The organism is Paraburkholderia sp. BL23I1N1, from assembly GCF_003610295.1.
In the GTDB taxonomy this organism is placed as follows: domain Bacteria; phylum Pseudomonadota; class Gammaproteobacteria; order Burkholderiales; family Burkholderiaceae; genus Paraburkholderia.
In genome coordinates this window covers 634,388-863,487 of the sequence record NZ_RAPV01000002.1, presented here as the reverse complement: position 1 = coordinate 863,487, position 229,100 = coordinate 634,388, and the positions used below count along the sequence as shown (strand labels likewise).

Sequence of the window (229,100 nt, the reverse complement as noted above, 5' to 3'; positions counted from 1 at the left end):
ACTAACATTTTGGTCCTTTGAGATGACAGGATTGCTGAGCGATCCAAATTGCGTGGATTGGCAACGATCGAATCTTCATGGGCGAAGTCGTTTTTGGCTGCCGAGGTACCCTTGACGCAGGATATCTGCCCTTGTACGAAACTGGTTTAGACAGCCACGGCAATTACCGGCGCTGAACTCGGCGGTCGGAGATGCGCTTGGTCGATTCGTCAAATTCACGCAGAGGCATCTTGCCGACGGAAAAAGAAAAGTCGAGATCTAGGAGGCCGCCGTCCGGGTCTCGACGCCTCTAGAAACCCCATCCGTAGCCAAGTTACTGTTGTGGAATCGCGCTCGTTCTGGTGGCGACAAAGGGCGATTACCGTCCGTAACCATCGCCGACGAACGACCGCTTCACTTCGCGAAGAGTTACTGCCACTTCGACATGCCGGACGTCCGTTCAGCGTCGTACGAGGCTTATTGGACGCCTGCCCACACGCGCCGCAGCACACTCACAGCCAGGTGAATGAGGGCAGGCGTCCAATAGCCCTTAACGAGAGTGTGCGTTCCCTGATGCAGAATGCTACCGTCCCGCTCGACATAAATTAAAAAACATAGTACGAAACGAGAAAGAAATCGACATGTCGTCGTACGATGCACACCGGCCACGAGACCAAGACGTAAGAAAAGATGCGACTGGCCGAGTCGCTCATCTCTGCGGGCGGACACTTCCATATCGCGTGCCTCTAGCGGCATGATGTCTCCGACCATGCGGAGTGCGATGCGCCGCGCGAAGCCTTCGCCGCTCCACTCTGAGTGGGTCGTACGCCTCTCTTTCATTTGCGCTTCGAGCAAGTTTTGCAAGTCTTCCAGCAACCCGCCGAGGGGCGTTTTAACTTCGGGCCGATCTGGATCAGCAACGGTCGCGTGCATTTCCGGACTTCTTTCCGCCACGTGTCCGCTAATTACACGCCACGTGGCGGTTTCCTCAACGTCACCGCCTCGGGTCGCATCGGATGATGTGCCCCAAAAGCGCAACAGTTGCGATCTTTTCTCCCGGGGCCGTGCGCGGGACTTTCAATCCCGGTGAACTGCTTGAAATGTGCGTTTCACCACGCTCACGGGTGCCGGGCCGTTCCCCCCCTTTCCCCGCTGCGCTACGCTCCCGGATTGGGGCGGGCGCGCCCACCATACGCCTGCGGTGCCCAGGAGACAACCATGTTTGCAACAAAACGTGCACTCGCCATCCTTTCCGCCATCTCCCTCGCCGGCTGCTTCGGCAATCCGCCCTTCCACGCGGCATCGGAGTCGCCTCCAAGCCAAGATGTTTGCGCTGGCATCTACAAAGCTTTCGACGACGCGGTGGGCCCAGCACCGCACCAATGCGGCACGTTGGATGCCGTCACCGCTGACGCGAAGGGGATGTCGGATTGCCTGGCAGGCGTGGTGGACTCCCCCAAGACTGGCGGCAGCAATAATGCGTGCTGGCACACTCCGTCTGAAGCTCACACACAAGCTCATATACCATACGACCTCTACTTCACCGAGTTCGACGATCAGGGTTGGGAGGCCGACCTACGCCAAAAGCCGGACACACGGAAGACCGAGATTGACAACGTTTTTGAGAATCTGGGAAAGGGTCTCGACGAGAACCACCCAATCGACATTGTGGTCTTCACGCACGGCTGGCATGGCTCCTCCGAGCCGGACAACTACTACGCGGTCCTCTTTCGCGCGTTTCTCGGGCAACTTGCGCAGATCGACCAACAGGAGATCCCCCCCAGGCGCGTGGTCGGGATTTTCGTCGGGTGGCGCGGCGATTCGGGGCTGGGTTTCCCCGCAAAATATCTCTCCGTTTGGGATCGAAAACTGGCGGCGGAGACCGTATCGACCGGTGCCGTGCAGGGGCTATTCGAGCGTCTTCACCGCTTCTATCTGAACCACTCTTGCCACCCGAGCGGCACTCAGTCTGTCTCCGGTACTGAGGCGAATTGCGGCCAGGTCCACATGCTCACTATCGGGCACAGCTTTGGCGCGATCATCAACTTTCGATCGCTGCTCGGTAACATGGAGACAGGGCTCACGACGCCTGAAGGCGAGCGTGTCTACTCCTTCGGCGACCTGGTCGTCTTACTCAATCCGGCGTTCGAGGGCACTCGGTACGCCCCCCTCTACTATTCCGCCCTCCGCCGCTTGGGAGGATACGTTGGCCCGGGGGAAAAGTACGGGGGCGCACAACTGCCCGTGGTCGTAACACTTCAGAGCAAAGGTGACGACGCAACGCGCTACGCCTTTCCGTTTTTCCGAGAAGTTACTACGAGTGCCGACAACGCCATTGACGGTGAGAAATCGCAAAACGTTCACGCCATGGGTTGGGTGTCGGAGTTCGCCACGCATCGTCTCTGCTTGTCGCCGTCCGATCCTTCGCCTAATTTTCCGAATGGTGCGAAGCGCCCAACGCCGAGCTGCAAGACACTGGCGCGTTCTGATGGCTGCGACGATCCGGCTGCGAGTGGCGATCCCAACGACTCGCCCTACTCATGCCGAATCAACAAGAAATGGGCGCCTAACGGGCCTGATGAAAACGCTTTTAAGATCTTCGGGGCGAAGGAGCCTCCCGTCTATGTGGGCGACGGTATGACCCTCGCCACAATCCCGCCCGAGCCGGGGAAGCAGCGTCCCGACTATTTCCCTTACTGGGTGGTCCAAGTCGACAAGGCGGTCATGCTCGACCATGACGACGTCTGGAATCCGCTGACGACGAGCCTCATCCTCGAGCTCTACCGCGCGGCCGTTACCCAGGGGGAAGCACAGGCCAAGGTAATCAAGGGCGAAGCGGTCCAGCAGAGTGCCCCGACCAAGGAGTAGCCCTCGCCGAGGGGCCGTGTTTCCATCCCTCAACATTCGTCCGGCTGCGTCGGAGCAGCGCACCGCAACTGCTGCGACTATCCAGTGCCACGCAAGGAGACGCTGAAATGCCACGTAAAAAAGTTAGCCCGAGCAACGTCATATCCGATGTCACGCAAACGCTGCAGACGTTCGATCTGCTAGACCTACAGCAGTACACGCGCGAGAAAGCTTACTCAACCACCGCCAGTAAGGACTTTCACCTGTTTTACGTCGGACGCGACGATGTTCACGACATCTTGAAGTACGTCCTTTCACGTGCGAGTGTGTCCCTGTACATGAATATGTTTGGTTTCGACGACCCGGAACTCAACGATATTCTCATGCAGCAAGCCCGTGACCCAAGCATCACCATGATGATCACACTCGACAAGAGCCAAGCAGCGGGCGTTCATGAAAAGAAGTTGCTCGACTCCGATATCGCACGGGACCCGGTTAAATACAACACGTACTTTGTGATCGGGCAATCGGCTAGCCATCAAATCAGTCACACCAAGGGATTCGTGGCCGATGGCAAGGTCGGCGGCGAGGGCTCAACGAATTGGTCGGCGTCCGGCGAGGGGACGTTTGTTGGCGGGAGGAACGCGCTAGGTGGCCTAGGGTATAAGGCGCAAAACAATACCCAGACGATATTCACGGACCCCGACACCATCAATCGATTCCAGACCGAACTGATCGCGGAGCATATGATAGCGAAGGCGCAAGGAGCCGCGGCGACCACTGGTACCCCCACCGCCAGAGCGAGACCCATGGGCGCGACAAATCGCGCCGCAAGCTCCAAGCGCACGTAGTCTGGAAATTGCTCGCTCTAGCGCACTGCGGTCATGGAATCCGACCAGCAGGCAGACCCGATGCGTGGGCAATCGCTCAAGCAGAGAAGTACGCACGGAAACGACCCACTCTGCAGCTCGAACGGGCGTCGCGGGCAGGCCCGGCGGTGGGGCACGGCACGCCCTCACCCCACAATTGGTCGCGAGAGCATTCGCCTACCATTGGGCGACCAAAAACCACCCCATAAGCCATTGTCTTATACACAAGTCAGCCGTCCGCAACCGTAAACCGGAACAAACGTTCTTCGGGCAATGAGATAGGTCGGGGCTTGTAAACTTTCGGCGCGTCGCGATTTACTCTCGCTTTTTGCGTGAACGCCTTGGCCCTGGAAGCACCGTACTGGACGGAAACCGAATTTGCTGACCTCGACCTTGGCGACGCGCGCCTGAACAAGCGAGCGAGGACATTGATGGAACGATTGGCGGCCAAGCCGACGGCTGGCGTGCCGCAGGCGTGCCGCAGGCGTGTCGGGGCTGGGGCGAGACGATGGCGGCGTACCGCTTCTTCGACAACGACGAGGTTGAGTGCGCTGCTTTGGAGGCGAAGCCGCCGCTTGAGTGGCTGCGCGACAGCATGGCCGAACGACAGAAACTGGCCGACTACTGCCTGATGCGTTTTGGCTCAGTTCGACCCGAAGCCAACTCCGAAACAGCCAATAACTGCGTTCCAGCAACCAGTCGTCGCAAAAAAAGTTCGCCATTCTTCACCGCTTCTTCGACGGGTGCGACAATCACGAGTACTCGAATTTTCTTGGCCCCATCGGAAGGAATCCATATGCAGAACTTCTCTTTCAATATTTCCACGCAGTTCGACGTCGTGTTGTCACCGGATTTTGATGAGGTCATCGACCGCATCAAGAGCGGCTTCGATGCCGCCGAGGATGAAGCGGAGGACGGCATCATTCCTCGTCGTCGCAGAGGTCAATCGATCGACAAGCGCATGATGATTATCAGCGATGTCGCGGAGGCGGAAATGTATGTGTTCGATGCGCTGAAGGCAAAACTATCTAGCCTGATTTCCGATGCGATCGAACGACAATGCGAGGCTCATATTGTGTTCGTCAACGGAGGAGAACGGCAGACTAGTGATGGTCGACATACTGCGGAATTCGACCTCACTTTCGTAACCTTGCTCGACAAGGCTGACGCTGGAGAGTTACCGTCCTGAATTCCCTTGCCGGACAACCAACCCGCTATTCATGTCAGGAGCGGGCTTTAGTGCGGGAGCGCGGCCGCGAAGTCGCCTCTTGGCCGACTACTGCCTCATGCGTTCTGCAAGGAGCGTGAGTCGAGGCGTGGGGAGTGGCAGAGCGCGACCCTCAGCGCCATTCGCGATACTCCAAAGCAGACGTCCGCACATGAACGGTTTCCATTTGGTGCGCCGATTCTTGACGGGCTCACTATCGCCTCTTGGCGCCGCGACAGTCACTCATCGCCGCTGTCGCTCAGTTTCGAGCCACCCGAAAGCGGAAAATTAAAAAGCCGCAAATATGCCTTGCGTTCGTCGTCGGGCATTTCGTACACGGTCACTGGCGGCTCCCCCCGGCGCCGGAATTTGCGGACCAGCGGTAAAGGCTGCTGTTGGTTCTCATCCTTGACAACTTCAATGGGTGAATCGTCGCGCACGACATTCCGGCATCTGTTGCCTGCAGTGTCGAGCGTAAGATGCAAAGTTCATCGAACTCGCGACCGATCATTCGCAGAATCTCGATGTCGCGTTCAGTGGGGAGCGTCTCGAAAGTCTCGCGGTCATGGGTTCGTTGTGTCTCTTCACGGTAACGTTCGTGCGCTACGCGCTCGGCTTCGCGCACACGTTCGTCCGGAACCGTCACCCGCGTTACATGTACGAGATCGTTAGCACCGTGAAGATAGTAATTCCGCGCGCGTGACAGGATGCTGCGAGACATGCCTACCTGCCGCGGACCCGTGAGCTCGCGGACAGCGGCTTCCGACGCGCGCGAAAGGTCTACCTGGGCCTACCCTAAAGCTCTACTTTCCAGCGCTGCACGATTTAATGGTCGCCGCGATCGCTGAAAAGTTTGGATCGGGAATATCATCAAGCGCAGTTTTTGTTAGCGCGTTGACGCGGGCGATGTCGCCAATCTGGGTCGAGTCAAGGACCGATTTCAAGGTTGCAGTTTTCGATGAAGAGTTCGTCGCGGGCTTGCCAGCAACCGCAGCAACAGCACCAGGTTGCGGGGGCAAGACGTTGGCTGCGACTACCTTTTGAATTTCCGCATCCGCGTTCGTAAGGGTTGTTGCAGGCGCGCTCTGCTTGCCGGCGGTTACAGCAACCGCCGCTCCCTTTGCATTTGTGTTGGCGGCCGCGGAAGTTGTAGCCTTTTGCAACTGGGTTTTCGCGTCATCCGTTGCAGATTGATTTTTTGCAGAAGTCTGTAGACTGCTCAACACAGACCCATAATCGAGGGATCGCGCGCCACCGGCTCTTGCCGTCGAGTCTATGGCATCGGCCGCCGCGTAAATATTCCCAGGCAAAGCCACATAGGCTGAAATCGCCGCATTGACAGCTTTAATCGCACTTTCCGCCGCTGAATCCGCATCTGCAAACGCTTTCTGAGCCTGCTGATCGGTCGATTTAGTGCTGACCATTAATGCGCCAGCATCCGTGCGCATTTTGTCCAATGCATCCTGTAATGCGGCCACGTCTAAAACAAGCGGGATTGCGGAGATATTATTGAGATCCTTGGATTGATCTACAACGCAAAGCAGTGCTGCATCGGCAGCCTGATCTGTGGCGACATCTTTATCAGGACGAAGATATGCTACTCCAGCGCCAAGCGCTGCACCGCCGAGCGCCGTGCCAGCAACGGCAGCGGTGCCGACATGCGCCAACCCCACCGCTACCGTTGCAACTGCCAGCCCGAATACGGGGACAGCTAGCACGTCTTCAACATCCTGCGCCTTAAAGGATGCTGCCTTGTACTGCAGATGGAAATTGTATGCGTATCCGCGAGCCTTCCATATGTCAATGGGCGTTTTGGCAACTCTATATACAGGAGTTGCAGTCTCAGCGGCGCTGGCGGCAGCGTCCTGGGATTTTTGAATGGTAGTGTCCCATTTCTGTTTTTCGTCGTAATACTTATTGTAGCTCTCCGGATGGCCGGGTCGAGTCTCGAGGTACGAGCATCCAGTGCAGAGTGGCACCAACGAGAGTAGAGCGCAAATAGTGGTTGACAGGTTATTTTCCATGTCGCCCTCACGTGCAGTAAGTATGGAGTTTTTGATACGTTAATTACCACCTTTCCGGCAATGCGAGAAAACGATCTGCGAACTGAAAAAGAAGTCCCGCGTTTCGCCGCTTCCGCATTGCATATACTATGCACACGCCAATAAGAACATTTATTGTCTCGGATCAGTTATCACTTTTAATAATCATCCGAAAACACACAAATCTTTCGAGAATTAAGTCTGAAGACAGCGACGACCAGCCACGTTTGATACTAGGTAAATTCCAGAAGATATGACATATGGAAAACCCGCAGACAGACAAAAGTTCCATTTTTGCGAAGCGGTGGATCGTGGATTTGCGGATTTCCAGTGACCAATCCGATCGCGCTAGTTACCCTTGTACGTAAGCGAATATTTGCCATTGTCCATGGATTGAATATCTTGTATGGCGGCCCGGGCACGATCGGCTCTTCCAAGCACCTCGCCAACCGGTTGCCGGCATCGATCGAATGTCGAGCGGGAAGCGACTCCTGACCCCAGAGAGGTTGCCTCCCGACCCTCGCCCCTAGCGTAGCCGAATTCTCCGGATGCGCATTCCCGCCCAACGCGGCCGCCGTGCGCCGGCAGGCGAGCAACCAGCGCCTGCGCAAGCGCCAGATTGTCGCACTCGCCGAACTCGAACGGCTGCTCATCAAGGATCCGAAGCCGGAGCGCCACGTAACATGGCGGTTCGACACCTCGGTCGCAGTCCGGCTCGCTGACGTGGGACTGCACACCCTCGGGCAACTCTGGTCGCAACGATTAATGCGATCGGATATCGAAGGTACCGCAGCGTGTTGAAACTGGGCGAACAGGGCGCAGCTTTCCGTGTCGAGCGCGAACACCTGCTGGATCTGCCGGACTATCGCACGACTGACTTCGTCGAGGAGCAGGCGTTCGTCACCCGCTGCAGTACCTCTACCGTACAGGGTGTGCTGTACAGCGCGCCGTCGCGCTTGGTCGGGCATCATCTGAAGATCAGGCTGTATGGCGACAGGCTCGACTGCTATCTGTCCAGCGCGCTCGTGCACACCATGCCGCGTGGCACCCGGTCTCCCAACGGGCGCGGCCGCGAAATCGATTACCGGCACTTCATCGACGCCCTTAAGCGAAAGCCCCAAGCCTTCGCGGGGCTGGTCTTCCGGGATGCACTGTTTCCGCGCGATGCCTACCGCCGGGCATGGGAGCGGCTGGACTCACAACTGATGCAGCGTCAGGCCTGCAGAACCATGGTTGGTCTGCTCGAACTGGCCGCGCACCACGGAGTCGAGGCGTTGCTTGCCGAGCGGCTCGATGCATTACTTGACGCTGACCGGTTGCCTGATCTGACCCAGTTGCGCGATGAATTTGCTCCCTGGCAAGCCGAGTGCCCCACTGTAGTGGTCAATATGCCACCCACTCCAGCCATTTGCATTTAGTCTGTGAGCGTCCGCTTGTGCCGCCGCAGATGACACGGTCGACGCCGACGCCCGCACTGGCTGTCATTCGATGCGGGCATCAGGCGCGCAACGGAACTCGAAATTACGAGAATTGATCGACGTTGACACCGTGTTGCGGTGCCACTGTCCCTGTTATAGTGGTTGTATCGCGCAAGGCTGCTTTGGCCGTTACACCTATTTAACGCTTCCCGAATACACAAACTGCGATTTAAGTATGAAACCGACCCTGAGCTATCCTGCCATTCTGGATATTATTGCCCCATACAAGAGTGAAAAGCGGACGGAAAGCGCTGCATTCTTGGCGTGGTACCTCGCTAACTACTATCGACTTGACGACCTCGAGGCCATCGACTGCATTTGCGATCAGCCTGGTGACAAAGGGGTGGATGGAATTTATGTTAACGAGGGCGCCGGTACAATTGATATATTCCAAAGCAAAATTAGTCAAAAAGAAAACTCTAGTATTGGCGACACTCAGCTAAAGGAATTCCATGGAACTCTGGCTCAATTCCAGTCGGTTGAGTCTCTTCAAAACCTCGTGAGCAGCGCTGGCGATGTACAGGTTGCATCGCTAATCAAGCGACTTGATCTCCTCAAGAAAATCGAGGACTACGACGTGCGTGGCGTCTTTGTTGCAAATCTGGACATTGATCATAATGGTTTGGCTTATCTGAAAACGGTACCAATAAAATTCGTCGGACGCGGTGAAATGGAGGGGACTTACATTTCCGACCAGAAGGAGCAGATGCACACCGGTGTGGCCGAGTTTGATATATTCGGCATTACTATCAGTGATTATGCTGTAGATGGGGAGACAAAGGCTGCAATCGGACCCGTCCTTGCATCCGATCTAGTTAAATTGGGCGGTATTGCGGATCAATCGTTGTTCTCTGCGAATGTAAGAGCATCGCTGGGAAACACGAAGGTAAATAAAGATATCGCCAAAAGCATTCGAAATCCTGCTCTTCATAAAGCATTTCCTTTGTTTCACAACGGCATTACGGTGCTTGCAAGATCCGTATCCCACGACGACAAGAGATTGAGTATTAAGGATTATTATGTCGTCAACGGCTGCCAAAGCCTAAATGCGCTCTACCTCAATCGCAATTATGTTTCTGGCGATCTGCGCGTCCTTACCAAATTTATTCAAGTAAGAGTTGATTCGGATCTCTCTGAGTTGATCACAACTTATTCAAATAATCAAAATGGAGTAAAAGCCAGGGATTTTAAATCAAATCATCCAATTCAAACTAGATTGCAGAAGGAATTTGAAAAATTTTACGCCGGCGAATACGTTTTTGAGGTAAAGCGGGGCGAGCCCCAAGCGGAAAATACCGTTTCTATTTCGAATGAAGACGCTGGATTGTTGCTGATTGCGTTTGATTTGGAGGAGCCATGGACCACCCATCGGAAATATCAAATTTTCGAGGACCGCTATACAGAAATATTCGGCAGGCCGGATGTGACGGCCGATAAAATTGTGCAACTTCATGAGATAGCAGAAGTGCTGCGCGAAAAACTCCCCGAGTTAAAAAATCAACTTGTTGGGAAATACGTTTTGACGATGTTTGTCATGCTCCTCGCTGTTCGCCGGATATTCGAGCAGGATGCTGTCGGCAAAGACATTATTTCAGCCCCGAGCAAATACGTGCGAAAACCGGAGATGCGACAGCGGTTCCAAAAGATGATGATGTCGATCATTTCGGGGCTGATTATAGATCTGGATGTAGAGACACAGGATCTCCCTGATGATTTCGACTATCGCGGGAAATTACGCGATCGTGAGTACGTGCTTATTCTCGCGAACGCGCTTGTAGCGTCGCATCGGAAAGATGTAATGCGAAAGAAGACGCCCAGCATCGGAGAGGCGTGGGAAGAGGCCGCGAACGAATAGCAGAGCGTGGGGGACTCGGCACATCTTGATCGGCGGTCGCTCGTCGCGCAACTCGGCGTTGTTGCGTTAATCAGGCGTAGAGACAACATGACCCCTGTGCTTTCGATCTCAGGCGATACGGACGGACTGCGGGCGAGCGAGTGCCGTCATGCGGTTAAGCACGCCCGCACGAATCGATACTTCGGTCGCCTGCGATCCAGTTTCACGAGCCCACAGGCACGGGCCCGTGAGTACCTTGAGCCGGTACATCAAGGTCTCGGCAAGCGAGCGCCGGTGGTAGCCAGTCGCCAGTTTCCATTCGCGCCTGCTGCTTCTCCCGATAGCGTCGATAGCTGCATTGCGCCAGGCGGCACCGGGCGTGCTATCTGGCCAGGGCTTCGCTCCCTCGCGCGGCGGAATCGATCACCACATCAGCCGGAATCTGGTCGAGCAGATCGGGCAACACTTCGCCATCACCTTCGTCCTGATGGCTCATCAGTGCAGCGCAGATCTGACCGGTGTTCGCGTCCATCGCAAGATGTACCTTTCGCCATGTCCGGCGTTTCGAATAGCCGTGCTTGCGCACTTTCCACTCGCCCTCGCCGTACACCTTCAGTCCAGTACTATCGATCACCAGGTGCAAGGGTGCATCGGGACGCTGCGTTGGCAGTACGACTTTCAGGGTCTGTGCGCGACGGCTCAAGGTCGAGTAGTTCGGCGCCCGGGTAGGCGAGTTTGTGCAGACTGAGCGCGAAGCCTTGCAGAGCGCGCAGCGGCAGATGAAAGACCTGCTTGAGCCCGAGCAACATCTGAATCACCGCATCGCTGTAGACACGCGGCCGACCGCGCCTGGCCGGGCCAGCCTCAGATACCGGCACCAGTACGCTTTCGTCAATCCACATGGTCACGTCACCTCTCGAGATCAGACCGGTGTTGTATTCCCGCCAGTTTCTGACGCGGTACACCCCTTTGGGCCCGCTTGCCTTGCGTTCGTCCTTGCGCATCTTCTCGGGGAAAAAATCGAGAATCTACGCAGTTCGATGCGAAGTTAACATCCTGGACAACCCGAGCGTTGCGCGTAAACGTCAAGCCCTCGCGAAGCGCCCTGATTTTTGCAACAACGCCGCCCTACGAGGAAAGGCTGCCACGCACGAGCCACGCGATCAGAGTATCTACGCAAAGATTTTTATGTATGTTGAATTTTCTTATACAGAATCTCTACGTGATTCAATGCCGATTGAAATGGATTCCGCATTGCTAGAGCAGCGCTGGAGTGAATTCGGCCTTTGACGTTAGGTTTGAATATAGCCCCTCATTTAGAGGTGATTTGTCGCGCTTCATCGCTGACATAAAGTCGGAATCTCGCGTCCCCAAGATTATTTCTTAGGCACGCGCGACCCGGCTCGGAGAGTTTACTGCACGGCTACCAAGTGTCGCGTGGCCCCGGGGAGCACCGGGCGACCCGCCAGATGGCATCGATACTATGCCGCGAGCATGAGCGCATCCGTTCGCTGGCGACAACTGATGCGCGGCGCCTTCAGGACGCTTACTGCATCTGCCAGATGCTCCGGCGCAAGATGCGCATAGCGCAGCGTCATATTCAGGTCGGCGTGGCCGAGCAGATCGCGAACTCGGTCGAGATCGACGCCCGCCATCACCAGCCGGCTCGCGAAGTCGTGGCGCAGGTCATGCCAGCGAAACGACTCGATACCGGCGCATGCCAGCACCTTTCTCCCACGGCTTCTTGATATCGCCGATGGGGAGATCTGTATCCGGATTGCCGAACACGTACATTGCATGGGCCGACGGTTTCCACGTCCTGAGCGTGTCGAGCGCGTCTCGGTTCAGCGGAATTCGCCGCGCCTTGTCACCCTTGGCGTTGCCGAGCTACACGGTGATCATCGGCACAACACCGTCGAGATTCGCGTCTGTCCACTGGAGCGCCAGCAGTTCGCCGCGGCGCATCCCGGTGTTGAGCGAAAGGATTACGGCCTGCCTCAGATAGTCAGTGAACGCCACACTACGCAGCGACGGATACGGCTTGTACTTGCGCACGCGGCGATGCGCGTTGAAGCGGTCGGCATGTCGCGCTGCTCCTCCTCCCGTGCGAGCAGGGCCGCATAGAGGCGCTCGCGCGCGTCGGCGTCGAGATAGCGGACGACTGCCTAGGCACCCGCGTGGCGCCTAGTTAACAGCAATGCAGCAGAAAATCCAGTGGCCGGCGCAATTCGAGATCACCGAGCCCGCGCACGGCGAAGCACCCAATCTGACGGAAGGTGCGTGCACCCAAGGGAAGACCATTTGCACCCCTCCATGTCGCGGTCGGCCTGCCGAAAGTGAAAGCGCGTCACTGATTTACAACAAAACGTTCTCTGATTTATTTATCGCCTCCAGCTTCCGACTCGGGCAGATCCCACAACATCAACTATATTCGTAAGCCGCATGAGGTTTTACGTCAATACCAGAAGGCTCATCTCCGTACTCGCTCACGGTCTGGACGCCTCCGGGGCCCATCGAGTGCTTGAGCATGCCGAAGACATGCTCAACAGCGTCAAGGTGGACAGTTGCTGCACCGGAGCTGAAAACATGCCGAGCGAACGGCTGGCCAAATTCGCTCGGATTTGTTGCGACAATGTGCGGTCGGCCACACAGACGCGCTTCTAGCGCGGTATCGTACTTACGGCTATTGACAGATCAAAACGTTGCCGACAGGGTTGTGCGTATCGGTCAAAATGACATTTTTCTTATTGTCGGTAAATCTTTCGCGCAATGTTTACTGCGTCCCAGATGGGCCCAAAGACTTTTGCTCCCATCTAGCGGGTCAATAGAATGGCAACGACGATACACTCGAACATCGATGCGCTCCGAGTATTCGCAAAATCCGGTTTCGGGTATCAATGGCAAGTATCAAGCCTTGAGACGCAGCTAGATCAGTTCGGTTAGCGAAACGCGCCGCACCATGCGCGTCTTTGCCCGGTTACTCTCGAGGCGTAGATGACGTGGCGGGGAAAAAAGGGAGGTGAACGCTTTGAGTCCTGCAACGGAAAGAGAGAAGGTTCGCAGAGACATGTTGATATGGGGCCTATTACTGGCTGTATCGGCTGTACTTTCTTTAATACTGATTCTGCTTTCCTTCGAAGAGTTGTCCAGCGCGGTCCCGCAGCATTCCCTCTGGCAAGAGCTCTCGCATCCCGTTGCCTGCATGGTGCATCGGCTCGCTCCAGCCTACGGCAGTGCAGGGGGATGCGACGTCAAGGAGAAGGTTGATCTTGGGACTATCAACAGGAAAATTCATGCCCTCCCTGACTTTCAGAAGGGCGTATTTCAGATCCTGGCTGTCGTCGCCGTCTCTTGGCTGTGGTTCTCTACTTTCAAGCTCAAAAGTTTCAAAGACAGAACCTTAAGATATAAAGCGTCGGCGTTCATCGTCACGGTCATGTTCATATTCGGTATGTTTCCGTCCTATCAACCGGCCGTGTTCGTTGCCGCTCTCGTCGCGATCTTTGTTGCAGCCGAGCACTATCATTCGCTATCCACGCAGACAGAGCAGCTAAATGCTATGCTGGACAAAGTGGTTCACATTGCTAATAGCACGCAGTTGAGCCTGAATACCGCTGGACTCGCAATCTTCATGGAAAAAGTGTACGGAGCCTACAGCCGGGCGGACACGGTGCACGCGATCGTGCGTGACCACAGCATTGAAGTCGAGTGGTGGGCGATGGCGAACGCCGAGTACAAAAGTGCCTCAACGACCACCGATAAGTCAGTTTCCGGAGTCGCTCCGACGAGGTCCCCGGCGATAGATAACGATTGGCTGAAGAGCGTCTGGGATCAATATAAAACCGATCGTGAAGCGACCAAGCCAAAGCGGAAGCTCACCGTTTTTCATGCCCTAACCGAAGCCCGCGACATAAAGGTTGTCGATGTAGACAGCGGGCAGTGCCATTACAAGAAGCAGCGGGGAGTGAGCGCGGCTTTTTTTGTTTCGTCGATGCCTCTCCCGGGCTCGTCAGAGTGGCTTGATTATGTGAAGGAAGATCGGCAGGCCAAACTGTTTGAAGATCTGCTCGGTCTCGCATGGGAATGCATCAACCTTGATGAAGTGCGAGAGTTTCTAGGGCTTGACGACTCCATCGGCGAATGGATTTCGCGCCCGCTTAGCTGGATGCACGCGACCGATCGTGAAGTCTGGCAAGTCATTAAGCGAGAGGAATTATCGGATTCGAACGTGCTCGCCGTCGCTGATCTGTCGGAGGACCGATCTAACATGATGGACCGCGTCATGAGCAGGAAAACGATCGAGCTGTCGCAGTCGGAGATCCGGCTTTACGTGCAACGGGGTGTCCCTGCGCAGGAATATCTCTGTTCCGTTTTGTGTTTTGCGATGACCGAAAGCTCGGGGACGAATGTTGATGGCCAACCGAGCCAGATCGCATTTGCACTGGAAAAGCTTGGCTTATCGCAGTGGCTGGATCTTCCCGAAAACATGCCCGACCGTGAGGCGTGCAAAGCGGTCTGCGTTGGCATATTCGTGGATTTCATCCGCCGCTTTGCTCAGAAGCAGGTTTCAAGGATAGAGGAAAGGCCTCCAGGGCCGAAGTCATCGCTTATCCTGGCACGAGGAATTCTCTAATGTCGACCCAAGTAAATCTCACCGGTGAGCCTCCAACAATCCAAGATCCGTACCTTACGGATATGCTGCTGCTTGCGGACAACGTCTGGAAGCTGCTGGAAAGCCCCGGCGAACCGTTCAATCTCTTCAACTTCCATGATCAATTTTGTCGCAAGGGCGCAATCGAACAGAATCGAGCGGACCTTATAGGTCGCATTCTGAAACATGCAGATGACGCTCTTGTAATCGCAAACACAAAGCGCACCCCCTCGCCTCAAGAGTCAATCCACGCGAGCCCGGAACTGTCGGACGACGAATTTGATCTGCTCGCGGGCGACTGGCTTGGGCTTTATTTTCTGGGCATGGGCTTTCCGAATATCTGGGAACCAATCGCTTTTTTCGCCGAAGGAAGCGGGTTTCCGCGAGGCGCAAGCCTGTGCAAGGCCGTAGGAGACGTATATCGGGAAGCCAGACTGTCCTGCGTAAGACGCCCTCTTGCGTCGCACCGCGTACTGGTGCTCGATCATAATCCACTGGCCATTTTTGCAATGGAGGCGACATTCCGAGAGAAACGAGATCTCAAAACGGCGGTTGCACTGCTCGGGATGCTCTTTGAGCTTTTACAACTGAGGCTGTACCTGTTGGCAGGTGGATCGTTATCGCTCTGCGTGCCCGAGGCAAGCCTTAAGAGCGCCCTTAAAATAGAAATAGCACGCGCCGAAAATTTACACGCCAATGGAATCCGACCACGGGGCGGCGGCGTCTTTAATCCGACGGTCGTCGTCGATGACATGGCGTCGTTCATGTGGCGGCAGTTGCAGACAGGGTTTTTAACGAGCAGACGGAATGATCAGGTTGTCTACATTGGCGCTCCGGACGATGAAGAGTTGAGCTTCATGCCCGGATGCGTGATAAGTAATACACAAGGAATTTTTCGGACACGCGTCAACAATATATCGTCAATCAAACGGCAACCTGGCACTTTCGACCAGTCACGCGTTGCCACTAACGCACGCGAAACCGAGAGGGGGGTTGGTTCCAATCCAGGGCGGGCGGGGAACTATTTGCCGAGCAGAATGCTGAATAGCTTCCGGGACAAACTCGAACGCGTGACAAAGCAACAGCTCGACCTCTCAGGCGACGCTTCGTTTCTCGAGGAGCGTTGCCAAGCACTCGTCAGATAACGTTGCGGGGGAGAGCAGCGCGCTCGCCTGTCTTTGTTAGAACGAGCTGTCAGGTGCGTACCGCGTCCGGCTTGTCATGTCCGAAGCCGTCGCCAAGCAGGTATGAATTAGTATGTGGCTTATAACATGAGTTTGACGGTCGATACCGCTGTCGGGGTCAAGCGGTCAAGTGAAGATCGGTTTAACGCAAGAACGTCTGGCGCACGGTGCTTCCTGTCGTTACCGGCGCCGGTCATCCTTCGTGTAACCTAGTCTCGATGCACTTCAAGCGCAAGCGCGCAATCTAGTCCGGCCTCGTTGATCGTGCGGCGGACTTTCCGAGGGAAGTCGGTTAGTTGGAGCTGGGAATGGAGCGGAAATGGGCCGTGAAGGATGATCCATTGCGGATACCAGGGGGAGCCCGCACGGAATAGGCTGCAACCAATGTGGCCCCCCTCGCGTCGCGCAGATCCCCTTCAGCACCACGACGCGCCCAGCGGCAAGGCCACCGGTCTAGGTCCGCTGTTTGATGCGGAGCGGCCACTCAAATGACTTTGTCGCGGTGACAGTGACCGACTGCTCATGGCCGAGGGCGTGTGGAGACTCGATTTCTGCCGATGAGGGCGACGTTGCCGGTCGGATCGATCAAGTTAGATGCGTCGAGCTTGCGCTAATCGAACATCGCGGTCGCAAGAAGCCCCTCAGGGCCTCAGCTTGTAGCCATTGTCATCGCCTTCATCATTCCGGCAACCCCCAGTATATTCAGGACGCGCTTGAGGTTGTAGGCCAGCACCTGAAGGCTCATTTCGGTGCTCCCCCGTCCCAGCGTCCGGGTCAGGAAGTGGGTGGCCCCCATCCAATGCTTCAGCGTGCCGAAGACGTGCTCGACCGTGCTTCTTCTGATGGTCATTGCATCAGGCTTCCGGTCGAGTCGACGCTGCATAACTTCCAGTACATGTTCGTGCTCCCATCGTCGGATGCGGCGATAGTCGCTGGGCGAACATCGCTCCTTGAGATTGCAATGCGGGCATGCGCTGGGCCAGTACACGCGCAGATTCATGTCTTTCTCGACGGTCTTGAATCGAAGAATTGCGCGCTCACCGGCAGGGCATCGATACTCATCACTTCTTGCAACGTAGATGAAGTCGCGTTTGGTGAAGAGCCCTTTCTTCCTTGACGCCGAGGTGAGCGGTTTCGGGACATACGCCGTGATCCCTGCCAGTTCGCACGCGCGGATGTCCGGACCGCTGAAGTAGCCCCGGTCAGCCAGCACCTTCAGCTTTGGCTTGCCCATCGCGTTCTTTGCCAACAGAGCCATCTTGCTGAGTTGTCCGTGATCGCCTCCGATATTCGTCACCTCGTGTTCGACAATAAGGTGATGCTTCGTATCCACTGCTGTCTGGACGTTGTAGCCGACCGTCCCGATTCTCTTGCCACCGCTGGTCATAGAGCGGGAATCCGGGTCAGTGAGCGACAACTGTCCGTCCGGTTCATTCTTCAACTGATGTTTGATCTGCTCGAGCTCACGCATCCGCTGGCGCAGGAGCGCGATCTTCTCGTACAGGCGCACGGTCTTCACATCGAAACCAGTCGGACTGGTCCGGTCTGCAGTTTCAATCATGTCGAGGTATCGCTGGACGCTTTCCTCGATCTGCTGCTGGCGTTTGTCGATTTTGCCCGCAGTGAAGTTTCTGTCGCGGCTGTTCACAGCCTTGAACTTGCTGCCGTCGATGGCGACCGTGTCGCTGGATAGCAGCTTCAGTCCTCGACACAGTTCGACGAAGCGACGGCATACGTTGCGAATGGCCGGCCCATTGTCGCGGCGAAAGTCGGCGATCGTCTTGAAGTCTGGTGCCAGACGTCCTGTCAGCCACATCAGCTCGACATTGCGCTGGCATTCGCGCTCAAGACGCCGGCTCGAGGGTACCCGGTTCAGATACCCGTAGATATAGATCTTGAGCATCACGCCAGGGTGGTAGGACGGGCGGCCCGTGATTGCGGGCGTGGTGCCGTTGAAGCCGAGCGTCGTGAGGTCCAGTTCGTCCACGAACACGTCGACGATCTGACCAGGTTGTCCTGGCCGATGTAGTCATCGACGCATTCGGGAAGTAGTGCGACCTGCTTGCGGTCATCGCCTTCAACAAATCGCTTCATGAGTCACCCGGTCTCAGTGAGTTGATTCGGTTTAGGCGATGAGTGCGTTTTCACACAGTCTTATATGGACACCACTCATCGCCGGCAGGTCTCGTCGGCTTCACATCATGCCTTAGACCCCGCAGGGAAGGCTGCCTCAGCTTACGACCACATGTCGGGGTTGGTAAAGGCGCTTAGCCTGTCGCTTTCCGATGATACGGGCCATCTGTATAAGGTACGAAAAGCGATCAATTTGGCTTGGTTTGAGCCATGGCAAACTGACAGCAACGCAAACCAGCGCGAAACGGCGGCGGGATGGTGCCACTTAGCTGCTGTCCGAAAGGTAATACTTGAACGTGAGCAAGGCCGACGGAGGAGCGTTCGGTTTGGCAACTGGATGACCGATTACGGAGCGAAGCCGATGCCTGAACCTTCAGCCGACGATCGCCAACTGTCATTTCGGTTGTCGACGTGTCAGCGACTCGCTCCCCAATCGAGAGGTCTATGTGAAACCGTGCTCTAAAACGGGCAATGAAGCCGGCCTTCGAGCCAAGCAGCCCAGTCCCACTCGTACAAGCAGTCGCCCTGACCGTCCGCATTGAAGACAGGAATCGATTCAAGCCGAATATGCTCGCGCAACTGATCCTGCCACGGTTGCGGGATTGTAGCGATGCGCACGCAGTACGCCTTCCCGCCGTCTTTTATCACCGGCACGATGTGCCTCAAGAGCAGTCGTTCTTCGTCTGGGCGGGTCGAGTGGCCCGAGGGACCTGCCCCCTCAGGCTCTCACAGATCCGTACGTGAATCTCTCGATTCATACGGCTCCTCTTGTCCGCCGTTCTTCGAAACAGAAATCCCAGTGCGCGAACAGCTGGGGAAGACTTTCCCGACATCGTTTGAGCCACGCCCAAGATCGTCGTTTGTGTCCTCTCAGTCGCTTGTACTTATTTCGCGCCCACCCGCCAAGCCGCAAGTCTATTCTGACCAAGAACCGTTTCAACGGCTCCGGATAGAAGGCACCGTAGTAATTCACCCATCCCCTGACCATCGGGTTTATGCGCCGCGCCAGTTCGGACAGCGTCAATGAGGTACTTCGATTGAGACTCAGGCTTCGAATGGCCAGAGACATTCGCGTTAGCGCCTTTTGACTTACCGCAGGTCCGAATCCGGTGAACAGGTTTCCCGCTCGGTCTTGGACTGTCCGAGCATGAAAGCTGAAACCAAGGAAATCGAACTTGGTGTGGGTATGTTCCCCTCGACGCCGGCCATCTTTGCAGTAAACTAGGCGCGTCTTTTCCGGATGTAGCAAAAGCCCACATGCGGTAAGCCGCTCCCGCAAGGCAGACAAAAACTTTTCCGCCTGCTGCTTCGTCCTGCAATGACAGACAACATCGTCGGCATACCGTTCAAACGGCACATCCGGATGCTCAGTCTGAACCCATCGATCAAACGCGTAGTGAAGAAAGAGGTTAGCCAATAGCGGACTGATCACTCCACCTTGCGGAGTGCCTCGATCCCGAGCAACCAGCTCCCCGGTTTGCTTCTGTACCGGACTCTCTAGCCAGCGTCTGATGTAGAGTCGTGCCCATGGCTCCGAAACGTGCTTTTCGACCGCACGTCTGAGAAGCCCGTGGTCGATGGTGTCAAAGAAGGATTTCAAGTCAATATCGACTACCCAGTCGTAGCGCCAACAGTTCCTTCTCGCTTGCGCCACAGCTTGCTTCGCCGATTTGTTAGGACGATAGCCGAACGATGATGAATGAAATATCGCATCGATTCCCGGCTCAACCAGTAACTTGACTGCCATCTGAGCCACTCGGTCAGTGATGGTCGGTACCCCGAGAGGACGAAACCCGTCCCCCTTCGGAATCAGCACCTCCTTGACCGGTTGAGGAAAGTAACTCCCCGAACTCATTCGATTCCACAGAGCGTACAAATTTCTCGCCAAACGATTGCGGAAGGTTTCAATACTCTCCCGGTCCACGCCCGGACCGCCTTGATTGGCAGCCACGCGTTTCCAGGCTTCCCAGATCAATCGCTTGGGTATCTCGAACGACTTGGCGTCAACCCCGGAATCATCCCGCGTCGCAGTTGTTCCATGATCTCCACCAGACAAGGTCATGCCTTCGCTCCGGAAGTCATTACAACCCCTTCAACGCTACTACGCATGACTCCGCCCCTGTGCCTCGCATCGGTACTCTCACTCTCACGGGTTCTCCGCTTGAGTTTCTCCCTTGACATCGAGACGACAGGTTCCCAAGTTCCATATCCACGCCTGCAGAAAGGTCGCGCCACCTCTATGCCGGATGCCGTCAAACCCACCTTCAGGTTGCCGTTTGACTGATCCCGAGGCGTTGTCGAGTCCTCGGTTTTGACATCATTGCAATTATCGACACTTCTTCGATGGTTCACTTTCGTTCGCCTCCTTACTGCACACCTGACGGGATTCATCCCGCCTTTTCCACAGACGCTCACCACACCCGCTCTTAACGAGTGCAGCTCTGGGTGGTTTGGTATCACCGCCTGATCGGCGACACCGAGGGGCCGGCCCTCATCACGGATACAGCATGTACAGCGACGTACTGTCGCTTTCCTTCTTGGCACACCGACAATTATCTTGGCCGGTCGTTGACGATTGTTTTGGCCGGTGGTGAGGAGTCGGAGGCGGCGTAGCCGCCGGAGACGACGAACCACCGGCGGCGCCGCGTCGGCGGGGCTTTAGGATGGGCTGATCGAAGCTTTAAGAAGAAGCCGTCAGCTCATGTCTGGAACCCGCATTACCGACCAACAGGTTCGTCTTTACATGACCAAGCGCAAACACCATCCGCAGGAAGTCGCGGCCGCCAAGGCCGGAATAAGCGTGCGTTCCGCACGCCGCATCGAGCGTGACGCGACTCTGCCATCCCAGAAGCCTCGGCGCTCCTGGCGCACCCGTCCCGATCAGTTCGCCGATGTCTGGGATAGCGAAGTTTTACCGCTACTGCGTAACGCTCCCCATCTGATGGGCATTACGATCCTGCGCAAGCTGCAGGAGGATCACCCGGAGCGCTATCCCGACAGCATGCGCCGCACGCTGGAGCGACGCATTCATCAATGGCGGGCGCTTGAGGGCCCCAGTCAGGAGATCTTCTTCCCCCAGGAGCATCAGCCCGGCGTGCGTGGGCTGTCGGACTTCACCGATATGAGCAAGCTGTGCGTGACGATTGGCGGCGCACCGTTCGCGCACCGGCTGTACCACTTCGTGCTGGCGTTCTCACGCTGGGAGTATGCCTACGTAGTCGAGGGCGGCGAGAGCTTCGAGGCCCTCGCAACCGGATTGCAGAACGCCCTGTGGCAGGCGGGAGGTTGCCCTCGCGAGCATCGCACCGACAGCCTGTCGGCCGCCTTCAAGAACCTGAGCGAGAAGGAGGACTTCACGATCCGTTACAAGGCGCTGCTCGATCATTACGACATGCAGGGCACGCGCAACAATCGCGGTCTGGGTCACGAGTATGGTGTGGTAAAAAATATGTGCTGCTCGATAACGAACCAGGCCAAGGCAGCGCCTTTGTGGCAAGCGAACAGCACATATTATTCGGTTACAAGGTGCGGAGGAAAGCTATCAGGTCGGGCTGATCCCGCCATTGCTTTTGTCCTTCGGCACCGCCTTCGACTTCGCATGTCGCCAGCGCCCGCGCCTTTGTTTGCAGATTGATCTCGGCGTAGATATTGGTCGTCTCCAACGAAACGTGCCCAAGCCAGCCGCGTATCGTATTGATGTCGACACCGGCCTGGAGTAGTAGCGAGGCGGTTGTATGCCGGATCACATGTGGGTGCACATTCTTGCCAGCAAGTGACGGCGCGTTGGCTGCAGCGCGGATAGCGCAGCGCTTGACCAAGGCATGAATGCCGGAGCGCGTCATCGTCTGGTGGAACCGGTTGAGGAACACCGGTGCGGCGGCGCCCCTTCCCCCGGACTGTGAGCGCAACGCATCGAGCGTGGATTTCCAGAGTGGGCAGCGGCGATGTTTGTTTCCCTTGCCGACGATGCTGACCGAACGCGTGTGCCAGTCGATGTCGCCAATCTTGAGCTGTGCAGCTTCGCTTGCACGCGCTCCTGAGTTAAACATGAACAGCAGTAACGCGTGTTCGCGCTGCCCCTGCGCCGTATTCACGTCGGTGGCGGCCAGCAGGGCGTCCATTTCCTGCTTGCCAAGATAGTTGATCTCCGGATGACTGGTTCTCTTGACGGGAATCAGGTGAATCTGCGCCCACCAGTCGACGTATTCCGGTGCATGTTCGCCGATGAAACGGGCCAGCGCATGAATGCCGCCGAGTCGCTGATTTCGTGTGCTGACCGTACAGTGACGCTGTTCTTCCATGTGTGTCAGGAACAGGCGAACCATTTGCGGAGAAAGATCATCAACGGTCAGGCGGTCAATCCGCTTGTCGACCTTGGCAGCCAGATAAGGAAGCAACAGGATGAGCATGTCGCGGTAACTTTTTTGGGTATTGACGGCAAGGTTGCGCTCGCCCACCAGATGTTCGATCAGGAAACGCCGAATCCACGGACCCAGCAAGGATGAGTTATTCATGGTGCACCTCCAGAACGTAAGCTTCGAAGCGCGTGCTCGCTTCATTCAACAACTCGGGCGTCAGGGTAAGGTAGCGTTGGGTGCCCGCGAGATCAATGTGGCCGAGATAGGTGGCCAGTGCCGGCAACAACAGTTGCAGATCAGCGCCGCAGCGATACCAGGAAATTAGCCGGTGCACTGCGCCTGAGTGCCGCAAGTCATGCAACCTTGGCTGGCAGAACGCACCACCTTGGCGGTGGATATTTGCCAGGATGCGCTGTCGCTGAAAGACCCTACACACAGCTTTTTGGTTCAGGGGGCGACCATCGCGTAAGCAGAAGAACGGCGCAGCCGTTGCCTGCCCAAATCTCTGGTTGCGTTGCCGGGCATAAGCTTGCATTGCACTATTCAGATCTGCGCCTAGCGGAACCAGCCTCGATCTGTAGAATTTGCTCTCGCGCACGTGCAGGACGGCTTCGTCGAGATTGACGTCCTGCATGGTTAGCCGCAAGGCTTCGCCATGACGGAGGCAACCGCCGTACAGAATCAGAATGAGCGCACGCAAAACGTATGCATCCAGCAGACCGTATGGACTGCATGCCGTCGACGCCACTTCGAGCAGGCGCTTTAATTCCTGCTGCGAATAAATATAGGGTGTCAGCGGTGGCGGCAATTTCGGACTGTAGCGAGGAAGCGGAGAAGCCGTGACATATCCACGCGAGAGGGCGAAACGAAACAGGCAGTCAAGTACTGATCTTCTCTTGCCCCAATGGTTAGTCAGAGGCCTATTGCCAGTCAGGAAGTCGTGTACCTGTTCGACTGTGACCGACTCCACATCAATGTTGCTATCAACCCGGCGGCAGAATGAGGCAAGCGTGGCCGCCTCGGAATCGAAGCGCATGCCCAACGCCCGTTTATGGCTCACGTATTGGGCGACAAGTTCGGAGAGCTTCATAGCAGACTCCCCAGATCGATTTCGGCCACACACCTCAGTCCGGTTAGGTCAACCTTCGCATAGGTTCTCGTCGACGAAGCGCTGCGATGGCCGAGATGGTCCCCGATCTCCTTCAGGGCAAAGCCCGCGTCGAGTAAATGCCGGGCGTTGGCGTGCCTCAGGCAATGTGCGCCACGTCGTGGGATATCGATACCAAGCGTCGCGAGACGCGAGCGGACAATGCTACTTACGCGTCCGGGTGATAGCGGTCGGATCGGTGCCTCGACAGACAAGAACAGCTCGCGATGGGCGCTTCGTGGACGCCCTTCCTTCAGGTAGCGCAGAATCGCGTTTCCAACTGTCGGCACCAGCGGGTATTGCTGTGTGCAACGCTGTTTGGGACGATGGACATGAAGGATCTCGCTGCACCAGTCTATATCCTCCAGACGGAGCCGTACCACCTCGCCGCGCCTCAGTCCGTAGACAACAAGCAGCAGGATCATCGCACGGTTGCGTAGATCGATAGTGCTCTCGCCGACAAAGCTGGCGACGAATCTTTGCACATCCTCCCAATTCGGCCCGAGCGGCAACCCCTCCTCTCTATACACCACTGGTGCTTCAATGCCCGATGCAACGTTGGTAGCCCACCCTTGTCCTTCTGCATACCGGAAGAAGTTGCGCAGCGTGCTCGCAAGCGCGTGCAATGAAGCTCTGCTCCAGCCGCGGTTACCTTGATACGCGAGGTAGGTGTCGAGATCGTGGATAGTGAGAGCATCAAGTGCCCTGTCAGGGCGACAGACCATTGCCAGAAAATGACCGATCTGATCGCGACAGTTTGAAATCGTAGCAGGGGAAAGTCCTCGCTGGTCGCGCATGAAATCGACGTAGTGCTCGACATAGCGAACAAAAGGTTCTTCCGTGGGATGCCGTTCGTCCAGACACCCCAGAAAGCGCAGCCAGGCCGTTGCGGTATGGATGAACAGAAGCCGCGAGCTGCGGGACTCGTTCGTGCGCTTACTTCGGAGAAGTCGAATCCGATGGTCAACCGCAAACGCGATTTCCTCGTGCGTTATTAACCGCGGGCCGGACAGATCCATGCTCTGTGAAAAAACCAGCAGGATCCACGCGATCTTGCGGATCGACTTAGGCGGATAACCCAGTTCCTGACAATTTACGAGGAAGCGCTTCCTGGATTCCACGCAGGGCGCGAGAGTGTGGGCAGCAAGAGCATGCGGACGCGTAAAGAGAGTCTCAAACATGATATTCCCCCAATGTTGATCAGTGGAATATCAGTATCAGCCTGAAATTATGTCGTCATGGACGCGTCAACCTGGTAGGCAATACAGGGGCATTGAGAGGCACCGCGACATATTTTTTACCACACCATACTCGTGACTGTACTAAACCGCTGACGCGGTAGTGGGAGGGAAGCGGAGGTCAGTGCCTGGCGTTCGGTCAGGACGGTTATCGGATGCCGGGCCACGAGGAAGGGACGAGCAGGCGGCCAGGAGCAGCATGGAGGTGCCCGACCGGGCATGCCATCCCCTGTCTCCTGGAGGTTCGCCATGACACTGCTCCGCCAACGCATGCTGCACGACATGCAGATCCGCAACCTTGCTGTCAACACGCAGAAGACCTATCTCCTGCAGGTTTCCAGTTTCGCCCGACACTTTCGGCGCTCACCCGAGGTGCTCGGTCCCGAAGAGATCCGCGCCTGGATTATCCACCTGACCAACGAACGCAAGCTCGCGCCAGCCAGTGTCCAGCTGGCCGTAGGCTCGCTGCGCTTCCTGTACCGCATCACGCTCAGGCGGGACTGGAGTGACGAGGATTTCCCGTTGCCCAAACGGCCCGTGAAGTTGCCCGTCATCCTGAGCTTTGAGGAAGTCACGCGTTTCTTCGAGTCGATTCCCAGCCTGAAGCAGCGCGCCATCCTGATGACGGCCTATGCGGCCGGCCTGCGTGTCTCCGAAGTCGTGCATCTGAAGGTCACCGATATCGACAGCCAGCGGATGATGATCCGTGTCTGTCAGGGTAAAGGCCGTAAGGATCGCTACGTAATGCTCTCGCCGCGTCTGCTCGAGGTGCTGCGACTGTACTGGCACGACGCCCATCCGAGGGAATGGCTCTTTCCAGGCAGCATTCCGGGGCGGCCCATCAGCCGCCATGCCGTGGGCGACGCATGCCAGCTTGCACGTGAGCGCAGCGGCATCACGAAACCCGTTACGCCACATTCTTTGAGGCACGCGTTCGCCACGCATCTGCTGGAAACCGGTGCCGATGTACGCCGGATCCAGCTGCTCATGGGGCATCGCAGCATGGCGACCACGGCGCGCTATCTCAAACTGGCCACGAGCACCGTGTGCGCCACCACCAGTCCCTTCGACCTGCTGCCGCATCCCGCACCCGTTCCCTCCCAGCCGAGCGCGCCCGAGTACTTCTGAGGCCGGCGATGCGACCGGCGCTCGAGGTGGCGGACATCTTCCGCCGCTGCGGCCCAAAGTACCGGCAGACCCATGCCGGCGCCCTCAGTCGTGCCCAGCGCCGCGCGATGAGCGCCATCGAGCTGTGCCGCACCGCCGCGCTGGGCGGTCATGTCGAGCAGTGCGATACCTGCGGCCATCAGCGCATTGCCTACGACTCGTGCCGCCATCGCTGCTGTCCGAAGTGCCAGTCGCTTGCCCGCGCGCAATGGCTCGAACGCCGGCGCGCCGAGTTGCTTCCCGCGCTCGAGTACTTCCACGTCGTCTTCACACTCCCCGAGGCCGTCGCCGCGCTCGCGTACCAGAACAACAAGGTGCTCTATGACATCCTGTTTCGCACCAGCGCCGAAACGCTGCGCACGATCGCCGCCGACCCGAAGCACCTGGGCGCGGAAATCGGCTTCCTCTCGGTCCTGCACACGTGGGGGCAGAACCTGCTGCACCATCCGCACGTGCACTGCGTGATACCCGGCGGCGGCATTGCCCCGGACGGTGACCGCTGGATCGCCTGCCGGCCAGGCTTCTTCCTGCCCGTGCGGGTGCTCTCGCGGCTCTTCCGGCGGCTCTTTCTCGACCAGCTGCGTCGCGCGTTCGACGCCGGCGCGCTGCGCTTGCATGGCCAGCTCGAGCCGTTGCGTGAACCGCGAGCGTTTGCCGCCTGGCTCGCGCCCGCTGTCCACGCGGAGTGGGTCGTCTACGCGAAACCACCGTTTGGCGGCGCCGCCCAGGTACTCGACTACCTGGGCCGCTACACGCATCGCGTCGCCATCTCGAATAACCGGTTGCTGCGCCTTGATGGCGATTCGGTCCTGTTCCAGTGGAAGGACTACCGTCATGAAGCCCGCCACAGGACCATGACGCTCACCGCCGACGAGTTCATCCGCCGCTTCCTGCTGCACGTGCTGCCCACCGGCTTCAAGCGCATCCGCAGCTACGGGTGGCTCGCCAACTGCCACCGGGCGGCGCGCCTCGCCACCTGCCGGCGGCTGCTCGGCGTCGAGCCGCCCGCCGCTGCGTCACCCGTCCTCGCAGAAGACTACCGTGACCATTACCAGCGGCTCACCGGCAGGTCACTGCGCGATTGCCCCGTGTGTGGCAAGGGCCACATGGTCCGCATCGAAGGCGCGCTGCCTGGCGACACGCCTGGCATCATGCCGCGGGCGCCACCCGATCCCAGCCATGGACACTGACCGGCATCAGCATCAGCCCCCAGCACGTTGGTCTTCCTCCTGCGGCCAACGCGAACCGGCTCGCGCGTTGGCGTCATCGCCCCATCACAATGCCGCGAAACTGCGCACTGTCTGCCCGCTGACCCGCGCATTCCCGCTGTCTTCGCGCAACCGGCTCTCTCAGACCGCCCACTTCCGGCGTGCGATGGCCACGCGCCGGCTATCGCGAATCACCGCGCCGTTCATTCAATGCCCATAGAAGCGAACGCATGCGGAGCGGTTTAGCACAAACATTTTTTTGATTACCGATCGCGGACTGGCCCCGACCGGCCAGTTCACGCCTCAGTAGCCGCGATCGCCAACCAAAAAAATCTCTGCTTTATGGGCTCGAGCCCATAATCACGAGAACGGGAGTATCGAATCCTCGCACCGGTATCTGAAGGACGCGGTCGATCAGGCCTTGATGCTTCGTGGCCATCGCGACTTCGCTGATCGTGCTGCCTACGATGAATTCATCCGCGAGCAGGTGATGCGTCGAAACCGGCGCAACGCCGCCGCGTTCCGTATCGAGCGCCAGCAGCTTCAGGATCTGCCGGAGTACCGTTCCACCGACTTCGTCGAGGAGGAGGCTCCTGTGACCCGCTGCAGTACGTTCACGGTGCGCGGCATCCTCTACAGTGCGCCGTCGCGCCTGATTGGTCACCGGCTGAAGGTGCGCGTCTACGGCGACCGGCTCGACTGTTACCTGTCCGGCGTGCTGGTGCACAGCACCGCACGGGGTTCCCGTGCGCACGACAACCGCCACGCGCTAGATTACCGCCACTTCATTGGCTCCCTGAAACGCAAACCGCAGGCATTCAAGGGGCTCGCGTTTCGTGACGCACTGTTCCCGCGCGAGGCCTACCGCCGGACCTGGGAACAACTCGATTCCCGCCTGTCGCAACGCGAAGCATGCAAGACGATGGTTGGCCTGCTTGAACTCGCCGGCCTGCACGGCGTGGAGGCCGTACTGGCCGGACAGCTTGAGGTGTTGCTGGAAGCCGGCGAGCTGCCCGATCTCAAAGCGCTGCGTGAGCAGTACGCACCCCGTGAGGCCTCGTGTCCTGAAGTGGAGGTTCAGATGCCGCCCGTTGCCGTCTATGACGAACTGCTCGAGGAGATGGCAGCATGAACGCGCCCGCACATGATGGTGGCCGCCTGGCCCTGATGCTCAACGAGCTGCGCTTGCCAACGATCGGCAGGTTGTGGCCCGAGTTCGCGGAGCGCTCGGACAAGGAAGGCTGGCAGGCCACGCGACTGCTTGGCGCACTGCTTGAGCACGAGCTGGCTGAGCGCGCCAAACGACGCATCGAGCGGCACCGCACCGAGTCGCAGATGGACCCGACCAAGACGCTCGCCACCTTCGACTTCAGCGCCGTGCCAATGGTCTCGAAGGCCCATGTCACGGCGCTGGCCACCGGCGAGTCATGGCTGGAGAAAGGCGCCACGGTCCTTCTGTTCGGGCCACCTGGACACGAGACATAATGCTCACCTCCCTATGTTATTGAAGATCAATGGATAGTTGATTCGGGTCAGCTGATTGCGGACCCTCGATGGCACTTCTTGCTGTGATAAACGTTTCGACATCGACGCGCCGTAAAATCCACGGTGCGCCAAGACACGCCTGCGTGGCAGGCAATCGCTTGATGCGGATCAGCCGGAAGACGGTCGGTGTACTGATGCCTAATAGCGCCGCGACTTCCGTCACATTCAGTTCATTGCGCTCTTGCCGCTCTCCCTCGCGATAAGCGGCTATCGCATGGTCTTTGCGCAAGATACAAATTCGCGCCGCTGTCCATGAAAGTCCTTTCGCCGTGCGTTTGCCTAAACGATTAACGACAGCAGCGATGCCTTGGTCTGCAAGCGTTCTCGCCAAGGCTCGAACGATGTCGATCGTTTCGACGTCAGTGGCCCAGCGATGTTGACCGGTCCGATTCGTTTCGAATTCGAGCTCGGTGTGATCGCCCCCTTGCCAGTGTAGGAGCGCCCGGATGGTGTGGTCCTGCTTGGTGACGACAATCTCTTTGAGCACGGTGCGCAAGATACGTTTCTTGATTTCGATGGCACTGGCAGGGTGATTCCACAACCTGGGCAGGTCAGTTCCCAATCTCATGAGCTCGTCGCGCGCGGCGGCGCTGAGTGAGTCTGCAGGCTGCTCGCGCAGCGCATCCAGTTCGCACTGCCGCTGCGCTTGTGTTGCCAACGCGTCGTTCCACCGACGCTCAAGCTCGGAGGCTACCAGCCGGTTATCGGGATCGATCGCATCGTACTGCCGACGCGCCCGAGCAGCTTCATAACGTGCCTGTTCGAGCGCCAGTTCCTTGTGCCGGACTCGCTCATCCTCACTCAGGCGCTTGCGCTCAATGGCGTCCAGCGATGCGCGAATGCCCAATGGTTCAAGTCGGTGTAGAACTTCCTCAGCGACGCGTTGGTCTACGCGCAACGCACCGAACGAGATGCAGCGTGGGCCGCCATGATTGATCATGCTGCCCTGACAGCTATAGCGGCCGATGTCGCCCTTGGTGCCTGAATACGCGACGTGCAGTTTGCGACCGCAATGGCCGCAGCGGATGAGACCGGCCAACAGCGAACCGCCGCGTTTGACCGCACCCCGGACCATATTGCCCTTCATGTTGGCGTTGTCGGTGATCAATTTGCGATTGCTATCGTACTCGTCCCAGCTAATGTATCCCGCGTGGTGTTCGACGATCAAGACCTGCCATTCTTCGCGATTGACGTGCGTGCCGCTGTACAGCCGCTTGCGACCGCTCTCAATGCGCACAATCGTCTTGGTCTTGCCGAACGCGTATGCCCCGCCGTAGGTGGGATTCGTCAGGACATGCCACAGGGTGTTATAGACCGGTAGTTTCCAGACAATATAACGGCCCTCCGGACCATAGCTTGCCGCCGGTAGCTCAATGCGCTCCTGTCGAAACCAGATTAAAACCTGCCTCACACTACCAAACTCGCGAAACTTCCGAAACACCAGATCGAGCGCTTCACGAATACGTAGATCCGGATCCTTCTCGATGCGGTTGTTCGGAACACGCATGTACCCAATCGGTGCGGTCATGAACAACTCCCCGCGCTTGGCCTTCTGATCCAGCGCGGCTTGGGAGCGTTGACGAAACGTCGAGAGTTCCATCTCGGATAACGTGCCCTTCATGCCCAGCAGCAGGCGGTCGTTAGGCTCGCGCGGATCATATACACCATCTTCATCCACCAGGATCGTTCCGACGAGCCGACAGAATTCGAGCAACGTGTGCCAGTCACGCCCGTTGCGCGCGAGCCGGGACGCTTCGATACAGAATACTGCGCCCACCGCGCCGCTACAAAGGGCGGCCAGCAAGCGCTCGAAGCCGGGCCGATGGATACCCGAGCCTGAGCGGCCCAGGTCGTCATCGATGACCGTCACCTCAGGCCAGCCGAGCACGCGGGCACGATCGGCAAGTCCATACTGACGTAACTGGCTCTCACGATTGTGCTGCACCTGGTCCAGCGTCGACTGACGAACGTAGACATAGGCGAGGCGCGAGAGATGCTCAGCGCGGATCTTGTTCATCGCGCACCTCCATCTCGATTGCATCGATCACCGACTGCATCAACAGTGTCAACTGCGCCACTACGTCCGCTAACACCTCTGCGGGCAGAGGTCCTTCCTCGCTGCTCCCCTCGAACAGATCGTGCTGCCTCATCACCTGTTTGCGCATCACCGTATCCCCTGTGCGTTGACAACACTGAAGAAGATAAAGCGGCGCTGACCAGGCGTTGAAGTTCGATCAACGCCCCGTGCGGTAATTCCGGCTGCACAACGATAGACATGCGAGCTGCTGCTTCGCCGGTCATCCACGGCGGAAGATGAGCGCGAGTGCCATCGGGTTGCATGATGATCAGGTAGGACTCGCCTCGATAGCGATTCATTCCAATGACATTAACGCGCTCGCCGAAGCGAGGGTGAAACGGATAGCGGACAACGACATCGTCGCAATGATGATGGGCAGTGTGTTGCAGGTTCGCCTGGTGTCGGCAAGAGCCATCTCGGATCGGCCATCGGGCACGCCCTGATCGATGCCGGATACCGGGTGCTGTTCACGCGCACCAGCGAACTCGTCCAGAAGCTGCAGGCGGCACGCCAGAGCCTGCAGTTGCCTTCCGCACTGGCCAAGCTCGACCGCTTCGACCTCATCGTCCTCGATGACCTGTCGTATGCCCGCAAGGACCAGGCCGAGACCAGCGTGCTGTTCGAACTGATTGCCGAGAGGTACGAGCGTAAAAGTCTTCTGATAACGGCCAATCAACCGTTCTCGGGCTGGAATGACGTGTTCCCTGACCCCGGCATGACGGTCGCCGCCATCGACCGGCTTGTACATCATTCGACGATCTTCGAGCTCAACGTCGAAAGCTACCGCCGCCGCAAGGCCGGCGACAAACAGAACGCGCGGCGGCGTCAATTACACGACGACAACCCTGCCATCCCGTTCAGTGGCCCGCCACCTGAGGACGGCAACGTTACGCAGTAACGCATGCGTGACCCGGTAACGGGTCACGAAATCGACCGGATCTGGACAAGAAAATGGCAAAAACAGCAGCACAACGGCAAGCCGAATATCGGGCCCGGCGCCCTCATTCGGGCTCGGACGATAACGGTCAGCGTCGCCTGAACGCCTGGATTGACACCCGCGCCTTCCTCGCGCTTGCCCGGGTGGCGCGCCGTTACGCAGTAACGAAACAGGAATTGATCGAGAAACTGATCATCGCGGAAGAGGAGCGTGTTCTCGCGGCGATCGATTGCGATTCAGCGCAGTGGCAGGAGTACTTCGACAGCCCATTGTTACGCAGTAACGATGAGCGTCAACTACGCGATTACCCACCGACAACTACGAAGGAGCAACGTCAAATATGACCTTATAACCAGCGACAATTACCCCGTTGACCGGCCAAGATAGTTGTCGCTGACCGGCCATGCTGCTTGACGCTGTCTAGACCATACACCAAGCAGGATTCTCTCGGCACGCGCATGCGCCAGATACTGCTGCGATTCCGTTACGTGCGGAATCCCCATAAGATCGAGGACACCACGATCATCCGGCCACCGCTTTCGGAGCAACTCATCGCGAAAATTAACCGCTGTTTGGTGCGGCTCGTTGGGACAAGTCGTGGATGTCGTCGGTCCGAGGTGCCCACTGTGCGATTTGAGTCCGGCCTCACCGGTCTACGTGTGTTGTTCCGGAAACCCGGCGACGGCCTTTCATTTGCACCCATCGAAGCAAACGTGGGGATTGGTATTACTGGTCTAGCACCGCGGCAGCCCTGTCATTATTTAGCCTGCCACTCGATCGTCAATTCGCTCTCGTCGTCGGGCGAAGGCTGCCAAGGCAGGCAAGGCATAACAGATCCCTCACAATTCGCATATGCAAACCACTTCATCTTTCCGGTCCGATAGCTACTTAGAGCGCTGACCGGGACAAGTGGACGTGTGTCCGCAGCATCAACCTGCGCCCGAATTTTATAAATGCGGGTGTGTTCAACGTCCATGTTAGCAACGACGTCGAGTAGATCTTCCGGCGTCGCAACGAGATATGCATGGACTTCAAGTCTATCGTCGTTTCTTCCTTCTATGCGAGGTTGAACGAGAAAGCAAGGCGATTCACTTGACACGGCGACGCAGCGAACGGGAAGGAACGGGCTAACTAGCAATCGCCGTGCGGGTTCCCGATCTTCCCAACTTGGTTGAATTAAAAGCATCGAATATTGCAGTGCCTATGGCTAGTCATCATCGGGATGGCGCGCATCACCACTTTAGATCCGTGGATGATGTCGCCGCCGAGTATTTCTTGTGGTCGGGAAAAAATGCTAATCTTAGTATGTAGAATCGCAGTATGCAACGACGGACATTTATGGCATGTCCGTCGACCCCAAAAATTGCCGTCTCGTCTCCGTCTTCGCCGAAAATGTTAGGCGAAAGCGTGTTGCACTCGGCCTCTCTCAAGAGGCACTTGCAGAAAGAGCTGGCGTGCACCGCACTTATGTTGGAATGTTGGAGCGAGGTGAGAAGAACGTGACGATTTACAACATCGAGCGGATCGCTGAGGCCCTATCGGTTGAAGCTGCATCCCTGTTGAAAAGGCGCAGGTAATTGGGACCCTTGGATGGTCGATGCACAGGTGGTGCGTTCCAGCTAGGGTAACATCCGTGCGGTTCCAGCCTCGACGAACAGGCTGTCGTCGAGGCAAAGGTGCAGGGTGTCGCCGATGCCAATGCAGCCGGGCCTTCGCTCAAAGCCGGCCGCCCCGAGCGGTGACTGTGTTTTTGTTCAGGCCATCGGCATGGGATACTCATCGCGCGAATCCGACAGAATGAAGCTGTTCGAGACCCGTCGCCAGCGGTCCGACGTACAGTAGCGCGGCCTGCTCGGTCGTCCAAAGAGCGATCGGCAACGTTGTGCGTCATGTCGACGATTTGGCGGCCTTGATTCCTAGCTCTGTGTGCAAAATACGCGGTATTGATCTCTGGACTCGCCTGCAACGCCTGGCGGGTCGAACGATATAACCCTTCCTGGCACGGTTACAAAAACTGGACAGTGCCCGCTGCAATTGAATACACTCGCCATCGCTTCCCACGGATGCAGCAGATCAGCGAGCGGAACGTGGAGTCGATGAACCTGCATCAATCTTTCACCGTCTGGCTTTTTTATCGTTCTCGCCAGTTGATTTCGATTCAGAACCGAGCGGCAGGATTGGAGCATCCAACTCCTTCTCGGTGACACCGTGTGCGATCGCATTTAAAACGTACCTCATCAACCTCCTGTCGTACTCTTCTAGGCGCCTGCGAAGCTTCTCGTTCTCGTCCTTGAGGTTCAGGATGCGTCGCTCGGCCTCTTCGCCGGCACGGCCACTCCGGCGTGGCCCTTTCTCGTCGATACCGCGGCGCTGCGCAAACCTCCGTAGATACGCGTCCTTGATCTGCTTTCGCTTTTCAAGCGTCTGTCGACTCCATTTCACTCGCAACTGCTTTGAAGCCAGAGCGACGACATCACTCCACGTGATGACCGCTTTTTGAGGCAAGTCATCAATCATTCGTGCAATCAACGCAGCATTGGCGTCGGAGAGACGAGGGTGCTTACGTAACCGACGCATCGGTGTCACTCTGCCGATATCAGCGCTCAATCCGTTTGGTCTCCTTCATCCAATGCGACTTGCACCAACGTCCCATCTTGGATGCTATCGTCATCATGTACGGCAAGGATGGCTTCTGCCTTCTTTAGGGTGAGCTTTTGATGCTCACGCCAATTATCTGCGCCGTAGCTATCTTCAGCGCATTCATTGTCGGCGAGTTTCAGGAGCAATTCCGCCTCGTTCCGCAACTCGCTTGCGAGCGACCGTTGCGCTTCATTGCCCTTCTCAACGAGATGCTTGTTGCACGTCACGCAGTCCCGATGACGCTCACACGGAATCGCAGAAAGATCCTGTATGCACATCCCCAAATCCGTTATGTGTGCGGATGCGACTGCTGATCGCGCGAATTCGCTACGACGCACAGGATCCTTGATGCCCTGCAATGTCGTCCCGATGCTTCCAATGACCTCGTTCCCCTCCAGACGAGTGCGCACGCGGCGAGCCAACTCAAATCCCGTCTGGTGATCATAGGCGGCATTGTCCCGGACAGACTTTCTACCCATCCAGCGACTGATCTCCATCTGGGACAACCCGCCCTCCTGCGCGAGAGTATTGAGCCAGTGCCGGAACTGGTGGGTAGTACCGGTGACGGGTGAGCCGTCGGCGCGATGGTAACCCAGCCGGCTGAATATCGACTGCGTTCCCTTCGCGGAGCGGGCCCCTACTTCGCGATCGGTCAGGTAGTCATCGATCTGTCCCTGCGTAACCAGCGTCGCGGTGCCGTTAAGAGTGGATCGCTGGGCACCAATGAAATTTACCCCGACAACGAAAAGACACTCATGCAATCTGTAGTGTGCCTGCCCATCCGGGAAGACCGTGGAGGATGCTGATCGCTTGCACAATTCGGAAACCAGGCTCTGTTTTGTCACCGCCTGAATGCTCCTCTTTTGACCGCGCATGCTGGTTAGAGGCAACCCCGCAAGCCGTACGAACTGCCTTCCCGCCGTCCCTCGATTCGCTGGATGGACGTCAAGCCCGACTAAAGTTACAACGTCCTCCATGCTCACGAGCGTCTCGTCTGCCGCAGAGTGCCAAGGCTCCGGCAATCGCGTCGAGCCAGGATGGCTGTGCATATAATCAGCAATCAGCGCAAATCGCTCTGTTATCCGAAGAATGTCCTGGACCGCCCGTTTGGCGATGTCCACCATCACGGACGGAAGCCACTTCACCTCCAGGGCATTCAGACGCTTCTTCTCTGGAATATAACGAAGGCCATAACGGACGACGGGCTGGCCAAACCTGTCCAAAACCTGCTCTCCATACACGTCCCGTTGAGACTCATCCACCCAACAGTCACGGGGCAGCGTCAAAAGTTCATTCGCCCGAAATCCGCCACACAGGTATAACTCAAGGGCGCGCTGCCGTAGCAGGTCGGCTGGCGACAGGTCGGTGCGGTTCGCAATGTCAGCGAGTGCATCGAGAATGTCTTCTGACGGAAGCTTGTCCTGCCTGCGCTCAAAGAACTCCCGACTCGTTCTGTTCTGCAACGCCCCCCCGGCATATGAGTCGCGTCGAATCGGGTTCGTCCAATTAAGTCGAACCGACGTGAGATATTCGCGATCCATGACGCGAGCGATTTCCTCGAGCTTGCAACCAACCCGATATGCCGAACTGGCTGCTTCGGTATTGCGACAAGCTTCCGCCGCCTCGTCAAAATCGAGACGACGCAACTCCGTGGGACCTTCAGCTCGCGAAGCCGCAGACGAATACAGATAGCGGTATGCTCGCACCAAGATCATATGGTCGTTCGAGTCAAGTGGCGTGGCTCTCGCAAGTTCACGGGAACAGACTACCGCGCGAAGAAACTCTCCAAACAGTTCCGGGAACGGTTCAGCGTTGTTCACCGTGACTTTCTTCGTGAAGTTCCTATTGAACCAGATGCGATCCTCGCGACCGGCTGACTGCCGCTTTCGCATTCCAAGTTCCCAGCAGATAGCCGTCCAATCTGCCACCGCCAATGGGTTGTGCCTTCGCATCGAATCGATGAAGGAACTTAGATTTTCCGATGCACTTCGTTCAGCGGCCTTCCTGATCTTAATTTCATGCATTTGTATCTGCCTCCTTCATGCGCTTGCAAAGTTGGACGACCGTCGCTACCGCTGTGATCGTCAAGTCTCTCGCCTGCGTCATCTTGGGATCAGCACCTCGCTGAAGATGCGCGTCCCGGTCGGCCAACAATGCATTGAGCACTTCTTCGTGCGGAGCTTCCAGCCAAGCCTGGAATCGCGCGCACGTGTAACAGGCTATGGGTGCGGCCAATCCGCAAAATCCAAAGCTTCCGCATGAGCCGAGGTCTGAGAGCTTGCCGTGGTCTTTATCAAAGTGCTTTACACGGCTTGCAGGATCGCTGCCACGAGTCGCGTCCGCTTCGCGCTGTACAACGACGCCCATGAAGGATTGAGCATAGGGAGCGAGTTTCATGGCAACGTGCAGGTCAAGCTTCACAACAATGTCCGAGCGTGCGTTGTAGTACACCATGACATGTTGGAGGTCGGTGTGATCTAGCGCATCCGCGAGTATCGCAGGCGATGCACCATCCTGAACGAGCCTGGTCGCGAACGTATAACGCAGACGCCGGGGCGTAAGCATTAACGGTTCGCCATTGTTTGAAGTCAAATTCAGTTTTCGAACCACCCGTGCCAGCGCCCGATTGAAGTCTACGGTTCGCCAACGATAAGCCTGCGTTTCAAACTGTGTTCCGATCAATTCCTCGCGCGACTCGCCGCGCCTGAACATCGGTGTCGTAAATTGTCGCTCTAGAGCCGCTGCCTGCACGAGTGCTCGTGCTCCAGCATTCCACCTGACGACACGCTCCAGCAGAATTCCGATATCGAGCCGCAAAGGTCTCGTGCGGAACTGGCTGCGTTCGGCGACCCCCGGCTTCTTGATACGTGGAATACGCAATTCGTATTCCGTAGTTCCGTCAGCCATCTTCGTTTTGAGCAAATCTTCGTCGTGGAGCAAATAAAGATTCTTGGGATTACACCCAAAAGCAACAAAGAGCCACGCTACGGCAAGATCCTGATCCTGTATTGCTTCGTCTTGTGTCGCTTTCCGCAGCGCCAAGAAAAGGCGGTCAAATTCGGCAGGATGCAATGGCCCGACGTTCGGGTCGTGTCCGAGAACAGCCTCACCCTTTGGGCCACCTCCGATCACGAGACTGTCGAGAACAACGGCTATATCAAAGTCAAAACCATCGATTTCCGCCTCAGTACACCACACGTACCACGATCGAAAGGCGTGTAACGACCACGCGATGGTCGAGACGGCATATTTCGAAGACATCTGAATTCGAAGTTGATGAAACAGGGTAATGTCATACGCTCCCAAGTCAGAGGCGTCTATGTTTATCGCAGTTGCTTCTTTGAAGATTAAGCACAGGCTCCTGAAGTATCCTCTGGCGGTAGCTGCAGACCGGTTGACGAATACATACGCAACGAACTTGCGCAAGGCAGTGACGACTGTCGGCCCGGCAGGCGCAAGCAAATTCCAGTTGATGATCGTTTGGGCGTCAAGCCGCCATACGTCTCCAGAAAACTGTGGTAACGATAACGTTCCCTCAACATCGTTATCGTGGCCCGCAACGTCGATAGGACCCGGTAGTTCACTCGTAGTACTCTGTGCAAGGCTATTCATCGTGCGCACCGTTTCCTTTCTGCAATTTAAGAATTCTCTTGTTCGACGCCTTGGCCGTCGCCCGTCGACCGTATCGCAACGGCATCTTCGAGTTCGGTGACCATCCCATTGCGTACTTCTGCTCCGTCTCGGCCTTCGCGAACTCCACACCGTCATCGTCAACCATCTGCACCCAACGCTCGTTCCAGTCATGTCGAAGCATGTGGTGACACAGCCCCTCAAGCTCCGGATGCGCCAGTCTCAGCGTCTCAATCACCTTTCGATATCCGCGCCCCTCGATTGCATCGCCAAAGCGATTGACAAAAACGTACGGGTTACGATGCGCACGAGGCCACGTGGCCCTGCTCTTTCTGTCATGTAGCCAATTCTCCAACGCGTCCTTCAGCTCGGAATGGAATTCCAGATATCTACCGTTGGTCTTTGCCGCAGCGGGATCAAGTCGCTTATCGTCAGCGTCGTGATAGCGCGGCATGATGGTCAGTTGGGCGGGGACACTGTCGAGATTCAGATCAAACTTTTTCAGTCCGCGAATTTCGCCTGATCTCGCTCCAAGCCTGAAGGCGAGTAACAGCAAAGCGTAGTTGCGCACCTGATACCGAGCAGAGAAGGGGTTGCCCGGATCTCCAGGCTGGATCACTTTGAGGAATAGGGTGCGCGCATTCTCCTCAAGACCATGCCGCTCGCCGTTAATATGAGAGTCCTGTCCTCTTGGCTTCGGAGCAACCGACTTCGCGCGCTTATGGAAACGCGCCAAAGCGATGTTTGCGGACTCACGCCGACGCGGATCCGTCATCCGTGCGATGACAGGCTCCGATACCCACTCGATGTAATCGAGCGCCAGCGAATAATGAACTGCGGCCTGGGTGACGCTGATCACCAAGAGTCCCTTCGCGGGCTTTCGCCGTGCGCGGCAGTGATCCGCAAGTGCTACCAGTTCATTGAGAGAAAGAAAGAAGCCGTCCGCCGCTTTCTTGACGAGATCGATCTTCTTCGAATCAAGGAAATACAAGATCCAGCCAAGCGCATCGGTACGTTGGCGGATGCTTGATCGCTTGAGGCCGCGCGCGCGCAGTTTGACAAGGCCGAACTCCGTGGCCCCGGGGACCGGCAGACCTAGAGGATCGCTGTAGACCAGCAGCGGAAAACGCTCGCCGCTCTCAAGGCGAATTTCACGAATCGAATAGGGATACAAATGACGGCTCCATCGATAACCTGGAGCCTATTTTTTACCAACACCGCATGTTCCTGCTATCGAATCAGCGCGGTAAAAATAAAAAGCCCCGAGAAACCCACCCAAATCATTGATTTGAATGAGAAACCCGGGGCTACCTTTACATCAGTGGACGAAGTTCCTCTTAGAACGGAATATCGTCGTCCATTTCATCAAAGCCACCGCCGGCCGGTGCGCTCGGACGGCTCGAACCACCACCACCACCGCTGCCGCCACGCGACGCGCCGCCGCCCGAGACCGCACGGCCGCCACCGCCGCCGCTACGTTCCGACGGCTCACCGCGGCTGTAACCGCCTTCGTCGCCACCACCGCCCATCGAACCGCCACGGCCACCCAGCATTTGCATCTGCTCGGCGACGATTTCGGTCGAGTAACGGTCGGTGCCGTCCTGAGCCTGCCACTTGCGGGTGCGGATGCGCCCTTCCAGGTACACCGACGAGCCTTTCTTCAGATACTCGGACACGATTTCAGCAAGCCGGCCGAAGAACGACACACGGTGCCATTCCGTTGCTTCCTTCATTTCGCCGGACGCCTTGTCCTTGTACCGATCCGTCGTTGCAAGGCGGATGTTCGCCACTGCATCGCCGCTCGGAAGATAACGGACTTCCGGATCGGCTCCGAGATTGCCGACGAGAATAACCTTGTTCACGGATGCCATGAGTTTCTCCTGTTGATTCCGTTGCGGGCGGCGCGGCAACGCACGATTCACGTCTCAAGCCTGCGGGCCGGAGACCGGAACTGCGCCTCAGCCGTCCGCCGGGTGAGTTCTGAGTGAGCCTTTTTACGCCTTGCGCGGCGGCTGTTTCATCTGTGCGGCGATTATAAGCCAGCACAAAACAAGCCCCGAACAAGTAAAGAAAACGGCGCTCTGACCGTCCACTTTCAGCAGCCAGCCGCCGATCACACCGCCCAGCGCAAGACCGATCGACTGGGTGGTGTTGTACACGCCGGCCGCCGCGCCCTTGCGGGTTCCCGGCGCCAGTTTCGACACCAGCGAAGGCTGCGATGCTTCAAGAATATTGAAGCCAAGAAAGTAGACAAAAAGGATCGCCGCCACACTCAGAATCGTATGCGGTGCGACGCCCAACAACAACTGTCCGATCAGGATAAGACCGATCGCCGACAGCAACACGATTTTCATTTTCCCGCGTTTTTCCGCGGCGATGATCGCCGGAACCATCATCACGAACGAGAGGCCCATCACCGGCAAATACACCTTCCAGTGCGACGCGACCGGCAGGCCGCCAGCTTCGAGAATACGCGGTACAACGAGGAACAAGGCGGTTTGCGTGGCATGCAGCACGAGCACGCCGAAATTCAGGCGCAGCAGTTCGACGTTGTGCAGCACTTCGGCGAACGGCGCGCGCACATGCACGGGCTTCGGCGCATCGGGCACGACCCACAGCACGAGGCCAACCGCCAGAATCGAGAAAATGCCAACCAGCGTGAACAGGCCGCTCATGCCGACCCACTGGAATACGATCGGCGCGCCGACGATCGCCACCGCGAATGAAACGCCGATACTGCCGCCAACCATCGCCATCGCCTTGGTGCGATGCTCTTCGGCGGTGAGGTCGGCGATAAACGCAATCACCGCGGACGACACCGCACCCATGCCCTGAATCACCCGGCCGACAATGATCCACGTCATGTCGTGCGCGCCCGCCGCGACGAAACTGCCGAGCGCGAAGATCAGGAGGCCGGTCGCAATGACCGGTTTGCGGCCGATTTTGTCGGAGACCCAGCCGTAAAAGATGTACAGCATGGACTGCGTCACGCCGTAGGCGCCGAGCGCGATACCCACCAGCAGCACGTTATCGCCGCCCGGAATGGTCTTCGCGTAGATCGAGAACACCGGCATGATCATGAACAGGCCGAGCATGCGCAGCGCGAAGATGGCGGCAAGCGACACGGTCGCGCGCATTTCAGGCGCGCTCATGCGTGAGGATGTAGCGGACGGATTGGACATCGGGAGCGTTCTTTGAATGAGCGGGGCGGCCTGCCGCTGGGCGGCACACCGCGGGCGAGCCTTCCCCGCAGGACGGCCACAACCAGGCGGCTTACCACGGAACGGCCGGACACGGCAGCAAGAGCATACGGCGCGGCACCCGGGCCGGCGGCCTAACCTTGCTGCACGCCCGTCTGGCGTCTCGCGGCGCCTTGTACTCGCGGAAATTGGCCCCAGTTAAACCTCTTTCCCACGGCGCTGAGCCGCTGCCTTACAGCTTGCCTCGTGCCTTCTTCGGGCTGTCAGGAAGCCGTAACGGCGGTCTTGAAAAGTCGTTATAGTAGCAGGTTTAGCCTCTTCCTCTTTCCGCCAGGTCACGGGCCAAGTCTTGGAATAACGCGTGGAACAAATCCGTATCCGTGGGGCTCGCACCCACAATCTGAAGAACGTCAATCTCGACCTCCCGCGTCATAAGCTCGTCGTGATTACGGGCCTGTCCGGCTCGGGTAAATCGTCGCTCGCGTTCGACACGCTCTATGCGGAAGGACAGCGCCGCTACGTCGAATCTCTTTCCGCTTACGCCCGCCAATTCCTGCAATTGATGGAGAAGCCGGACGTCGATCTGATCGAAGGCCTGTCGCCGGCGATCTCGATCGAGCAGAAGGCGACCTCGCACAATCCGCGTTCCACGGTCGGCACCGTCACCGAAATTCACGACTACCTGCGCCTGCTGTTTGCGCGGGTCGGCACGCCGTACTGTCCGGACCACGAAATTCCGCTGGAAGCGCAAAGCGTCTCGCAGATGGTCGACGCGGCGCTCGCCCTGCCGGAAGAAACCAGGCTGATGATCCTCGCGCCGGTGGTGGCGAACCGCAAGGGCGAGCACGTCGAACTGTTCGAGGAAATGCAGGCGCAGGGCTTCATCCGTTTTCGCGTTCGCTCGGGCGGTGGCACGGCCAATGAAGGCGTCGCGAAGATCTATGAAGTCGACTCGCTGCCAAAGCTCAAGAAAAACGACAAGCATACGATCGATGTCGTAGTCGACCGTCTGAAAGTGCGCGGCGATATGAAGCAGCGTCTCGCCGAATCGTTCGAAACGGCACTGCGTCTCGCCGACGGCCGCGCGATCGCGCTGGAAATGGATACGGACAAGGAGCACCTGTTCAGCTCGAAGTTCGCCTGCCCGATCTGCTCGTATTCGCTGCAGGAACTCGAGCCGCGGCTCTTCTCGTTCAACAATCCGATGGGCGCGTGCCCGGAATGCGACGGCCTCGGCCAGATCACCTTCTTCGATCCGAAGCGGGTTGTCGCGCATCCTTCGCTGTCGCTCGCGGCAGGCGCGGTGAAGGGCTGGGACCGACGCAACCAGTTCTATTTCCAGATGCTGCAAAGTCTCGCGGCATTCTACGAGTTCGACATCGACACGGCCGTCGAAGACCTGCCGGAGAAAGTCCGCAAGATCCTGCTGTTCGGTTCGGGCAAGCAGGAAATCCCGTTCTCGTACATCAACGAACGCGGCCGCACTTCCGTGCGCGAGCATGTGTTCGAAGGGATCATCCCGAACCTGGAGCGGCGTTACCGCGAGACCGATTCGGTCGCGGTGCGCGAAGAACTCGCCAAGTATCAGAACAACCAGCCCTGCCCGGCGTGTGCCGGCACGCGGCTGCGCCGTGAAGCGCGCTTCGTGCGGATCGGCGCGGACGGCGACGCGCGCGGCATCTTCGAAATCAGCGGCTGGCCGTTGCGCGACGCACTCGGCTATTTCCAGACGCTGCGGCTCGAAGGCTCGAAGCGCGAGATCGCCGACAAGGTGGTCAAGGAGATCGTCGCGCGGCTGATGTTCCTGAATAACGTCGGGCTCGACTATCTGTCGCTCGAACGCAGCGCGGAAACGCTGTCAGGCGGCGAAGCGCAGCGCATTCGCCTCGCCTCGCAGATCGGTTCCGGCTTGACCGGCGTGATGTACGTACTCGACGAGCCGTCGATCGGTCTGCATCAGCGCGACAACGACCGGCTGATCGCCACGCTCAAGCATCTGCGCGACCTGGGCAACTCGGTGATCGTCGTCGAACATGATGAAGACATGATCCGCATGGCCGATTATGTGGTCGACATGGGGCCGGGCGCGGGCGAGCACGGCGGCATGGTGATCGCCGAAGGTACGCCCAAGCAGGTACAGGCGAATCCGGCGTCAATGACCGGGCAGTACATGTCCGGCGCCCGCAACATCGAATTTCCGGATGAGCGCAAGGAGCCGGACGAGCGGCGTCTGCGGATCGTCGAGGCGTACGGCAACAATCTGCAGCACGTTTCGCTCGATTTGCCGGTCGGCCTGCTGACCTGTGTGACCGGTGTGTCCGGTTCGGGCAAGTCCACGCTGATCAACGACACGCTGTACCACGCGGTCGCGCATCACCTGTATGGTTCGTCCACCGAGCCGGCGCCGTACGAATCGATCGAAGGTCTGGAGCATTTCGACAAGGTCATCAACGTCGACCAGTCGCCGATCGGCCGCACGCCGCGCTCGAATCCGGCCACGTACACGGGTCTGTTCACGCCGATCCGCGAACTGTTCGCAGGTGTGCCCGCCGCGAAGGAACGCGGCTACGAAGCGGGCCGCTTCTCGTTCAACGTGAAGGGCGGCCGTTGCGAATCCTGCCAGGGCGACGGCGTGCTGAAGGTGGAAATGCACTTTTTGCCGGACGTGTACGTTCCCTGCGACGTCTGCCACGGCAAGCGCTACAACCGCGAAACGCTGGACGTCCAATACAAAGGCAAGAACATCAGCGAAGTGCTCGACATGACGGTGGAGAACGCCTACGAGTTCTTCAAGCCGGTGCCGGTCGTGGCGCGCAAGCTGAAAACCTTGCTGGACGTTGGTTTGGGCTATATCCGGCTGGGCCAGTCGGCCACTACCCTCTCCGGCGGCGAAGCACAGCGCGTCAAACTATCTTTGGAACTGAGCAAGCGCGACACGGGTCGCACGCTATACATCCTGGACGAGCCGACCACCGGTCTGCACTTTCATGACATCGCATTGCTGCTGGAAGTCATTCATCGTTTGCGAGATCAGGGTAATACCGTCGTGATCATCGAGCATAATCTCGATGTAATTAAGACCGCCGATTGGGTCATCGATCTCGGCCCCGAGGGTGGAGCCGGTGGCGGTCAGATCATCGCGCAAGGCACGCCGGAGCAGGTTGCCAAGTCAAAGGCAAGTTTTACCGGTAAGTATCTGGCGCCACTGCTGAAACGCACTGCCAGTCAAAAGTAACGCTGCACAACACGGGTTGGAGACGGAATAAGCCATGGCCAAGCGGAATCAGGCGAGCGACGACGGGCAAGTGCAGGACCTACGCCCACGCCCGGTCAGGCTGACCAGCGACATGAGCTTGCCGAAGCTCTCGGCGGTCGAAATCGGCAGTTACGTGCTGATGCTGATCGGCATGTGGGCGGTCATCGACCTGAAACTGCTCGGCGCCTTGCTGGCCGGGTTGCTGGTGTTTCAACTCGTGCACACCATCGCGCCGCGCATCGAACGGCATATGTCGAGTCAGCGCGCGCGCTGGCTCGCGGTGGTGATCCTCTCGGTGGTGATAGTCGGCGCACTGACGGGATTGACGCTCGGCATCATCGAACATTTCGAGAATGACGTGCCGAGCGTGCAGAATCTGCTCGACCAGGCGATGCAGCTGATCGACCAGGCGCGCGGCCGGATTCCGCAATTCATCGCCAACTCTCTGCCGGTCGATACCGAGCAGATGAAGGCCAAAGCAGCCGAGCTGATGCAGACGCACGCGAACATGCTGCAGCAAAGCGGCAAGACCGCGGCACGCGGCTTCACGCATATCCTGATCGGCATGATCATCGGCGCGATCATCGCGGTGGGGGCGCAGAAGCATATGCAACGGCTGCCGCTGTCCACGGCGTTCGTCACGCGCGTGACACGTTTCGCCGACGCCTTTCGCCGCATCGTCTTCGCTCAGGTCAAGATTTCCGCGATCAATGCGGTCTTTACCGGCATCTTCCTGCTGCTGATCCTGCCAATCTTTCACGACACGCTGCCACTCTCCAAAACGCTGGTGCTGGTGACGTTTATCGTCGGCTTGCTGCCCGTGATCGGCAATCTGATCTCGAACACGATCATCGTCGCGGTGGCGCTCTCGGTGAGCTTTCCGGCGGCGGTCATGTCGTTGGTATTCCTGATCGTGATTCACAAGCTGGAATACTTCCTGAACGCGCGCATTGTCGGTGGTCAGATCGAGGCGCGCGCCTGGGAATTGCTGATCGCGATGCTCGTGATGGAAGCCGCGTTCGGCATTCCCGGCGTGGTCGCGGCGCCGATCTTCTATGCGTATATCAAGCGGGAATTGATTTATTTGCGGTTGGTGTGAGCAGCAACCAGACTGCTGCGTGGATTTAGCGGACTTAGCGAGCGCAGGCGAAGCGGCACTTCGGTGCCGCTTTTTTTGCGCCCACCGTATCCAAGGGGCCAGATCCGTGACGCGACCACCGCTCTCTGAACACTTGCAGTAAGCCACCCGACTCGCATAAGATGCGAACAATTCTCATTTCACTACGCCTTTGCCGTGACACCCCGTCTGCCCCGCCTGACTTTCCACCGCATTTCGCCGGCTCGCTTATGAGGCGGCAACTCGTCCGCCTGCATCGCTGGTTCGGTGTTGCCATTGCGCTGTTTCTGTTCGTCGCCGGCCTGAGCGGCGCGATCATCGCGTGGGATCACGAACTCGATGCGGCGCTGAACCCCTCGTTCTTCAAAGCGCGCACCGCCGGCCCGGCGCTTTCGGGACTCGAGTTGGCACGTCGTATCGAAGCGGCGGATCCGCGCCTGCAGGTGACGTATCTGCCGCTCGCCGCCGAGCCCGGCCACACCTTGCAGATGATGGTGTTGCCGCGCACGAACCCCGCCACGCAGCAGCCTTACCCACTCGACTTCAATCAGATCGCCGTCGATCCCGCCACCGGCGATATCCAGGGGCGACGCGAATGGGGCGCAGTGTCGCTCGCTCGGCTCAATCTGATTCCGTTTATCTACAAGCTGCACTACACGCTGCAATTGCCGTTCACGGGCGGCGTCGATATCGGCACGTGGCTGATGGGTATCGTCGGGATCGTGTGGCTGATCGATAGCGTGATCGCGCTATGGCTTTCGTTTCCGAGCTTCAAGGCGTGGCGCAAGTCGTTCGCGTTTCGCCTTGGGCGCGGCGGCTATGCGCTCACCTTCGATCTGCACCGCTCGGGCGGCGTGTGGATCTGGGGCTTGCTGGTGATCGTCGCGCTGACTTCCGTGTCGATGAATCTCTCGGCGCCGGTCGTTCGGCCGATCGTGTCGCTGTTCTCGACGCTCACGCCGGATCCGGTCAGCAACCCCGAAATCCTGCGCACGCCGCAGCCCGGCGACCCGGTGCTGAGTCGCGAGCGCGTGGTGCAGCTAGCAGAGCAAGCCGGTAAAGCGCAGGACCTGAAGGTGCCGCCGGGTGGTCTTTACTACGCGGAATACCTGCATGCCTATGGCGTCGGTTTCTACGCAACCGGCAACGATCACGGCGACATCGGCCTCGGCAATCCGTGGATGTATTGGGACGCGGCCACTGGCAAGCTACTCGGCGCGCAGATTCCCGGCAAGGGCACGGCGGGCGACATCTTCATGCAGGTGCAATTCCCGCTGCACTCGGGACGCATCCTCGGTCTCGGCGGGCGGATTCTGATTAGCGCGGTGGGGATTGCGGTCGCCTTGTTGAGCGCAACGGGACTGGTGATCTGGTTGAAGAAACTGAATGCGCGCCGCCGTTCGGCGCAAAACGCTCGACTTGCGCAACCCGCACAACTCGCACAGGACACGCGACACGCCGGCGGCTCCGCGATGGACTCCTAACCTGACGAGCATGCACTGAACTCATTCGGCGCACGTTGCAGTGGATTGCGATGCCCTGAAGGAGAGCGCGCCGGACAGACCCGGCGCACGCTTGCAGCGAGGTCATGCGGCCGTGGTTTGGCCGCCCCCGCTGCAAGCGCATCAACTACGCTTAACGAAACACCACGGTCTTGCTGCCGTTCAACACGACGCGATGCTCGACGTGCCACTTCACCGCGCGCGCGAGCGTCACGCATTCGACGTCACGGCCGATCGCCGTCAGTTGCTCCGGCGTCATGCTGTGATCGACCCGCTCCACCTCCTGCTCGATGATCGGACCTTCGTCGAGATCCGTGGTCACGTAGTGCGCGGTTGCGCCGATCAGTTTCACGCCGCGGTCGAACGCCTGGTAATACGGCTTCGCGCCCTTGAAGCTCGGCAGGAACGAATGGTGAATATTGATTGCACGGCCGGAGAGCGATTCGCACAGCTTCGGCGACAGAATCTGCATGTAGCGCGCAAGCACCACCAGATCCGCTTGATGCTCGTCGATCACTTCGAGCACGCGTGCTTCCTGTGCGGCCTTCGCGTCCGGCGTGCCGCCCATCAGCGGGAACTGATGGAACGGAATGTCGTAGCTGGCCGCGAGCTGATAGAACTCCTTGTGGTTCGAGATGATCGCCGGAATCTCGATACCCAGTTGACCGGTGCGATAGCGGAACAGCAGGTCGTTCAGGCAATGACCGATCTTCGACACCATGATGACGACGCGCGGCTTCACTGAGGCATCGTGCAACTCCCAGCGCATGCCGAACTGCTCGGCAAGCGTCGCGAACGACGTACGCAGCAGGTTCAGGCCCGGATCGCCGCCCACCTGCTGGAAATGCACGCGCATGAAGAACTCGCCGGTGCGGCTGTCGCCGAACTGCGCGGAGTCGAGAATATTGCTGCCACGCTCGAACAGAAAGCCCGAAACCGCATGGACGATGCCGGGCCGGTCGGCGCACGACAGTTTGAGGATGAAGCTGTGATCGGTCGACATGACCTGGGTGACTCCCTTCTTCAGTGCGTGGTTTGTTCGGTGTGTCTTGTTCGATGCAGCATGCTACGGCGTGACCCAGCGTGTTCGTCACACCGGAGCCTGACCGGTGCTTAGCCAGGCGCCGGTGGCGCGAACAACGTCTCGATGCCCGGACACGCGTCTTCGTCGATCCAGCGGCGGCGCAGCAGGCAATCCAGCGTGGCGAGACTCGCATCCACGGTCATCGCGCCTTCTTCGATCCAGCGCGCCACTTCATCGATGCGCGCGAGCCGGTGTTCGCTCACTTCCCCGTCCTGGTTGCGCGGCGCGAAATCGGCCGGCAGCGCGAGGTCATAGATAAAAATCTGTTCGGCCTGCGTGCCTTCCGGCAACGATTGCAGCACATGCGCGGTGCGGCCGGCCTTGGCGCGAGCGGCGATCTCCTCAGGAATACCGGCTTCTTCCCAGCACTCCTTGATGATCGTCGCCTCGATGCCGAAGCCCCAGCCGATCCCGCCTGCCACGACATTGTCGAGCATGCCCGGGTCGGTCGCCTTGGTGTCGCTGCGGCGCGCGATCCACAATTGCGGGGCGGCCATCCGTGGGGCGGCCATCCGCGGGGCGCCGTCCGCGTATTCTACGACGCCGTTCAGATGCACCGCGTAGGTCATCGTGCCGAAGAAGCGCGACGCCGCGCGTTCGATATACGCGAGTGGCGGCGCATCGAACGCATTACGGATCGCGTAAGTCTCGTTGCGCCAGCCGGGAATGCGGCCCTCGGCGGCAAGCGCACCGATCACGGAACCGAGCGCGGCACTGCGCAAATCGACGGTGTTGAACACAGGCGCGAGCGTCACGCGCGTGGCGTCGATTTCAAACACATCGGGCCAGCGTGCGAGCAACGGCACATCGGTCGAGCGAATCCAGCCGACCTGCTCGGCGTCGATCCAGAACGGCAGATGCGCGTGCCTATCAAAGCGGCGCGCGGCGGTGATGCAAGGCAAAGTCATTCAAAGCTCCAAACTGATCTTCTGGCGCACCGCGTCGCCGGGTTGCAGGCGCTCGCTCAGTCGCTTAAGCGGTCCCGATGTCAATCGCGCAAGGCGACGCGAATTCCAATCGCGATGAAGGTCGCGCCGGCGAGCCGGTCGAGCCACACGCCCACGCGCGGCCGGCGCTTCAGCCAGCCGCCGATCATGCCCGCGCACACGCCGAACAGCGAAAACACCACCACGGTCTGCAACATGAACAACACGCCGAGTTCGAGCATCTGCACGGTGACGCTTTGCGTGCCATGCGGCTGCACGAACTGCGGCAGGAACACGACGAAGAACAGCGTCACCTTCGGGTTCAGCAGATTGCCGAGCACGCTCTGACGGAACACCGCCATCAACGGTTGCGGCGCGCGCTCGTGCGCGGTGGCGAGGCCCTGGCTGCGCAGCGCCTTGATGCCGATCCAGACCAGATACGCGGCGCCCGCCAGCTTGATCACTTCAAACGCAACCGGCGACGAACGCAGCAACGCGGCCACGCCAAGCGCGGCCAAGGTGGTGTGGAACGTGATGCCGGCGGCGAAGCCAAGCGCGGCGACGAGACCCGCCGCGCGGCCTTGCGAGATGCCGCGCGCGAGCACTTGCAGATTGTCGGGGCCAGGCGCCATCGTGATCGCGATCGAGGTCGCCAGGAACAACAGAAAGTTGGGCATCTTTCTTACCTTCTTTATGTGCGGGAACAGTGCGGGAAGCGTCCGAGAAAAAGCGCGCGTCCAGTGATCAATGGCCGCCGAATTCGGTCACGGTATAGAGCGGCAGGCCCCCGTTACGCAGCAAGGCCGAGCCGCCGAGTTCGGGCAGATCGATAATCGCCGCACCTTCGACCACCACCGCGCCGAGCCGCTCCAGCAGAATCTTGCCGGCCATCATCGTGCCGCCGGTGGCGATCAGATCGTCGATGATCACGACGCGGTCGCCCGGCTTGCAGGCGTCCTCGTGAATCTCGACGGTCGCGGTGCCGTATTCGAGCTCGTAGGATTGGGCGACCCGCTTATACGGCAGCTTGCCCTGCTTGCGGATCGGAATGAAGCCGAGGTTCAGTTCGTAAGCCAGAATCGGCCCGAAGATGAAGCCACGCGCATCCAGCCCGGCGACGTAGTCGAGCTTCGCGTCGATATAGCGCTGAACGAACAGGTCGATCAGCACGCGCAGCGACTTTGGCTCCTGCAGGAGCGGCGTGATGTCGCGAAACTGCACGCCCGGCTGCGGCCAATCGGGCACCGTGCGGATGTGGCTTTTGATGTAGTTGGCCGCATCGAGCGGCGCGCTCGCGAGCGCGTTGGACATGATGTCTCCGGATGGACCTCGGCAGGTCCGATGAAAGGCTAAATCAGTTGGGCCGGCGAGGCGTGGACGAGGCAGACGCGGCAGACGCGGCCACCAGCGCCGACCCGGCGAAATCATGCCACGTCGACCATCCTCGCTAGGCCGCAGCCGCGCCCGCGCGGCGATGCTTCGAGAGGCGCTCTTCGGCTTCGGCCAATTGCTCGGGCAAACCGCGCAACACCACGATATCGCTCGCGCGCAGCTTGGTGGACGGGTCCGGCTCGACGCCACGAATGCCGTGCCGGCGAATCGCCGTGACCTCCACGCCCAGTTCGAACAGGCCCAATTCCGCCAGCGTTCGGCCCACCGCGTCCGAATTTTCGTCGACCGGCACCGATTGTAGCCGCACCTGTTCGTGCCCGTCGTCGTCTTCCACGTCGTCCGCGCCGTGGAAATAGCCGCGCAACAGCGCATAGCGCTCGTCACGCATTTCCTCGACCCGCCGCACCACGCGCCGCATCGGCACGCCCATCAGCACCAGCGTATGCGAAGCCAGCATCAGGCTGCCTTCGACGATTTCAGGAATCACCTCGGTCGCGCCGGCAGCTAGCAGCTTTTCCAGATCGGCGTCGTCGACGGTACGGACGATCACCGGCAACGTGGGTTCAAGCTCGTGAATATTGTGCAACACGCGCAGGGCCGAGGGCGTGTTCGCGTAGGTAATCGCGATCGCCGCGGCGCGATGGATACCCGCGGCAAGCAGCGATTCGCGCCGCCCCGCATCGCCGAATACCACGGACTCGCCCGCCGCAGCCGCGGCTTGCACGCGATCGGGGTCCAGGTCCAAAGCGACATACGACAAACCCTCGTGCTCCAGCATGCGCGCCAGGTTCTGCCCGGCCCGGCCATAACCGCAAATGATCACGTGACCGCTTTGCTTCAGGCTCTGCGTCGCGATCCGGGTCATCTGCAAGGACTGCATCATCCATTCCGTCGACGACAGCCGCAGCACGATGCGGTCCGCGTTCTGGATCAGGAACGGCGCGGCCAGCATCGACAGCAGCATCGCCGCGAGAATCGCCTGCAGCAGGGTGGCGTCGACGAGATGCTTGTCGAGAATCAGGTTCAGCAGCACGAAGCCGAACTCGCCGGCTTGCGCGAGGCCGATACCGGTGCGCATCGCAACGCCCGGCGACGCGCCGAACAGGCGCGAGAGCCCCGTCACCATCACCGCCTTCAGCAGAATCGGGCCGACCAGGAAACCCAGCACGATAAACGGGTGCTCCCAGATCACGCGCGGATTCAGCAGCATGCCGGTGGTGACGAAGAAGAGGCCCAGCAGCACGTCGCGAAACGGCTTGATGTCCTCTTCCACCTGATGCCGGTAAGGTGTTTCCGCGATCAACATGCCGGCGATGAACGCGCCGAGCGCAAGCGACAGGCCGAACTTGTCCGTGATGAACGCTGCGCCGAGCGTCACCAGCAGCAGATTAAGGATGAACAGTTCCTGCGAGCGGCGCCGCGCCACCACGTTGAACCAGCGCGTCATGAAACGCTGCCCCACTATTAACAATAGGGCCAATGCCACGACGATCTTGATAGCCGCCAGCCCGAGCGCGCTGACGAGATCTTTCGAATCGCCGCCCAGCGCCGCGATGACGATCAACAGCGGCACCACCGCCAGGTCCTGGAACAGCAGCACGCCGAAGATATTGCGGCCGTGCTCCGTTTCGATCTCGAGCCGCTCGGCCAGCATCTTGCTGACGATCGCCGTCGACGACATCGCGAGCGCGCCGCCCAGCGCCACGCTCGCCTGCCAGGTGATGTGCACCCAGCGCTCCAGCACGAAGCCGAGCGAGACCGCCACGGCAATCGTGCCGATCACCTGCAGCAGGCCGAGACCGAACACGAGCCGGCGCATCGAGCGCAGCTTAGAAAGCGAAAACTCCAGCCCGATCGAAAACATCAGGAACACGACACCGAATTCGGCGAGATTCTGCGCACCCACCGAATCGGGAACCAGACCGAACGCGTGCGGCCCGACCACGATGCCGACCGTCAGATAGCCGAGCATCGGTGGAAGATTCAGAAAGCGAAAGATCACCACGCCCGCCACCGATGCCAGCAGCAGGAACAGCGTCATTTCGAGTGGGGAAATCATCGGCAGAAACGCATCGGTAAAGCGTCCTCGTTCGTCAGCGGAACCGCGCACGAGAAACGCCGTGCGACAAGGTTGAGGGGCCGTTAAAAACAGCAATAAAGGCAGCGGCTTGGCACAGCAGGCCCGGCGCGGCGAACAAGCGCCTTTGCTATACTCCGCGAATGATAGCGAAAATCAATGGCGACCGGGCACTCGCGCTCGCTCGCGACGTGCTCGACATCGAAGCGGACGCCGTGCGCGCGCTTCGCGATCAACTCGACGATGGCTTCGTCGGGGCGGTCGACTTCATCCTGGGTTGCCGCGGGCGCGTTGTCGTTTCCGGCATCGGCAAATCCGGCCATGTGGCCCGCAAGCTCGCGGCCACGCTCGCCAGCACCGGCACACCGGCGTTCTTCGTTCATCCGGCGGAAGCGAGCCATGGCGACCTCGGCATGGTCACGGCAGACGACGTGTTCCTTGCGCTGTCCAATTCCGGCGAAACTGAAGAACTCGTGGCGATCCTGCCGCTCATCAAGCGGATCGGCGCGAAGCTGATTGCAATGACCGGCCGTCCGTCATCGAGTCTCGCACAACTGGCCGACGTGCATCTGAATTCCGGCGTATCGAAAGAAGCCTGCCCGATGAATCTTGCGCCGACCGCCAGCACCACCGCCGCGCTCGCGCTCGGCGATGCGCTCGCGGTCGCGGTGCTGGATGCGCGTGGTTTTGGCCGGGACGACTTCGCCCGCTCGCATCCGGGCGGCGCGCTGGGCCGCCGCCTGCTCACTTATGTTCGCGACGTGATGCGCACCGGCGACCAGGTGCCGAAGGTGACGCTCGACGCGACCGTGCGCGACGCGCTGTTCCAGCTGACCGCCAGGCGTATGGGCATGACGGCGATCGTCGATCACAACGATCGCGTGACCGGCATCTTCACCGACGGCGACTTGCGCCGCGTACTCGAACGCGACGGAGATTTCCGCGAGCTGTCGATTGCCTCGGTAATGACCGCCGGCCCGCGTACCATCGGTCCGGATCAACTTGCTGTCGAAGCCGTGGAACTGATGGAGCGCCACCGCATCAATCAGATGCTGGTCGTCGACGAAGCAGGCAAGCTGATCGGCGCGCTCAACATGCACGACCTGTTCTCGAAGAAGGTGATCTGATGCCCGTCGCCCCCCTTACCGCCACTGAACGCGCCAGCCGCGTGAAGCTGATGATTTTCGACGTCGACGGCGTGCTGACCGACGGCGGCCTGCTGTTCACGGCGGAAGGCGACAAGATGAAGGCGTTCCACTCGATGGACGGCCACGGCATGAAGCTGCTGCGCCAGGCCGGCATCGAAACGGCGATCATCACCGGGCGCAAGTCGGGCATCGTCGCGGCGCGGGCGAAAGAAATGAATATCACCCACGTCTATCAGGGCGTGCAAGACAAACCCCAGGCATTCGCCGACCTGCTCCAGCAAACCGGCATGACAGCGGAAGAATGTGGCTATATGGGCGACGACTGGGTCGACCTCGGCGTGATGCTGAAGGTCGGCTTCGCGGCGGCACCGGCCAATTCCCATCCTGAAGTGATCGCGCGCGCCCATTGGGTCAGCGAGGCGCGCGGCGGCCACGGTGCCGCGCGTGAAGTCTGCGATACGCTGCTGCGCGCGCAGCATAAATATGACGCACTGCTCGCGGCAGCCTGTAGCGGCGAACAGCGAGGCCTCGTCGGATGAATCAGTTTCGCTGGACCTCGTTGATTCCGCTCGTCGCGATGGCGGCGCTCGCGGGCATTACCTGGTGGCTGCTGCAAGCCACGCTGCCGCGGCAAAACGAAAGCGTGGTGCGCCCCAAGGAGCACACGCCCGACTACTTCGCCGACAATTTTTCGGTTTCCGAACTCGATCAATCAGGCTCGACGCAATACCGTCTGACCGCCCAGTCTCTGATCCATTACGAGGACGACGAACTGAGCGACCTGGTCAAACCGGCCATGCGAGCCTTCCAGCCCGGCAAGCCGATCGTCACCGCGACCGGCGACACCGGCAAGGTGAACGGCGATGCCTCGATCGTCGATCTGTACGACAACGCGCGCATCCTGCGGGCCGCCGGCAACGGCGATCCGCAGATGCAAGCGGATTCGCAGCATTTTAGGGTGCTGGTCAACGACGATGTGATCGAGACCGAAAAGCCGGTTAAACTTCAGCGCGGCATGTCTGTGATGACTGCCAGCGGCATGAACTACAACAACGTCACCCGGGTAATGCAGCTGTTCGGCAATGTGAAGGGCGCGATTGCCGCGTCCGAAGGCTCCGCCAGCTCGCCCAAGCAACCCGGGTAATCCATTCCAGGCGTGACTGCATGAACGAATCGTTCCCCCGTTTTGATACCGGCCGCTCGCGCACCCTGTCCGCGTGCCGCGCCGGACTCGCAGCGCTGATTGTCGCGTTGCCGCTTGCCGGCTTCGCGCCGCTTGCGCACGCCGACCGCGCCGACAAAGACAAGCCGCTGAACATCGAAGCGGACAACATGACTTACGACGACCTCAAACAGGTCAACATCTTCACCGGCCACGTGGTCGCCACCAAAGGCACGATCGTGATCAAGGCCGATCGGGTCGAAGTGACGCAAGACCCGCAGGGCTATCAGTACGCCACCGGCACCTCGAGCGGCGGCAATCTGTCGTATTTCCGCCAGAAGCGCGAAGGCCTCGATGAATACATCGAAGGCACGGCCATTCGTATCGACTACGACGGCAAGCAGGATCTGACCACGCTCACCACCAACGCCACCGTGAAGCGCCTGCAAGGCCTCTCCACGGTCATGGACCAGGTGCACGGCAGCGTCATCACGTATGACGGCCAGAGTGACTTCTACACCGCCAAGGCGGGTAAAGACGTCGCCGGCCCGGGCAACCCGACCGGCCGTGTGCGCGCAATGCTGGCACCGCGCAATGGCGGCGCCGCTCCGTTGAACGGCGCGTCGGCTACGCTCGCCCCGTCCACCACGATCCAGGGAGCACCGAACCAGTGAGTTCTTCCGCGTCCCTCCCCAATCGCAAACCAGCCGGCACCAGCAGTTCACTGGTGGTCCGCAAGCTGAAGAAGCGTTACGGCTCGCGCACGGTCGTCAAAGACGTCTCGCTCGACGTGAAAAGCGGCGAAGTGGTCGGCCTGCTCGGCCCCAACGGCGCCGGCAAGACCACCTCGTTCTATATGATCGTCGGCCTCGTGCCGCTCGATGCGGGTGAAATCGATCTGGACGGCAAGTCGATCAGCTTGCTGCCAATTCACAAGCGCGCCTCGCTGGGCTTGTCGTATCTGCCGCAGGAAGCGTCGGTGTTCCGCAAGCTCACCGTCGAGGAAAACATTCGCGCGGTGCTGGAATTGCAACACGAAGACAACGGCAAGCGGCTCAGCAAGGACACCATTACGAGCCGCACCGAGGCGCTGCTCGACGAACTGCAGATCGCTCACCTGCGTGAGAATCCGGCGCTGTCGCTGTCCGGCGGCGAGCGCCGACGGGTGGAAATTGCCCGTGCGCTGGCCACCAATCCGAGCTTCATTCTGCTCGACGAACCGTTCGCGGGCGTCGATCCGATCGCGGTGCTGGAAATCCAGAAGATTGTCAAATTTCTGAAGCAGCGCAATATTGGCGTGCTAATCACAGATCACAACGTGCGCGAGACCCTCGGCATCTGTGACCACGCCTACATCATCAGCGACGGCAGCGTGCTGGCCGCCGGTGCGCCGAGCGACATCATCGAAAACGAAAGCGTACGGCGCGTCTATCTGGGCGAACACTTCCGCATGTAAGTGCACAAAGGATAACCGGCGGTGCGAGCACGCACCCGCCGGCGTCTTTGCGGCATCTGCACATCAGCATTCTTGACTGGGCCGTCCCGCGCCCGGCGACGCCGAAACGGGCGCACGCGTAATTGCGCATGTCGCAATGTATCGCGGTCGTGGCAAACTCTCTACAATGAATCTCAACTTGCCATGAAAGCCAGCCTCCAACTCCGCCTATCGCAGCATCTTGCGCTGACCCCGCAACTGCAGCAGTCCATCCGGCTGCTTCAGCTGTCCACGCTCGAACTGCAGCAGGAAGTCGCAATGGCGATCTCGCAGAATCCGCTCCTCGAAAACGAGGACGACTGGATCGCGAGTCCCCTGCGCGTGGCGGCCGACGGATCGCTGATCACCCAGTCGCCCAATTCCTCCCCGCCGCCCGACCAGATGGGCGGCAACACGTCGTCTTCGTCCAACAGCAGCAGCGAGCGCGCCGAAAACGGCGAGCCGCAGGGTGTCGACGAATACAACGGCCTCTCGAGCGACAGCAACGGCGATGCGTCGCAATGGAACCTCGACGACTACGGCCGCTCCGGCAATGCTTCGGACGACGATGATCTGCCGCCGCTGCAAGTCCACGAATCGAGCACCTCGCTGCGCGATCACCTGATGGCGCAGCTTCGCGTCACCCAGGCGAGCCAGCGCGACCGCGCGCTGATCACCTTCCTGATCGAATCGCTCGACGACGACGGCTATCTTGCCGCCACGCTCGACGAAGTGCTGACCGACCTGCCCGACGAGCTCGAAGTCGATCTCGACGAAATGAACGCCGCGCTCGCGTTGCTGCATAGCTTCGACCCGGCAGGGGTCGGCGCACGCTCCGCGTCGGAATGTCTCAAGCTGCAATTGCTGCGGCTCGAACAGTCGGCCACGCGCACGCTTGCGCTCGACATCGTCGCCCATTATCTGGAACTGCTCGCGGCACGCGACTTCACGCGCCTGCGCAAGCATCTGAAGGCGAACGACGACGATCTGCGGGATGCGCATATGCTGATCCGCTCGCTCGAACCATTTCCCGGCGCGGCTTACGGCAAGGCGGAAGCGGACTATGTCGTGCCCGACATCATGGTGCGCAAAACGGCACAGGGCTGGCAGGCGGAACTCAATCCGGAAGTCGTGCCCAAGCTGCGCATCAACCATCTGTACGCGAATATTCTGCGCAATAACCGGGGCGATCCGGGCAGCGGATCGTTGCGTCAGCAACTGCAGGAAGCGCGCTGGCTGATCAAGAATATCCAGCAACGTTTCGAAACGATCCTCCGGGTGGCGCAAGCCATTGTCGAGCGTCAAAAGAGCTTTTTTGTGCACGGCGAAATTGCCATGCGCCCCTTGGTTTTGCGGGAAATTGCTGATACGCTGGGCCTACACGAGTCAACTGTCTCGCGTGTGACAACCGGTAAATACATGCTGACCCCATTCGGGACGCTTGAATTTAAGTACTTCTTCGGATCACACGTTTCGACTGACACGGGCGGCGCGGCGTCTTCAACGGCGATCCGTGCGCTCATCAAGCAACTGATAGGAGCGGAAAACCCGAAATCTCCTCTTTCAGACAGTCGCATAGCCGAACTGCTGGCGGAACAGGGCTTCGTGGTCGCACGGCGTACCGTTGCGAAGTATCGCGAAGCGCTCAGGATTCCGGCAGTCAACCTGCGCAAGTCTCTGTAGCCCGCCGCCTCCCGCGACGGGCATTTACCGGCCGCTCCGCAGTTGGCGGACAGGCCGGCCGATGCGACCTGCCAGAAGTCAGTCACCGGGGGGCGACTTTGGCAAGCCGACAGATCGACCGGTTCGTCATCGTGCGGAACAAGCGGCCTCTAGCTTGGAGAAGCACTATGAATCTGCAGATCAGTGGACACCACCTCGAAGTAACGCCTGCGTTGCGCGAATACGTGATCACCAAACTGGATAGGGTGCTAAGACATTTCGATCAGGTCATCGACGGCAGTGTGGTCCTCTCGGTCGACAACCACAAGGAAAAGGAAAAGCGTCAAAAGGTTGAAATCAACCTGCATCTCAAGGGTAAAGATATCTTTGTCGAGAGCTGTGACAGCGATCTCTACGCTGCGATCGATCTGATGATCGACAAGCTTGACCGGCAAGTGATACGCCATAAGGATCGCCTGCAAGGCCATCAGCACGATGCGATCAAGTACCAGCCGGCACCGCTACTGGATGTGCCGCCGCAATAACGAAGATCAGGAGGCGTCTTTACTTCCCTCCGTTTTTCCTCAGTTGCCCGCATTGGCCCGTGTTGGTCCGCATTGGTCACACTACCCAGCCAAACCGCCCGAGACCGGGCGGTTTTTCGTTTCAGGGCACCTTTCTCGCAATGCGGCGCGAATCGGATCAATCTCGCGAAGAAACCCATGATGCATGGATGGCGCGCCGCACCATCCGCCGCTACCCTGTTCTATAATGTTCCGGTTACCATCGGGGTCAAGTTAGCTCAAACGGGAATCGGTCGGCCGGAGTCCTGCGGTTTCTGGCTCCAACGCACGTCGCCGTGAGCATCAAACGAATGGAACACCACTCAAACGCCCCAGCGAGGAGAGCCCAGGCCACGTTTTCGCCTGTCAACATGAATCGTTTAGCCAAATTTCTTCCCCTCGAGAACGTCGTCGTCGGACTATCGGTCACCAGCAAGAAGCGCGTATTCGAGCAAGCGGGCCTGATCTTCGAGAACCAGAACGGCATCGCCCGTAGCACGGTCACTGACAATCTGTTTGCGCGTGAGCGCCTCGGATCGACGGGGCTCGGCGAAGGCGTCGCGATTCCGCATGGCCGGATCAAAGGCTTGAAGCAACCGCTCGCCGCATTCGTCCGCCTCGCCGAACCCATCCCCTTCGAATCGCCCGACGGCCAGCCCGTCTCGCTGCTGATCTTCCTGCTCGTGCCCGAGCAGGCCACCCAGCAACACCTTGAAATCCTTTCGGAAATCGCCCAGTTGCTGTCCGATCGCGAGGCCCGCGAGCGCCTGCACACCGAAGAAGACCGCGAATCATTGCATCGCCTGCTCACTCAGTGGCAACCTTGATGCATCGGCGGCTTTCCGCACGCCGGTTTTTCACCCTGTTGCCCGCCTGCGTGCGGGTACAACAACCTGGCAAGGCAAACGGCTCGCGTTAGCGCGGCCGCCCCTTCGCCCGGCAAGCGGCCCACACTGGAGTCACTGACTCATGGATACGTCCAGCATCAACGCCCAGAGCATTTTCGACGACAACGCCGCCATGCTGAAACTGAGCTGGCTGACGGGGCATGAAGGCTGGGAGCGCGGCTTTTCTTCGGAATCGGTCGCCAATGCCACGTCGAGCGCCGACCTCGTCGGCCACTTGAACCTGATCCACCCGAACCGGATCCAGGTGCTCGGCGACGCCGAAATCGACTACTACAAGCGCCAAACCGACGAAGACCGCTCGCGCCACATGGCCGAGCTGATCGCGTTGGAGCCGCCGTTTCTGGTGGTGGCGGGCGGCGTCGCCGCGCCGCCGGAACTGGTGCTGCGCTGCACGCGCTCGTCCACGCCGCTCTTCACCACGCCCATGTCCGCCGCTGCGGTGATCGACAGTTTGCGCCTCTACATGTCGCGCATTCTGGCGCCGCGCGCCACGCTGCACGGTGTGTTTCTCGACATTCTCGGTATGGGCGTGCTGCTCACCGGCGATTCCGGCCTCGGCAAGAGCGAACTCGGGCTGGAACTGATCAGCCGCGGCCACGGCCTCGTCGCCGACGACGCGGTGGATTTCGTGCGCCTCGGCCCGGATTTCGTCGAAGGGCGCTGCCCGCCGCTGCTGCAAAACCTGCTGGAGGTACGCGGTCTCGGCTTGCTGGACATCAAGACGATCTTCGGTGAAACCGCGGTGCGCCGCAAAATGAAGCTGAAACTGATCGTGCAACTGGTGCGCCGCCCCGACGGCGAATTCCAGCGGCTGCCGCTGGAAAGCCAAACCGTCGACGTGCTCGGCTTGCCGATCAGCAAAGTCACGATTCAGGTTGCGGCCGGCCGCAACCTTGCGGTGCTGGTCGAAGCGGCCGTGCGCAATACGATCCTGCAACTGCGCGGCATCGATACGCTGCGCGACTTCATGGATCGCCAACGTCTGGCCATGCAAGACCCGGACAGCCAGTTTCCCGGCAAATTGATCTGAATCCGCGACACCTTGTGGCGCCGTGCCACGCCTGCAGCCAACGGCGGCTGAGGCGGCACGCGCACGGGGACCAGATGCTATGATGAACTGTACGGATTCCACGACTCCATGCGCATAATCCTGATCACCGGTATTTCCGGCTCCGGCAAGTCAGTTGCCCTGAACGCGCTTGAAGACGCAGGCTATTACTGCGTCGACAATCTGCCGCCGCGTTTTTTGCCGCAACTGGCCAACTATCTCGCCGACGACGGCCATGAACGCCTCGCGGTCGCCATCGACGCGCGCTCGAGCGCCTCGCTCGACGAAATGCCGGCGATGATCCGCGACCTGTCGCGCGCCCACGACGTGCGCGTGCTCTTTCTCAACGCAAGCACGCAGTCGCTGATTCAACGCTTCTCCGAAACGCGCCGCCGCCATCCGCTGTCCGGTTCCACCGCGTATGACGCGGACGTCGGCTTGTTGACGTCGCTCGGCGAAGCGATCGAACGCGAACGTGAACTCGTGGCGGGCCTTGCCGAATTCGGCCATCAGATCGACACCAGCAATCTGCGCGCGAACGTGCTGCGCGCCTGGGTCAAACGCTTCATCGAGCAGGAAGAGGCGGGGCTCGTGCTGATGTTCGAGTCCTTCGGTTTTAAGCGCGGCGTGCCGCTCGACGCCGATTTTGTTTTCGACGTCCGCACGTTGCCGAACCCGTACTACGATCATGAGTTGCGGCCGCTCACAGGCCTCGACAGACCGGTGATGGATTTTCTCGACGCGCTGCCGGTCGTGCATGAAATGATCGACGACATCGAAAAATATCTCGTCAAATGGCTGCCGCATTTCCGTGACGACAACCGCAGCTACCTGACGGTCGCGATCGGTTGCACGGGCGGCCAGCACCGCTCGGTGTTCATTGCGGAGACGCTCGCCGCGCGTCTCGCAACGTCGGCAAATGTCATTGTGCGGCACCGCGATGCGCCGATTCCAGTCGGCGAATCATCGAAGTTAGTGGCTTAACCGGCCGCGTCGCGCGGCCTCAACTCGAAGCGTTGCGCCATGTCTTCTTCTACTGTGCTTGCCGATGTGCCGCTGTTTCCGCTGCACACGGTGCTGTTTCCCGATGGACTGCTGCCGCTGAAAATCTTCGAAGCGCGCTACCTCGACATGGCGCGCGACTGTCTGCGTGACAAGACGCCGTTTGGCGTGTGCCTGCTGAAAAGCGGCGCCGAAGTAGCACGTGCCGAAGAGCCTTCGGTGCCCGAAGCAATCGGCTGTCTCGCAGAAATTGAAGAGTGCGACGTCGAAGCCTTCGGCATGCTGCTGATTCGGGCGCGCGGCACGCGGCGGTTTCGCCTGCTGTCGCATCGCGTGGAGAGCAGCGGCTTGCTGGTCGGCATGGCGGAGCCGCTCGGTGAAGACATACCGCTCGAGGGCAACGATCAACTGGCCAAATTCGGTGCGTGCGCGGAAGTGCTCGAACGGATCATCGCAACGATCCGCGAACGCGATCCGGACAGCTTGCCGTTCGCGGAGCCGTTCAGGCTGGAAGATCCGTCATGGGTGTCGAACCGGCTTGCTGAAGTGCTGCCGATCGCCCTTCGTGCAAGACAAAAGCTGATGGAATTGCAGGACGCCGGCGCCCGGATCGACGTGGTTCATCACTATATGCAGCAGCATCAACTGCTTTGATTTGACGTGCTTTTTTGCTCAGGGCTGGCTAGAGCAGCGAGCCGTGCAGACTATCCAGCAGCTTGCGCACCGGTGCGGGCACACCGAACGAGTCGAGATCGCTTAACGCGACCCATGCGGTGTCCGCGTCGCCTAGTGCAGCCAATGCGCCCACGCCACGGTCCAGTTCAGCGAGCCGTGGCTCGATATCCAGCTTGAAATGCGTGAAGACGTGCGTAAGCGGTGCGAGCGGCGAGACCGCTCCGTCACCGCCGAAAGCGAGCGCACGTTCGGCGAGCGTGGCTTCGTCGGCCGCTTCGGGCAGGCTCCACAAGCCGCCCCAGATGCCTGACGGCGGACGCTTTTCCAGCATCACGGCGTTACCGTCGCGTAGCACCAGCATCCATGTGCGGCGCGTCGGCACAGCTTTCTTCGGCCGTGCCGTGGGCAATTCACGCTGACGTCCGGTCACGTTGGCCACGCAATCGGCAGCGAACGGACAGCGCAGGCAGTCCGGCTTGCCACGCACGCACAGCGTTGCGCCGAGGTCCATCAGACCTTGCGTGTAGGCGCTGACATCGTCGTCCGATGCGTTGGACGGCAGCAGCGATTCCGCCAGCGTCCACATCGCGTTCTCGACTTTCTTTTCGCCCGGAAAACCTTCAACGCCAAATACGCGCGCCAATACGCGTTTCACGTTGCCGTCGAGAATCGTGGCACGCGCGCCGAAAGCGAAAGAGGCGATCGCCGCGGCCGTCGAACGGCCGATGCCCGGCAATTCAGCGAGCGCGTCGGCAGACTCAGGAAACGCCCCGCCATGCTGCTCGACCACCACCTGCGCGCAGCGGTGCAGATTGCGCGCGCGCGAGTAGTAGCCGAGGCCGGCCCACAACGCCATCACGTCGTCTGCCGGTGCGGCGGCGAGCGAGGCGACATCCGGACAGCGCGCAAGAAACTTTGCGTAGTACGGAATCACCGTCGATACCTGAGTCTGTTGCAGCATGATTTCCGACAGCCAGATGCGATAGGGATCGCGAGTGTTCTGCCATGGCAGGTCATGACGGCCATGTTGGCGCTGCCACGCAATCAGCCGCGCGGAAAAATCAGACATGACCGGGAAAACAGGCGCAGCGGACGAGGCGAACGGGCTTAAACGAGATGGCATCGAAAAATTAGCGCTGGCAGGTGGGACAGAAATACGTAGAACGCTGCCCCTGCACGATCTGTTTGATCGGCGATCCACACACGCGACATGGCAGCCCCGCGCGATCATAGACGAAATAGTCGAGCTGGAAGTAACCGCTTTCGCCATCACTGCCGACGAAATCGCGCAGCGTGCTGCCGCCCTTCTCGATCGCCGCGGCGAGCGTGACACGCACCGCGTCCGCGAGCAAATCGTAACGCACGAGCGAGACGCGCCCCGCTGCGGTGGTGGGCCGGATACCGGCTCGAAAGAGACTTTCGGAGGCGTAGATATTACCCACGCCGACCACGATCTCTCCCGCCAGCAACGCCTGCTTCACCGACACCTTGCGCCCGCGCGTGAGCCGGTGCATCAACGCGCCGGAAAACGCCGGGGAAAACGGTTCGACACCGAGGCCCGCGAGCAGCGGATGCTCGAGCACGTCGCCGGCTTCGCGCGGGTGCCACAGCACCGCGCCGAAACGCCGCGGATCGCGATAGCGCAAGATGAATTCGTCGAAAATCCAGTCGATGTGATCGTGTTTCGCCGCGGCAGGCGGACGCGGCACATGGCGCAGCACGCGCAGCGTGCCGGTCATGCCCAGATGCACGATGAACCAGCCGGCGTCGATTTCGAACAGCAGATACTTGCCCCGCCGCTCGACCTTGCGCACCACGCTGCCACGCAAGGTTTTCGCAAGGTCCGCCGGAATCGGCCAACGCAGCGCGGGCGTACGCACCTCGACGCGTTCAACCTTGCGCCCGGACACATACGGTTCGATTCCCCTTCGGGTAACCTCAACTTCTGGCAACTCTGGCATGTCTAACTGGTCTGCAACTTGCATCGTTGGTTGTGCGCGTATTGTAGCGAGCGCGTTACAATCGTCCGAAACATTGAACGGATTTCCATGAACTTGTCCTTCGTGAAGCTGTTTTCGAAGCGCCCGGCTAGCGCATCCCGCGTGCCGCACGCCGTATCCGCTCGTTGCATGCTCGGTGCCGCCGCGCTCGCGGTCTGGGCGCTCGCTGCCGTGCCCGCGCACGCGCAGGACCCGTCGCCGGACTCGGATGACACGTCTGTCACTCTGCCGGACCCGCTCGGCCCGGCAACGGCAGAAGACCAGAAGTCTCTGCCCGGCGTGCCGCTGTCCAGCCAGATCGTATTCCAGGTGCTCGCCGCCGAGGTCGCATTGCAGCGCGACCAGCCGGCGCCCGCCTACCAGACCTATCTCGCGCTCGCGCGCGACACGCACGATCCGCGCATGGCGCAACGCGCCACGGAAATCGCGCTGGCCGCGCAAAGCCCGTCTGACGCTTTGGCTGCCGCGCAATTGTGGCAGCAGTATGCGCCGAATTCGGAACGCGCCGCGCAACTCGACGCGTCCCTGCTCGTGCTGTCCGGCAAGCCTGACGACGCCGCGCCGCTCCTCGCCCAGGAGCTCGCAAAAGTATCCGCCGACAATCGAGGCAGCGCGATTCTGGCGCTGCAGCTGCTGCTCTCGCGCGGCCCGAACCGGATTGGCGGCTTGCATGTGCTGCAAGACCTGCTGAAAAACGACCTGAACCGGCCGGAAGCGCAACTGGCCATCGCGCACCAGCAACTTGTTTCCAACGATGCGCCGGGCGCGCGCAAGTCGCTCGAGCAGGCGCTTGCGCTCAAACCGGACTATTTACCGGCTGCGCTGACGCTGTCGCAGATGGGTCCGGAGGAGCGCAAGGAAGGCATCGCGTCGCTCGAAAAGTACGTGCAGCAGAATCCGAAATCGCATGACGCGCGCCTCGCGCTCGCGCAGATGTATCTCGCGAGCGACCGTCTGGACGACGCGCAGAAGCAGTTCGAGATCATGCACAAGAACAACGCGGCTGACCTCACACCGCTGATGGCGCTCGCGCTGATCAAGATCCAGCAGAAGAATTTCAGCGACGCGCAGACCTACCTGACGCAGTACGCGCAGCAAGCCGAAAAAACGCCGGGCGCCGATCCGGGCCAGGCGTATATCTACCTTGCGCAACTGTCGCTCGAACAGAAGAACGATGCGGCGGCGGGCGACTGGCTCAACAAGGTTTCGCCGGCGAGCCAGCAATTCGTGCCGGCGCAGATCACGCGCGCCCAATTGCTCGCCAAGCAGGGCAAGACTGAAGACGCGCGCAAGCTGCTGGCCGGTCTGCAGGCTCCCGATCCGCGCGACCAGGCGCTAATTGCCCGCACCGACGCAGCTATTCTGTTCGACGCGAAGCGCTACCCGGAGGCGGAATCACGCCTGCAACAGGCAACGGCGAACTTCCCCGACGATCCCGATCTCACCTACGACTACGCCATGGCCGCCGAAAAAACCGGCCATTACGACATCATGGAAGCGCAACTGCGCAAGCTGATCCAGACGCAGCCGGACAATCCGCAGGCGTACAACGCGCTCGGCTATTCGCTTGCCGATCGCAATCAACGCCTGTCGGAAGCGGACAAGCTGGTCGAAAAGGCCTCGTCGCTGGCGCCGAACGACGCCTTCATCATGGACAGCGTCGGCTGGGTCAAGTACCGGATGGGCGATACGTCGGATGCGATCAAGTTGCTGCGCAAAGCGTACGACCTGCAGCCGAACGCCGAAATCGGCGCCCACCTCGGCGAAGTGTTGTGGAAAACCGGCGCGCAGGATCAGGCTCGCGCCGCTTTCCGCGACGCGCGCAAGCTCGAACCGGACAACGACACCCTGGTTAAAACGCTGCAACGTCTTCAGGTGAACGATCTTTGATGCGTCTTTCCCGCTTGATCTCCTATTCCCGGGCGCCGCGTGGCGCGGCGCTCGGATTCGTAGCAGCGGCGGTTGTCGCGTTGGCCGGTTGTGCATCGGTGAAGCCGCAGGGTCCGTCCACGTCGAATGCGGCGACTTCCGTCTCGACACAAACCACCCGCGCTTACCAGGGCCGTTTCGCGATCCAGTACAACGATCAGAACGGCCAGCAGCGCAATGCTTATGGCAACTTCACCTGGCAGGAAACGGGTGACACGGTCACCCTGCAATTGCGCAATCCGCTCGGCCAGACCCTGGCGATCGTGACGTCGTCGCCGGCTTCAGCCACGCTCGAACTGCCGAACCGCCAACCGCTCACCGCCGACAACGTCTCCACGCTGATGCAGAATGCGCTCGGCTTCGTGCTGCCGGTCGAAGGGCTGCGCTACTGGCTGCAGCCTTCGCCGGCGCCGACTTCGCGCGCCAGGACCGAGAACGATCCGGATCAGCCCTCGCGCCTGAAGCAGATCACGCAGGACGGCTGGACGATCGATTACCTGGCCTATGCCGAGGCGCCGGCCACCGGCGTGAAGCGCCTGAACCTGAGCCGCTCGGAACCGCCACTCGACATCAAGCTCGTGCTTGACCAGTAGCCGCGCGTGTTCGCACAACCCTTGCAGCATCTTCGGCGCCGCGATGGCGCATGTAGCCCTGACTCATGATTGAAACGACCGATTCGCTGCGCGATTGCCTCGCGCCCGCGAAACTCAACCTCTTCCTGCACATCACAGGCCGCCGGCCTGATGGCTATCACACGCTGCAAACCGTCTTCCAGCTGCTCGACTGGGGCGACACCCTGCACTTCACGCGGCGCGACGACGGCCTCATCACGCGCGGCACCGAAATCGCCGATGTGCCGCCGGAACACGACCTCACCGTTCGCGCAGCAAAGCTTCTGAAGGCGCATACGGGCTCGCCCGAGGGTGTCGATATCGAAATCGACAAGCGCCTGCCGATGGGCGCCGGCCTTGGCGGCGGCAGCTCCGATGCGGCCACCACGCTGCTCGCGCTGAACCGCCTGTGGAAACTCGATTTGCCGCGACTCGAGTTGCAGGCGCTGGCGCTGAAACTCGGCGCGGACGTGCCCTTCTTTATTTTTGGGAAAAATGCGTTCGCACAGGGTGTCGGAGAAGCTTTGGACGTTGTACAATTGCCGCCGCGCCATTTCCTGGTTGTGACGCCGAGGGTTCAGGTTCCGACTTCAGCGATTTTCTCCGAAAAAGCGTTGACAAGAGATTCGAAACCCCTCATAATTACGGACTTTCCTGCAGAACTTAGCTGCAACACTGAATGGCCAGAAAGTTTTGGCCGGAATGACATGCAGCAGGTTGTCGTGGGAAAATACGCGGAAGTAGCGCAAGTGCTGCGGTGGTTTGAAACCATCGCACCCGCGCGGATGTCTGGGTCAGGTGCAAGTGTATTTGCAGCGTTCCGTAGTCGAACTGAAGCAGAAGCGGCGCAAGCCAAACTGCCAGGCGAATGGAACAGCGCAGTGACTGCAGGTCTCGATCAGCATCCACTCTTTGCTTTCGCGTCATAAGTTTTGCCTCGTCGAATGTTCCCTCGTTCGGTGAAGCTCAAAGTTAGTGTAGGGGAGTCGCCAAGTTGGTTAAGGCACCGGATTTTGATTCCGGCATTCGAAGGTTCGACTCCTTCCTCCCCTGCCAAAAATTCTCGCATTTCCCTCGCCCCCCAGCCTGAAGCAGGTGCACGATGAGCAGCCATGACGGCCTGATGGTTTTTACTGGCAACGCAAATCCCGCGCTTGCACAGGAAGTCGTCAAAATCCTCGGTATTCCCCTCGGCAAAGCAATGGTTAGCCGTTTCTCGGACGGTGAAATCCAGGTCGAGATTCAGGAAAACGTGCGTGGCAAGGATGTCTTCGTCCTTCAGTCCACCTGCGCGCCGGCGAACGACAATCTGATGGAACTGATGATCATGGTCGATGCGCTCAAGCGTGCATCCGCCGGTCGGATCACCGCAGCCATCCCGTACTTCGGTTATGCCCGTCAAGATCGCCGCCCGCGTTCAGCGCGCGTTGCAATCTCGGCGAAGATCGTGGCGAACATGCTGGAAATCGCAGGTGTCGAGCGGATCATTACGATGGATCTGCACGCCGACCAGATTCAAGGCTTCTTCGACATCCCGGTCGACAACATCTACGCTACGCCCGTGCTGCTCGGCGATCTGCGCAAGCAGAACTACGAGAACCTGCTGGTCGTTTCGCCGGACGTCGGCGGCGTGGTGCGTGCCCGTGCATTGGCCAAACAACTGAATTGCGATCTCGCGATCATCGACAAGCGCCGCCCGAAAGCGAACGTTGCCGAAGTGATGAACATCATCGGTGAAGTCGAAGGCCGCACCTGCGTGATCATGGACGACATGGTCGACACCGCAGGCACGCTTTGCAAGGCAGCTCAGGTTTTGAAGGAACGCGGTGCGAAGCAGGTGTTCGCTTACGCCACCCACCCGGTTCTGTCGGGCGGTGCAGGCGAGCGTATCGCAGCTTCGGCACTCGACGAAGTCGTTGTCACCGACACGATCCCGCTCGGCGAAGAAGCTCGCTCGTGCCCCAAGATTCGTGCACTGAGCAGCGCCGGCCTGCTCGCCGAAACGTTCTCGCGGATTCGCCGCGGCGATTCGGTGATGTCGCTGTTCGCTGAAAGTTAAGTATTTGCGAAGGCGCCGCGCGCATTGCACTACCGCGCGCTGCGCTTTTGCACAATTGGCATGAACGAACGAAGGTTCGTGCCATCGCTCTGGGGCCTCAGCCGAAAAGGCTTGGAGGCCCCGTTTTTACTGCCTGGTCGCGGGCAGTGCATTGGAGATTTAACATGAAAGTAGTCGCTTTCGAGCGTTCTTTGCAAGGTACGGGTGCGAGCCGCCGCCTGCGTATCTCGGGTAAGACCCCGGGTATCGTATATGGCGCTGGTGCTGACACGCAATTGGTCGAACTGGACCACAACGCACTTTGGCACGCGCTGAAGAAAGAAGTTTTCCACTCGTCGATCCTCGACCTGGAAATCGGTGGCGAGTCGCAACAGGTTCTGCTGCGCGACGTGCAATACCATCCGTTCCGTCAGCTCGTGCTGCACGTGGACTTCCAGCGCGTCGACGCGAAGAAGAAGCTGCACACCAAGGTGCCGCTGCACTTCATGAACCAGGAAACCAACCCGGCAGTGAAGCTGTCGAGCGCGGTGATCTCGCACGTCCTCAACGAAATCGAAATCGAGTGCCTGCCGTCGGCACTGCCGGAATTCCTCGAAGTCGACCTGGTGAAGATCGAAGCGGGTCAGTCGCTGCACGCCAAGGACATCGTCCTGCCGGCAGGTGTGGCACTGGTTGCTCACATTGAAGCAGAAAACCCGGTCGTCGCAACTGCAACGATCCCGGCTGGCGCAATCGCTGAAGGCGACGCCGCTGCTGCTGCTGAAGGCGAAACGCCGGCTGCCTAAGGTCCTCTTGGTCCTTTCGGCACTAAGCAAGCAATCCTCTCGATCCGTTTCAATGAAACGGTCGACGTCACCCGCCGAGGTTCGCCCCGGCGGGTTTTTTTTTGGTTTTTTTCGGCTCGGCCGTGTTCGGCGCCCGGGCCAGACGGACCTACGCAATCATGATCAAGCTGATCGTCGGGCTCGGGAATCCGGGCGCTGAATACACCGCGACGCGCCACAATGCCGGCTTCTGGCTGGTCGATCAACTGGCACGCGAAGCCGGCGCGACGCTGCGCGACGAGCGGCGCTTCCACGGTTTCTACGCGAAGGCCCGGCTTCACGGCGAAGAAGTGCATCTGCTGGAACCGCAGACGTATATGAACCGCTCGGGGCAGTCGGTCGTGGCGGTCGCTCAGTTCTTCAAGATTCTTCCGGACGAAATTCTGGTCGCGCACGACGAACTCGATATGCCGCCCGGCAGCGTCAAGCTGAAACTCGGTGGCGGCAGCGGCGGCCATAACGGGCTGAAGGACATCACCGCGCATCTGTCCTCGCAACAGTACTGGCGGCTGCGGATTGGCATCGGTCATCCGCGCGACCTGATTCCCGAAAGCGCGCGAGCCGGCGCCAAGCCGGATGTCGCCAACTACGTGCTGAAACCGCCGCGGCGGGAAGAACAGGATGTGATCGATGCGTCGATCGAACGTGCGTTGGCCGTGATGCCGCAGATCATCCAGGGGGAGCTTGAACGCGCGACGATGCAACTGCATCGCAATAATCCCTGAGCGCGCTCCGCCCGTACCCGTACCCGTACCCGTATCGCCGTATCGCCGTATCGCCCGTTTCCCCATCGACAGGAGAATCGCTTGAGCCGCTACTGGAGTGACATCGTTCATCGTCTGACGCCGTATGTGCCGGGCGAGCAGCCTGCGGTTGCGCATCCGGTGAAGCTGAACACCAACGAGAATCCTTGTCCGCCGTCGCCGCGCGTGCTTGAAGCGATTCGGCAGGAACTGGGCGACGCCGGCGAGTCACTGCGGCGCTATCCCGACCCGACCGCGCGCAAGTTACGCGAAACGGTCGCCGCGTACCACTGCATCCGCCCGGAACAGGTGTTCGCGGGCAACGGCTCGGACGAAGTGCTCGCACTCACGTTTCAGGCCTTGCTGAAGCACGACAAACCGTTGCTGTTTCCGGATATCACGTACAGCTTCTACCCGACCTACGCGCGGCTCTTTGAAGTCGACTATCGGACGGTCGCACTCGACGACAGCTTTGCCATTCATGTCGACGACTACGCGGCGCCCAACGGCGGTGTACTGTTCCCGAATCCGAACGCGCCGACTGGACGACCGCTGCCACTCGCCGATATCGAGCGTCTGGTGGCGCGAAACACCGAATCGGTCGTGGTCATCGATGAAGCCTATGTCGATTTCGGCGCGGAATCGGCCATCACGCTGATTGACCGCTATCCCAACCTGCTGGTGATCCAGACGGTATCGAAGTCGCGTTCGCTGGCCGGCATGCGCGTCGGCTTCGCGTTCGGCAATCCGGAATTGATCGACGCACTGAACCGCGTGAAAGACAGCTTCAACTCGTATCCGCTCGATCGTTTGGCACAAGTCGCGGCCGTCGCTGCATACGAGGACGATGCGTGGTTTCGCGGCAACTGCGCCAAGGTGATTGCCAGCCGCGAGCGGCTCGCGGCAGGCTTGACGGCATTGGGCTTCGAGGTGGTGCCGTCGGCGGCGAATCTGCTGTTCGCGCGTCACGAAGGCTACGACGCAGCGACGCTCGTCGCACGGCTCAGGGAAAGGGAAATCTTCGTGCGTCACTTCAAGGCGGAGCGAATCGACCAGCATCTGCGAATCTCTGTCGGCACCGACGCCGAATGCGGCATTCTGCTGGACGCGCTGCGCGACATTTTCAGCGCTTACGTTGGATAGCGGTCGGGTGACGCTTAGGTGACGCTTAGGCAGCGATCGGGACAGCCACGCGCACAACTCCGAGCGCTGCCGCAAAAGAAAACGGCGAGGCAGGCGCCTCGCCGTTCACGATCATTCAAACCCTCACGTGCCCTTCGCGGCCTGCAGCGCGTGGTACTTCGCCATCAGACCTTCGGCCGTTTCCAGATGCTCAGGATCGCGCGGAATGCACTCGACCGGACACACCTGAATACATTGGGGTTCGTCGAAATGACCGACACACTCGGTGCATTTCTTCGGGTCGATCACGTAGATTTCCGGGCCCATCGAAATCGCGTCGTTCGGGCACTCGGGCTCGCACACGTCGCAATTGATGCACTCGTCGGTAATCATCAAGGCCATACTTCTCTCACTTCGCGCCGGCCGAAGCCGACATTGATCCGTCAATCCGACAGTTTACGCCGGTTACGGTTGCCCCGCCGAAACGCCGTCATTCGGGTCCAGCGCGGCAACCTTCTCCGTCAGCCATTTTTCGACCGACGGGAACACGAACTTGCTGACGTCGCCGCCCAGTTGCGCAATTTCGCGCACGATGGTGCCGGAGATGAACTGGTATTGATCGGACGGCGTCATGAACATGGTTTCGACGTCCGGCAGCAGATAGCGGTTCATGCCGGCCATCTGGAACTCATATTCGAAGTCCGAAACGGCGCGCAGGCCGCGCACGATCACGCGTGCGTTATTGCTGCGGACGAAGTCCTTCAATAGCCCTTTGAAGCTCATCACCTGAACGTTCGGGTAGTGCCCAAGCACTTCATGAGCGATGTCGAGACGCTCTTTCAGGGTGAAAAATGGCTTCTTGTTGCGGCTGTCGGCAACGCCCACTACCAACGTATCGAAAATGCTCGACGCGCGTCGAACGAGGTCTTCGTGACCGCGCGTCAGCGGGTCGAACGTGCCCGGGTACACGGCGACTACCATGAGACTTCTCCTCTCTCTTCAGACAAATGGGCACGTCAAAGCGTCCACGCGACGCATTTGGCACCGACCGCACGCGTGACGGTAACCCATCCGCTGCTTGTTTTGGAACGCGCATTATTCCTTATTTTCGCGCTGCAGCAAATGAAAGTGGACAGCACCCGCTTTGCCTTGCCGCACGATTTCCCAACCGGCAAGTGTCTCGTTACCCTCGATCTCGAGTGCAACGCCCACCTCCACATACAGAAACCCTTCCGGGCTCAGCAGCGGCACGGCCAGAGCGAGCGCCTTGTCGAGCAGATCGTCGCCGAACGGCGGATCGAGGAAAACCACGTCGAACGATCCCGGTGCGAGACTCGCCGCGAGGCGCAAGCCGTCGGCTTCGGCGATTTCGATGGTGCGCGCCGACAGGCGCTCCTGGTTCGAGCGCAGCTGGCTGGCGGCCCGCGCATTGCGCTCGACCATCAACACTCGCGCTGCGCCGCGCGAAGCGGCCTCGAAGCCAAGCGCGCCGCTACCGGCAAACAGATCGAGGCAGCGCTGGCCGTCCAGCCGTTGGCCGAGCCAGTTGAACAGCGTCTCGCGCACCCGGTCGGGCGTGGGACGCAGGCCGTCGAGGTCAAGCACGGGCAGCGGCGTGCGCTTCCAGTCGCCGCCAATGATACGGATGGCGTGCGGCTTGCCGCCTTTGGACGAAGCGCCGTGAGCGCGTGAAGGAGTAGAACGGGGCATGCAGTTTCGAATACGTGATGGGGAAGCCCGCGACGCCGATGCACGTGGGCTGGAGGGCCAACGTTACCACAGGGGCGCACGGCGTCCAGCCTGGCCGATCGGCCAACACGACGGGCGGCGGCGCGCCTGATAAAATATGCGGCTTCCAGCGCCTTGCATCCCGCATCGCAACGCTGCCTGCCGCTCCCACGGGCTTGTCCCGGCTGCGCGCATCGGCGCGCGCTCTCACCACGCCAGATCATGTTCAGCTTTTTCAAACGATTCAAGGGTTCGAAAGAGTCCGATAACGCGCCAGAAGAGTCGCAGACTGCGCCGGAAGCCGTGGCGTCAACGCCCGCCGCGCCGCCGGCTCCGATTAGCGTCGACACGCAGCCGGCTGCTGCTGAGTCCATCAACGAGCCCGAACCCGAGACAAGCGCGCTCGAAACCGTCGAAATCGTCCCGCCGCCCATGCAGGATGCAAGCGAAAAGCGCTCGTGGCTCACTCGTCTGAAGACCGGCCTGTCGAAAACGAGTTCGAGTCTGACTGGCATTTTCGTCGGCACGAAGATCGACGAGGATTTGTACGAAGAACTCGAGACCGCCCTGCTGATGTCGGACGCGGGCGTCGAAGCCACCGAGTTCCTGCTCGAATCGCTGCGCGAGAAAGTGCGCACCGAGCGCCTCACCGATCCCCAGCAGGTGAAAGCAGCGCTGCGTACGCTGCTGATCGACCTGCTCAAGCCGCTGGAAAAATCGCTGATGCTTGGCCACGCACAACCGCTGGTCGTGATGATCGCGGGCGTGAACGGCGCGGGTAAAACCACCAGCATCGGCAAGCTCGCCAAGCATCTGCAGAGCTTCGACCAGTCGGTGCTGCTGGCTGCGGGCGACACCTTCCGCGCCGCCGCGCGCGAGCAACTGGCAATCTGGGGTCAGCGCAACAACGTGACGGTGGTGTCGCAGGAAAGCGGCGACCCGGCCGCCGTGATTTACGACGCGGTTGGCGCCGCGCGTGCGCGCAAGATCGACGTCATGATGGCGGACACGGCCGGCCGTCTTCCGACCCAGCTGCATCTGATGGAAGAACTGCGCAAGGTGAAGCGCGTGATCGGCAAGGCGCAAGACGGCGCGCCGCATGAGGTGCTGCTGGTGATCGATGCGAACACCGGCCAGAATGGCCTCGCGCAAGTGAAGGCCTTTGACGACGCACTCGGCCTCACCGGCCTGATCGTCACCAAACTCGACGGCACAGCAAAGGGCGGCATTCTCGCGGCGATTGCGCGTCAGCGTCCGATTCCGGTGTACTTCATCGGCGTCGGCGAAAAGGTGGAGGACTTGCAGCCTTTCAGCGCGGAAGAGTTCTCGGACGCGCTGCTGGGCGGTTGAATATCGCAACGTTCGTCGCAGAACAAGCAAAAAGGGCACTTTTCCGAGTGCCCTTTTTTCATTCAACATTCAAACCACAACATCATTCCGTGTCGGGCTGAACACCCGGTGCTGCACGAGCGAACGCGTCAAGTTGCATCGCGTGATCGTAGATACGCTGAATCGTCGGAAACCTCGCCGTATCGACGTTGAAGCGCTGCGCGTTGAACACTTGTGGAATCAGGCATGCGTCGGCCAATGTCGGGCTGTCGCCGAAGCACAGCTTGCCGGTGCGCGCATTGCCCGCCAGATGCGCCTCGAGTGTCGCGAAACCCGCTTCGACCCAATGCTTGTACCAGGCGTCTTTGGCGTCGTTGTCGACACACAGCGTGTGTTTCAGGTACTTCAGCACACGCAGATTGTTCAGCGGGTGAATCTCGCACGCCACCTGCAGCGCCAGCGATCGCACATACGCGCGATCGGCCGGCGTGCCGGGCAATAGCGGCGGCTCCGGATGCGTTTCCTCCAGATACTCGATGATCGCGAGCGACTGCGGCATCACTTCGTTGCCGTCGACGAACGTGGGCACGATGCCGTCCAGATTCATCTTGCGGTATTCCGGCTTCAACTGCTCCCCGCCGTCGCGCACGAGGTGCACCGGTACATAGTCGTAGGGCAGATTCTTCACGTTCAACGCGATGCGCACGCGATAAGACGCCGAGCTACGGAAATAGCTGTAAAGCTTCATGTTGTGTGCCTCCCCCAACCGCTCTTCAGACAACGCGTACGCTGAGTTCGCCGAGCCCGTCCACGCCGCCCTTCATGAGGTCGCCCTGGACCACGGCGCCAACGCCTTCCGGCGTGCCGGTGAAAATCAGGTCGCCCGGTTGCAGTTCGAACAGCGTCGACAGATAAGCAACAGTCTCGGCGACCGACCAGATCAGTTGCGACACGTCCGAGTTCTGTTTTTCCTCGCCGTTCACCGACAACCAGATCGCGCCCTTGCCGACATGGCCGACCGTCTTGACCGGATGAATCGGGCCGAGTGGCGCCGAGTGATCGAAACCCTTCGCGGTATCCCAAGGACGGCCCAGCTTCTTCGCCTCGGCTTGCAGATCGCGGCGTGTCATGTCGAGACCGAGCGCATAGCCGTACACGTGGTCGAGCGCGCTTTCGGCCGCAATGTTCTTGCCGCCTTTGCCGATCGCCGCCACCAGCTCCATCTCGAAGTGAACGTTCTTCGATTGCGTCGGATAGGGGAATTCGCCCGTCGCGCCAGGCGCGACATACAACACGGCATCGGCCGGCTTCGCAAAGAAGAACGGCGGTTCGCGGTCGGGATCGTGCCCCATCTCGCGGGCGTGCGCCTCGTAATTGCGGCCCACACAGTAGATGCGACGCACCGCGAACTGCTCGCTGCTCCCCACGATCGGCACCGCGACGACCGGTGCGGGTGCAAATACGTAACTCATCCTGTTCTCCGTTTTTTGAATTGCGCCGCGCCGGTGCGGCAATAAAACATCGAGTGTAACGCGCAGCAAAGCTGCGGTGCAGCCGATCGGCACAGGCACGCGAACCGGCGGTCCCGGTGCATCGTCTCGCCGGACCGCCGGTCCGCTCAATCGCCATAGATGCGATACTCACACTGAATAGTGTCCTTTGAATACCGAGGCCGACCGCCCAAAAGCGGCACGCCCCGCTCCCACTGCGCCCGATGACTGACTCCGCCGACACCGCCAATCCATTCCCCTGCGCCCGCTATATCAAGGAAATCGGCCGCGGCCCGAACGGCGCCCGCGCCCTGACCGCCGAGGATACGCGCGCGCTCTACGCCGCCATGCTCGACGGCCGCGTGGCCGATCTCGAACTCGGCGCCGTGCTGCTCGCGTATCGCGTGAAGGGCGAAACCGCCGACGAACTCTCCGCCATGCTGGCCGGTGCGCATGCGTCGTTCGAACCGATTCATTTGCCGCACACGGCGTTCCGGCCCGTCTCGATACCCACCTACAACGGCGCGCGCAAACAGCCCAACCTGGTGCCGCTGCTCGCTCTGCTACTGGCGCGCGAGGGTGTGCCGGTGCTGGTGCATGGCGTCACCGAAGATCCGGGCCGCGTGACGAGCGCCGAGATCTTCACGCATCTGCAGATCCCGCACGCGCAATCGCACGCCGATATCGAAGACGGTCTCGCCGAGCGGCGTCTCGCGTTTGCGCCGATTGACGTGCTCGCACCGAAGCTTGCGCGCCTTCTTTCGTTGCGCCGGCGGATGGGCGTGCGCAATTCGACGCATACGCTCGTGAAAATCCTGCAACCGTTCGCGCCTGCGGGACTACGGCTCGTGAACTACACGCATCCGCCGTATCGTGAGAGTCTCACGCAGCTGTTCAACACGCACCCGGATGCCGCAGCGGGCGGCGCCCTGCTCGCGCGCGGCACCGAAGGCGAAGCGGTGGCCGACACGCGGCGCCAGGTGCAAGTGGATTGGCTGCATGACGGCATCTGCGAAACGCGCGTGCCGCACGAGCGCTCGTCGCCCGACGCGCCTGAAATCGACTTGCCCGAAGCTCGCGACGCCGCGACCACGGCTGCGTGGATCGGCGCCGTGCTGCGCGGCGAAGCGCCCGTGCCGAGTGCGATCGAACGGCAAGTGGAGTTGATCGTCGACGTCGCAAGAACGCCTGTGTAACGCGCGCGGCGTAAGTGCAACGCCGCGCTCGCGCACCGGATATGACAGCCGCGGGTTGACAGGCCACCGCGAGCCGTCATACATTCGACCTATGCGTTCCCTTCCGAACACCCTCCGAATTACCTCCGGCCGCCTAGCGCGGCCCCTATCGCTACGTCTAGCGTAAGTCAGACGTAGCGCCGCGCATTGGCAAGTTTCGTTGCCCACTGCGGGGTCCTCAAAGCAGTTCCGCATTTCCCGTTTCATCCCCGACCGTAGTTCTTCACAACCTGTAGTCGTTTGCATTCGTCCGTTTACCGCTCGGACGAAGCGCGAGGGTCAAATGCACGTTGCATGGGCATCATCCACGTTCGTTTTCGTCGTCACCATGACGTTGTTCGTTCGCGCCCGTTCGTTGTTGCCGCTAGCCACCGGCTGGCGCGCCGTGCATCCGTGGCAGCCCGCCAGCCGCTCGAGGCCACACCCTTTCGCATACGACCCAACGAACGAGGTTCTTCATGTTGCGCAATCCCGCTGAGAAATACCGTCCCTTCCCCACCGTGCGCCTCACCGGCCGCAAATGGCCGAGCCACACGATCAACCACGCGCCGATCTGGATGAGCACCGATCTGCGTGACGGCAATCAGGCGCTGATCGAGCCGATGAATGCGGCGCAAAAGCTCGAATTCTTCGAGATGCTGGTGGCGATCGGCTTCAAGGAGATCGAAGTCGGTTTCCCCTCGGCCTCGCAAACCGACTTCGATTTCGTCCGCAGGCTGATCGAAGAAAAGCGCATTCCCGACGACGTCACGATCGAAGTGTTCGTGCCCTCGCGCGCCGAACTGATTGCGCGCACGTTCGAAGCGCTCGAAGGTGTACCGCGCGCCATCGTGCACCTGTACAACGCGATCTGCCCGTCGTTTCGCAAGATCGTTTTCAACCAGTCGAAGGACGAAATCAAGGCGCTGGCGGTGGAAGGCACTCGCATCATCAAGCAACACGTAGAGGCGCGGCCCGATACGCACTGGACATTCCAGTATTCGCCCGAAACCTTCAACACGACCGAGCTCCCGTACGCGCGCGAAGTATGCGACGCGGTCGCGCAAACATGGCGGCCAACGCGCGATCACAAGATGATCGTCAACCTGCCCGCGAGCGTCGAAGCCGCGACACCGAACGTGTTCGCAGACCAGATCGAATGGATGGACCGCAATCTGAGCTATCGCGACAGCATCGTGCTGTCGGTGCATCCGCATAACGATCGCGGCACCGCCGTGGCCGCCACGGAACTGGCGCTGCTGGCGGGCGCGGATCGCGTCGAAGGGTGTCTGTTCGGCAATGGCGAGCGCACCGGCAACGTGGACCTCGTGACGGTCGCGATGAACCTTCACATGCAGGGCGTCGACCCGGGCCTCGACTTCTCGGGGATTGATGCGGTGCGGAGCGTGGTCGAGCGTTGCAACCAGATTCCGGTGCATCCGCGGCATCCGTATGCGGGTGATGCGGCGCAGCGGCCGGCGTGGAGCGATGAGGATCTGCAGCGCGTAGCGGCCTGAGCGCCTGCTCGTGCAGCCCGAGCGCTCACAAGGCGCAACCGGCGAAACGGAGTGAGCTCACAAGGCTCACTCTATCGCGCAGCGCGTCGCCTGCCAGGCGATCAGGCGCCATTGCCCGTCTTCCTGTGTATGAATCGCCGTGTACGCGATCGGAAACAGCAGCGCCCCGTTATTCGCCTCCATTTCGATCAGCGCGCGCCCGGTGACGACGCAGGTCTCGCGCCCCACCGGCAGCACCTCTTGCGACTGCACTTCGATCTGCCGATAGCGGCGACGCCCGGCGGTAATTCCGTCGATGAACTGCCGCTTCGTTTCGCGCTTGCCGTTCGTATGGACGTAGCTCACATTGTCCGCGAGCAGCGCATCGAGCGACTGCCCGTCGCCGTCGACCATCGCACGAAAGCGCTCTCGTTCGAGCCCGCGAATCGCTTCGATTATCTTTGCCGCCATTGCTCAGCCCCTCGCACCGGTGAGCCGAACGTGGCCACGGTCGTCAGAAGTTATATTGCAAATATAGCTGGTGGAAATTTATACCAGGATTGGGCTCTTTGATACCGCCGTTGGAAATATGCTGGAAGCGGTAGCCCGCCTGGTACTGCTGGCGGTTGCCGAATTGCACGCCGACGCCCGCCATGGGGGCGAACTGGAACGCCGTCGAGAGCGTGAGGTCAGAAGAGATTCTGGGGCTCGACAGGAGGCGGACACCGGCGCCCACTTCGACGTAAGGGCGAATCGCACCCGCTCCGTCGATGAAGCGAATGATCGGCGTGACACCGATCTCACCGATGTTCTCGTGCACGTTCCCTTCGCTGGTATGCCACCAGGCCACGTGCGCTTCGCCGATCAGCGAAAAATGCCAATCGCCGATCTGCCACCACGTCAGATTCGGATCCCAAACCAGACCGAGATCGAGTTTATTGATGTGGTGATCTCCCAGACCGCCGCCAATCTGCAGGCCGAACTGGTCAGCTGCGGCCAGTCCCGAGGCGCCTAACAGAAGAGCCGCCGAAGCGCCTTTTAGAGCCAGACCACGAATCGCGTTTTTTTTGTTCTTCATAGCACACCCGAGCTAGCCGAGGTTGATCAGCGGGTCACTGTCCCGTTTATTCTAAAGACAATGTACATCCGGAGGATCGTATTAAGAAAGTTAAATTCTCGCAATTAGTCACTTCATTTTTCTAAAATATCGGTCACTTATAAGATTGAAAGCGCTTCGTCAGGTAAATTGTACGACCAACGCAGATGGCAATAAGGGCTATCCCATGGCTATCAAACTCAAATTTCAATAGGAATTTGCGGAACTTGGATGTCCCTACTGCCTCTAAGTATTAGCACTCGGCAAATCAGAGTGCTAACATCCAACGCTGGAGTCGTTAACTGAATACGCTTTTGTCTGATTCCAAAGGAGTTTCCTACGTGAGCCATGCAATGACCCTTCCGAGTACTTTGAGCCCGTCGTCGGCTAAGGCCGCTTCGGCAGGTGCGCTGGCGCTCTCGCATTCCTCGCTGCTGCCCGGTCAACTGGGCAATATCGACGCCTACATCCAGGCCGTAAATCGGATTCCGATGCTGACGCCGGGGGAAGAACGCCAGTTCGCCACCGAATTTCGCGAGCAGGACAACCTTGAGTCCGCACGCCGCCTCGTCCTGTCGCACCTGCGGCTGGTCGTTTCGATCGCGCGCAACTACCTCGGTTACGGACTGCCGCACGCTGACCTGATCCAGGAAGGCAATATCGGCCTGATGAAGGCAGTGAAGCGCTTCGACCCGGAGCAGAACGTACGGCTCGTGTCGTATGCCATGCACTGGATCAAGGCTGAGATCCACGAATACATTCTGCGCAATTGGCGAATGGTGAAGGTCGCCACCACCAAAGCGCAGCGCAAGCTGTTCTTCAATCTGCGCAGCCACAAGCAGGGCTTGGGCGCCTTCACGCCGGACGAGATCGAAGGTCTCGCCCAGGAGCTGAACGTGAAGCGCGAAGAAGTGGCCGAGATGGAAACGCGCTTGTCCGGCGGCGATATTGCGCTGGAAGGCCAGGTTGAAGACGGTGAAGAGTCGTACGCCCCGATCGCCTACCTCGCCGACTCGCATAGCGAGCCGACCGCCGTGCTGGCTTCGCGTCAGCGCGACAAGCTGCACAGCGACGGTATCGCGAGCGCGCTGGAGGCGCTGGACGCCCGCAGCCGCCGCATCATCGAGGCACGCTGGCTGAAGGTGGAAGACGACGGTTCGGGTGGCTCGACGCTGCACGAACTGGCCGACGAGTTCGGCGTGTCGGCCGAACGTATTCGCCAGATCGAAGCGAGCGCAATGAAGAAAATGCGTGGCGCGTTGGCCGAATATGCATAAGCCTTAAAACCGTTCATCGTGCCGGCTCGTCCGGCGCGCGCTGGCTAGTAGTCGCAAAGCCCTGCCCTCACAAGAAGGCAGGGCTTTTTTTGTGCCCGCCTGGCGACGCATGCGCTCAATCGCGGACGCACGCGCATTCACTCAAGAACTTGCCCACCCGACACGTGTTTCTTGACGTATCACAAACCTCATAGCAATACTGTCCGCATGGGGTGATGTTCGCGACCCAATGCCGCAGCGCCGGACTTACGCGCGCAGGGTCCTTGCTCCTAGAATCGGGATGCACTCGCCGGACCGCTCAAGCGGCCTGGATCAAGCCGGATTCACCGGTAAGAAGTTGCCTTCGACCGATTATGACCATAGCCCTGAATCGCCATAACACCCGTCGCTCGGGCCTGCGCAAGCGGTTTGCCGCCTGGCTGCGCGGTCCGACGCTGGCACGGGATATCGCCATCGTCCTCGCCATCAAATTTGCACTGCTGATGGTGCTCAAGTACGCGTTCTTCAGTCATCCGCAGGCGGAGCATATGTCGCTGCCGCCTGAACAAGTCGCGCAGGCGCTGCTGTCCGTGCCTGCCTCGCATCCGTCCCAAGGTGATCAACATGCCCGTTAGCGAAGTCGTAGAACTGTCGCGCCTCCAGTTCGCCATCACGGCGCTTTATCACTTTCTGTTCGTGCCGCTCACGCTCGGTCTGTCCTGGTTGCTCGTCATCATGGAGTCCGTCTATGTGATGACCGGCAAGCAGATCTACAAAGACATGACCCAGTTCTGGGGCAAGCTGTTCGGCATCAACTTCGCGATGGGTGTGACTACGGGCCTGACGCTGGAATTCCAGTTCGGCACCAACTGGTCGTATTACTCGCACTATGTCGGCGACATTTTCGGCGTGCCGCTGGCCGTTGAAGGTTTGATGGCGTTCTTCCTCGAGTCGACCTTCGTCGGTCTGTTCTTCTTCGGATGGAACCGGCTCTCGAGAGTGCAGCACGTGATCGTCACGTTCCTCGTCGCACTCGGCTCAAACCTGTCCGCGCTGTGGATTCTGGTGGCCAACGGCTGGATGAACAATCCGGTCGGCGCCACCTTCAACTATCAAACCATGCGCATGGAACTCGACAGCATCTTCTCGGTGCTGTTCAATCCGGTCGCGCAGGTGAAGTTCGTTCACACCGTGTCGGCCGGTTACGTGACCGCTTCGATGTTCGTCCTCGGTGTGTCGTCGTGGTATCTGTTGAAGCGCCGCGACACCGAGTTCGCCTTGCGCTCGTTCGCCATTGCCGCCGGCTTCGGTCTGGCGTCGACGTTGTGCGTGATCGTGCTCGGCGACGAGTCCGGTTACCGCACCGGCGAAGTTCAGCAGGTCAAGCTGGCTGCGATCGAATCCGAATGGGAGACGGCGCCCGCACCCGCACCGTTCACGATCATCGGCATTCCGAACCAGAAGGAAGAGCGCACCGACTACGCGATCCGCATTCCGTATGCGCTCGGCCTGATCGCCACGCGCTCGATCGACGAACCGGTGGTTGGCCTGAAGGACCTGATGGCGGAGAACGAGGTGCGCATCAAGAACGGCATGCTCGCCTACGCCGCGCTGCAAAAGCTGAAGCTCGGCGACACCACGGACGAAGCCAAAGCCGCGTTCGACGCACACAAGAAAGACCTCGGCTTCGGCCTGATGCTCAAGCAGTTCACCCCGAACGTCACCGACGCCACGCCGGATCAGATCGCGCAGGCCGCCAAGAAGACGATTCCGCCGGTGGCGCCCGTGTTCTTCTCGTTCCGCCTGATGGTCGGCCTGGGCATTCTGTTCCTCGCGACCTTCGTGCTGGCGTTCTGGTTCTGCGCGCAGCGCTCCCTGCTGCTGGAGAAGCGCCGCTGGTTCCTGCGCTGGGCCGTATGGGCCATTCCGTTGCCGTGGCTTGCCGCTGAATTCGGCTGGATCGTCGCTGAAGTGGGCCGTCAACCGTGGACCATCGCGGGCATTCTGCCGACCGCGTTGTCCGCCTCGAGCCTGACGCCGGGCGATCTCTACTTGAGCATTGCTGGCTTCGTCGTGTTCTACACGGTGCTGTTCATTATCGAAATCATGCTGATGTTCAAGTACGCGCGGCTCGGACCTTCGTCGCTGCACACGGGGCGCTATCACCACGAACAGCCGCTGAATCAGCCGCTGCCGACCAACACGGCCGCATGATTCGCCGTCACTCTGTTCCAAGGGAAAGATCATCATGGATTACGCAACCCTCAAGCTGATCTGGTGGGTGTTGATCGGCGTGTTGCTGATCGGCTTCGCGCTCACCGACGGCTTCGACATGGGCGCGGCGATTCTGCTACCGTTCATCGCGAAAACCGACACGGAGCGGCGCATCGTCGTGAACACGGTTGGCGCGACGTGGGAAGGCAACCAGGTATGGCTCATCACGGCGGGCGGCGCGATGTTCGCCGCGTGGCCGCTGGTGTACGCCGCATCGTTCTCGGGCTTCTACTTCGCAATGCTGCTGGTGCTGTTCTCGCTGTTCTTCCGGCCGGTCGGCTTCGACTACCGCAGCAAACGTGAAGACCCGCGCTGGCGCAGCGCGTGGGACTGGGCATTGTTTGTCGGCGGCTTCGTCCCGGCGCTGGTGTTCGGCGTGGCGTTCGGCAACCTGCTGCAAGGCGTGCCGTTCTCGTTCGATACCGATCTGCGCGTCACGTATCACGGCAGTTTCTTTGCGCTGCTCAACCCGTTCGCCGTACTGTGCGGGCTCGTCAGCGTGTCGATGCTAGCCGCGCACGGTGCAGCCTTCGTGAAGATGAAGGCGGACGACGTCGTCGCCGAGCGTGCGTCGCTCGCGCTGCGGATTGCTTCGCTCGCTGCCGTGGTGCTGTTCCTGCTCGCCGGCGCCCTGATCGCCACGATGATCGGCGGCTATCAGATCGTCGACGCCGCGCCGCTCGATGCGGTTGCCAATCCGCTGCTGAAGAATGTGATCGGCGCACCCGGCCTGTGGCTCACCAACTACGCAAACTACCCGTGGATGGTGATCGCGCCGGTGGCCGGGCTGGTCGGTGGCGTAGTCGCTGTGCTGCTGGCGCGCTCGCGCTTTGAAAAGATCGCCTTCCTGTCGACCTCGCTGATGGTCACCGGCGTGATTCTGACGGCGGGCTTCTCGATGTTCCCGTTCATCATGCCCTCCTCGCTCGACGGCCGCAGCAGCCTCACTGTGTGGGACTCGACCTCGAGCCGCATGACGCTGCAGATCATGCTGATCGCCGTAATCATCTTCCTGCCGATCACCCTGATCTACACAAGCTGGGTGTATCGCGTGATGCGCGGCAAGGTAACCGCCGCGGCGCTCAAAGAAAATCACCATTCGATGTATTGATCAGCAATACGATTAACAGGAGTTTGTGATGTGGTATTTCAGTTGGCTTCTCGGCATTGGCGTGGCGTTGGCGTTCGGCATTATCAACGTGATGTGGCTGGAATCGCGCCGGCCTTTGGAAGCGAGCAAGCAGAAAGCACGTTGATGCATCCGTTGCCGGATGAGCGCCGTTAGGCTCAAGCCGGCAAACGCAAAAGCGGCACCTTGAATTCAAGGTGCCGCTTTTTATTTGTACCAGGCTCGGCGCAATACAGCGCCTGCCTGCTCCCGTTTATCTATCCGGGCTCCCGGCTGAGCGGACAACCGCGGTCAGCGCAGCTCGAAGCCTCGATCAGATCACGCGGGCTGCGGCGCCGTACCGGCACCCGCATCGGGCGACAAACGCGTCGCCAGTTGCGCGGCGTAGCGCTGAGCTGCGTCGCCTACCACGATATGGAACGTATCCGCCGAGACCCACGCCGTATCGAGCGTAGCCAGACGTTGACGATCAACCGCCGACGGATCGCGAACCACGATTCGCAGACGCGTTGCCGCCACAGCGTCCAGCGACACGACGTTGCCCGCGCCGCCAAACACCGCTAGCCAGCGCAGCGGATCCGGGTCGAGCGGACCGCCTTGAGCACCGCTCGCAGCCGCCACAGGAGCCGCAGCTACCGGCTTCACCGCATCGCCACCGCCCTGCGCAATCACCGTGCGGATTTCATCAGCGATGATGTCCGCTTCCGGTCCAATAATCACCTGCACGTTGGTCGAGCCGCGTTTGAGCACACCACGCGCGCCGATCGTCTTCAGTTCGCTTTCCGAAACCTTGCTGGCATCGACCACCGACAGACGCAGACGCGTCGTACAGGCATCCACTATCGAGAGGTTCGACGCGCCACCGAGCGCCGCGATATAACGCTGCGCGCGCGGCACAGCGGCACCCGCAACCGGCGACACAAAACCGCCTGCCGTGAACGACTCGATCTGCTCTTCTTCAGCGGCGGGTTCGCGGCCCGGCGTCGCCATGTTGAACTTGCGGATGAAGAAGCGGAACAGGCCGTAATACACCACCGAATACACGAGCCCGATAGGAATCGCCCACCAGCCCTTGGTCGACAGGCCGTAGTTCAGCACATAGTCGATTGCGCCCGCGGAGAACGTGAAGCCGAGGTGAATGCCGAGCGCCGAGCAGATTGCCAGCGACAGGCCGGTCAGCAACGCGTGGATCACATACAGCACCGGTGCGAGGAACATGAAGCTGAATTCGATCGGCTCGGTCACCCCCGTCAGGAACGACGTCAGCGCCATCGAGAACAGCAGGCCGCCAACAATCGCACGGCGCTCCTTCGGTGCTTCATGGAACATCGCAAGACACGCAGCCGGCAGACCGAACATCATGACCGGGAAGAAGCCCGTCATGAACGTGCCCGCGGTCGGGTCGCCTGCAAAGAAGCGATGCAGGTCGCCCGTCACCGCGACGCCGCCCGGCGGCGTGAAACTGCCGAACACGAACCACGTCAGCGAATTGAGGATGTGATGCAGACCCGTGACGAGCAGCAAACGGTTCAGCACGCCGAACACGAATGCGCCGAGCGCACCCGCCGTAGTCAGCCAATGGCCGGCCGTATCGATCACGGCCTGCACCGGCTGCCACACATAACCGAACGCGATGCCGAGCCCCAGACAGACCACGCCCGTGACAATCGGCACGAAGCGTTTCCCTCCGAAGAATGCGAGGTAGTCGGGCAGCTTGATGTCCTTGTACTTGTTGTACAGCAGGCCCGCGACGATACCCGCCACAATCCCGGACAACACGCCCATGTTGAGCTTGTCGTTGATGTCCTTCATCACCGCGACTTCGATCAGATAACCGATCGCACCCGCGAGACCTGCCACGCCGTTGTTATCTTTCGCGAAGCCGACCGCCACGCCGATTGCGAACAGCAACGGCAGGTTGTCGAAAATCGCGCCGCCGGCGTCGGCGATCATCTTGATGTTGAACACATCGGGCTGGCCCAATCGCAGCAGCAAGCCGGCAACCGGCAGTACTGCAATCGGCAGCATCAGCGCCCGCCCCAGGCGCTGAATCTTCAGAAACGGATTCCCATCCATTGACACCTCCAGTCCTTGTCTCGTTGTCGACTGTCGTCGTTAAGTTTTGTCGCTCTATGCCCTGACTATGCGAAGCTGGTTGCGGACTGTGTGGGGTTCAGTCCAGAGGCCAGGTTTCGCGGCTCACTGCTCTTACCGTCTGCGCCGACTCGAGCGCCAGGGCATCCTGGGCGCGTTGACGGCACAACTGATAATCGAGGTTGCGCACTCGCGCCTTGATGCCCGGCACCGACACCGGATCCACCGAGAGCTCGGTCACGCCGAGGCCGACGAGCAGCGGCATGGCCAGCGGATCGCCCGCCAGTGCGCCGCATACGCCGACCCATTTGCGATGCTTGTTCGCACCCTGCACAGTCGCTGCGATCAACCGCAGCACCGCCGGATGCAGGCCGTCCGCCTGCGCTGCGAGATCGGCCTGGCAGCGATCCATGGCGAGCGTGTATTGCGTCAGATCGTTGGTGCCGATCGACAGGAAATCCGCGTGTTGCGACAGTTGGTCAGCAAGCAATGCGGCCGATGGCACTTCGATCATCACGCCGACTTCGATCGGTTCGGCACGCCCCAATTCATGGGCGAATTCGTCGATGCGTTTGCGAATGCGGATCAGCTCGCCGACATCGGTCACCATCGGCAGCAGAATGCGCACGGCGCCGAGCGGCCGCACCGCCAGCAGACCACGCAATTGATCGTCGAGCAGATCCGGGCGCACTTGCGCGAGACGGATGCCGCGCAGACCGAGCGCCGGATTCGGTTCGGGCGGCAGCGTCAGGTAGTCGACTTCCTTGTCCGCGCCGACGTCCAGCGTGCGAATGATCGCGGTGCGGCCGCTTAATGCATCGACGATGGCCTGGTAGCTCTGGCGATGTTCGTCGGTGGTCGGCGCTGCGGCGCGGTGGATGAACAGCAGCTCGGTGCGCAGCAGGCCGACGGAATCGGCACCGTTATCGACGGCGGTCTTCGCGTCGTCGAGCGTCGCGATGTTGGCGGCGACTTCGATCGCACGGCCATCGGAAGTCACTGCCGCCTGCTGCGACGTGCGGCGGTTCGCTTCGCGCACGTCGGCAAGCCGGCCGCGTTCATGACGCGCGCGTTCGATGTCGAGTTCGGTCGGCGCAAATTCGAGGCGGCCGGTGGTGGCGTTCACCACGACCTGCGTGCCTTCGGGGATCGCGAGCAACGCATCGCCGACTGCCACCAGCGCCGGAATGCCGGCCTGACGCGCAAGAATCGCCGCGTGCGAGGTCGCACCGCCGCGCGCCATCACGAGTGCAGTAACGCGTGAGCGATCCAGTGAGGACAGATCCGACGGCGTGAATTCTTCAGCCGCCAGCACGGCTTCGTCCGGCAACGTGCGCGCCGCTGCATTCGTATAACCGAGCGCGCGCAACACGCGCTTTTCGATGTCGCGCAGATCCGCTGCACGTTCCTGGAGCAAGGCGTCTTCGATATTGGTCAGGATGGCGATCTGTGCGCGGATCGCTTCGCGCCACGCAAAACCGGCGCTCTTGCCGAGACTGATCAGATCGCGCGCGGCGTCGAGCAGCGTCGGATCTTCGAGCAGCACACGGTGCACGGCGAAGATGCCCGCCTCACCCACCGCGCCGCGTTGCGAGGCATCGCGCACGGTCGTGCCGAGGTCGGTGTCGACGGTGGCAATTGCCTTGTCGAGCAGACGGCTTTCAGCCGCCGACGTGCCGTTCGCCTTTTCCGGCGGATCGATATCCGCATCGTCCCAACGCACCAGCTTGCCGACCGCGACGCCCGGCGCCGCGCACACGCCAGCGAGCGTGTTCGGCGCAAGCGCTTCGCCCGCAGCGCGCGCAACGGGTTGCGGCGCCGGCGAGCTTTGACGTGCGGGCTTTTCTTCGACTTCGCCGTGCGCTTCACGCGTCAATTCGTGGGCGATCGCGTCGATTGCGGCTTGGGCTTGCGGACCGATGCCGAGCAACTCGACAGTCGCCCCCTCGCCTGCGCCGAGACCGAGCAATCCGACCACGCTCTCGATCGCCGCCTTGCGCCCTTCGTAACGCACTTCGACACGCGCATCGAAACCGCGCGCCGCTTCACGAGCGCGCGCGGCCGGCCGCGCATGCAAACCGCCCGTGTGGACCAGTGTCACTTGCTGACGGGCTTCTTCGGTCACGTTGGTAGCACTCGCCTCACGCGATGCATGCGCCGCATCGCCGCCGCGAGCGCGCAGCACCAGCAACGGCGTTTCGCCTGCCTTCAGCATGCCGTCCTGCGCACGCTCGACAATCTCGAACGCATCCGAATTGGCAATCGCGATCACCGAGACGAGACTCGGCGCATTCAGTGCGACCTGGTCCTGATCGAATTCGATCAGGACGTCGCCGGTGCGCACCTGCGCGCCTTGCGCGACCATCGGCGCAAAGCCCTTGCCATTCAGCTCGACCGTGTCGATGCCGATGTGCAGCAGAATCTCCACGCCATCGGCTGTCGCGAGTGTGACCGCGTGGCCGGTGCGCGCCAGATGGGTGATGGTGCCGTCGCACGGTGCGACGAGTCGGCCCTCGAGCGGATCGACACCGATGCCGTCGCCGAACATGCCGCCCGAAAACACAGGGTCGGGCACGTTCGCCAGCGGCACGACCGGACCGGTCATCGGCGCAAGCAAAACAATATGGCCTTCAGAATGGCTCATCAAGCGTGACTCCTCGACACGTCGCATCTGATTTTTCGTCAGTGAGTTTCGGTGACTTTGTTGAGATGGCGTGGCGCGTCAGGATTGCGCCCGCGCGCGGCGGCAAGGCCGGCAGCCATCACGTAAAAGGACAGGATCGCGGCGATCGGATCGAGCGCCGCGTGAGCGGTGGTGGCGAGCGGCAGCGTCGCTTCCGGCACGTTCTCCGGTGCGGCGAGCAGCACACGGGCGCCGCGCGCCTGCATGTCGCGTGCGAGTTGCAGCAAGCCGGCTTGCTCCGGACCGCGCGGTGCGAAGACCAGCAGCGGATAGTCGCGGTCGATCAATTCCATCGGACCGTGCCGCACTTCCGCGCTCGAAAACGCTTCGGCCTGAATGCCGGAGGTCTCTTTCAATTTCAGCGCGGCTTCCTGCGCGATCGCGAGACCGAGACCGCGGCCGATCACGATCATGCGCTCGACGCCACGCAATTCGTCCACCGCTTTCGACCAGTCGAGCTTGCCCGCGGCATGCAGCGCGTCGGGCAGCGTGTTCAACGCGCCGGGCAGCGCGTTGTCTTTCTGCCAGTGAGCGACCAGTTGCGCGGAGACCGACAGCATGGCGATGTAGCTCTTGGTCGCCGCGACGCTCAGTTCCGGACCGGCCATGAGCGGCAGGTGAAATTCGCAGGCGTCGGCTAGCGGCGAGTTCGGCGCGTTCACCGCGGCCACCGTCAACGCGCCGGCGTTGCGCAACGCCTCCATCGTGCCGACCAGATCCGGGCTCCTGCCCGATTGCGAGAACGCCAGCGCGAGCTGATCGCGCACCTGAAGCGGCGCCTGCTGGAGCGTCGCAACCGACATCGGCAGCGAGGCGACTGGCACACCGAGGCGGCTCATCGTCAGGCTTGCGAAATAACTCGCCGCGTGGTCCGAGCTGCCGCGCGCGACCGTCAGCGCGACGTGGCGCGGTTGCTGGGCGAGCTTCGCCGCCAACGCCTCGACGCGCGAGGTGTCCGTGAGTTGCACGGCGACCGTTTCTGCGGACGCCAGCGCCTCTTTAAGCATATTCGACAATTGCTTCTCCTTCGACGTATGTCGCGGTCAACGCCAGTTCACGATCGAACACAACCACATCGGCCCACGCGCCGCGGGCGATGCGGCCACGGTCTTCGATGCCGAGGTAGTCGGCGGCGTAGCGCGACAAACGGTTTGAAACGTCGGCGATCGGCAAGCCGATCGATACGAGATTGCGCAGCGCCTGATCCATCGTCAGGGTGCTGCCAGCGAGTGTGCCGTCGGCGAGACGCACGCCGCCGAGGCACTTCGTCACATGCTGGCTGCCGAGGCGGTATTCGCCGTCGGGCATGCCGGTGGCCGACGTGCTGTCCGTCACCACGTAGAGACGCGGAATCGCGCGCAACGCCGCGCGGATCGCGCCCGGATGAACGTGCAGCAAATCGGGAATGATTTCGGCGAATTCGGCGTGCGCGAGCGCTGCGCCGACGAGGCCAGGATTGCGGTGATGCAACGGCGACATCGCGTTGAACAGATGCGTGAAGCCACACGCGCCATGCTTGAGCGCGGCGACGGCGTCGTCGTAGGTGCCGAGCGAATGGCCGAGCTGCACGCGCACGCCGCGCGCCGCCATCTCGGAGATGATCTCCATATGGCCGGCGATTTCCGGCGCCAACGTGACCACGCGAATCGGCGCGATTGACAGATATTTGAGCACTTCGTCCATCACCGCGGACACGGCGGCATCAGGCTGCGCGCCGAGCTTGCCGGGGTTGATATACGGCCCCTCCAGATGGACGCCGAGCACGCGCGCACCGCCCGGCGTGCGAATCCGCGCGTTGTTGCCCAGCTCCGCGACGACACTCATCAACTCGTCGCGCGGCGCGGTCATTGTGGTGGCAAGCAGGCTGGTCGTGCCGTAACGCGCATGCGTGCGGGTGATGGTTTCGATTGCGTCGCCGCCTTCCATCACGTCGGAACCGCCGCCCCCGTGCACATGCAGATCGATGAAGCCGGGCAAGATGTAGGGCGCGTCGTTCTTCGACGGGTCGGCGCGTTCACCGGTCAGTGCCGTGATGCGGCCGTTTTCGTATTCGAGCGTGCCGTGAATCCACCCATCGGTGGTGAGTATGTTTCCGGTCAGCATGAGTCTCTCTGGTGAGGCGTAATGCGGGGTATGGCTGAAATACGCTCGATGGCGCCGCATGGAGCGGCGGACCACGCGTCCTGCTCAGGTGCGTCAATCAGGTGCGCAATTCAGCAACAAAATCGTAGTAATCGTCGCGGCAATAGGTGTCGGTCAGCTCGATCGCACGCTGATCCGCGCTATATCCAATACGGGTAATGACCAGCAACGCCGAGCGCGGTTCGATATCCATCAACGAGGCGATCTCGCTCGACGCGTTGACTGCGCGAAAGTGCTGCAAGGCGCGCACGACAGCGGCGCCGCGTTGTTCGAGATAGCTGTAAAGCGACACGCCGATGGCCTGCGGATCGGGCACGATCGCCGCGGGCAGCGCCGAATGCTCGACCGCCATCACGATGCCGTCCGCGCGCCGCAAGCGCCGCAGACTCGCCACCGCCGCGCCGGGCGACAGACCGAGGTGCACCAGCTCATCACGATTGGCGGCGCGGATGTCGCGCTCGAGCCATACCGAATCGGGCCGGAAACCCCGTTGCTGCATCTTCTTCGTGAAGCCGGTGAGCCGCGACAGCGGGTCTTCGACGCGCGGCGTAATGAAGCTGCCCGCGCCGCGCGCCCGGCGGATCAGGCCCTGCTCGACCAGCAGCTCGATCGCCTTGCGCGCAGTGATGCGCGACACGCCGATCGCATCGGAGAGCGTGCGCTCCGACGGCAGCGCCTCACCCGCCGACCACACGCCGCAATGGATCGCCGTCGCCAGATTGCGCGCGAGCTGCAGGTAGAGCGGCGTGACGTTGCGAGCGTCAGGCATCAGTGCGGACCAGCGAGTTTCCATGGGGCTCCGGCGGTCGTCTCGAAGAATGCGGCCTACGAAAATTAGAGCCCATTATATAACCAACATAATACCAGTCAACCGACTGGTCCCATGCTGGTATGGATGGGTGGAAAGCCTTGCTGGATAAGCGCCAGGCGGTGATTTGGGGGCGTGGGAGGACGGTTTACAGGGATCGGGATTTACCCGTATTCGAGATGCCAGGCAGCACCGGCGTGGTCCATATTGGTTCTCTACCAAGCTGCCCGGAGGCCTCAAGATCGATACCTTTCTGATACCACTTTGATACGCCAATGACCCGTACAGCTTTTTTAATGAGATGCCTTCAAATATAGTGCTGTGTAGCAAGCCACAAAAAATTCCCCGGGGAGCCGCATTTGACAGATTCCGAGGCGCTAAGGCGCGCTCAGGCCGTCCGCCATTTCAACCGCTTCTATACCCAGCTCATCGGCGCTCTGCATGAACATTTGGCAAAGAGCGCCTTCTCGCTGACGGAAGTGCGTGTGCTTCATGAACTGTCACGCGGACGCGCGCAGACGGCCTCGGTGCTCAGGCGCAATCTCGGCCTCGACAGCGGCTACCTCAGCCGCCTGCTGACCAGCTTCGAACGACGCGATCTGATTACGCGGCGCCCCTCCGACTCGGACGCGCGCCAGTCGCTGATTGCCCTCACCGACAACGGTCACGCGGCCTACGCGCCGCTCGATGCTGCAGCGATCGAAGAAGTATCGGCGCTGCTTGACGGCCTGACGGTGCTCTCCCAGGAACAATTGATCACCGCGATGAAGGTGATCGAGCGGCTGCTCGACAGCAAACCGAAGCACGAACTTGTAATCCTTCGGCAACCACGCGCGGGCGACTGCGGCTGGCTCGTGCATCGGCAGGCGCAGTGGTTCGCCGCGCAATACGGCTGGGATCAATCGTTTGAAGGCTTGCTTGCGCGCGTCGTCGCCGATTACTCGCAACGCAGCGACCCGGTGCGCGAAATGTGCTGGGTTGCCGATCAGGAAGGCATGGTGGTCGGTTCGGTGTGCATTGTCGGGGTCTCGACGACGGTGGCAGGCGTCCGGCTCCTGTGGGTCGAGCCGGACGTGCAGCGGCTCGGCATCGGCACGCAATTGATGAGCGAATCCGTGCGGTTCGCGCAGCGCGCGGGGTACACCAAACTCACGTTGACCACGGCCAGCACGCTCAAGGAGCCGCGGCGCCTATGCGAGCGCGCCGGCTTCCAGCTCGCCTGCACGACCGCGGAGCGGCGCTTCGGCAAGGATCTGTTGATCGAGCGATGGGAGCTGGAATTGTAGGATCGGCTGCGCTCGTGCTTAGAACGACGGCACCACCGAACCCTTGAACTGCGTCTTGATGAACTGACGCACATCTTCCGACTGGTAAGCCGCAACCAGTTTCTTCACCCACGGCTTGTCCTTGTCCTGCGCGCGAACGGCGATCAGGTTCGCGTACGGGCTGTGGATGTCTTCGAGCGCGATCGCGTCTTTGGTCGGCTGCAGACCGGCGGCCAGTGCGAAGTTCGTGTTGATCGCGGCAGCGTCGACATCCGACAGCGAGCGCGGCAATTGTGCTGCGTCGAGTTCGACCAGCTTGATCTTCTTCGGATTCTCGGCGACATCGAGCGCTGTGGCGTTATTGCCGTTCGTACCCGCACCGGCCTTCAGCTTGATCACGCCTTGCGCCTGCAACAGCAGCAGCGCGCGGTTCTCGTTCGACGGGTCGTTCGGCACCGCGACCTTGGCGCCTTGCGCGAGATCCTTCAGCGACTTGAGCTTCTTCGAATAGATGCCGAGCGGAGAAATGTACGTCAGGCCGGCATTGACGATCTTGTAGCCACGCTGCCTGATCTGGCTGTCGAGGTACGGCTGGTGCTGGAAGCTGTTGGCGTCCAGATCGCCTGCGTCGAGCGCGGCGTTCGGCTGCACGTAGTCGTTGAATTCGACGACCTTGACATTCAGGCCTTCGCGCTTCGCCACTTTCGTGACGACTTCCCAGATTTGCGCATCCGGGCCGCCGATGGTGCCGACCTTGATGACCTTGTCGTCCGCGTGCGCACCGAAGCTGGTGACGATCGCCGCGCCGGCGACCACGGCCGAGAGGGCGTTAAGGATGTTTCTGCGCTGCATGTAGTTCTCGCTTTTTCTGATCGATGCCAGATTCGGGTGGAAGCCGGCGGCGGCGCTGCTGCGCTTGCGTGCTGCGGTTGAGCGCTCCGGCAGTGTGCCGCCAACTGGACCGCAAATGGTCTCATATGCCAGGCGAGATGGGAAATATCACAATCGCATATCGTTATACGTCTTGAGGAGCGGCCGGGGAGAGAGGTGCCGACGCTCAATGTGCACAACGAATCGTCCGCTGACGGATAATCGAAGGCCAATGCCGCGAACCAAGACGGCCCATTTATCCGCTTGCGAAAATGCCCATGTACGTCATCAATCTCATCTACACCGCATCGCTCGAACGCATCGACGACGCACTCGAAGCGCACCGCGCGTTTCTGGCAAAACAGTTCGAAGCAGGGGTATTCGTGGCCGCCGGGCCGAAGGTGCCGCGCGACGGCGGCATCATTCTGGCGGTGCGCATCGAGCGCGATAAGCTGGATGAGATTCTCGCCAGCGACCCGTTCGCCGAGCAGAAGCTCGCGCGCTACGAGGTGACGGAGTTCAAGACGACGCGGCTAGCGCCGGGGATGAATTTGCCGATTCCGGCTTGAGGACGATAGGGAAGGAAATCGAATTTGGGCGCGCGGCAGGCACGCGCGCCCATCTGCATCAAGGCATCAACCGAGCAGCAGCTTGATATCGTGCACCCACGGCGTGGCGCCCTGGCCATCGCGCGCGAACAGACGCAGCTTGCCGTCCGTATCGAACACATAGCTCGCCGCCGTGTGATCCATCGTGTAGCTATCCGGCGTCTTGCCCGGCACTTTCGCGTAGTAGACGCGGAAGTCTTTCGTGATCTTCGTAAGTTGCGCCTGGTCTGCCGGACGCAAGCCGACAAACGTCGGGTTGAACGCCGGCACGTATTGCTCAAGCAGGGCCGCCGTGTCGCGGTCGGGATCGACGGTGACGAACAGCACCTGCACACGCTTCGCGTCTTCCGGGCCGAGTTGCTGGAGCGCTTGCGAGAGCTCCGCCATCGTGGTCGGGCAAACGTCCGGGCAGTGCGTGTAGCCGAAAAACAGCACCACCACCTTGCCCTTGTAGTCCGCCATCGTGCGAACCTTGCCGGACGTGTCGGGCAGCGAGAAGTTGCTCCCGAATTGCGTGTTGCCGGTGATGTCGAGATTCTGGAACGCCGGCGGCTGCTTGCCGCATCCTGCTACCAGCAGCGCGCCGCCGAGTACGCAGGCGATCACGGTGATACGCGCGGCGGCACGCGCCGTGCGCAAAAAGCGTTGTGTCAGCATGGGTGTTACGCCCCGATTACGACGCGCGCATAGTGGTCGACCAACAGCGCGGCGAAGAGCAGCGACAGATAAACGATCGAGTAACGAAAGGTCTTACGCGCGAGGTCGTCGGAATATTCCCGATAGATTTTCCACGCATACGCGAGAAAGACGGCGCCGAGCAACACTGCGGCCGCAAGGTACACCACGCCACTCATGCCGGAGATGAACGGCATCATGGTGACGGCGAACAGGATCACGGTGTACAGCAGAATATGCAGGCGCGTGTACTTTTCGCCGTGCGTGTTCGGCAACATCGGCAGACCGGCGTTTTCGTAGTCTTTGCGGCGATACAGTGCGAGCGCCCAGAAATGCGGCGGCGTCCACACGAAAATGATCAGCACAAGAATCCATGCGTCGCCCGGCACGTGACCGGTAACAGCGGCCCAACCGAGCGCCGGCGGCATTGCGCCCGACGCGCCGCCGATCACGATGTTCTGCGGCGTGGCCGGTTTGAGCAGGAGCGTATAGATGACCGCATAGCCGACGAAGGTGGCGAGCGTGAGCCACATGGTCAGCGGATTGGCGAACGTGTAGAGCGTCCACATGCCGAGGCCGCCGAGCACGGCCGAAAACAGCAGGATTTGCGGGGTGGTAATTTCGCCGCGCGCGGACGGCCGCCACGACGTGCGACGCATCTTCGCGTCGATCTTCTGTTCCATCAGGCAATTGATGGCGAACGCCGCACCGGCCAGCAGCCAGATGCCGACGGTGCCGCCGATCAGGACGGTCCACGGCACCATGCCGGGCGTCGACAGAAACATGCCGATGACTGCACAAAACACAGCGAGCTGCGTGACGCGCGGCTTCGTCAGGGCAATGTACTGGGAGACCCGGCTACCAGGCGTTTGGGAGAGAGTTGTGCTGTCCATGTGGGGTCACGCTGGCGCGGCATCGCGCGCAGGCAACACGGCGCGGCCGGGACGGCTATAAGCGATCCGGAAGTTTAACATAACGAGCAGCAGCAGCAGGATCGCAGCCCCACCGTTATGGGCGACGGCAATGGGCAACGGCCATTGCAGGACGATGTTCGACAGACCGGTAATGAACTGGATCAACACCACCAGCAACACGCCGTTTGCCGGGCGCCGCAGCGACTCGAAACGGCGCAGTTTCAGCGCGAACCACACCAGATACGCAACCACGACAATCGCAAACGTGCGGTGTGTCCAGTGGATTGCGACCAGCGCATCCTGCGTGATCATGTCGCCGTCGCCGGTCATACCCAGCGCGCGCCACAGGTGAAAGCCGTGCGCGAAATCCATCGGTGGGATCCATTGGCCGTTGCAGGTCGGAAAGTCCGTGCAGGCGAGCACCGCGTAGTTGGTACTGACCCAACCGCCGAGGGCGATCTGCGCGACCAGCAGCGCCAACCCGGCGATCGCCGCCGCGCGCCAGCGCGCGGCTTCCGGCTCAAATGCGGGCAGCGGTGTCTGTCGAGCGGCCAGCCAGCCGAGCGTGCCGAGCAACGCTAGGCCGAGCAGCAAATGGGTCGTCACAATGATCGGTTGCAACTTCATGGTCACGGTCCATGCGCCGAACGCGCCCTGCACGAGAATCAGCAGCAGCAGCGAAGTCGGCCACCATGGCGACACATGCAGCGGGCGGCGCTTGATGCGTGCAGTCCACGCAATCAGGGTCTGCGCGATGATCAGTACACCAATCGCCATCGCAAAGTAACGGTGGATCATCTCGATCCAGGCTTTGGTCATGCTGACCGGGCCCGTAGGCATCAATTGATGCGCGGCGGTAATCGCGGCATGCGCGATGAACGGCGACGACGTGCCGTAGCAACCGGGCCAGTCGGGGCAGCCGAGACCGGAATCGGTGAGACGCGTGAAACCGCCGAACATCACCAGGTCCAGCGTCAGGAAGGTGGTGAGCCACACCAGCTTGCGGAATTTGTTGTCGTCGGCCTTGACCCACACATAGGACAGCGGCAACAACGCGATACACAAGCCGATCAGGGCCAGTTGCAGTACGAACATCTTTCTTACCCTGGTTGCGGCATCAGCCGATGCTCGACCATTTGAGCAGCTTGGTCACGTCGCCCTTGATCTTGCTGGGGTTCGGATCTTTCGGGAAACGCATCATCAGATTGCCGTTCGGATCGACCATGTAGATGTGGTCGGTGAGTTGAGTGCCGGTGTCGGTCGGCAGCCATGCGGACACTTGCGCCGGGTTGGCGATCAGCATGTCGGTGTCGGGATAGGCCTTTTGTATCACGTCGGACACGCTGCCTGCATCGGTGCGCAGCCACACTTCGACGACGCGTTCGCGTTCCGGGCCCTGAGCTGCGCGGATTTGTCGCATGAAGTACAGCTTGGTGGCGCAGGCTTTATCGCACGCGCTGTTGTCGACGGAAATCAGCAGCCAGCGGCCGCGCAGCGACGCGAGCCTGAGCGGCTTGCCGTCTTCACCCGTGACGACGAGCGAATCGGGAATCGGCCGTTGCGGTTGGACCAGCGTGCCGTAGCTCGTGCTGCCGCCGGCCGGCTTGACCACGTAATAAACGAAATACGACACGGCGATCGGCGCGGCGCAGATGACCGCCAGCAACAGCAGCATCCAGCGGCCCCGCTTCCACGATCCCTCGCCATTAGGTTGACCAGGCATCACTTTCGGAGCTGCGGGTTTGCCGGCTTGCGGCGAACGGGGAGATTGCGTCGACACTACAGGACCTCTTTCAATAATTGCTCGGCTTCAAGCCCCTTGCTCAGGGCACGAAACCACAGGCGAAGCATTACACGCTCGGCGCGTGCTCTTTCTTTGCGGCGCGGCGCGCGGCATACAAGCCGAAGACCAGGGCCGCGGCTGCCATGCCCCACCACTGGAACATGTAGCCGTAGTTGGTTTCGACGCCGGTTGTTGGCGCCGGCCAGTCGCGCACCAGCTTGTCACCGTCGTCGCTCAATTGCTGGATCACGAACGATTGCAACGGCAGCCCGGTTTCCGCAGCGTAGGCCGCGGTATCCAGATTCTGGCGGATCTTCTGATGCGCGTCCGACCCGCGCTGCCCCAACTCGAAAGCACGCGTAGCATCGGCACGCGCAATGCCTTCGATTTCGATCTCGCCTTCCGGCGTGCTGTACGGCGCGATGGTTTCGCGATTGCTCATGTTGCGCGGCAGCCAGCCGCGATTGACCAGGACATAACCGCCGTCGGCCAGTTTAAAAGGCATCACGACATAAAAGCCCGGCTGATCGTTATAAGGGCGATTATCCAGATAGACGACTTTGTCCGCGACGAAACTGCCGCGCGCCTTCACGCGATGGAATTCGATGTCCTTCAGTACGACCGGCGTAGCGCTGACAGGCTGCGCGGGCGCGTCTTCGAACTGCGTGATCCGGGCTTCGAGCGCTTCCTTCTGATGGGCGCGCTCGCGCTGCCAGAAACCGAGCCGCACCGTCACCACGATGACGAGCAGAATCAACAGCGCGGGAACCAGGCGGAACTTCATCGGACGCGCTCCACCACCGCTTGCGGCCTCGTCTGGAACGTACGGCAGACGTCGGCGCGCGGTGCGATAATAGACGTCTTGCCTCTGCGCTTCCTGGTTTCAGTTGGTTCCATGCACATTCTCGTTCCCATCGCCTTCGTCCTGATCATCGCCAGCATGGTGTCGGCGCTGTATTTCATGATGCATGACAAGGGCAAAACCAAGCGGATGGTCTGGTCGCTCGCCACGCGGGTGGGCCTGTCGATCTCGCTGTTCCTGTTCATCCTGTTCGCCCACTGGATGGGTTGGATTCAGTCGACCGGTATTCCTTACGGGCGTTGATTCGGCGGATAGAACTTCACGCCACCCGACTCACCCAACGCACCCACCGCGCCAGACTCACCAAACAAAACGCCGCCCTGACAGGGTCGAGGGCGGCGCTGCATAACTTGCGTACTGCTCGTGCGCGGCGCCCTTGAGAGGCGATGCGCGAACGGCCTGCACACGTTCCCGAAAACCGGTCGGCGCAGGCCAGACTGCGTTACAGCCAGTACACGACGACGTACAGCCCAAGCCACACGACGTCCACAAAGTGCCAGTACCAGGCGGCGCCTTCGAATGCAAAGTGATGCTCCGCCGTGAAGTGGCCACGAATCATCCGCACCAGCACCACAGCCAGCATCGTGCCGCCGAGGAACACGTGGAAACCGTGGAAGCCCGTCAGCAGGAAGAACGTCGAACCGTACACCCCCGAGGACAGCGTCAGGTTCAGTTCGTTATACGCGTGGAAATACTCGAAGCCTTGCAGGAACAGGAAGCAAACGCCGAGCACCAGCGTAGCCGCCAGCCAGATGATCGCCTTCTTGCGATGATCTTCACGCAGTGCGTGGTGCGAAACCGTCAACGTGGCGCCCGAGGACAGCAGCAGTGCCGTGTTGATGGTCGGCACCGGCCACGGCTGCATCGACTTGAAGGTCGAGACCAGCGCGGCCGGACCGTTGTTCGGCCACACCGCCGAGAAATCCGGCCAGATCAGCTTGTAGTCGAGGCTGCCGAGCTGATGCAGCGCGATTTCGCGTGCATAGAACAGCGCGCCGAAGAAGGCACCGAAGAACATCACTTCGGAGAAGATGAACCAGCTCATGCTCCAGCGGTACGACTTGTCGACATTCTTGCCGTACATCCCGCCTTCGGATTCTGCGATCGCGTCGCCGAACCAGTGCCACAACGTATAAAGCAGCCACAGCAGACCGACGACGACGCCGAGCGGTGCCCAGTCATGATCGTTGATCCAGGCCGCAAGCGATCCGAGCATGACCAGCAACCCGGCAGCGGCGCTGATCGGATGCCGCGACGGATGCGGTACGAAATAGTACGGGCTCTCGTTTTGACCGCTCATTCTTGATTCTCCACTTCAGTCCAGTTGTTCCGGAATCTCCGGCTGTATCTTCGGCGGCGCGTCGATACCGCACCGCTTCACTCTAATTCGTGGGCTCTGCTTCGCCCTGTACTACGTGTGCACCTGAACGCCTTAGCCCACCACCGCACGCACGATCAGGATCAGCACGCCAATGAAAACAGCCGCACTGATCAATGCCGCCACGATCACATGCAGCGGGTTCAACTGCGCGGCGTCGGCTTCCAGATCGCGGCGCTTGCGCACGCCAAAAAACGACCAGAACACGGCTCGCATCGACTGACCAAAACTGCTCTTGCGCGGGCTGCCGCCGTTATCGCTCATCTTGTCCCGGTTTCCTTCGCCCGCGGCATGACCCGTCAGGCGGGATTGGCGGCCGTTGCCGCCGTGTTGGCCGTGGGCGCTGCGCCCCCGGCCGTCGCCGCTGCCGGCGTATTCAACTCAAAGAATGTGTACGACAACGTGATCGTTTTCACATCCTTCGGCAACTTCGGATCGACCACGAACACCACCGGCATCCGCTTCGTCTGATTCGCAGTCAACGTCTGCTGCGTAAAGCAAAAACACTCGATCTTCTTGAAGTACTCAGTGGCCTGCTTCGGCGCGTAGCTCGGGATGGCTTGCGCCTGAATCGTGCGCGCCTGCTCGTTGCTGACCTCGTACATCACTGTCGTCACTTCGCCCGGATGCACGTCGAGACTGCGCTGCTCCGGCTTGAAACCCAGCGGGCCGCGCGCGTTCGCATCGAACTCGATCGAAATCGTGCGACTCATGTCGACTTGCGTATTCTTCGCCTCGCGCGCCGTAGCATCACGCTGCACGAGGTTGTTGATGCCGGTAATCTGGCAGATCGCGCGGTACATCGGCACCAGCGCAAAACCAAAACCGAACATCATCAGCGCGACGACGAACAGCTTGATCAACATCGAACGGTTAAAAGAGCGATCGGCCTGAGCCGGCGGTTCCATCGACATCTCAATCCTCAACAAACCTGCAAATCAGACTTGAACCACCGCGTCAGGTGAACCACTTCTGATGGATGATGACGCTCGCAAAAAAAGCCGCTGCGATGACAAACATCACGATACCGATCCGCCGGTTGCCCGCGCGAATCTGCTCGGGTGTACGTCTTTCTTGAGGATTGCGCGTCATGCTCGACTTTCTGAATACTTTCGTGACTACACGGTGCGGCCATTGCTGTTCGTATGGCTGCCCGGTTCTGGCGGCCGCTTACACACCGCCGCCGGAACCGGCACCCTCACTGAACGCCGATTACTCGACGGTCGGCGGGTGTTCGAACGTGTGGAACGGAGCCGGGCTCGGCACGGTCCATTCGAGGCCCGTTGCGCCGTCCCACGGCTTGTCGCCAGCCTTTTCGAGTTCGCCGCCGCCACGGTAGGCCGGCAGTGCAACCGCGAACAGGAAGTACACCTGTGCCAGACCGAAGCCGAACGCGCCGATCGAGATGACCTGGTTCCAGTCGGTGAACTGTGCCGGGTAATCAGCATAACGACGCGGCATGCCGGCGAGACCGACGAAGTGCATCGGCAGGAACGCGAGGTTGAAGAAGAACATCGACGCCCAGAAGTGGATCTTGCCGCGCGTTTCGTTGTACATCCAGCCGGTCCACTTCGGCGCCCAGTAGTACCACCCGGAGAACAGCGCGAAGAGCGAACCCGCCACCAGCACGTAGTGGAAGTGAGCCACCACGAAGTAAGTACCGTGATACTGGATGTCGAGCGGCGCCATAGCGAGCATCAGGCCCGACAGACCGCCGAACGTGAACACCAGCAGAAAGCCGACCGCGAACAGCATAGGCGTTTCGAAGGACAGCGAACCGCGCCACATCGTCGCGACCCAGTTGAACACCTTCACACCAGTCGGCACGGCGATCAGCATCGTCGCGTACATGAAGAACAGCTGGCCCGTCACCGGCATGCCGGTTGCGAACATGTGGTGCGCCCAGACCATGAACGACAGAATCGCGATCGACGAGGTTGCGTACACCATCGAGCTATAGCCGAACAGCGGCTTGCGCGAGAACGCCGGGATCACCTGCGACACGATCCCGAACGCCGGCAAGATCATGATGTACACCTCGGGGTGCCCGAAGAACCAGAAAATATGCTGGTACATCACCGGGTCGCCGCCGCCTGCCGCGTTGAAGAACGACGTGCCGAAGTGGCGATCGAACAGCACCATGGTGATCGCGCCCGCCAGAACCGGCATCACGGCAATCAGCAGGTACGCAGTGATCAGCCACGTCCAGACGAACATCGGCATCTTCATCAGCGTGAGGCCGGGTGCGCGCATGTTCAGGATCGTCACGACAATGTTGATCCCGCCCATGATCGACGAAGCACCCATCAGGTGGATCGCGAAAATCGCGAAGTCCATGCCCGGGCCCATCTGCGTCGACAGCGGCGCGTACAGCGTCCAGCCCGCGGCGGTCGCGCCGCCCGGTGCGAAGAACGAACCGACCAGCAACACCGCAGCCACCGGCAGCAGCCAGAAGCTGAAGTTGTTCATCCGCGCGAAGGCCATGTCCGATGCGCCGATCTGCAGGGGCACCATCCAGTTCGCGAAACCGACGAAGGCCGGCATGATCGCGCCGAACACCATGATCAGGCCGTGCATGGTGGTCAACTGGTTGAAGAACTCGGGGCGCATGATCTGCAGACCCGGCTCGAACAGTTCGGCACGGATCATCAGCGCCATCACGCCCCCGGAGAGGAACATGGTGAACGAGAAGATCAGGTACAGCGTACCGATGTCCTTGTGATTGGTTGCGAACAGCCAACGACGCCAGCCATGCGGCGTTTCGTGGGCATGGTCGCCGTGCACGTGCTCGTGGCCCGCGGTTACATCGTGTCCGATGCTAGACATGACAATCTCCTAATACGAATACTGCGGTGCTGACCATGAACACGTCAGGCAGCCGGGCTGATCTGGACACGCCGGGCTTCTTTCGCGTCGCTGCCGCCCGTGATCGTTTCCGGCTTCTTCAAAATGATATGGTCTTCGGCAATGCCGGCTGCTTTCAGCGCGTCGCGCACGGCTTCGGCACGGGTCTTCGCGAGCTTCGCGTTGACTTCGGCGGAACCGGTGGCGTCGGTGAAGCCCGACAGCGTGAATTTCGCGTCCGGGTGCGCCTTTGCGTAGGCCGCTGCCGCGTCGACCGCCGCTTTCGCGTCGGCCGGCAGCGTGCTCTTGCCGGTGTCGAAGTAGATGCTTGCCGGGAGCGTTGCCTGCGATGCTGCCGCGCTGTCCGAACCGGCCGCAGCCGCTTCAGCCCCAGAGGCACCCGAAGCAGCCGCTGCGCCCGAAGCTGCCGCGCCTGCGTCGGCCAGATGATTGCCGCCTTCCGGCAGCTTGCCGTTACGGGCGTCCAGCACTTGCTTCGGCTGGAGAATGTCGCCGGTGTGGTTGCCCCACGAGTTACGTTCGTACGTAATGACCGAAGCGATTTCGACGTCGCTCAGCGTCGGCGCCCACGAAGGCATCGCGTTCTTGCCCTTCAGGACCAGACTCACGTGCTCGGCGATCGGGCCGTTGGCGATCTTGCTGCCGTCCAGCGCCGGGAATGCGCCTGCGCCCTTGCCGGTCGGCTGGTGGCAGACCGCGCAGTTCGCTGCGTACACCTTGCCACCGCGCTCCATCAGCTCGGCCATCGTGTAGGTCTTGTTCGGATCGTCCTGGCCGGCGGCCATTTTCTGCTTCTGCGTGTCGACCCACTTCGCGTAGTCGTCGGCCGACAGCACTTCGACCACTACCGGCATGAACGCGTGTTCCTTGCCGCACAGTTCCGTACAGAAGCCGCGGAAGGTGCCGGTCTTGTCAGCCTTGAACCACGTGTCGCGCACGAAACCCGGAATCGCATCCTGCTTCACGCCGAAAGCCGGCACGTACCACGAGTGGACCACGTCGTTCGCGGTGGTGATGATGCGGATTTTCTTGTCGACCGGGACGACGAGCGGATTGTCGACTTCCTGCAGATACGTGGTGGAAATCGGCTGACGGCCATCGGTTTCCGCACGCGGCGTGGACAGCGTGGACAGGAAGCTGATGCCTTCACCCGGACCCTTCACGTAGTCGTAGCCCCACTTCCACTGGTAGCCCGTGACCTTGATGGTGACGTCGGCATTCGTGGTGTCTTTCATCGCGACGACGGTCTTGGTGGCGGGGAGCGCCATCAGCACGACGATGATGAACGGCACGATCGTCCAGATGATTTCGACGGTGGTGCTTTCGTGGAAATTCGAAGCCTTGTGGCCTTTCGATTTGCGGTGCGCAAAGATCGAATAGAACATCACGCCGAACACGCCGATGAAGATCACCAGGCAAAGAACCAGCATGAACATGTGGAGGCTGAAGAGCTCCTCTGCGATTTTCGTCGCCGGCGGCTGGAGATTGATCTCGTTGACGGCAGGGCCGCCCGGAACATCGCCCACTGCCAGGGCCGCACCGGCGAAAAGCAGTCCGCTCATCGCCAGCACGCCCATGAGGGCTCGCTTGATTGTTTTCATAGCTTCCTTACCCAAATTTTCCATTCAAACCCTCGACCCCGCTGGCAGGTTGTCTCGCGCTCCCCGTGAACGCCGCACGCCTCAACACGTCTAACACCGCGTGAGCCACATACGCAGTTCGCCTGCAAACTGCGCGCGCCGATACTGCGCGAGATGTTGCCCGATCATGATCGTCTGGCCGCGCGAGACCAGCTTGATCTGGTCACGCGGCGTTGCGCCCGGTTCGATCCGCACCCAGCGCGGATTGAATTCGAACTGCGTGAGCTGCTCGGCGCTGACCTGCTCGATCACGAGCCGGTTCGGAAACAGCCGGACGCGCTCGTAATCGACAGCATGACGCGCATATATGGCAAATGCGATGCCCACCGCCAGCAATTCGATACCGGTGAACGGCAACACCAGCCAGGCGCCGACCAGAACCAGCATGAAAGCAATTGCCAACGAGAACAACGCAAGCGACACGTAGAAACATACAAACTGCCGCGGCGAAATCGAACAGTTGCGCTTCATCGTCCAGTCTTTGAGAACTGGTTCTGAATCCGCCAGCAGATCAGATGCTTCCATCGCTGCCTCCTGCCGACCGTCACCAATCGCCGCCTGCGGCCGTTGTTCGCGACCGCTGAACGGCCACTTAATCACCGCCGCGTCACTTCATGTTGCAGCCCTGTGCCTCGGGCCTGCCGCCCCAAATGTGGGAACTCCGGGCGACAAACTGACGCATTATAGGCGCGATCCATAGCATCCACAAGCAAGCCTCAATCGGCTCACAAGCCAGGTGCGACAAGCCTCCGCGCCGTTTTGACGCAGCTTTTGTGCGTCTTTTGAAGCGGTAATTTCAGACATAACAGATGTCCTCTTTACCGCTTCATTGATTCCTCACCGATTCCTCGACGACCCTCGTCCGATATCCTCGATCCGCACGATCCCATGACCTTCAGCCGTGGTGCGCGGCACGGCTTTCCAGGCGTGGCCGTAGATCACTTCGAAGGTCAGCGCGATCGTGCCGTCGGCACGCCGGCGGGCTTCGAGCGCCGCCAGCAAAGCCTTGTGCAATCTACGCGCGACGGCATTCGAGGCGGCCTCGCGCTCGAACGGATAGGCGCCCCAGCGGCGCACATCCGCGAGCAGCGACTCGGGCGACTTATACGTAATAGTGAGTGTTTCCTGGTCCATCACAGGAATCTCGAAACCGCTCTCGACCAGCATATCGCCAAGGTCATGCATGTCGACAAAGTCGATCACATGCTTGCGCGACGCCACGCCATGCGCGGCCTCGACCTCGGCGTAAGCGCCGCGCAATTCCTTCAGCGAATCGGGGCCGAGCGTGCTGAACATCAGCAGGCCGTTTACTTTCAACACCCGTTGCCACTCGGGAAACACGAGGTCGGGCCGCGAGTGCCAGTGCAGCGCGAGATTGGACCAGATGAATTCGAAGGCGCCGGCCGCGAACGGCAGTGCCGAGAAGTCGGCCTGCGCGAAACGCGGACCACGGGCGCCGAGCGCCTTGCCGAGCGTGGCCGGCAGAAAGCGCCGCCAACTCGTGTCGCCGGAATCGTGACGCAGCGCGCGGCTGAGCATTCCGTGCGACAGGTCGGTGCCGAACACCGGCGCCTCGGGGAAGCGTTCGCGCAATGCGGGGAAGTCCTCGCCCGCGCCGCAACCGGCGTCGAGCACGCTCGCCGGCGTAACCTTGATGTAGTCGAGGCGCTCGCGCATGCGCTGCGCGATTTCGCGCGGCAGGAACGCGACGTTGTCGAAGGTCGCCGCACGGCGGTCGAAAATCTGCCTGAGGCGCCGGGAATCATAGGCCGGACGGCCAGTTTGAGACGAAGTTGGGGGCATGGGTGTCGTACTGGCGTAGAGCACGAAGTATACTCGCTCGCTTCCGTCCATTCAGCGTGAAAGACCTTCGCGGGCGGTCCAATCATGCCATTCCGAAAAAATTCGTCATCTCCCGGCGGCTCGAACGCACGTTTTGTACGCTTCATACGCGGCGTGTATTCGGCATGGCCGCACGTGATGCACGCCGCGCTGCCGAACCTGTGCGCGCTGTGCGGCAATTTGTCGCATAAAACGATGTGTGCCGGTTGTGACGAGACCTATTGGAATGAAGGCAGGTTGCGTTGCACGGTGTGCGCGGTTCCTTTGTCCGGAATGCGCTGGGCGGGTCACGCGCAATATCGTTGCGCGGATTGCATCGGCGAGCCGCCGCCGTTCGAGGCGACCTTGGCTCTCGCCGATTACCGCCAGCCGCTCGACGCCCTGGCACCCGGCCTGAAATTCCGCGCCCGGCTGATGCTGGCGCGCGAGTTCGCACAACGTCTTGCGTGTCTCGCGGAGGACACCTGGGTCGACGCGTCCGAAAAACCCGATGTGCTCGCACCCGTGCCGCTGGCGAACAAACGTCTTACCGAGCGCGGCTACAACCAGGCCTGGCAGATTGCGAGGCCCTTGGCCCGCGCGCTGAATGTGCGCAGCGACGCCACCTTGCTGCATCGTGTGATCCACACCGCGCCGCAATCGCGGCTTGATCTGGACGCGCGCCGCATGAACGTGGGCCGCGCGTTCCAGGTCGCGAAACCGGTGCAGGGCCTGCATGTCGGCATCGTCGACGATGTGATGACGACCGGCGCCACGCTCGAAGCGCTGGCACGTACGCTCAAAGCAGCCGGCGCGCGGCGCATCACCAACTTCGTCGCCCTGCGCACACCGAAAAACTAGTCTCTACCTGAAGCCATCATGTTCAATGTCGTTCTCGTCGAACCGGAAATCCCGCCGAACACCGGCAACGTCATCCGCCTGTGCGCCAATACCGGCGCGCGGCTGCATCTGATCGAGCCGCTCGGCTTTCCGCTCGACGACGCCAAGTTGCGCCGCGCCGGACTCGACTATCACGAGTATGCGCAGATGAACGTGCATGCCGATTGGGCCGCATTCGTCGCCAAAGAAACGCCCGATCCCGCGCGCATGTTCGCCTTCACCACCCGTGGCTCGGGCCGCTTTCACGAGCATGCGTTTCAATCCGGCGACTGGTTCGTGTTCGGCGCGGAAACGCGCGGCCTGCCTGACACGGTGCTCGATCAATTTGCCAACGAGCAGCGCGTGCGTCTGCCGATGCGGCCAGGCAACCGCAGTCTGAATCTTTCGAATACGGTCGCCGTGGTCGTGTTCGAAGCGTGGCGTCAGACCGGCTTCGACGGCGGCGCCTGACGCCGTTCCAACTCGGCTTCGTAAAGCGCGAGCATGGCATTGTCGAAACAGGCGAATATCACGCGCTCGGTTGTCGGCGTGCGCGGCAAGCTTTCGAGTACGGTGCCGACCGCGATCCGCACCGCCTCATCAGCGGGAAAATGGTAGATGCCGCAACTAATCGCGGGAAACGCAATGCTCGTGCAATGCGCCTGATACGCCACCTCGAGCGAGCGCTGATAGCAGGAGGCGAGAAGGTCGGCCTCGCCATGCGCACCGCCCCGCCACACCGGGCCGACCGCGTGAATCACATATTTGGCCGGCAAGCGGTAGCCGCCGGTGAGCTTGGCGTCGCCGGTCGCGCAGCCGCCGAGCGCCTCGCACTCATGCACCAATTCCCTGCCGGCCGCGCGGTGAATCGCGCCATCCACGCCGCCACCGCCTAGCAACGAGGTATTCGCCGCGTTGACGATCACATCCACGGCGAGCGTCGTGATGTCGACCGCGCGCGCTTCTAGCGTGCAATTGTTGAAACTGGGCATGGGAACCTCGCTGATCCGAAGCGTCGATAAAACGTGGACAGCGATAGCGGGCAGCCGTTCAGCGCTTTTCGCGCCAAACGGCTGAATAACAAGACTTATTCTGCTTTCGAATCGCGCCGCAGCAGGGCGCTGACGGCGTCGCTGGGCGCTACGCCGTCGAACAGCACGGCGCAGACTGCCTGCGTGATCGGCATCTCGATCGCATGAGCACGAGCAATCGCCAGGACGGCTTGCGCACAACGCACCCCCTCGGCCACGTGACCGAGTCCGCCGAGGATATCGTCGAGCGTACGGCCCGCGGCGAGTTGCACGCCGACCGTACGGTTGCGCGACAGATCGCCCGTGGCGGTCAGGATCAGATCGCCCAGACCGGTCAACCCGGTGAACGTCTCCGCCCGTCCGCCGAGCGTCACGCCGAGGCGCGACATTTCCGCGAGACCACGCGTGACCAGCGCCGCGCGCGCATTGAGACCGAGGCCGAGACCGTCGGCAATACCCGTGGCGATCGCCAGCACGTTCTTCACCGCGCCGCCCACTTCCACGCCGACGATGTCGTCGCCGGTATAGATGCGCATGGCGCCATGATGAAACGCGGAAACCGTGCGCTCGCGGCACGCCAATGACGCACTCGCGATCGTCAATGCGACCGGCAGGCCCTGCCCGACTTCGCGCGCGAAGCTTGGGCCCGACAGCACGCCGTTGCTGCCATGCCCCGGCAACTCAGCCGCGACCACCTGATGCGGCAACAACTGCGACTCGGCTTCGAAACCTTTGCACAACCACACCACATGCGCCGGCACTTTGCCCGCGTCGTGCATCGCCCGGAACAGACCCCGCAGACCGGCGACAGGCGTCGCCACGACGCATAACGCGTCGTCGGCGAGCGCATGGTCGAGCGCTGCGTTCAGATCGGCTTCATAGCGAAGGGACGGCGGCAAGGCAAGGCCCGCCAGATAGCGGGCGTTTTCGTGCGAAGCGGAGAGCTCGGCGATGAGCGCGGGTTCACGCGCCCACAGCACCGTGTCGTGCCGCGCGGCCAGATGGCCGGCGAGGGCTGTGCCCCATGCACCGGCGCCGAGGACGGCAACCTTCATAGCCGGCACCGAACGGACGCGTTAATGCGTGACGCCGTTTTGCACCGCGCCTTCCTGCCCGCCCATTTGCGCGAGACGTTGCTCGTACAGCGCCTGGAAGTTGATCTCGGCGAGGTGGATCGGCGGGAAGCCTGCGCGGGTGATCGCGTCGGCGATGTTCGAGCGCAGGTACGGGAACAGGATCGTCGGGCAGGCGATGCCGACCAGCGGATCGATCTGCTCAGCCGGAATGTTGCGAATATCGAAAATGCCGGCTTGCTTGGCTTCGATCAGGAACGCAACCTTGTCCGACACCTTGGCCGTGACCGTGCCGGTGACGAGGATTTCGAACACGGTGTCGGCAAGGCGCTCGGCCTTCACGTCGACTTCGACTTCGACCGACGGCATTTCCTGCTCGAGGAAGATGCCCGGCGAATTCGGCTGCTCGAGCGACATGTCCTTCAGGTAGATGCGCTGGATGTTGAAGAACGGCTGGTTATTCTCGTCGGACATGATTGAGTGATTCCCTGATAGGTATGCATGGCGGCGGCCCATGGCTTCACGGGCCGCCAGATCGTTGCGGCGCATCGCCCGCCCTCGAAGGTGTCCTCGCAGGGACGGCATGCGCCGACTTGTATTTCACCCGCCTTACTCGCGCGCCGCCCGGCGCGCGAAATCAGGCAGCTTCGAGCAGAGGCGTCAAACCGCCCGCGCGATCGAGCGCGGAAAGGTCATCGTACCCGCCGACATGCGTCTCGCCGATGAACACCTGCGGCACCGTACGGCGACCGGTCCGGGTCATCATTTCGTCACGACGGGCCGGGTCTTTGTCGATCAGTACCTTTTCAACGTGCTCGACGCCGCGCGACTTTAAAAGACGTTCGGCCATCTGGCAATACGGGCACACCTGGGTGCTGTACATGATCACTTTGTTCACTTGGCTGCTCCTTGTTTCACAACCGGCATTCCGGCCTTCTGCCAGGCGTCGACACCGCCTTCGAGAACATGGACTTCCGCGTATCCGGCATCTTGCACGATACGCGCTGCCTTGTTCGACTGCTGGCCGGTCTGGCACACCAGCAGCACCGGGTTGCTCTTGTTCTTCACGAGTTGCGCGACTTTCACCTGCAACTCTGCAAATTCAAGGTGCCGTGCCGCGGGCAGATGGCCCTTGGCAAAGTCGGCGGACGGACGCAGATCGATGACCGCCGCATTGCGCCGGTTGATCAGTTGGGTCGCCTCAGCGGCCGACAGGCCGCCGCGGCCACGCCGCATGATCGTCGGCCACAGCAGCAACCCACCGGAGATGAGGACGATTGCGATCAGTACAAGGTTTGTGTAATCAGTGAAAAACTTCACGGAAAATCCGCCGAAAAAGAGAGAAATCGAAAAGGGCAATCCAGCCATTATAAAATAACCGTCTGACGCGATGGCGGTGCTCCTCCAGAGGACCCTCGCAACGCTTTACCGCTTCCTTACTACCGACTGGCAATCTCATGTACAAACTCGTTCTCATCCGCCACGGCGAATCGACGTGGAACAAGGAAAACCGCTTCACGGGCTGGGTCGACGTCGACCTGACCGAGCAGGGCAATCGTGAAGCGCAGCAAGCGGGCGTGCTGCTGAAGGAATCGGGCTACGCGTTCGATATCGCCTACACGTCGGTGCTCAAGCGCGCGATCCGGACCTTGTGGCATGTGCAGGATCAGATGGATCTGATGTATCTGCCGGTGGTGCATTCGTGGCGTCTGAACGAGCGCCACTATGGCGCGCTATCGGGTCTGAACAAGGCGGAAACCGCGGCCAAATTCGGCGACGAACAGGTGCTGGTCTGGCGCCGCAGCTACGACACGCCCCCGCCGGCGCTCGATCCGTCGGACGACCGCGCACCGTACGGCGATCCGCGCTACGCCAAGGTGCCGCGCGAACAGTTGCCGCTCACCGAATGCCTGAAAGACACCGTGGCGCGCGTTCTGCCGCTGTGGAACGAATCGATTGCGCCGGCCATCAAGTCGGGCCGCAAAATCGTGATCGCGGCGCACGGCAACTCGATCCGCGCCATGGTGAAGTACCTCGACAATATTTCGGACGACGACATCGTCGGCCTGAATATCCCGAACGGCGTGCCGCTCGTCTATGAACTCGACGAAAATCTGAAGCCGATCACGCACTACTATCTGGGCGACCAGGACGCGATTGCAAAGGCGCAAGCCGCTGTGGCCATGCAAGGCAAGGCGGGCTGAACCTGTCCCAGAGCCGCAACCCTGCGTGAAAAATGCGGCAGGGTTGCTGCGGCAAACCGGCCGCCGCGCCGGGCAACACATGCCGGCCGGCGCGGCCCGTATCCGTCGGGCGCGCCATCTGGCTGCCATCCTGGTGTTACCGCACATTACTTCACCACCGCAGCGCCGATCTCACGAACCAGGCCCGGCCCGTGCTGTCGAATCACGATTGCCTGTGCTGCGCCCTGAGTGGGCGGGTGTGCAGTTATACTTGTCCGTCCCCACCTCTATCGACGCTGCCACGCGCTTCCGACCGCAACAGACTCTATGCGAAAGAACCTGAAAAATATCGGCCTGATTGCCGCGGGCCTTGCTACCGGCGCATTCGCCACCCTGCAACTCTCCGCATCGGCCCAGCAACCCGCCAGCGCCGCCTCGAGCGCCGTTGCGCCGTTGCCGCTGGACCAGCTCAGGCTCTTTGCCGAAGTTTTCGGGCAAATCAAGCATGAATACGTCGAACCGGTCGACGATAAAAAGCTCCTCACCGCCGCGATCAAGGGCATGGTGTCGAGCCTCGACCCGCATTCGTCGTATCTCGACAAGACCGATTACGAAGAACTGCAGGAGCAGACCAAGGGTCGCTTCGCGGGTCTCGGCATCGAAATTTCGTCGGAAGACGGCCTGATCAAGGTGATTTCGCCGATTGAAGACACGCCTGCATTCCGCGCCGGCATCCGCCCGGGCGACCTGATCACCCGCATTAACGACAAACCCGTGCGCGGCATGACGCTCGACCAGGCCGTCAAGCAGATGCGCGGCGATCCGGGCACCAAGGTCACGCTGACCATCTTCCGCAAGACCGACGACCGTACGTTCCCGCTCACGGTGACGCGCGCGATCATCAAGGTCCAGTCGGTCAAGATGAAGATTCTTGCGCCGGGCTACGCGTATGTCCGCATCACCAGCTTCCAGGAACGCACCACGCCTGACCTGGCCGCCAAGCTGCAAGACATCGCCCGTCAACAGCCGAACCTGAAGGGGCTTGTGCTCGACCTGCGCAATAACGGCGGCGGCCTGCTGCAAAGCGCGGTCGGCGTAGCCGGCGCGTTCCTGCCGGCGAATTCGGTGGTGGTGTCCACCAATGGCCAGATTCCGGATTCGAAGCAGGTCTATCGCGACACGTACGATAACTACCGCCTGCAATCGTTCGACAGCGATCCGCTGAAAGACGAAGCGCCGATCTTCAAGACTGTGCCAATGATCGTGCTGACCAACGCCTACTCGGCGTCGGCTTCGGAAATCGTCGCGGGCGCGCTGCAGGATCAGCATCGTGCGCTGATCGTCGGCAAGACCACCTTCGGCAAGGGCTCGGTGCAAACCGTCCGCCCGATGACTGCCGAAACGGCCCTGCGTCTGACCACGGCGTACTACTACACGCCGAGCGGCCGCTCGATCCAGAACAAGGGCATCCGTCCTGACATCGCGGTCGATCAGTACGCGGAAGGCGATCCGGACGACGCACTGGTGACCCGCGAAGTCGACTACTCGAACCACCTTGCGAACACGCAGGATCCGAACGAGAAGAAGGAAGCGGATCAGCGCGAACAGGAGCGCATGGACCAACTGCGCCAGCTTGAAGAGCAAAACGACAAGAAGACGCCGGAACAGCGTCAGAAGGATCGTGAGCGCAAGCCGGTCGAGTTCGGTTCGACCGACGATTTCATGCTGACACAGGCGCTGAACAAGCTGGAAGGCAAGCCGGTGATGGAATCGAAGTCGCTGACCGAGCGGCGTCTGGCGCAGAACAAGCCGGCAACATCGGCGTCCGCGCCGGTGGCGGTGAAGCCGACGCAACCGGTACCGGGTGCATCGGTCCCGGCCTCGGCGCCTGCCGCGCAAAGCAACTAAGCAGCAAACCCAACGTGCCTTCGCAGCTGAACATGCTGCGAAGGCACGTCGCCGTAGACGTTGCAGCGCCCCTTGCAGCACACCTTGCAATACCCAGTGCAATACCCAGCCCCAGCACGAACACCCGCTCCCGCGCGCGATTAAAATAGCGAAACCGCGCACGGCAGGCCACCGGTCCTGCATTTCATTGCGCGACACTCCACGCGCCCCGCCATGAATGACGATCAACTCCTCCGCTATTCCCGCCATATCCTCGTCGACGAAATCGGCATCGAGGCGCAGCAGCGCTTTATCGACGCCCACGCGATCATCGTCGGCGCGGGCGGGCTAGGTTCGCCGGCAGCGATGTATCTGGCGGCGGCAGGCGTCGGCCGCTTGACGCTGGTCGATGCCGATACGGTCGACCTGACCAATCTGCAGCGGCAGATTCTGCACGTGAGCGCGTCGGTCGGGCGAAAGAAGGTGGAATCCGGGCGCGACGCGATCGCGCAGATCAATCCCGAGGTGGTGGTGAACGCGGTCGCCCAACGCGTGGACGATGCGTGGCTCGATCGCGAGGTGCCGCGTGCCACCGTCGTGCTCGACTGCACCGATAACTTCGCGACGCGCCACGCGATCAACCGGGCGTGCGTGAAACATGGCGTGCCGCTGGTGTCGGGCGCGGCGTTGCGCTTCGACGGCCAGATCAGCACCTTCGATTTCCGTGACGCCGCGTCGCCCTGCTACGCGTGCGTGTTCCCTGAGGATCAACCGTTCGAGGAAGTCGCGTGCTCGACCATGGGCGTGTTCGCGCCCACGGTGGGCATCATCGGTTCGATGCAAGCCGCTGAAGCGCTGAAAGTGATTGGCGAAATCGGTACGCCGTTGGTGGGCCGTCTCACGATGCTCGATTCGCTGCGAATGGAATGGAACACGATGCGCATTGCGCGCCAGCCGGATTGCCCGGTATGTGGGCAACGGCATCAGACCTGAGGCCAGGCCAAGACGCCGAATGAAAAAAACGCCGCACATGTGCGGCGTTTTTTTCATTTGAACCCGATCCAGGTTTTCAGTTTCAAGCCAGCACCACACGCTTGAGCGCCGCCTGCACTTCTTCCGGCTCGAACGAAGCCAGCACGTCGGCCACCGGCTTCTCGAGCGTCTTCAGATGCGAGCGCAGCACTTCCTGCTTGACCACCAGCAACTGGCTCGGATGCATCGAAAACTCGGTGAGACCCATGCCGAGCAACAGACGCGTCAACGCCGGATCGCCCGCCATCTCGCCGCACACCGACACCGGTACGCCCGCCCGCTTCGCCTCGCGCAGCGTGAACGCGATCAGATGCAGCACCGCCGGATGCAGCGGATCGTACAGATGCGCGACCGAGTTATCCGCGCGATCAATCGCCAGCGTGTACTGGATCAGATCGTTCGTGCCGATCGACAGAAAATCCAGCCGCTTGAGAAACAGCGGCAACGCAATCGCGGCGGCCGGAATCTCGATCATCGCGCCGACCTGCACGTTCGGATCGTAGGTGATGCCGGCGTCGTCCAGCTGACGCTTGGCTTCGCGAATCAGATCGAGCGTCTGATCGATCTCCTGCGCGTGCGCGAGCATCGGAATCAGAATCTTCACCTTGCCGAATGCCGACGCGCGGAGAATCGCGCGCAGTTGCGTCAGGAACATTTGCGGCTCAGACAGGCTCCAGCGAATCGCTCTGAGCCCCAGGGCGGGGTTCGGTGCGGTTTCGTAGCCATCGCCCCCGCCCATCGAATCGAGCGGCTTGTCGGCCCCGACGTCGATCGTGCGGATCGTCACCGGCAAGCCGTTCATCAACTCGACCGCGCGACGGTAGGCGGCAAACTGCTCCTCCTCTTCCGGCAAGTGGTGCTTGTGATTCATGAACAGGAACTCGGTGCGGAACAAGCCCACACCGGTTGCACCCGAATCGACCGCGGCGCGTGCGTCCTCCGGCAATTCGATATTCGCGCACAGCTCGATGCGCGTGCCGCACAGCGTTTGCGTAGGCGAAAACTTCAGCCTTTGCAGCTTGCGCTGCTCGAGCGCTTTTTCGCTCTGACGGTACGAGTATTCTTCCAGCACGATCGGTGCGGGATCGACGATCACGATGCCATGATCACCGTCGACAATGATCAGGTCGTCTTGCCGAATCAACTGGCTCGCATGCTGCACGCCGACTGCAGCCGGAATGCCGAGGCTGCGTGCGACGATCGCCGTATGCGAGGTACGTCCGCCGAGATCGGTGACGAAACCCTGAAACGTTTGCGTTTTGAACTGCATCATGTCGGCCGGCGCGATGTCGTGCGCGACCACGATCATCTCGTCGCACGTACCGTGCACGCCATCCCCCAGCGCCACCGAAGCGCCGGCGAGAGCCTTCAGCACGCGCTCCACCACCTGTTCGATGTCGGCTTTGCGCTCGCGCAGGTATTCGTCTTCGATATCGTCGAAATGGCGCGACAGGCGCTCGAGTTGTTCGGTCAGCGCCCACTCGACGTTGTAGCGGCGCGTACGGATCAGGTCGATGGTTTCCTGCACGAGCATCGCGTCATTCAGGATCATGGAATGGACGTTGATGAACGCGCCCATTTCGCTCGGTGCGTCCGCGGCAAGATCGGCGCGCAACGTGTCGAGCTCATGATGCACATGGAGCTGGGCCGCGCGAAAACGATCGATCTCGCCCTCGATCTGGGCGGGTTCGATCAGATAGTGGTCTACGTCAAGTGCAGCCGGGGCGATCAGATAAGCCCGCCCGATGGCGATACCGCGTGACACGGGAATTCCATGCAGCGTGAAGGACACGCGCACCTCCTCTAGTTGTGTGATGCCGCGGCAAACCGCTGCAATGCTCTCAGACTCGCATGATCATTATAAATTCCGCGCCCTCTGTCAGTACGCCGGGGCTGTGTGCAGCGCAGCACGAAATATCGTGATTGTCTCGCGCTAAAAAAAATGCCGCGGACCAGCGCGGCATTTTGCTCGAGGCAGAGGAACGCGCGAATTTACTGACCTTCACCAAATTTATCGGCAATCAGTTTCAGCAATGCGTCCATGGCTTCTTTTTCGTCGGCGCCTTCCGTTTCGATCAGCACCGTGCTGCCTATCCCCGCGGCCAGCATCATCACACCCATGATGCTCTTGGCATTGATACGGCGGCCATTGCGGCTCATCCAGATTTCCGCCTGGTAGTTGCCCGCGAGTTGCGTCAACTTGGCCGACGCGCGCGCGTGCAGCCCCAGCTTGTTCACAATAGTCGTTTCCTGTTGCAGCATGTGATGGTCCGAAGCGCGGGTAAGTGTTGTGGTGAAAAGTGAAACTGCAAACCAGTAGCGCTCGGGTCGCAACCCGATCGCCATTGTTTAAAGCCGTGCGATCCGCTTACAACCCGGTCGAGCCGGCTTTCTGGGTCAGGTCGGCCTCAGGCGGCAACGCGGGCAAACAGGTTGCGGCAGCGGTATCGGGCGGCAAAGCCGGCAAACAGTCGCTGCACCCCGCGGGTGGCGCAACCGGCGCCGGCGTGGCAGGCCCGATTGCGTGCACGCCCTTGGTGGCTCCGGCGAGCGCTTTGTCGACCAGCGTGTCGAGCGGCGTCGCGCGATAACAAACGGCGCGCACCAGCATCGGCAGATTGACGCCGCACAGCACACGGACGTTCGGCACCGAAGCGAGCCGCCCGGCGATATTCGCCGGCGTGGCGCCGAACATATCGGTGAGCACGAGCGCGCCGTTTTCTTCCTTGAGCCGCTCAATTTCGGAATGCGCGAACGCGACCTGCTGAACGGGATCGCAATCCGGCGATACGTCGATCACGCCGATACGCGCCGGCAAGCCACCGTAAATGTGCGAAATACAATCGCGCAACGCGGTGGCGAACGGAGCGTGCGCAATGATCAGAATGCCTGCCATGTCACCCTTGCTGCAAAAGAACAACGGCCCCGAACCGTGGACCGGGACAAAGCCCGGTTCGTAAGCGCCCTCGACCGGCCGTGGGTCGTGAGGACCGGAACGCATCATCTGACGAGCGGCCCGCGGCGCCTGATGCCACGGCGGCGTGCGCGGAAACCCGCTCGGTTACAGATCGCAACAGTCCGCAATCCATGCCTGCAGTGTCCGGCAGACGCCATCGATTCAGCTTGGCGCGGGAGAGCGGGCATTGTATCAGGCTCATTTTCGCGCCAAAGCCGGTGTTTCGCTTGATGCGGGCTTGATGCGGATTTACTACACAGTTTGGGGGCCGCGGCGGCGATTCAAGGGTTGCGCCTCAAGCTGCCGCACGCTCCAGCGCGTCGATGAACATCGCGGCCACGTCGAAGCCGGTCTGCTCCATGATCTCGCGGAAACACGTCGGGCTCGTGACGTTCACCTCGGTGAGCCAGTCGCCGATCGCGTCCAGCCCGACCAGCAGCAGACCGCGCGCGGCAAGCACCGGCGCGAGCGTGTCGGCGATCTTGCGGTCATGCTCGGTGAGCGGGCGCGCCACGCCCAGTCCGCCGGCCGCCAGATTGCCGCGCACTTCATTGCCCTGAGGGATGCGCGCGAGCGAAAACGGTACCGGCTCACCGCCGATCAGGAGAATGCGCTTGTCGCCCTCCTTGATCTCGGGGATGAACTTTTGCGCCATCACCGAGCGCGCGCCGTCGTGACTCAGCATCTCGATGATCGAGCCGAGATTCATGCCGTCTGCCTTCACGCGGAACACGCCCATGCCGCCCATGCCGTCGAGCGGCTTCAGGATCACGTCGCCGTGTTCTTCATGGAACGCGCGCAAACGGGCGGCGTCGCGCGTCACCAGCGTCGGCGCCACGAACTGCGCGAACTCGCCGATCGCCAGCTTTTCCGAATGATCGCGAATCGCCTGCGGCTTGTTGAAGATACGCGCGCCGCCGCGCGCGGCCATTTCCAGCAGCCAGGTCGACGTCACGTATTCCATATCGAACGGCGGGTCTTTACGCATCACGACCGCGCTGAATTGCTTCAGCGAACGCGGCGCGGCGGCTTCAGCGGCGTACCAGGTATCGCGATGCAGGTCCGTCGTGTCGCCCACGATCGCAAAACGCTGGACGTTCGCCTCGACGTCGCCGCCCGTCCACGCCAGATGCTTCGGCTCGCACGTGTAGAGCGTATGACCGCGACGCGCGGCTTCGGCCATCATCGCGTAGGTCGAGTCCTTGTAGATCTTGAACTGCGTAAGCGGATCGGCGATGAAAAGAATGTCCATGGGGATTCCGGTGCGCCCTTAGGGCTTGGCATTGATCGTAAATATAGTCGTTGAAAATGGCGATGGCGGCACGCATGCCGCCATCGTTCATCTCACGAGGCTCAAACCTGGATCGCTTCCGGATCGGTCTTTTCCAGTTCGACCGATGCGGCCAGCAACCCGAGCCGCGCCACCACGCCGTACATATAGAAGCGGTTCGGCACCGCCGCGCCGGGCTTAGCGTGAGCATCCGGCAGCGCCGTGTGTTCGAAGCCAAGCGGCACGAAGTGCATGCCGGGCGCGTTCAGATTCTGATCGCGCTCCCGGCTGCCATGCACGCGGTAGAAGCCGCCCACCACGTAACGGTCGATCATATACACGACCGGCTCGGCGACTTCCTCACCGATGCGCTCGAAGGTGTACACGCCTTCCTGCACGATCACGTCATGCACTTCGAGGCCGTCTTTGGTGGTAGCCATCTTGGCGCGTTCGCGCTTGGTCAGCGCGGCCACTTCCGACGCGTCGTGCACGGTCATCACGCCCATGCCATAGGTGCCCGCATCCGACTTGATGACGACATACGGTTTCTCGGAAATGCCGTACTCGCGATACTTCCTGGCGATCTTCTTGAGCACGCCGTCGATCGCATCCGCCAGCGCTTCTTCACCGGTGCGCTCCTGGAAATCGACGCCTTCGACATGCGCGAAGTATGGATTGATCATCCACGGATCGATCTCGACCATCTTTGCGAACTTCTTCGCGACGTCGTCATAGCAGGAGAAGTGCGTCGATTTGCGGCGAACGGCCCAGCCGGCATGCAGCGGCGGCAGCAGATACTGCTCGTGCAGATTTTCCAGCACCGGCGGAATGCCGCCTGACAGATCATTGTTCAGCAGAATCGAACACGGGTCGAAATTCTTCAGACCGAGTCGCCGCGGCGAGCGCTCGAGCGGTTCGAGCACGAGCTTCTGCCCGTCGGACAAGGCGATCGTGACCGGCCCGACGATGCTTTCGTCGAGCGTGCCGAAACGTACGTTCAAGCCGGCCTGACGCATGATCGCGGCCAGACGGGCGACATTCTCGAGATAAAACGCGTTGCGCGTATGGCGCTCCGGAATCACCAGCAGATTCTTCGCGTCCGGGCAGATCTTCTCGATCGACGCCATCGCGGCCTGCACGGCGAGCGGCAGCACTTCCTGCGGCAGATTGTTGAATGCGCCGGGGAACAGATTGGTGTCGACCGGCGCGAGCTTGAAGCCCGCGTTACGCAGATCGACTGAACAATAGAACGGCGGCGTGTGCTCCTGCCATTCGAGCCGGAACCAGCGTTCGATGGCGGGCGTAGCGTCGAGGATCTTCCGCTCGAGATCGAGCAGCGGGCCGTTTAACGCCGTAACTAGGTGCGGAACCATTGATCACTCGCAGACTGGAGAAAAAAGATTGTAGAGCAAATGCTTTGTCCATTTGGGGACGGTTTCTCCATTCGCAAGCCGATACGAATGCATTCTCGCTATCGCCATGATAGGCGGAGAAAACTGCTGTCTGTTTACAAGATACAAGATACGGGGCAAGAAAAAAGCCCGCCATGAAGGCGGGCCAAAGTCGCTGCGCTTGATTCTGATCCGCAAGCCCTGGAGCTTGCGGTTACGAAACGGTCCTTATTCGACGTGTTCGCCGTGCAGGCTCACGTCCAGGCCTTCGCGTTCCTCTTCTTCCGTCACGCGGATGCCCATCACCATATCGATGACCTTCAGCAGGATGTAGCTCACCACGCCGCTGTAGACCAGCGTCGTCAGCACGCCCTTCGCTTGCAGGATCACGCTGCCGTCCGCGCCGCCGATGTCCTTGACCGCGAACACGCCGGTCAGGAGCGCACCCACGATACCGCCGATGCAGTGCACGCCGAACGCGTCGAGCGAATCGTCGTAACCGAGCTTGTGCTTGAGCCACGTTGCCGACCAGAAGCAGATCACGCCTGCCGCGATGCCGATCACCAGCGAACCCGTCATACCGACGAAGCCCGAAGCCGGCGTAATCGCCACCAGACCTGCCACGGCGCCCGACACGATACCGAGCACCGACGGCTTACCCTTGGTTGCCCATTCGGCGAACATCCAGGCGAGTGCTGCTGCTGCGGTTGCCACTTGCGTTGCGAACATGGCGAAGCCGGCACGGCCGTCAGCCGCCACTGCCGAACCCGCGTTGAAGCCGAACCAGCCCACCCACAGCATGGCGCCACCGATCAGCGTGAGCGTCAGGTTGTGCGGCGCCATCGCTTCCTTGCCGTAGCCGACACGCTTGCCGAGCACCAGCGCGCAGACCAGCGCCGCGATACCGGCATTGATGTGCACCACCGTGCCGCCCGCGAAGTCGAGGATGCCCGCGCTAGCCAGCCAGCCGCTCGGTTCCCAGACCATGTGCGCGATCGGCGAGTAGACGATGATCGACCAAAGCGTCATGAACACCAGCATCGCCGAGAACTTCATGCGGTCGGCAAATGCGCCCGTAATCAGCGCCGGGGTAATGATCGCGAACGTCATCTGATAGACGACGTAGACCGTTTCCGGGATCGTCGGTGCGAGGTGGCTGACGGTCAGCGTCGTGGCCTTGTCGCCCTTGATGTAGTTCATGCCCGCCATGAAGAAGCGCGAGAAGCCGCCGATGAACGAGTTGCCCGGCGTGAAAGCGAGGCTGTAGCCCACGATGACCCATATGATCGACACCAGGCAGGTGATCGCGAAGCTTTGCATCAGGATCGCGAGCACGCTCTTCTTGCGGACCATGCCGCCGTAGAACAGCGCCAGACCCGGGATCGTCATGAACAGCACGAGCGCGGTGGAGGTCAGCATCCAGGCGGTGTCGCCCGAATTGATCTTCGACGAATCGACCGAGAACGGCGCGGTCGGCGCGGCAGGCGCTGCGTCCGATGCTGCCGGCGCAGCTGCGGCGGCGCTGGCAGCCGGTGCGGCGGACGCATCAGCGGCCGGTGCCGAAGCCGCGGCGGCAGCAGGGGCTGCCGAGGCGTCCGGTGCCGGCGCGCTCGCCGTCGTATCGGAAGCAGCTGCCGAGGCGGCTGCGGGGGCGGAAGCGTCGTCCGCGAGGGCGGCGCCGATACCGCCCGCGAGCAGCGAACCGGCCATCAGCATGGACATCAATAGTTTGCGCATCTTTGTTTCCTCTTGTCGCTATCTGTGTCGCTATCTTTTGGTGTTACAGAGCGTCCGCGCCGGTCTCCCCGGTGCGAATCCGAATCACCTGCTCGATCGAGGTGACAAAAATCTTGCCGTCGCCGATCTTGCCGGTGCGTGCCGCGCGTTCGAGCGCCTCGATCGCCTGGTCGACGATGTCGTCCGAGACGGCTGCCTCGATCTTCACCTTCGGCAGGAAATCGACGACGTATTCAGCGCCCCGATATAGCTCCGTGTGGCCCTTCTGGCGACCGAAGCCTTTGACTTCCGTCACCGTGATGCCCGAGACGCCGATGGCCGACAAGGCTTCGCGCGCCTCATCGAGCTTGAACGGCTTGATGATTGCGGTAATGAGTTTCATGAAATCCCTCGCTTAGTTGCGTAACCCGTTGCGTAACCCTGTTTGCGTACCTGTAACCCGTTCGCGTGGTCTCGTTCCGCTGCCGGCAGAAAGTACCCGGCAGTGCGCGCGGGGCAGTAATAGCAACTCGCATGCCAGTTGTGTCAGACTTCGTCCGGGGCGTGCTGCAAAACGGGCTCAGGCGGCCCTGGCCGGACGGCCAACGTTGGCGGGGCACGGTGGCGCGGCGTATGGATCGTTGCTAGAGTGTTCGAAGGTATTTAACGTTTGAGCGCGCACCAAAGGGGCTCATGCGACAGCGCCGGGCAACAGGCCATGCACCAAGACGGAACATACGCCGCATCAAAGCACAGACGTAACGAAACATGCACATTTTTTGTGCACCAAGGGGAACGCCATGAAACAACCGAACGATGTCTTTACCGATTTTCAGGCCCGCATGAGCGAGCTGTTCAAGAACTCGCCGGCCAAAGATGTCGAACGCAATGTGAAAGCCATGCTGTCGCAGGGCTTTTCCAAGCTCGACCTGGTTACGCGTGAGGAATTCGATACGCAAACCCAGGTGCTGGTGCGTACCCGTGCGCGCCTGGAAGAGCTGGAGCGCCGCGTCGCCGAGCTCGAGCAGAAGCTGCCGGTCACCACGCAGACCTCCTAAGGTTTGCTCGCAGCGCCTTAGCTGCGCCGTGCTGCACATCACTGGCAAGCGAGCCGTGACGTCATCAGCGTTTTAGGGGATTTGCGCGCGCCCTCGGCGCGCCGTCCGACGGGAGAAAACATGTCGCTTGCCGTGGTGCGCAGTCGCGCGCCGGCCTCTGGCCGCGCGCCCGAAGTAACCGTCGAGGTTCACCTCGCGAACGGATTACCCTCTTTTTCGATCGTCGGCCTTCCCGATCTGGAAGTGCGCGAAAGCCGCGAGCGCGTGCGCGCGGCGCTGCAGAACTGCAGCTTCGATTTCCCCGTGCGGCGTATTACCGTCAACCTCGCGCCGGCCGATTTGCCGAAGGAGTCCGGCCGCTTCGTTCTGCCGATCGCTTTAGGCATTCTGGCGGCGAGCGGGCAAATTCCGCCGGAGTCTTTGCTGCATCGTGAATTTGCCGGTGAGCTCTCACTCACCGGCGCGTTGCGGCCGATGCGCGGGGCGTTCGCGATGGCCTGCGGAACAGCCCGCAGTCGCGCTTCTCACGGCGGTCTGGGCGGCGCTTCTGGTAGTACTCCAACGTTCGCCATGTCCAGCGAGCAGGCACCCGGAACGGGCGTTCAGCAGACGCCGCAGCTCTATCTACCCGCGGCAAGTGCAGCGGAGGCAGCACTCGTGCCGGGTGTCGATGTTTACGGAGCCGCCGATCTGCCGTCGCTGTGCGCGCATCTGGCGGGAGCGCCTGACGCCCGGCTCTACCCGGTCGCGGCACCCGACCTCAGCGAGAGCGCACCTGCCACTGCCCCTGACATGACCGACGTGATCGGCCAGCGCGGCGCGCGCCGCGCACTTGAAGTCGCCGCGGCCGGTGGACACCATGTGTTGACTTGTGGCCAATTAAACCCCACTTGTAACCGGGTTAGCCTCGTGTCTGTTTGCTCGTGGTCGCTCATGCGACCAACTGATGGCCTCACTACAAATAGGCGCCAAATGAGTTCGCCTTCCCGCAATTGGCGACTGTCGGCCAGGTACGGACAGCGGCGTGCTATTTCTAGCGGACGTTCAGATGACCGTTCCACTCAGGCAAGAGTCATTCGTGCGCCGGTCATACCCGTCGCGTAGTCGGCCCAGGCACCCCACCGAGCGTGCGGATCGTGGCGCCACTATAGTCGGTTATCCGCGAACTCACGCGCGGATGGCCGGAGGCAAACGCCTGTAACCGCACGGCACGTGTCAGCGGCGCTACCGCCCGCATGTCCTGAATCCGTTATGGCGCTGGCCCTGAAATGACGCGGAGGAAATTCTGGACGGACTTCACTCCTTTGACTTGCTGCGCCGCATCAATGGCCAACTGGATCTGTTCATTATCCGTCACTGAACCAGACAGCGTTACGTGGCCGTCGCGAGCCTTGACGAGGATGCGCGTGGCGTTCAGTCCGCGGGTTCGGGTGATCGCGTTCTCGATGCTGTGGGCGAGTTTCCTGTCCGCGGCTTTCGATGCTTTAGCGGATTCCGCGGTCAACGAACTGGAAGCCGCGCTCGCTCCATCCGCGGCGGCGGCTTGAGCGGATGCGCTGCCGGAAAGTGCGATCAGCGCTGTAGCGAACAGAGCCCGCAGAGTTTGGTGGTGATTGGTCATGCAATTCCTTCGGTCAATATGAATGAGGGGGAGCGCGGCGCTCATGACGCCGCAGGCGTTACCTAGAACCGGGTCATAAAGCCAAGCGACGCGCCCGTTAACGTACGACCGCCGCGATTGAGCCCAAGCGCCGCAATGTTGGCCGGATCGTACCGATAGGCGCCGGAAAAGCCATTGCAATCCAGCTCGGCGTAGAGTTCGGTCTGCTTCGAGAGGAAATATTCGGCGAGCGCATAAGTCGTGAGCTTGTGACCGCCAGCTGCCTCAACGTTGCCAAGGTTGCTGGCGATATCGTCATAAAAGGCCGCGGTGACCTGGAACGTCGGCGCGAAGACCCATACGATGCCGCCGCCCGGAATCCTGTCACGACGTCTGGGCGCGCTCAGGGCGCTGCCCGTGACGCTCAGGTCGTTGTAGCTCAGATAGAGGCGCGCTCCGCCAAGCTGAAGCGTTCCGCCGGTCTGGAACGTCTGTGCCCACTGCGTTGCGTTCGCGTTCCAGGTTTTCTGATAGGAGGCGCCAGCCAGCACGGGCCCCCACTGGTACATCGCCGCGCCAGAGAAGTTCGTGCCGGCACGCGTGTTGCCGGTGACGCCGCCCGGCGAATAGCTTGCCCCGAAGCGGAAGCCGCCAACCCGCGCGAGGTACTTGATCGTGTTGTTGAATCGAGAGTCGAGCGTGAAGTAGTTGGCTCCGAACACGACCCCCGGTTCAATCGCGAGGGACTGCCCCTGTCCGCCGCTCGGGTCGATCAGAATGCCGAAGTCCTCGTTGGCATTGAGCTGCCGCCCAAGCGTCAGGCGCCCGAAATCACCGGTCAAACCCACGAAAGCCGCCTGTGAAAACAGCGTGCCTGGCGTTTTCAGCGCGCCCGTGCCGCTGTTGAACGAGCCTTCTAGCTTGAATATGGCTTTGAGCCCGCCTCCCAGGTCTTCCTTGCCAGTAAAGCCGAACTGGTTGCCGGCAATGATGTTGTTGTTAAAAGCAACGGCCGCACCGCCTTTGACACCGTTCGTCCATCGGACTCCGCCACCGATGTTGCCATACAGTGTCACGCTCGACTGCGCATGCGACGCGTTCGAGAGCACACCCAGCGCTGCTGTTAGCAATAGCTTTCTTATACAGGGTACAAATATCTCCATTTTATTTCCTTATAATATAAGTATAACTAATTATATTTTCGTGCGACGTGCTACTACCTGAAGTTGCAATGACGAAGTGAAGTCGACATGCGTAGCCCGAAAACTAGCCAGGCTGGATGGTGGCCGGGCTTTTCTGAGTACAGAGTCAAGTCAGATCTGGCCGGCGTGACGCTGAAGCGTGAGCACGCCGATCGACTGCGCCGCAACCCTTTTCTTTCCGGATGCGCGTGTATTTCCGCGTGTCTCCCTTATCAGGATCGTTATTTCGCCGCTTATTTTTTACCTATATCTGGCTTGCTGATCCACTGCCAAAGGAGATCGGAGTCTCTGATCGTGAGCCGCGCTGGTTCGGATGCCGCGTCAGCGACACCCGAATAATTGTCACTGTTTATGTATCAGTTGCTCCGTCGCCGGTAGGTCGGATTGCCGATTGCCCACACGGCGTCCGAAGGCCGCCGACATGCGCACGCGGCGCGTGGAGTCCTCCGGCTTCATCCAGATCAATCCCGCGATGCCGCCCGCCATCATCGCCAGACCCGCCACGGCGAATCCGATTTCATAGCCACGCGACACGGGGTGCGAATATGCCTGAACCAGCTGCCCGCATATCACGGGTGCAATCAGACCCGCCAGGCTGGAAACCGCGGTACCTAGGCCGATGATGCCGCCGCGCTGTGCATCCGGTGCTACCTCGGCCAGAATCGCCGCGTGCAGCGAATAGATCACAGGAGGCATCGCGCCGGCGATCGCGAGTAGCAATACTTTTTGAACCGGAGCCAGTCCTGGAATCAGCAGGCCGGCTAGGAGCGCTCCTGCGCCAATCACGCAGACGCTGGAGAAGATCGCGCGAGCAGCGCGTGATGACGTGCCGCGTTTAAGAAGCCGCTGCGACCAACTGCCGAACATGAGACTGACAGGCGCGCTGACGGCGACGATCACGGCGAAAATGCGCCCGGCATGGATCGGGTCATAGCCGAGCCCCAGCTGCAGGTACACCGGCATCCAGGTCAGCATCAATGCAAGCCCTGCATAGGTGACAAAGCCCGTCAGGTACGTGCAGAGAATTGTGGCGTCGCCCAGCAGCACACGGTAAGGAACGCGCATGTCAGCGCTCGCGCCGGGCACCGTGCTGGGGCGTGCGACAGACCCTTCCCGGCCCAGCACGAGCCATATAGCGCACCATACGAGTCCCGCCACACCGAGGATCCCGAAGTTCATGCGCCAGCCCCAATGGTTGCTGATCCAGGGGATGCCGATTCCAGCGAGCAACAGGCCAGCCACCGCGCCCTGGTTCATGACCAGGATGGGCAGATTGCGTTTGCGGTCCGGAAACCATTTATAGAGCGCATGCGTGGCCACGGGCGTACCAGGTCCTTCCGCGGCACCCAGAATAACGCGGCACACGATCACAATCACCACCGACGACGTGAATAGAAACGGCACCTGGATCACGGACCAGATAGCCGCCAGGGTGAACAGCAGCCACCGTGTCGCGACGCGGTTCGCGACGAAGCCGACCGCTGCGGCCGACACCGAGAATAATGAAAAGAAGCTCCCTGCGATCCAGCCGAATTCGCGCGGCGTGAGGCCGAGTTCGCGCATGATCGGCACCGCAGTGAGTCCGACTACTACCTTGTCGAGGAAATTGATCAACATCAGTAGTGTCAGCATGGCGGTAACGATCCACGCCCGCCCGGCCCGATAGTCCTGTGACATTTTGTGCGCGCCTTTTGCGTCGACGGTGCAACGCCTGATAAACGAGCCCTGCGCAAGCGGCTTCATCGGGGACTTTCTGCGTCTTCCGGATCTGCCCGCTCGGAATCGGAGCGGAAGGATTGCTCAGCGGGCCTGCAGCGCGTCGATGACCGCATAGCCGACGCGACGGTGCGACGCCTCGAATGTGCCGGTCGGCTGCGGGTCGGATGCGAAGCGCGCGATAACCGTTTCGCCCTTCGGGGCTATCCAGAGGCATTGCCCGAAATGTCCGTTTCCGCTGAACGAGTCGTACCGGTCATGGTGCACCCACCATTGATTCCGGTAGGAGCCCCCCGGGCGCTTGAATGTCGATCCGCTTGCAGCGTAGGCGGCACGGTCGCCGCCACGGCGAATATCGCTGACGACGGCTCGTGGCACTATCTGCCTGCCCTGCCACGTCCCATCCAGCCGCATCATTTCGCCGAAGCGGGCGAGGTCGCGCAGGTTTGTACTCATGCCGGCCGCAGCCCATTCCGATTTGCGGCAGTCCAGTGTGAGGTCGGCGTCCTGCTGCGCGCCGAGGGGCTCCCAGAAACGTTCGCCCAATAACTGCGCGAGCGGTCTGCCAGTCGCACGGCGCGCTACCCAGCCCAGCGTTTCCGTGCTGCCGTTGTCATAGCGGAAGGGACCAATGCCATGCTCGCCCGCAGGTTTCGCCGACTTCAGTAGCGCATAGGCGCCGTCGGGGCCATCGTAGTCCGCGGGTCTGCCGAGTACGCCAAGCGCCTGGTGGAAATCAACCTGCACGCGATCGCCAAGGTGCATTTGTTCGCCGAAGCGGAAGTTCGCACGCATATCGAGCAGTTGCTGCAACGTCGCGCTACCTAGCGCTGAATGCGCAAGCTCCGGCACGTAGGTCGCGGCGGTTGCATTTAAATCCAGTACGCCATCGTGCGCGAGCACCGCGATAAGCGTGCCGATCAGGCTCTTTGTGGACGAAAACAGCGAATGCAGCCGGTTGGGCCGCATCTCACCGAGATAGCGCTCGTAGACGATGCGGCCGCGGTGCATGATCAGCATCGCATCGATCCGGCATTCGCGAAAGTAACGCTCAACCGTCAGAGTGTCACCGCACTCGTCATCGAGGCCCAGACTTTCCGGATCGAACGGCTCGCCCGCTGGAAGCGGCATTGCGGTCCCCTCGCCGCGCAGTACGCGAACGGTAGGGTGGAGGGACGCTCCGTTCATCAAACTCCAGCGCAAAAAGCGGGGACTTGACGCGTTATGCAAGGTCACCTGATTTTCCGGGGCGGGCGGAAAGCCCCGCATGACGGACGTATCGTCCTCAGCGCCGGCGTTTGCCTCTGTGGATTGGGCATCTGTTGGCACTGCTGCCGGCGCAGCGAATCGAATGGGTTCTTGCATCCTGACGTCTCCTGTATTCGTAGTAATTTTTTAAGGTGCCCGGTTAGTGCGGGCGATATACGGTGAACCCGAGTCCTGGGGACCGAACCGTCACGTCGTCCTCGCTCAGCGTCGTGACGTCGACGCAATGGTTCTCCCGCACCTCGTCGGCAAACTCGCCGAGCGTGCGCAGGCGCGCAGCCGGCACCTGCCGCTCGTTCAGTCGCCGTTCCATTTCGGCGGCATCGCAATTGCACAAAACGTCGGCGAGTGCTTTCTTCAGCCTTTCCGGATCGACCGAGCGGGCAAATGCGGGCGGTGCATCGCTACTAAGCGGCACGGCGAAAAACGCCGGATCGGTCGCCAGCGAACCAAGGCCCAGTTCGTCCAGCAGCGCAAGCAGCTGACGCGGCGTATTCGCGCCGAGCGCCAGCCAGCCGTCGCGGGTTCGGAAGAAATCGGCCGCGGGGCTGTTGGAGTATCCCTGGTTGCCAACGCGCGGCGGTGTTTCGCCAGACGTCAGCGCGGCGCACGCCATCGGGTACATCAACTGAAGGCTCGCACCGGCCATCGACACATCGAGCAGCAGCCCCGTGCCGGTCTGCTCTATTTCGCGCAGCCCCGCGAGGATTGCGAACGCAGCGAGGAGACCGGTCGCCGAATCTACCGCGGGAAAGCCGGTCTTGATCGGCAGATCGCCTTCATTGCCGGCCATCCACGCCATGCCGGTCGCAGCCTGAATCACGTGATCGTAGGCGGGCCGGTGCCGCCACGCCTGCGCGCCTCGCCCGAATCCGGAAATGCTGCAATAGAGCAGGCGGGGATAAGCGGCATGGACCGCATCGAAGCCCAAGCCATGCTTTTCCAGCACGCCCGGGCGCAGGTTGTCGACCAGTACATCGCACTCGGCCGCCAGCAGCATCGCCTGCTCGCGCCCTTCGTTAGTCGCAAGGTCGAGCACGGTGGTTCGTTTGCCTGCGTTGAGCGCGACGAAACTTTGCCGCCCTCGCCCGGTGCGCCGCATCACGTCGCCGCCGTCCGCACTCTCTACCTTGATGACGTCGGCACCAAGCTGCGCAAGCAGAAACGTGGCAAAAGGACCGGCGATTACGTGGGAAAAGTCCAGCACTTTCACACCGGCGAGCGGCGCGAAGGCTGTATTCGAAGTGGACGGCGCACGGCTGGTGGTCATGAGTCGCTTTAGTGGGTGACAGACAAAGTTTCAGGATCTGAGGCAAAACGGCGAATATGGGCGTGCGTTGCGTGGCGCGAAATCTTTGCAGCCAGTTGACCGTCGACGCCGGCCGGCATTTTCCGACCTGGTTGCCGGGCACCTGATATTCCAACCGTCTCCCTCAGGTTGATGCTGATTGTGCCTACGTCGGCCATAGCAGACAATTATCAAATTCGAAAACACTCTTCACGAATTGATATGACTGAAATGTCCCGCGCTTCGTCAGAGGTGCTCACCAGTCGCCAACTGGCGTCACGTATCGATCGCTTGCGCATCCGCCACCTGCGTCTGCTGGAACTCGTGGCAAACACCGGATCGCTCAGTGCAGCAGCGCAGGAACTGGGCATCAGCCAACCTGGGGCGACGAAGATGCTTCAGGAACTCGAAAGCGCGTTCGGCTGCAATCTGATTGAGCGCAACACACGCGGCGGCCACCTGAGTCGCGCGGGCTCACATGCGCTTGACCGACTGCGCGTCGCGCTAGGTGAACTTGATGCGGCTCGCGCGGCGCTCGCTGTGCGGCCGGAAGAGCCGTTGGTTCGGGTCGGCATGCTGCCCCTCGTTGGCGTCGAAGCCATGCCCCACGTGGTTGCTAGCCTCGCCACGCAGCAAAACCTGCCCCGGCTGATCCTGCGCGAGGCGACGGTAGACAACCTGCTGGAGCTATTGCTCGCCGGAGAACTGGACTGCGTGATTGGCCGCCTCGAATCGCGCGAGGCCGCCCAATCGATTGCACGCTTCAACGTAAAGCCGCTTTGGGCCGAACGAATCGTCGCAGTCGCCTCGCTTGACCATCCGCTCGTGCATGGCGACAAAGTACCGTTGTCCGCGTTGCAGGACGGCGACTGGATACTGCCACCTCCGTCCTCGTACACGCGTCGCGTATTTGATCAGCACTTCCTTGATGTCGGCCTGATTCCTCCCGTCTGTCATATCGAATCGATTTCCTTTCATACGAGCTTGCCACTCGTTGCCGGCAGCCATTTCGTTACTGTCGCGCCGGAGTGCGCAGTGCGGCACTATGCGGATCGCTCAAGGATCCGGGCGATCCAGACAGCACCGCCGTTTTCGACCGGCCATATGCTCTTCATTACCTCTGCGCAAAACACCGTCCCTCCCGGTGTGAAACTGATCGAACAGGCGCTCCGCGAATGGTTAGGCGCTCCGGTAACTTGAAGACGATGCATGAGGGCGAACTTGAGGGAGATCGAATTAACCGAAGCCGGTCGCTCTACGCTGTCAATCGTCGCAAAGCTGCGAATAACGGCCCTAAACGATCATTCGCTGCCCCAAGGTCAGCCTACGTCAGTGGCCGCTCCGCACTCGAAAGCTGCCGTCAGCTCGGAGAGACGGCGAACGGCCGGAGCGGGTCGCGTGCTGCTGTTCGCAGCCGCGCAAGGTCGAAGCAGGCATGCCAATCGCATGAGGCGACACCCGGCCACGAAGGGACGTTCGAGGAGGTCGGTCAATTTTTTTCGGCCAGCCGAAACGGATCGACGGCCCACATTTCGCTGGCATAGAGATGCGGCTGTGAAAGGGCAAGCCAATCTGCAAGCGGTGTAAGGCCTATTCCGGGCGGAACAGCACCACCGAAGGATTCTGAAACGAATGGCGCGTCGTCCTCTGGGCGACGAGCGCCGCGCAGATCGGTGAAGCCATCCAGTATCGGCGCGCTTTTGGGTCGGTATAAGGCGAAAAATCGCCTGTCAAGACTTGACTTATGCACATGTTCGCGTTCCAGATAAATCTGGAAACATCTGAAAGGCACATGGAAGCATACATCCAGACGGCATTGATTTAATTGGGTTATTTCGAGCGCCCGAAGCGGACTCGCGCTGACAGAAGGCCCACCGGATGGGCATTAGCGGCAAAAAACGCGAAGTTCTCAACAGAGTTATCCACAGGGCCTGTGAGTAATCGAAAAACTTCAACGTAAACCGGGAATTAGCGCGCGATGCTGCGAAGGAACTTTCACTACGCACTTCAATCCTCCCGCGCGCCGAGTCGATCAGAACTGCGGCGCTCAATACAGTTGGAACGACGAAAAAAACTGGTCGACCTGTTCCTGTTGCAAGGGTCTGGAAGCGATGATCGCCGCCTGATACACATGCCGGCCGCGCGCGACCAGCCGTGCATAGACGGTGCGAGTCTCATGTTGCGAACCGGCTTCGCCAGTCAGCTTCATTTCCAGACCCAGCACCTGGCCGCCGGCGGCGAGCGGAATTTGCACGGCGTGCGCGTCCGGTGCGGCGCCGACGTTACGGGCAAGGCCCGTTCGCAGGAATTCGAGGGCGGCGCGCTGGGTTGCTTCGTCGTCGCTCGGCAGCATGACGGTGCCAACGGCGAACACGGCGTCGCCGGCCTCGGCGGTCTGCATGGCCATTTGCATCTGCTTGCCGTCGATCATGACCGTACGTTGATCGTTGCCAGGCTTGGCCGGAAGGTCGACCGCGTAACCGTTGTCATTATTCATGATGGTGCGCCAGTCGAAGGTCGGCGAACATGCCGCCAACGCGCCGGTCAAGGCCAGCACACAGGCTATCGTACCGAGCACCGGGCGCGTCCGTGGCAAGCGGGAAGCGGCGCCGGCCGGACGGCCATCGGCCACATCGGCCAGGGAGACACTTGAGGAACGGCTAACGGAACGGCCAAACGGGATTGTCGAGATCCGGGCGAGGAGGCGAAAAGCGGTTCGGAGCATGGGGACAGAAGAACGGGGTAACCGGAACGTAAAGTCCTATTATCCCCTCCCGGGCCGCTCGCTGCCGCGCGCCCGGAATGGGGCTACAATGGCGACGCTTGGCAGCACCGGATTTAATCGTCCCAACGCTGTCCAAACCAACGCACTGTTCCGCGCGTTCTGCGCGACTCTCGAGGTTCCGTTCATGAGCTCCACCCAGTCCACCGCCGCGCGGCGCGCGAATCCGATTCGGTACATCATCATCGCCGTCGTGGCCGTCGCGATCGCGATTGCCGGCTATTTCGCGTTCGCCGGCCAGCAGCGTGTGCCCGATGCGACCTTCACGTTGCTGTCGGGCCAGAAAGTGTCCACCGCCGACCTGAAAGGCAAGGTCTACCTGGTCAACTTCTGGGCAACCAGCTGCGACACCTGCATGAAGGAAATGCCGCAGATGGTCCAGACCTATAACCGCTTCAAGGGCAAAGGGCTCGAATTCGTCGCCGTCGCCATGAACTACGACGCGCCGATGTACGTGGCCAACTACACGCAAACTCGCCAGTTGCCGTTCAAGGTTGCGATGGACGACGGCTCGGCCGCCAAGCAGTTCGGCAACGTCCAGCTCACGCCGACCACCTTCCTGGTCGACAAGGACGGCAAGATTCTGAAGCGCTACGTCGGCGAGCCGCAATTCGCGGAACTCGACCAGTTGCTGGAAAAAGCGCTGAACGCGGCCTGATTGCCGCACAACGCCTGAAGTCGATCTTACTGATTCAAACACGCCGGCGCCGCACCTTGCCGCCGGCGTTTCACATTCTCACCGCTCCCCTTCCCCTTTGGCCGCGAGGCCATATCGCTTGATCTTCTCGTAGAGTGTCGCCTTGCCAAGTTGCAGCCTGTCCGCCGCGACCGCGACTCCCCCCCCTGCCTGCTCCAACGCCTCCGCGATCACCGCCCGCTCGAATTGCTCGACCCGCTCCTTCAACGGTTGGGCGGCCGCGTCCTCGTCGGCGAAAGACATGACCGGATCGTCGGCCACGCCGAGCACGAAGCGATCGGCGGCATTGCGCAGTTCGCGCACATTCCCCGGCCATTCGCGCTGCATCAGGCTGGCGCGCTGCCGATCGGTGAGAATCGGCGCGGGGCGCTGATAACGCACCGCCGCATCCAGCAGGAAGTGTTCGAAGAGCGGCACGATGTCTTCGCGACGCTCGCCCAACGGCGGCAGCGCGATCGTCACCACGTTCAGCCGGTACAGCAAATCGCGACGGAACGAACCGTCCGAGACATGCTCGGCCATGTCGCCCTTCGCGGCCGCCACCACGCGGCAATTCACGCGAATCGGCTGATTCGAGCCGAGCCGTTCCAGCACGCCGTCCTGCAAAACACGCAATAACTTGACCTGCAACGCGAGCGGCATGCTCTCGATTTCGTCGAGAAACAGCGTGCCTCCCGAAGCATGTTCGAGCTTGCCGATCCGGCGTTTTGCCGCGCCAGTGAAGGCACCCGGTTCATAGCCGAACATTTCCGACTCGAACATCGGCTCGGGCAGCGCGCCGCAATTCACCGCGATAAACGGCTTGTCCCGCCGCGGCGACAGTTCATGCAGACTCCGGGCGATCAATTCCTTGCCGGCGCCGGTGTCGCCATTGATCAGCACCGACGCATCCGTCGGCGCAATATTCGCGATCAGCCGCCGCACCTGCTCGATCGCCGGACTACGGCCGATGATGCGCGGCGCCACCGAGTTCTGCCCGGCAAGTTCACGCCGCAGCGCGTGGTTCTCGAGCACCAGCTTGCGGCGCTCCAGCGCACGCCGTACGGTTTCGATCAGGCGCTCGGACGCGAACGGCTTTTCGATGAAGTCATACGCGCCGTCACGCATGGCCTGCACGGCCATCGAAATATCGCCATGACCGGTGACCAGAATCACCGGCACGTCGGGCGCGCGCTCGTGGCACTGCGCGAGCAGTTCGAGGCCGCTTGCGCCCGGCAGGCGAATATCGCTGACGATCACTCCCGAGAAATCCGCGCTGATGATCTTCGCGGCGGATTCCGCCGAGGGGTGGCCGATCACGTCGAAGCCCGCCAGTTGCAAACTCTGCACGCTGGCGCGCCGCACCAGTTCATCGTCTTCGATGTAAAGCACTTGCAGGCCGTGGTTCAGCATGTCGTTCTCGTTTGATTCAGGAGCCGGTGGTGAGCGGGTCCGAGGTAGGGCTCGTCTGCACGCGCGCGCGGCGCAACGTCAACACGAATAATGCACCGCCGTCCGGCGCGTTGCGCGCCACCAGTGTGCCGTCGCAGTCACGCGCAATCGACGACGAAATCGCAAGTCCAAGTCCCAGCCCCTGGCCCATCTCCTTCGTCGTGAAGAACGGTTCGAACAGGCGCGGCAGTACGTCGTCGGGAATGCCGTGGCCGTTGTCGCGCACGGCAAACGACACGCTCGACTCCGCCGCGTCGATCTCGATCGAAATGCGCGGCGGCGTCATCGCCGCCGTTGCGTCGAGCGCGTTACCGAGCAGATTGATCAGCACCTGTTCGAGCCGAAGATCGTCGCAATGGGCAACCAGCTCGGGATGATCGTCGGCGAGATTCAGCGGTGTGCGCACGCCAGTGCCCGTGTCGAGCAACGCAAATTCGACGTCGACGCCTTGCAGCCGCTTTTGCAGCAGCGCGATAACGTTGCGCAACGCCCGCATGATCGGCGCACGCGCACTGCGCGGCCGCGCGCGTCCCACAAAGAGCTTCAACTGATTGGTGATCTTGCCCATGCGCTCGGTGAGCGCCGCGATCGCTTCGAGATTTTCGCGCGCCGAGACCTGGTCGCCGCGTTCGAGCAGCACGCGTGTGTTGTCCGAGAAACCGCGCAGCGCCGCGAGCGGCTGATTCAATTCATGCGTGATGCCGGCCGCCATCTGACCGAGTGCGGCGAGTTTGCTCGCCTGGATCAACTCATCGTGCGCGGCGCGTAGTTCCTGCTCGGCGCGCGTACGCTCGGCGACTTCCTTCTGCAACTGCTCATTCGCTTGCGAGAGATCCGCGGTGCGCTCGGCCACACGCTGGTTCAATTCAGCGTACGCCTTTTGCAGCAGGGAACGGCTGCGCATCACTTCGCGCACCCGGGCGCGGCGCATTCTCCAGTAGAACGCGAGCAGCACCAGTGACACGTATCCGAAGCCGGTAACGATGGTCGCTTTGCGCGCGTCGGCGTCGACCGGATCGACAGGCGACATTGTGATCAGATGCCAGTCCGGCTCGCCCATGCCGCGCCGCGACGCCAGATAACGCGGTGCATAGCGGCCGCCGCCGATCCGCACGATTTGCGCATTGCCTTCGAGCGTGCGCTCGATCGTCACCGGCAGCGGCGCGATCGGTTGCTGCGCGTACTGGCGCGCCTGGTAGATCGAATCGGCGACCTGTCCCGACAACGGCCGGATCGTGTGATATTTCCACGCCGGCATCGAAGACAAAAAGATCACGCCGTGGTCGTCGGTCACAACCAGCGGCTCGGACGCATCAGCGCCCTGAAACCATTCGAGATCGAGTTTGACGACCGCTACGCCGACGATCTTGCCGTCGCGCCGCACCGGCTGCGAAATGTAGTAACCCGGCGCCTGCGAGATCGTGCCGATGCCGAAGAAACGGCCCACGCCGCCTTTGACGGCATCGAGAAAATACGGCCGGAATTGATAGCCCGCGCCGATGAAACTGCCCGGCCCGTGCCAGTTGCTCGCGGCAACGCAGTAGCCGTCGAGCGGAATGATGTAGGTGACCGTTGCCCGCGCGTGGCGGTTGAGGTCTTCGAGGTACAGATTGGCGCGTTCGACGTTGGCCAGGGTGGGATTGACCAGCACGTCTTGGACGATGGGATGTTCGGCCAGCAGATAAGGCAGCGATTCGTAGCGCTCAAGCGTGCTCTTCAGCGCGTTGGTCGTGCGATCGACCCGCACTGCGGCGTTGCGCCGCAAAGTGTCGATCCCGCTCTGCCACGCGATGCTGTAGGTGAGCCCGCACGCCGCCACGAGCCCAGCGACGAGCGCGAAGAGAATCAGCAGGCGGCGCGTCACGTTGGCAATTCCCGATCGGTGTGGATCGGCTATTGTGGCATAAGGCGACGCGCCGCCGGCGCGAGCTTCGTCGGCCGGCGGCGCGGGGTCACGGCGCACGGCCGACGCTTTCATGAGCGAGCGTCCGCCGCCGTGCCTGGGATCCCAGGAAGGTGTCGAAGGCCGGTACGCAGCCTAAACGCCAGCCGGCTCTTTGACCGCCACGTCACCCCGCAACGCGGCGTTCAGCTTGTTGCGGTCCAGTTCCTTTTCCCATGCCGACACCACCACCGTCGCCACACCGTTGCCGACGATGTTCGTCAGCGCGCGGCATTCGCTCATGAAGCGGTCGATACCGAGAATCAGCACCATGCCCGACAGCGGAATCGTCGGCACCACAGCGAGCGTTGCGGCCAGCGTGATGAAGCCTGCGCCCGTCACGCCGCTCGCGCCCTTCGAAGTCAGCATCGTCACCGCCAGCAGCGTGAGCTGCTGCGTCCACGTGAGGTCGGTGTTCGTTGCCTGAGCGATGAACAGCACGGCCATCGTCATGTAAATGTTGGTGCCGTCGAGGTTGAACGAGTAACCGGTCGGCACCACGAGGCCCACCACCGAGCGCGAGCAGCCGAGCTTTTCGAGCTTCAGCATGAGTTGCGGCAACGCGGCTTCCGACGAGCTCGTACCGAGCACGATCAGCATTTCTTCCTTGATGTAGCCGACAAAGCGCAGGATGTTGAAGCCCACCGCGCGCGCGATGATGCCGAGCACGACCACCACGAACACGATCGACGTCAGATAGAACGTGCCGATCAGCTTGAGCATCGGCAACAGCGAGCCAATGCCGTACTTGCCGATCGTGAACGCCATCGCGCCGAACGCGCCGATCGGCGCCAGCTTCGTGATGATGCGCACGATGCCGAACAGCACATGCGAGAGCCCGTCGATGAAGTTCGTGACGACCTTGCCCTTCTCACCAGCGGTGGCCAGCACCGCGCCGAACAGCAGCGCGATCAGCAGGATCTGCAGGATTTCGCCCTGGGCAAACGCCGATACCATCGTGTCCGGAATGATGTGCATCAGGAAGTCGACCGTGGTCTGGCCGTGTGCCTTCGCGGCATACGACGCGACCGCCTTGCCGTCGAGCGTGGCCGGATCGATATTGAAGCCAACGCCGGGCTTGAGCACGTGCGTCGCGATCAGGCCGAGCACCAGCGCGAACGTCGAGACGATTTCGAAGTACAGCAGCGCCTTGCCGCCCACGCGCCCAACCTTCTTCATGTCTTCCATCCCGGCGATACCCGTCACCACCGTACAGAAGATGATCGGCCCGATCACCATCTTGATCAGCTTGATGAAGCCGTCGCCGAGCGGCTTCATGTCGATGGCGAAGTCCGGCGAATAATGGCCGAGCGCGATGCCGATGATGATCGCCACGATCACCTGGACGTACAGCACTTTGTGGATAGGTTTCTTCACGATGTTTCCTGCGATATGGGTGAGCTCAAGGCCTGCCACGCTGCGCATCATGCGAACGAAAAATCGTCACGCCTGTGCACGGCATTAGGCCGCGACAAGACGACGAATTCAGAAATACCGGAAAGAGAAATCAGACATCGTTGTCTCCTTGCTTTAGTTGTCGGGCCGTTGCGGCCGCGGATTCTAAATTGCAAGGTCGATGCCAGCTTGATACGAAATGAATCGCTTTGATTTTTATAGGTTTTTCAGCGAGGCACAACGCTCACCGTCCGGGATTCCGGAAATCCGGACGAGGGGTGTCGGGGAATCCGGAATCGGTCGAGGCCACGAATTCGGGAAAACCCGGAGCGCCTTTTGCGCTGCGGCGTTCGCCTGTTTCAGCTGAAACCGCTGGGCTTTTGTGCGCGGCGCTCGCTCACTTCTCGCTCACCTCCCGCTCACATCGGGCACGCCATTCGGTTTCTATGCACCGCCCTCTTCCAGCACCAGCAAGTTCTCATGCGAGAAACCCAGCGACACCGGTTGGCCGCGTTCGGGCAAACCGCGATTCGGGTCGTTGAACACATCGAGCGAAATGACCGCATCTTTCACGCGCGTTCTGATGCGCACCACCGCGCCGAGGAAATTCACCTCCTCGACGATCGCGTTCAGCGTGTTGCGGCCCGGCGCGGCCGGTTCCAGCACAATGGCTTCGGGCCGCAGCGCGAGCATGCGTTGCTTGCCAGCATCGTCTGCCGACAGTTCTTGCGAGGTAGTGAGCTCCTGACCGTCGACAACCATCTTGCCGGTTTTCGGATCGATCACATGCCCCGCCAGAATGTTCAGCGTGCCGACAAACGAAGCGACAAAGCGCGTGCGCGGATAGTTGTAGATCTCCGAAGGCGAGCCGACCTGTTCGACGCGCCCCTCGTTCATCACCACGATGCGGTCCGAAATCGACAGCGCCTCTTCCTGATCGTGTGTGACGAAAATCGACGTGATACCCAACTCGCGCTGCAAGGCGCGAATGTCCTGCCGCAAGGAAATGCGAATCTTCGCGTCGAGCGCCGAGAGCGGTTCGTCGAGCAACAGCACCTGCGGTTTGCCGGCCAACGCGCGCGCCAACGCCACGCGCTGCTGCTGACCGCCCGACAATTGCCACGGATAGCGCTCGCCCAGATGCGGCAGCTTGATCAGTTGCAACATCTCCTCGACGCGCTTCTTGATCTCTGCCTGGGGACGGTGCGCGATCTTCAGCCCGAAGCCGATGTTGTCGGCCACCGTCATGTTCGGAAACAGCGCATACGACTGGAACACCATCCCGACCTTGCGCTGCCGCGTACGCAAATGCGTCACGTCCTTGATATCCAGCCGGATGATGCCGCGCGTCGGCGTTTCAAAGCCGGCGATCATTCGCAGCACCGTGGTCTTGCCGCAGCCGGACGGTCCCAGGAACGTGATGAATTCGCCGCGCTCGATCTTCATGTCGAAGTGATGCAGCGCCGTGTTCGCCCCGAAAGCCTTATGCAGATTTTCGATCTCAAGGAATGCCATGATTCGCTGCCTTAGTACGTCAAATTAGTACGTCAAATTAGTGCGTCAAACTTTCTGGCCGCTCAGCGCGCGGGCTGAGCCGAACACCTGGATCAGCCCCATCGAGGCCCACGTAATCACGAACGCGATGATCGCGAGTGCCGAGGGTTCGTAGGCGCGGTTCGCACCGATCAATTGCAGATACGGCCCGAACGCCGGGCGGTCGAGCAAACTCGCCAGCGTGAATTCGCCAATCACCACGGCAAAGGTGAGAAACGCGCCGGACAGAATGCCCGAGCGGATATTCGGGAAGATCACCTTGAACAGGATCGTCGGCCAGTTCGCCCCGAGACACTCGGCGGCTTCGGTCAGCGAGCGCACGTCGACGGCGCGCAAACCGGCGTCGACCGCGCGATACATGTACGGCAGCGAGAGCGTGACGTAGCCGAACACGAGCAGCAGGTCGGTCGCGCGTTCGTTGCCGGTGAGCGGCAAAATCGAACTACTGTTATAGATCCGCAGATAGCCGAACACGATCACGATCGCCGGCACCACCAGCGGCAACAGCGTGATGAATTCCACGACCGGCCGCAGTTTCGGCAACCGCAATTGCACGTAGTACGCAGTCGGCACCACCAGCAAGATGCCGACGATAATCGTCAGCACCGCCATCAGGATCGAATAGCCGAACGAGGCCTGAAAACGCGGGTCGCCGAGCACAACGCTATATGCTTCGAAGCTATACACACCGCGCTTCATGCGCAGGCTGAATTCGAAGGTGGCGAGCAACGGAATCAGAAAGTACAGCGAACCGACGATCATCGCGGTCCATGCGCCCACACGCGATTGGCTTTTCATCGACGCCCCCTTTCAGCGCGTGAACGCAACCAGATGTAGCCGCCGTTCGAGAGCCCCGTCACGAGCACCATGCCGAGCGCGAGCGCGTAGCCGAGGTTCTGGTTGTGCATCACGTCGCCGCGAATCTGCGCATAGAGCAGGATCGTGACGATGTTCAGCGAACTGCCGGTCAGCGCGTAAGCCGTGGCGACCGCGCCGAACGAATTGGCGAACAGCAGCAGCGTGGCGCCGAGCACGCTCGGCCACAACACCGGTAACGCTACGTGACGCCAATATTGGAAAGCGGTGCCGCCGAGGCAGTCGCAGGCTTCACGCCATTCGCGCTTCAGGCCGTCGAGCGCGGGCGTGACGATCAGCACCATCAAGGGAATCTGGAAGTACAGATACGTCAGTGTGAGCCCCGAGAAGCTCAGGATGCTGAAGCCTGTCGAGTACAGATTGAAGCCGAGGTACTTCTTCAGCAAGACGGTCACGAGACCGACACGCCCCAGCGTGCAGATGAAGGCGAACGCAAGCGGCACGCCCGCAAAATTCGAGGCGACGCCCGAGAACGTCATCAGCGTGGGACGAATCCAGCCCGGCAATTTGCCTTGCACCGCCGCCCACGCGAGCAGCGAGCCGATCAGCGCGCCGCCGAGCGCGGATGCCGCGCTCACCTTGAAGCTGATCCAGTAGGCGTCCATCACCGTGGGCTGGAACAGGTCGCGGAAATTGGCGAGCGTGAAATGGCCCTGCGGATCCTGGAAAGCGCCGACCATCAGAAAGCCGGTCGGCAGAATCAGGAATAACAGCGCGAAGGTGAAAAACGGCACCACGCCGATCCAGGCGAGAAACTGCGACGCGCGACGCGGACCGTCGACGCGAGGCGTTGGCGTAGGCACAGGCGGAACCATTAATTCCGGCTGCACCGATCCAGCATTCGATGAAGCGCTCATAGCTCACCCTTGGGGCCCGTTGGCTAACACCAGACGCGCCGCTCTGGTTGAGCGGCGCGTCATCTTTGGAAACTGCACGTTGCGGTTAGAAGCTGCGGCACGCGCAGCAAGCGAATGATCGCTGCTCCGCTGCCGCCGCAACCGCTTGCGCCGCGACGATTACTTGACGTTCGCGCCGACCGCTTCGTCCCAATGCTTCGTGATGGTGTCCTTGTACGCGTCCTGTTGGGACAGCGTCGGGAAGACCACATTCTTGTATGACGACGGCGGCGGCAGCTTGTCGAGCAGCGCTTGCGGAACCTTCTTCGCCGCCACCAGTTCGTTATAGCGCATCGGATGGCAATAGCCGCTCAGCCAGCCGATCTGGCCTTCGTCGGAGTACAGATATTCCATCCACAGCTTGGCGGCGTTCGGATGCGGCGCGTAGGCGCTGATCGCCTGAACGTACACACCGGCGAGCACGCCCGTTTTCGGAATCACCACCTGCACCTTCGGATTGCCCTTCAGCGTGTCGCGGTCGGCGAGCGCGTTGTAGTCCCAACGCACGATGATCGGCGTGGTGCCCTGCGCAAGCGATGCGGCCTTGCCGATCACCGGCACGAAGTTGCCGCTCTTGTTCAGGTCCGCGAAGTACTTGAGGCCGGCCTGGTCGGCCTTGCTCACATCGCCCTTGCTTTGCGACAGGCCTGCGGCGAACACGGCCTGGATCGCCTGGTTGGCCGTGCGCGGGTCGCCTGCCAGTGAGACAGCGTTCTTATAGTCGGGCTTGAGCAGATCGCTCCAGTCGGCCGGCGCCTTGTCGATCATGTCGGCGTTCACTTCAAACGACAGGACGCCGTAGTAATCGCCATACCAATAGCCGTCGGCGTCTTTCGACTCTTTCGGAATCGAGTTCCACGTAGCCACCTTGTACGGCTGAAGCAAACCCTGGGCCTTCGCGGTCGGACCGAACGACAAACCCACGTCGATCACGTCGGGCGCTTGCGGACCCTTGTTGCCCTTGTTCGCCTTGATCGCTTCCACTTCGTCGCCCGAACCCGCATCCGGATTCAGTTCGTTGATCTTGATGCCGTACTTCTTCTGAAAGCCGGCCACCAGTTGACCGTAGTTGCACCAATCGTGCGGCAACGCGATCACGGTGAGTTGGCCTTCCTGCTTGGCGGCTGCGATCAGAGCGTCGAGCGGCGCGGCGGTGGCGCTGCTCACGCCGGCTGCGGCGACACCCGCAGCGGCTGACATCGAAAATAAACGAGCTAACGCGGTGCGCTTCATGGTCTTCCCCATCCTCTGTCGAAACTGCTACGTTTGGAAAATTTCTAGTTTCTAGCTGTTTCCAGCTTCATGGGCGCGCCCCTGAACAAGCTCGCACGCGCCCGCGCCATGTTCAGTCCGGATTCGCCGGCGCCGAAAACATGTCGTAGTCCAGTCTATCGATGCGATCTGTACAAATCATGTCGACGCCCCATTGGGCCAGCAGCTTTGCACGCTCAGGGTCGTTCACCGTGTAGGCCAGCACGCGCAATCCGGCCGCCTTGATTTCGGCAACCAGCGGCTCGCTCAGATGCCGGTGGCTCGCGTGCAAGGACACGCAATCCAGTTCCCGCACGACGCGCAGCCAGTCCACCGGGACCTCTTCGAACAGCATGCCGCGTTGCAACGAGGGCGCTGCATCGCGCGCCGCGGCGAGCGCCTCGAACGAAAACGATGACAGCAGCGGCGGCGTCTGCCCTTGCCACAAAGTCAGCGCGCCGCTTGCGACGAGACGCCCGGTGATCTCGTCGCGACCCGGACAGGGTTTGATTTCGATGTTGGCGGCAATGCCGTCCCGCGCGCAGCGCCCGGCGGCCTCGGCGAGCGTCGGCAGGCGCGTGCCGGCGAACTGCGGACCGAACCAGACGCCGGCATCGAGCGCGGCCAGTTGGTCCCACGCGTGTTCCGCCGCGGCGCCATGGCCGTTGGTCGTGCGTTCCAGCGTGTCGTCGTGCAATAGAAAGAGCTGATTGTCGGCGGAGAGCTTGGCGTCGAATTCGACCATGCGGTAGCCGTAGCGCACGCACGCGTCGACACCGGCCAGCGTGTTCTCCGGCGCCAGTGTGCCGCCGCAACGATGCGCAACCAGCTGCGGATACGGCCAGTCTGCGGATAAAGTGCGATCAATCCCGTTTGCCACGTCTCGTTACCTTCCAGATTGAGCGGATCAAGTATGCTCTCGGCACGTTCCCAGCTACCCGCGACGCCCTGCAATCTGATTGTCAGGATGCCGAACCGTGCGGTTTCCAGGCAGCGCCGGATGCAGCAGCGAATGGTTCAGGCGGCAGATTCCAGTATCCATAAATGGCAACGACATGAATCATGCAAATTGCCAAAAAACGCCGCAAAATGCTCGAAATCGGATATTCCAATTCCTTTCCGAACATTTGATGTTCGAAATCGGCAAGGCGCTTCGATTTGCGAAGGCTAAGATGAAATACACAAACTTGCAAGCTGCCAAAAAAATACAACACAATCCGGCTAAAGTAGTACGCTTGACATCGTCCGGACACACATCCATGTCCACGATGGCACTATTAAAAAACGAGCCGTGTGAGCGCGTTCGCATCCAAGGAAAAACGCATGTGGCAGGAAGACCGTCATCAGAGAATTCGCGCGTTGCTGTCCACGCTTCAACGCGTGTCGACCGAACGGATCATGGCGGACCTTGGGGTATCGCGCGAAACAGTGCGGCGCGATCTGCTCGACCTGGAAGCACTCGGTGAGCTGAAGCGCGTGCATGGCGGCGCAATCAAACCCGCCGACGAGGCGCCGATCGCCGAGCGCGCCCACATGCGTGTCAAAGCCAAAACGGCGATCGCGAAGGCAGCCACCGGACTAATCACAAGCGGGCAGACACTTTTCATCGACGCGGGCACCACCACCACGGCGCTCGCTGAAGAGCTGGCGAAACTGGCGAACCTGACGATCGTCACCAATTCCATCGACGTCGCGCTGAAAATGCGTGGCGTCGCGGATCAAACGGAGGCGGCCAACGAAGTGATCCTGCTCGGCGGCTCGATCAGCGATCGCGCCATGGCGACCACCGGCGCCACCACCGTGCTCGACATCCAGCGCTATCGTGCGGACATGGCCTTGCTCTCGCCGGTCGGCATCGATCATCGGCACGGCGCGACCAGCTACGATCACGCTGAAACCGAAGTGGCGCGCGCCATGGTCGCCAACGCAGACCGCGTGGTGATCCTCGCCGACTACAGCAAGATCGGTCAGCGCAGCCGGATTTCGTACTGTCCGGTTGATCGGATCGACGTGCTGGTCACCAACAAAAAAGCGGCCGAAACCGCCGACTTTGCAGCGCTCAAAAAGAAGCTGGAAGAGATCGTGCTGGCTTAGTGCGTGAGACCTGGCGCACTGGGCTACTCCTTCACATGCATCGTATCGAGCACGCGCTTGCGCAAGCGCGAGTCGCGCAGTGCGCCGGCTGCGTCGAGCACTGGATAGGCCGTCGAACAGAACAGCGAATTGAGCCGCTTCATGTCGCTGATCAAATCCAGATGCAATGCGCTGGTCTCGATGCTGCGCAAGGTTTGCCCAGCGAGCCGGTCAAGGTGTTTATAGGAATACGCGCGCTCCAGATCGCGAAAGCGCTCCTTCTCCGCCAGCAGCCGCTCGGCGCAACGCAGATCGTTGTTCAGAAACACCGACAGGCCAAGCTGCAGATTGCTGACGAGCCGCGCCTGCAGGTCGTCCAGTTCGCCTAGCCCCTCCTCCGAAAACGATAACCGGTGCGCGATCTTCTTTTCCTCAATATCGCAGACGATCCGCTCGATGATGTCGCCCGCATGCTCCAGGTTGATCGTCAACGAGATGATGTCGGTCCAGCGGCGGCTCTCGGCTTCGTCGAGCTGCTCGCGGGAGATCAGTGTCAAATAGCTTTTGACCGCGGCGTAGAGTTCGTCCACGTCATCGTCCATGCGAATCGTTTCACGCGCCTTTTCGAGGCTGTTGTCATGGATCAGGTCCGCGACGTTATCGAGCATGGTTCGCACGATGTCACCGATCCGCAGCACCTCGCGTGCAGCGTGCGCGAGTGCGAGCGTGGGTGTGGAAAGCGCGGCGGTATCCAGATGCAGCGGCCGTAGTTCGCCGTTGGGCTGCGGCCGGTCGGGCAACATCCGCGTGCAGATGCGCGCCACCGGATCGATCAGCGAAAGGCACGCGCAGCAACGCAGCGTGTTGTAGATCACGTGAAAGCCGACCACCGCTTCGCGTGGATTCGCGATCAGCACCGGCAGGCCGCGCGCAAGCAGCGGCGCGAACGGCAGGATAAGCAATGCGCCGGCCAGCTTGAACGCCAGACTGCCCAAGGCCAGACGCCGCGCCGCCACGTTCTGCGCGAACGTGCCCATCAGCGCCAGCAAGCCGCTGCCGAGATTCGCGCCGATCACGAGACACAGCGCCACCTTCAGCGAGATCACGCCGGACGGGGCAAGCGTCGCTGTCAGCAGGACCGCAGCGAGACTCGAATAGGACAGCATTGCAAATGCCGCGCCGACCAGCGCGTCGAGCATGGTGTCGCCGGTTAGCGCGCCGAACATCACGCGCACGCCGGCGCCTTGCATCATCGGCTGGGCGGCTTCGACGATCAGATGCAGCGCCAGCAGGATCAAGCCGAGCCCGATCAGCGTACGACCAATCTGGCCGAGGCGGGTTTGCTTGCGCGACAGAAAGATCGGCACGCCAGACAGAATCAGGATCGGCGACAGCCATGACAGATCGAGTGTCAGCAAGCGCGCCATCAGCGCGGTGCCGACGTCGGCGCCAAGCATGATCGCAAGGCCGCTGGCGAGCGGCAATAGACCTTGTGCCGCGAAGGACGTGACGATCACCGTCGTTGCGTTGCTGCTCTGCACGAGACTCGTGACGCCGACGCCCGCGAGGAAGGCACACCAGCGGCTGCTGATGCTGCGGCCGAGGACGCTGCGCAGATCGGCGCCGAGCACGCGCAGGATGCCCGTACGTACGATGTGCGACCCCCACACGAGGAGCGCCACACCAGCCAGGAGGTTTAGGAGAATCAACATAAGGCGCTGCGCATCCGTTCCTGCTGCCATGATCCGAACCGCATGCCGCACGAACCGGCACCCGGGGCGTTTATGACAGTAGTGTTGCACATTTTTGCCTTATTGTAATTTTGTGCTTTTAACTATACGCTCGCGCAAAGCGGTGGATCGCTGTGTGCCGGCTGATGGCCCGGGCACGCGATTCGCTCAACTATTTAAATTGCCCACTTCATCATGAGGACTCTGGATGAGCCGCAACCTTGCGCTGTTTGACCTGGACCATACGCTGCTGCCGCTCGACAGCGATCAGGCGTGGGCCCACTTCATCGCCGGATTGGGCATAGAAGGCGCTGCGCGGCACGCGGAAGAAATCGACGATTATTACCGGCAATATGTGGCCGGCACGCTCGATATGACCGCTTACCTGAACTACACATTGGCGCCGCTGGCTCGCCACTCGCGCGAGCAGCTCGACGCATGGCATGCGCAGTTCATGAACGATGTGATTGCGCCAGTCATCCTGCCGGCCGCGCGAGAGCTCGTGCAGCGCCACATCGAAGCAGGCGATCTGTGCTGCATCGTCACGGCCACCAATGTGTTCATTACGAAGCCGATCGGCAAAGCACTCGGCTTCGAACATCTGCTTGGGATCGATCTCGGCACCGAGGGCGGCGATCCCTTGGCGCGCTTTACGGGAAACGCCGTCGGCGTACCGACCTTCCGCGAAGGCAAGATTACGCGCACCGAGGGCTGGCTGGCTTCGCTCGGCCACCGTCTGCAGGACTTTCCGAAGAGCTGGTTCTACAGCGATTCGATCAACGACGTGCCGTTGCTCGAGCGTGTCACGCATCCGGTCGCGACCAATCCCGACCCGCGGTTGCGCGTCATTGCCACGGAACGCGGCTGGCCGGTGATTGAACTGTTTGCCTGAACTGTGTGGGCTTGGCGCGTGCCGGCACGGGCTGACAGCTACACACGCCCCTTCCACGGCACCAGCCGCCGCTCCAGCGCGCGCATGCCGAGATCGAACAGCCAGGCGATCAATCCGATCAGCACGATGCCCATCACCACCACATCGGTACGCAGAAAAACTCGACGCGTTGAGCACCATCTGACCGAGGCCGGCGGTGGCCGCGACCATCTCGGCGGCCACCAGCGTGGTCCAGCCGAAGCCGATGGCAATCCGCAAGCCGGTCAGAATCTCAGGCAACGCCGCCGGCAGAACCACGTCGCGCACGATCTGGGTAAAGCGGCCGCCTAGCGAATACGCGGCATGAATCTGCTCGATGGTCGCACTGCGCACGCCGGCACGCGCCGCCATCGCAATCGGCGCGAAACAGGCGAGATAGATCACGACGATCTTCGCCGTTTCGTCGATGCCGAACCAGATCACCACCAGCGGCAGATACGCAAGCGGCGGCAACGGCCGATAGAACTCCAGCGGCGGATCCAGCAAACCGCGCGCAACCCGGCTCACGCCCATCGAGATTCCAACCGGCACAGCCGTGACCGCGGCCAGCGCGAACGCGCCGAACACGCGCAGCGCGCTCCACGCGAGATGTTCGGAGAGTGGCAAACCGCCTTGAATGCGGCCGTGCCAGGCGTCCAGAAACGCGGCCCAGACAGCCTCGGGCGTCGGCAGAAACAGCGGCGGCAGCCAGTGCAGATGCGTAGCAAGCCACCAAAGCGCCGCGAGCGTCGTTACCGAGACTGCGCTCAGCGCCGCGGTCGGGCCTTCGCCCGGCAAACGCCAGCCGCGCACCGGCCGCGCTTTACGTCGCGACGGCTCGCTTGCCTGGGTCAGCGGCACAGTGCCCAAAGATTTACGCGAAGCCGTCACGACAGCACCTCTTCCTGATTCCGTTCACTCCGTTCGTGCAGACGGCGCACCAGCCGTTCGCGCCATTCGATGAATTCCGGCGACGACTTGACCGCACGTGCGTCGCGTGTCTCCAGAAAGCGCCGCGCGAATGGCAGGTCGTAGCTCTCGGCGATGCGGCCCGGCCCCGGCGTCATCACGACGAGGCGTGTCGCCAGAAACAGCGCTTCCTCCACGCTATGCGTGATGAAGAACACCGTCTTGCGCGTGCGGCCCCAGACATCCAGCACGAGTTCCTGCATCGACTCGCGTGTCATCGCATCGAGCGCGCCCATCGGTTCGTCCATCAGCAGCACTTGCGGATCGCTTGCCAGCGCGCGTGCAATACCCACGCGCTGCTGCATGCCGCCCGACAGCGCATAGACCCGCGAGCGCGCATGCTTCTCAAGCCCAACCAGTGCCAGCATCTCCAGCGCGATGCGCTCGCGCTGCGCCTTCGGCACACGCTGAAAACGCAAGCCGAGCGCGACGTTGCCGAGCACGTCGAGCCAAGGCATCAGCGCGTACTTCTGGAACACGACACCGCGGTCCGCGCCCGGCCCAGGCACGGGCTCACCGTTCAACCGCACCTCGCCTGCAGTCGGCTGAATGAAACCGGCGATGCAGTTCAGCAAGGTCGTTTTGCCGCAACCGGACGCACCCAGCGCGACGACGAATTCGCCCGGCTCGATGCGCAAATCGACGTCAGCGAGCGCGATGTGCGGCGCCGCGCCGCGCGCGCCTTCGTAAGCGACGTGCAACCGCCGTATCTCAAGACCGCTCATCGCCGTGCCTCATGATGCTGATGGATAAGTATCCGCAAACGTCAATGCGCCGCACGCTGCACGAACTGGGGGTCGACGCCGGTCGAGTAATCGGCCAGCACATTCTGGATCGTGCCTTGCGTCTTCAGAAATGCAGCCGTCGCGGCGAGCGATTTGGCCGCGCCGGATTGCGCACCGCCGCCAAGCCATGCATTCGACGCCTGCTGGGCCGGCGTCGGGAACGCATACAACGCGAGACTCGCGGGCACTTCCTGCGCGGTGGCGCCGGATTCCTTCGCCACCGCTTCGACCTGAGGCGACGTCGCCGTCCATGCCGACGTGTGATCGCGGTAGCTCGCATCGGTCGCGGCCAGCACCTTCACAAGGCGCGCGACAAAATCGGCGTTCTGGCTAGCAAACTTACGATCGACAACGAAGCCGTCAAAAGTTGCCTTACCGGTTTGCTGCGCAACCTGACCCGATGTGATCAGCACTTTGCCGTTCTTCCTCACCTTCGCCAGCACCGGGTCCCAGATGTAAGTCGCGTCGATGTCGCCGCGCTCCCACGCCGCCGCGACTTCAGGCGGGCGCAGATTGACGATCTTCACATCGGACGGATTCACGCCGGCGTTCTGCAGCGCGACCAGCGTGTGAAAGTGCGACGTGGACACAAACGGCACGCCGATCTTCTTTCCCTTCAAGCCGGCGATATTGGTGACGTTGGAACCGTCGCGCGCGACCAGCGCTTCAGCGTCGTTGATGTTGTCCAGAATCCAGAACAGCGAGATATCGGCGCCTTGCGACAGTCCGGCTGCAATCGGGCCCGCCCCTGCTTCGCCGAGTTGCACCGAGCCCGAAGCCAGCGCGCGGATTACGTCGGCGCCGCTGCCGAGCTTGCGGTAGGTGACCTTGTAGCCGGTGGCTTTCTCGACAACGCCCGTGGCCTGCGCAAAGCGCCACGGCACGACCATGTCCTGATACGCGATCACGACTTCTTTGGTGTCGGCGTATGCCGCGGAAGAAAACGGCGCGGACAGTGCCAGTAGCGTAGCGAACGCGGCGAGCGGACGGAGGAAGCGGTTCATCGGGAAGCCCCTTTAGTGCGTGTTGTCTGGGAGGCTTTCGACTATAGGGAGTTTGTCCGCGGGCGGTTCCAATTAATCCGCGATTGCTAATGATGCTGTTCGAGCATTGCTTTTCACGTTCGGTTGGACGGGACCGCCGGCCGCGATCCCTGGCGACGCGGCTCAAGCGGATGATGACGGCTTGGGACGCCTGGGCGCAAGCTGGCCGTTCGGCGGATTGTCGCGCTTCCGCAGCAGCGGCATGATCAGCAGGTTTCCTTCAATTCGCATTCCTATGGTCGATTATCTTAGCCGCTTGAGCCGGTTGTTTTTCAACGTCGGTGTACCGGTGTTCGCGCCGATTGCCCTGCTGCCTCTATTGAGCTTCTCGCGCCTCTATCGCCACGCGTCGAAAGGCATCGCGACGAGAGCCATTCGAGACGGCCAGTTGCCATGGGTCGTCATTTCGATGTGCGCCAGCGCCTGCTATGAAATTGGTTGTGCGCTTGGCGAAGCGTCGACGAACCTCACGCTCTCTTTCATGTTGGCAGGACTGATCTGGCACGTGCTGTTTATCGTCGCGGCCTCCGTACTCGTGTCGTTTGCCGCGGCGGATTCGGCATCCTGCCCGGTATATAACGAGCGCGAGAGAGCACGTGACCAGGGGCTGATATGGCTTTCGCCGTTGATGACAGCAATCGTAGCGTTCTCCTTTTCCATATCTAATTATTCGTTAACCTAACTAATTTAAAGCCGTTGGGATATACTTTTTCAACCACTCTCGCAGGGGGAACCAAGATGCCCAATCTCATCGACTACGTCATCGAGAACCGTGCGTTTCGCGAGCGCTTTATCTACTTCATGTACCCTTTCACCATCATCGGTGGAACCTTGGCCTCGATTTCAATGCTACTTGCAAGGTATTACCGGTAGCTCGCTCGAGTAGACTGCCAACGCATCACTCAAGCGGCAACGGCAAGCCCCAAAAAACAAAGCCCGCAACGCGTGCGGGCTTTGTTTTTTCAAACTGACAGCACACTCAACCGTTCAGACCACCCCAGCTCCATGCGCCTGCAGATCGGCGTGGTAGCTCGAGCGAACCATCGCGCCTACCGCTGCATGCGTGAAGCCCATCTTGTACGCTTCTTCTTCGTACATCTTGAAGGTGTCCGGATGCACATACGAGCGCACCGGCAGATGGTGCTCCGACGGTTGCAAATACTGGCCGATCGTCAGCATGTCCACATTGTGCTCGCGCAGATCGCGCATCACCTGCAGGATTTCTTCTTCGGTTTCACCGAGGCCGACCATCAGACCCGACTTGGTCGCGACGTCCGGATGCAGCGCCTTGAAGTCCTTCAGCAGCTTCAGCGAATGCGCGTAGTCCGAACCCGGGCGCGCTTCCTTGTACAAACGCGGCACCGTTTCAAGGTTGTGGTTCATCACGTCCGGCGGTGCGGCGTTCAGAATGCCGATCGCGCGGTCCAGACGGCCGCGGAAGTCCGGCGTCAGAATTTCAATGCGCGTTTCCGGCGACAGTTCGCGCGTCTGGCGAATGCATTCCACGAAGTGAGCCGCGCCACCGTCGCGCAAATCGTCACGGTCCACGCTCGTGATCACCACGTACTTCAGCTTCAGCGCGGCGATGGTACGAGCCAGATTGCCCGGCTCGTCCACGTCGAGCGGATCGGGGCGGCCGTGGCCGACGTCGCAGAACGGGCAGCGGCGCGTGCACTTGTCGCCCATGATCATGAACGTCGCGGTGCCCTTGCCGAAGCATTCGCCGATATTCGGGCAGCTCGCTTCTTCGCACACTGTGTGCAGGTTGTGCTCGCGCAGAATCTGCTTGATTTCGTAGAAGCGTGAATTGCCGGTGGCCGCTTTGACGCGGATCCAGTCCGGCTTTTTCAGCTTTTCGATCGGGACGATCTTGATCGGGATACGGGCGGTTTTGGCTTGTGCTTTCTGCTTCGCGGTAGCGTCGTAAGCAGCGGCGAAAGCCGGCACGGCGTCGGGAGCGGGAGAGGCTGCGAGGTTCGCGGTAACGTCAGTCATTCGTTCGGTCCAGTCAGGCGGTGAGAGCACCGGCCTGCGGTTGGGCGACGGCCGCGGGACTGCCGTCGAGGTTTGCGGTGAGGCGTGCTGCAAAGGTACGGGCCACGTCGTCCCAGCCGGCGGCAACGCCCAGCGTTGCCATATCGACTGTTTCGAGCCCCGCGTAGCCGCATGGGTTGATGGCCAGAAACGGCCGCAAGTCCATGTTCACATTCAGGCTCACGCCGTGATAGCTGCAGCCGTTGCGGATTTTCAGACCCAGAGCCGCGATCTTGGCACCGGCGTGCAGCACGGCGTCCGGCCCGGGCGCCACGTAGATACCGGGGGCGCCCGCCTTGCGTTCTCCGGCGAGATTATACGCCGCGAGGGTGTCGATCACGGCCTGCTCGATCCGCGTGACCATCTCGCGCACCATCAGCTTGCGCCGGCGCAGGTCAAGCAGCAGATAGGCGACGACCTGTCCGGGCCCGTGATACGTGATTTGCCCGCCCCGGTCGACCTTGACCAGTGGAATGCCGCTATCGGCGGCCAGTAGATGCGCCGGATCGCCGGCCTGGCCGAGCGTAAAGACAGGAGGGTGTTCGACCAGCCAGATTTCGTCGGGTGTATCGGCGATGCGCGCGTCGGTGAACGCGCGCATCGCTTCGAAACTGGCTTCGTATGATTCGTTGCCAAGCCAGCGCAGCGTAAGCGGCGCCGTGGCGGGCAAGGGAGACGGAGAAACCGGGGTGGCACACATGATCCCGACAGTTTACCGAAATCTGGGAAACCCCGCCGGACGTGCCGGCATTCGCGGCGCCGGCACATCGAACATCTGGCGCGCCTTTGCCGTCGCGGCCGTTTAGCGGCGACGCAGGTGCGCCCTCGCTAAACGGCCCGAGCGCATCGTCACACCGTGCGCCAGCCCCCGCGCATCCGGGCCGCCAGCCGTTCGCCGACCCGCGCGAGCCAGTTCAGCGCACGTTCGTCGCAGCGCGTCGGCACCGAAAACGCGACCTTCGCATGCGTGCTGCCCTCGGCGCTCAACCACAACCGTTCACCGCGCCGCAGCCGCAGTGTGTGGCCTGGCTGCAGCCAGTAGTCTTCGGTATCGTCGCTGCGCGTGACCCACACCGCGCCGCCGTGCACTACCAGCTTGGTGCTGCGTGCTACCTTCATAGGAATAGTTTCGCCGTTGCGGATTTCAAACCCGATGCTAGAGGAAATTTCTCGCATGATGCCCTCGCCAAAGTTCGTTTCGTGACTACAATCGTAGGCGTAGCAAGGGTTTACGCAAAACGATCTATTTTCACCTCTATGTGAGAAATATTGCGATGGACCTCCGGCAACTCCCCCCGCTGAACGCCATCAAGGCGTTCGAAGCTGCAGCCCGCCACGAGAGCTTCTCGCGCGCCGCGGACGAACTGTTTGTCACGCACGGCGCCGTCAGCCACCAGATTCGCGCACTTGAAGCGGAGCTGGGCGTCGCGCTCTTCGCCCGCGACGGCAAACGCGTCCGGCTCACGGACACGGGCCGCCGCTACGCCGCGCGCGTGCGCGCCGGGCTGACGGCGCTTGTCGACGCCACCCGCGAAATCCGCGCCGGCGACCGCGAGCGGCGCCTGGTCGTTTCCATGCTGACCTCGTTTGCGGCACGCTGGGTGACGCCGCGCCTCGGCAGCTTTATCGAGGCGCACCCCCAATGGGACCTCGAACTGCTGTCCACTAACGCGCTAACGGACTTCGCGCGCGACGACGTCGACGTAGCGATCCGCTTCGGCTACGGCAAATATTCGGGGCTGCACTCGGAGTTGCTGCTGGAGGAGATTTTCTTTCCGGCCTGCGCGCCGAATTTCAACGGCGGCAAACTGCCGAAAACGCCGGCCGATCTGGCCAAGGTCCCGTTGCTGCGCTCGGACGACGAACTCTGGCGTCCGTGGTTCGACGCCGCCGGCCTCGTCGACTGGCCGGAACCGAAGCGCGGAGTGCTGTACCAGGATTCGTCAAATCTGCTGCAGGCGGCCATCGACGGTCAGGGGATCGCGCTCACGCGCCGTTCGCTGGCAATGCACGAGATCGCAGCAGGCCGCCTGGTACGGCTATTCGACGTGGATGGACCGAGCCCGTGGCAGTACTACTTCATCTGCCCGCCGCAGATGCTTGAAACTGCGCGCGTCAAGGCGTTCCGTGCCTGGGTATTCGAAGAAGTCGGGCGGTTCAAACAGCTTTTTGACCAAGCTTGCGAGGTCGGGCCTGAAGCATGCGCCGATCTGGCGGCGGACGCGTTGCGCGTCACGCCATAAACGCCAAGCACCAAGCCTGGCGTTAAAGCACCACCTTCACCATTGGATGGCCGGTAAGCGCGCGGTAGATATCGTCGAGCTGCACCTGGCTCGTGGCGCGCACCGTGATCGTCAAACCCGTGTAGTTGCCACCACTGGATGGCCGAGTTTCCACACGTGCGGGGTCGACTTCGTTATCGAACTGCTGAACCACCGTGACCATCGTCTCGGCGAACTCGGGATGCGACTTGCCCATGATCTTGATGGGAAAGTCGCACGGAAACTCAAGCAATGATTCTTTCGCGGGATTCACTTTCTACTCCTTGCAACGCTTCGTGCGCTTCTTGCGCCTCTTGCGCTTCCTTGGCCTTGGCTCGCTGATAGGCCGCGTACAACGCGGCAAACACCGCCCCCGGCTTGCCGTTGCCAACCGGTTGACCATCGAGCTGCGTGACCGGCAGCACTTCCTTGGTGGCGGAACTGACCAGAATCTCGTCCGCGGCACGCAGCTCGGCTTCGGCGATCTCGCGCGCTTCGAAGCGGATGCCGCATTCGCTCGTCAGCTCTTCGATCAGACCGTAGCGAATCCCTTCGAGAATCTTGTTGCTGCGCGGCGGCGCGTACAGCACGCCGTCCTTCACCATCCAGATATTCGAAGACGAACCCTCGGTCAGCATGCTGTCGCGAAACTGGATTGTCTCGAACGCGTCGTTTTCGGCGGCGTATTGCGCCATCAGCACGTTGCCGAGCAGGGACACCGATTTGATGTCGCAATTGAGCCAGCGACGGTCTTCGGCGGTAACACAGCGCACGCCTTGCGCGCGCTGTGCTGCGTCCGGCAGGTTCAGCGGCGTGACCATCACGAACACGGTCGGCTGAACGCCGGACGGAAACGCGTGACCACGCTTCGCAACGCCCCGCGTGACCTGAACGTAGGCAATCGCGTCCTGATCGGCGCGCAGACCCGCGTCCGTTTCATTGGCCGCGACCACGCGTTCGATCAGCTCGCGCCAGCCGGCGTTGTCGAACGGATTGACGATGCCGATCTTGTCCAGCGAACGCGCGAGGCGCGCGAGATGATGCTTGAAGCGAAACGCCGTGCGGCCGCTCGCATGCGGATACAAGGGCGCGACTTCGTAAATCCCGTCGCCGAAAATAAAGCCGCGGTCGAGAACCGGCACGCGCGCTTCGGACAAGGGCACCAGCTCGCCGTTCAGATAAACGATCGGGTCGAGCGACACATCGGAAACAGCGGTCATCGCAATCAGGCTCTTACTTCTTCTTGTTGAACATCAGCATCAGCGAATCCCACACGCGGCCGACCACACCGGCTTGCGGCACAGCCTGCAACGCGACGATCGGGAATTGCGCCAGCACCTTGCCGTCGGCCACGAGCTTCGCCGTACCGACCTGCTGACCGTTCGCGATCGGTGCGATCAGCGGATCGATCTGCTCGATCTGCGGCTTCACCTTGTCGCCCATGCCCTTCGGCACGGTGATGTACTGATCGCCCTTCACGCCGATCTGCACGGTGTCCTGCGCACCCTTGTAGACGCGCGGCGTGCCCACCACCTGATTCGCCTTGTACAGACGCACCGTGTCGTACGCGGTGTAGCCGTAGTTCAGCATCTTCAGGCTGTCCTGCACGCGGTCGTGTTCCTTGGTCTCGCCCATCATCACCGAGACGAGACGGCGCGAACCGTCAGCCGTGCCCGGCAGCGAACGCTTCGCGCTCGCAATCAGACAGTAGCCGGCAGCTTGCGTGTGGCCGGTCTTCAGACCGTCCACCGTCGGGTCGATCCACAGCAGACGGTTGCGGTTCGGCTGCTTGATCTTGTTGTACGTGAATTCCTTGACCGAGAAAATGTTGTAGTAGTCGGGGAAGTCACGAATCAGGCGCGCCGACAGCACTGCGAGGTCGCCCGCCGTGGTGTAGTGCTGCGGGTCGGGCATGCCGTTCACGTCGGCGAAATGCGTGTTCTTCATGCCGAGCTTCGCCGCTTCGGTGTTCATCATGTTGACGAACTGCGACTCGCTGCCGCCCACCAGTTCGGCCAGCGCGATCGCCGCGTCGTTACCCGACTGGATGATCATGCCGTACACCAGATCGTGCACGGTCACCGGCTTGTTCGCTTCGATGAACATGCGCGATTCGTCGGTGCGTACGCGGCGCACCGCTTCGCTCGGCATCACCGTCTGGTCCATCGTGATCTTCTTCGTCTGCAGTGCTTCGAAGACGAGGTACGCGGTCATCAGCTTGGTCAGCGAGGCCGGTTCGACGCGTTCGTCGGCATTGCCCGATGCGAGCACCTGATTGCTGGTTGCGTCGACGAGCACCCACGAGCGCGCATTCACCGCGGGCGGCGGCACTTGCGCGAACGCCGTGCTGGCAACGAGCGTTGCCGGCAACACGACGCCGAGGGTGACGGCACGGCTAAGCGTAGTGGGAACGAAAGAAGAAACTGACGGGAATGACGTGCGGCCGGAGGTGGAGAAACGCATAGGGTCGATTCGTGCGGAAAAATACATCGCGCGCAAGGCGCATAGTTTTGAGGAGCCGGTCGGCGAGCGTCAGGCCGTAAAAACGGCGCGGCGCCCATTGGACTTCCGGCCACGCGATCGGTTCGCGCAGCACGCCTCGCATCCGGCACCGCTGCGCGCGCAAAAAAGCTACGCGTCGCGCGAACTGCCGGGTGGGCGAAGCTGCGCCCAAAAAAGAGCGCCCATTATACGCGCGCTGTCCTGGTATCTTTGACCAAAGGGTGGCGATTAATTTGCGTTTGCACGTACCTGTACCCCGAAAAACACACGCGGCACGCCCCCGCACCTCATTAACGCCACGCGTCGACGATGATCCGCTTCAGGACGTGCAGCTTGCGATGCAGAAAATGCTCTGCCCCCGGAATCACGACGACCGGCAATTCCTGCGGCCGCGCCCAGTCGAACACCGACTGAATCGGAACGGTCTCGTCGGTTTCGCCGTGAATCACGAGCGTGTTTTCCGGCACGGGCGCGACCTCCCACCGGCTCGCCGCGGTGCCGACGAACACGATCCGCTCGATCGCCTGGCCTTCTTCGCGCAGCTTCGCAGCCACGTGCGACAGCACGAAAGTGCCAAACGAAAAACCCGCCAGTACGAGGGGCAGATCGCTTTGGCCCGCTTGCGCGCGCATGTGATCGAGCACGGCGCGCAGATCGCCGCGCTCGCCGATGCCGGCGTCATGCTCGCCTTGCGTTTCGCCGACACCCCGGAAATTTGAGCGGTATGTCACGTAGTTCAACTGCACAAGCGTGCGCGCGAGCGTCTGCGCGACCTTGTTGTCCATCGTGCCGCCGAATAGCGGGTGCGGGTGCGCGACCAGCGCGATGCCGCGCGGTGCGGCGCCGTTTTCACGCACGTCGTCGGGCAGATCCAGCGCGACTTCGATCTTGCCGACCGGGCCGTCGATCAGATATTTCTTCGTATGTGCATTCATGACGAGGCTTATTGATCGATTTTCAGGCGCTCGACGATCTTGCCGTTCACGAGATGCGAATCGACGATTTCATCGATGTCGCTCTCGTCGACGTAGGTGTACCAGACGCCTTCCGGATAGACGACGACCGTCGGGCCGAGCTCGCAGCGCTCGAGGCAACCGGCCTTGTTGATCCGCACCTGACCGGGGCCGGCGAGGCCAAGTTGCTTCACGCGTTTTTTCGCGTATTCCTGCATCGCCTGTGCGTTGCAATTCGCGCAACTCGGACGCTCCGCGCCGGGTTCGCGCTGATTGAGGCAGAAGAAGACGTGGTACTTGTAGAAGGAGTCCATGATGTCCGGAGGCGAGACTGTAAGAGTAGGAATGGCGCTGGAAGCGCTGCGGCGCGCCTAGTGTGCGAACGATTATAGCGAGCGGGGGCGGCGGTCGCTGAACGGAGGGCAGGACGACTCGACGGCCCGGCCGGGATCGCAGCGCACCTTCTGGCGTGCGCCCTGCGTAGCTTCGCGCGACTCATCCGGCCGTGCGGATGTGTGCTCTATGCGTGCCTCATGCGTGCCTCATGCGTGCTTCAAGCGCCGCTTGAGCCACACCTGTTCGACGAGATAGGCGAGCCACACCAGCGCCGCATACGGCCAGATCCACGCAATCCAGTGCGCGAGGCCGTTGAAGTGCAGATACCGGCCCTGGCGCCAGTCGGCCAGCACGGCATCGAAATACGGATTCACCGGCAGCAGGTTGACGAACACCAGCGCGACCGTGAGCGCGCCGGCCGCGAGCGCGGCTCGCAATCCGCGCCGCAAGCGCAGCGCCAGTAATGCCGCGACGCTGCCGAACACGAGCCCCGCCAGTGCGCCCGGCGTCGCCCAGTCGAATGCGAGGCCCGATTGCGATTGCAAAAAGGTCGCGCCCGCCTTCACGCACAAGGTCGCGACGATAAACACGATCAAGAGGCGCACGAGCGGCGCATGGCGGCGTACCGGCAGCGAAGCCAGGACGAGTGCCCCAAACAGATTGAGCGTGGTGATGACGGCTTCCCAGGCGTCGTCCGGCAGCCAGGCGGCAACCAGCGCCGGCCACGTGCCGACGTGCCAGGCGGGCGGCGTCCATGCGAGCAAGGCATCTTGGGTCGCCGAATCGAAACGCAGCCAGAGTTCGCGTGGCCAGTTGCCGAGACCAAAGAGGCGCGGCGCCGGGTACATCGTTGCGAACGGCCACAAGCCGACGAGACACGCGAGCGCCGCCGTGTCGCGCTCGAACCAGAGAAGCCGCAAACGTCGCAACAAGCCGCGATCGAGCAACGCACCCGTGGCCGGCGACATGATCGCGGCGCCGAGCAGCGCGCCGAGCGCATTGGCGGCCAGATCGAGGTTGGAGGCAACGCGCGTCGGCAGATAGGTTTGCACCGCTTCCATCACGCCCGACAACAATCCGCCGAGCACGAAGGCCAGCGCGACCGCCAGCGCACCGCGCCAGCGCGGATACACCGCGAGCACCACCAGCGCGCCGAACGGCATATAGCCGAGCACGTTTGTCACGACGTCGAACGCCGTCAGGTACTGCGGCATGGGATCGGACAGATAGGCAAACGGCGCGAGGCCGAGCGAACGCCAGCCGGAAAACGGATACCACGAACCGTAGACGATCAGCGCCGCGTACAGCCCCAGCGCCTGGCGGGCAAGCGCCGAAGGGCGGCGCTGCCAGGGCTTAACGCTCATGCAGCGCTCCGTTGCGTGCGCTGTGAGCCGGTCATTGCGCTGCGACCAGCGCCTGCACGCCGAGCCATGCGCCGATCTGCGCGACGAGATCGTCGCTGGCCGCGGCAAGCGCCTGCGCGCCGCCGGCGGCATCCGCCGAACTGGACGGCGCACGCGCGATGAAGGTCCGCTGACCGATCACCTTGCCGCTTTGCGTCAACGTGACGCGCGCGGTGACCGCGGCGTGGCTTTGCGACTGGCTATCGAAGACCTGCTCGAACTCGCTCAGATCGACCTTCAGGACCGGCGCGTGCACGCCGTCCGCGCCCGTCAGCACGGTGCCGCGCGAACTGAGCGCACCGCGTAGACGCTGGGTCAGCAGTTGCGACGGCGCCATGGTCCAGTGGCTATTCGCGTACGACGCCGTCTGCTGCGCGTCGGCATAGCTGAGCCGGTAAATCAGCTTGTCGGATTCCAGGTTATCGGGCGCGGTGACATCGAGCACCTTCACCGCCGGCAGCGTGCCGGCCGAGGCCGCCGGGCTTGGCGGCCCGAGGTCGTAGCGGATGTCGGAGATCGCCGCGGGGTTACCGGCGCAGCCCGCCGCCAGCACGCCGAACGCGAGCAGCATCGCAAGCGCGGCGCTCGAGGACAACAATCGGTGAATCGAGCGTGACATAACCATGTTCCTTCTTCAAGACCTTCAATTCATTTCATTGGGCGGCGTGCGTAGCGGTGCGGGCGGCCGGCCACGTGAAGCCGGCCTCGCCCGGGCCTGGCGACGCGCCCGGCGCACCGAACAGCACGCTGCGCGGATTGGTACTGAACGTGTCGGCCGCTCGGTCCACTGAACGGGCCGCAGAGCGCACGTCTTCGGCGAGCGAATTGACGCGTGGCAGCGTGTCGTAACCGACGCGCGCCGACAACTCCTGGATCGAACTGTCCATCGACACCAGCGCGTCCCCCGCTTGCTGCGCGGCCGTCCCGACCTTATTCAGGTTCATCTCGAACGGCCCGTCCGGGCGGTTCAGACTGGTGATCAACTGATTGGTCGATGCCAGCGTGCGATCCAGTGCGTTGATCGTGGCGGGCAGCTTGCCGGCTGCCGGTGCCATCTGCTGGGTCAGCGTGGCGACGCCATCCGCGGCCTTCTGGATACTCGCCGCGGTGCCCTGCAACTGGCTGACCATTTCCGGCGACAACAGATTGTCGACGTCGTCAGTGACCCTTTCGAGTTTGCGCAGCAAAACGTCGCCGCGCTGCTGCAACTGATCGAGCAAGCCCGGACGCATCGGCAATTGCGCCACCTGCTTCGCCGACGACGCGAGCGGCGTCGGATCGCGCCCGCTGTCATCCAGCTGGATGAAGGCGATACCCGTCACGCCCTGGAACCCGAGGCTGCCGAACGTGGAATGCGTAATCGGCGCGTGCGTGTCGACGAGGATGCGGATCAGAATCTGCCCCGGATGGTCCCGGTCGAATTTGATCGACTGCACCTTGCCGACGTCGAGCCCGCGATAGCGCACCGCCGCGTCGGTATAGAGCCCAGTGACGTTGGTGCGCGCGATCAGATCGTACGGCACCCGCACGGAACGGTCGACGTTGAACAAAAATGCCGCCACTGCGATTGCACCCAGCAGGGCCACCGTGAAAATCCCTGCCCAGAAGGCATGTGATTTGTTTTCCATTGTCAGGTTCCCTGGTTCACAGCGGCAATTCGGACGATGCCGATTCGAGCGCGGCGCGCGGCAATTTCGCGCGGCGTTCCGGCGGCAGCGCCTGCAGCGCGCGACGCCCGCGCAGGCCGAGGAAATATTCGCGGATAAACGGGTGATCGACGCCCGCCGCCTCCTCGACCGGCGCGGCGACCAGCACCTTGCGATCCGCCAGCACGGCGACGCGGGTAGACAGCGCGATCATTGTGTCGAGATCGTGCGTGACCATCACCACCGTCAGACCGAGCGCACGATGCAGCGCGGAGATCAGTTCGACGAACTCGTCGGACGCCTGCGGATCGAGGCCGGCGGTCGGTTCGTCGAGAAACAGCAGCTCAGGCTCGAGCGCGATGGCGCGCGCAATACCCACGCGCTTGATCATCCCGCCCGAGAGCGCCGACGGCATCTTCGACGCATGCTTGCACGGCAGGCCGACCATCTCGAGCTTGAGCATCACGATGTCGCGCAGCAGGTCGTCGGGCACCCTGCCGAGTTCGCGCAACGGCTGCGCGACGTTGTCGAACACCGAGAGCGACGAGAACAGCGCACCACGCTGAAACAGCATCCCGGAGCGGCTGCGCATGAGCAGCGCGGTGTCCGGCGAAATGGTGGCGATGTCCTCACCGAACAGCTTGATGGTTCCCGACGACGGCCGCTCCAGGCCGAGAATCTGACGCACCAGCGTGGTCTTGCCCGAGCCCGATCCGCCGACGATCGAGACGATCTCGCCGCGCCGCACGTCGAAATCCAGATGCTGATGCACGATGTTGCGGCCATAGCGCTTGGTGATGTCGATCACCTCGATCACTGGCTCCGCAATCTCAGGCATCGGTTGGCCGCGTACGGCCTGGGTGAGTGGCGCGATCATCCTAGCCCCACGTTCTGGAAGAGGATCGCGAACACCGCGTCCGCGAGAATCACGATGGTGATCGAAGTCACCACCGAGGTCGTCGTGCCTTCGCCGAGACTTTGCGAATTGGCCTTGATACGGAAGCCGAAGTGACAGCCGACGATGGCGATCAGCATGCCGAACGCAACGCCCTTGCCAAGGCCGATCCACAAGTTCGCGACCGGCACCACACTCGGCAAGGCGCGCGCGAAGTAGCTCATGTCGATACCGAGCACGATCTTCGCGGCCAGCGCGCCGCCCGTCAGCGCGATGATGTTGGTCCACATCACGAGGAGCGGCATGGCCACGCCGAGCGCGACCACGCGCGGCAGGATCAGCCGCAGGCCGTGCGGGATGCCCATCACGCGCATGGCGTCGAGTTCTTCGGTGACGCGCATCACGCCGATCTGCGCGGTGATCGCCGAACCCGAGCGGCCTGCGACCAGAATCGCCGACAGCACCGGTCCCAGCTCGCGAATCACCGACAGCCCAAGAATATTGACGATGTATTGATTCGCGCCGAAAAGCCGCAGTTGCTGTGCCGACAGATAGCTCAGCACGATGCCGATCAGGAATGCGACCAGCGCGGTGATCGGCAAGGCCTTGGCGCCGGCGTTATAGACGTTCGCGGAGATCTCGGTCCACGGCGTGATTTTCGGCTTGCGCAGGATCGCGAGGATATCGAGCACGACCTGTCCGAGCATGCCGAATCCGCCGTACAGATGCTCGAAGAACGAGAAGATAGCCAGACCCAGGCGGGTGAACGGATCGAACCTGATCACCGGCTCGACCTTTTCGCGCACCGTGTCGAGCAGCGCGATGCGCTCGAAAATGTCGCGTTGCGTATCGGTGAGCGTGGTGTCCGGGGGCATCTTGTGGCCCCACACGCGCCACAGGGCCTGGCCGCCGACGTGGTCCATCCGGTCGATGCGCGACAGGTCCCATTGGCGGATGCCTTCAGCGTGAGTCAGCGAGCGCAATAGCGGGATCACGTGGCCAGTGGCCTTGTCGCGCGCGAGTGCGAGCGCCGTCCACTGGCCGGAGAGCCGGACGATCTTGCCTTGGCTGCCTGCCGCGACTTCAAGGCCGGGCGGAGTGTCGTAGTTCAAGGATCGCTGCAATCTGGTTATCGGATTAGGGGTCATTGTAACGAAGGCGCGGCCGATGAACCGTGCTCACGGGCTTACAGCGTTCGCTGTCGCTACAATATGAGACATGAACGCCTCCAAGACCCCACCCCAAGCCGCCGCGGCTTCCGATTGGCGCATCGACCGCGAACGCGCCGTCGCGCTATTCGGCCCGCACGCGCATGACTGGCCGATCGAAATCGTCGAGGAAACCGGCTCGACCAACGCCGACCTGATGACGCGCGTCAAGGCACTGCCGCGCAAAGCCAATGCGCTGCCGCGGCCGATCGTGCGGGTCGCGTATCTGCAAACCGCCGGCCGCGGCCGCCGTGGCCGCCCGTGGTATGCGGAGCCGGGCAACGCGCTGCTGTTTTCGGTGGCGTGCGTGCTGCCGCGTCCGCTCGAAGGGCTGGCGGGTTTGAGCCTCGCGGTCGGCGTGGCGCTGGTCGACGGGCTGCGCACGTTGCCGGTCGCGGGTCCTGGACAGATCGCACTGAAGTGGCCGAACGACGTCCTGCTCGAAGGCGACAAATTGGCCGGCATCCTGATCGAAACGGCGTGGAGCACGGATGACGCGAGCGCCGTGGTGATCGGCATCGGCACCAATGTGAAGGGTGCCGACGAGCTTGCCGCCAAGGTCGGCGCGCTGAACGCGGACGTGCCGGCGCAAGCGCGCAGCACCGTGCCGACGGCGCTGCAACGCGCGCTGCCGAATGCGAACCTCACCGATACGCTGGCGGCGGAACTGAACGCGCTCGAACCTGCGTTGCAGCGCTTCGGCGCCGAAGGCTTCGCCCCATTCCAGGCGCGCTGGAATGCCGTGCACGCCTACGCGGGCCGCGAAGTCGTGCTCCTGGAGCAAGGTCAGGAACTGGCGCGCGGCGTGGCGGCGGGCGTCGACGAGCGCGGGCAATTGCTGCTCAACACGGCGGCAGGCCCTCTGACCGTCGCGACCGGTGACGTCTCGCTGCGTCTGGCCGACGGTGCTGCATGACACGCAGCGCGCCTTACCTGTTGATCGACGCGGGCAATAGCCGCATCAAGTGGGCGCTGGTGGAGCCGGACGGCACGCCAATCGCGGCCGGCGCGCTCGCGCACGGCGGCGCTGACCAACCTGACTGGTCGGATTTGCCGACGCCGGGCGGCGCATGGTTATCGAACGTCGCGGGCAAAAGTGTCGCGGCGCGGATTGCCGCATTACTCGACGCTCACTGGCCGCACCTGCCGTACACGACGATCCGCGCCTGCGCTCAGCAATGCGGCGTGACCAACAGCTACACGACACCCCATGCTCTCGGCAGCGACCGCTGGGCCGGCCTGATTGGCGCGCACGCGGCGTTTCCCGGCGAGAATCTGCTCATTGCGACGTTCGGCACGGCGACCACGCTGGAAGCGTTGCGTGCGGACGGCTGCTTTGTCGGCGGCCTGATTGCGCCGGGCTGGACCTTGATGATGCGCTCGCTAGGCGAGCACACGGCGCAATTGCCGACGCTCGACGCCAACGCGGCGCGCGGCCTGCTCGACCCGGACGCCTCGTCTGATCGAGAACGCAGCGGTCCGTTCTTCGCGACCGATACGCCGCGTTCGTTGTCGGCCGGTTGCACATTGGCGCAAGCCGGTTTGATCGAACGGATGTGGCGTGACTTGCAGGACGAATGGCAGGTGCCGGTGCGCCTCATAGTAAGCGGCGGCGCCGTGGACGAAGTGACAAGCGCGCTAAAAGTGCCGCATACTCGCCACGATTCGCTGGTGCTGTCGGGGCTTGCACTGATTGCCGCCGAACGCGCGATGGAACACGACGCCTGAGTCGCGGCCATACGGATAACCGCGGGATAACGGCGGCTGAACTTATCGACGGGGAATACTAACGATGCTGCGCTGGCTGATCGCCATATTGTTTCTTGCCAACATGCTGGCCTTCGTCGCAGTGCGCGGCGTATTCGGCCCGGCGCCCACAGCCGGCAACCGCGAGCCGAACCATCTGAACCGTCAGTTCCATGCGGAGTGGTTGAAGGTGCGACCCGTTACGGCAGCCGAAGCCGCCGACCAGGCAGTCGTAGGCGGCCCGGCGCCAACCGCGCCGATCGCGGCATCGGCACTGCCGCAGTAACGATCACCCTTGCGCGCGAACCTTCTTCAATAGCGCGGTGGTTGAGCGCTCGTGCTCGAAGGGAATTGCCAAAGCCTTGCCGCCCCATCCCCGCACAATGGCCGACTCGGGCAAAACATCCATGTCGTAGTCGCCGCCTTTGACGAGCACGTCCGGCCGCAACGCCGAAATCAGCTCCACGGGCGTCTTTTCGCCAAAGCACACCACGTAATCGACGCTCTCAAGCGCCGCCAGCAAGGCCATCCGATCGGCCTCGTTATTGATCGGCCGGTCGTCCCCTTTGCCTAGCATGCGCACTGACGCATCGCTATTGACGCCGACAATCAGGCAAGCGCCGAGCGCTTTGGCGTCGGCAAGATAAGTGACATGCCCACGATGCAGGATGTCGAACACCCCATTGGTAAATACAACCGGCGCGGACATCGAAGCGCGAAGCTTCACCAGCGCGTCGCGCGTAAAAATCTTGCGTTCAAAAATAGCGGCCATGATGGTGTCGCGAAGAAAAAAGAAGTGCCGCCACGATACACGGCGAAAGGCATGAAGCAAAACAGCCCGGCAAGCTCACGCCTGCCGGGCCGTTCCTGAAACCTTAAACCGACTAAACCCCGACTAAACCATCAAGCCGGCTGTTCAGCCGACTTCTGATCGGCCTGCAGGCGCGCGACCACTTCCTTGCGATAACGGTTCAGTTCCTGCGCCGTATTGAACGTGCGCTCGAACAGAATCGACAGGTTGTGCAGAATGCGCTCGACCACTTTCTTTTCCCAGCCGTCGTCGAAACGGATCTGATCGTCGAGCCAGCGCTCGAGCCATTCCGGATCCGGCAGACGCGATTGGATCGTGTCGCGCGGGAACAGCGCCTGATTCACGTGCAGGTTGGTGGGGTGCAGCGGCTTTTCCGTGCGGCGCGCCGATGCCATCAGGACGCCGATCTTGGCGAACGCAGCACGCGCGATATCGCCGGTTTGCACCATCGCTTTCTTCATGTAGCGCAGGTACGCGCCGCCATGACGCGCTTCGTCGCGCGAAATGGTTTCGTAGATGGCCTTGATGACCGGCTCGGTGTGCCATTCGGCAGCACGGCGATACCAGTGATTCAGGCGGATTTCGCCGCAGAAGTGCAGCATCAGCGTTTCGAGCGGCGGCGCCGGATCGAATTCGAAGCGCACGGCGTGCAGCTCTTCTTCGGTCGGGCACATTTCCGGCTTGAAGCGGCGCAGATATTCCATCAGCACCAGCGAATGCTTCTGTTCTTCGAAGAACCACACGCTCATGAACGCGGAGAAATCGCTGTCGTGATGGTTGTCACGCAAGAACATTTCCGTGGCGGGCAACGCCGACCATTCGGTGATCGCGTTCATCTTGATCGTCGCTGCCTGCTCGTCGGTCAATAGCGATGCATCGAACTTGTCCCAGGGAATGTCTTTCTCCATGTCCCATCGAACGGATTCGAGCGATTTATAAAGTTCCGGATAAAGCATGGTGTTCATAGTCCCACCCCTGTTCTGCGCATACTGTCTGTGTCTGTAACTACTTCGTGTAGCACTTTTGCTGATGACGAACGAAGCGCACCGTTTTGTGCATCGTTTATCGGCCAAGCATTCAATTTTACGCGGTAATCGGCCGCCCAGATGCACCGGGCAGCAAAGAAGTCCAGCCGTTTGCGCGGCGCGGCTAACCAGAAGTTACGCGCTACGCGGCCAACCGTGGGTGAGGGATACCCTATGCCTGAGGTCGAGCCAGTTTGCGATGAATCCGCACCGTCCAGCCCTGCGCCGGGAGTACCGGCGGCGAATGGAGCAAGGGCGGCTGGATTGGTTGTTTTCAGCGCACGCCCAAAAGCCCAATGAAGCTTACACAATGATAGCACGCTGACTTTACGGATCCCGTGCGCTAGCAGACGCATTTCCCCTGCCGGATTGACCTCTCTCAATAAACCGTCCGTTTCGCGGAGTGTGGCCGACGATCGGGGTCAAAACCATGACAGGCGGTGAATTCGCTTCGTTTGGCTGCGTTTTCACCACCGATCCCCCAAGGCTCTGCGTCGTCGTCGCAAGGGTCGCGCTGCCTGGCTTCGTTTCTGCCGTTCGTTAAGTGGCTTTCTTCGTCGCTCGCGTTGCGGTGCTCGTACTGCCCGTGCGTTTTGCAGACGATGAAGCGGACGTTGAAGCCGACGGCGCGGCCCGCTTCGCTGCCGGCCGTTTGGTGGCGGGCCCCGCGTCTGCGGCGGCCTCGCTCGGCGCGCCAGCCGCATTTCTTGCCGAAGCCGCTGCCGGCGAGTCCGGCGTCGAACCGCCTGATGCGGCGGCTGCCGCAGTGGGCTGCGTCATCGCAAACTGGGCGATCTGATTGAACTGCGATTGCAGCAGATTCCACCAGGCGGAGGCGTCGAACGGTGGCGTTGCGGCGGCCTCGCCTTCGTCGCTTGCCGGCTCGGCGGCTGATGCGTTCGCACTGCCCGAAGCCGAAGCAGCCGAAGATGTCGACGGATGCGGCCAGCCAGTCGGCCCGGGGCTCGGTGCGGCAGTCGCGGAAGCCGGCTGCGCCATCGACGACTGCGCGAACGCGCCGAACGCACGCAGCGTCGCGAGCGTGGCGCGCTGCACTTCGAGCGCCTGAATGGCGGACTGCAGCATGTTCAGATTGAGCTTCAGCCACTGCTCGACGGCGCGCATATCCGTAATGCGCTTGTCGAGTTCTTCGACGTTGGTCAGCGGCGCCATCATGTCGGACATCATCGACAGCGACGGCCCGAGGCTGCTGCCAGCCTGCGCGCCCGAAAACGCCGAGCTGAACGGCGAGAGACGCATCATCCCCCACATCTGTTCGAGCATTTCAGCGGGCGGAAAACCAGGAAAGCCGGGAAAGGGCGGCGTGGTGCCAGGTGTGTCGGTCATGCTTGTCGCCTCGCTGCATAAAGGGAAGGAAATAGCGCCGTCCGGCGCGCGTCCGGTTCGATCATACCGCGCGTGACGCGGCAAATCGCGCCTGGTTCAGGCTGCTGTTCGCCCCGCTCGCGCGGCACCTCACGTGCCGGCTGGCGGGGCTTTGCGCACTACGCGCCAGTCTCCGGTTTCAGGAGCGTTCACCGCTGGAGTGACCGCCGCCCGGCGTCTGGCGCGGCCGCCCGCTCCACGGGTCCGCGCCGCCAAAATCCGGCGCGCGCCGCTCGCGCAGCGAACTCACGCCTTCGCGCACATCCGGCCCGGCAAAACCCATGAATTCCAGTGCCAGCGACGCGTCGAACGCCGGCCCGGCCGAGCGCAGCCAGTTGTTCAACGCATACTTGGTCCAACGAATCGCCGTTTGCGAGCCGTGAGCCAGTTTCTGCGCGACTTCGAATGCTTTGGGCCGCAAATCGTTTTCGTCGACGGCGAGCGACACGAGGCCGATCCGCTCGGCCTCTTCGCCGCTCACCGGCTCGCACAGCAGCAGGTAATACTTGGCCTTCGCCATGCCGCACAGGAGCGGCCAGACGATGGCCGCGTGATCGCCCGCCGCAACGCCCAAGCGCGTGTGGCCATCGATAATTCGCGCTGACTTCGCCGCAATCGAGATATCGGCGAGCAGCCCGGCCACGAGCCCCGCGCCGACCGCCGGACCATGCATCGCCGACACGATCGGCTTGCTGCAATTGATCACGTTGTAGACCAGATCGCGCGCCTCGCGCCACACGCGTGCACGGACGTCGAAATCGGTCGCCATGTCTTCGACCAGTTGCAGGTCGCCACCGGCCGAAAAACCCCTGCCCTCGCCACGAATGATCGCGACCCGCGTGTCGGGATCCCGATCGATATCGCGCCAGATTTCGGCGAGCTCGAAGTGCATCCGTGCGTTAGCGGTGGCCAGCCCACTCTTGTTCGCGCCCTCGCCGCTCATCACGACTTCGAGCACGCCGTGCGGGTGGCGGTGCAATTGCAGCGACTGGTAGTGCGCGTAAAACGCGTCGTTACTGTGTGGTGCATGAGACATGGTGAGCAGTCCGTCTATCTGTCCATCTGTTGAAGCCGTCGCGTTAAGCGCACATTTGGCACATCCAACACATCCGGCCCATTCCGCGCTATGTCAGCGCAAACCCGCTGCAAATTCACTACGGCTGATAAACCCACTTCGCATTCTTGATTTCGACCATCACGCGCGCGCGCTGATCGAGTCCGAGGTGATCCGTGGCGCTCATGTTGACCACGCCGTTGGTATCCGCGAGACCGCGCGTCGCTTCCAGCGCGTCGCGCAACGCACGGCGGAATTCCGGCGTGCCGGGCGCGGCCGCCTTAAGCGCGATCGGCAACGCGTTGCCGAGCAGCATGCCGGCGTCCCATGTGTACGAACCGAACGCCGACACGCTGCCCGGTCCGCGCAATGCCTCGAATCGCGCGATGTAGTCGAGCGCGAGACGTTTGGCTGGATGGTCCGCCGGCAATTGCGCGGCGACCAGCACCGGGCTCGCGGGCAGGAACGTCCCGTTGCAATCGGCGCCGCACACGCGCAGGAAGTCGTTATTGCCCACGCCGTGATTGTGATAGATCAGCCCTTTGTAGCCGCGTTCCCGAAGCGTCTTCGGCGGCAGCGCGGCGGGCGTGCCGGCCGCGCCGACCACCACCGCATCCGGATGGGTCGCGAGAATCTTCAGGACCTGACCGGTCACGCTCGGATCGGTACGATTGAAGCGCTCGCTCGCCACCATGTCGATGTGATGCAGTTGCGCGAACTTGGCGACTTCGGTGTAGAACGTTTCGCCGAGCGCGTCGGCCTGGCCGATGAACGCGATCGTTTTGACGCCGTGCGCGCTGGCGTGCGCGGCGATCGCCGAGGCCATCATCGCGTCGGTCTGCGGGGTCTTGAATACCCAGTGGCGTTTTGCATCCACGGGTTCGATGATTTTTGCCGACGAAGCGAGCGAGATCATCGGTGTTTCGCCATCGGCGACCACATCGATCATCGAGAGTGAATTCGGCGTGATCGACGAACCGATGATGACGTCGACGTGATTCTCGGAGATCAGCTTCTTGGTGTCCTGCACCGCCTGGGTGGTGTCGGACGCGTCGTCGAGCACGATGTATTCGACGCTCTGCCCGCCGATCTGTTTGGGCAGCAGCGTGACGGTGTCGCGCGCGGGAATGCCGAGCGACGCAGCCGGCCCGGTCAGCGACAGCACAAGGCCGATCTTCACCTGCGCAAGGGCGATGGCGGGTAACGCGGCACATAGCGCGGCAGCAAGGCGGGCAAGCCCGCGCCGCGATGGTGTTGCGCGCGCGCTCGATGCGCGGGCGCCCTGGGTTGCTCGCCGGTTTCCTTGTTCGAAGGATTCAAATCGCGGCATGCTGTCTCCTCACGTCGGTTTTTCGTTTTGATGTACTGCCGATGCGCTTCTTGTGCCCTGCTCACGTGCGGCTTCATGTCGGCTTCGTGTCGGCTTCGTGTTGATCCGGCGTCGGTTTAACAATCAACGCACAGCCGCTACCCCGAGCCCGCCGGCGCGCCAGTCAGTGTAGCGGCGCGTGGTGGCATCGGCATCGGGCTAAACCCTTTCGTCAACGCCGGAACTGCGTGCGGACGCGGCCCCAAGCCGCGTACCGCATAAAACCGGCGTCTTAACGTGGCACCTTAATCCAGCGGCGCGATGCCCTGGTCGATCGAACCGAAAATCGACTTGCCGGCTTCGTCGAACATCTCGATCTTCACGGTATCGCCGAACTTCATGAACTCGGTTTGCGGCGCGCCGTGCTCGATGGTCTCAAGGCAACGCTTCTCGGCGATACAGCAATAGCCGCGCTTGGCGTCCTTGTTCGACACCGTGCCCGAACCGACAATCGCGCCGGCGCGCAGGTTGCGCGTTTTCGCCGCGTGCGAGATCAGTTGCCCGAAGTGGAACACCATGTCGGTGCCGGCGTCAGGCTGGCCAACTTTCTTGTTGTTCCAGTGAACGATCATCGGGCGATGCAGGCGCCCTTCGCGCCAGCTCTCGCCGAGTTCGTCGGGCGTCACCGCCACCGGCGCGAACGACGTGGCCGGCTTGCTCTGGAAAAAGCCGAAACCCTTCGCGAGTTCGGCGGGGATCAGATTGCGCAGCGAGACATCGTTGACGAGCGTCACCAGACGCACGCTTCTGAGCGCCTGATCGGGCGTGGCACCCATCGGCACGTCGGTGGTGATCACCGCGACCTCCGCCTCGAAGTCGATGCCGAATTCTTCAGATGCGCACAGCACATCGTCTTTCGGGCCGATGAAGTCGTCGCTGCCGCCCTGGTACATCAGCGGATCGGTCCAGAATTCCGGCGGCATTTCCGCACCGCGCGCGCGGCGCACCAGTTCGACATGGTTCACGTACGACGAACCGTCGGCCCACTGGAACGCGCGCGGCAGCGGCGCCATGCATTCCCTGGCGTCGAACGGAAAGGTGTTGCGCGCGCGACCCTGGTTAAGCGCGTCGTACAGGTCCTGCAGTTGTGGCGCGTAGAAGGCCCAGTCGTCGAGCACGCGCTGCATGGTGGGCGCGATCGCGTCGGCGACGGCCGCGGTGTGCAGGTCGCGGGACACGACGATCAGCTGACCGTCGCGCGTGCCGTCCTTCAGCGTGGCAAGTTTCATAGGGGAGTGAACCGTTAGTGACGATAGAAGGAATCTATTCTACGATGGTGAATCGGCGCGGCCCAAGTGCCCGTGCCCGGCGGCGGTTTGCGCAACGTGGCGGCATCGACGTCGAACCCGACTCGAACCCGACTTTAAGGACCGATTGCCGGGCCTCGTTGTCGGGTTGACTGCAAACGCTGTTGCAGGGCCCGGCTGGGAACCTCCGTCCAGTTTCCTTTTTCCACTGTCTTTTGAACGTTAAACGCGCTCCGTGCGCCTCGCTCATGTCTCCAACTGCCCGCACCGACACCGACTCCGCTGAACCGTCGGAACCGCACGAAGCGCCCGAATCCGACGACGAAAGCGTCGAGACGGGCGAAGAGAAGCTGCGCTCGGGCATCCAGTCGATCGAAGTCGGGTTCAGATTGCTCGACGTGCTCACCCACGAACCGCGCGCGATGATGCTGCGCGATCTGGCGCAGCGCGCGGGTATGAGTCCTGCGAAGGCGCACCGCTATCTGGTGAGTTTCCTGCGCCTCGGCGTGGTGGCGCAAGATCCGCTGTCGGGCCGTTACGAACTGGGCGGCTTCGCATTGCAATTGGGGCTCGCGCGGCTTGCACGCGTCGACGGCGTGAAGCTCGCGCGCATTGCGCTCGCTGAACTGCGCGACCGGCTCGACCTGACAGTCGGCATCGCGGTGTGGGGCAACCAAGGACCGACGATGGTCCACTGGATGGAATCGAGCCATCCGGCCAAGGCGTCGCTCAAGCTCGGCGACGTGATGCCGCTGCTCAGTTCCGCCACCGGTCTGCTGTTTGCCGCCTATCTGCCGCCGAGCAAAACCGCCGCGATGATCGAGCGCGAACTGGCCGATTCGCGCCGCTCGTCGCATATGGGCGGCCCGCGCACGCCGGAAGAGGTGGAGCGGCTGCTGGCTGAAGTGCGGCAGCACGAAGCGGCGCGTGTTGAGGGCATGTTGCTGCCGACAATCCACGCGTTCTGCATGCCGGTATTCGACTCGACCGGCGATCTTGCGCTCGGCCTGATCGCGCTCGGTCACGAAGGTGCGTTCGATATCCGCTGGGGCGGCGAGATCGATACGGCGCTACGCGATTGTGCACAGAAGCTCTCGTACGAGCTCGGGTATAGTGCGACGCCACGCTGACGCTGAGCTCAGGAACACCGTTCGCCGGTGGGCGGTCGAACTCGTTCGGTGCCCGTTCAGTGTCCGGGCCTGAAGGCTTTCACCGTTGCCCTCGCGCAGGACCGCTGGACGTGTCCCCGCCCATCCCTTTACCGTCCGCCCGTTCGAATTCATTCGCCGATGTCTTCACCTTCTGCCACCCGCCGATCGGATCGCACGCCGCGCGCCGGTTTGCGGGTATGGCGATGGCTTGCGGTTCTGTTGGTGGTGGCCGTCCTGCACTGGATCGCGGCGCAATGGGTCGAGCGCAACCGCGCGACGCTGAATCCATCGGATAACCAGCATATCCCTGTGCAGGTCGCACTGCTGACACCCGAACGTATCGAGCGCAAACCCGCCGACGCGCAGCCGGCTGCGGCGCCTGCTCCGGCGCACAAGGCCGCCGCGAGCAAGCCGCGCGAACACGTGCTGACGGCGACGCAACCGGCAAAGCAGGCAACCGCGGTCACCGCCGCATCGGATGCCGCGGCAAGCGCATCGGCCGCAGCGAGTGCCCCCGGTACTCATGCCAACGCCAATGCGGGTGCGACCACCGCCGGTACAGCCAGCGCCCCTGCCGCCGCCAGCGCACCCAAAGCCGCGGCGGGCGTGAAATTCTCCGTTCCGCCATCCGGAGAACTGCAGTACGACACGTTCTATAACGGCGTGCGCAACCAGCCCGGCACAATCCACTGGGCTAGCAACGCACAAAGCTACGAGATGATTGTCTCCGTGCCGTTGCCGTTCGTCGGCACGTTCGTGTATTCGAGCCACGGCCGGATCGACGCATTTGGCCTCGCGCCGGACCAGTACATCGAAAAACGCGGCCGGCGCCCGGAAGACGTGGCGATCTTCAATCGCACCGACAAACAGATCGCCTTCACGCGCACCCCGGCCACGCTGCCACTGCCCGACGGCGCGCAAGACCGTTTCAGCATGGTGATGCAGCTTGCCAGCCTCGTGCGCGGCGACCCGGCCGCATACAAGCCGGGGGTGACGCGGCAATTCTTCGTCGTCGATAACGATAGCGGCGAGAACTGGCCAGTGGAGACGATCGGCGACGAGACCATCCGCACCGCGCAGGGTTACCTCGAGACACGCCACTTCAAACGATTGCCTCGTCATGACGGCGATCTACGCCGCATTGACGTATGGCTCGCGCCGTCGCTCGGCTGGTTGCCCGCGCGAATCATGCAAACCGAGCCGAACGGCACGCAATTCGAACTGGTGTGGCGCGGCAAGCTCAATGCAGATGGCACCAGCAGCACCGATGGCGCTAGTAGCCATGGCGGCGGCATGACTTCGCCTGACAATTCGGCAACCCAGCCGCCCGCTAACGCCCCCGACATGGCGCCTCAAGCCGCCCCCTCTTCATCGGACAATTCGACCCTTCCTGGCAACCCGCCCGAAAAGCCCTGAATCCGAGCAGGGTCTCGAACAGATCGTTGAAACTTCCGCGCTGGCGCTCACTCGCACATTGAGCGACAACCGTTCGCGCGGCCGCCACGTTATAGTGAAGGCGGGAGCAGCGCGCCAACGGCTCTTTCCACTGCGTACCCCTTCAAGGAGCCCGCATGCAAGTGAAAATCAACGGCATCGAGACGCGCTATGTCCTGAGCAATGAGGGCGGCGGCCCGTGGCTGACGTTCGTTCACCAGCTCGGCGGCGATCTGTCTGTGTGGGACCAGCTCGCCGGCTACTTCCGCGACAACTACACCGTGCTGCGCTACGACCTGCGCGGCCACGGCAAGACCGCGGTATCGAGCGAGCCCTTCGGCATTGCCGATCTGTCGCGCGATCTCGCCGCGCTGCTCGATGCGCTCGGCGCACCCACTACGCATCTTGTCGGCATGTCGATGGGCGGCATGATCGCGCAACAATTCACGCTGGACCACCCGTCGCGCGTCGACACACTGACCGTTGCCGACACCACGGGCGGCACGCTGCCCGACGGCCGTGCGCTGTGGGATCAACGCGCGGCGACGGCACGCGCGGAAGGTATGGCGCCCCTGATACCCGCGACCATGAGCCGCTGGCTGACGCCCGATTTTCAGGCCGCGCATCCCGAAGCCGCCGAACAGATCCGCGACGTGCTGACGCATACGTTGCCAGAAGGCTACGCCATGGCGTGCGAAGCGCTGCGCGATTTCGACGTACGCAGTAAGCTGGGAACAATACGTCGTCCAACCTTGTCCGTAGCGGGTCGTCACGATACGGGCACGCCCCCTGCTGCAACGCAGGCAATCGCAGACGCCATCCAAGGCGCACAGTTCGAACTGCTCGATGCCGCTCATCTCGCGCCCATCGAACAATCTCACCGTTTTGCTGCACTGCTTGAAACGTTTCTTGAAAGGCCGGTCTAACCGGTAGGTTCGGAACTTTACAAGCGTCAATCCGGACCCACCCCTTGAATTCCACACCACAAGCTCCATCTATGGCGCAGGAATGGCCTGGAGCCAACGGAAATAAGGAGTGTCGCCATGCAAATGATCTATAACAGCCCCAACTATTGTGTCGTCGAGTTTCCGCCGCAGGAAGGCCCGCTGGCCATGAAATCGGGAGGCTACGAGATCGTCGACAAGAACTTGCAGCGCGAAATCTACATAGACGGTGCAATGGCGGCGCGTTTCCGCGAGCATGTGCAAAAGCTGATTGAAGAGGAGCCGTCACTGGACGAGGTCGACGAATTCCTCGGACAGTTCGACAGCCTGATGCATCAACCGGTGATTCTTCACTAGCTGAAGGGATTGACGTAACGGTTTGGCGACAACCATTGACCGCGCCGTCCGGCATAGCCGGCGGCCTTTATAAGGCGGTCAGCAGTCGTAACGCGGCCCAGCAGGCTTTCACCTGACTGGGCCGTTTTGTTTTCCACCGTTTTGATTCCGTTGCAACCGCAGCCGCCGCGGCCTGACACACGCGCGCACCCACCCGGCCCCTGCCCGGCGGAACCGCCCCACTGCGGCTACAATGACAGGTTTCCCGAAAAAGTCGGCGCAAGCCCTCGTCCGCCATGAACCAGCCTGCTCAATCCGCCACGCCAGTCCGTCCCGACGCCGCTTACACGCGCGGTACTGTGCTGCCCGCGCTGCTCAAGTCGCGCATCCTGATTCTGGACGGCGCGATGGGCACGATGATCCAGCGCTACAAGCTCGACGAAGCCCGCTATCGTGGCGAGCGCTTCAAGGACTACGGGCGCGACATCAAGGGCAACAACGAACTGCTGTCAATCACACAGCCGCAGATCATCGGCGAGATTCACGAGCAGTATCTCGCGGCGGGCGCGGATATCATCGAGACCAACACGTTCGGCGCCACCACGGTTGCGCAGGCCGACTACGGCATGGAAGACCTCGCCATCGAGATGAATCTCGAATCGGCGAAGCTCGCGCGCGCCGCCTGCGATAAATATTCGACGCCCGACAAGCCGCGCTTTGTCGCCGGCGCGATCGGACCGACGCCGAAGACGGCCAGCATTTCTCCAGACGTGAACGATCCGGGTGCGCGCAACGTGACGTTCGACGAACTGCGCGCGGCGTACTACGAGCAGGCGAAGGCCTTGCTCGATGGCGGCTGCGATCTGTTCCTCGTCGAAACGATCTTCGACACGCTCAATGCCAAGGCCGCGCTGTTCGCGCTGGACGAGCTGTTCGAAGACACCGGCGAGCGCCTGCCGATCATGATCTCGGGCACCGTTACCGATGCATCGGGCCGGATTCTCTCGGGACAAACCGTCGAGGCCTTCTGGAACTCGCTGCGTCACGCCAAACCGCTCACTTTCGGTTTGAACTGCGCGTTGGGCGCGGCGCTGATGCGACCGTACGTCGCCGAACTGGCGAAGCTGTGCGACACCTATGTGTCGTGCTATCCGAACGCCGGTTTGCCGAATCCGATGAGCGATACGGGCTTCGACGAATTGCCGGCGGATACCTCGGGATTGCTGAAGGAGTTCGCGCAGGCGGGCCTCGTGAATATCGCCGGCGGATGTTGCGGCACGACGCCGGAGCATATTGCGGCGATTGCTCAGCAGTTGGCTGGTGTGAAGCCGCGGGTGTGGGCAAACTATCGGGAAACCGATACCGAAACGGCTTGATCGCGGCGCGTACCTGGACGGGGATCGATCGATGGCTGGCGTCACCAAACTGACAATTGCGGGTTTCAAATCGATACGTGAGTTGCGTGACTTCGAGTTGCGCAATCTCAACGTGTTGATTGGCGCCAATGGCGCGGGGAAGTCGAACTTTATTGGTTTGTTTCGGATGCTGGCGGAGATGTACGAAGGGCGCTTTCAGTTGTACGTGCAGCAGCAAGGTGGACCGGATGCATTGCTGCATTTTTCGCGAAAGACGACCGACGAGATCAGCATCGCATTACATTTTGGCGATCACCACACCTACGAGGCCGACGAACGCAATTGCTATCGTGTTCGCGTGACTGCAACCAACGACAACCGCGTGACCTTTTCCGAAGAGGTGTTGGATTACGGAACAGACGGCGCGATGAGAGATCTGTCCGGCAGAAGCAGTGGAGTGCCAGAGTCTTCGCTGAAGCCGTTTCTCAACGCTTACCTGCCCCTATACGCCGCCGTCCTCGACAGCACCCGTGTCTACCACTTCCACGACACGGGCGAAAATGCCAAGGTCAAGCAGTTGCACGCCTCGAACGACACGCTTCGCTTCAAGGCCGACGGCGCCAACCTTGCCGCATACCTGCGCATGCTCAAAGCCGAGCACGCCGACAGCTACCGCCAGATAGTCGAAACGATCCGTCTCGTCGCACCGTTCTTCGATGAATTCATTTTTCGCGCCGGCCCAAGTTCGAAGATGCAACTCGAATGGACCGAACGTGGCGACCCTGATACGCCGTTGACTGCGCACGCATTGTCGGACGGCACGCTGCGCTTCATCTGTCTGAGCACGCTTCTCCTCCAGCAGTGGGACCTGATGCCCGCGACGATTTTGATAGACGAACCCGAACTCGGCCTGCACCCGTACGCGATCAATCTCCTCGCCGACCTGCTGAAGCGCGCCTCAGAGCAAAAGCAATTGATCGTCTCACCGCAATCCGTCGAACTGCTGAATCGGCTAGACCCGGAAGACGTGATCGTGGTCGACCGCAAAGACAACGCGTCAACCTTCCATCGCCTCGACGCCACCCAATTGCAAGACTGGCTCGGCAACTACTCGTTAGGCGACCTCTGGAAACAGAACGTGTTGGGCGGGAGGCCGGCGTAATGGTTGAATCGATCGTCGTCGGCGAGGGCCAGACCGAGGAAACCTTTGTACGCGATGTGCTCGCGCCAGCACTCAGCGCGAACCACGTCTACGCCAGCGCACGCCTCATCAACACATCACGTGAGCAGCGCGGCGGCGCGCTCAGCCTGGAACGCGCGCGCAAATTCATCGGCCATACGCTGCGCCAGCGCTCCGACACCTACGTCACGACGCTGTTCGATCTGTATGGGCTGGACAAGACGTTTCGCGGAGTCGCGGAAACCAAGGGCCTGACGCCAGCCGCACGCGCGGCCAGCATCGGAAAACTGATGCACGAAGACGTCGTCGCCTTCGCTGATTGCCGCCCGGAACGCTTCATTCCTCACGTCCAGCCGCACGAATTCGAATCGCTGCTATTTTCGGACATCGCCTCGCTATGCGACGTCGAGCCCGGCTGGCAGGAACAAAGCGCACCGCTGATTGCAGCGCGAGCCGCCGTCGACGATCCCGAATGGATCAACGATTCGCCACAAACCGCGCCTTCGAAGCGTCTTGAACAATTGCAGCCGCGCTATCGCAAGGTCCGACACGGCCCCGTCGCTGCCGCTCGCATTGGTCTCGACAGGATTCGCGAGCAATGCCCGCATTTCCGCCAATGGTACGACCGCATCGTGAAGCTGCCTGCGCTACAGGCGCAGCAACCAAACATTGAATATACGAGTTAACGCCATGACCGATCACACCATGCGCCTTTCCGGCCTCGAGCCGTTCAACGTCACGTCCGGGACGCTCTTCATCAACGTCGGTGAGCGTACCAACGTGACCGGTTCGAAGGCGTTCGCGCGAATGATCCTGAACGACCAGTTCGACGACGCGATCGCGGTCGCGCGGCAGCAGGTCGAAAACGGCGCGCAGATCATCGACGTCAACATGGATGAGGCCATGCTCGATTCGAAAGCGGCGATGGTCCGCTTCATGAATCTGATCGCCTCGGAGCCGGACATCGCGCGCGTGCCGATCATGATCGACTCGTCGAAGTGGGAGGTGATCGAAGCCGGTCTGAAGTGCGTGCAAGGCAAGGCGATCGTCAACTCGATCTCGCTGAAAGAGGGGGAAGAAGCGTTCCGCCATCATGCGAACCTGATTCGCCGCTACGGCGCGGCCGCTGTTGTGATGGCCTTCGACGAAAAAGGCCAGGCCGACACGTACCAGCGCAAGACCGAGATCTGCAAGCGCTCCTACGATTTCCTCGTGAAAGAAGTCGGCTTCCCGCCGGAAGACATCATCTTCGATCCGAACATTTTCGCGATTGCCACCGGCATCGAAGAACACAACAACTACGCGGTCGACTTCATCAACGCCACGCGCTGGATCAAGGAAAACCTGCCGTACGCGAAGATCAGCGGCGGCGTGTCGAACGTATCGTTCTCGTTCCGCGGCAACGATCCGGTGCGCGAGGCGATCCACACCGTGTTCCTCTATCACGCGATCCAGGCGGGGATGGACATGGGCATCGTCAACGCGGGCCAGCTCGGCGTGTATGCCGACCTCGATCCGGAGTTGCGCGAGCGCGTTGAGGACGTGGTGTTGAACCGTCGCGAAGACGGCACCGACCGCCTGCTGGAAATCGCCGACAAGTTCAAGACCGGCGCGGCAAAGAAGGAAGAAAACCTCGAATGGCGTAACCAGCCGGTCGAGCAGCGGCTCGCGCATGCGCTCGTGCTCGGCATCACCAACTTCATCGTTGAAGACACCGAGGAAGTGCGCGCCAAGATCACCGCAGCCGGCGGCCGTCCGATCAACGTGATCGAAGGCCCGCTGATGGACGGCATGAATGTCGTCGGCGACCTGTTCGGTCAGGGCAAGATGTTCCTGCCGCAGGTCGTGAAGTCGGCGCGCGTGATGAAGCAGGCGGTCGCGCATCTGATCCCGTACATCGAAGAAGAAAAGAAGCTGATGGCCGAAGCCGGCGCCGACGTGCGCGCGAAGGGCAAGATCGTCATCGCCACGGTGAAGGGCGACGTGCACGACATCGGCAAGAACATCGTTTCGGTGGTACTTCAGTGCAATAACTTCGAAGTGGTCAACATGGGCGTGATGGTGTCGTGCAACGACATTCTCGCCAAGGCAAAAGTCGAGGGCGCGGACATCATCGGCTTGTCCGGATTGATTACGCCTAGCCTCGAAGAGATGGCCTACGTTGCCTCGGAAATGCAGCGCGACGACTACTTCCGCGTGAAGAAGATCCCGCTGCTGATCGGCGGCGCGACCACCTCGCGCGTGCATACCGCCGTGAAGATCGCGCCGCATTACGAAGGCCCGGTGGTGTACGTGCCGGACGCATCGCGCTCGGTCTCCGTGGCCTCGAGCCTGCTGTCCGATGAAGGCGCGGCGAAGTACGTCGACGAACTGAAGGCCGACTACGACCGTATCCGCGACCAGCACGCCAACAAGAAAGCCCTGCCGATGGTCACGCTCGCCGAAGCCCGCGCGAACAAGACCAAGGTCGATTGGGCCGGCTACCAGCCGGTCAAGCCGAAGTTCATCGGCCGCCGCGTATTCAAGAACTTCGACTTGAGCGAGCTGGCGAACTACATCGACTGGGGTCCGTTCTTCCAGACCTGGGACCTGGCCGGCCCGTACCCGGCGATCCTGAACGACGAGATCGTCGGCGAATCGGCTCGCCGCGTGTTCTCGGACGGCAAGTCGATGCTTGCGCGCCTGATCCAGGGCCGCTGGCTGCAGGCCAACGGCGTAATCGCGCTGCTGCCGGCCAACACGGTGAACGACGACGACATCGAGATCTACACGGACGAATCGCGCTCGGAAGTGGCGCTCACGTGGCGCAATCTGCGCCAGCAAAGCGTGCGGCCGGTGGTGGACGGCGTGATGCGCCCCAACCGCTCGCTCGCCGACTTCATCGCACCGAAGGATTCGGGCGTGGCCGACTACATCGGCATGTTCGCGGTCACGGCGGGTCTGGGCGTCGACGTGAAGGAAAAGCAGTTCGAAAAGGATCACGACGACTACAGCGCGATCATGCTGAAGGCGCTCGCCGACCGCTTCGCCGAAGCCTTTGCCGAAGCGATGCATGCCCGCGTGCGCCGCGATCTCTGGGGCTATGCGAACACCGAAACCCTGTCGAACGACGACCTGATCGCCGAAAAGTACCACGGCATCCGCCCGGCGCCGGGCTACCCGGCCTGCCCGGACCACCTCGTGAAAAGCGACATGTTCGACGTGCTGCAAGCCACTGAAATCGGCATGAGCGTAACCGAATCGCTGGCCATGCTGCCGGCGGCGAGCGTCTCCGGCTTCTATCTGGCCCACCCGGACAGCACCTATTTCTCGGTCGGCAAGATCGGCCAGGACCAGCTGGAAGACTACGCAAAACGCATGTCGTTGTCGAAAACAGACGCCGAACGGGCTCTCGCGCCTTTGCTGTAAGCCTTGCGGGGCGGGAAGCCTACTATATCGGGCTCGCTAGGCTGAATATTTGCGGCAGTGCAAATTTCGGCTTTGTAGACTGAAATAGCTTCAACCCGCCAGACGCGGCCAAAACGCGTCGGCCTATCAAATTGCAATCGTCAACGGAGAGAATCGTATGAAAAAGCTGACGCTGTTATTGACTGCTGTTTCCCTCGCCGCAGGCGCCTCGGTGGCGCTGGCCCAGCCCGCCAGCTCGGTCAGTTCCTATTCGCCGCCTACGGAAAAACACGTCAAGAAGCCCAAGAAGCAAAAAATGAAAAAGGGTGCGTCGGCGCCAATGGCTGCACCGGCGGATGCCGCCAGCCAGTAAGCAGGTTCGGCAAACGGGCCCCGCTAAGGTTAAGGCCCGTGAAAGACAAAGAGCCCGCTGATGCGGGCTCTTTTCATTGGTGCGTCACAGCCTGCGCCGCGCCGCGAGGCGCTGCGAAACGCCACTACCGGCGCAGCGCTCCGGAATCAGAGACCCCAGACGATATCCGCGTTTTCCTTCTGCGCGGCGCGCAGCATGTCGAGGAACGGATACGCGCGCTGGGCGAGTCCCGGCGGAATCTCATGATGTTCGTGGCCGTCTTCGCCTTCGTGGAAATGGCCCTCGTGCTCGGCACGTTCCTGTTTGTCGGTATGGATGGCCGATTCGAGTTTCGAGATCGCGACGCTCAGTTCGTCGTGGGTGATGACACCGCGCTCACCCAGGCGCTTGCCGACAATGCCGACCAGGTACTGAGCGAGATTTTCCAGCATCATCACGTCCGGCGCAGCGCGACATTTGAAAGTAATCAGCATGACTGTTCCCTTTTTCGTTATGTTGGATCGACGCGTGGGCAGCTCCACATTCGCCGCCGGCGCGCGCTACGTTGACACGCCGATCAGGCACGGCGGCCACGGCCCTTGGTGGGCATCTCATTGAACATATTAGCACCTGCTAAAATCCGTCTGGACGGAAAAGCGCGCCGCAATGCGCCGCGCGCGGCGTTGCACAGGCGGCATGGCTGGGCCGGTTGGCCGCAACCGCCTGTCGCCGCGCCAGGCCGCACTTGCACGCGCCTCGGCATGCCGCCACGCACCGCACTAACCGCGCTGCACGCGACGTGCCTGATGGTGCCCGATGGTGCCTGATGGCGCCCCGATGTGCCCGGCGCGTGCCGGCCGGTGCATCGCCGCTTTCCCCGCTTCTGACGAATCGGCTGCGCTTCGCGCGCGGCCGCCGCTTCTTCCGCATCACCGGATTGCCTCACTGGACTCGCAACAAGCATGCTGCCTGCACATAAACATACTCTCGAAACACTGCTCGCCGACACGGTGAAGCAGGTTGCCGACGCAACCCAGGGCGCGAGCGAAGCCGCCTTCGTCTCGCCCACGATCACACTGGAGCGTCCCAAGGTGGCCGCGCACGGCGACGTCGCCTGCAACGTGGCGATGCAACTCGCCAAGCCGCTGCGCGCCAACCCGCGCCAGCTGGCGCAACAGATCGTCGACGCGCTGCTCGCGCAGCCGCGGGCCAAGGGTCTCGTGGAAGCCGCCGAAGTTGCCGGCCCCGGCTTCATCAACCTGCGCCTCGCGCCCGCCGCCAAGCAGGCGGTGATCGCCGCCGTGTTCGCGGAGCAAGGGGCCTTCGGCCGCTCGCAGCGCGACGCGGGCAAGCACGTGCTGATCGAATTCGTCTCGGCCAACCCAACCGGCCCGCTGCACGTCGGCCACGGCCGGCAGGCCGCGCTCGGCGACGCGCTTTCGAACGTGCTGGCCTCGCAAGGCTATGACGTGCACCGCGAGTTTTATTACAACGACGCCGGTGTGCAGATTCACACGCTCGCCGTGTCGACCCAGGCGCGTGCCCGCGGCATTGCCCCGGGCGACGCAGGCTGGCCGGCCTCGGCGTACAACGGCGAGTACATCGCCGACATCGCCAAAGACTATCTGAATGGCGTCACCGTTGCCGCGAGCGACGGCGAGCCCGTCACGGGCGCGGCCGACGTCGAAGACCTCGACGCGATCCGCCGCTTCGCGGTTACGTATCTGCGCCGCGAGCAGGACATGGACCTGCAGGCGTTCGGCGTGAAGTTCGACCAGTACTACCTGGAGTCGTCGCTGTACAAGGAAGGCCGGGTCGAGAAAACGGTCGAGGCGCTGATCGCCGCCGGCAAGACCTACGAACAGGAAGGCGCGCTGTGGCTGCGCACTACGGATGACGGCGACGACAAAGACCGCGTGATGCGCAAGACCGACGGCACCTACACGTACTTCGTGCCGGACGTCGCCTATCACGTCGCCAAGTGGGAGCGCGGCTTCACCAAAGTCATCAACGTTCAGGGCTCGGACCACCACGGCACGATCGCGCGCGTGCGCGCCGGCCTGCAAGGTCTCGGCGTCGGCATTCCGAAGGGCTATCCCGACTACATCCTGCACAAGATGGTCACGGTAATGCGCAACGGCGAAGAGGTGAAGATCTCGAAGCGCGCCGGCAGCTATGTGACGGTGCGCGACCTGATCGAATGGTCGGGGGGCGCGACGCCGGGCTCGGAAGCCGCCGTCGACCTGATCGACGAAGAGACAATTCGCCGCGGCCGCGACGCCGTGCGCTTCTTCCTGATTTCGCGCAAGGCGGATACGGAATTCGTGTTCGACATCGACCTGGCGTTGAAGCAAAACGACGAAAATCCGGTGCACTACGTGCAGTATGCGCATGCGCGGATCTGCTCGGTCATCGCCGAATGCAAGGCGCGCTACAGCACGGACGAAAGCACGCTGGCGCAGATGGACGTCTCGCCGCTCACCAGCGAGCGCGCCATGGCCTTGCTGAACAAGCTCGCCGAGTTCCCCGACATGCTGCAACACGCCGCCGACGAACTCGCGCCGCACGCGGTCGCGTTCTATCTGCGCGACCTCGCCGGGGAATTCCACTCGTTCTACAATGACAGAGCCGAACGCGTGCTGGTCGACGACGCTGCCGAGCGCAATGCGCGCGTCGCGCTGCTCGCCGCCACGCGTCAGGTGCTGGCGAACGGTCTCGCGACGATCGGCGTCTCCGCTCCCGTCAAGATGTAAGTCCTCCGGCGCAACATGCACGCGGCCGTCGTTATAATCGACGGCCGTTCCAGGATTCTTTTTGCAGGTGATTCATACGATGGCAAAACCACGCCGCACAACAAAGCAATCGCAATCGAAACAAACCGGGGGGACTTTTCTCGGCATCGTGCTGGGCCTGATCGTCGGTCTCGCGATCGCGGTAGTGGTGGCGCTGTATATCACCCGTGCGCCTACGCCGTTCGTCTCGAAGGTGGCGCCGCCCGCGGCAACCGACACCGGCGCGAGCCAGGCGCAGCAGTACGACCCGAACCGTCCGTTGCAAGGCAAGACACCGGGGCAGCCGGTGCCGCAAGCCGCGCAACCGGCGCCGCCGAACACCGCGCCGGGCCAGACCAATTCGCAGACGCAGTCCGGCATGCTGGAAGAACCGCAGATCGTCGAAGTTCCGCCCGCGAGCGGAACCGCGAACGGCACGGCAGTCGCACCGAAGCCCGCGCAGGATAACGGCACGGCCGCCGCAACGGCGAAGAAGCAGCAAGGCGCAAGCGTTCCGGCCGCCACCGCGGCAGGCTCGGCGCCGAAGAGCACGACGCCCGCCACGGCTGCCAACGCCAAGCCGGGTTCGGGTGCGGCGCCGGCTGACGCGAACACGGGCTACTTCCTGCAAGTGGGCGCCTACAAGACCTCGGCCGACGCCGAGCAGCAGCGTGCGCGTCTCGCCTTCCAGGGCTTCGAATCGAAGGTCACGCAGCGCGATGCTGGCGGCGTGACGTACTACCGTGTGCGGATCGGGCCGTTCTCGAAGTTCGAAGACATGAATTCGAGCCGTCAGCGTCTGTCCGACGCGGGCGTGGATACAGCCGTGATCCGCTTTACGAAGCAATAAGCGAGCAATAAGCAAACAACAATCGGCGATTTGCCGGAACGCGCCGCCGCCGAACTATCGGCGTGCGGCGCGGGTCACAAGCAAAACCGACAAGCAGAACCGACAAGCACAACGGACGACAAGAGCGTCTAACGCCGACATTGAAAACGGTGACGGGCATTTGCGTGGCGCCACCGCTTTACCGCCTACCTGGATCAACACAACATGAAAAAACTGCTGAGCATTCTGTTCCTTTCGCTGGGCCTGGTTGCCGCCACGGCGCAAGCATCGCCGGCCGCACCGGTTTCGGGCAAGGACTACACCGTGTTGTCCACGCCCCAACCTACCGATGAGCCGGCCGGCAAGATCGAAGTCACCGAATTCTTCTGGTACGGCTGCCCGCACTGCAATGAATTCAACCCGTACCTCGAAGCGTGGGTGAAGAAGCAAGGTCCGGACGTGGTGTTCAAGCGCGTGCCGGTTGCCTTCCGCGACGACTTCATTCCGCACTCGAAGATGTATCACGCGCTCGACGCACTCGGCCTGCAGCAACAGCTCACGCCGAAGGTTTTCAATGAAATTCACGTCAACAAGAACTACCTGCTGACGCCGGAAGACCAGGCCAAATTCCTCGCGAAGAACGGCGTCGATCCGAAGAAGTACATGGACGCGTACAACTCGTTCTCGACGCAAAGCGCGTTGCAAAAAGACAAGAAGCTGATGGAAGACTACAAGATCGACGGCGTGCCGACGCTGGCCGTGCAGGGCAAGTATGAAACCGGCCCGGCCGCGACCAACAGCCTGCCGGGCACGATCCAGGTGCTCGACTACCTGGTGCAGCAGGTCCGCGCCAAGAAGATGTAAAGCCGAGGCGCCGGAATGAGTTCACCCCTGAAGGTTTTCATTACCGGCGCCTCGAGTGGCATCGGCCTCGCGCTCGCCGCCGAATATGCGCGGCGCGGCGCGATTCTCGGCCTGGTTGCCCGCCGCGGCGAGGCGCTCGCCGCCTTCCAGCAGTCCCATCCGCAGAATTCCATCTCCACTTATTCCGTCGACGTCCGCGACGCCGAGGCGCTCGCCGACGCGGCCGCGCAGTTCATTGCGCAGCACGGCTTGCCGGACGTCGTGATCGCCAATGCCGGCATCAGCCGCGGCGCGCTCACCGGGCACGGCGATCTGCGCACCTTCCGCGAAGTCATGGATGTCAATTACTTCGGCATGGTCGCCACTTTCGAGCCGTTCGCCGCCGCCATGGTCGTCGCGAAGAAAGGCACGCTGGTTGGGATCGCCAGCGTCGCCGGCGTGCGTGGCTTGCCGGGGTCGGGCGCGTACAGCGCGTCGAAGTCAGCCGCGCTCAAGTATCTCGAGGCGTTGCGCGTCGAGATGCGTCCGCTAGGCGTCGGCGTGGTCACCATCGCGCCCGGCTATGTCCGCACGCCGATGACCGAGCACAACCCGTACAGCATGCCGTTCCTGATGGACGCGGACCGCTTCGCCGTGAAGGTCGCGGGCGCGGTCGAACGGCAGACGCGCTTCGCGGTGTTCCCGTGGCAGATGCGCGTCGTGGCGATGCTGCTGCATGTGCTGCCGCGCCGGGTTTACGACCTCGTCTTCGAACGCGCGCCGCGCAAGCCCCGCGCCGTCACCGAGTAAATCATGCAGCCGCGTGCGGTCGATGCAGCCGGCGTCGCGCACGAAATGTGGGGCGCCAACGCGTCCGGCGCCGATACCCGCATCGTCTCGCTCGTACCGAGCATCACCGAATTGCTGTTCGCTTTGGGGCTCGACAGTCAGATCGTGGGGCGCACCGGTTTTTGCGTGCATCCGCGTGACAAGGTGCGGCAGGTGCGCAAAGTCGGCGGCACCAAGGCCGTGAATGTCGACGCGATTCGAGCGTTACGGCCCACCCATCTGATCGTCAATATCGACGAAAACGAGCGCGATACCGTCGAGCAGTTGCGCGCGTTCGTGTCGCATATCGTCGTCACCCATCCGCAGACGCCGCGGGACAATCTCCCGCTGTACGCGCTGCTGGGCGCCATCTTCAACCGCGAGCAGGAAGCGCAACGCTTGAGTGAAGCGCTCGAAGCGCGACTGCACGAGGCCGCCGCGCTGACGTTTCCCGAGCAAAACGTGCTGTACCTGATCTGGCGCGAACCATGGATGACCGTCGCGCGCGATACGTACATCGCCGCGATGCTGCGGCTCGTGAACTGGCAGACGCTGCCCGACGTGCAAGGCGGAGCGGCAGGTGCCTGGCGCTATCCCAGGTTCGATTTCGAGCATGCGCCGTGGCTCGACAACGTCGACCGTATCCTGCTCTCCAGTGAACCGTATCGCTTCACACAAACGCACTGCGACGCGCTGAAACGCGATCCGCGGCTCGCCGGCAAGCGCATCGAATTGATCGACGGCGAGCAGGTCTCGTGGTACGGCGTGCGCGCGATTGACGGCATTGCCTATCTGCTTGGGCGCGCGGCCGCGTCGTAAGCTTGAGCGGCAGCGCAGAGCCAAGGCCACCTCGCCGGGTAACGCCGCCTGGAGCCAACTCCCGGCAAAGCCAGCGCGCCGGGCCACGTGCTTGCGCACCGATTCTCGCCGTCCATATGGATATGCGGATTAAGTTGTTGTCGTCGCAACCACCCTTCGATAAGCTTTCGCGAAGGCCGAGCCGCGCACGGGCTGCCACACTTAGGCCATGCGCCAGCGCCGGAAACGTATCAGAATAAAGAGGGTGGGTCGCCCGTCGCCGGCCGTCCCCCGTCACCGGAACATAAACACAACCAGACGCACTGCCTGACTGCGCTTGTTATGGGAGATCCTATGCGCTTCAAACTGCTCGCAGCCGCCGTACTGTTCACGGCGCCCGCGCTCGTGCTCGCCAAACCGCTGACCGTCTGCACCGAGTCGAGCCCCGACGGCTTCGATGTCGTGCAGTTCAATTCGCTCGTCACGACCAATGCGTCGGCCGATGTGATCTTCAATTCGCTGGTCTCGTACGACGAGGCCGCGAAGAAAGTCGAGCCTTCGCTGGCCGACAAGTGGGACGTGAGCGCCGACGGCCTCACCTACACGTTCCATCTGCGCCCGAACGTGCAGTTCCAGACGACCGACTACTTCAAGCCCACCCGACCGCTGAATGCCGATGACGTCGTCTTCACGTTTAACCGCATGCTCGACGACGGCAATCCGTGGCACAAGGTGGCGGGCGCGAGCGGCTTTCCGCATGCGCAATCGATGGGCTTGCCGAAGCTCATCAAGTCGGTCAGCAAGGTTGACGACAACACTGTCAAGTTCGAACTGAACGCGCCGGACGCGACCTTCGTGTCGATCCTGACAATGGGTTTCGCCTCGATCTATTCGGCTGAATACGCCGACCAGCTGCTCAAGGCCGGCAAACAGGTTGACCTGAATTCGAAGCCGATCGGCACCGGTCCGTTCGTATTGAAGAGCTACACCAAAGACGCGGTGATCCGTTACGACGTGAACCCGACGTACTGGGGCGCGAAACCGAAGGTCGACCGCCTGATCTACGCGATCACGCCGGACGCCACGGTGCGCGCGCAAAAGGTGAAAGCGGGTGAATGCCAGATCGCACTGTCGCCGAAGCCACAGGATCTCGCCGAAGCGAAAGACGACAAGTCGCTCGCCATCGTGCAGACACCGGCCTTCATGACCGCCTTCGTCGCACTGAACACGCAGAAAAAGCCGCTCGACAACCAGAAGGTGCGCGCCGCGCTGAACATGGCGTTCGACCGCACCACCTATCTGAAGGCGATCTTCGACAACACCGCGACCCCGGCCGTCAATCCGTATCCGCCTAACACGTGGAGCTACGACAAGGCCGTGAAGGCGTGGCCATACGATCCGGCGAAGGCGAAGAAGCTGCTCGCGGACGCGGGCTATCCGAACGGCTTCGAAACGACGATCTGGGTGCGTCCGAACGGCAGCGTACTGAACCCGAATCCGAAGGCCGGCGCCGAGCTGCTGCAAGCCGACTTCGCGAAGATCGGCGTGAAGGCGGATGTGAAGGTGATCGAATGGGGCGAGTTGATCAAGCAGGCAAAGCTTGGCCAGCATGACACGCTGTTCATGGGCTGGGCCGGCGATAACGGCGATCCGGACAACTATCTGTCGCCCCTCTTCAGTTGCAATGCGGTGAAGTCAGGGATCAATTTCGCGCGCTTCTGCGATCAGGATCTGGACAAGCTGATCGCAGACGGCAAGACAACGCCCGATCAGGCCAAACGTGCGAAGGCGTATGAACAGGCACAGCAGATCATCCACGATCAGGCGCTGTGGATTCCGTTGGGCTACCCAACGGCAGCGGCCATCACGCGCACGAATGTGAGCGGCTATCACGTGAGTCCGTTCGGACGGCAGAACTTTGGCACGGTGGCCGTGCAGTAAGCTTCTGCTACGCCGCTTGAATAAAAAAAGCCCGATTGCTTGCGCAATCGGGCTTTTTTATCGACGTATCGTCGTATCGACCTGGCGACTCGATCAAGCCGAAAACCGGATCACCCCATCCGCATCCTGTGTCCGCTTCAACTCGCCCGCGAGCCACAGCAGATGCAAGTGCGCCAGCGCTTCGCCCATCGCGAACGTCATCTGGTGGATGTCGAGCTGGCGCTTGAACATCAGCGGCACGATATCCGCGGCGCTCTGCGGCTTCTCCGCACAGGCCTCGCGCACTTCAGCCAGACGCGCGTCATGATGCTCACGCAATTGCCTGATGCGCGTGCGCACGCCGCGAAACGGCTTGCCATGCGAGGGCAGCACGAGCGTGTCTTCGGGCATCGTCTCGTAGCGGCCGAGCGATTCCAGATACAGCGCGAGCGGCGTGCTTTCCGGCTCCATGTCGAACACCGAAACGTTCGTCGAAATGCGCGGCAGCACCATGTCGCCGGAAATCAGCGTGCCCGTCTCTTCGCAAAGCAATGCGCAGTGCTCCGGCGAATGGCCGAAGCCGGTCACCACACGCCACGTCTTGCCGCCGATCTTCACGCCGTCGGCTTCACGCAGGCGGCGGTATTGACCGGGAATCGCCGGTACGAGGCTCGAGTAATAGCTCGTGCGATTGCGCAGCTTTTCGAGCGACGCCTCATCGTTCAGACCATGCCGCGCAAAGTGCCGCGCCGCGCCCTCGCCGCCCGCATTCGAACCACCGCCGGCCGCCATCACGCGTGCCTGCATGTATTCGCCGAGCGTCATCCACAACCGCACGTCCCAGCGCTTTTTGTCGCCGCCGGCGCAGAGCCAGTGCGCGAGGCCGATGTGGTCCGGATGGCAATGCGTGACGATCACGCGCAGCACCGGCAGGCCGTCGAGCATGGAGTCGAACACTTTCTCCCAGTTCTCCTTGATCGTGTCCGACGCAATGCCGCAGTCGACGACCGTCCAGCCTTGCTGACCGTCGATCTCATCGCGTAGCAGCCACAGATTGATGTGATCGAGGGCGAACGGCAGCGGCATGCGCAGCCAGAACACGCCGGGCGCAACTTCCATCGCATGGCCCGCTTCGGGCAAGGTGTCGTTGAACGGGTAGTCGAGTTGATGTTCGAGTGCATTCATTGCGGTTGTCTTCCTCCGTCGGCCGTCCGGCATGGCGAGGTATGCGATGCCGGAAAGCGTGGTTGCGGCCGGGTCGGGACATACCCGTGCCGTATTGCGCCGTAGTTGCGTTTCGATCAAGTTGACGATAACGTAAACGTCGATTCTATCGTTCAATCCGATTTTCCGCCCGGTTACGGGACGCCCCGATGAACACGCAATACACGATCACCGAGCTCGCACGGGAATTCGACGTCACGCCGCGGGCAATCCGTTTTTACGAAGATCAGGGTTTACTCTCACCCAGCCGCGAGGGTTCGAGCGGTCTGAGGCGCGTCTATTCGGGCCGCGACCGAACTCGTCTGAAGCTCACGCTGCGCGGCAAGCGGCTCGGCTTTACGCTGTCGGAAATCCGCGATCTGCTCGACGTCTATGAGTCGCCAACCGATACCGTGCCGCAATTGCACGCCTTTCTTGCCACGGTGGCGCGTCATCGCGATGTGCTCGAACGTCAACTGGAGGATCTGAACGCGACGCTCGAAGACCTCGCGCAATACGAATCCCAGGCGCGCGCGTTGCTGGAGAGCGGTGCACGCGAAGAAACCCGGTCTGCCTGAGCGGAAAGAGGCACGGAAAGAAACGTGGAAAGAGGCGCGGAGAGCGGCGCAATGCGTCGAGGGCCCACCCGGACGATACAATCACGGGTGACTTCACGACATGGGATGAATGCACGGTCGACATGAATCACTTCCCCAAACTGTTGTCGTCACAGATCGGCTTTGACGTCGCGCAGACGATGCTCGAAGGATTCGATCGGCACTACCGGATTTTCCGCGACGCCGCGATCCACGCCAAATCGCTCTTCGAAGCGGGCGACTGGCATGGCCTGCAAACGCTGGCGCGAGAGCGCATTACCTCGTACGACGACCGCGTCGAGGAATGCGTCGAATTGCTCGAAGACGAATACGACGCCGAGAATATCGACGACGAAGTGTGGCAGCAGATCAAGCTGCACTACATCGGCCTCCTCACCACCCACCGCCAGCCCGAGTGCGCGGAGACGTTCTTCAATTCGGTCTGCTGCAAGATCCTGCACCGCTCGTATTTCAACAACGACTTCATTTTCGTGCGCCCGGCGATCTCGACCGAATATATCGAGAATGACGAACCGGCGGCGAAGCCGACCTATCGTGCGTATTACCCCGGCAAGGATGGGCTTGCCGCGACGCTCGAACGCATCGTCACGAACTTCCAGCTGGAACCGCCGTTTGAGGACCTGACACGCGACGTCGCGTGCGTGATGCAGGCGATCCAGGACGCGTTCGGCGTGTTCGACGAAGCGCCGAACTTCCAGATTCACGTGCTCTCGTCGCTGTTCTATCGGAACAAGTCGGCGTATATCGTTGGACGGATCATCAACGGCGATCTGCTGTTGCCGTTCGCCGTGCCGTTGCGTCATGTGAAGCCGGGCGTGCTCGCGCTCGATACGGTGCTGCTCAAACGCGATCAGTTGCTGATCATCTTCAGCTTCTCGCATTCGTATTTCCTGGTCGATATGGAAGTGCCCTCCGCTTACGTCGAGTTTCTCGGCACGATCATGCAGGGCAAACCGAAGGCGGAAATCTATACCTCCGTGGGTTTGCAGAAGCAGGGCAAGAACCTGTTCTATCGCGATCTGCTGCACCACCTGAAGCATTCGAGCGATCAGTTCATCATCGCGCCCGGCATCAAGGGGCTCGTGATGCTGGTGTTCACGCTACCGTCGTTTCCGTACGTGTTCAAGCTGATCAAAGACCATTTTCCGCCGCCGAAGGAAACCACGCGCGAGCAGATCAAGGGGAAATATCAGCTCGTCAAACGGCATGACCGCCTGGGCCGCATGGCCGACACGCTCGAATATTCGAGCGTGGCGCTGCCCATTTCGCGGCTCGACGAAGGACTGGTGCGCGAACTCGAAAAGGAAGTGCCCTCGTTGATCGAATACGACGGCGACAACCTCGTGATTCGACACATGTACATCGAACGCCGCATGGTGCCGCTCAATCTGTTCCTGCAAAACGGCAACGACGACGACATCGATCACGGCATCAAGGAATACGGCAATGCGATCAAGGAATTGATGCAGGCGAACATCTTCCCTGGCGACATGCTGTACAAGAACTTCGGCGTGACGCGTCATGGCCGCGTCGTGTTCTACGACTACGATGAAATTGAATACCTGACGGAATGCAACGTGCGCGCGGTGCCGGCGCCACGTAACGAGGAAGACGAGATGTCGGACGAGCCGTGGTATTCGGTCGGCCCGCACGACATTTTCCCGGAGACATACGGCACGTTTTTGCTCGGCGACCCACGCGTGCGCCGATGCTTCATGCAGCATCACGCGGACTTCTTCGATCCGGCGCTGTGGCAACGGCACAAGGATCATCTATTAAAAGGCGAACTGCCCGACTTTTTCCCGTACGACAGCAGCGTGCGTTTCTGCATCCGCTATCCGGAACGATTCGCCGATGTGGCGTCCGGACTGGCGGAAAACCCTGCAGATGAACGCACCGTGCGCGCGGCTTGAACTTCATGCGTCTCATGTCCTTCACGCCCCGCCCGCATTGTTGAATGCATCGTCCGAACCTTATGTAACGACATCGACCGGTCAATCGGTCGAGCAACCGCCCAGACTCATCCATGAATACGAACGCTTCTCCCGCCGCCAATCCGCTCGCTCATCTGTTCGACAACAATGACGCGTGGGTGGCCCGCAAGCTGTCCGAAGATCCGGAGTACTTTTCGCGCCTCGCGCACCAGCAGACCCCCGAATATCTGTGGATCGGCTGTTCCGATTCGCGCGTGCCGGCCAACCAGATCATCGGCCTGCCGCCGGGCGAAGTGTTCGTGCACAGAAATATCGCCAACGTGGTGGTGCATACGGATCTGAACTGCCTGTCGGTGATCCAGTTCGCCGTCGATCTGCTGAAGGTCAAGCACATCATGGTGGTGGGTCACTATGGCTGCTCGGGCGTCGGCGCGGCGCTGCACGGCCGGCGCGTGGGCCTCGCGGACAACTGGTTGCATCATGTGCAGGACGTGCGCACCAAACATGCCGCGTTGATCGAAGAGTGGCCGCTCGGTGAGGCACGCCATCGGCGTCTGGTCGAACTGAATGCGATCGAACAGGTCATGAACGTATGCCGGACCACCATCATCAACGACGCGTGGGCACGCGGCCAGGAACTGACCGTGCACGGCTGGGTGTACGGCGTGCACGACGGTAAGGTGCGCAACCTCGGCATGACCATCGGCGACGCGGCGGCACTCGATGCAACCTACAAGCGCTGCGTCGCGGCCGTATCGGCCGGTGGCGCGTACCAGGCGGACAACGACATGGTCGCCGCCGATGCGGCCCAGCTCGGCGACGTTCCGGCAGTCGTCGAAGGTGTGATCAAGGAACTGAAACATGAAGGAGACAGGCATGATTGACACAAAAGCTGATCCGATCGTAATCGTCGGCGTGGCCCGCACGCCGATGGCGGCATTTCAGGGCGATTTCGCTTCGCTCACCGCACCGCAGTTGGGGTCGGTCGCCATCGAAGCCGCCGTACAACGCGCCGGGTTGAAACCCGAGCAGATCGACGAAGTGGTGATGGGTTGCGTGCTGCCCGCCGGCCTAGGCCAGGCGCCCGCGCGTCAGGCCGCGCTCGGCGCCGGCTTGCCGCTCGCCACCGGCAGCACCACGGTCAACAAGATGTGCGGCTCCGGCATGCGCGCGGCAATGTTCGCGCACGATATGCTGGCCGCGGGTTCGGTCGACGTGATCGTGGCGGGCGGCATGGAGAGCATGACGAATGCGCCGTATCTGCTGCCCAAAGCGCGTAACGGCATGCGCATGGGCCACGGCCAGGTGATCGACCACATGTTCTACGACGGACTCGAAGACGCCTACGAAAAAGGCCGGTTGATGGGTACCTTCGCCGAGGAATGTGCGGCGTCGTTCGACTTCACGCGCGAAGCGCAGGACGCGTTTGCCGTCGAGTCCCTGAATCGTGCGAAGCGCGCGAATGAAGACGGCTCGTTCGCATGGGAAATCGCGCCGGTGAAGGTGGAACGCCGCAAGGGCGACGTGACCATCGACCACGACGAGCAGCCGTTCAAGGCGAACCTCGACAAGATTCCGACGCTCAAGCCCGCGTTCAGCAAAACCGGCACGGTGACGGCGGCAAACTCGTCGTCGATTTCCGACGGCGCCGCCGCGCTCGTGATGATGCGTGAATCGACCGCGAAGCGTCTCGGTGTCGAGCCGCTGGCTCGCGTGGTCGGCCACTCCACCTTCGCTCAAGAACCGGCGAAGTTCACCACCGCGCCGGTCGGCGCGATTCGCAAGCTGTTCGAAAAGAACGGCTGGCGCGCCGACGAAGTGGACCTGTATGAAGTCAACGAGGCGTTCGCGGTGGTCACGATGGCCGCGATGAAAGAACACCATCTGCCGCATGAAAAGGTCAACGTGAACGGCGGTGCTTGTGCGCTCGGCCATCCGATCGGCGCATCGGGCGCGCGGATTCTCGTCACGCTGATCGGCGCGTTGAAAAATCGCGGTCTGAAGCGCGGCGTCGCGACGCTGTGCATCGGCGGCGGCGAAGCGACCGCGATGGGCATTGAACTGGTTTAACGCGTTATATCGAAGCGTTCGATAGCTTGAGGTGATTCGATGAAGACAGTGTTGATCGTCGGTGCATCGCGCGGCATCGGCCAGGAGTTTGTGCGGCAATACAAGAAAAGCGGCTGGCGCGTGCTCGCCACCGCACGCGACGGCGCCGCGCTCGACGCGCTGAAAGCGCTCGGCGCGGAGACCTTCTCACTCGACGTCACCGCGCCCGAAGAAATCGCCGCGCTCGGCTGGAAGCTCGACGGCGAACGGCTCGACGCGGCGGTGCTGGTATCGGGCGTGTACGGCCCGCGCACTGAGGACATCGAAACGATCACCGCCGATGACTTCGACCAGGTCATGCACACTAACGTGCGCGGCCCGATGCAGTTGATGCCGATCCTGCTGCCGCTCGTCGAAGAAGCCGGCGGTGTATTCGCGGTGATTTCGAGCAAGATGGGCAGCATCGGCGACGCAAGCGGCACGACCGGCTGGCTGTATCGGGCGAGTAAGGCGGCGCTCAACGACGCGCTGAAAGTCGCCTCGCTAGATACCACGCGCGCAACGTGCATTTCGCTGCACCCTGGCTGGGTGCGCACCGACATGGGCGGCGCGCAAGCGGCGATCGATCCGTCGCGCAGCGTCACAGGCATGCGCGATGTGCTCGCGCAGGCAGCGGCGTCGCGCGATGCATTCAACGGCCGCTTCTATCAGTACGACGGCACGGCGCTCGACTGGTGAGGAATTACATGAGAATACCGACGAGGAGACCACGCCATGGTGCTTGATCAGGATCACTTGATGGTCCGAGACGCGGTCCGCACGTTCGTCCGCGAAGCGGTCACCCCGCACGCGGCGCAATGGGATCGCGAGCGCACCTTTCCGAAAGACGTGCACCGCCAACTCGCCGAACTCGGCGCGTATGGCGTGCTGGTGCCGGAAGCGTACGGCGGCGCCGGCATGGACGCGCTGGCGCTCGCGCTGATCCTCGAAGAAATCGCGGCGGGCGACGGCGGTACATCGACGGCGATCTCCGTCAACAACTGCCCGGTATGCAGCATTCTGCTGACCTATGGCAACGACGCGCAGAAACGCGACTGGCTCACGCCGCTTGCGCGCGGCGAGATGCTCGGCGCGTTTTGCCTGACCGAACCGCAAGCGGGCTCCGACGCATCCGCGCTGCGTACCACCGCGACCCGCGATGGCGACGGCTACGTGTTGAACGGCGTCAAACAGTTCATCACGAGCGGCAAGAACGGCAACGTCGCGATCGTCATGGCCGTGACCGACAAGGCGGCGGGCAAGCGCGGCATCAGCGCGTTTATCGTGCCGACCGATACAAAGGGGTACGTCGTCGCGCGAGTCGAAGAGAAGCTTGGCCAGCATTCGTCGGACACCGCCCAGATTATTTTTGAAGACTGCCGCGTGCCGGCCGCGAATCTGATTGGCGCGGAAGGCGAAGGTTATCGGATTGCGCTATCGGGGCTCGAAGGCGGGCGCATCGGTATCGCGGCGCAGAGCGTCGGGATGGCGCGCGCCGCGTTCGAGGCGGCGTTAGGTTACGCAAAGGAACGCGAGAGCTTCGGCCAGCCGCTGTTTTCGCACCAGGCCGTGCAATTCCGTCTCGCCGATATGGCGACCCAACTCGAAGCCGCGCGCCAGTTGATCTGGCACGCGGCTTCGCTGAAGGACGCCGGGCAACCCTGCCTGACCGAGGCCGCGATGGCCAAGCTGTTCGCCTCGGAAGCCGCCGAGCGTATCTGCTCGGCCGCCTTGCAGATTCACGGCGGCTACGGCTATCTGAGCGACTTCCCTGTCGAGCGCATCTATCGAGATGTCCGCGTGTGCCAGATTTACGAAGGCACTAGCGACATCCAGAAAATTTTGATCGCGCGCGGTCTTGCCTGAAAGTCTGATGAATAAGCCATTGTTGTCAACGCAACGACCCGCCGACTGCCCATGCGGCGGCGCCGTACCCGATCAGCGCAGCGGCGCCAAACCGCCCCGCTTCGCGCAATGCTGCGGCCGCTATATCGACGGCGGTGAAACCGCGCCGCGCGCGCTCGAACTGATGCGCTCGCGCTACAGCGCGTATGTTGTGGGCGCAACGGATTATTTGCGCGCGACCTGGTCGCCGCACACCTGCCCCACGGATCTTGACGCCGACCCTGCCAACCCCGACGCGCCCCGCTGGCTCGGACTGCAGATCAAGGCCTTCGCAGAAACCGGCGCCGATCATGCGACTGTCGAATTCGTCGCACGATACAAGGTGGGTGGCCGTGCTCATCGGCTGCACGAACTGAGCCGCTTCGTCCGCGGCGAAGACGGGTGCTGGCGCTATGTCGACGGTGACGTGAGCGAATAGGATTTATCTTCCACAGCCTGACATCACTCAACGACGCAGATGGCACTGCGATCACATATGGCCCTCAAGCGAGGGCTTTTTTTCGTGTTGGCCCGGCACCACAGCACGTATGTTGCGACAAATTACTTCGCGCAGCCAGGCACCGTCCGACGGGCGCTTTGCGGGCCCTCGGACGGGAGGACACGCACTGATTCGCACGCGGCAATTTTTTCGTCGCGGGTTCTCCTTGATTGCACAAAACAAAATTGTCGTGCCAGGATGAGGCCGTAGGTTTGTGACGTCACATTGCGAGAACAGGTCCATACCGATTCCGCAAAATGCGCAGGCGCCCTGCCGATACCCTTCCAGTAAGGATTCGACGGCGGTTCCCGGCGGCATATGTGTGGCGCTCATCATCGGCGCGTGGGGTCGCGTCGGCCGTTTGGGTTCATCCCGTGCGATCTCGATTAGCGTGCGTGCGCGTGGCGCACTACGTACGCGAGTGTGTTTTTGTTTGTCGAAAACGCCAATGAAAGGCAATTGTCAGTAATGGCATTCGGCTGACAGGGCAACACGGCGTTCAGGGCAGGTTTTTGAGGCAGGTGTGTCGATGGTGTTCAGCAAGGTTCTGGCGAAGTGTGCGGTGACGTGTGCAGCGGCGATATGCGCCGTCGCGCTCGCGCATGCCGAGCCGCTCGCCGACACCCAGGCCGGGCCTCTGACCCGCGCGCACGTGCCGCGTATCGCGCTTGACGACGACGTCTATCTGCCCACCGCCGGCCTCAACGAGCGGATCATCCGTGTACCGGTCGACGCTGCCGGCACAGTCACGCTCGAAACGACGATCTACAAACCGGACGGCGCGGGCCCGTTTCCGATGATCGTGTTCAACCACGGCAAGATTCCTGGCGACCCGCGTGCGCAGGAACGCAGCGACCCGCTGCCGTTTGCGCGCGAATTCGTGCGCCGCGGTTACGTCGTGGTGGCGCCGAACCGCCAGGGCTTTGGCCATTCGGGTGGCACTTATCAGCAGGACGGTTGCGACGTCGAACGCAATGGTGTCGGCCAGGCCGGCGACGTGGCCGCGACGGTCGAATACATGTCGAAGCAGCCGTACGTGGATACGGCGCACATTGTGGTGGCCGGCACGTCGCACGGCGGCTTGGCAACGATGGCGTACGGCTCCGAGGCTGCACCGGGCGTCCGGGCCTTGATCAATTTTTCGGGCGGTTTGCGGCAGGACGCGTGCACCGACTGGCAGGGCAACCTGACGCGCGCATTCGGCGCGTATGGCGAGAAAACGAAGGTGCCGTCGCTGTGGTTGTATGGCGATAACGATTCGGTGTGGACGGCGCCGCTGGTAGCCGGCATGTACGCTGCGTACTCCGCGCATGGCGCGAGCGCGAAGATGGTGGATTTCGGCAACTACAAGAATGACGCGCATCGGCTGGTGGGCGATCGCGATGGCGTGCATGTGTGGTGGCCGGCGGTCGAGGCGTTCCTTGCTCGGGTGGGGATGCCTACTGCCGTGCAGTATCGGGTTTCGGATCCTTCGTTGCCGAAGCCGACAGGGTTTGCTGCTGTCGATGCGGTCGACTCTGTGCCGTATGTCGACGAAGCTGGGCGTAATGGATATCGTAATTTTCTGCATCAGTATCCTAGCCGGGCTTTTGCTGTGTCGGATACGGGTGCGTGGTCGTGGGCCGAGGGTGGCGACGATCCGATGCCGGTGGCTATTGCTAATTGCCAGAAGCAGAGTTCGGCGCCTTGCCGGTTGTATGCGGTGGATAACTCTGTTGTATGGGGTTCTGGGTCTTCGCAAACGGCGGATTCTTCTTCGGCTGGCTCTGCCGGTGCTGGTGCTGCCGGGGATCGGCGGGCTATTGCTAGTCGGAATTGAGGTTTGGTTTTTTGCCTGCTCGGCGCTTTTGGGTTGTTCGCTTGGGGTGTTGGCCTTTCCTTGTTTTCTTAGTGGTCTATTAGCGTTGCCCCTGTGCGGGGCGGCACTTACTTTCTTTGCCGCCGCAAAGAAAGATAAGCAAAGAAAGCGGCTCAAACCGCTAACTCTTAAGCGGGTCCCCCGCGCAGTTGCGGTAGTGGTGCATCTGGAATCCGTGCTCTCGCGCATTCTGCGTCAGTGACAAGGCCGTCATACTTCCGGCGACGCTGCCGCGCGCCGACGCCTACTTCATAGAGCCCATCTGTTCGGTTTCTCGCGCCTCGCTCAACGCCGCGGCTGACCGGGGCATCCCAACGTTTCTGCAATGCGCCGGCGCTTCATTCGAAGTGCGAATTCACACCTGCAGACGCTCCCACGGCTTGTCGCCGCTCGGAGCTCCGGGAGGCACATCTCGAAACCGATGTATTTTTTGCGCCTCGCTCAGGCAAGGCCAAATGGCAGCCACGCACCTCAACCGAAGTCCCGAGTTTCCGACGTAGACCCGACCGCGCCGAGGCGAAGTCGATGGTTCCCACCACGCGCAAACGAAGCCTTGGTTTCCCAGGCACACCCATCCGCGACGCACGCAGTGCGGAGTGGGAGCTGATGAGCCCTTAGTCACTTACGCCGAATGTGCGGGAGCCCGGATTCCAGATGCACCACTACCGTGGCTGCGCGGGGGACCCGCTTAAGAGTTAGCGGTTTGAGCCGCTTTCTCTTGCTTCTCTTTGCGGCACGGCCGGCAAAGAGAAGTGAGTGCCGCCCCGCACAGGGGCAACGCTAATAAACCACTAACAAAACAAGGAAAGGCCAACGCCCGAGGGCGAACACCCCAAAATCGCCACGCAGACCAACAAACAAAGCAAACGCAGCAAACCCCCAAATTCCCGCCCATAAGGTCGAACTACTTTGTCGTCGTCAACTCCGCCGATCAGCGACGTTCAGAACGAAACTTAAACCACCTGTAGCGAACATCCCCAAACCCCAGCGCCGCAGGCAAAAACCGCCCCCCAACCCCTAGTGCACAGCACGAAATAAACCGCTAATCTCGACCCCTTACGCCAATCAAAGCCGCGCGCAGCGCAAAGAAAAACCCGCAGCCCGAATGAAAAGGCCCTAAAAAAGCCCGCCGTGCAACGGCAAAAAAAGCACCCCGGAGTACCCTTTGGAAAAGTCAGCATCACCTGAAGACTGGATCACCCGCAGCCTGCGTGCCGTCTGGCACCCCTGCACCCAGATGAAGCACCACGAGCGCCTGCCCCTCGTGCCGGTCGCGCGCGGTCAAGGCGCGTGGCTCTACGATCGCGCGAACAACCGGTATCTGGACGCGATCAGCTCCTGGTGGGTCAACCTGTTCGGCCACGCCAACCCGCGCATCAACGCAGCACTGAAAGACCAGCTCGACACGCTCGAACACGCCATGCTCGCCGGCTGCACGCACGAGCCAGCCATCGAACTCGCGGAGCGCCTCGGCGCACTCACCGGCAACACGCTCGGTCACGCATTCTTCGCGTCCGACGGCGCATCGGCCGTCGAAATCGCGCTGAAGATGAGCTTCCACTCGTGGCGCAATCGCGGCTTCGCCGACAAGCAGGAATTCGTCTGCATCGCCAATAGCTATCACGGCGAGACCATCGGCGCCCTCGGCGTCACCGACGTCGCCCTCTTCAAAGATGCCTACGATCCGCTGATCCGCCACGCGCACGTCGTCGCGTCGCCCGATGCACGCCTCGCACGAGACGGCGAAACAGCAGCCGACGTCGCACGCCGCGCACTCGATCACGTTCGCTCGTTGTTCGAAGCACGTGCCACGAAAATCGCCGCGCTGATCGTTGAGCCGCTGGTGCAATGCGCGGCCGGCATGGCGATGCACGATCCGTCGTATATCGTCGGATTGCGCGCGCTGTGCGATCAGTACGGCGTGCATCTGATCGCCGACGAAATCGCAGTCGGCTGCGGGCGCACAGGCACCTTCTTCGCATGCGAACAAGCCGGCATCTGGCCGGACTTCCTGTGCCTGTCGAAAGGCATCAGCGGCGGCTATCTGCCGCTTTCGATCGTGCTGTCGCGTGACGAAATTTTTGAGGCCTTCTATCACGACGACACCGCACGCGGTTTCCTGCACTCGCATTCGTACACGGGCAATCCGCTCGCGTGCCGCGCAGCGCTCGCCACGCTCGATCTCTTCGCCGCCGACAACGTACTCGCCGTCAACGCGCAAAAATCCGCGAAGCTGAAGGCCGCGCTCGCACCGCTCGCCGAACACAAGCAGGTACGCAATCTGCGTCAGTGCGGCACGATCTTCGCATTCGACGCAGTGATCGACGACGCTCAGCAGGCCAAAACATTCTCGCGTCGCTTCTTCGAAAACGCGTTGCAGCGCGAACTGCTGCTGCGTCCAATTTCGACGACGGTGTACCTGATGCCCCCCTACATCCTCGACGACGAAGAAATCGCGCTGCTCGCCTCGCGCACGCGCGAAACCTTCGAAGCAACGCTCGCGGAGGCTCGCTAATGCATCTGCTCGACACACTCACCGAAGGCCTTAAGGACATCGACGCGCGCGGTCTGCGCCGTCGCCGTCGCACGGCCGACACGCCCTGCGCCGCGCACATGACGGTCGACGGCCGCGCCATCATCGGCTTCGCCAGTAACGACTATCTCGGTCTCGCCGCGCACCCGCAGTTGATCGGCGCGATTGCGGAAGGCGCGCAGCGTTATGGCGCGGGCAGCGGCGGTTCGCATCTGCTCGGCGGCCACTCGCGCGCGCATGCGCAACTGGAAGACGATCTCGCCGAATTCGCCGGCGGATTCGTCGACAATGCACGCGCGCTCTACTTCAGCACCGGCTACATGGCGAATCTCGCGACGCTCAGCGCGCTCGCGGACCGCGGCACGACGCTCTTCTCCGACGCACTGAATCACGCGTCGCTGATCGACGGCGCGCGCCTGTCGCGTGCAGACGTGCAGATCTATCCGCACTGCGATACGGATGCCTTGAGCGCAATGCTCGACGCGTCGAATGCCGACGTCAAAGTCATCGTCTCCGATACCGTGTTTAGCATGGACGGCGATATCGCCCCTCTCGCGCGTTTGCTCGAACTCGCGGAACAGCACGGCGCATGGCTGATCGTCGACGACGCTCACGGTTTCGGCGTGCTCGGTCCGCAAGGCCGCGGTGCGATCGCCGAGGCCGCATTGCGCTCGCCGAATCTGATTTCGATCGGCACGCTCGGTAAAGCGGCAGGGGTTTCGGGCGCATTCGTCGTCGCGCATGAAACCGTGATCGAGTGGCTCGTACAGCGCGCGCGCCCGTACATCTTCACGACCGCGTCGGTGCCCGCTGCGGCGCATGCGGTGTCGGCGAGTCTGCGCATCATCGGCGGTGAAGAAGGTGACGCGCGGCGCGCTCATCTCCAGCAACTGATCGAACGCACGCGCGCCATGCTTAAAGCCACGCCGTGGCTGCCGGTCGATTCGCACACTGCCGTACAACCGCTCATCATCGGCGCGAACGACGCCACGCTCGAGATCGCGGCCACACTCGATCGTGCGGGTCTCTGGGTGCCGGCGATCCGTCCGCCGACCGTGCCCGTGGGTACGTCGCGACTGCGCATTTCGCTTTCCGCCGCGCATTCGCAAGCGGACCTGGACCGGCTCGAAGCCGGTTTGCAGCAACTCGGGGCGAAGGCGGCATGAGTCGTTCGAGTCAAAACGCGCTGTCGCTATTCGTCACCGGCACCGACACGGAAATCGGCAAGACGTTCGTGTCCGCCGCACTCCTGCGCGGTTTCGTTCGCGAAGGCCGGCAAGCCGCCGCGATGAAACCGATCGCCGCGGGTGCGTTCGAAGTGAACGGCGTGTTGCATAACGAAGACGCGGATCAACTCGACGCCGCGTCGAACGTCCTGCTGCCGCCCGCAATTCGCACGCCGTACCTGCTGAAGGAACCCGCCGCGCCGCATATCGCCGCCGCACTGGAAAACGTCACGTTCGATATCGACCATATCGTCGATTGCCATTCGCAAGCTTTGCAGCAGGCGGAGATCGTCGTGGTCGAAGGCGTCGGCGGCTTTCGCGTGCCGCTGACCGCCACGCAGGACACGGCCGATCTCGCCGTCGCGCTGAAACTGCCGGTCGTACTGGTGGTCGGCATGCGCCTCGGTTGCATCAGCCATGCGCTGCTCACCGCCGAGGCGATCGCCGCGCGTGGGCTGACGCTTGCCGGCTGGGTGGCGAATCGCGTCGATCCGGACATGACGTTCCCCGACGAAAACATCGCGTCGATTCGCGAGCATCTGGCGCGCGAACACGACGCGCCCCTGCTCGGTATCGTGCCGCATTTGAGCCCGGCTTCGCCCGAACTCGCGGCGGATCAACTCGACATCAACCGACTCCTGCAGACGCTGCGCCACGCGCAGCGCTGAAACACCATCACATCTATCCATCCATAAGGATTGACGACATGACGCAACTGAACATCGCTTCGGGCGCAGCCGACACGGCCGCCTTGAATCACAACGCCAACAACGCCGCCGCAGACGCAAAGCCGGTAGCCAAGTGGCGCGTCGCCGACATCGTCGCGCTTTACGAACTGCCGTTCAACGACCTGATGTTCCGCGCGCAGCAAACCCACCGCGAACACTTCGACGCGAACACAGTGCAACTGTCGACGCTTCTGTCGATCAAGACCGGCGGTTGCGAAGAAGATTGCGCGTACTGTCCGCAGTCGGTGCATCACGACACGGGCCTGCAAGCCGACAAGCTGATGCCGGTCGATGAAGTATTGGCCGCCGCCAAGGTCGCCAAGGACAACGGCGCAACGCGCTTCTGCATGGGCGCGGCATGGCGCAATCCGAAAGACCGCCACCTCGAACCGATCAAGGACATGATCCGCGGCGTGAAGGCGATGGGCCTCGAAACCTGCGTGACGCTCGGCATGCTGGAAACGCACCAGGCACAGGGTCTGCGCGAAGCGGGTCTCGACTACTACAACCACAACCTCGACACGTCGCCGGAGTTCTACGGTCAGATCATTTCGACGCGCACGTATCAGGACCGTCTCGACACGCTGGAACGCGTGCGCGATGCGGGCATCAACGTGTGCTGCGGCGGGATTGTCGGTTTGGGCGAATCGCGCCGTGAGCGCGCCGGCCTGATCGCGCAACTGGCGAACATGGAACCGTATCCGGAATCGGTGCCGATCAACAACCTGGTGCAAGTGGAAGGCACGCCGCTGACCGGCACCGAAGCCATCGATCCGTTCGAATTCGTCCGTACGATTGCGATTGCCCGCATCACGATGCCGCGCGCGATGGTGCGTCTGTCGGCAGGCCGCGAGCAGATGAACGAAGCGTTGCAGGCTATGTGCTTCCTCGCTGGCGCGAACTCGATTTTCTACGGCGACCAGTTGCTGACCACCAGCAACCCGCAAGCCGAAGCGGATCGCAAGCTGCTCGAACGTCTCGGCATTCGCGCGGAAGCGGCTCAGCAGATGCCGCTGGATCAGAGCGGTTGCGAGCGTGAGTGCGCGCATGATCACAACGCGCACGCCGCGCCGAACTAAAGAGCCAGGCATACCAGGCGCGCGTGATCAAACGCGCAATAAAAAAGGCCACTTCGTTTCCGAGGTGGCCTTTCTACTTTCAAGCAAAAATTTACTTCTTGTCCACAATGATCTGATCGAACGTCCCGCCATCAGAGAAATGCGTTTGCTGCGCATTCTGCCAGCTGCCGAACATCTCTTCGACGGTAAAGGTTTTGATCGGCTTGAACTCGGCTGCGTGCTTCGCGAGCACGTTCCTGTCACGCGGACGCAGATGGTGTTGCGCAATGATTTCCTGCGCAGCCGGCGACCACAGATAGTCGAGATACGCCTGCGCTTGCTTGCGCGTGCCGCGCTTGTCGACCACCTTGTCGACGATCGACACCGGCGGCGCAGCCAGCAGGCTCACCGACGGATACACCGCTTCGAAATTCCCCGCGCCCACCCCCGTGTCGATCAACGACACTTCGTTTTCGAACGTTACCAGCACGTCGCCGATACCGCGTTGCGTGAAGGTCGTCGTCGCACCGCGGCCGCCCGTGTCGAGCACCGGCACATTCCTGAAGATCGCCTTCTCGAAGTCGAGCACCTGTGCATCGGTGCCGCCGTGCTGCTTGCGATAACCCCATGCCGCCAGATACGAGTAGCGGCCGTTACCCGACGTCTTCGGATTGGCGATCACCACTTGCACGCCCGGTTTGGCAAGATCGTCCCAGTCCTTGATGTGCTTCGGATTGCCCTTGCGCACGAGGAACACCATCGTCGTGGTGTACGGGGCGCTGTCATCCGGCAGACGCGCACGCCAGTTGGCGGGCACCAGTTGACCTTTTTCGGCGAGCAGGTCGATGTCGTTCGGCTGGTTCATCGTCACGACGTCGGCCTGCAATCCTTGCAGCACCGACAGCGCCTGCGCGCTTGACGCGCCATGCGACTGGCGAATCGATACGGTCTCGCCGCTCTTCTGCTTGTAGGCCGTGATGAAGCCGGCGTTGATGTCCTTGTACAACTCGCGCGTCACGTCGTACGAGACGTTCAGCAGCGACGTGTCGGCGTGCGCCGTCGATACGCCGCCGAGCGCGAGCGTCATTGCCGCCATGCCGGCTGCCAGCCAGCGCGATGTCCCCGTCTTGCCCGCCATCTTGTGCCCGCCTATCGATGATGAAAATCTGTGGCCGCACAACGGTGCGGCGTGAAGCGGGATTCTAACGGATCGCTTACTGGTTCACTCGCGCTCAAACAAACGCGTGCTGCGCGACCTCGAACGCCTCCTCGCGAAAGCGCAGCGGCGCCGCGCAATGCACCAACGTGTCGATGAAATACTTGGCACGCGGCCACGGGCCGTATCCCGCCGCGGTGTTGATGTGCCCCGCGTCGCCGAGATTGACGAACGCGCTGCCGAACCGCTGCGCGAGGTCGCGCGAACCGGCGAGCGGCATCCACGGGTCGGTTTCGCTGCCGATCAGAATCGACGGCACGCCGAGACGCCGCGCGTCGAACGGACCGGCGAAGGCAAATTTCTCGGGGCTCGCCGGCGCGACGAGCAGCACACCGACCACGTCGTTCGCATACGACGCCTGCTGCAACGCATGCGCGGCCGCGAGGCAGCCGAAGCTGTGAGCGGCCAGCACGAACGGCCCTCGTTCGCGCGCGAGCAGATCGCGCAACGACTTTGCCCAGACGGCGACGTCCGGCGCGTCCCAGTCGGCCTGTTCGACGCGCAACGAGCGCGCGAATTGCCGTTCGAGCCAGCTTTGCCAGTGCGCGCCCTCGCTGCCGTGCAGGCCGGGAACGGTGATGAGCCGCGGCGGCCATGTCGATGTGGTGCATGAAAGCATGTCAGTCCCTCGCTGCCGGAATCCGGAAGGTGATTGTCCCGCCGGGCGCCGCAAGGGCGAACCAAGTTTTTGTGCTTTGGTTATGGGGTAAATGCCGGGGGTAAATGCCCAGGGGTAAATGTCTGGCCAAAACTGCACGTCCGTGCGCAAACGCGCGCGATTCGCGTCGAAAAAGTAGAATGAAGCCTATCCATAAAAGGAGGGGCCCCATGCCGCAAGCGTCGTTTGAAGCGCCGCGGGCGTTGCAGCCGTTCTACCGGGCCTTTCCTGCCATCCGACTCGACAACGCATGCGCCTTCCGGACCGTATGAAAATCCTCTTCTACATGCCGCATGACGACGCCACCGCGTGGCTTCACGACTTCGCCCGCGCGCTGCCGGAAGCCGAACTGCGCGAATGGCAGACGGGCGACACCGAGCCGGCCGATTTCGCGGTTGTGTGGCGCCCACCGCGTGAGATGCTGGCCGGCCGCGACGATCTGCGCGCGATCTTCAATCTCGGCGCGGGCGTCGACGCAATCCTCGCGCTCGAACACGAGCACCCCGGTACGCTGCCGCGCAACGCCCCGTTGATCCGGCTCGAAGACACCGGTATGGCGCCGCAAATGGCCGAGTATGTGACGCATGCGGTGCTGCGCTACCTGCGCCGTTTCGACGAATACCAGACGCTGCAAAGCGAGCGCTGCTGGAAGGTGCTCGATCCGCATCCGCGCGAGACCTTTACGGTTGGCGTGCTCGGCCTCGGCGTACTCGGTGCGCAGGTCGCGCAAACGGTCGCGTCGTTCGGTATGCCGGTGCGTGGCTATAGCCGCACTGCACGGCAAATCGACGGCATCACGGCGTTCGCCGGTGAGGCGCAGTTCGATGCATTTCTCGACGGCGTGAAAGTGCTGGTGAATCTGTTGCCGCATACGCCGGATACGGGCGACGTGCTGAACAAGCGCACCTTTTCCAGGCTCGCGAAAGGCGCGTATCTGATCAACGTCGCACGTGGTGGGCATCTGGTCGAACAGGATCTGCTCGACGCACTCGCAAGCGGCCAGCTCGCCGCCGCGACGCTGGACGTGTTCCGCGAAGAACCGTTACCGGCCGATCATCCGTTCTGGCGAGAGCCGCGCATTACGATTACGCCGCATATGTCCGCGCTGACTTTGCGCGAAGAGAGCGTCGCGCAGGTTGCACGGAAAATGGCGGCGCTGATGCGCGGCGAAACAGTGGGCGGCGTGGTCGACGTTGAGCGTGGATACTGAGGGTGGATATTGAACACACCTGAACTGAACACACCAATTGAGCATGGGTTCTGAACACCCCCGAATCCAACTGAAGGAGCACCGCCACGCGCGGGCTCATTGCATGGAACCGGAGTAACGCGCTAAAGCGCAAACTCCGGTCGACCGCTTTGCATGGGACCGGAGTAATGCGCTAAAGCGCAAACTCCGGTCGACACAGGAGAGACATCATGGCCTTGCCCCAACGCGTCAAAATCGTCGAAGTCGGCCCGCGTGACGGACTGCAGAACGAAAAAGACTTCGTCCCCACCGCGATCAAGATCGAGCTGATCAACCGCTTGTCGGCGGCGGGCTTTCGCAACGTCGAAGCGGCGTCGTTCGTATCGCCGAAATGGGTGCCGCAGATGGCCGACGGAGGCGAGGTGATGACCGGCATCGAGCGCCACGCGGGCACGATCTACTCGGTGCTGACGCCGAACCTTCGCGGTTTCGAAGGCGCGCTCGCCGCGCGCGCGGACGAGATCGTGATCTTCGGCGCGGCCAGCGAAGCGTTCTCGCAGAAGAACATCAATTGCAGCATCGAGGAAAGCATCGATCGATTCGTGCCGGTCGCACAAGCGGCGAAGGAACACGGCTTGCGCATTCGCGGCAGCGTGTCGTGCGCGCTTGGGTGTCCGTATCAAGGGGATGTGCCGGTCGCGTCGGTGGTCGATGTGGTCGAACGTTTCGCGGCGCTCGGCTGCGACGAGATCGATATCGCGGATACGATCGGCGTCGGCACGCCGAAGCGCACGCAAGAAGTATTCGAGGCGGTCACCAAGGTGTTCCCGCGTGAACGTCTGTCGGGGCACTTCCACGATACCTACGGACAGGCGCTCGCGAACATCTACGCGGCGTTGCAGGAAGGCATCGAGATCTATCACGCTTCAGTGGCCGGGCTCGGCGGCTGCCCATATGCGAAGGGCGCAACCGGCAACGTGGCGACCGAAGACGTGCTGTATCTGATGAACGGCCTCGGCATCGAGACCGGTATCAACCTCGCGCAGGTCGTCGCGATCGGCGATTTCATTTCGACGTCGATCGGCCGGCCGAACGTATCGCGCGCCGGCAAGGCATTGCTTGCCAAAGCGCGCAGCGAACAGGCCAACTGCGTTTGACACTTGCAACCCGCTGCAACCCGTTGCAACCCATCGCAATCCATTCAGGACATAGAACGATGACGGACCACGCTTCTCTCGAATCCGACGATCTCGCCGCGTTACCCGACTCGGCGCGCCGCGTCGCCCAGTTGTTGCGTGAACGCGGCCACGCGGGCCGGATCGTGATGCTGCCGGAAACCGGCAAGACGTCCGCCGAAGCCGCCGCCGGCCTCGGCTGTTCGGTGGCGCAGATCGCCAAGTCGATCCTGTTTCGCCGTCGCGAAGACGACGCACCAGTGCTGGTGGTCGCGAGCGGCGCGAATCGCGTCGACGAAAAGAAGGTCGCGGCGCAAGTCGGCGCAATCGGCCGTGCGGATGCGAAGTTCGTCCGCGAGAAAACCGGTTATGCAATCGGCGGCGTGTGCCCGATCGGCCACGCGACGGAACCCGTCACGCTGATCGATGCCGATCTGCTGGAACTCGACAGCCTGTGGGCCGCCGCGGGTCATCCGCATGCGGTGTTCAATCTGACGGCGCAGGAACTGATTGCGCTGACGGGCGCGCCGGTGATCGACGTGGCGCTGCGCGAGACGGCGTGAAGCGATGACAGCCGGCATCGATAACGAAGACGACGAGCCTGCCGTGCCGTCGCCGTGCATCAGTGTGTGCAGGATGGACGCCTCGACCGGCTGGTGCGAAGGGTGCTTGCGCACCATCGACGAAATCGCCGGCTGGTCGTTGTTCGACGACGACGCGAAGCGCGCCGTCCGGGACGCGATCGAGGAGCGTCACGCGGAGTTCATGGCCAGGCAGGCAAAGGTGCGGCGATGAACGCTGCGCCACGCATCGTGACGCTCGGCGAGACGTTCAGCTCGACGCTCGAACTGTCGGCGGAATCGGTGAAATCGTTCGCCACGCTCGTCAACGACCTCAACCCGCTGCATCACGACGACGCCTACGCCGCGCAAAGCCGCTTCGGCGGTTTGATCGCATCCGGCACGCAGCCCACAGCGCATTTCATGGCGCTGCTGGCCACGCATTTCTCGACCTACGCGCAACCGCTCGGACTCGAGTTCGATATCAAGCTGAAAAAAGCGGTCCACGCGAACGATACGCTGACGATCACCTGGCGCGTGCGCGACGCTTACTGGAAGCCGAGTCTGAACGGCGATCTGACGCATCTCGAAGGGAGCGTGACGAATCAGCGCGGCGACACCGTGTTGATCGGCACGTCGACGATTCTGGTGATGCCGAAACCCGAGGCATCGGCGGATACAAGCACAAGCGCGGGCAAAAACGCACCATGATCAGGCTACCGGAATCGATCCGAGTCTTCGAACGCGGCTGGCTTTCGTCGAACAACGTACTGTTGGTCGACGACGCCTGTGCCGCGCTCGTCGATACGGGTTACGCAACGCACGCGCCGCAGACCCTCGCGCTGGTGAAGCGAACGCTCGGCGCCCGACCGCTCGATCTGATCGTCAACACGCATCTGCATTCGGATCACTGCGGCGGCAACGCGCTCCTGCAGTCGGCGTGGCCGTGCCGCACCGCGATTCCCGGGTCCGAAGCCGACGCGGTGCGCAACTGGGACGCAACCCGTTTGACATTTCACGCCACGGGTCAGACCTGCGAGCGCTTCACCTTCACCGAGACGATCGCGCCCGGCGCGCAACTGCGGCTCGGCGCGCTCGACTGGCAAGTGCTCGGCGCACCGGGCCACGATCCGCATTCGCTGATGCTGTTCTGCCCGGACGAGCACATCCTGATCAGCGCGGACGCGCTGTGGGAAAACGGCTTCGGCGTGATCTTTCCCGAGCTGGAAGGCGAAAGCGGTTTCGCCGAAGAACAGGCGGTCCTCGAAACCATCGCGAATCTCGACGTGCGGCTCGTGATCCCTGGCCATGGCGCACCCTTCACGAATGTCGAGCAGGCGCTTGAGCGGGCGTTTTCACGCGTCGCGTGGCTACGCGCCGATCCGGCGCGCAATGCGAAAAATGCGTTGAAGGTGTTGATCGTGTTCAAGCTGCTCGAAGTTCGCGCGATGAGCTTCGACACCCTGCTGCGAATGCTCGACGATGCCGCCGTGATGCGCGCCGCCGCTACGATGCTCAAGCCGCGTGGCGAATGGTCCACGTTGGTGCATACGATCGTCGAGGAGCTAGCGGCCAGGAATGGGCCGTTGGAAATCGATGGCGAACGCATTGTCGCGCGTCAGACGTGACGCAGGCGGCATAGGCGGCCGGGCGGCAGGAGAAGAGCGGTAAGCCGCGTACCGCACGCGAAACACCAAAACCGTGGCCACAAAAAGAAAGCCGCTCGACCATCAAGGCGAGCGGCGGAAATTCTGTCGGACGTGATCAGCGTCGCTATGAATGATACGCGTGCTGGTTTTTGGACCGCATCGGTGATTTCCCTACAGAAGCTTGACGACACCTTTTAAACGCGCATACAGGCTTTGCTACGAAGCCTCGTAGTTGTGTGAGTTGGACGTGATTGATCCGTCTATATGAACAATGCGGCGCGCCGTTTGCTCCGGAATCCGTACTATTGCCACTCGATCCGCCGGCATCGCAGTCGTTCCATCAGGTCGATGACAGACGTTTCTGCGGCACGATCCGCCAGCCGAGATTCACGCCGGCCGCTGCCAGCAGGATCAGCACCGCACCGAGCACCTGAATCCACGCGAGCGTCTGCCCGAACGCCACCCGGTCGACGATGATCGCCACCACCGGATAGATGAACGACAACGCACCGGTCATCGAAGTCGGCAGCTTCTGGATCGCGCCGTAGAGCAGCACGTACATGAGCCCCGTATTGACGACACCGAGCACGATCAATTCGAACCACTGCACGCCGCTCGCCGGCAGCGCATCGAAGCGCACGAACGGCGCCAGCATCACGACGCCGAGCGACACCTGGATCAGCGCGATCAGATGCGGCGGCGTGCCCTTCAGGCGCTTCGTGATGATCGACGAGACCGCATACATTGCCGCCGCGCCCACGGCATAGGCGACGCCGGTCAGATACTGGCCCGGCACCGCCAACACCGCCGGTTCGACCTTCACCACGAACACGAGGCCAATGAACGCGATCACGAGCCAGGCCACCGTCGACGCGCTGATGCGCTCGCGAAACACCAAGGCGCCGAGCGCGACCAGCATGAACGGCTGCGTGTTGTAGACGGCGGTTGCCATGGAGATCGACGCGCGCGAATAGGCCGCGAACAGCAACACCCAGTTGATGACGATCGCCGCGCCGCCGAGCAGCGCGAGGCCGAGCATCTTCCACGAAAAGAGCTTGCGCCTGAACAGGCCGAGCACGGCGCACACGAGCGCCAGTGTCGCGCCGCCGAAGATGCAGCGAAAGAACACCACGTTGAACGGGCTCTGCTGCGACGACACCACCAGCCAGCCGATGGTGCCGGACATCAGCATGGCCATGGTCATTTCCGCCGCGCCGCGGCGAATCTCATTTGACGCCATGATTCGATCCTCGGATTGATTCCTGCATGAGAAGCAGTGTAATTAATCCGATCGCCTGAATACATGGCTAAACTTAGGTCTTGCCAGGAAGGAACCTAATAATCGAAGGCCGTCATGACCAAACGCCTTGCTCCCACCACGCCCGCGACACTCGACGAAACCGATCGCGCGCTGCTCGCCGCGCTGGCTGCGGACGCCCGCCAGCCGGTCAGCGAACTGGCGCGTCTGGTTGGCCTGTCGGCGCCGAGTACGGCCGAGCGCGTGCGAAGGCTCGAAGCGCAGGGCGTGATCGAGCGCTTCACCGTGCAGATCGATCCACGGGCGCTCGGCTTCACGCTGCAGGCGATCGTGCGCGTGAAGCCCTTGCCCGGACAGTTGCATCTGGTGGAAGAGGTGATCCGGCGAATTCCGGAATTTGTCGAATGCGACAAGGTGACGGGCGACGATTGCTTCATCTGCCGCCTCTGTCTGCATTCGATCGAGCAGCTCGACGAGATTCTGTCGAAAGTCACCGAGCGCGCGGAGACCAGCACCGCAATCGTCAAGTCGACGCCGGTCGCGCGCCGCTTGCCGCCGCTCGGCTGAGAGAAAGAAACGGCTGCGCGGCCGCGTCACCTTGCGCCTGAGCGAACGGCGGCCGCATTGCGTATGAACAAAACCGCTTATTGTTCCGCTTACTGTTCGACCGCTTCGAAGAACGACAGCATTTCCGCCACCAGTTCGTCCGGCGCTTCTTCGGGAATGTAATGCCCGCATGGCAATGAGCGCCCGCTCACATCCCGTGCGACGTGACGCCATTCCGCCAGCGCATCGAAGCACTTCTCGATCACCCCCTGCTCGCCCCACAGCACGCGCAGCGGACAGCCGATCTTGTGGCCGCGCTCGATGTCGGTCCGGTCGTGTTCGAGGTCGATGCTCGCCGACGCCCGGTAGTCCTCGCACATCGCATGCACGGCGCCGGGTTGCGCCAGCGCGCTGCGATAAGCGTCAAGCGCTTCGGGTGCGAACGGCGCCAGGCCCGCGTGACGGCTCCCCATCGCCGAGTCGACATACGCGGCCGGGTTCGCGCCGATCAGCGTCTCCGGCAGCGGCTCCGGCTGGATCAGGAAGAACCAGTGGAAGTAAAAGGTTGCGAAGGTGCGGTCGGTGGCTTCGTACATCGCGAGCGTCGGCGCGATGTCCAGCAGCATCAAACGCTCGACGGCGTCGGGATGATCGAGCGCCATCCGGTGCGCGACCCGGGCGCCGCGATCATGCGCGCACACGAGGAATCGTTCGAAACCGAAGTAGCGCATCACGGCGACCTGATCGGCAGCCATTGCGCGTTTGGAATACGGCGTGTGATCGGCGTCGCTCGGCGGTTTGCCCGAGGCGCCGTAGCCGCGCAAGTCGGTGGCGATGACGGTGAAGTGTTCCGCCAGTTGCGCCGCGCACCGCTGCCAGATCAGGTGCGACTGCGGGTGGCCGTGCAGCAACAGAAGGGGCGGCCCTGCCCCGCCCTTCACTCCGAAAATATCGACGTCGCCCACGGCAACGCGAAAAGGCGTGAAATCCTCGAAGGCCATAGCGGGTCTCGTGTCGTTTGGGAGTCAAAGCATTGTATGAGCGCAATGTGTCGGCGCGGGGTGGGATAGCCCACGCAAGCATAGAACCTGAACACTCCTTCCAACTGTTTCGAACGGACACGATACGGTCGCTTGCCCTATAATCGAACGATCGTTCTTAAATTTTTGGGCGACCGTGGCAAATGCGTGGCAAACGCGTAGCGGGATCGAGGCGGCTGTATGCCATCGGTCAGTCGCGGCGCACCACCGGCCATGTGCCGCTAAACTCAATATTGCCGGGCGCTCTACACCGCACCGGTCCGTTCATCAGGAGACTCGCACCATGGCATTGCCCGCCGTCCTGCAAAAACTCGCGTTGCCCGTCGTCGCTTCGCCGATGTTTATCGTCAGCTATCCCGAACTCGTGTTGGCTCAATGTAAGGCCGGCATCGTCGGGTCGTTCCCCGCGCTGAATGCACGCCCGGCTGAACTGCTCGACGAATGGCTCACGCAGATTCAGGCGCAGCTCGCCGAGCACAAGGCGGCTCACCCCGACGCGATCATCGGACCGATCGCGGTCAACCAGATCGTCCATCAGTCGAATACGCGGCTCGAGCACGACGTGCGGGTGTGTGTCGAACATAAGGTGCCGATCTTCATCACCAGCCTGCGCGCGCCGGCGCGTGAGATCGTCGACGCGGTGCACAGCTACGGCGGCATCGTGCTGCACGACGTGATCAACCTGCGGCATGCGCAGAAGGCGCTGGAAGCGGGCGTCGACGGGCTGATCCTGGTGGCGTCGGGTGCCGGCGGCCATGCGGGCACGACCTCACCGTTCGCGCTGGTCGGCGAAGTGCGGCGCATGTTCGACGGCCCGATCGTGCTGTCCGGCTCGATCGCCAACGGCGGCTCGATTCTCGCCGCGCAGGCCATGGGCGCGGACCTCGCCTACATGGGCACGCGTTTCATCGCGACCAAAGAAGCGCACGCGGTCGACAGCTATAAACAGGCGATCGTCAATTCCACGGCGTCGGACATCATCTACACGAACCTGTTCACCGGCGTGCACGGCAACTACATCCGCGAAAGTATCGTGAACGCGGGGCTGGACCCGGAAGCGCTGCCGGAATCGGACAAGACCGCGATGAACTTCGGCAGCGACAAGGCGAAGGCGTGGAAAGACATCTGGGGCGCAGGCCAGGGCGTCGGCCTGATGGACGACGTGCCGAGCGTGGGTGAGCTGGTTCAGCGTTTGACGAAGGAATATGACGACGCGAAAGCGCGGCTCGGCATCGCGCGGTAAGGCGCCGCGCGTGCATGGGTGACGGTACTGCTGCGGTTCCGCCCGGAGCGAAGCCGCAGCCCAGCAAGCTTCGGTTTCACATATTGCGGCGGTACTGCCCGCCCACTTCAAACAACGCGTGCGTGATTTGCCCGAGCGAGCAGACACGCACGACGTCCATCAGCACGGCGAACACGTTGTCATCGTCGATCACCGCGCGCTTCAGGCGTTCAAGCGCAGCGGGTGCATCGTGCTGGTGCCGCGCCTGAAAATCGCGCAGACGCTTCAACTGGCTCTGTTTTTCTTCGTCGGTTGAACGGGCGAGCGCGATCGGCGGCGGCGCTTCATGCGGATGCGCGCTCAAAAACGTGTTCACACCGACGATCGGATACGAACCATCGTGTTTGCGATGCTCGTACAGCATCGATTCGTCCTGAATGCGTCCGCGCTGATAACCCGTTTCCATTGCGCCTAACACGCCGCCGCGCTCAGTCAGTCGATCGAATTCCGCCAGCACCGCTTCTTCCACCAGATCGGTCAGTTCCTCGATCACGAAGCTGCCCTGATTCGGATTCTGATTTTTCGCCAGCCCCCATTCGCGGTTGATGATCAACTGGATCGCGACCGCGCGGTGCACCGAATCTTCGGTGGGCGTGGTGATCGCTTCGTCGAATGCATTGGTGTGCAGCGAATTGCAGTTGTCGTAGATCGCGATCAGCGCTTGCAGCGTGGTACGGATATCGTTGAAGTCGATCTCCTGCGCGTGCAGGCTGCGGCCCGAGGTCTGCACGTGATACTTGAGTTTCTGGCTGCGTTCGTTCGCGCCGTAGCGCTCGCGCATGGCAATGGCCCAGATGCGTCGCGCGACACGGCCCAGCACCGTGTATTCCGGGTCCATGCCGTTCGAAAAGAAGAACGACAGATTCGGCGCGAAGTCGTCGATCGACATGCCGCGCGCGAGATAGGCCTCGACATAGGTGAAGCCGTTCGCGAGCGTGTAGGCGAGCTGCGAGATCGGATTCGCGCCGGCCTCGGCGATGTGATAGCCGGAGATCGACACCGAATAGAAATTGCGCACGCGGTGTTCGACAAAGTACGCCTGAATATCGCCCATCACTTTCAGGCTGAACTCGGTCGAGAAGATGCAGGTGTTCTGGCCTTGGTCTTCCTTCAGGATGTCGGCTTGTACCGTGCCGCGCACGTTTTCCAACGCGGTGCGGCGAGCGGCTGCGAGTTCGTCCTCCGTCAGCGGGCGACCTTGCTGCTGCGTCATGCGCGCGATCTGCTGATCGATCGCGACGTTGAAGAACATCGCGAGAATCGTCGGCGCTGGGCCGTTGATCGTCATCGATACCGACGTTTCGGGCGCGCACAGATCGAAGCCGTCGTAGAGCGCTTTCATATCGTCGAGCGTCGCGACGGAGACGCCCGAGTTGCCCACCTTGCCGTAGATGTCGGGGCGCTCGTGCGGCTCTTCGCCATAGAGGGTGACCGAATCGAAGGCCGTGGAAAGACGTTTGGCCGGCATGCCTTCGGAGAGCATTTTGAAGCGGCGGTTGGTGCGGAACGGATCGCCTTCGCCGGCGAACATCCGCGTCGGGTCTTCGTTTTCGCGGCGAAACGGGAATACGCCCGCGGTGAACGGAAAGTAGCCGGGGAGATTGTCGAGCATCAGCCATCGCAGGATTTCGCCATGGTCGACGAATTTCGGCAGCGCGACTTTGCGGACCCTGGAGCCGGATAGTGTCGTAACGGTGAGCGCGGTGCGAATGTCGCGGTCGCGTATGTTGACGATGTGTTCGTCGCCGGAATAGGCGGCAACGGTTTGCGGCCAGGCGTCGAGGAGCTTGCGTTCGCGTTCGCCGAGGGCGGCGGTGCGTTGGGCGATGACTGTGTCGAGTTGGGTTGAGTTGGGGTTGCCTGCATCAGCTTCGTCGAGCATCCGCCGCGCTTCGACGAGTTGCCAGCGCTCACGTGCGATGCGCGCTTGCGCGTCGGCACGCTCGCGGTACGCGTGGACGGTCTGCGCGACATCCGCGAGATAGCGCACGCGTGCCGGGGGCACGATGGCATTTCGCCCGCTCGAATGGCGCAGGTCATCAAGCACAGGCAGACGGCCTCCGCCCGAACGCAGGCCATGCGTGCGCAGCGCATCGGCCACGTGCTGATAAAGCGCGGTCACGCCATCGTCGTTAAAGCGCGAGGCGATCGTGCCGAACACCGGCATCGCGCCGGGCGACTTCGCGAAGTCGCCGCGATTGCGCTGCACCTGCTTGGCGACATCGCGCAACGCATCCGGCGCGCCTTTACGGTCGAACTTGTTGATCGCGACGAAGCTGGCGAAGTCGAGCATGTCGATCTTCTCCAACTGGCTCGCCGCGCCAAATTCCGGCGTCATCACATACAGCGATTCGTCGACGAACGGCACGATCGCCGCATTGCCCTGCCCGATCCCGGACGTCTCCACGATGATCAGATCGAAGCCCGCGGCCTTGCACAGCGTGAGCACGTCGGACAACGAATCGGTAATTTCATTCGATGCGTTGCGTGTCGCCATCGAGCGCATGTAGACGCGCGCGCCGCCGCCCCAATCGCCGATTGCGTTCATGCGGATACGGTCGCCGAGCAGCGCGCCGCCGGATTTACGGCGCGACGGGTCGATCGCCAGCACGGCAATGGTGAGGGCGTCGCCATAATCGAGGCGAAAGCGGCGGATCAGTTCGTCGGTGAGCGAAGATTTGCCGGCGCCGCCGGTGCCGGTGATACCGAGGACGGGGACCTCGATCGCCTGTGCAAGGACCGATAGTATTTCCTGCTCGGCCGAATTGACGCGGCCCGCTTCATACGCGCTGATCAGTTGGGCAAGGCGGCGGAAAGTGAAGGCTGCTGGGTCGGGATGTTCGGCTGTAGCGGAAGAATCGCGTGCGTTGGCGCGATCATCGGCATTTGACTCGATGCGCGACGCTGCACCCGGTTCGAACCGCGGCAGCCCACACGCCGACAAATCACCCACCCACTCGCCAATCGGGCTCTTCCGTACGGCTGCAGCGGCGCGCACGACTTCAGCGCAGCGCGCAATCATGTCGTCGATCATGCCTTGCAGACCGAGACGCTGGCCGTCATGCGGCGAATAGATCTTCTCGACACCGTACCGTTCGAGTTCGGCAATTTCTTCGGGGACGATCACGCCGCCGCCGCCGCCAAATACCTTGATGCGCTCGCCGCCACGCGCGCGCAGCAGATCGACGAGATAACGGAAGTATTCGTTGTGGCCGCCCTGATAGCTCGACACCGCGACGCCGTCGGCGTCTTCCTGCAGTGCGGCGGTGGCGACTTCATCGACCGAGCGGTTGTGGCCGAGGTGGATCACCTCGACGCCGCTCGCTTGCAGAATGCGCCGCATGATGTTGATCGACGCGTCGTGGCCGTCGAACAAGGCGGCGGCAGTGACAAAGCGCAGGCGCCGGCCCGCGGGCAGCTTGTGGCCACCGGCGCGCTGCGGCGTGGACAGATCGGTCATGTCTCCCCCAGATCGTTACGCGTATGGGTGCTGCAACCAGTATAGCGAAATGGGGGTGGAGCCTGATCGGGCTACTCGGCACGCTTGCGCACCGGCCTCGCGTAGCCGCGCAACGTGCCTATCGCATCGCGAGCGCCTTGATCTGCTCGAGCGAAGGCCAAAGCGATTCGTTCGCGAACCGCTCGGCCAGGAAGTCGACAAACGAACGCACCTTGGCCGACAGATGCCGGCGGCTCGCATAGACCACGTGGATCGGCAACTCGCGCGGCGGCACGTCGTCCACCAGCAGCGGCACAAGGCGTCCCGTAGCCAGATCGTCGCCGATCACCTCGGTGCCGAGCATCGCGATGCCCGCGCCTTGCAGCACGATCACGCGCTGCGCCTCCAGGTGGTTGACGATCAGATTGCCGGACAGACGCACGCGCGGCGTGCCGTTCCCGTTGCCGGTGGCGGTCGCGACTTCCAGCGGAGCCACGCCCGCGTATTGCAGATAGTTGTGACGCGCCAGATCGGCGACCGTCTTCGGCGTGCCGTGCTTCCGCAGATAGGCCGGCGAGGCGCACAGCACCAGATGGGCGGTCGCAATCTGCCGGGCGATCAGCGAAGACGATTTCAGCCCGCCCGGCGAAGCGCGGATCGCGACGTCGAAGCCTTCGTCGATCAGTTCGACCACGCGATCGGACAGAGTCATGTCGACGGTGACTTGCGGATACTGCTCGGCGTAGTCGGCCACCGCGGCCATCACGTGGCTCAAGCCGAACGCCGACAACGACGACACCCGCAAACGCCCTTGCGGCACGACGCTCGCCGCGCCGACCACCTGCCCGGCTTCGTCGAGTTCGGTGAGCACCTGGCTCAGACGCTCGTAGTATTCGCGGCCCGCCTCGGTCGGCGCGACACGACGCGTGGTGCGGTTCAGCAAGCGCGCACCGAGCTGCTGTTCGAGGTGCATCACGTGCTTGCTCGCCATCGCCGCCGACATCTCCATCCGCTCGGCCGCGCCGACAAAGCTGCCGACTTCGACCACGTGGCGGAACACTTTCATGCTGACGAGGGTATCCATCTCAATCGCTCGCTTCAGGAATCAATCGGCGCCATTTTGCCGGGTTTATCAAAAGCTGGTCGGCAAATCGGGGAGATGGGGCTCCGGAGGCGGGTGCCGGAAGCGGACACCAGAAACGACAAAGCCCATCTTCCAGGGAAGATGGGCTTTGCCGATGTTACCTGTCTCGACAGGGTCGGCGTCGCACGGCACCTGCTCGCAAGCACCGCCCGCCTTGACCCAGACGTTTAGAACTTCGCGCGCAGACCGACGCCGTACGTGTTGCCGCTCGTCTGGCTGGAGATCTTGTCGTACATATAAGCCGCGTAGATATCCGTGCGCTTGGACAGCGGATAGTCGTAGCCGAGCGCAGCCGTCTGACGGGTCTGGTCGAGGCCACCGCCGTCGCGCGAATAGGCGTACGACGCCATCACCGTACCCGGGCCGGCCGGGACCGACACGCCGCCCTGCGCCGTATTCACATGCCAGCTCGAAATGGTCTGCTGGTTGTACGTGTACATGTACTGGCCAAAGAACTTTACGAACTTCATGTCGTACGAGACGCCGGCTTGCGCCACGCTCTGGCTCTTCAGGCCCGGAACGCCCGACGAGTCGAAGCTGCCGAGGTCGCCCGGCGTGTTGTTGAAGTTCACATACTGGTACACCGCGGTCGCCGCGAACGGGCCGTGGAAATACAGCACCTGGCCGCTCCACTTCTTCGAGCCGTTCTGACCCGCCGTGTTGCCGAGCGCGTACATCGCCGTAGCGGACAGGCCGCCGAAGTTCGGCGACGAGTACGACACTGCGTTGTTCCAGCCCGAATCGCCCGTCACGCCCTGATCCGTCGAGTACGTCGGGAACGTGCCGAGCCCAAGGTACACGTGGGTCACCATCGGCGAGAACACGTACGAGTCGATGAACGGGTTGAACAGGATCGTCGACACGAACAGCGGCGTGGTCAGACGGCCGGCCGTCACCGTGCCGTACGGCGATTCGATACCGACGTACGCGTTACGCGAGAACATCGTGTCGCCCTGGAAGCGGCCGTACTGGCCGTTCTGCGCACGGAAGAAGCCTTCCAGCGTGAAGATCGCCTTGTAGCCGTTGCCCAGATCTTCGGCCCCCTTCAAGCCCCAGTACGACGTCGACATGCCGCCACCGGACACCTGCACTGCCGTCTTGCCGGCTGGGAATTTCTGCGCGCCCACCCATTCGTCGACCTGACCGTAGAGTTGCACGCTCGATTGCGCAAAAGCAGACGATGCACTGGCCAGCAGAGCGGCACACGCGGTTGCCTTGAGGGTGGTCTTCAGCGCACTGCTGATGCTTGTTTTCATGGGTTCTCCTGTCTTTGTCAAAAAGGGTGTGGCTGTGCGAAAGGGGGAGCTCGCGCGAATCGTTGTTGTTGTCCGTTCGATCATCGAGCCAATCTGGGCGGGACCATCTTTGCGGACCATTTTTATGGACAAAAATATCGTGGGTTATTGCGGGTATAGCGGTCTGATTAGTTTTGTCACTTATCGGCCTGATAAAGCGCTGGCCGTGTACGTTATCGCCGCGTCGCCGCGGACTTCGCGGTTCAGCGCAAAGCGTTACTGACATTGCGCCCGACTGGGTGATAACGGTTGAGATGACAAGCGGATGACGCGCCGCGGCGAAATCGACCAAATTTGACGACGGGACGCGGTTTGCTGCCGAGTGTTTTCAAGAAAGTGTGGCGTCGAAACGTCACATTGACGGGGGCTTTTTGGACAACAGCAACGCGCAATGCCACCTCAAACCGGTTTGAAAGCCGGAGAAGCGGATTCGGCGAAGCTTGAGAAGGGGATTAAGTGAAACGAGGGGCGGTGTAGGACCGCACTAACGCGGTGCTTTTAGTCCGCGATTAGTTACGGTAGGGCGAACCTTCTTGCTGACGCGCGTCGTCCGCCGGGCGTTGCATGGCACGCGAAGAGCCGCGCTCTTCGTTGTAGCGGGCAACATCGGCGCGAATCGAGCCAGCGCGAACCGGCGCGTTGGGCGGCGGCCGGGGCACCGTGCGCGATTCGGCGCTGACCGGGGTGATAGCGCCGGCGTACTGCATGCCGCCGCGGCTATCGTTAGGATATCCAGCCGGCCCGGCAACATGACGCATGCCCGGGTTGTAACCGCCAAAGCCGTTGACGTAGCTGCCGGTGGCGAAGTTCGCGCCGCCACGCGGCAAGCGCGCGTTGCTGTCGGCCACGTTGTTGCGAGCCGGTCTTACATTGGTGGCGCCATAGTAGTAGCCGCGGTTGCGCGCATCACCGCGCATTGCGTGGTCCGCGGCGGCGTGCGAGTATCCGCCGCCACCGCCTCCATGCGGTATGCCCGGCACTTTTGCATAGGCGAACGAGCACAACGCGGCGATAACCGCGCCCAACGCCCAGTGCTTCGTTCTCGACAACCCGTCCACCACGTGACTCACATGCCCGAAGACCTGCCTGAAGTCCACCGTTCGAGCTGCGATGGACTTGTTCTGGGACCGGCACGAGCGCTGCGTATCTGTCGCGGCGCGGGGCATCCCGATGGCCTTTGAGCGTAATTTATGGGTGCCGGCAAAGGGTGTCGAGCCAAAAAGTGTTAGGCCTCGACCGCTGTTGTAACACCTTGTTACTGCGACGTTTTTCCGCGACAGAGTCCTTGCGCCAAAGCCTTGAAGCAGCTTGCTTCGGCGGCTATATCCGGATGCGCTGAACGTGCTTGCGTATGCACGAATTTCAGGCGGATTTTTAGTCGGAATGTCAAAACGGCAGTGGACCAAACAGATGCGCTCACCAATACTGAAACTCACCGTGGACATTGGCTGAAGCATTGCCGACACAGCATATTTGATGCGCAATACTCATTAATCGATTCGGCAAATGAATTTGCATATTTAATCGATTTTCGACAACAATAGGCGTTTTTCATAGCCTGAGTCGGGCGCACTCGCGCGCCCTGCTTTTCGCATCACCGAATCGAGATTCCGCCATGGCTCGCCCGAAACTGCTTCCCGACAATTTCACCTTGTGCCTCGTGGGCACCGTGATCCTTGCCAGCGTCCTGCCGGTTCACGGGCAGGCCGCCGTCGGGTTCAACTGGGTGACGAACGTCGCAGTCGGCCTGCTGTTTTTCCTGCACGGCGCCAAGCTTTCACGCGAAGCGATCATTGCGGGTGCGACGCATTGGCGCCTGCATCTGGTGGTGCTGCTCAGCACCTTCGCGCTCTTTCCGCTGCTCGGCCTCGCGCTGAAGCCGCTCCTTTCGCCACTTGTCACGCCGGCGCTCTATGCGGGGGTCCTCTTCCTCTGCACGCTGCCGTCTACGGTTCAATCGTCTATCGCGTTCACCTCCATTGCCAAAGGCAACGTGCCGGCCGCCGTATGCAGCGCGTCGGCCTCGAGCCTGCTGGGCATCTTCATCACGCCCGCACTCGTCAGCCTCGTCGTCACCAATCAGGCCGCGAGCGGCGGCGCCTCGCCGTGGCATACGGTGGGCAACATCGTTTTGCAACTGCTGGTGCCGTTCGTGGCCGGGCAGTTGCTGCGCCCGCTGATCGGCAAGTGGATCGAGCGCAATCGCGGCGTGCTGAAGTTCGTGGACCAGGGCTCGATCCTGCTGGTGGTGTACGGCGCGTTCAGCGAGGCCGTCAACGAAGGCCTGTGGCATACGATTCCGCTGTCCGCGCTCGGCGGCCTGCTGTTGATCTGCGTGGTACTGCTCGCGCTCGCGCTGGCCTTGACGATCCTGGTCAGCAAGCGGCTCGGATTCAACCGCGCCGATCAGATCACGATCATCTTCTGCGGGTCGAAGAAAAGCCTCGCCGCCGGCGTGCCGATGGCCAAGGTGATTTTCGCCTCGCACGCGGTGGGCGCGGTGGTCTTGCCGCTGATGCTGTTCCACCAGATCCAGCTGATGGTGTGCGCCGCGCTCGCGCAGCGTTGGGGTGCTCGCGACCTCAGCGGCGAAACCCGTGCTGCCTCGCGCGAGCAGCCCGCCGCCGCGGTTGCGCGCCGTTGAATACGCGCGCAATGCAAACAGGACATTCATAAGCGCCCTCCCTGAGCGTTATTTGAAGAAAGCCGCCTCGTGCGGCTTTTTTTTTATTTCACGCTCAAACGCCGCCGCTGTCGCCTCAGCCGGATGGCATAGGCAAAGTCCTGGCCGTGGCAAAACCAGCCGGGAGCGAGCTCAGCGCCGGAACGCACCACTCCGGTGCAACGTTTCATCAAAAGTTCACTTAATTCCATGCCTGATGGGTCGATAAGACGAAGGTCGATCGCTACGCCTAACTGCCATGCAACCTCGTTCGCCCTCCCGATCCGCTGCGCCGCGCATCGAGGAGTTGATCGCCCGGCGCGATTTGTCCGCCGTCTTCCAGCCGATCATCGATTTCGACGACGGCGCGATCCTGGGCTACGAAGGTCTGATCCGCGGCCCGGCCAACACCTCGCTCGAAGCGCCGTTCGCGCTGTTTTCGCAGGCGCTCGCCGAAGGCTGCACGCTTGAACTCGAGCAGGCCGCCGCGCGTACCTGCGTCGAAGCGTTTGCGAGGCTCGATTTCGACGGCAAGCTGTTTCTCAATTTCAGCGCGGGCGCGATCCGGCAACTGGCGGAAACACGCGACGACACGCTCGACCTGTTGCGCCGCCGCGGCGTCGATCCGCAACGGATCGTGATCGAACTGACCGAGCAAAGCACGATTCTGGATGTCGCCAGCTTTGTGCCGGTGGTTTCAGCGCTGCGCACCGAGGGCGCGCAATTCGCGCTCGACGACTACGGCACCGCGAACGCCAGCATGAATCTCTGGGTGCGCCTGCAACCGGACATCGTTAAGATCGACCGCTTCTTCATTCACGGCATCTCTGGCGATTCGCTCAAGTTCGAAGCCGTGCGCGCCATGCAGCACTTCGCCAACGCAAGCGGCGCACGGCTCGTGGCCGAAGGCATCGAGGACGAAGCGGACCTGATCGTGGTGCGCGACATGGGGATCGGCTGCGGGCAGGGGTTTTTCTTCGGCCGTCCGCATGCCCAGCCGGCCCGCAGCGTGACCGACGACGCTCGCGACGCACTGCGCGCCGGCCACATTGCCGTGTTCCCGGAGACCACGCGCACGGTGAGCAGCGCGTCGCCGTCGGGCGGCATGGCCTCGGCGAAGATGATGGTGCATGCGCCCGCGCTGCCGCGCCATGCCACTAACAACGACGTGCTCGAACTGTTCAACCGCCTGCCCGATCTGCACGCGGTGGCGGTGGTCGAGCACGACAAACCGGTCGCGCTGATCAATCGCCGCAGTTTCATGGACCGCTACGCGCTGCCCTACCACCGCGAGCTGTTCGGCAAGCGGCCGTGCCTGCAGTTTGCGAACGCGTCGCCGGTGATCATCGAGCAATCGATGACCGTCGAACAAATGGCCAAACTGCTTGCAAGCGACGACCAGCGTTATCTCGCCGACGGTTTCGTCATCACCGACCGCGACGGCAAGTACGCCGGTCTCGGCACCGGCGAGAACCTGGTGCGCGCGGTGACCGAGGTGCGCATCGAAGCCGCGCGTTACGCGAACCCGCTGACCTTCCTGCCCGGCAACATCCCGATCAGTTCGCACATCGCCCGCCTGCTGGGCAACGACGCGGGCTTCTACGCCTGCTACGTCGATCTGAACCACTTCAAGCCCTTCAACGACCAGTACGGCTACTGGCAGGGTGACGAAGTGCTGAAATTCGCCGCGGCCGTGCTCGCCGACGTCTGCGATCCGACCCGCGATTTTCTCGGCCACGTCGGCGGCGACGACTTCCTGATCCTGTTCCAGAGCGAGGACTGGCAGGACCGCGTGCTGCGCGCGATCCATCTGTTCAACGAAGGCGCACAGCGCTTCTACGCGCCCGCCGACCGGCTGGCCGGCGGCATCCACGGTGAGGACCGGCGCGGCAATCCAACCTTCTTCGGCTTCGTGACGATGGCGATCGGCTGCGTGCGCGTCGAGTCTGACGGCGGTCCGTCGTTGTACAGCAGCGAGGAAATCGCGTCTGTCGCGGCGCTGGCGAAGCGACGCGCGAAGCACGAGACGAGCGGCTTCGTGCTGATCGATGCGGATGAGAGCGTGGCCCTGCTGCGCGGGCAGACCGACGTGGCGGCGATGCCATTCGACTGAATGAGCGCTTGGGCGCACGTCCTGTTTAGCAGATTTTACTAAACAACATAAATCAGGCCAGTGCCACTGTCTACGGGTATCTACGGGTAGGGATCGCCTCATCATGGGGCGGCTTCGGCGAAGTTTTACTATACAATCGCCCGAACCCAAACAGCGTACGGCGGCCCCTCTTGCGGCCGCTTCATTCGATGGCCACAACCATCCGCGACGTCGCCCGCGCCGCCAGCGTGTCGATCGGCACCGTCTCACGCGCGTTGAAGAATCAGCCCGGCCTTTCCGAGGCCACCCGCGAACGCGTGGTCGAAGCGGCGCGGCAGCTCGGCTATGACGCCGCCCAGTTGCGCCCACGCATCCGCCGTCTGACCTTTCTGCTGCACCGTCAGCACAACAACTTCGCCGTCAGCCCATTCTTTTCGCACGTGCTGCACGGCGTGGAAGACGCGTGCCGCGAACGCGCCATTGTGCCGTCCGTATTGACCGCCGGTCCGACCGAAGACGTGATCCATCAGATGCGCCTTCATGCGCCCGACGCGGTGGCGATCGCCGGTTTCGTCGAGCCCGAAACGCTCGCCACGCTGGTGACGATGCAACGCCCGCTCGTGCTGATCGACCTCTGGGCGCCCGGCCTGCGCTCGGTGAATCTCGACAACGCCGCCGGCGCCACGCTCGCCATGCGGCATCTGTTCGAACAGCAGCGCAAGCGCGTCGCGTTCATCGGCGGCTCGCTCGCGCACTTCAGCATCGCCCAGCGCGCGCTCGGTTACCGGCGCGCGTTTTTCGAAGCGGGCTTGCTGTTCGACCCCTCGCTGGAAGTCACGATCGACGCCGGCCTCGATCCCGACACCGGCGCCGCGCGTGCCATGCATCAGTTGCTCGATGCGCCCGGCCCGCGGCCCGACGCCGTATTCGCCTACAACGACGCTGCCGCGCTCGCCGCGCTGCGCGCGTGCCTCGCACGCGGCATCCGCGTGCCCGAGGACATCGCGATCATCGGCTTCGACGACATTCCCGCCGCCGCGCATGCCACGCCGCCGTTGTCGACCATTTCGGTCGACAAGGAAGCGCTCGGCCGGCGCGGCGTCGAGCTCCTGCTTGAAGACGCACCCGCTGAACTCGAAGTCCACTTGCCCGTCCATCTCATTGCCCGTGCCAGTACTTTGGTAAAGACGCCATGACGCAATCCGATCCGCTTCACCCCGCCAACGGCGTCGCCGCGGCGCCGCCCGTCGACAACTTCCGCAGCCGCGACTTCCTGCTCGCGCATGTGCAGGACACGCTGCGCTTT

The 229,100-nt window shown here is 61.6% G+C and carries 207 protein-coding genes, 1 tRNA gene and 10 pseudogenes (1 of these 218 cut by a window edge); 106 read left to right on the top strand and 112 right to left on the bottom strand.

Annotation, left to right across the window (positions count from 1 at the left end):
* Positions 1-456: 456 nt before the first annotated feature.
* On the bottom strand, positions 457-912 hold the full coding sequence (locus tag B0G76_RS36590; protein WP_120297595.1) for a hypothetical protein: 456 nt from the start codon (positions 910-912) through the stop codon (positions 457-459).
* Positions 913-1,197: 285 nt separating this feature from the next.
* Here B0G76_RS36590 and B0G76_RS36585 point away from each other — a divergent pair, with 285 nt between their 5' ends.
* The 3 genes and pseudogenes from B0G76_RS36585 to B0G76_RS44385 all read left to right on the top strand — a co-directional run.
* On the top strand, positions 1,198-2,847 hold the full coding sequence (locus B0G76_RS36585; RefSeq protein ID WP_147394135.1) for a hypothetical protein: 1,650 nt from the start codon (positions 1,198-1,200) through the stop codon (positions 2,845-2,847).
* A 107-nt stretch (positions 2,848-2,954) separates the two neighbouring features.
* Positions 2,955-3,677, top strand: a complete 723-nt coding sequence (locus tag B0G76_RS44390; protein ID WP_259460927.1) for a hypothetical protein — start codon at positions 2,955-2,957, stop codon at positions 3,675-3,677.
* A 365-nt stretch (positions 3,678-4,042) separates the two neighbouring features.
* A pseudogene (locus tag B0G76_RS44385) lies at positions 4,043-4,293 on the top strand (transposase); the annotation flags it as partial.
* Between the two features lie 848 nt (positions 4,294-5,141).
* On the opposite strand, the gene B0G76_RS36565 reads toward B0G76_RS44385, so the two are convergent.
* Both B0G76_RS36565 and B0G76_RS36560 read right to left on the bottom strand, forming a co-directional pair.
* Entirely contained in the window at positions 5,142-5,342 is a 201-nt protein-coding gene (locus B0G76_RS36565; RefSeq protein ID WP_147394134.1) for a hypothetical protein, read from the bottom strand.
* 363 nt (positions 5,343-5,705) lie between these two features.
* Positions 5,706-6,926, bottom strand: coding sequence for a hypothetical protein (locus tag B0G76_RS36560; RefSeq protein WP_120297590.1), 1,221 nt, complete (start codon positions 6,924-6,926; stop codon positions 5,706-5,708).
* Positions 6,927-7,520: 594 nt separating this feature from the next.
* Between B0G76_RS36560 and B0G76_RS36555 the strand changes: the two genes are divergently transcribed.
* From B0G76_RS36555 to B0G76_RS36545, 3 genes and pseudogenes are all read left to right on the top strand, one after another.
* Positions 7,521-7,745, top strand: coding sequence for a hypothetical protein (locus B0G76_RS36555; protein WP_120297589.1), 225 nt, complete (start codon positions 7,521-7,523; stop codon positions 7,743-7,745).
* 17 nt (positions 7,746-7,762) lie between these two features.
* A pseudogene (locus B0G76_RS36550) lies at positions 7,763-8,362 on the top strand (IS21 family transposase); the annotation flags it as partial.
* A gap of 235 nt (positions 8,363-8,597) precedes the next feature.
* Positions 8,598-10,277: an AIPR family protein gene (locus B0G76_RS36545; RefSeq protein WP_183082284.1), complete on the top strand. Its 1,680-nt coding sequence runs from the start codon at positions 8,598-8,600 to the stop codon at positions 10,275-10,277.
* A 108-nt stretch (positions 10,278-10,385) separates the two neighbouring features.
* Here B0G76_RS36545 and B0G76_RS36540 read toward each other — a convergent pair.
* The 3 genes and pseudogenes from B0G76_RS36540 to B0G76_RS43170 form a co-directional block, all read right to left on the bottom strand.
* Positions 10,386-11,260 (bottom strand): annotated as a pseudogene (locus B0G76_RS36540) (IS5 family transposase).
* A gap of 477 nt (positions 11,261-11,737) precedes the next feature.
* Positions 11,738-11,983 carry a tyrosine-type recombinase/integrase gene (locus B0G76_RS36535; protein ID WP_183082283.1) on the bottom strand — a complete coding sequence of 82 codons (246 nt, stop codon included), beginning with the start codon at positions 11,981-11,983 and terminating at the stop codon, positions 11,738-11,740.
* A 160-nt stretch (positions 11,984-12,143) separates the two neighbouring features.
* Positions 12,144-12,311, bottom strand: a complete 168-nt coding sequence (locus tag B0G76_RS43170; RefSeq protein WP_183082282.1) for a hypothetical protein — start codon at positions 12,309-12,311, stop codon at positions 12,144-12,146.
* Between the two features lie 1,012 nt (positions 12,312-13,323).
* On the opposite strand from B0G76_RS43170, the gene B0G76_RS36525 reads away from it, so the two are divergent.
* Both B0G76_RS36525 and B0G76_RS42635 read left to right on the top strand, forming a co-directional pair.
* The gene (locus tag B0G76_RS36525) at positions 13,324-14,889 is read left to right on the top strand and encodes a hypothetical protein (RefSeq protein ID WP_120297585.1); all 1,566 of its coding nucleotides are present in this window, start codon (positions 13,324-13,326) and stop codon (positions 14,887-14,889) included.
* A complete protein-coding gene (locus B0G76_RS42635) occupies positions 14,889-16,052 on the top strand; it encodes a hypothetical protein (protein ID WP_147394133.1) in 1,164 nt (387 codons plus the stop codon). Before B0G76_RS36525 ends, B0G76_RS42635 begins: the two co-directional genes overlap by 1 nt.
* A 688-nt stretch (positions 16,053-16,740) precedes the next feature.
* On the opposite strand, the pseudogene B0G76_RS36505 reads toward B0G76_RS42635, so the two are convergent.
* Positions 16,741-18,185: pseudogene (locus B0G76_RS36505) on the bottom strand (IS1182 family transposase).
* Between the two features lie 793 nt (positions 18,186-18,978).
* Positions 18,979-20,286: a group II intron reverse transcriptase/maturase gene (gene ltrA / locus B0G76_RS36500; protein ID WP_120293190.1), complete on the bottom strand. Its 1,308-nt coding sequence runs from the start codon at positions 20,284-20,286 to the stop codon at positions 18,979-18,981.
* A gap of 639 nt (positions 20,287-20,925) precedes the next feature.
* Between ltrA and istA the strand changes: the two are divergent.
* Positions 20,926-21,672: pseudogene (istA, locus tag B0G76_RS36490) on the top strand (IS21 family transposase); the annotation flags it as partial.
* A 70-nt stretch (positions 21,673-21,742) separates the two neighbouring features.
* On the opposite strand, the gene B0G76_RS36485 reads toward istA, so the two are convergent.
* The 3 genes from B0G76_RS36485 to B0G76_RS36475 are packed head-to-tail and all read right to left on the bottom strand — an operon-like array spanning position 21,743 to position 24,910.
* Positions 21,743-22,738, bottom strand: a complete 996-nt coding sequence (locus tag B0G76_RS36485; protein ID WP_120297581.1) for a tyrosine-type recombinase/integrase — start codon at positions 22,736-22,738, stop codon at positions 21,743-21,745.
* Positions 22,731-23,672 (bottom strand): tyrosine-type recombinase/integrase, encoded by a 942-nt coding sequence (locus tag B0G76_RS36480; RefSeq protein ID WP_120297580.1) that lies wholly within the window; start codon positions 23,670-23,672, stop codon positions 22,731-22,733. Before B0G76_RS36480 ends, B0G76_RS36485 begins: the two co-directional genes overlap by 8 nt.
* Positions 23,669-24,910 (bottom strand): site-specific integrase, encoded by a 1,242-nt coding sequence (locus B0G76_RS36475; RefSeq protein ID WP_259460926.1) that lies wholly within the window; start codon positions 24,908-24,910, stop codon positions 23,669-23,671. Before B0G76_RS36475 ends, B0G76_RS36480 begins: the two co-directional genes overlap by 4 nt.
* Positions 24,911-25,216: 306 nt before the next feature.
* Here B0G76_RS36475 and B0G76_RS36470 point away from each other — a divergent pair, with 306 nt between their 5' ends.
* From B0G76_RS36470 to B0G76_RS36455, 4 genes and pseudogenes are all read left to right on the top strand, one after another.
* The gene (locus tag B0G76_RS36470; protein ID WP_120293461.1) at positions 25,217-26,095 is read left to right on the top strand and encodes a site-specific integrase; all 879 of its coding nucleotides are present in this window, start codon (positions 25,217-25,219) and stop codon (positions 26,093-26,095) included.
* Between the two features lie 8 nt (positions 26,096-26,103).
* Positions 26,104-27,324: an IS91 family transposase gene (locus tag B0G76_RS36465; RefSeq protein WP_120293462.1), complete on the top strand. Its 1,221-nt coding sequence runs from the start codon at positions 26,104-26,106 to the stop codon at positions 27,322-27,324.
* A 367-nt stretch (positions 27,325-27,691) separates the two neighbouring features.
* Positions 27,692-28,474 (top strand): annotated as a pseudogene (locus tag B0G76_RS36460) (Mu transposase domain-containing protein); the annotation flags it as partial.
* Entirely contained in the window at positions 28,471-28,827 is a 357-nt protein-coding gene (locus B0G76_RS36455; RefSeq protein ID WP_309568775.1) for an ATP-binding protein, read from the top strand. The pseudogene B0G76_RS36460 and the gene B0G76_RS36455, both read left to right, overlap by 4 nt.
* Positions 28,828-28,843: 16 nt before the next feature.
* Here the strand turns inward: B0G76_RS36455 and B0G76_RS36450 are convergent, their stop codons facing one another.
* Together B0G76_RS36450 and B0G76_RS43165 are read right to left on the bottom strand one after the other, a co-directional pair.
* Complete coding sequence (locus B0G76_RS36450; RefSeq protein WP_120297579.1) at positions 28,844-30,904, bottom strand: recombinase family protein; 2,061 nt, start codon at positions 30,902-30,904, stop codon at positions 28,844-28,846.
* Positions 30,885-31,052 carry a hypothetical protein gene (locus tag B0G76_RS43165; RefSeq protein WP_183082281.1) on the bottom strand — a complete coding sequence of 56 codons (168 nt, stop codon included), beginning with the start codon at positions 31,050-31,052 and terminating at the stop codon, positions 30,885-30,887. Before B0G76_RS43165 ends, B0G76_RS36450 begins: the two co-directional genes overlap by 20 nt.
* Before the next feature lie 148 nt (positions 31,053-31,200).
* Between B0G76_RS43165 and B0G76_RS36445 the strand changes: the two genes are divergently transcribed.
* From B0G76_RS36445 to B0G76_RS36430, 4 genes and pseudogenes are all read left to right on the top strand, one after another.
* Positions 31,201-31,407 carry a hypothetical protein gene (locus B0G76_RS36445; RefSeq protein ID WP_120297578.1) on the top strand — a complete coding sequence of 69 codons (207 nt, stop codon included), beginning with the start codon at positions 31,201-31,203 and terminating at the stop codon, positions 31,405-31,407.
* Positions 31,353-31,862, top strand: a pseudogene (locus tag B0G76_RS36440) (ATP-binding protein); the annotation flags it as partial. The gene B0G76_RS36445 and the pseudogene B0G76_RS36440, both read left to right, overlap by 55 nt.
* A 53-nt stretch (positions 31,863-31,915) precedes the next feature.
* The gene (locus B0G76_RS36435; RefSeq protein ID WP_183082280.1) at positions 31,916-32,245 is read left to right on the top strand and encodes a hypothetical protein; all 330 of its coding nucleotides are present in this window, start codon (positions 31,916-31,918) and stop codon (positions 32,243-32,245) included.
* Between the two features lie 999 nt (positions 32,246-33,244).
* The gene (locus B0G76_RS36430) at positions 33,245-33,478 is read left to right on the top strand and encodes a helix-turn-helix domain-containing protein (RefSeq protein ID WP_120297577.1); all 234 of its coding nucleotides are present in this window, start codon (positions 33,245-33,247) and stop codon (positions 33,476-33,478) included.
* Positions 33,479-34,016: 538 nt separating this feature from the next.
* Here B0G76_RS36430 and B0G76_RS36425 read toward each other — a convergent pair.
* The 6 genes from B0G76_RS36425 to B0G76_RS36400 form a co-directional block, all read right to left on the bottom strand.
* Positions 34,017-34,508, bottom strand: a complete 492-nt coding sequence (locus tag B0G76_RS36425) for a hypothetical protein (protein WP_147394132.1) — start codon at positions 34,506-34,508, stop codon at positions 34,017-34,019.
* Complete coding sequence (locus B0G76_RS36420) at positions 34,505-36,565, bottom strand: hypothetical protein (RefSeq protein ID WP_120297575.1); 2,061 nt, start codon at positions 36,563-36,565, stop codon at positions 34,505-34,507. Before B0G76_RS36420 ends, B0G76_RS36425 begins: the two co-directional genes overlap by 4 nt.
* Positions 36,558-38,153: a site-specific integrase gene (locus B0G76_RS36415; RefSeq protein ID WP_183082279.1), complete on the bottom strand. Its 1,596-nt coding sequence runs from the start codon at positions 38,151-38,153 to the stop codon at positions 36,558-36,560. The genes B0G76_RS36420 and B0G76_RS36415 overlap by 8 nt, the downstream gene beginning before the upstream one ends.
* Positions 38,146-39,345, bottom strand: a complete 1,200-nt coding sequence (locus B0G76_RS36410; RefSeq protein ID WP_120297573.1) for a site-specific integrase — start codon at positions 39,343-39,345, stop codon at positions 38,146-38,148. The genes B0G76_RS36415 and B0G76_RS36410 overlap by 8 nt, the downstream gene beginning before the upstream one ends.
* 163 nt (positions 39,346-39,508) lie before the next feature.
* On the bottom strand, positions 39,509-40,042 hold the full coding sequence (locus B0G76_RS36405; protein ID WP_120298066.1) for a single-stranded DNA-binding protein: 534 nt from the start codon (positions 40,040-40,042) through the stop codon (positions 39,509-39,511).
* Between the two features lie 123 nt (positions 40,043-40,165).
* The gene (locus tag B0G76_RS36400; RefSeq protein ID WP_183082278.1) at positions 40,166-41,353 is read right to left on the bottom strand and encodes an MFS transporter; all 1,188 of its coding nucleotides are present in this window, start codon (positions 41,351-41,353) and stop codon (positions 40,166-40,168) included.
* Positions 41,354-41,732: 379 nt separating this feature from the next.
* Between B0G76_RS36400 and uvrA the strand changes: the two genes are divergently transcribed.
* From uvrA to B0G76_RS36385, 3 genes are all read left to right on the top strand, one after another.
* A complete protein-coding gene (uvrA, locus tag B0G76_RS36395; RefSeq protein ID WP_120297571.1) occupies positions 41,733-44,606 on the top strand; it encodes an excinuclease ABC subunit UvrA in 2,874 nt (957 codons plus the stop codon).
* Positions 44,607-44,640: 34 nt separating this feature from the next.
* Complete coding sequence (locus B0G76_RS36390) at positions 44,641-45,726, top strand: AI-2E family transporter (RefSeq protein WP_120297570.1); 1,086 nt, start codon at positions 44,641-44,643, stop codon at positions 45,724-45,726.
* Positions 45,727-45,974: 248 nt separating this feature from the next.
* On the top strand, positions 45,975-47,228 hold the full coding sequence (locus B0G76_RS36385; RefSeq protein WP_120297569.1) for a PepSY domain-containing protein: 1,254 nt from the start codon (positions 45,975-45,977) through the stop codon (positions 47,226-47,228).
* Positions 47,229-47,379: 151 nt separating this feature from the next.
* Here B0G76_RS36385 and purU read toward each other — a convergent pair whose 3' ends face one another.
* The 5 genes from purU to B0G76_RS36360 form a co-directional block, all read right to left on the bottom strand.
* Positions 47,380-48,249, bottom strand: a complete 870-nt coding sequence (gene purU, locus B0G76_RS36380; RefSeq protein ID WP_120297568.1) for a formyltetrahydrofolate deformylase — start codon at positions 48,247-48,249, stop codon at positions 47,380-47,382.
* A 110-nt stretch (positions 48,250-48,359) separates the two neighbouring features.
* Positions 48,360-49,238, bottom strand: a complete 879-nt coding sequence (locus tag B0G76_RS36375; RefSeq protein ID WP_120297567.1) for a DUF4743 domain-containing protein — start codon at positions 49,236-49,238, stop codon at positions 48,360-48,362.
* An 80-nt stretch (positions 49,239-49,318) separates the two neighbouring features.
* A complete protein-coding gene (locus B0G76_RS36370) occupies positions 49,319-49,933 on the bottom strand; it encodes a LysE family translocator (protein ID WP_120297566.1) in 615 nt (204 codons plus the stop codon).
* A 67-nt stretch (positions 49,934-50,000) separates the two neighbouring features.
* On the bottom strand, positions 50,001-50,567 hold the full coding sequence (locus B0G76_RS36365; RefSeq protein ID WP_120297565.1) for an adenine phosphoribosyltransferase: 567 nt from the start codon (positions 50,565-50,567) through the stop codon (positions 50,001-50,003).
* Between the two features lie 136 nt (positions 50,568-50,703).
* Positions 50,704-52,707 (bottom strand): monovalent cation:proton antiporter family protein, encoded by a 2,004-nt coding sequence (locus B0G76_RS36360; protein WP_120298065.1) that lies wholly within the window; start codon positions 52,705-52,707, stop codon positions 50,704-50,706.
* A 161-nt stretch (positions 52,708-52,868) separates the two neighbouring features.
* On the opposite strand from B0G76_RS36360, the gene kdsD reads away from it, so the two are divergent.
* The 11 genes from kdsD (at position 52,869) to B0G76_RS36305 (ending at position 62,346) form a co-directional block, all read left to right on the top strand.
* Positions 52,869-53,852, top strand: coding sequence for an arabinose 5-phosphate isomerase KdsD (gene kdsD / locus B0G76_RS36355; RefSeq protein ID WP_120297564.1), 984 nt, complete (start codon positions 52,869-52,871; stop codon positions 53,850-53,852).
* Positions 53,852-54,412: an HAD family hydrolase gene (locus B0G76_RS36350; RefSeq protein WP_120297563.1), complete on the top strand. Its 561-nt coding sequence runs from the start codon at positions 53,852-53,854 to the stop codon at positions 54,410-54,412. The genes kdsD and B0G76_RS36350 overlap by 1 nt, the downstream gene beginning before the upstream one ends.
* Entirely contained in the window at positions 54,409-55,017 is a 609-nt protein-coding gene (gene lptC / locus B0G76_RS36345) for an LPS export ABC transporter periplasmic protein LptC (RefSeq protein ID WP_120297562.1), read from the top strand. Before B0G76_RS36350 ends, lptC begins: the two co-directional genes overlap by 4 nt.
* Before the next feature lie 20 nt (positions 55,018-55,037).
* On the top strand, positions 55,038-55,709 hold the full coding sequence (lptA, locus tag B0G76_RS36340; protein WP_063494698.1) for a lipopolysaccharide transport periplasmic protein LptA: 672 nt from the start codon (positions 55,038-55,040) through the stop codon (positions 55,707-55,709).
* Entirely contained in the window at positions 55,706-56,491 is a 786-nt protein-coding gene (lptB, locus tag B0G76_RS36335; RefSeq protein WP_120297561.1) for an LPS export ABC transporter ATP-binding protein, read from the top strand. Before lptA ends, lptB begins: the two co-directional genes overlap by 4 nt.
* 183 nt (positions 56,492-56,674) lie before the next feature.
* Positions 56,675-58,192, top strand: a complete 1,518-nt coding sequence (locus B0G76_RS36330; RefSeq protein ID WP_120297560.1) for an RNA polymerase factor sigma-54 — start codon at positions 56,675-56,677, stop codon at positions 58,190-58,192.
* Positions 58,193-58,359: 167 nt separating this feature from the next.
* Positions 58,360-58,716 (top strand): ribosome hibernation-promoting factor, HPF/YfiA family, encoded by a 357-nt coding sequence (hpf, locus tag B0G76_RS36325; RefSeq protein ID WP_028199089.1) that lies wholly within the window; start codon positions 58,360-58,362, stop codon positions 58,714-58,716.
* Positions 58,717-59,045: 329 nt separating this feature from the next.
* The gene (locus B0G76_RS36320) at positions 59,046-59,561 is read left to right on the top strand and encodes a PTS sugar transporter subunit IIA (RefSeq protein WP_120297559.1); all 516 of its coding nucleotides are present in this window, start codon (positions 59,046-59,048) and stop codon (positions 59,559-59,561) included.
* A gap of 142 nt (positions 59,562-59,703) precedes the next feature.
* Positions 59,704-60,672, top strand: a complete 969-nt coding sequence (hprK, locus tag B0G76_RS36315; RefSeq protein ID WP_012431656.1) for an HPr(Ser) kinase/phosphatase — start codon at positions 59,704-59,706, stop codon at positions 60,670-60,672.
* A gap of 108 nt (positions 60,673-60,780) precedes the next feature.
* Positions 60,781-61,674 carry an RNase adapter RapZ gene (gene rapZ, locus B0G76_RS36310; RefSeq protein ID WP_120297558.1) on the top strand — a complete coding sequence of 298 codons (894 nt, stop codon included), beginning with the start codon at positions 60,781-60,783 and terminating at the stop codon, positions 61,672-61,674.
* Between the two features lie 39 nt (positions 61,675-61,713).
* Positions 61,714-62,346, top strand: a complete 633-nt coding sequence (locus B0G76_RS36305) for an LON peptidase substrate-binding domain-containing protein (protein WP_120297557.1) — start codon at positions 61,714-61,716, stop codon at positions 62,344-62,346.
* Positions 62,347-62,374: 28 nt separating this feature from the next.
* On the opposite strand, the gene mutY is transcribed toward B0G76_RS36305, so the two are convergent.
* On the bottom strand, positions 62,375-63,490 hold the full coding sequence (gene mutY / locus B0G76_RS36300; protein WP_183082277.1) for an A/G-specific adenine glycosylase: 1,116 nt from the start codon (positions 63,488-63,490) through the stop codon (positions 62,375-62,377).
* 7 nt (positions 63,491-63,497) lie between these two features.
* Complete coding sequence (gene mutM, locus B0G76_RS36295; RefSeq protein ID WP_120297555.1) at positions 63,498-64,328, bottom strand: bifunctional DNA-formamidopyrimidine glycosylase/DNA-(apurinic or apyrimidinic site) lyase; 831 nt, start codon at positions 64,326-64,328, stop codon at positions 63,498-63,500.
* 87 nt (positions 64,329-64,415) lie between these two features.
* Here mutM and B0G76_RS36290 point away from each other — a divergent pair, with 87 nt between their 5' ends.
* The 8 genes from B0G76_RS36290 to hisC all read left to right on the top strand — a co-directional run bounded on the left by B0G76_RS36290 (position 64,416) and on the right by hisC (position 71,676).
* Positions 64,416-66,257 (top strand): tetratricopeptide repeat protein, encoded by a 1,842-nt coding sequence (locus tag B0G76_RS36290; RefSeq protein ID WP_120297554.1) that lies wholly within the window; start codon positions 64,416-64,418, stop codon positions 66,255-66,257.
* Positions 66,257-66,889: a lipoprotein insertase outer membrane protein LolB gene (gene lolB, locus B0G76_RS36285; protein WP_120297553.1), complete on the top strand. Its 633-nt coding sequence runs from the start codon at positions 66,257-66,259 to the stop codon at positions 66,887-66,889. Before B0G76_RS36290 ends, lolB begins: the two co-directional genes overlap by 1 nt.
* A gap of 65 nt (positions 66,890-66,954) precedes the next feature.
* Entirely contained in the window at positions 66,955-67,836 is an 882-nt protein-coding gene (gene ispE / locus B0G76_RS36280; RefSeq protein WP_120297552.1) for a 4-(cytidine 5'-diphospho)-2-C-methyl-D-erythritol kinase, read from the top strand.
* A gap of 50 nt (positions 67,837-67,886) precedes the next feature.
* Positions 67,887-67,963, top strand: a tRNA-Gln gene (locus B0G76_RS36275).
* 46 nt (positions 67,964-68,009) lie between these two features.
* Positions 68,010-68,966, top strand: coding sequence for a ribose-phosphate pyrophosphokinase (locus B0G76_RS36270; RefSeq protein ID WP_120297551.1), 957 nt, complete (start codon positions 68,010-68,012; stop codon positions 68,964-68,966).
* 164 nt (positions 68,967-69,130) lie between these two features.
* Positions 69,131-69,751, top strand: coding sequence for a 50S ribosomal protein L25/general stress protein Ctc (locus tag B0G76_RS36265; protein WP_120297550.1), 621 nt, complete (start codon positions 69,131-69,133; stop codon positions 69,749-69,751).
* Positions 69,752-69,909: 158 nt separating this feature from the next.
* Entirely contained in the window at positions 69,910-70,515 is a 606-nt protein-coding gene (pth, locus tag B0G76_RS36260) for an aminoacyl-tRNA hydrolase (RefSeq protein ID WP_120298064.1), read from the top strand.
* Positions 70,516-70,596: 81 nt separating this feature from the next.
* Entirely contained in the window at positions 70,597-71,676 is a 1,080-nt protein-coding gene (hisC, locus tag B0G76_RS36255) for a histidinol-phosphate transaminase (RefSeq protein ID WP_120297549.1), read from the top strand.
* Between the two features lie 123 nt (positions 71,677-71,799).
* Here hisC and B0G76_RS36250 read toward each other — a convergent pair whose 3' ends face one another.
* The 3 genes from B0G76_RS36250 to rsmD form a co-directional block, all read right to left on the bottom strand.
* Positions 71,800-72,057, bottom strand: a complete 258-nt coding sequence (locus B0G76_RS36250; protein ID WP_120297548.1) for a YfhL family 4Fe-4S dicluster ferredoxin — start codon at positions 72,055-72,057, stop codon at positions 71,800-71,802.
* A 63-nt stretch (positions 72,058-72,120) separates the two neighbouring features.
* Positions 72,121-72,636: a pantetheine-phosphate adenylyltransferase gene (gene coaD, locus B0G76_RS36245; RefSeq protein ID WP_120297547.1), complete on the bottom strand. Its 516-nt coding sequence runs from the start codon at positions 72,634-72,636 to the stop codon at positions 72,121-72,123.
* Between the two features lie 114 nt (positions 72,637-72,750).
* On the bottom strand, positions 72,751-73,365 hold the full coding sequence (gene rsmD, locus B0G76_RS36240; RefSeq protein ID WP_120297546.1) for a 16S rRNA (guanine(966)-N(2))-methyltransferase RsmD: 615 nt from the start codon (positions 73,363-73,365) through the stop codon (positions 72,751-72,753).
* 240 nt (positions 73,366-73,605) lie between these two features.
* Between rsmD and ftsY the strand changes: the two genes are divergently transcribed.
* Positions 73,606-74,733, top strand: a complete 1,128-nt coding sequence (ftsY, locus tag B0G76_RS36235) for a signal recognition particle-docking protein FtsY (protein ID WP_120297545.1) — start codon at positions 73,606-73,608, stop codon at positions 74,731-74,733.
* Between the two features lie 82 nt (positions 74,734-74,815).
* Here the strand turns inward: ftsY and maiA are convergent, their stop codons facing one another.
* On the bottom strand, positions 74,816-75,460 hold the full coding sequence (gene maiA, locus B0G76_RS36230) for a maleylacetoacetate isomerase (protein ID WP_120297544.1): 645 nt from the start codon (positions 75,458-75,460) through the stop codon (positions 74,816-74,818).
* Between the two features lie 25 nt (positions 75,461-75,485).
* On the bottom strand, positions 75,486-76,184 hold the full coding sequence (locus tag B0G76_RS36225; protein WP_120298063.1) for a fumarylacetoacetate hydrolase family protein: 699 nt from the start codon (positions 76,182-76,184) through the stop codon (positions 75,486-75,488).
* 242 nt (positions 76,185-76,426) lie between these two features.
* Between B0G76_RS36225 and ybiB the strand changes: the two genes are divergently transcribed.
* A complete protein-coding gene (ybiB, locus tag B0G76_RS36220) occupies positions 76,427-77,398 on the top strand; it encodes a DNA-binding protein YbiB (protein WP_120297543.1) in 972 nt (323 codons plus the stop codon).
* A gap of 497 nt (positions 77,399-77,895) precedes the next feature.
* Positions 77,896-78,879, top strand: a pseudogene (locus tag B0G76_RS36215) (2-isopropylmalate synthase); the annotation flags it as partial.
* A gap of 120 nt (positions 78,880-78,999) precedes the next feature.
* Here the strand turns inward: B0G76_RS36215 and B0G76_RS36210 are convergent.
* Both B0G76_RS36210 and B0G76_RS36205 read right to left on the bottom strand, forming a co-directional pair.
* Complete coding sequence (locus tag B0G76_RS36210) at positions 79,000-79,383, bottom strand: nuclear transport factor 2 family protein (RefSeq protein ID WP_097391220.1); 384 nt, start codon at positions 79,381-79,383, stop codon at positions 79,000-79,002.
* A gap of 43 nt (positions 79,384-79,426) precedes the next feature.
* Positions 79,427-79,990 carry an acyloxyacyl hydrolase gene (locus B0G76_RS36205; protein WP_120297541.1) on the bottom strand — a complete coding sequence of 188 codons (564 nt, stop codon included), beginning with the start codon at positions 79,988-79,990 and terminating at the stop codon, positions 79,427-79,429.
* A 359-nt stretch (positions 79,991-80,349) separates the two neighbouring features.
* On the opposite strand from B0G76_RS36205, the gene rpoH reads away from it, so the two are divergent.
* The 5 genes from rpoH to cydX all read left to right on the top strand — a co-directional run bounded on the left by rpoH (position 80,350) and on the right by cydX (position 84,794).
* Positions 80,350-81,285: an RNA polymerase sigma factor RpoH gene (gene rpoH, locus B0G76_RS36200; protein WP_120297540.1), complete on the top strand. Its 936-nt coding sequence runs from the start codon at positions 80,350-80,352 to the stop codon at positions 81,283-81,285.
* 353 nt (positions 81,286-81,638) lie between these two features.
* A complete protein-coding gene (gene cydP, locus B0G76_RS36195; RefSeq protein ID WP_120297539.1) occupies positions 81,639-81,899 on the top strand; it encodes a cytochrome oxidase putative small subunit CydP in 261 nt (86 codons plus the stop codon).
* A complete protein-coding gene (locus B0G76_RS36190) occupies positions 81,889-83,478 on the top strand; it encodes a cytochrome ubiquinol oxidase subunit I (protein WP_120297538.1) in 1,590 nt (529 codons plus the stop codon). The genes cydP and B0G76_RS36190 overlap by 11 nt, the downstream gene beginning before the upstream one ends.
* Positions 83,479-83,512: 34 nt before the next feature.
* Positions 83,513-84,649 carry a cytochrome d ubiquinol oxidase subunit II gene (gene cydB / locus B0G76_RS36185; RefSeq protein ID WP_120297537.1) on the top strand — a complete coding sequence of 379 codons (1,137 nt, stop codon included), beginning with the start codon at positions 83,513-83,515 and terminating at the stop codon, positions 84,647-84,649.
* Positions 84,650-84,677: 28 nt separating this feature from the next.
* The gene (cydX, locus tag B0G76_RS36180; RefSeq protein WP_120297536.1) at positions 84,678-84,794 is read left to right on the top strand and encodes a cytochrome bd-I oxidase subunit CydX; all 117 of its coding nucleotides are present in this window, start codon (positions 84,678-84,680) and stop codon (positions 84,792-84,794) included.
* A gap of 191 nt (positions 84,795-84,985) precedes the next feature.
* Here the strand turns inward: cydX and nagE are convergent, their stop codons facing one another.
* The 5 genes from nagE to B0G76_RS36155 all read right to left on the bottom strand — a co-directional run bounded on the left by nagE (position 84,986) and on the right by B0G76_RS36155 (position 92,379).
* Positions 84,986-86,743 (bottom strand): N-acetylglucosamine-specific PTS transporter subunit IIBC, encoded by a 1,758-nt coding sequence (nagE, locus tag B0G76_RS36175; protein ID WP_120297535.1) that lies wholly within the window; start codon positions 86,741-86,743, stop codon positions 84,986-84,988.
* A gap of 97 nt (positions 86,744-86,840) precedes the next feature.
* Positions 86,841-89,432 (bottom strand): phosphoenolpyruvate--protein phosphotransferase, encoded by a 2,592-nt coding sequence (gene ptsP / locus B0G76_RS36170; RefSeq protein WP_120297534.1) that lies wholly within the window; start codon positions 89,430-89,432, stop codon positions 86,841-86,843.
* A gap of 11 nt (positions 89,433-89,443) precedes the next feature.
* A complete protein-coding gene (locus B0G76_RS36165; RefSeq protein WP_120297533.1) occupies positions 89,444-90,451 on the bottom strand; it encodes an SIS domain-containing protein in 1,008 nt (335 codons plus the stop codon).
* Positions 90,444-91,547 carry an N-acetylglucosamine-6-phosphate deacetylase gene (gene nagA, locus B0G76_RS36160; protein WP_120297532.1) on the bottom strand — a complete coding sequence of 368 codons (1,104 nt, stop codon included), beginning with the start codon at positions 91,545-91,547 and terminating at the stop codon, positions 90,444-90,446. Before nagA ends, B0G76_RS36165 begins: the two co-directional genes overlap by 8 nt.
* Positions 91,548-91,644: 97 nt before the next feature.
* Positions 91,645-92,379 (bottom strand): GntR family transcriptional regulator, encoded by a 735-nt coding sequence (locus B0G76_RS36155; RefSeq protein ID WP_120297531.1) that lies wholly within the window; start codon positions 92,377-92,379, stop codon positions 91,645-91,647.
* Between the two features lie 374 nt (positions 92,380-92,753).
* Here B0G76_RS36155 and B0G76_RS36150 point away from each other — a divergent pair, with 374 nt between their 5' ends.
* The gene (locus B0G76_RS36150; protein ID WP_120297530.1) at positions 92,754-93,680 is read left to right on the top strand and encodes a helix-turn-helix domain-containing GNAT family N-acetyltransferase; all 927 of its coding nucleotides are present in this window, start codon (positions 92,754-92,756) and stop codon (positions 93,678-93,680) included.
* Between the two features lie 18 nt (positions 93,681-93,698).
* Here B0G76_RS36150 and B0G76_RS36145 read toward each other — a convergent pair whose 3' ends face one another.
* Positions 93,699-94,511: a MetQ/NlpA family ABC transporter substrate-binding protein gene (locus tag B0G76_RS36145; protein WP_120297529.1), complete on the bottom strand. Its 813-nt coding sequence runs from the start codon at positions 94,509-94,511 to the stop codon at positions 93,699-93,701.
* Between the two features lie 296 nt (positions 94,512-94,807).
* On the opposite strand from B0G76_RS36145, the gene B0G76_RS36140 reads away from it, so the two are divergent.
* Entirely contained in the window at positions 94,808-95,098 is a 291-nt protein-coding gene (locus B0G76_RS36140) for a YciI family protein (protein WP_120297528.1), read from the top strand.
* Between the two features lie 66 nt (positions 95,099-95,164).
* Here B0G76_RS36140 and B0G76_RS36135 read toward each other — a convergent pair whose 3' ends face one another.
* From B0G76_RS36135 to B0G76_RS36115, 5 genes are all read right to left on the bottom strand, one after another.
* Positions 95,165-95,794, bottom strand: a complete 630-nt coding sequence (locus B0G76_RS36135) for an SCO family protein (protein ID WP_120297527.1) — start codon at positions 95,792-95,794, stop codon at positions 95,165-95,167.
* A 5-nt stretch (positions 95,795-95,799) separates the two neighbouring features.
* A complete protein-coding gene (gene cyoE / locus B0G76_RS36130; RefSeq protein WP_120297526.1) occupies positions 95,800-96,705 on the bottom strand; it encodes a heme o synthase in 906 nt (301 codons plus the stop codon).
* Positions 96,706-96,711: 6 nt separating this feature from the next.
* Positions 96,712-97,821, bottom strand: a complete 1,110-nt coding sequence (locus B0G76_RS36125) for a heme A synthase (RefSeq protein ID WP_120297525.1) — start codon at positions 97,819-97,821, stop codon at positions 96,712-96,714.
* Positions 97,822-97,843: 22 nt separating this feature from the next.
* A complete protein-coding gene (locus tag B0G76_RS36120) occupies positions 97,844-98,506 on the bottom strand; it encodes a cytochrome C oxidase subunit I (RefSeq protein ID WP_120297524.1) in 663 nt (220 codons plus the stop codon).
* A gap of 70 nt (positions 98,507-98,576) precedes the next feature.
* Complete coding sequence (locus tag B0G76_RS36115) at positions 98,577-99,293, bottom strand: SURF1 family protein (RefSeq protein WP_120297523.1); 717 nt, start codon at positions 99,291-99,293, stop codon at positions 98,577-98,579.
* A 111-nt stretch (positions 99,294-99,404) separates the two neighbouring features.
* Between B0G76_RS36115 and B0G76_RS36110 the strand changes: the two genes are divergently transcribed.
* Complete coding sequence (locus B0G76_RS36110; RefSeq protein WP_007179452.1) at positions 99,405-99,614, top strand: twin transmembrane helix small protein; 210 nt, start codon at positions 99,405-99,407, stop codon at positions 99,612-99,614.
* A 199-nt stretch (positions 99,615-99,813) separates the two neighbouring features.
* Here B0G76_RS36110 and B0G76_RS36105 read toward each other — a convergent pair whose 3' ends face one another.
* The 8 genes from B0G76_RS36105 to B0G76_RS36075 form a co-directional block, all read right to left on the bottom strand.
* Entirely contained in the window at positions 99,814-100,671 is an 858-nt protein-coding gene (locus B0G76_RS36105) for a cytochrome c oxidase subunit 3 (protein WP_120297522.1), read from the bottom strand.
* A 132-nt stretch (positions 100,672-100,803) separates the two neighbouring features.
* Entirely contained in the window at positions 100,804-101,013 is a 210-nt protein-coding gene (locus tag B0G76_RS36100) for a DUF2970 domain-containing protein (protein WP_120297521.1), read from the bottom strand.
* Positions 101,014-101,048: 35 nt separating this feature from the next.
* The gene (locus B0G76_RS36095) at positions 101,049-101,663 is read right to left on the bottom strand and encodes a cytochrome c oxidase assembly protein (protein ID WP_120297520.1); all 615 of its coding nucleotides are present in this window, start codon (positions 101,661-101,663) and stop codon (positions 101,049-101,051) included.
* A 43-nt stretch (positions 101,664-101,706) separates the two neighbouring features.
* A complete protein-coding gene (locus B0G76_RS43380) occupies positions 101,707-101,841 on the bottom strand; it encodes a cytochrome oxidase small assembly protein (RefSeq protein WP_220700811.1) in 135 nt (44 codons plus the stop codon).
* Positions 101,842-101,961: 120 nt separating this feature from the next.
* Positions 101,962-103,575, bottom strand: coding sequence for a cytochrome c oxidase subunit I (gene ctaD, locus B0G76_RS36090; protein WP_120297519.1), 1,614 nt, complete (start codon positions 103,573-103,575; stop codon positions 101,962-101,964).
* Positions 103,576-103,619: 44 nt separating this feature from the next.
* A complete protein-coding gene (gene coxB / locus B0G76_RS36085; protein ID WP_120297518.1) occupies positions 103,620-105,239 on the bottom strand; it encodes a cytochrome c oxidase subunit II in 1,620 nt (539 codons plus the stop codon).
* A gap of 66 nt (positions 105,240-105,305) precedes the next feature.
* Entirely contained in the window at positions 105,306-105,779 is a 474-nt protein-coding gene (locus tag B0G76_RS36080; protein ID WP_120297517.1) for a DUF2244 domain-containing protein, read from the bottom strand.
* A 312-nt stretch (positions 105,780-106,091) separates the two neighbouring features.
* Complete coding sequence (locus tag B0G76_RS36075; protein ID WP_120297516.1) at positions 106,092-107,057, bottom strand: methyltransferase domain-containing protein; 966 nt, start codon at positions 107,055-107,057, stop codon at positions 106,092-106,094.
* 84 nt (positions 107,058-107,141) lie between these two features.
* Here B0G76_RS36075 and B0G76_RS36070 point away from each other — a divergent pair, with 84 nt between their 5' ends.
* Both B0G76_RS36070 and trmL read left to right on the top strand, forming a co-directional pair.
* Positions 107,142-107,936: a ComF family protein gene (locus tag B0G76_RS36070; protein WP_120297515.1), complete on the top strand. Its 795-nt coding sequence runs from the start codon at positions 107,142-107,144 to the stop codon at positions 107,934-107,936.
* An 18-nt stretch (positions 107,937-107,954) separates the two neighbouring features.
* Positions 107,955-108,425, top strand: a complete 471-nt coding sequence (gene trmL / locus B0G76_RS36065) for a tRNA (uridine(34)/cytosine(34)/5-carboxymethylaminomethyluridine(34)-2'-O)-methyltransferase TrmL (RefSeq protein ID WP_054035748.1) — start codon at positions 107,955-107,957, stop codon at positions 108,423-108,425.
* Here trmL and B0G76_RS36060 read toward each other — a convergent pair.
* From B0G76_RS36060 to B0G76_RS36040, 5 genes are all read right to left on the bottom strand, one after another.
* Positions 108,398-108,946, bottom strand: coding sequence for an O-acetyl-ADP-ribose deacetylase (locus B0G76_RS36060; protein ID WP_120297514.1), 549 nt, complete (start codon positions 108,944-108,946; stop codon positions 108,398-108,400). The two genes, trmL and B0G76_RS36060, sit on opposite strands and share 28 nt — an antisense overlap.
* A gap of 95 nt (positions 108,947-109,041) precedes the next feature.
* The gene (locus B0G76_RS36055) at positions 109,042-110,040 is read right to left on the bottom strand and encodes an NAD(P)H-dependent glycerol-3-phosphate dehydrogenase (protein WP_120297513.1); all 999 of its coding nucleotides are present in this window, start codon (positions 110,038-110,040) and stop codon (positions 109,042-109,044) included.
* Between the two features lie 21 nt (positions 110,041-110,061).
* Complete coding sequence (gene secB / locus B0G76_RS36050; protein ID WP_028199036.1) at positions 110,062-110,532, bottom strand: protein-export chaperone SecB; 471 nt, start codon at positions 110,530-110,532, stop codon at positions 110,062-110,064.
* A gap of 163 nt (positions 110,533-110,695) precedes the next feature.
* On the bottom strand, positions 110,696-110,956 hold the full coding sequence (gene grxC / locus B0G76_RS36045; protein ID WP_120297512.1) for a glutaredoxin 3: 261 nt from the start codon (positions 110,954-110,956) through the stop codon (positions 110,696-110,698).
* Positions 110,953-111,378 (bottom strand): rhodanese-like domain-containing protein, encoded by a 426-nt coding sequence (locus tag B0G76_RS36040; RefSeq protein ID WP_120298062.1) that lies wholly within the window; start codon positions 111,376-111,378, stop codon positions 110,953-110,955. Before B0G76_RS36040 ends, grxC begins: the two co-directional genes overlap by 4 nt.
* A 137-nt stretch (positions 111,379-111,515) precedes the next feature.
* Here B0G76_RS36040 and gpmA point away from each other — a divergent pair, with 137 nt between their 5' ends.
* The 3 genes from gpmA to B0G76_RS36025 all read left to right on the top strand — a co-directional run bounded on the left by gpmA (position 111,516) and on the right by B0G76_RS36025 (position 115,121).
* Entirely contained in the window at positions 111,516-112,262 is a 747-nt protein-coding gene (gene gpmA, locus B0G76_RS36035) for a 2,3-diphosphoglycerate-dependent phosphoglycerate mutase (RefSeq protein WP_120297511.1), read from the top strand.
* A gap of 306 nt (positions 112,263-112,568) precedes the next feature.
* A complete protein-coding gene (locus B0G76_RS36030; protein WP_120297510.1) occupies positions 112,569-114,149 on the top strand; it encodes a S41 family peptidase in 1,581 nt (526 codons plus the stop codon).
* 213 nt (positions 114,150-114,362) lie between these two features.
* Complete coding sequence (locus B0G76_RS36025) at positions 114,363-115,121, top strand: molybdopterin-synthase adenylyltransferase MoeB (protein ID WP_120297509.1); 759 nt, start codon at positions 114,363-114,365, stop codon at positions 115,119-115,121.
* An 82-nt stretch (positions 115,122-115,203) separates the two neighbouring features.
* Here B0G76_RS36025 and ptsP (B0G76_RS36020) read toward each other — a convergent pair whose 3' ends face one another.
* The 7 genes from ptsP (B0G76_RS36020) to B0G76_RS35990 all read right to left on the bottom strand — a co-directional run bounded on the left by ptsP (B0G76_RS36020) (position 115,204) and on the right by B0G76_RS35990 (position 122,896).
* Positions 115,204-116,952, bottom strand: a complete 1,749-nt coding sequence (gene ptsP / locus B0G76_RS36020) for a phosphoenolpyruvate--protein phosphotransferase (protein ID WP_120298061.1) — start codon at positions 116,950-116,952, stop codon at positions 115,204-115,206.
* A gap of 200 nt (positions 116,953-117,152) precedes the next feature.
* Positions 117,153-117,422, bottom strand: coding sequence for an HPr family phosphocarrier protein (locus tag B0G76_RS36015; protein WP_007179472.1), 270 nt, complete (start codon positions 117,420-117,422; stop codon positions 117,153-117,155).
* Positions 117,423-117,528: 106 nt separating this feature from the next.
* Positions 117,529-118,056 carry a PTS sugar transporter subunit IIA gene (locus B0G76_RS36010; protein ID WP_120297508.1) on the bottom strand — a complete coding sequence of 176 codons (528 nt, stop codon included), beginning with the start codon at positions 118,054-118,056 and terminating at the stop codon, positions 117,529-117,531.
* Positions 118,057-118,411: 355 nt separating this feature from the next.
* Positions 118,412-119,368, bottom strand: a complete 957-nt coding sequence (gene gshB, locus B0G76_RS36005; RefSeq protein WP_120297507.1) for a glutathione synthase — start codon at positions 119,366-119,368, stop codon at positions 118,412-118,414.
* Positions 119,369-119,469: 101 nt separating this feature from the next.
* Positions 119,470-120,759, bottom strand: a complete 1,290-nt coding sequence (gene gshA / locus B0G76_RS36000; RefSeq protein WP_120297506.1) for a glutamate--cysteine ligase — start codon at positions 120,757-120,759, stop codon at positions 119,470-119,472.
* Positions 120,760-121,005: 246 nt separating this feature from the next.
* On the bottom strand, positions 121,006-122,514 hold the full coding sequence (locus B0G76_RS35995; RefSeq protein WP_120297505.1) for an ammonium transporter: 1,509 nt from the start codon (positions 122,512-122,514) through the stop codon (positions 121,006-121,008).
* A 43-nt stretch (positions 122,515-122,557) separates the two neighbouring features.
* Positions 122,558-122,896, bottom strand: a complete 339-nt coding sequence (locus B0G76_RS35990; RefSeq protein ID WP_120297504.1) for a P-II family nitrogen regulator — start codon at positions 122,894-122,896, stop codon at positions 122,558-122,560.
* Between the two features lie 397 nt (positions 122,897-123,293).
* On the opposite strand from B0G76_RS35990, the gene B0G76_RS35985 reads away from it, so the two are divergent.
* Entirely contained in the window at positions 123,294-123,551 is a 258-nt protein-coding gene (locus B0G76_RS35985; RefSeq protein WP_120297503.1) for an accessory factor UbiK family protein, read from the top strand.
* A 120-nt stretch (positions 123,552-123,671) separates the two neighbouring features.
* Positions 123,672-124,427 (top strand): annotated as a pseudogene (locus B0G76_RS35980) (magnesium chelatase domain-containing protein); the annotation flags it as partial.
* A 373-nt stretch (positions 124,428-124,800) separates the two neighbouring features.
* Here the strand turns inward: B0G76_RS35980 and B0G76_RS35975 are convergent.
* The 5 genes from B0G76_RS35975 to B0G76_RS35955 all read right to left on the bottom strand — a co-directional run bounded on the left by B0G76_RS35975 (position 124,801) and on the right by B0G76_RS35955 (position 130,605).
* A complete protein-coding gene (locus tag B0G76_RS35975) occupies positions 124,801-125,217 on the bottom strand; it encodes a BON domain-containing protein (RefSeq protein WP_120297502.1) in 417 nt (138 codons plus the stop codon).
* Between the two features lie 17 nt (positions 125,218-125,234).
* Complete coding sequence (locus tag B0G76_RS35970) at positions 125,235-126,293, bottom strand: porin (protein WP_120298060.1); 1,059 nt, start codon at positions 126,291-126,293, stop codon at positions 125,235-125,237.
* A gap of 402 nt (positions 126,294-126,695) precedes the next feature.
* The gene (locus B0G76_RS35965) at positions 126,696-128,030 is read right to left on the bottom strand and encodes an MFS transporter (RefSeq protein WP_120298059.1); all 1,335 of its coding nucleotides are present in this window, start codon (positions 128,028-128,030) and stop codon (positions 126,696-126,698) included.
* Between the two features lie 123 nt (positions 128,031-128,153).
* Positions 128,154-129,200: a serine hydrolase gene (locus B0G76_RS35960; RefSeq protein WP_183082276.1), complete on the bottom strand. Its 1,047-nt coding sequence runs from the start codon at positions 129,198-129,200 to the stop codon at positions 128,154-128,156.
* Positions 129,201-129,477: 277 nt separating this feature from the next.
* The gene (locus tag B0G76_RS35955) at positions 129,478-130,605 is read right to left on the bottom strand and encodes a CaiB/BaiF CoA-transferase family protein (protein ID WP_120297500.1); all 1,128 of its coding nucleotides are present in this window, start codon (positions 130,603-130,605) and stop codon (positions 129,478-129,480) included.
* Positions 130,606-130,845: 240 nt separating this feature from the next.
* Here B0G76_RS35955 and B0G76_RS35950 point away from each other — a divergent pair, with 240 nt between their 5' ends.
* On the top strand, positions 130,846-131,823 hold the full coding sequence (locus B0G76_RS35950; RefSeq protein WP_259460925.1) for a LysR substrate-binding domain-containing protein: 978 nt from the start codon (positions 130,846-130,848) through the stop codon (positions 131,821-131,823).
* Positions 131,824-132,112: 289 nt separating this feature from the next.
* Here the strand turns inward: B0G76_RS35950 and B0G76_RS42630 are convergent, their stop codons facing one another.
* Together B0G76_RS42630 and B0G76_RS35945 are read right to left on the bottom strand one after the other, a co-directional pair.
* On the bottom strand, positions 132,113-132,373 hold the full coding sequence (locus B0G76_RS42630) for a hypothetical protein (RefSeq protein ID WP_147394131.1): 261 nt from the start codon (positions 132,371-132,373) through the stop codon (positions 132,113-132,115).
* Positions 132,374-132,670: 297 nt separating this feature from the next.
* Positions 132,671-133,348: a hypothetical protein gene (locus B0G76_RS35945; RefSeq protein WP_120297499.1), complete on the bottom strand. Its 678-nt coding sequence runs from the start codon at positions 133,346-133,348 to the stop codon at positions 132,671-132,673.
* A gap of 184 nt (positions 133,349-133,532) precedes the next feature.
* Here B0G76_RS35945 and B0G76_RS35940 point away from each other — a divergent pair, with 184 nt between their 5' ends.
* The gene (locus B0G76_RS35940) at positions 133,533-134,063 is read left to right on the top strand and encodes a TlpA disulfide reductase family protein (protein WP_120298057.1); all 531 of its coding nucleotides are present in this window, start codon (positions 133,533-133,535) and stop codon (positions 134,061-134,063) included.
* Between the two features lie 78 nt (positions 134,064-134,141).
* On the opposite strand, the gene B0G76_RS35935 is transcribed toward B0G76_RS35940, so the two are convergent.
* The 8 genes from B0G76_RS35935 to ugpQ all read right to left on the bottom strand — a co-directional run bounded on the left by B0G76_RS35935 (position 134,142) and on the right by ugpQ (position 144,327).
* Positions 134,142-135,494: a sigma-54 dependent transcriptional regulator gene (locus tag B0G76_RS35935; RefSeq protein WP_183082275.1), complete on the bottom strand. Its 1,353-nt coding sequence runs from the start codon at positions 135,492-135,494 to the stop codon at positions 134,142-134,144.
* Between the two features lie 16 nt (positions 135,495-135,510).
* On the bottom strand, positions 135,511-137,511 hold the full coding sequence (locus tag B0G76_RS35930) for an ATP-binding protein (RefSeq protein WP_120297498.1): 2,001 nt from the start codon (positions 137,509-137,511) through the stop codon (positions 135,511-135,513).
* 60 nt (positions 137,512-137,571) lie between these two features.
* Complete coding sequence (locus B0G76_RS35925) at positions 137,572-138,852, bottom strand: dicarboxylate/amino acid:cation symporter (RefSeq protein ID WP_120298055.1); 1,281 nt, start codon at positions 138,850-138,852, stop codon at positions 137,572-137,574.
* 462 nt (positions 138,853-139,314) lie between these two features.
* Entirely contained in the window at positions 139,315-140,385 is a 1,071-nt protein-coding gene (locus tag B0G76_RS35920; protein WP_120297497.1) for an ABC transporter ATP-binding protein, read from the bottom strand.
* Between the two features lie 45 nt (positions 140,386-140,430).
* Positions 140,431-141,222 carry an ABC transporter permease gene (locus B0G76_RS35915; protein WP_120297496.1) on the bottom strand — a complete coding sequence of 264 codons (792 nt, stop codon included), beginning with the start codon at positions 141,220-141,222 and terminating at the stop codon, positions 140,431-140,433.
* Entirely contained in the window at positions 141,219-142,157 is a 939-nt protein-coding gene (locus tag B0G76_RS35910) for an ABC transporter permease subunit (RefSeq protein ID WP_120297495.1), read from the bottom strand. The genes B0G76_RS35915 and B0G76_RS35910 overlap by 4 nt, the downstream gene beginning before the upstream one ends.
* A 159-nt stretch (positions 142,158-142,316) precedes the next feature.
* On the bottom strand, positions 142,317-143,429 hold the full coding sequence (locus B0G76_RS35905; RefSeq protein WP_120298054.1) for an ABC transporter substrate-binding protein: 1,113 nt from the start codon (positions 143,427-143,429) through the stop codon (positions 142,317-142,319).
* Positions 143,430-143,541: 112 nt separating this feature from the next.
* A complete protein-coding gene (ugpQ, locus tag B0G76_RS35900) occupies positions 143,542-144,327 on the bottom strand; it encodes a glycerophosphodiester phosphodiesterase (protein ID WP_120297494.1) in 786 nt (261 codons plus the stop codon).
* A gap of 443 nt (positions 144,328-144,770) precedes the next feature.
* Here ugpQ and B0G76_RS35890 point away from each other — a divergent pair, with 443 nt between their 5' ends.
* On the top strand, positions 144,771-145,541 hold the full coding sequence (locus tag B0G76_RS35890) for a DeoR/GlpR family DNA-binding transcription regulator (protein ID WP_120298053.1): 771 nt from the start codon (positions 144,771-144,773) through the stop codon (positions 145,539-145,541).
* 23 nt (positions 145,542-145,564) lie between these two features.
* Here B0G76_RS35890 and B0G76_RS35885 read toward each other — a convergent pair whose 3' ends face one another.
* Entirely contained in the window at positions 145,565-147,232 is a 1,668-nt protein-coding gene (locus tag B0G76_RS35885) for a Na/Pi cotransporter family protein (RefSeq protein WP_120298052.1), read from the bottom strand.
* Positions 147,233-147,458: 226 nt separating this feature from the next.
* On the opposite strand from B0G76_RS35885, the gene B0G76_RS35880 reads away from it, so the two are divergent.
* Positions 147,459-148,142 carry an HAD family phosphatase gene (locus tag B0G76_RS35880; protein ID WP_120297492.1) on the top strand — a complete coding sequence of 228 codons (684 nt, stop codon included), beginning with the start codon at positions 147,459-147,461 and terminating at the stop codon, positions 148,140-148,142.
* 38 nt (positions 148,143-148,180) lie between these two features.
* On the opposite strand, the pseudogene B0G76_RS35875 reads toward B0G76_RS35880, so the two are convergent.
* From B0G76_RS35875 to tauA, 3 genes and pseudogenes are all read right to left on the bottom strand, one after another.
* Positions 148,181-149,015, bottom strand: a pseudogene (locus B0G76_RS35875) (ABC transporter permease subunit).
* Positions 149,016-149,047: 32 nt separating this feature from the next.
* Complete coding sequence (locus tag B0G76_RS35870; protein WP_120297491.1) at positions 149,048-149,854, bottom strand: taurine ABC transporter ATP-binding protein; 807 nt, start codon at positions 149,852-149,854, stop codon at positions 149,048-149,050.
* A 41-nt stretch (positions 149,855-149,895) separates the two neighbouring features.
* Positions 149,896-150,918, bottom strand: a complete 1,023-nt coding sequence (gene tauA / locus B0G76_RS35865) for a taurine ABC transporter substrate-binding protein (protein ID WP_120297490.1) — start codon at positions 150,916-150,918, stop codon at positions 149,896-149,898.
* A gap of 106 nt (positions 150,919-151,024) precedes the next feature.
* On the opposite strand from tauA, the gene B0G76_RS35860 reads away from it, so the two are divergent.
* Positions 151,025-151,639, top strand: coding sequence for a hypothetical protein (locus B0G76_RS35860; protein WP_259460924.1), 615 nt, complete (start codon positions 151,025-151,027; stop codon positions 151,637-151,639).
* A gap of 305 nt (positions 151,640-151,944) precedes the next feature.
* Here the strand turns inward: B0G76_RS35860 and lipA are convergent, their stop codons facing one another.
* The 3 genes from lipA to B0G76_RS35845 all read right to left on the bottom strand — a co-directional run bounded on the left by lipA (position 151,945) and on the right by B0G76_RS35845 (position 154,167).
* Positions 151,945-152,952, bottom strand: coding sequence for a lipoyl synthase (gene lipA, locus B0G76_RS35855; protein WP_120297489.1), 1,008 nt, complete (start codon positions 152,950-152,952; stop codon positions 151,945-151,947).
* 13 nt (positions 152,953-152,965) lie between these two features.
* Positions 152,966-153,691, bottom strand: coding sequence for a lipoyl(octanoyl) transferase LipB (gene lipB, locus B0G76_RS35850; protein ID WP_120297488.1), 726 nt, complete (start codon positions 153,689-153,691; stop codon positions 152,966-152,968).
* 149 nt (positions 153,692-153,840) lie between these two features.
* Complete coding sequence (locus B0G76_RS35845) at positions 153,841-154,167, bottom strand: DUF2917 domain-containing protein (RefSeq protein WP_093645639.1); 327 nt, start codon at positions 154,165-154,167, stop codon at positions 153,841-153,843.
* 98 nt (positions 154,168-154,265) lie between these two features.
* On the opposite strand from B0G76_RS35845, the gene B0G76_RS35840 reads away from it, so the two are divergent.
* Complete coding sequence (locus B0G76_RS35840) at positions 154,266-155,234, top strand: transcriptional regulator GcvA (protein ID WP_120297487.1); 969 nt, start codon at positions 154,266-154,268, stop codon at positions 155,232-155,234.
* A gap of 22 nt (positions 155,235-155,256) precedes the next feature.
* Here the strand turns inward: B0G76_RS35840 and B0G76_RS35835 are convergent, their stop codons facing one another.
* From B0G76_RS35835 to B0G76_RS35825, 3 genes are read right to left on the bottom strand one after another with little or no spacing between them, the layout of a single operon-like run.
* On the bottom strand, positions 155,257-155,526 hold the full coding sequence (locus B0G76_RS35835) for a DUF493 family protein (RefSeq protein ID WP_120297486.1): 270 nt from the start codon (positions 155,524-155,526) through the stop codon (positions 155,257-155,259).
* Positions 155,498-156,472, bottom strand: a complete 975-nt coding sequence (locus B0G76_RS35830; protein ID WP_120297485.1) for a D-amino acid aminotransferase — start codon at positions 156,470-156,472, stop codon at positions 155,498-155,500. The genes B0G76_RS35835 and B0G76_RS35830 overlap by 29 nt, the downstream gene beginning before the upstream one ends.
* Positions 156,473-156,485: 13 nt before the next feature.
* Positions 156,486-157,715 (bottom strand): D-alanyl-D-alanine carboxypeptidase family protein, encoded by a 1,230-nt coding sequence (locus B0G76_RS35825; protein ID WP_120297484.1) that lies wholly within the window; start codon positions 157,713-157,715, stop codon positions 156,486-156,488.
* Here B0G76_RS35825 and B0G76_RS43160 point away from each other — a divergent pair.
* On the top strand, positions 157,657-157,968 hold the full coding sequence (locus B0G76_RS43160) for a hypothetical protein (protein ID WP_183082313.1): 312 nt from the start codon (positions 157,657-157,659) through the stop codon (positions 157,966-157,968). The two genes, B0G76_RS35825 and B0G76_RS43160, sit on opposite strands and share 59 nt — an antisense overlap.
* Before the next feature lie 76 nt (positions 157,969-158,044).
* Here the strand turns inward: B0G76_RS43160 and B0G76_RS35820 are convergent, their stop codons facing one another.
* From B0G76_RS35820 to B0G76_RS35790, 7 genes are all read right to left on the bottom strand, one after another.
* On the bottom strand, positions 158,045-158,689 hold the full coding sequence (locus B0G76_RS35820; RefSeq protein WP_120297483.1) for an alpha/beta hydrolase: 645 nt from the start codon (positions 158,687-158,689) through the stop codon (positions 158,045-158,047).
* 8 nt (positions 158,690-158,697) lie between these two features.
* Entirely contained in the window at positions 158,698-159,021 is a 324-nt protein-coding gene (locus B0G76_RS35815) for a ferredoxin (protein ID WP_120297482.1), read from the bottom strand.
* 228 nt (positions 159,022-159,249) lie between these two features.
* Positions 159,250-160,407 (bottom strand): VanZ family protein, encoded by a 1,158-nt coding sequence (locus B0G76_RS35810; RefSeq protein ID WP_120297481.1) that lies wholly within the window; start codon positions 160,405-160,407, stop codon positions 159,250-159,252.
* A gap of 31 nt (positions 160,408-160,438) precedes the next feature.
* On the bottom strand, positions 160,439-161,065 hold the full coding sequence (locus tag B0G76_RS35805) for an ABC-type transport auxiliary lipoprotein family protein (RefSeq protein WP_120297480.1): 627 nt from the start codon (positions 161,063-161,065) through the stop codon (positions 160,439-160,441).
* Positions 161,066-161,099: 34 nt separating this feature from the next.
* Positions 161,100-162,074, bottom strand: coding sequence for an MlaD family protein (locus B0G76_RS35800; protein WP_120297479.1), 975 nt, complete (start codon positions 162,072-162,074; stop codon positions 161,100-161,102).
* A gap of 16 nt (positions 162,075-162,090) precedes the next feature.
* Positions 162,091-162,969, bottom strand: a complete 879-nt coding sequence (locus tag B0G76_RS35795) for an ABC transporter ATP-binding protein (RefSeq protein WP_120297478.1) — start codon at positions 162,967-162,969, stop codon at positions 162,091-162,093.
* On the bottom strand, positions 162,966-164,099 hold the full coding sequence (locus B0G76_RS35790) for an ABC transporter permease (protein ID WP_120297477.1): 1,134 nt from the start codon (positions 164,097-164,099) through the stop codon (positions 162,966-162,968). The genes B0G76_RS35795 and B0G76_RS35790 overlap by 4 nt, the downstream gene beginning before the upstream one ends.
* A 106-nt stretch (positions 164,100-164,205) precedes the next feature.
* On the opposite strand from B0G76_RS35790, the gene B0G76_RS35785 reads away from it, so the two are divergent.
* The 3 genes from B0G76_RS35785 (at position 164,206) to B0G76_RS35775 (ending at position 166,227) form a co-directional block, all read left to right on the top strand.
* Positions 164,206-165,111, top strand: coding sequence for a biotin--[acetyl-CoA-carboxylase] ligase (locus tag B0G76_RS35785; RefSeq protein WP_120297476.1), 906 nt, complete (start codon positions 164,206-164,208; stop codon positions 165,109-165,111).
* Positions 165,108-165,923, top strand: coding sequence for a type III pantothenate kinase (locus B0G76_RS35780; protein WP_120297475.1), 816 nt, complete (start codon positions 165,108-165,110; stop codon positions 165,921-165,923). Before B0G76_RS35785 ends, B0G76_RS35780 begins: the two co-directional genes overlap by 4 nt.
* Before the next feature lie 64 nt (positions 165,924-165,987).
* Complete coding sequence (locus tag B0G76_RS35775) at positions 165,988-166,227, top strand: hypothetical protein (protein ID WP_120297474.1); 240 nt, start codon at positions 165,988-165,990, stop codon at positions 166,225-166,227.
* Between the two features lie 3 nt (positions 166,228-166,230).
* On the opposite strand, the gene rfaE2 is transcribed toward B0G76_RS35775, so the two are convergent.
* The 6 genes from rfaE2 to B0G76_RS35745 all read right to left on the bottom strand — a co-directional run bounded on the left by rfaE2 (position 166,231) and on the right by B0G76_RS35745 (position 172,815).
* Positions 166,231-166,713 (bottom strand): D-glycero-beta-D-manno-heptose 1-phosphate adenylyltransferase, encoded by a 483-nt coding sequence (gene rfaE2 / locus B0G76_RS35770; protein WP_120297473.1) that lies wholly within the window; start codon positions 166,711-166,713, stop codon positions 166,231-166,233.
* A 131-nt stretch (positions 166,714-166,844) separates the two neighbouring features.
* A complete protein-coding gene (locus B0G76_RS35765) occupies positions 166,845-167,717 on the bottom strand; it encodes a hypothetical protein (protein ID WP_063494602.1) in 873 nt (290 codons plus the stop codon).
* Positions 167,718-168,317: 600 nt separating this feature from the next.
* Positions 168,318-169,124 carry a PhaM family polyhydroxyalkanoate granule multifunctional regulatory protein gene (locus B0G76_RS35760; protein ID WP_120297472.1) on the bottom strand — a complete coding sequence of 269 codons (807 nt, stop codon included), beginning with the start codon at positions 169,122-169,124 and terminating at the stop codon, positions 168,318-168,320.
* 178 nt (positions 169,125-169,302) lie between these two features.
* The gene (locus B0G76_RS35755) at positions 169,303-170,199 is read right to left on the bottom strand and encodes an enoyl-CoA hydratase/isomerase family protein (RefSeq protein ID WP_120297471.1); all 897 of its coding nucleotides are present in this window, start codon (positions 170,197-170,199) and stop codon (positions 169,303-169,305) included.
* A gap of 118 nt (positions 170,200-170,317) precedes the next feature.
* Entirely contained in the window at positions 170,318-171,547 is a 1,230-nt protein-coding gene (locus B0G76_RS35750) for an ABC transporter substrate-binding protein (protein WP_120297470.1), read from the bottom strand.
* A gap of 284 nt (positions 171,548-171,831) precedes the next feature.
* Complete coding sequence (locus B0G76_RS35745; RefSeq protein WP_120297469.1) at positions 171,832-172,815, bottom strand: fumarylacetoacetate hydrolase family protein; 984 nt, start codon at positions 172,813-172,815, stop codon at positions 171,832-171,834.
* A gap of 266 nt (positions 172,816-173,081) precedes the next feature.
* Between B0G76_RS35745 and B0G76_RS35740 the strand changes: the two genes are divergently transcribed.
* The 9 genes from B0G76_RS35740 (at position 173,082) to B0G76_RS35700 (ending at position 182,993) form a co-directional block, all read left to right on the top strand.
* Positions 173,082-173,963, top strand: coding sequence for an IclR family transcriptional regulator (locus B0G76_RS35740; RefSeq protein WP_120297468.1), 882 nt, complete (start codon positions 173,082-173,084; stop codon positions 173,961-173,963).
* A gap of 159 nt (positions 173,964-174,122) precedes the next feature.
* Complete coding sequence (locus tag B0G76_RS35735) at positions 174,123-175,400, top strand: DUF3108 domain-containing protein (protein WP_120297467.1); 1,278 nt, start codon at positions 174,123-174,125, stop codon at positions 175,398-175,400.
* 155 nt (positions 175,401-175,555) lie between these two features.
* Positions 175,556-176,344: an alpha/beta fold hydrolase gene (locus tag B0G76_RS35730; RefSeq protein ID WP_120297466.1), complete on the top strand. Its 789-nt coding sequence runs from the start codon at positions 175,556-175,558 to the stop codon at positions 176,342-176,344.
* A 117-nt stretch (positions 176,345-176,461) separates the two neighbouring features.
* Entirely contained in the window at positions 176,462-176,719 is a 258-nt protein-coding gene (locus B0G76_RS35725) for a DUF3567 domain-containing protein (RefSeq protein ID WP_064266743.1), read from the top strand.
* 275 nt (positions 176,720-176,994) lie between these two features.
* The gene (locus B0G76_RS35720) at positions 176,995-178,074 is read left to right on the top strand and encodes a homocysteine S-methyltransferase family protein (RefSeq protein ID WP_120297465.1); all 1,080 of its coding nucleotides are present in this window, start codon (positions 176,995-176,997) and stop codon (positions 178,072-178,074) included.
* Positions 178,075-178,105: 31 nt separating this feature from the next.
* Positions 178,106-179,215: an AAA family ATPase gene (locus tag B0G76_RS35715; RefSeq protein WP_120297464.1), complete on the top strand. Its 1,110-nt coding sequence runs from the start codon at positions 178,106-178,108 to the stop codon at positions 179,213-179,215.
* On the top strand, positions 179,215-179,919 hold the full coding sequence (locus B0G76_RS35710; RefSeq protein ID WP_120297463.1) for a DUF4276 family protein: 705 nt from the start codon (positions 179,215-179,217) through the stop codon (positions 179,917-179,919). Before B0G76_RS35715 ends, B0G76_RS35710 begins: the two co-directional genes overlap by 1 nt.
* Before the next feature lie 4 nt (positions 179,920-179,923).
* Positions 179,924-182,641 carry a methionine synthase gene (gene metH, locus B0G76_RS35705; protein WP_120297462.1) on the top strand — a complete coding sequence of 906 codons (2,718 nt, stop codon included), beginning with the start codon at positions 179,924-179,926 and terminating at the stop codon, positions 182,639-182,641.
* A 157-nt stretch (positions 182,642-182,798) separates the two neighbouring features.
* Positions 182,799-182,993 (top strand): acid-shock protein, encoded by a 195-nt coding sequence (locus B0G76_RS35700; RefSeq protein ID WP_120297461.1) that lies wholly within the window; start codon positions 182,799-182,801, stop codon positions 182,991-182,993.
* A gap of 146 nt (positions 182,994-183,139) precedes the next feature.
* Here the strand turns inward: B0G76_RS35700 and B0G76_RS35695 are convergent, their stop codons facing one another.
* The gene (locus tag B0G76_RS35695; RefSeq protein ID WP_120297460.1) at positions 183,140-183,466 is read right to left on the bottom strand and encodes a DUF1840 domain-containing protein; all 327 of its coding nucleotides are present in this window, start codon (positions 183,464-183,466) and stop codon (positions 183,140-183,142) included.
* Between the two features lie 468 nt (positions 183,467-183,934).
* Between B0G76_RS35695 and argS the strand changes: the two genes are divergently transcribed.
* From argS to B0G76_RS35665, 6 genes are all read left to right on the top strand, one after another.
* Complete coding sequence (argS, locus tag B0G76_RS35690; protein WP_120297459.1) at positions 183,935-185,725, top strand: arginine--tRNA ligase; 1,791 nt, start codon at positions 183,935-183,937, stop codon at positions 185,723-185,725.
* 61 nt (positions 185,726-185,786) lie between these two features.
* Entirely contained in the window at positions 185,787-186,593 is an 807-nt protein-coding gene (locus tag B0G76_RS35685; protein ID WP_120297458.1) for an SPOR domain-containing protein, read from the top strand.
* 204 nt (positions 186,594-186,797) lie between these two features.
* On the top strand, positions 186,798-187,436 hold the full coding sequence (locus B0G76_RS35680; protein WP_120297457.1) for a thiol:disulfide interchange protein DsbA/DsbL: 639 nt from the start codon (positions 186,798-186,800) through the stop codon (positions 187,434-187,436).
* Positions 187,437-187,451: 15 nt separating this feature from the next.
* Entirely contained in the window at positions 187,452-188,225 is a 774-nt protein-coding gene (locus B0G76_RS35675) for an SDR family oxidoreductase (RefSeq protein ID WP_120297456.1), read from the top strand.
* Between the two features lie 3 nt (positions 188,226-188,228).
* Positions 188,229-189,062, top strand: a complete 834-nt coding sequence (locus B0G76_RS35670; RefSeq protein WP_120297455.1) for a helical backbone metal receptor — start codon at positions 188,229-188,231, stop codon at positions 189,060-189,062.
* 333 nt (positions 189,063-189,395) lie between these two features.
* Complete coding sequence (locus tag B0G76_RS35665; RefSeq protein WP_120297454.1) at positions 189,396-190,982, top strand: ABC transporter substrate-binding protein; 1,587 nt, start codon at positions 189,396-189,398, stop codon at positions 190,980-190,982.
* Between the two features lie 93 nt (positions 190,983-191,075).
* On the opposite strand, the gene B0G76_RS35660 is transcribed toward B0G76_RS35665, so the two are convergent.
* Entirely contained in the window at positions 191,076-192,146 is a 1,071-nt protein-coding gene (locus tag B0G76_RS35660) for an MBL fold metallo-hydrolase (RefSeq protein ID WP_120298050.1), read from the bottom strand.
* Positions 192,147-192,334: 188 nt separating this feature from the next.
* Between B0G76_RS35660 and B0G76_RS35655 the strand changes: the two genes are divergently transcribed.
* The 12 genes from B0G76_RS35655 to bioB all read left to right on the top strand — a co-directional run bounded on the left by B0G76_RS35655 (position 192,335) and on the right by bioB (position 206,610).
* Positions 192,335-192,742, top strand: a complete 408-nt coding sequence (locus B0G76_RS35655) for a MerR family DNA-binding transcriptional regulator (protein ID WP_120297453.1) — start codon at positions 192,335-192,337, stop codon at positions 192,740-192,742.
* 122 nt (positions 192,743-192,864) lie between these two features.
* Positions 192,865-194,694: a bifunctional isocitrate dehydrogenase kinase/phosphatase gene (gene aceK, locus B0G76_RS35650; protein WP_120297452.1), complete on the top strand. Its 1,830-nt coding sequence runs from the start codon at positions 192,865-192,867 to the stop codon at positions 194,692-194,694.
* Between the two features lie 113 nt (positions 194,695-194,807).
* The gene (gene can / locus B0G76_RS35645) at positions 194,808-195,599 is read left to right on the top strand and encodes a carbonate dehydratase (RefSeq protein ID WP_120297451.1); all 792 of its coding nucleotides are present in this window, start codon (positions 194,808-194,810) and stop codon (positions 195,597-195,599) included.
* The gene (locus B0G76_RS35640) at positions 195,577-196,785 is read left to right on the top strand and encodes an acetyl-CoA C-acetyltransferase (protein WP_183082273.1); all 1,209 of its coding nucleotides are present in this window, start codon (positions 195,577-195,579) and stop codon (positions 196,783-196,785) included. Before can ends, B0G76_RS35640 begins: the two co-directional genes overlap by 23 nt.
* Before the next feature lie 39 nt (positions 196,786-196,824).
* The gene (locus tag B0G76_RS35635) at positions 196,825-197,502 is read left to right on the top strand and encodes an SDR family oxidoreductase (RefSeq protein ID WP_120297450.1); all 678 of its coding nucleotides are present in this window, start codon (positions 196,825-196,827) and stop codon (positions 197,500-197,502) included.
* Positions 197,503-197,538: 36 nt separating this feature from the next.
* Positions 197,539-198,669 (top strand): acyl-CoA dehydrogenase family protein, encoded by a 1,131-nt coding sequence (locus B0G76_RS35630; protein ID WP_120297449.1) that lies wholly within the window; start codon positions 197,539-197,541, stop codon positions 198,667-198,669.
* A gap of 7 nt (positions 198,670-198,676) precedes the next feature.
* A complete protein-coding gene (locus B0G76_RS35625) occupies positions 198,677-199,126 on the top strand; it encodes a YchJ family protein (protein ID WP_120297448.1) in 450 nt (149 codons plus the stop codon).
* A 589-nt stretch (positions 199,127-199,715) separates the two neighbouring features.
* Positions 199,716-201,005 (top strand): dienelactone hydrolase family protein, encoded by a 1,290-nt coding sequence (locus B0G76_RS35615; protein ID WP_120297446.1) that lies wholly within the window; start codon positions 199,716-199,718, stop codon positions 201,003-201,005.
* 1,204 nt (positions 201,006-202,209) lie between these two features.
* Entirely contained in the window at positions 202,210-203,559 is a 1,350-nt protein-coding gene (bioA, locus tag B0G76_RS35610; protein ID WP_120297445.1) for an adenosylmethionine--8-amino-7-oxononanoate transaminase, read from the top strand.
* Positions 203,559-204,743: an 8-amino-7-oxononanoate synthase gene (gene bioF / locus B0G76_RS35605; protein ID WP_120297444.1), complete on the top strand. Its 1,185-nt coding sequence runs from the start codon at positions 203,559-203,561 to the stop codon at positions 204,741-204,743. The genes bioA and bioF overlap by 1 nt, the downstream gene beginning before the upstream one ends.
* Positions 204,740-205,471, top strand: coding sequence for a dethiobiotin synthase (gene bioD / locus B0G76_RS35600; RefSeq protein WP_120297443.1), 732 nt, complete (start codon positions 204,740-204,742; stop codon positions 205,469-205,471). The genes bioF and bioD overlap by 4 nt, the downstream gene beginning before the upstream one ends.
* A gap of 38 nt (positions 205,472-205,509) precedes the next feature.
* Positions 205,510-206,610 (top strand): biotin synthase BioB, encoded by a 1,101-nt coding sequence (gene bioB, locus B0G76_RS35595; protein WP_120297442.1) that lies wholly within the window; start codon positions 205,510-205,512, stop codon positions 206,608-206,610.
* Positions 206,611-206,701: 91 nt separating this feature from the next.
* On the opposite strand, the gene B0G76_RS35590 is transcribed toward bioB, so the two are convergent.
* The gene (locus B0G76_RS35590) at positions 206,702-207,727 is read right to left on the bottom strand and encodes a sulfate ABC transporter substrate-binding protein (protein ID WP_120297441.1); all 1,026 of its coding nucleotides are present in this window, start codon (positions 207,725-207,727) and stop codon (positions 206,702-206,704) included.
* 94 nt (positions 207,728-207,821) lie between these two features.
* Positions 207,822-208,424 carry an alpha/beta hydrolase gene (locus B0G76_RS35585; RefSeq protein WP_120297440.1) on the bottom strand — a complete coding sequence of 201 codons (603 nt, stop codon included), beginning with the start codon at positions 208,422-208,424 and terminating at the stop codon, positions 207,822-207,824.
* Between the two features lie 307 nt (positions 208,425-208,731).
* On the opposite strand from B0G76_RS35585, the gene B0G76_RS35580 reads away from it, so the two are divergent.
* From B0G76_RS35580 to B0G76_RS35555, 6 genes are all read left to right on the top strand, one after another.
* Positions 208,732-209,673 (top strand): glyoxylate/hydroxypyruvate reductase A, encoded by a 942-nt coding sequence (locus B0G76_RS35580; protein ID WP_120298048.1) that lies wholly within the window; start codon positions 208,732-208,734, stop codon positions 209,671-209,673.
* Between the two features lie 209 nt (positions 209,674-209,882).
* A complete protein-coding gene (locus B0G76_RS35575) occupies positions 209,883-210,809 on the top strand; it encodes a hydroxymethylglutaryl-CoA lyase (protein ID WP_120297439.1) in 927 nt (308 codons plus the stop codon).
* A 59-nt stretch (positions 210,810-210,868) separates the two neighbouring features.
* Positions 210,869-211,390, top strand: a complete 522-nt coding sequence (locus tag B0G76_RS35570) for a YbaK/EbsC family protein (protein ID WP_120297438.1) — start codon at positions 210,869-210,871, stop codon at positions 211,388-211,390.
* Between the two features lie 4 nt (positions 211,391-211,394).
* Positions 211,395-211,622 carry a DUF1289 domain-containing protein gene (locus B0G76_RS35565; RefSeq protein ID WP_120297437.1) on the top strand — a complete coding sequence of 76 codons (228 nt, stop codon included), beginning with the start codon at positions 211,395-211,397 and terminating at the stop codon, positions 211,620-211,622.
* Positions 211,619-212,098: a MaoC family dehydratase gene (locus B0G76_RS35560; RefSeq protein WP_120297436.1), complete on the top strand. Its 480-nt coding sequence runs from the start codon at positions 211,619-211,621 to the stop codon at positions 212,096-212,098. Before B0G76_RS35565 ends, B0G76_RS35560 begins: the two co-directional genes overlap by 4 nt.
* Positions 212,095-213,015, top strand: a complete 921-nt coding sequence (locus B0G76_RS35555; protein ID WP_120297435.1) for an MBL fold metallo-hydrolase — start codon at positions 212,095-212,097, stop codon at positions 213,013-213,015. The genes B0G76_RS35560 and B0G76_RS35555 overlap by 4 nt, the downstream gene beginning before the upstream one ends.
* Positions 213,016-213,376: 361 nt before the next feature.
* On the opposite strand, the gene B0G76_RS35550 is transcribed toward B0G76_RS35555, so the two are convergent.
* Positions 213,377-214,276: a DMT family transporter gene (locus tag B0G76_RS35550; RefSeq protein WP_120297434.1), complete on the bottom strand. Its 900-nt coding sequence runs from the start codon at positions 214,274-214,276 to the stop codon at positions 213,377-213,379.
* Between the two features lie 114 nt (positions 214,277-214,390).
* Between B0G76_RS35550 and B0G76_RS35545 the strand changes: the two genes are divergently transcribed.
* Positions 214,391-214,861 (top strand): Lrp/AsnC family transcriptional regulator, encoded by a 471-nt coding sequence (locus B0G76_RS35545; RefSeq protein WP_120297433.1) that lies wholly within the window; start codon positions 214,391-214,393, stop codon positions 214,859-214,861.
* A gap of 89 nt (positions 214,862-214,950) precedes the next feature.
* Here the strand turns inward: B0G76_RS35545 and B0G76_RS35540 are convergent, their stop codons facing one another.
* Positions 214,951-215,841, bottom strand: coding sequence for an alpha/beta fold hydrolase (locus B0G76_RS35540; protein WP_120297432.1), 891 nt, complete (start codon positions 215,839-215,841; stop codon positions 214,951-214,953).
* A gap of 322 nt (positions 215,842-216,163) precedes the next feature.
* On the opposite strand from B0G76_RS35540, the gene B0G76_RS35535 reads away from it, so the two are divergent.
* Positions 216,164-217,123 carry a nitronate monooxygenase family protein gene (locus B0G76_RS35535; protein WP_120297431.1) on the top strand — a complete coding sequence of 320 codons (960 nt, stop codon included), beginning with the start codon at positions 216,164-216,166 and terminating at the stop codon, positions 217,121-217,123.
* Positions 217,124-217,199: 76 nt separating this feature from the next.
* Here the strand turns inward: B0G76_RS35535 and icmF are convergent, their stop codons facing one another.
* The 4 genes from icmF to B0G76_RS35515 form a co-directional block, all read right to left on the bottom strand.
* Positions 217,200-220,622, bottom strand: coding sequence for a fused isobutyryl-CoA mutase/GTPase IcmF (icmF, locus tag B0G76_RS35530; protein ID WP_120297430.1), 3,423 nt, complete (start codon positions 220,620-220,622; stop codon positions 217,200-217,202).
* Between the two features lie 118 nt (positions 220,623-220,740).
* On the bottom strand, positions 220,741-221,685 hold the full coding sequence (locus B0G76_RS35525) for a LysR family transcriptional regulator (protein WP_120297429.1): 945 nt from the start codon (positions 221,683-221,685) through the stop codon (positions 220,741-220,743).
* A 227-nt stretch (positions 221,686-221,912) separates the two neighbouring features.
* A complete protein-coding gene (locus tag B0G76_RS35520) occupies positions 221,913-223,001 on the bottom strand; it encodes a porin (protein WP_120297428.1) in 1,089 nt (362 codons plus the stop codon).
* Between the two features lie 548 nt (positions 223,002-223,549).
* Positions 223,550-224,137 carry a hypothetical protein gene (locus B0G76_RS35515; protein WP_259460923.1) on the bottom strand — a complete coding sequence of 196 codons (588 nt, stop codon included), beginning with the start codon at positions 224,135-224,137 and terminating at the stop codon, positions 223,550-223,552.
* Positions 224,138-224,655: 518 nt separating this feature from the next.
* On the opposite strand from B0G76_RS35515, the gene B0G76_RS35510 reads away from it, so the two are divergent.
* The 4 genes from B0G76_RS35510 to B0G76_RS35495 all read left to right on the top strand — a co-directional run.
* Positions 224,656-225,684, top strand: coding sequence for a bile acid:sodium symporter family protein (locus B0G76_RS35510; protein WP_120297427.1), 1,029 nt, complete (start codon positions 224,656-224,658; stop codon positions 225,682-225,684).
* A gap of 277 nt (positions 225,685-225,961) precedes the next feature.
* Complete coding sequence (locus tag B0G76_RS35505) at positions 225,962-227,815, top strand: phosphodiesterase (protein ID WP_120297426.1); 1,854 nt, start codon at positions 225,962-225,964, stop codon at positions 227,813-227,815.
* Between the two features lie 188 nt (positions 227,816-228,003).
* Positions 228,004-228,990, top strand: a complete 987-nt coding sequence (locus B0G76_RS35500) for a LacI family DNA-binding transcriptional regulator (protein WP_120297425.1) — start codon at positions 228,004-228,006, stop codon at positions 228,988-228,990.
* Positions 228,987-229,100: the start of an AGE family epimerase/isomerase gene (locus B0G76_RS35495; RefSeq protein ID WP_120297424.1), read on the top strand. It continues 1,170 nt past the right edge of the window; only the first 114 of its 1,284 coding nucleotides appear in the window; its start codon is at positions 228,987-228,989; its stop codon lies beyond the right edge, outside the window. Before B0G76_RS35500 ends, B0G76_RS35495 begins: the two co-directional genes overlap by 4 nt.

Excerpts from the sequence above, each read along its gene's own strand:
- B0G76_RS36590 (WP_120297595.1), bottom strand. The coding sequence starts at position 912 with ATGCACGCGACCGTTGCTGATCCAGATCGGCCCGAAGTTAAAACGCCC.
- B0G76_RS36585 (WP_147394135.1), top strand. The coding sequence starts at position 1,198 with ATGTTTGCAACAAAACGTGCACTCGCCATCCTTTCCGCCATCTCCCTC.
- B0G76_RS44390 (WP_259460927.1), top strand. The coding sequence starts at position 2,955 with ATGCCACGTAAAAAAGTTAGCCCGAGCAACGTCATATCCGATGTCACG.
- B0G76_RS36560 (WP_120297590.1), bottom strand. The coding sequence starts at position 6,926 with ATGGAAAATAACCTGTCAACCACTATTTGCGCTCTACTCTCGTTGGTG.
- B0G76_RS36545 (WP_183082284.1), top strand. The coding sequence starts at position 8,598 with ATGAAACCGACCCTGAGCTATCCTGCCATTCTGGATATTATTGCCCCA.
- B0G76_RS36525 (WP_120297585.1), top strand. The coding sequence starts at position 13,324 with ATGTTGATATGGGGCCTATTACTGGCTGTATCGGCTGTACTTTCTTTA.
- B0G76_RS42635 (WP_147394133.1), top strand. The coding sequence starts at position 14,889 with ATGTCGACCCAAGTAAATCTCACCGGTGAGCCTCCAACAATCCAAGAT.
- ltrA (WP_120293190.1), bottom strand. The coding sequence starts at position 20,286 with ATGACCTTGTCTGGTGGAGATCATGGAACAACTGCGACGCGGGATGAT.
- B0G76_RS36485 (WP_120297581.1), bottom strand. The coding sequence starts at position 22,738 with ATGAATAACTCATCCTTGCTGGGTCCGTGGATTCGGCGTTTCCTGATC.
- B0G76_RS36480 (WP_120297580.1), bottom strand. The coding sequence starts at position 23,672 with ATGAAGCTCTCCGAACTTGTCGCCCAATACGTGAGCCATAAACGGGCG.
- B0G76_RS36475 (WP_259460926.1), bottom strand. The coding sequence starts at position 24,910 with ATGTTTGAGACTCTCTTTACGCGTCCGCATGCTCTTGCTGCCCACACT.
- B0G76_RS36470 (WP_120293461.1), top strand. The coding sequence starts at position 25,217 with ATGACACTGCTCCGCCAACGCATGCTGCACGACATGCAGATCCGCAAC.
- B0G76_RS36465 (WP_120293462.1), top strand. The coding sequence starts at position 26,104 with ATGCGACCGGCGCTCGAGGTGGCGGACATCTTCCGCCGCTGCGGCCCA.
- B0G76_RS36455 (WP_309568775.1), top strand. The coding sequence starts at position 28,471 with ATGAACGCGCCCGCACATGATGGTGGCCGCCTGGCCCTGATGCTCAAC.
- B0G76_RS36450 (WP_120297579.1), bottom strand. The coding sequence starts at position 30,904 with ATGAACAAGATCCGCGCTGAGCATCTCTCGCGCCTCGCCTATGTCTAC.
- B0G76_RS43165 (WP_183082281.1), bottom strand. The coding sequence starts at position 31,052 with ATGCGCAAACAGGTGATGAGGCAGCACGATCTGTTCGAGGGGAGCAGC.
- B0G76_RS36445 (WP_120297578.1), top strand. The coding sequence starts at position 31,201 with ATGAGCGCGAGTGCCATCGGGTTGCATGATGATCAGGTAGGACTCGCC.
- B0G76_RS36435 (WP_183082280.1), top strand. The coding sequence starts at position 31,916 with ATGGCAAAAACAGCAGCACAACGGCAAGCCGAATATCGGGCCCGGCGC.
- B0G76_RS36430 (WP_120297577.1), top strand. The coding sequence starts at position 33,245 with ATGTCCGTCGACCCCAAAAATTGCCGTCTCGTCTCCGTCTTCGCCGAA.
- B0G76_RS36420 (WP_120297575.1), bottom strand. The coding sequence starts at position 36,565 with ATGCATGAAATTAAGATCAGGAAGGCCGCTGAACGAAGTGCATCGGAA.
- B0G76_RS36415 (WP_183082279.1), bottom strand. The coding sequence starts at position 38,153 with ATGAATAGCCTTGCACAGAGTACTACGAGTGAACTACCGGGTCCTATC.
- B0G76_RS36405 (WP_120298066.1), bottom strand. The coding sequence starts at position 40,042 with ATGGCATCCGTGAACAAGGTTATTCTCGTCGGCAATCTCGGAGCCGAT.
- B0G76_RS36400 (WP_183082278.1), bottom strand. The coding sequence starts at position 41,353 with ATGTCCAATCCGTCCGCTACATCCTCACGCATGAGCGCGCCTGAAATG.
- B0G76_RS36390 (WP_120297570.1), top strand. The coding sequence starts at position 44,641 with ATGGCCAAGCGGAATCAGGCGAGCGACGACGGGCAAGTGCAGGACCTA.
- B0G76_RS36385 (WP_120297569.1), top strand. The coding sequence starts at position 45,975 with ATGAGGCGGCAACTCGTCCGCCTGCATCGCTGGTTCGGTGTTGCCATT.
- purU (WP_120297568.1), bottom strand. The coding sequence starts at position 48,249 with ATGTCGACCGATCACAGCTTCATCCTCAAACTGTCGTGCGCCGACCGG.
- B0G76_RS36375 (WP_120297567.1), bottom strand. The coding sequence starts at position 49,238 with ATGACTTTGCCTTGCATCACCGCCGCGCGCCGCTTTGATAGGCACGCG.
- B0G76_RS36370 (WP_120297566.1), bottom strand. The coding sequence starts at position 49,933 with ATGCCCAACTTTCTGTTGTTCCTGGCGACCTCGATCGCGATCACGATG.
- B0G76_RS36365 (WP_120297565.1), bottom strand. The coding sequence starts at position 50,567 with ATGTCCAACGCGCTCGCGAGCGCGCCGCTCGATGCGGCCAACTACATC.
- B0G76_RS36360 (WP_120298065.1), bottom strand. The coding sequence starts at position 52,707 with ATGATTTCCCCACTCGAAATGACGCTGTTCCTGCTGCTGGCATCGGTG.
- kdsD (WP_120297564.1), top strand. The coding sequence starts at position 52,869 with ATGATAGCGAAAATCAATGGCGACCGGGCACTCGCGCTCGCTCGCGAC.
- B0G76_RS36350 (WP_120297563.1), top strand. The coding sequence starts at position 53,852 with ATGCCCGTCGCCCCCCTTACCGCCACTGAACGCGCCAGCCGCGTGAAG.
- lptC (WP_120297562.1), top strand. The coding sequence starts at position 54,409 with ATGAATCAGTTTCGCTGGACCTCGTTGATTCCGCTCGTCGCGATGGCG.
- lptA (WP_063494698.1), top strand. The coding sequence starts at position 55,038 with ATGAACGAATCGTTCCCCCGTTTTGATACCGGCCGCTCGCGCACCCTG.
- B0G76_RS36330 (WP_120297560.1), top strand. The coding sequence starts at position 56,675 with ATGAAAGCCAGCCTCCAACTCCGCCTATCGCAGCATCTTGCGCTGACC.
- hpf (WP_028199089.1), top strand. The coding sequence starts at position 58,360 with ATGAATCTGCAGATCAGTGGACACCACCTCGAAGTAACGCCTGCGTTG.
- B0G76_RS36320 (WP_120297559.1), top strand. The coding sequence starts at position 59,046 with ATGGAACACCACTCAAACGCCCCAGCGAGGAGAGCCCAGGCCACGTTT.
- hprK (WP_012431656.1), top strand. The coding sequence starts at position 59,704 with ATGGATACGTCCAGCATCAACGCCCAGAGCATTTTCGACGACAACGCC.
- rapZ (WP_120297558.1), top strand. The coding sequence starts at position 60,781 with ATGCGCATAATCCTGATCACCGGTATTTCCGGCTCCGGCAAGTCAGTT.
- B0G76_RS36305 (WP_120297557.1), top strand. The coding sequence starts at position 61,714 with ATGTCTTCTTCTACTGTGCTTGCCGATGTGCCGCTGTTTCCGCTGCAC.
- mutY (WP_183082277.1), bottom strand. The coding sequence starts at position 63,490 with ATGCCATCTCGTTTAAGCCCGTTCGCCTCGTCCGCTGCGCCTGTTTTC.
- mutM (WP_120297555.1), bottom strand. The coding sequence starts at position 64,328 with ATGCCAGAGTTGCCAGAAGTTGAGGTTACCCGAAGGGGAATCGAACCG.
- B0G76_RS36290 (WP_120297554.1), top strand. The coding sequence starts at position 64,416 with ATGAACTTGTCCTTCGTGAAGCTGTTTTCGAAGCGCCCGGCTAGCGCA.
- lolB (WP_120297553.1), top strand. The coding sequence starts at position 66,257 with ATGCGTCTTTCCCGCTTGATCTCCTATTCCCGGGCGCCGCGTGGCGCG.
- ispE (WP_120297552.1), top strand. The coding sequence starts at position 66,955 with ATGATTGAAACGACCGATTCGCTGCGCGATTGCCTCGCGCCCGCGAAA.
- B0G76_RS36270 (WP_120297551.1), top strand. The coding sequence starts at position 68,010 with ATGAGCAGCCATGACGGCCTGATGGTTTTTACTGGCAACGCAAATCCC.
- B0G76_RS36265 (WP_120297550.1), top strand. The coding sequence starts at position 69,131 with ATGAAAGTAGTCGCTTTCGAGCGTTCTTTGCAAGGTACGGGTGCGAGC.
- pth (WP_120298064.1), top strand. The coding sequence starts at position 69,910 with ATGATCAAGCTGATCGTCGGGCTCGGGAATCCGGGCGCTGAATACACC.
- B0G76_RS36250 (WP_120297548.1), bottom strand. The coding sequence starts at position 72,057 with ATGGCCTTGATGATTACCGACGAGTGCATCAATTGCGACGTGTGCGAG.
- coaD (WP_120297547.1), bottom strand. The coding sequence starts at position 72,636 with ATGGTAGTCGCCGTGTACCCGGGCACGTTCGACCCGCTGACGCGCGGT.
- rsmD (WP_120297546.1), bottom strand. The coding sequence starts at position 73,365 with ATGCCCCGTTCTACTCCTTCACGCGCTCACGGCGCTTCGTCCAAAGGC.
- ftsY (WP_120297545.1), top strand. The coding sequence starts at position 73,606 with ATGTTCAGCTTTTTCAAACGATTCAAGGGTTCGAAAGAGTCCGATAAC.
- maiA (WP_120297544.1), bottom strand. The coding sequence starts at position 75,460 with ATGAAGCTTTACAGCTATTTCCGTAGCTCGGCGTCTTATCGCGTGCGC.
- B0G76_RS36225 (WP_120298063.1), bottom strand. The coding sequence starts at position 76,184 with ATGAGTTACGTATTTGCACCCGCACCGGTCGTCGCGGTGCCGATCGTG.
- ybiB (WP_120297543.1), top strand. The coding sequence starts at position 76,427 with ATGACTGACTCCGCCGACACCGCCAATCCATTCCCCTGCGCCCGCTAT.
- B0G76_RS36210 (WP_097391220.1), bottom strand. The coding sequence starts at position 79,383 with ATGGCGGCAAAGATAATCGAAGCGATTCGCGGGCTCGAACGAGAGCGC.
- B0G76_RS36205 (WP_120297541.1), bottom strand. The coding sequence starts at position 79,990 with ATGAAGAACAAAAAAAACGCGATTCGTGGTCTGGCTCTAAAAGGCGCT.
- cydP (WP_120297539.1), top strand. The coding sequence starts at position 81,639 with ATGACCATAGCCCTGAATCGCCATAACACCCGTCGCTCGGGCCTGCGC.
- B0G76_RS36190 (WP_120297538.1), top strand. The coding sequence starts at position 81,889 with ATGCCCGTTAGCGAAGTCGTAGAACTGTCGCGCCTCCAGTTCGCCATC.
- cydB (WP_120297537.1), top strand. The coding sequence starts at position 83,513 with ATGGATTACGCAACCCTCAAGCTGATCTGGTGGGTGTTGATCGGCGTG.
- cydX (WP_120297536.1), top strand. The coding sequence starts at position 84,678 with ATGTGGTATTTCAGTTGGCTTCTCGGCATTGGCGTGGCGTTGGCGTTC.
- nagE (WP_120297535.1), bottom strand. The coding sequence starts at position 86,743 with ATGGATGGGAATCCGTTTCTGAAGATTCAGCGCCTGGGGCGGGCGCTG.
- ptsP (WP_120297534.1), bottom strand. The coding sequence starts at position 89,432 with ATGCGACGTGTCGAGGAGTCACGCTTGATGAGCCATTCTGAAGGCCAT.
- B0G76_RS36165 (WP_120297533.1), bottom strand. The coding sequence starts at position 90,451 with ATGCTTAAAGAGGCGCTGGCGTCCGCAGAAACGGTCGCCGTGCAACTC.
- nagA (WP_120297532.1), bottom strand. The coding sequence starts at position 91,547 with ATGCTGACCGGAAACATACTCACCACCGATGGGTGGATTCACGGCACG.
- B0G76_RS36155 (WP_120297531.1), bottom strand. The coding sequence starts at position 92,379 with ATGGAAACTCGCTGGTCCGCACTGATGCCTGACGCTCGCAACGTCACG.
- B0G76_RS36145 (WP_120297529.1), bottom strand. The coding sequence starts at position 94,511 with ATGCAGCGCAGAAACATCCTTAACGCCCTCTCGGCCGTGGTCGCCGGC.
- B0G76_RS36140 (WP_120297528.1), top strand. The coding sequence starts at position 94,808 with ATGTACGTCATCAATCTCATCTACACCGCATCGCTCGAACGCATCGAC.
- B0G76_RS36135 (WP_120297527.1), bottom strand. The coding sequence starts at position 95,794 with ATGCTGACACAACGCTTTTTGCGCACGGCGCGTGCCGCCGCGCGTATC.
- cyoE (WP_120297526.1), bottom strand. The coding sequence starts at position 96,705 with ATGGACAGCACAACTCTCTCCCAAACGCCTGGTAGCCGGGTCTCCCAG.
- B0G76_RS36125 (WP_120297525.1), bottom strand. The coding sequence starts at position 97,821 with ATGTTCGTACTGCAACTGGCCCTGATCGGCTTGTGTATCGCGTTGTTG.
- B0G76_RS36115 (WP_120297523.1), bottom strand. The coding sequence starts at position 99,293 with ATGAAGTTCCGCCTGGTTCCCGCGCTGTTGATTCTGCTCGTCATCGTG.
- B0G76_RS36110 (WP_007179452.1), top strand. The coding sequence starts at position 99,405 with ATGCACATTCTCGTTCCCATCGCCTTCGTCCTGATCATCGCCAGCATG.
- B0G76_RS36105 (WP_120297522.1), bottom strand. The coding sequence starts at position 100,671 with ATGAGCGGTCAAAACGAGAGCCCGTACTATTTCGTACCGCATCCGTCG.
- B0G76_RS36100 (WP_120297521.1), bottom strand. The coding sequence starts at position 101,013 with ATGAGCGATAACGGCGGCAGCCCGCGCAAGAGCAGTTTTGGTCAGTCG.
- B0G76_RS36095 (WP_120297520.1), bottom strand. The coding sequence starts at position 101,663 with ATGTCGATGGAACCGCCGGCTCAGGCCGATCGCTCTTTTAACCGTTCG.
- B0G76_RS43380 (WP_220700811.1), bottom strand. The coding sequence starts at position 101,841 with ATGACGCGCAATCCTCAAGAAAGACGTACACCCGAGCAGATTCGCGCG.
- ctaD (WP_120297519.1), bottom strand. The coding sequence starts at position 103,575 with ATGTCTAGCATCGGACACGATGTAACCGCGGGCCACGAGCACGTGCAC.
- coxB (WP_120297518.1), bottom strand. The coding sequence starts at position 105,239 with ATGGAAAATTTGGGTAAGGAAGCTATGAAAACAATCAAGCGAGCCCTC.
- B0G76_RS36080 (WP_120297517.1), bottom strand. The coding sequence starts at position 105,779 with ATGGAAGCATCTGATCTGCTGGCGGATTCAGAACCAGTTCTCAAAGAC.
- B0G76_RS36075 (WP_120297516.1), bottom strand. The coding sequence starts at position 107,057 with ATGCCCCCAACTTCGTCTCAAACTGGCCGTCCGGCCTATGATTCCCGG.
- B0G76_RS36070 (WP_120297515.1), top strand. The coding sequence starts at position 107,142 with ATGCCATTCCGAAAAAATTCGTCATCTCCCGGCGGCTCGAACGCACGT.
- trmL (WP_054035748.1), top strand. The coding sequence starts at position 107,955 with ATGTTCAATGTCGTTCTCGTCGAACCGGAAATCCCGCCGAACACCGGC.
- B0G76_RS36060 (WP_120297514.1), bottom strand. The coding sequence starts at position 108,946 with ATGCCCAGTTTCAACAATTGCACGCTAGAAGCGCGCGCGGTCGACATC.
- B0G76_RS36055 (WP_120297513.1), bottom strand. The coding sequence starts at position 110,040 with ATGAAGGTTGCCGTCCTCGGCGCCGGTGCATGGGGCACAGCCCTCGCC.
- secB (WP_028199036.1), bottom strand. The coding sequence starts at position 110,532 with ATGTCCGACGAGAATAACCAGCCGTTCTTCAACATCCAGCGCATCTAC.
- gpmA (WP_120297511.1), top strand. The coding sequence starts at position 111,516 with ATGTACAAACTCGTTCTCATCCGCCACGGCGAATCGACGTGGAACAAG.
- B0G76_RS36030 (WP_120297510.1), top strand. The coding sequence starts at position 112,569 with ATGCGAAAGAACCTGAAAAATATCGGCCTGATTGCCGCGGGCCTTGCT.
- B0G76_RS36025 (WP_120297509.1), top strand. The coding sequence starts at position 114,363 with ATGAATGACGATCAACTCCTCCGCTATTCCCGCCATATCCTCGTCGAC.
- B0G76_RS36015 (WP_007179472.1), bottom strand. The coding sequence starts at position 117,422 with ATGCTGCAACAGGAAACGACTATTGTGAACAAGCTGGGGCTGCACGCG.
- B0G76_RS36010 (WP_120297508.1), bottom strand. The coding sequence starts at position 118,056 with ATGGCAGGCATTCTGATCATTGCGCACGCTCCGTTCGCCACCGCGTTG.
- gshB (WP_120297507.1), bottom strand. The coding sequence starts at position 119,368 with ATGGACATTCTTTTCATCGCCGATCCGCTTACGCAGTTCAAGATCTAC.
- gshA (WP_120297506.1), bottom strand. The coding sequence starts at position 120,759 with ATGGTTCCGCACCTAGTTACGGCGTTAAACGGCCCGCTGCTCGATCTC.
- B0G76_RS35995 (WP_120297505.1), bottom strand. The coding sequence starts at position 122,514 with ATGCGCAAACTATTGATGTCCATGCTGATGGCCGGTTCGCTGCTCGCG.
- B0G76_RS35990 (WP_120297504.1), bottom strand. The coding sequence starts at position 122,896 with ATGAAACTCATTACCGCAATCATCAAGCCGTTCAAGCTCGATGAGGCG.
- B0G76_RS35985 (WP_120297503.1), top strand. The coding sequence starts at position 123,294 with ATGAAACAACCGAACGATGTCTTTACCGATTTTCAGGCCCGCATGAGC.
- B0G76_RS35975 (WP_120297502.1), bottom strand. The coding sequence starts at position 125,217 with ATGAGCGCCGCGCTCCCCCTCATTCATATTGACCGAAGGAATTGCATG.
- B0G76_RS35965 (WP_120298059.1), bottom strand. The coding sequence starts at position 128,030 with ATGTCACAGGACTATCGGGCCGGGCGGGCGTGGATCGTTACCGCCATG.
- B0G76_RS35960 (WP_183082276.1), bottom strand. The coding sequence starts at position 129,200 with ATGCCGCTTCCAGCGGGCGAGCCGTTCGATCCGGAAAGTCTGGGCCTC.
- B0G76_RS35955 (WP_120297500.1), bottom strand. The coding sequence starts at position 130,605 with ATGACCACCAGCCGTGCGCCGTCCACTTCGAATACAGCCTTCGCGCCG.
- B0G76_RS35950 (WP_259460925.1), top strand. The coding sequence starts at position 130,846 with ATGACTGAAATGTCCCGCGCTTCGTCAGAGGTGCTCACCAGTCGCCAA.
- B0G76_RS35945 (WP_120297499.1), bottom strand. The coding sequence starts at position 133,348 with ATGCTCCGAACCGCTTTTCGCCTCCTCGCCCGGATCTCGACAATCCCG.
- B0G76_RS35940 (WP_120298057.1), top strand. The coding sequence starts at position 133,533 with ATGAGCTCCACCCAGTCCACCGCCGCGCGGCGCGCGAATCCGATTCGG.
- B0G76_RS35935 (WP_183082275.1), bottom strand. The coding sequence starts at position 135,494 with ATGCTGAACCACGGCCTGCAAGTGCTTTACATCGAAGACGATGAACTG.
- B0G76_RS35930 (WP_120297498.1), bottom strand. The coding sequence starts at position 137,511 with ATGAAAGCGTCGGCCGTGCGCCGTGACCCCGCGCCGCCGGCCGACGAA.
- B0G76_RS35920 (WP_120297497.1), bottom strand. The coding sequence starts at position 140,385 with ATGGCATTCCTTGAGATCGAAAATCTGCATAAGGCTTTCGGGGCGAAC.
- B0G76_RS35915 (WP_120297496.1), bottom strand. The coding sequence starts at position 141,222 with ATGAAAAGCCAATCGCGTGTGGGCGCATGGACCGCGATGATCGTCGGT.
- B0G76_RS35910 (WP_120297495.1), bottom strand. The coding sequence starts at position 142,157 with ATGAGCGCTTCATCGAATGCTGGATCGGTGCAGCCGGAATTAATGGTT.
- B0G76_RS35905 (WP_120298054.1), bottom strand. The coding sequence starts at position 143,429 with ATGAAGCGCACCGCGTTAGCTCGTTTATTTTCGATGTCAGCCGCTGCG.
- B0G76_RS35890 (WP_120298053.1), top strand. The coding sequence starts at position 144,771 with ATGTGGCAGGAAGACCGTCATCAGAGAATTCGCGCGTTGCTGTCCACG.
- B0G76_RS35885 (WP_120298052.1), bottom strand. The coding sequence starts at position 147,232 with ATGTTGATTCTCCTAAACCTCCTGGCTGGTGTGGCGCTCCTCGTGTGG.
- B0G76_RS35880 (WP_120297492.1), top strand. The coding sequence starts at position 147,459 with ATGAGCCGCAACCTTGCGCTGTTTGACCTGGACCATACGCTGCTGCCG.
- B0G76_RS35870 (WP_120297491.1), bottom strand. The coding sequence starts at position 149,854 with ATGAGCGGTCTTGAGATACGGCGGTTGCACGTCGCTTACGAAGGCGCG.
- tauA (WP_120297490.1), bottom strand. The coding sequence starts at position 150,918 with ATGAACCGCTTCCTCCGTCCGCTCGCCGCGTTCGCTACGCTACTGGCA.
- lipA (WP_120297489.1), bottom strand. The coding sequence starts at position 152,952 with ATGACTGACGTTACCGCGAACCTCGCAGCCTCTCCCGCTCCCGACGCC.
- lipB (WP_120297488.1), bottom strand. The coding sequence starts at position 153,691 with ATGTGTGCCACCCCGGTTTCTCCGTCTCCCTTGCCCGCCACGGCGCCG.
- B0G76_RS35845 (WP_093645639.1), bottom strand. The coding sequence starts at position 154,167 with ATGCGAGAAATTTCCTCTAGCATCGGGTTTGAAATCCGCAACGGCGAA.
- B0G76_RS35840 (WP_120297487.1), top strand. The coding sequence starts at position 154,266 with ATGGACCTCCGGCAACTCCCCCCGCTGAACGCCATCAAGGCGTTCGAA.
- B0G76_RS35830 (WP_120297485.1), bottom strand. The coding sequence starts at position 156,472 with ATGACCGCTGTTTCCGATGTGTCGCTCGACCCGATCGTTTATCTGAAC.
- B0G76_RS35825 (WP_120297484.1), bottom strand. The coding sequence starts at position 157,715 with ATGCGTTTCTCCACCTCCGGCCGCACGTCATTCCCGTCAGTTTCTTCT.
- B0G76_RS35820 (WP_120297483.1), bottom strand. The coding sequence starts at position 158,689 with ATGAATGCACATACGAAGAAATATCTGATCGACGGCCCGGTCGGCAAG.
- B0G76_RS35815 (WP_120297482.1), bottom strand. The coding sequence starts at position 159,021 with ATGGACTCCTTCTACAAGTACCACGTCTTCTTCTGCCTCAATCAGCGC.
- B0G76_RS35810 (WP_120297481.1), bottom strand. The coding sequence starts at position 160,407 with ATGAGCGTTAAGCCCTGGCAGCGCCGCCCTTCGGCGCTTGCCCGCCAG.
- B0G76_RS35805 (WP_120297480.1), bottom strand. The coding sequence starts at position 161,065 with ATGTCACGCTCGATTCACCGATTGTTGTCCTCGAGCGCCGCGCTTGCG.
- B0G76_RS35800 (WP_120297479.1), bottom strand. The coding sequence starts at position 162,074 with ATGGAAAACAAATCACATGCCTTCTGGGCAGGGATTTTCACGGTGGCC.
- B0G76_RS35795 (WP_120297478.1), bottom strand. The coding sequence starts at position 162,969 with ATGATCGCGCCACTCACCCAGGCCGTACGCGGCCAACCGATGCCTGAG.
- B0G76_RS35785 (WP_120297476.1), top strand. The coding sequence starts at position 164,206 with ATGAACGCCTCCAAGACCCCACCCCAAGCCGCCGCGGCTTCCGATTGG.
- B0G76_RS35780 (WP_120297475.1), top strand. The coding sequence starts at position 165,108 with ATGACACGCAGCGCGCCTTACCTGTTGATCGACGCGGGCAATAGCCGC.
- B0G76_RS35775 (WP_120297474.1), top strand. The coding sequence starts at position 165,988 with ATGCTGCGCTGGCTGATCGCCATATTGTTTCTTGCCAACATGCTGGCC.
- rfaE2 (WP_120297473.1), bottom strand. The coding sequence starts at position 166,713 with ATGGCCGCTATTTTTGAACGCAAGATTTTTACGCGCGACGCGCTGGTG.
- B0G76_RS35765 (WP_063494602.1), bottom strand. The coding sequence starts at position 167,717 with ATGAACACCATGCTTTATCCGGAACTTTATAAATCGCTCGAATCCGTT.
- B0G76_RS35760 (WP_120297472.1), bottom strand. The coding sequence starts at position 169,124 with ATGACCGACACACCTGGCACCACGCCGCCCTTTCCCGGCTTTCCTGGT.
- B0G76_RS35755 (WP_120297471.1), bottom strand. The coding sequence starts at position 170,199 with ATGTCTCATGCACCACACAGTAACGACGCGTTTTACGCGCACTACCAG.
- B0G76_RS35750 (WP_120297470.1), bottom strand. The coding sequence starts at position 171,547 with ATGCCGCGATTTGAATCCTTCGAACAAGGAAACCGGCGAGCAACCCAG.
- B0G76_RS35745 (WP_120297469.1), bottom strand. The coding sequence starts at position 172,815 with ATGAAACTTGCCACGCTGAAGGACGGCACGCGCGACGGTCAGCTGATC.
- B0G76_RS35740 (WP_120297468.1), top strand. The coding sequence starts at position 173,082 with ATGTCTCCAACTGCCCGCACCGACACCGACTCCGCTGAACCGTCGGAA.
- B0G76_RS35735 (WP_120297467.1), top strand. The coding sequence starts at position 174,123 with ATGTCTTCACCTTCTGCCACCCGCCGATCGGATCGCACGCCGCGCGCC.
- B0G76_RS35730 (WP_120297466.1), top strand. The coding sequence starts at position 175,556 with ATGCAAGTGAAAATCAACGGCATCGAGACGCGCTATGTCCTGAGCAAT.
- B0G76_RS35725 (WP_064266743.1), top strand. The coding sequence starts at position 176,462 with ATGCAAATGATCTATAACAGCCCCAACTATTGTGTCGTCGAGTTTCCG.
- B0G76_RS35720 (WP_120297465.1), top strand. The coding sequence starts at position 176,995 with ATGAACCAGCCTGCTCAATCCGCCACGCCAGTCCGTCCCGACGCCGCT.
- B0G76_RS35715 (WP_120297464.1), top strand. The coding sequence starts at position 178,106 with ATGGCTGGCGTCACCAAACTGACAATTGCGGGTTTCAAATCGATACGT.
- B0G76_RS35710 (WP_120297463.1), top strand. The coding sequence starts at position 179,215 with ATGGTTGAATCGATCGTCGTCGGCGAGGGCCAGACCGAGGAAACCTTT.
- metH (WP_120297462.1), top strand. The coding sequence starts at position 179,924 with ATGACCGATCACACCATGCGCCTTTCCGGCCTCGAGCCGTTCAACGTC.
- B0G76_RS35700 (WP_120297461.1), top strand. The coding sequence starts at position 182,799 with ATGAAAAAGCTGACGCTGTTATTGACTGCTGTTTCCCTCGCCGCAGGC.
- B0G76_RS35695 (WP_120297460.1), bottom strand. The coding sequence starts at position 183,466 with ATGCTGATTACTTTCAAATGTCGCGCTGCGCCGGACGTGATGATGCTG.
- argS (WP_120297459.1), top strand. The coding sequence starts at position 183,935 with ATGCTGCCTGCACATAAACATACTCTCGAAACACTGCTCGCCGACACG.
- B0G76_RS35680 (WP_120297457.1), top strand. The coding sequence starts at position 186,798 with ATGAAAAAACTGCTGAGCATTCTGTTCCTTTCGCTGGGCCTGGTTGCC.
- B0G76_RS35675 (WP_120297456.1), top strand. The coding sequence starts at position 187,452 with ATGAGTTCACCCCTGAAGGTTTTCATTACCGGCGCCTCGAGTGGCATC.
- B0G76_RS35670 (WP_120297455.1), top strand. The coding sequence starts at position 188,229 with ATGCAGCCGCGTGCGGTCGATGCAGCCGGCGTCGCGCACGAAATGTGG.
- B0G76_RS35665 (WP_120297454.1), top strand. The coding sequence starts at position 189,396 with ATGCGCTTCAAACTGCTCGCAGCCGCCGTACTGTTCACGGCGCCCGCG.
- B0G76_RS35660 (WP_120298050.1), bottom strand. The coding sequence starts at position 192,146 with ATGAATGCACTCGAACATCAACTCGACTACCCGTTCAACGACACCTTG.
- B0G76_RS35655 (WP_120297453.1), top strand. The coding sequence starts at position 192,335 with ATGAACACGCAATACACGATCACCGAGCTCGCACGGGAATTCGACGTC.
- aceK (WP_120297452.1), top strand. The coding sequence starts at position 192,865 with ATGAATCACTTCCCCAAACTGTTGTCGTCACAGATCGGCTTTGACGTC.
- can (WP_120297451.1), top strand. The coding sequence starts at position 194,808 with ATGAATACGAACGCTTCTCCCGCCGCCAATCCGCTCGCTCATCTGTTC.
- B0G76_RS35640 (WP_183082273.1), top strand. The coding sequence starts at position 195,577 with ATGAAGGAGACAGGCATGATTGACACAAAAGCTGATCCGATCGTAATC.
- B0G76_RS35635 (WP_120297450.1), top strand. The coding sequence starts at position 196,825 with ATGAAGACAGTGTTGATCGTCGGTGCATCGCGCGGCATCGGCCAGGAG.
- B0G76_RS35630 (WP_120297449.1), top strand. The coding sequence starts at position 197,539 with ATGGTGCTTGATCAGGATCACTTGATGGTCCGAGACGCGGTCCGCACG.
- B0G76_RS35625 (WP_120297448.1), top strand. The coding sequence starts at position 198,677 with ATGAATAAGCCATTGTTGTCAACGCAACGACCCGCCGACTGCCCATGC.
- B0G76_RS35615 (WP_120297446.1), top strand. The coding sequence starts at position 199,716 with ATGGTGTTCAGCAAGGTTCTGGCGAAGTGTGCGGTGACGTGTGCAGCG.
- bioF (WP_120297444.1), top strand. The coding sequence starts at position 203,559 with ATGCATCTGCTCGACACACTCACCGAAGGCCTTAAGGACATCGACGCG.
- bioD (WP_120297443.1), top strand. The coding sequence starts at position 204,740 with ATGAGTCGTTCGAGTCAAAACGCGCTGTCGCTATTCGTCACCGGCACC.
- bioB (WP_120297442.1), top strand. The coding sequence starts at position 205,510 with ATGACGCAACTGAACATCGCTTCGGGCGCAGCCGACACGGCCGCCTTG.
- B0G76_RS35590 (WP_120297441.1), bottom strand. The coding sequence starts at position 207,727 with ATGGCGGGCAAGACGGGGACATCGCGCTGGCTGGCAGCCGGCATGGCG.
- B0G76_RS35585 (WP_120297440.1), bottom strand. The coding sequence starts at position 208,424 with ATGCTTTCATGCACCACATCGACATGGCCGCCGCGGCTCATCACCGTT.
- B0G76_RS35580 (WP_120298048.1), top strand. The coding sequence starts at position 208,732 with ATGAAAATCCTCTTCTACATGCCGCATGACGACGCCACCGCGTGGCTT.
- B0G76_RS35575 (WP_120297439.1), top strand. The coding sequence starts at position 209,883 with ATGGCCTTGCCCCAACGCGTCAAAATCGTCGAAGTCGGCCCGCGTGAC.
- B0G76_RS35570 (WP_120297438.1), top strand. The coding sequence starts at position 210,869 with ATGACGGACCACGCTTCTCTCGAATCCGACGATCTCGCCGCGTTACCC.
- B0G76_RS35565 (WP_120297437.1), top strand. The coding sequence starts at position 211,395 with ATGACAGCCGGCATCGATAACGAAGACGACGAGCCTGCCGTGCCGTCG.
- B0G76_RS35560 (WP_120297436.1), top strand. The coding sequence starts at position 211,619 with ATGAACGCTGCGCCACGCATCGTGACGCTCGGCGAGACGTTCAGCTCG.
- B0G76_RS35555 (WP_120297435.1), top strand. The coding sequence starts at position 212,095 with ATGATCAGGCTACCGGAATCGATCCGAGTCTTCGAACGCGGCTGGCTT.
- B0G76_RS35550 (WP_120297434.1), bottom strand. The coding sequence starts at position 214,276 with ATGGCGTCAAATGAGATTCGCCGCGGCGCGGCGGAAATGACCATGGCC.
- B0G76_RS35545 (WP_120297433.1), top strand. The coding sequence starts at position 214,391 with ATGACCAAACGCCTTGCTCCCACCACGCCCGCGACACTCGACGAAACC.
- B0G76_RS35540 (WP_120297432.1), bottom strand. The coding sequence starts at position 215,841 with ATGGCCTTCGAGGATTTCACGCCTTTTCGCGTTGCCGTGGGCGACGTC.
- B0G76_RS35535 (WP_120297431.1), top strand. The coding sequence starts at position 216,164 with ATGGCATTGCCCGCCGTCCTGCAAAAACTCGCGTTGCCCGTCGTCGCT.
- icmF (WP_120297430.1), bottom strand. The coding sequence starts at position 220,622 with ATGACCGATCTGTCCACGCCGCAGCGCGCCGGTGGCCACAAGCTGCCC.
- B0G76_RS35525 (WP_120297429.1), bottom strand. The coding sequence starts at position 221,685 with ATGGATACCCTCGTCAGCATGAAAGTGTTCCGCCACGTGGTCGAAGTC.
- B0G76_RS35520 (WP_120297428.1), bottom strand. The coding sequence starts at position 223,001 with ATGAAAACAAGCATCAGCAGTGCGCTGAAGACCACCCTCAAGGCAACC.
- B0G76_RS35510 (WP_120297427.1), top strand. The coding sequence starts at position 224,656 with ATGGCTCGCCCGAAACTGCTTCCCGACAATTTCACCTTGTGCCTCGTG.
- B0G76_RS35505 (WP_120297426.1), top strand. The coding sequence starts at position 225,962 with ATGCAACCTCGTTCGCCCTCCCGATCCGCTGCGCCGCGCATCGAGGAG.
- B0G76_RS35500 (WP_120297425.1), top strand. The coding sequence starts at position 228,004 with ATGGCCACAACCATCCGCGACGTCGCCCGCGCCGCCAGCGTGTCGATC.